This is a genomic window from Citrobacter tructae, from assembly GCF_004684345.1.
GTDB classification, from domain to species: Bacteria; Pseudomonadota; Gammaproteobacteria; order Enterobacterales; family Enterobacteriaceae; genus Citrobacter; species Citrobacter tructae.
On the sequence record NZ_CP038469.1, the window covers coordinates 916,059 to 1,146,744 of the forward strand.

207 protein-coding genes and 3 pseudogenes (2 of these 210 only partly in view) are annotated in these 230,686 nt (G+C 51.5%); 97 read left to right on the plus strand and 113 right to left on the minus strand.

The window, feature by feature from the left end; genetic code table 11:
- The 3 genes in view from E4Z61_RS04965 to E4Z61_RS04975 are tightly spaced (at most 50 nt apart) and all read right to left on the minus strand, a layout consistent with a single transcriptional unit that may run on beyond the window.
- Positions 1-356, minus strand: partial view of a fimbria/pilus outer membrane usher protein gene (locus E4Z61_RS04965; RefSeq protein WP_135321803.1) — the start only. It extends 2,116 nt beyond the left edge of the window; only the first 356 of its 2,472 coding nucleotides appear in the window; its start codon is at positions 354-356; the stop codon falls past the left edge of the window.
- A complete protein-coding gene (locus tag E4Z61_RS04970) occupies positions 343-1,020 on the minus strand; it encodes a fimbrial biogenesis chaperone (RefSeq protein WP_240703851.1) in 678 nt (225 codons plus the stop codon). The genes E4Z61_RS04965 and E4Z61_RS04970 overlap by 14 nt, the downstream gene beginning before the upstream one ends.
- Before the next feature lie 50 nt (positions 1,021-1,070).
- The gene (locus E4Z61_RS04975) at positions 1,071-1,625 is read right to left on the minus strand and encodes a fimbrial protein (RefSeq protein ID WP_135321804.1); all 555 of its coding nucleotides are present in this window, start codon (positions 1,623-1,625) and stop codon (positions 1,071-1,073) included.
- A gap of 1,007 nt (positions 1,626-2,632) precedes the next feature.
- Here E4Z61_RS04975 and E4Z61_RS04980 point away from each other — a divergent pair.
- The 5 genes from E4Z61_RS04980 to E4Z61_RS05000 all read left to right on the plus strand — a co-directional run bounded on the left by E4Z61_RS04980 (position 2,633) and on the right by E4Z61_RS05000 (position 12,870).
- On the plus strand, positions 2,633-7,957 hold the full coding sequence (locus tag E4Z61_RS04980; RefSeq protein ID WP_135321805.1) for a peroxidase family protein: 5,325 nt from the start codon (positions 2,633-2,635) through the stop codon (positions 7,955-7,957).
- 10 nt (positions 7,958-7,967) lie between these two features.
- The gene (locus tag E4Z61_RS04985) at positions 7,968-9,707 is read left to right on the plus strand and encodes a type I secretion system permease/ATPase (RefSeq protein ID WP_135321806.1); all 1,740 of its coding nucleotides are present in this window, start codon (positions 7,968-7,970) and stop codon (positions 9,705-9,707) included.
- 2 nt (positions 9,708-9,709) lie between these two features.
- Positions 9,710-11,044, plus strand: a complete 1,335-nt coding sequence (locus E4Z61_RS04990) for an HlyD family type I secretion periplasmic adaptor subunit (protein WP_135321807.1) — start codon at positions 9,710-9,712, stop codon at positions 11,042-11,044.
- A 158-nt stretch (positions 11,045-11,202) separates the two neighbouring features.
- Positions 11,203-11,490 carry a VF530 family protein gene (locus tag E4Z61_RS04995; protein ID WP_135321808.1) on the plus strand — a complete coding sequence of 96 codons (288 nt, stop codon included), beginning with the start codon at positions 11,203-11,205 and terminating at the stop codon, positions 11,488-11,490.
- A 12-nt stretch (positions 11,491-11,502) separates the two neighbouring features.
- The gene (locus tag E4Z61_RS05000; protein ID WP_135321809.1) at positions 11,503-12,870 is read left to right on the plus strand and encodes a glycoside hydrolase family 10-like protein; all 1,368 of its coding nucleotides are present in this window, start codon (positions 11,503-11,505) and stop codon (positions 12,868-12,870) included.
- A gap of 18 nt (positions 12,871-12,888) precedes the next feature.
- Here the strand turns inward: E4Z61_RS05000 and E4Z61_RS05005 are convergent, their stop codons facing one another.
- The 3 genes from E4Z61_RS05005 to E4Z61_RS05015 form a co-directional block, all read right to left on the minus strand.
- Positions 12,889-14,157, minus strand: a complete 1,269-nt coding sequence (locus E4Z61_RS05005) for a type II toxin-antitoxin system HipA family toxin (RefSeq protein WP_135321810.1) — start codon at positions 14,155-14,157, stop codon at positions 12,889-12,891.
- Complete coding sequence (locus tag E4Z61_RS05010; RefSeq protein ID WP_135321811.1) at positions 14,150-14,464, minus strand: helix-turn-helix domain-containing protein; 315 nt, start codon at positions 14,462-14,464, stop codon at positions 14,150-14,152. Before E4Z61_RS05010 ends, E4Z61_RS05005 begins: the two co-directional genes overlap by 8 nt.
- 163 nt (positions 14,465-14,627) lie before the next feature.
- Entirely contained in the window at positions 14,628-15,344 is a 717-nt protein-coding gene (locus E4Z61_RS05015) for a helix-turn-helix domain-containing protein (RefSeq protein WP_135321812.1), read from the minus strand.
- A 117-nt stretch (positions 15,345-15,461) separates the two neighbouring features.
- Between E4Z61_RS05015 and E4Z61_RS05020 the strand changes: the two genes are divergently transcribed.
- Positions 15,462-15,800: a DUF3302 domain-containing protein gene (locus tag E4Z61_RS05020; RefSeq protein WP_135321813.1), complete on the plus strand. Its 339-nt coding sequence runs from the start codon at positions 15,462-15,464 to the stop codon at positions 15,798-15,800.
- 2 nt (positions 15,801-15,802) lie between these two features.
- Entirely contained in the window at positions 15,803-16,942 is a 1,140-nt protein-coding gene (locus tag E4Z61_RS05025) for an HlyD family secretion protein (RefSeq protein WP_135321814.1), read from the plus strand.
- A gap of 49 nt (positions 16,943-16,991) precedes the next feature.
- Here E4Z61_RS05025 and E4Z61_RS05030 read toward each other — a convergent pair whose 3' ends face one another.
- Positions 16,992-18,935 carry a methyl-accepting chemotaxis protein gene (locus E4Z61_RS05030; RefSeq protein ID WP_135321815.1) on the minus strand — a complete coding sequence of 648 codons (1,944 nt, stop codon included), beginning with the start codon at positions 18,933-18,935 and terminating at the stop codon, positions 16,992-16,994.
- A gap of 155 nt (positions 18,936-19,090) precedes the next feature.
- Positions 19,091-19,420, minus strand: a complete 330-nt coding sequence (hdeB, locus tag E4Z61_RS05035) for an acid-activated periplasmic chaperone HdeB (protein WP_135321816.1) — start codon at positions 19,418-19,420, stop codon at positions 19,091-19,093.
- Between the two features lie 399 nt (positions 19,421-19,819).
- On the opposite strand from hdeB, the gene E4Z61_RS05040 reads away from it, so the two are divergent.
- From E4Z61_RS05040 to E4Z61_RS05070, 7 genes are read left to right on the plus strand one after another with little or no spacing between them, the layout of a single operon-like run.
- Positions 19,820-20,686 carry a MurR/RpiR family transcriptional regulator gene (locus E4Z61_RS05040; RefSeq protein WP_135321817.1) on the plus strand — a complete coding sequence of 289 codons (867 nt, stop codon included), beginning with the start codon at positions 19,820-19,822 and terminating at the stop codon, positions 20,684-20,686.
- Positions 20,687-20,700: 14 nt separating this feature from the next.
- Positions 20,701-21,288 carry a D-alanyl-D-alanine dipeptidase gene (ddpX, locus tag E4Z61_RS05045; RefSeq protein ID WP_135321818.1) on the plus strand — a complete coding sequence of 196 codons (588 nt, stop codon included), beginning with the start codon at positions 20,701-20,703 and terminating at the stop codon, positions 21,286-21,288.
- A gap of 15 nt (positions 21,289-21,303) precedes the next feature.
- Positions 21,304-22,866, plus strand: coding sequence for an ABC transporter substrate-binding protein (locus E4Z61_RS05050; protein WP_135321819.1), 1,563 nt, complete (start codon positions 21,304-21,306; stop codon positions 22,864-22,866).
- A gap of 48 nt (positions 22,867-22,914) precedes the next feature.
- Positions 22,915-23,937 carry an ABC transporter permease gene (locus E4Z61_RS05055; protein ID WP_135321820.1) on the plus strand — a complete coding sequence of 341 codons (1,023 nt, stop codon included), beginning with the start codon at positions 22,915-22,917 and terminating at the stop codon, positions 23,935-23,937.
- Positions 23,934-24,830, plus strand: coding sequence for a D,D-dipeptide ABC transporter permease (ddpC, locus tag E4Z61_RS05060; protein ID WP_135321821.1), 897 nt, complete (start codon positions 23,934-23,936; stop codon positions 24,828-24,830). The genes E4Z61_RS05055 and ddpC overlap by 4 nt, the downstream gene beginning before the upstream one ends.
- On the plus strand, positions 24,827-25,813 hold the full coding sequence (locus E4Z61_RS05065) for an ABC transporter ATP-binding protein (protein WP_135321822.1): 987 nt from the start codon (positions 24,827-24,829) through the stop codon (positions 25,811-25,813). The genes ddpC and E4Z61_RS05065 overlap by 4 nt, the downstream gene beginning before the upstream one ends.
- A complete protein-coding gene (locus E4Z61_RS05070) occupies positions 25,806-26,744 on the plus strand; it encodes an oligopeptide/dipeptide ABC transporter ATP-binding protein (protein ID WP_135321823.1) in 939 nt (312 codons plus the stop codon). The genes E4Z61_RS05065 and E4Z61_RS05070 overlap by 8 nt, the downstream gene beginning before the upstream one ends.
- Before the next feature lie 27 nt (positions 26,745-26,771).
- Here E4Z61_RS05070 and E4Z61_RS05075 read toward each other — a convergent pair whose 3' ends face one another.
- Entirely contained in the window at positions 26,772-27,662 is an 891-nt protein-coding gene (locus tag E4Z61_RS05075; protein ID WP_135321824.1) for a LysR family transcriptional regulator, read from the minus strand.
- Between the two features lie 142 nt (positions 27,663-27,804).
- On the opposite strand from E4Z61_RS05075, the gene E4Z61_RS05080 reads away from it, so the two are divergent.
- Genes E4Z61_RS05080 through E4Z61_RS05105 form a run of 6 tightly spaced genes read left to right on the plus strand, consistent with a single transcriptional unit; the run spans position 27,805 to position 33,520 of the window.
- Positions 27,805-28,512, plus strand: coding sequence for a CoA transferase subunit A (locus E4Z61_RS05080; protein ID WP_135321825.1), 708 nt, complete (start codon positions 27,805-27,807; stop codon positions 28,510-28,512).
- Positions 28,513-28,514: 2 nt separating this feature from the next.
- Entirely contained in the window at positions 28,515-29,171 is a 657-nt protein-coding gene (locus E4Z61_RS05085; protein WP_135321826.1) for a CoA transferase subunit B, read from the plus strand.
- 10 nt (positions 29,172-29,181) lie between these two features.
- Positions 29,182-30,387: an acetyl-CoA C-acetyltransferase gene (locus E4Z61_RS05090; protein WP_135321827.1), complete on the plus strand. Its 1,206-nt coding sequence runs from the start codon at positions 29,182-29,184 to the stop codon at positions 30,385-30,387.
- On the plus strand, positions 30,377-31,300 hold the full coding sequence (locus tag E4Z61_RS05095; protein ID WP_135321828.1) for a 3-hydroxyacyl-CoA dehydrogenase family protein: 924 nt from the start codon (positions 30,377-30,379) through the stop codon (positions 31,298-31,300). Before E4Z61_RS05090 ends, E4Z61_RS05095 begins: the two co-directional genes overlap by 11 nt.
- A 43-nt stretch (positions 31,301-31,343) precedes the next feature.
- Complete coding sequence (locus tag E4Z61_RS05100; RefSeq protein ID WP_205746881.1) at positions 31,344-32,738, plus strand: GntP family permease; 1,395 nt, start codon at positions 31,344-31,346, stop codon at positions 32,736-32,738.
- An 11-nt stretch (positions 32,739-32,749) separates the two neighbouring features.
- Positions 32,750-33,520 carry a 3-hydroxybutyrate dehydrogenase gene (locus E4Z61_RS05105; protein ID WP_135321830.1) on the plus strand — a complete coding sequence of 257 codons (771 nt, stop codon included), beginning with the start codon at positions 32,750-32,752 and terminating at the stop codon, positions 33,518-33,520.
- Positions 33,521-33,562: 42 nt separating this feature from the next.
- On the opposite strand, the gene osmC is transcribed toward E4Z61_RS05105, so the two are convergent.
- A complete protein-coding gene (gene osmC / locus E4Z61_RS05110; protein ID WP_135321831.1) occupies positions 33,563-33,994 on the minus strand; it encodes a peroxiredoxin OsmC in 432 nt (143 codons plus the stop codon).
- Between the two features lie 228 nt (positions 33,995-34,222).
- Between osmC and sra the strand changes: the two genes are divergently transcribed.
- The 3 genes from sra (at position 34,223) to E4Z61_RS05125 (ending at position 38,264) form a co-directional block, all read left to right on the plus strand.
- On the plus strand, positions 34,223-34,363 hold the full coding sequence (gene sra / locus E4Z61_RS05115; RefSeq protein WP_135321832.1) for a stationary-phase-induced ribosome-associated protein: 141 nt from the start codon (positions 34,223-34,225) through the stop codon (positions 34,361-34,363).
- Between the two features lie 179 nt (positions 34,364-34,542).
- Positions 34,543-36,240: a malate dehydrogenase gene (gene maeA, locus E4Z61_RS05120; protein WP_135321833.1), complete on the plus strand. Its 1,698-nt coding sequence runs from the start codon at positions 34,543-34,545 to the stop codon at positions 36,238-36,240.
- A 308-nt stretch (positions 36,241-36,548) separates the two neighbouring features.
- Positions 36,549-38,264: an ABC-F family ATP-binding cassette domain-containing protein gene (locus E4Z61_RS05125; RefSeq protein WP_135321834.1), complete on the plus strand. Its 1,716-nt coding sequence runs from the start codon at positions 36,549-36,551 to the stop codon at positions 38,262-38,264.
- Between the two features lie 119 nt (positions 38,265-38,383).
- Here E4Z61_RS05125 and fdnI read toward each other — a convergent pair whose 3' ends face one another.
- Genes fdnI through fdnG form a run of 3 tightly spaced genes read right to left on the minus strand, consistent with a single transcriptional unit; the run spans position 38,384 to position 42,977 of the window.
- Entirely contained in the window at positions 38,384-39,040 is a 657-nt protein-coding gene (fdnI, locus tag E4Z61_RS05130; protein ID WP_135321835.1) for a formate dehydrogenase-N subunit gamma, read from the minus strand.
- On the minus strand, positions 39,033-39,917 hold the full coding sequence (fdnH, locus tag E4Z61_RS05135) for a formate dehydrogenase N subunit beta (RefSeq protein ID WP_135321836.1): 885 nt from the start codon (positions 39,915-39,917) through the stop codon (positions 39,033-39,035). Before fdnH ends, fdnI begins: the two co-directional genes overlap by 8 nt.
- A 12-nt stretch (positions 39,918-39,929) precedes the next feature.
- The gene (gene fdnG / locus E4Z61_RS05140) at positions 39,930-42,977 is read right to left on the minus strand and encodes a formate dehydrogenase-N subunit alpha (protein ID WP_135321837.1); all 3,048 of its coding nucleotides are present in this window, start codon (positions 42,975-42,977) and stop codon (positions 39,930-39,932) included.
- A gap of 232 nt (positions 42,978-43,209) precedes the next feature.
- On the opposite strand from fdnG, the gene yddG reads away from it, so the two are divergent.
- The 3 genes from yddG to E4Z61_RS05160 all read left to right on the plus strand — a co-directional run bounded on the left by yddG (position 43,210) and on the right by E4Z61_RS05160 (position 46,157).
- Positions 43,210-44,091: an aromatic amino acid efflux DMT transporter YddG gene (yddG, locus tag E4Z61_RS05145; protein WP_135321838.1), complete on the plus strand. Its 882-nt coding sequence runs from the start codon at positions 43,210-43,212 to the stop codon at positions 44,089-44,091.
- Positions 44,092-44,550: 459 nt separating this feature from the next.
- The gene (gene ompD, locus E4Z61_RS05155; protein WP_135321839.1) at positions 44,551-45,633 is read left to right on the plus strand and encodes a porin OmpD; all 1,083 of its coding nucleotides are present in this window, start codon (positions 44,551-44,553) and stop codon (positions 45,631-45,633) included.
- A 143-nt stretch (positions 45,634-45,776) separates the two neighbouring features.
- Positions 45,777-46,157 carry a GFA family protein gene (locus E4Z61_RS05160; RefSeq protein WP_135321840.1) on the plus strand — a complete coding sequence of 127 codons (381 nt, stop codon included), beginning with the start codon at positions 45,777-45,779 and terminating at the stop codon, positions 46,155-46,157.
- On the opposite strand, the gene E4Z61_RS05165 is transcribed toward E4Z61_RS05160, so the two are convergent.
- On the minus strand, positions 46,158-47,645 hold the full coding sequence (locus E4Z61_RS05165) for an MFS transporter (protein ID WP_135321841.1): 1,488 nt from the start codon (positions 47,643-47,645) through the stop codon (positions 46,158-46,160). It abuts the gene before it with no gap.
- Positions 47,646-47,762: 117 nt separating this feature from the next.
- Here E4Z61_RS05165 and E4Z61_RS05170 point away from each other — a divergent pair, with 117 nt between their 5' ends.
- From E4Z61_RS05170 to E4Z61_RS05200, 7 genes are all read left to right on the plus strand, one after another.
- The gene (locus tag E4Z61_RS05170; RefSeq protein ID WP_135321842.1) at positions 47,763-48,341 is read left to right on the plus strand and encodes a TetR family transcriptional regulator; all 579 of its coding nucleotides are present in this window, start codon (positions 47,763-47,765) and stop codon (positions 48,339-48,341) included.
- 214 nt (positions 48,342-48,555) lie between these two features.
- Entirely contained in the window at positions 48,556-49,941 is a 1,386-nt protein-coding gene (locus E4Z61_RS05175; protein WP_135321843.1) for a NarK family nitrate/nitrite MFS transporter, read from the plus strand.
- A 37-nt stretch (positions 49,942-49,978) separates the two neighbouring features.
- Positions 49,979-53,719 carry a nitrate reductase subunit alpha gene (locus E4Z61_RS05180; protein ID WP_135321844.1) on the plus strand — a complete coding sequence of 1,247 codons (3,741 nt, stop codon included), beginning with the start codon at positions 49,979-49,981 and terminating at the stop codon, positions 53,717-53,719.
- Positions 53,716-55,260, plus strand: coding sequence for a nitrate reductase subunit beta (narH, locus tag E4Z61_RS05185; RefSeq protein WP_135321845.1), 1,545 nt, complete (start codon positions 53,716-53,718; stop codon positions 55,258-55,260). Before E4Z61_RS05180 ends, narH begins: the two co-directional genes overlap by 4 nt.
- Entirely contained in the window at positions 55,260-55,955 is a 696-nt protein-coding gene (gene narW / locus E4Z61_RS05190; protein WP_135321846.1) for a nitrate reductase molybdenum cofactor assembly chaperone, read from the plus strand. Before narH ends, narW begins: the two co-directional genes overlap by 1 nt.
- A complete protein-coding gene (gene narI / locus E4Z61_RS05195) occupies positions 55,952-56,632 on the plus strand; it encodes a respiratory nitrate reductase subunit gamma (protein ID WP_135321847.1) in 681 nt (226 codons plus the stop codon). Before narW ends, narI begins: the two co-directional genes overlap by 4 nt.
- A 96-nt stretch (positions 56,633-56,728) precedes the next feature.
- Positions 56,729-57,622: a PhzF family isomerase gene (locus E4Z61_RS05200; protein WP_135321848.1), complete on the plus strand. Its 894-nt coding sequence runs from the start codon at positions 56,729-56,731 to the stop codon at positions 57,620-57,622.
- 51 nt (positions 57,623-57,673) lie between these two features.
- On the opposite strand, the gene nhoA is transcribed toward E4Z61_RS05200, so the two are convergent.
- Positions 57,674-58,519, minus strand: coding sequence for an N-hydroxyarylamine O-acetyltransferase (nhoA, locus tag E4Z61_RS05205; RefSeq protein ID WP_135321849.1), 846 nt, complete (start codon positions 58,517-58,519; stop codon positions 57,674-57,676).
- A gap of 209 nt (positions 58,520-58,728) precedes the next feature.
- Between nhoA and E4Z61_RS05210 the strand changes: the two genes are divergently transcribed.
- The 4 genes from E4Z61_RS05210 to E4Z61_RS05225 all read left to right on the plus strand — a co-directional run bounded on the left by E4Z61_RS05210 (position 58,729) and on the right by E4Z61_RS05225 (position 64,413).
- Positions 58,729-60,408 carry a sulfatase-like hydrolase/transferase gene (locus E4Z61_RS05210; RefSeq protein ID WP_135321850.1) on the plus strand — a complete coding sequence of 560 codons (1,680 nt, stop codon included), beginning with the start codon at positions 58,729-58,731 and terminating at the stop codon, positions 60,406-60,408.
- A gap of 62 nt (positions 60,409-60,470) precedes the next feature.
- Positions 60,471-61,631: an anaerobic sulfatase maturase gene (locus tag E4Z61_RS05215; RefSeq protein ID WP_135321851.1), complete on the plus strand. Its 1,161-nt coding sequence runs from the start codon at positions 60,471-60,473 to the stop codon at positions 61,629-61,631.
- Between the two features lie 34 nt (positions 61,632-61,665).
- Positions 61,666-62,238: a flavin reductase family protein gene (locus tag E4Z61_RS05220; protein ID WP_135321852.1), complete on the plus strand. Its 573-nt coding sequence runs from the start codon at positions 61,666-61,668 to the stop codon at positions 62,236-62,238.
- 198 nt (positions 62,239-62,436) lie between these two features.
- Entirely contained in the window at positions 62,437-64,413 is a 1,977-nt protein-coding gene (locus E4Z61_RS05225; RefSeq protein ID WP_135321853.1) for an alkyl/aryl-sulfatase, read from the plus strand.
- Between the two features lie 38 nt (positions 64,414-64,451).
- On the opposite strand, the gene pptA is transcribed toward E4Z61_RS05225, so the two are convergent.
- The 8 genes and pseudogenes from pptA to E4Z61_RS05275 form a co-directional block, all read right to left on the minus strand.
- Positions 64,452-64,679 carry a tautomerase PptA gene (pptA, locus tag E4Z61_RS05230; protein WP_135321854.1) on the minus strand — a complete coding sequence of 76 codons (228 nt, stop codon included), beginning with the start codon at positions 64,677-64,679 and terminating at the stop codon, positions 64,452-64,454.
- Positions 64,680-64,744: 65 nt separating this feature from the next.
- The gene (locus E4Z61_RS05235; protein ID WP_135321855.1) at positions 64,745-65,362 is read right to left on the minus strand and encodes a glutathione S-transferase family protein; all 618 of its coding nucleotides are present in this window, start codon (positions 65,360-65,362) and stop codon (positions 64,745-64,747) included.
- A 373-nt stretch (positions 65,363-65,735) separates the two neighbouring features.
- Positions 65,736-66,509, minus strand: coding sequence for an amino acid ABC transporter ATP-binding protein (locus E4Z61_RS05245; protein WP_135321856.1), 774 nt, complete (start codon positions 66,507-66,509; stop codon positions 65,736-65,738).
- Positions 66,493-67,419, minus strand: coding sequence for an amino acid ABC transporter permease (locus E4Z61_RS05250; protein WP_135321857.1), 927 nt, complete (start codon positions 67,417-67,419; stop codon positions 66,493-66,495). Before E4Z61_RS05250 ends, E4Z61_RS05245 begins: the two co-directional genes overlap by 17 nt.
- A 9-nt stretch (positions 67,420-67,428) precedes the next feature.
- Complete coding sequence (locus E4Z61_RS05255; RefSeq protein WP_135321858.1) at positions 67,429-67,938, minus strand: GNAT family N-acetyltransferase; 510 nt, start codon at positions 67,936-67,938, stop codon at positions 67,429-67,431.
- 9 nt (positions 67,939-67,947) lie between these two features.
- Positions 67,948-70,205: pseudogene (locus E4Z61_RS24040) on the minus strand (NtaA/DmoA family FMN-dependent monooxygenase).
- A 25-nt stretch (positions 70,206-70,230) separates the two neighbouring features.
- On the minus strand, positions 70,231-71,352 hold the full coding sequence (locus E4Z61_RS05270; RefSeq protein WP_135321861.1) for an amidohydrolase: 1,122 nt from the start codon (positions 71,350-71,352) through the stop codon (positions 70,231-70,233).
- Complete coding sequence (locus E4Z61_RS05275) at positions 71,352-72,350, minus strand: MsnO8 family LLM class oxidoreductase (protein WP_135321862.1); 999 nt, start codon at positions 72,348-72,350, stop codon at positions 71,352-71,354. The genes E4Z61_RS05270 and E4Z61_RS05275 overlap by 1 nt, the downstream gene beginning before the upstream one ends.
- A 508-nt stretch (positions 72,351-72,858) precedes the next feature.
- On the opposite strand from E4Z61_RS05275, the gene E4Z61_RS05280 reads away from it, so the two are divergent.
- Both E4Z61_RS05280 and ansP read left to right on the plus strand, forming a co-directional pair.
- Positions 72,859-74,400: a methyl-accepting chemotaxis protein gene (locus E4Z61_RS05280; protein ID WP_135321863.1), complete on the plus strand. Its 1,542-nt coding sequence runs from the start codon at positions 72,859-72,861 to the stop codon at positions 74,398-74,400.
- Positions 74,401-74,568: 168 nt separating this feature from the next.
- Positions 74,569-76,011: an L-asparagine permease gene (ansP, locus tag E4Z61_RS05285; protein WP_135321864.1), complete on the plus strand. Its 1,443-nt coding sequence runs from the start codon at positions 74,569-74,571 to the stop codon at positions 76,009-76,011.
- 43 nt (positions 76,012-76,054) lie between these two features.
- Here ansP and E4Z61_RS05290 read toward each other — a convergent pair whose 3' ends face one another.
- The 4 genes from E4Z61_RS05290 to E4Z61_RS05305 all read right to left on the minus strand — a co-directional run bounded on the left by E4Z61_RS05290 (position 76,055) and on the right by E4Z61_RS05305 (position 79,361).
- Entirely contained in the window at positions 76,055-76,276 is a 222-nt protein-coding gene (locus E4Z61_RS05290) for a YgdI/YgdR family lipoprotein (RefSeq protein ID WP_135321865.1), read from the minus strand.
- Between the two features lie 135 nt (positions 76,277-76,411).
- Positions 76,412-77,473 carry a 7-bladed beta-propeller protein YncE gene (yncE, locus tag E4Z61_RS05295; protein ID WP_135321866.1) on the minus strand — a complete coding sequence of 354 codons (1,062 nt, stop codon included), beginning with the start codon at positions 77,471-77,473 and terminating at the stop codon, positions 76,412-76,414.
- Positions 77,474-77,681: 208 nt separating this feature from the next.
- A complete protein-coding gene (locus E4Z61_RS05300; protein ID WP_135321867.1) occupies positions 77,682-78,716 on the minus strand; it encodes an NADP-dependent oxidoreductase in 1,035 nt (344 codons plus the stop codon).
- Between the two features lie 69 nt (positions 78,717-78,785).
- The gene (locus E4Z61_RS05305) at positions 78,786-79,361 is read right to left on the minus strand and encodes a helix-turn-helix domain-containing protein (protein WP_135321868.1); all 576 of its coding nucleotides are present in this window, start codon (positions 79,359-79,361) and stop codon (positions 78,786-78,788) included.
- Between the two features lie 37 nt (positions 79,362-79,398).
- Here E4Z61_RS05305 and E4Z61_RS05310 point away from each other — a divergent pair, with 37 nt between their 5' ends.
- The gene (locus tag E4Z61_RS05310) at positions 79,399-79,917 is read left to right on the plus strand and encodes a GNAT family N-acetyltransferase (RefSeq protein WP_135321869.1); all 519 of its coding nucleotides are present in this window, start codon (positions 79,399-79,401) and stop codon (positions 79,915-79,917) included.
- Positions 79,914-80,363 carry a DMT family transporter gene (locus E4Z61_RS05315; RefSeq protein ID WP_135321870.1) on the plus strand — a complete coding sequence of 150 codons (450 nt, stop codon included), beginning with the start codon at positions 79,914-79,916 and terminating at the stop codon, positions 80,361-80,363. Before E4Z61_RS05310 ends, E4Z61_RS05315 begins: the two co-directional genes overlap by 4 nt.
- 45 nt (positions 80,364-80,408) lie before the next feature.
- Here the strand turns inward: E4Z61_RS05315 and E4Z61_RS05320 are convergent, their stop codons facing one another.
- Together E4Z61_RS05320 and E4Z61_RS05325 are read right to left on the minus strand one after the other, a co-directional pair.
- A complete protein-coding gene (locus tag E4Z61_RS05320; RefSeq protein WP_135321871.1) occupies positions 80,409-80,642 on the minus strand; it encodes a YdcY family protein in 234 nt (77 codons plus the stop codon).
- 17 nt (positions 80,643-80,659) lie between these two features.
- A complete protein-coding gene (locus tag E4Z61_RS05325; protein ID WP_135321872.1) occupies positions 80,660-82,258 on the minus strand; it encodes an ABC transporter substrate-binding protein in 1,599 nt (532 codons plus the stop codon).
- A 282-nt stretch (positions 82,259-82,540) separates the two neighbouring features.
- Here E4Z61_RS05325 and E4Z61_RS05330 point away from each other — a divergent pair, with 282 nt between their 5' ends.
- The 3 genes from E4Z61_RS05330 to E4Z61_RS05340 are packed head-to-tail and all read left to right on the plus strand — an operon-like array spanning position 82,541 to position 88,990.
- Positions 82,541-83,848: an SrfA family protein gene (locus tag E4Z61_RS05330; RefSeq protein WP_135321873.1), complete on the plus strand. Its 1,308-nt coding sequence runs from the start codon at positions 82,541-82,543 to the stop codon at positions 83,846-83,848.
- 4 nt (positions 83,849-83,852) lie between these two features.
- Positions 83,853-86,834, plus strand: a complete 2,982-nt coding sequence (locus tag E4Z61_RS05335; protein ID WP_135321874.1) for a virulence factor SrfB — start codon at positions 83,853-83,855, stop codon at positions 86,832-86,834.
- Entirely contained in the window at positions 86,831-88,990 is a 2,160-nt protein-coding gene (locus tag E4Z61_RS05340) for a virulence factor SrfC family protein (RefSeq protein WP_135321875.1), read from the plus strand. Before E4Z61_RS05335 ends, E4Z61_RS05340 begins: the two co-directional genes overlap by 4 nt.
- A gap of 8 nt (positions 88,991-88,998) precedes the next feature.
- Here E4Z61_RS05340 and E4Z61_RS05345 read toward each other — a convergent pair whose 3' ends face one another.
- Complete coding sequence (locus tag E4Z61_RS05345) at positions 88,999-89,172, minus strand: GhoT/OrtT family toxin (RefSeq protein WP_096756988.1); 174 nt, start codon at positions 89,170-89,172, stop codon at positions 88,999-89,001.
- 192 nt (positions 89,173-89,364) lie between these two features.
- On the opposite strand from E4Z61_RS05345, the gene yncL reads away from it, so the two are divergent.
- Complete coding sequence (gene yncL / locus E4Z61_RS05350) at positions 89,365-89,460, plus strand: stress response membrane protein YncL (RefSeq protein ID WP_135321876.1); 96 nt, start codon at positions 89,365-89,367, stop codon at positions 89,458-89,460.
- A 610-nt stretch (positions 89,461-90,070) separates the two neighbouring features.
- On the opposite strand, the gene patD is transcribed toward yncL, so the two are convergent.
- From patD to E4Z61_RS05380, 6 genes are all read right to left on the minus strand, one after another.
- Positions 90,071-91,498, minus strand: a complete 1,428-nt coding sequence (patD, locus tag E4Z61_RS05355; protein WP_135321877.1) for an aminobutyraldehyde dehydrogenase — start codon at positions 91,496-91,498, stop codon at positions 90,071-90,073.
- A 21-nt stretch (positions 91,499-91,519) separates the two neighbouring features.
- A complete protein-coding gene (locus E4Z61_RS05360) occupies positions 91,520-92,326 on the minus strand; it encodes an ABC transporter permease (RefSeq protein WP_135321878.1) in 807 nt (268 codons plus the stop codon).
- Positions 92,316-93,260 carry an ABC transporter permease gene (locus E4Z61_RS05365; protein WP_135321879.1) on the minus strand — a complete coding sequence of 315 codons (945 nt, stop codon included), beginning with the start codon at positions 93,258-93,260 and terminating at the stop codon, positions 92,316-92,318. The genes E4Z61_RS05360 and E4Z61_RS05365 overlap by 11 nt, the downstream gene beginning before the upstream one ends.
- Positions 93,261-94,277, minus strand: a complete 1,017-nt coding sequence (locus tag E4Z61_RS05370; RefSeq protein ID WP_135321880.1) for an ABC transporter ATP-binding protein — start codon at positions 94,275-94,277, stop codon at positions 93,261-93,263.
- A gap of 16 nt (positions 94,278-94,293) precedes the next feature.
- On the minus strand, positions 94,294-95,439 hold the full coding sequence (gene ydcS / locus E4Z61_RS05375; protein WP_135321881.1) for a putative ABC transporter substrate-binding protein YdcS: 1,146 nt from the start codon (positions 95,437-95,439) through the stop codon (positions 94,294-94,296).
- Between the two features lie 329 nt (positions 95,440-95,768).
- Positions 95,769-97,178: an aminotransferase-like domain-containing protein gene (locus E4Z61_RS05380; protein ID WP_135321882.1), complete on the minus strand. Its 1,410-nt coding sequence runs from the start codon at positions 97,176-97,178 to the stop codon at positions 95,769-95,771.
- A gap of 295 nt (positions 97,179-97,473) precedes the next feature.
- Between E4Z61_RS05380 and E4Z61_RS05385 the strand changes: the two genes are divergently transcribed.
- From E4Z61_RS05385 to E4Z61_RS05400, 4 genes are all read left to right on the plus strand, one after another.
- Entirely contained in the window at positions 97,474-98,877 is a 1,404-nt protein-coding gene (locus tag E4Z61_RS05385; RefSeq protein ID WP_135321883.1) for a cytochrome ubiquinol oxidase subunit I, read from the plus strand.
- Positions 98,877-99,887: a cytochrome d ubiquinol oxidase subunit II gene (gene cydB, locus E4Z61_RS05390; RefSeq protein ID WP_135321884.1), complete on the plus strand. Its 1,011-nt coding sequence runs from the start codon at positions 98,877-98,879 to the stop codon at positions 99,885-99,887. Before E4Z61_RS05385 ends, cydB begins: the two co-directional genes overlap by 1 nt.
- Positions 99,887-100,012, plus strand: coding sequence for a DUF2474 domain-containing protein (locus E4Z61_RS05395; protein ID WP_135321885.1), 126 nt, complete (start codon positions 99,887-99,889; stop codon positions 100,010-100,012). The genes cydB and E4Z61_RS05395 overlap by 1 nt, the downstream gene beginning before the upstream one ends.
- 188 nt (positions 100,013-100,200) lie before the next feature.
- Positions 100,201-100,431, plus strand: a complete 231-nt coding sequence (locus E4Z61_RS05400) for a DUF2554 family protein (RefSeq protein ID WP_135324880.1) — start codon at positions 100,201-100,203, stop codon at positions 100,429-100,431.
- 3 nt (positions 100,432-100,434) lie between these two features.
- Here the strand turns inward: E4Z61_RS05400 and E4Z61_RS05405 are convergent, their stop codons facing one another.
- Positions 100,435-102,396, minus strand: a complete 1,962-nt coding sequence (locus E4Z61_RS05405) for a peptidase U32 family protein (RefSeq protein WP_135321886.1) — start codon at positions 102,394-102,396, stop codon at positions 100,435-100,437.
- A 78-nt stretch (positions 102,397-102,474) separates the two neighbouring features.
- Positions 102,475-103,011 (minus strand): helix-turn-helix domain-containing protein, encoded by a 537-nt coding sequence (locus E4Z61_RS05410; RefSeq protein WP_135321887.1) that lies wholly within the window; start codon positions 103,009-103,011, stop codon positions 102,475-102,477.
- Between the two features lie 105 nt (positions 103,012-103,116).
- Between E4Z61_RS05410 and E4Z61_RS05415 the strand changes: the two genes are divergently transcribed.
- Positions 103,117-104,283 (plus strand): benzoate/H(+) symporter BenE family transporter, encoded by a 1,167-nt coding sequence (locus E4Z61_RS05415; protein WP_135321888.1) that lies wholly within the window; start codon positions 103,117-103,119, stop codon positions 104,281-104,283.
- Here E4Z61_RS05415 and E4Z61_RS05420 read toward each other — a convergent pair.
- The gene (locus E4Z61_RS05420) at positions 104,266-105,135 is read right to left on the minus strand and encodes an AraC family transcriptional regulator (RefSeq protein WP_135321889.1); all 870 of its coding nucleotides are present in this window, start codon (positions 105,133-105,135) and stop codon (positions 104,266-104,268) included. The two genes, E4Z61_RS05415 and E4Z61_RS05420, sit on opposite strands and share 18 nt — an antisense overlap.
- Positions 105,136-105,324: 189 nt before the next feature.
- On the opposite strand from E4Z61_RS05420, the gene E4Z61_RS05425 reads away from it, so the two are divergent.
- Positions 105,325-106,233 carry a DMT family transporter gene (locus tag E4Z61_RS05425; protein ID WP_135321890.1) on the plus strand — a complete coding sequence of 303 codons (909 nt, stop codon included), beginning with the start codon at positions 105,325-105,327 and terminating at the stop codon, positions 106,231-106,233.
- A gap of 41 nt (positions 106,234-106,274) precedes the next feature.
- Here the strand turns inward: E4Z61_RS05425 and E4Z61_RS05430 are convergent, their stop codons facing one another.
- The 3 genes from E4Z61_RS05430 to tehA form a co-directional block, all read right to left on the minus strand.
- On the minus strand, positions 106,275-106,946 hold the full coding sequence (locus E4Z61_RS05430; RefSeq protein ID WP_135321891.1) for a DUF3313 domain-containing protein: 672 nt from the start codon (positions 106,944-106,946) through the stop codon (positions 106,275-106,277).
- A 168-nt stretch (positions 106,947-107,114) separates the two neighbouring features.
- On the minus strand, positions 107,115-107,711 hold the full coding sequence (gene tehB / locus E4Z61_RS05435; protein ID WP_135321892.1) for a tellurite resistance methyltransferase TehB: 597 nt from the start codon (positions 107,709-107,711) through the stop codon (positions 107,115-107,117).
- Positions 107,711-108,712: a dicarboxylate transporter/tellurite-resistance protein TehA gene (tehA, locus tag E4Z61_RS05440; RefSeq protein WP_135321893.1), complete on the minus strand. Its 1,002-nt coding sequence runs from the start codon at positions 108,710-108,712 to the stop codon at positions 107,711-107,713. Before tehA ends, tehB begins: the two co-directional genes overlap by 1 nt.
- Positions 108,713-108,825: 113 nt before the next feature.
- Between tehA and ydcK the strand changes: the two genes are divergently transcribed.
- Positions 108,826-109,806: a YdcK family protein gene (ydcK, locus tag E4Z61_RS05445; protein WP_135321894.1), complete on the plus strand. Its 981-nt coding sequence runs from the start codon at positions 108,826-108,828 to the stop codon at positions 109,804-109,806.
- Here ydcK and rimL read toward each other — a convergent pair.
- Positions 109,798-110,343 carry a 50S ribosomal protein L7/L12-serine acetyltransferase gene (gene rimL, locus E4Z61_RS05450; protein ID WP_135321895.1) on the minus strand — a complete coding sequence of 182 codons (546 nt, stop codon included), beginning with the start codon at positions 110,341-110,343 and terminating at the stop codon, positions 109,798-109,800. The genes ydcK and rimL overlap by 9 nt on opposite strands.
- Positions 110,344-110,450: 107 nt before the next feature.
- Here rimL and E4Z61_RS24045 point away from each other — a divergent pair.
- Positions 110,451-110,680, plus strand: a pseudogene (locus E4Z61_RS24045) (hypothetical protein); the annotation flags it as partial.
- A gap of 12 nt (positions 110,681-110,692) precedes the next feature.
- Here the strand turns inward: E4Z61_RS24045 and E4Z61_RS05460 are convergent.
- The 4 genes from E4Z61_RS05460 to E4Z61_RS05475 all read right to left on the minus strand — a co-directional run bounded on the left by E4Z61_RS05460 (position 110,693) and on the right by E4Z61_RS05475 (position 115,300).
- Positions 110,693-110,917, minus strand: coding sequence for an HP1242/YdcH family protein (locus tag E4Z61_RS05460; protein WP_003833168.1), 225 nt, complete (start codon positions 110,915-110,917; stop codon positions 110,693-110,695).
- A 166-nt stretch (positions 110,918-111,083) separates the two neighbouring features.
- Positions 111,084-112,739, minus strand: coding sequence for a glucan biosynthesis protein D (locus tag E4Z61_RS05465; RefSeq protein WP_135321896.1), 1,656 nt, complete (start codon positions 112,737-112,739; stop codon positions 111,084-111,086).
- A 193-nt stretch (positions 112,740-112,932) separates the two neighbouring features.
- Positions 112,933-114,276, minus strand: coding sequence for a 2-oxoadipate dioxygenase/decarboxylase HglS (hglS, locus tag E4Z61_RS05470; protein WP_135321897.1), 1,344 nt, complete (start codon positions 114,274-114,276; stop codon positions 112,933-112,935).
- 121 nt (positions 114,277-114,397) lie between these two features.
- On the minus strand, positions 114,398-115,300 hold the full coding sequence (locus E4Z61_RS05475) for a manganese-dependent inorganic pyrophosphatase (protein WP_135321898.1): 903 nt from the start codon (positions 115,298-115,300) through the stop codon (positions 114,398-114,400).
- Positions 115,301-115,521: 221 nt separating this feature from the next.
- Between E4Z61_RS05475 and E4Z61_RS05480 the strand changes: the two genes are divergently transcribed.
- Positions 115,522-116,445: a LysR substrate-binding domain-containing protein gene (locus E4Z61_RS05480; RefSeq protein WP_135321899.1), complete on the plus strand. Its 924-nt coding sequence runs from the start codon at positions 115,522-115,524 to the stop codon at positions 116,443-116,445.
- Positions 116,446-116,491: 46 nt separating this feature from the next.
- Here E4Z61_RS05480 and E4Z61_RS05485 read toward each other — a convergent pair whose 3' ends face one another.
- The 3 genes from E4Z61_RS05485 to E4Z61_RS05500 form a co-directional block, all read right to left on the minus strand.
- Positions 116,492-118,180 carry a methyl-accepting chemotaxis protein gene (locus E4Z61_RS05485; protein ID WP_135321900.1) on the minus strand — a complete coding sequence of 563 codons (1,689 nt, stop codon included), beginning with the start codon at positions 118,178-118,180 and terminating at the stop codon, positions 116,492-116,494.
- 169 nt (positions 118,181-118,349) lie between these two features.
- Positions 118,350-119,468, minus strand: a complete 1,119-nt coding sequence (locus E4Z61_RS05495) for an S-(hydroxymethyl)glutathione dehydrogenase/class III alcohol dehydrogenase (protein ID WP_135321901.1) — start codon at positions 119,466-119,468, stop codon at positions 118,350-118,352.
- 32 nt (positions 119,469-119,500) lie between these two features.
- Positions 119,501-119,776, minus strand: coding sequence for a metal/formaldehyde-sensitive transcriptional repressor (locus tag E4Z61_RS05500; RefSeq protein ID WP_003833178.1), 276 nt, complete (start codon positions 119,774-119,776; stop codon positions 119,501-119,503).
- Between the two features lie 426 nt (positions 119,777-120,202).
- Here E4Z61_RS05500 and E4Z61_RS05505 point away from each other — a divergent pair, with 426 nt between their 5' ends.
- Genes E4Z61_RS05505 through E4Z61_RS05515 form a run of 3 tightly spaced genes read left to right on the plus strand, consistent with a single transcriptional unit; the run spans position 120,203 to position 121,484 of the window.
- Positions 120,203-120,685, plus strand: a complete 483-nt coding sequence (locus E4Z61_RS05505; RefSeq protein WP_135321902.1) for an Hcp family type VI secretion system effector — start codon at positions 120,203-120,205, stop codon at positions 120,683-120,685.
- 13 nt (positions 120,686-120,698) lie between these two features.
- On the plus strand, positions 120,699-121,148 hold the full coding sequence (locus E4Z61_RS05510; RefSeq protein WP_135321903.1) for an STM2901 family protein: 450 nt from the start codon (positions 120,699-120,701) through the stop codon (positions 121,146-121,148).
- Positions 121,149-121,484 (plus strand): DUF1493 family protein, encoded by a 336-nt coding sequence (locus tag E4Z61_RS05515; RefSeq protein WP_135321904.1) that lies wholly within the window; start codon positions 121,149-121,151, stop codon positions 121,482-121,484.
- Between the two features lie 115 nt (positions 121,485-121,599).
- Here E4Z61_RS05515 and E4Z61_RS05520 read toward each other — a convergent pair whose 3' ends face one another.
- The 5 genes and pseudogenes from E4Z61_RS05520 to cybB all read right to left on the minus strand — a co-directional run bounded on the left by E4Z61_RS05520 (position 121,600) and on the right by cybB (position 124,433).
- Positions 121,600-122,883 (minus strand): Y-family DNA polymerase, encoded by a 1,284-nt coding sequence (locus E4Z61_RS05520; protein ID WP_135321905.1) that lies wholly within the window; start codon positions 122,881-122,883, stop codon positions 121,600-121,602.
- A gap of 2 nt (positions 122,884-122,885) precedes the next feature.
- Entirely contained in the window at positions 122,886-123,305 is a 420-nt protein-coding gene (locus E4Z61_RS05525) for a translesion error-prone DNA polymerase V autoproteolytic subunit (RefSeq protein ID WP_135321906.1), read from the minus strand.
- A 128-nt stretch (positions 123,306-123,433) separates the two neighbouring features.
- A complete protein-coding gene (locus E4Z61_RS24335) occupies positions 123,434-123,667 on the minus strand; it encodes a hypothetical protein (protein WP_420808697.1) in 234 nt (77 codons plus the stop codon).
- A pseudogene (locus tag E4Z61_RS05530) lies at positions 123,658-123,837 on the minus strand (mechanosensitive ion channel protein MscS); the annotation flags it as partial. The gene E4Z61_RS24335 and the pseudogene E4Z61_RS05530, both read right to left, overlap by 10 nt.
- A gap of 65 nt (positions 123,838-123,902) precedes the next feature.
- Positions 123,903-124,433: a cytochrome b561 gene (cybB, locus tag E4Z61_RS05535; RefSeq protein WP_135321907.1), complete on the minus strand. Its 531-nt coding sequence runs from the start codon at positions 124,431-124,433 to the stop codon at positions 123,903-123,905.
- 189 nt (positions 124,434-124,622) lie between these two features.
- Between cybB and gap the strand changes: the two genes are divergently transcribed.
- Positions 124,623-125,624: a type I glyceraldehyde-3-phosphate dehydrogenase gene (gene gap / locus E4Z61_RS05540; RefSeq protein ID WP_135321908.1), complete on the plus strand. Its 1,002-nt coding sequence runs from the start codon at positions 124,623-124,625 to the stop codon at positions 125,622-125,624.
- Positions 125,625-125,670: 46 nt separating this feature from the next.
- Here gap and aldA read toward each other — a convergent pair whose 3' ends face one another.
- From aldA to E4Z61_RS05570, 6 genes are all read right to left on the minus strand, one after another.
- Positions 125,671-127,110 (minus strand): aldehyde dehydrogenase, encoded by a 1,440-nt coding sequence (aldA, locus tag E4Z61_RS05545; protein WP_135321909.1) that lies wholly within the window; start codon positions 127,108-127,110, stop codon positions 125,671-125,673.
- Positions 127,111-127,309: 199 nt separating this feature from the next.
- Positions 127,310-128,107 carry a YdcF family protein gene (locus E4Z61_RS05550; RefSeq protein ID WP_135321910.1) on the minus strand — a complete coding sequence of 266 codons (798 nt, stop codon included), beginning with the start codon at positions 128,105-128,107 and terminating at the stop codon, positions 127,310-127,312.
- Between the two features lie 285 nt (positions 128,108-128,392).
- On the minus strand, positions 128,393-129,373 hold the full coding sequence (locus E4Z61_RS05555) for a fimbrial protein (RefSeq protein WP_167817525.1): 981 nt from the start codon (positions 129,371-129,373) through the stop codon (positions 128,393-128,395).
- Positions 129,370-131,796, minus strand: a complete 2,427-nt coding sequence (locus tag E4Z61_RS05560) for a fimbria/pilus outer membrane usher protein (protein ID WP_135321912.1) — start codon at positions 131,794-131,796, stop codon at positions 129,370-129,372. The genes E4Z61_RS05555 and E4Z61_RS05560 overlap by 4 nt, the downstream gene beginning before the upstream one ends.
- Before the next feature lie 9 nt (positions 131,797-131,805).
- Entirely contained in the window at positions 131,806-132,483 is a 678-nt protein-coding gene (locus E4Z61_RS05565) for a fimbrial biogenesis chaperone (RefSeq protein ID WP_135321913.1), read from the minus strand.
- Positions 132,484-132,495: 12 nt separating this feature from the next.
- A complete protein-coding gene (locus tag E4Z61_RS05570; RefSeq protein WP_240703852.1) occupies positions 132,496-133,020 on the minus strand; it encodes a fimbrial protein in 525 nt (174 codons plus the stop codon).
- Positions 133,021-133,323: 303 nt separating this feature from the next.
- Between E4Z61_RS05570 and E4Z61_RS05575 the strand changes: the two genes are divergently transcribed.
- Complete coding sequence (locus tag E4Z61_RS05575; RefSeq protein ID WP_135321914.1) at positions 133,324-134,034, plus strand: helix-turn-helix domain-containing protein; 711 nt, start codon at positions 133,324-133,326, stop codon at positions 134,032-134,034.
- A gap of 220 nt (positions 134,035-134,254) precedes the next feature.
- Here the strand turns inward: E4Z61_RS05575 and hrpA are convergent, their stop codons facing one another.
- On the minus strand, positions 134,255-138,157 hold the full coding sequence (gene hrpA / locus E4Z61_RS05580; protein ID WP_135321915.1) for an ATP-dependent RNA helicase HrpA: 3,903 nt from the start codon (positions 138,155-138,157) through the stop codon (positions 134,255-134,257).
- Positions 138,158-138,359: 202 nt separating this feature from the next.
- Here hrpA and azoR point away from each other — a divergent pair, with 202 nt between their 5' ends.
- Positions 138,360-138,965 carry an FMN-dependent NADH-azoreductase gene (gene azoR, locus E4Z61_RS05585; protein WP_135321916.1) on the plus strand — a complete coding sequence of 202 codons (606 nt, stop codon included), beginning with the start codon at positions 138,360-138,362 and terminating at the stop codon, positions 138,963-138,965.
- 44 nt (positions 138,966-139,009) lie between these two features.
- Here the strand turns inward: azoR and E4Z61_RS05590 are convergent, their stop codons facing one another.
- From E4Z61_RS05590 to E4Z61_RS05635, 10 genes are all read right to left on the minus strand, one after another.
- Complete coding sequence (locus E4Z61_RS05590) at positions 139,010-139,201, minus strand: hypothetical protein (RefSeq protein ID WP_135321917.1); 192 nt, start codon at positions 139,199-139,201, stop codon at positions 139,010-139,012.
- 84 nt (positions 139,202-139,285) lie between these two features.
- Positions 139,286-139,687 (minus strand): hypothetical protein, encoded by a 402-nt coding sequence (locus E4Z61_RS05595; protein WP_135321918.1) that lies wholly within the window; start codon positions 139,685-139,687, stop codon positions 139,286-139,288.
- Entirely contained in the window at positions 139,663-141,006 is a 1,344-nt protein-coding gene (locus E4Z61_RS05600) for a phosphatase PAP2/dual specificity phosphatase family protein (RefSeq protein WP_167817526.1), read from the minus strand. The genes E4Z61_RS05595 and E4Z61_RS05600 overlap by 25 nt, the downstream gene beginning before the upstream one ends.
- Complete coding sequence (locus E4Z61_RS05605) at positions 140,957-142,717, minus strand: bifunctional alpha/beta hydrolase/class I SAM-dependent methyltransferase (RefSeq protein ID WP_135321920.1); 1,761 nt, start codon at positions 142,715-142,717, stop codon at positions 140,957-140,959. Before E4Z61_RS05605 ends, E4Z61_RS05600 begins: the two co-directional genes overlap by 50 nt.
- Positions 142,710-143,348: a lysophospholipid acyltransferase family protein gene (locus E4Z61_RS05610; RefSeq protein ID WP_420808708.1), complete on the minus strand. Its 639-nt coding sequence runs from the start codon at positions 143,346-143,348 to the stop codon at positions 142,710-142,712. The genes E4Z61_RS05605 and E4Z61_RS05610 overlap by 8 nt, the downstream gene beginning before the upstream one ends.
- Positions 143,349-143,354: 6 nt before the next feature.
- Positions 143,355-144,272: a phosphatidate cytidylyltransferase gene (locus E4Z61_RS05615; RefSeq protein ID WP_135321922.1), complete on the minus strand. Its 918-nt coding sequence runs from the start codon at positions 144,270-144,272 to the stop codon at positions 143,355-143,357.
- On the minus strand, positions 144,269-144,874 hold the full coding sequence (locus E4Z61_RS05620; protein WP_135324882.1) for a CDP-alcohol phosphatidyltransferase family protein: 606 nt from the start codon (positions 144,872-144,874) through the stop codon (positions 144,269-144,271). The genes E4Z61_RS05615 and E4Z61_RS05620 overlap by 4 nt, the downstream gene beginning before the upstream one ends.
- An 87-nt stretch (positions 144,875-144,961) precedes the next feature.
- On the minus strand, positions 144,962-145,285 hold the full coding sequence (locus E4Z61_RS05625; RefSeq protein ID WP_135321923.1) for a YdbL family probable chaperone protein: 324 nt from the start codon (positions 145,283-145,285) through the stop codon (positions 144,962-144,964).
- Between the two features lie 7 nt (positions 145,286-145,292).
- On the minus strand, positions 145,293-145,484 hold the full coding sequence (locus E4Z61_RS05630; protein ID WP_003020350.1) for a YnbE family lipoprotein: 192 nt from the start codon (positions 145,482-145,484) through the stop codon (positions 145,293-145,295).
- Positions 145,481-148,120 carry a YdbH family protein gene (locus tag E4Z61_RS05635; protein WP_135321924.1) on the minus strand — a complete coding sequence of 880 codons (2,640 nt, stop codon included), beginning with the start codon at positions 148,118-148,120 and terminating at the stop codon, positions 145,481-145,483. Before E4Z61_RS05635 ends, E4Z61_RS05630 begins: the two co-directional genes overlap by 4 nt.
- A 707-nt stretch (positions 148,121-148,827) precedes the next feature.
- Here E4Z61_RS05635 and E4Z61_RS05645 point away from each other — a divergent pair.
- Both E4Z61_RS05645 and hslJ read left to right on the plus strand, forming a co-directional pair.
- A complete protein-coding gene (locus E4Z61_RS05645) occupies positions 148,828-149,817 on the plus strand; it encodes a 2-hydroxyacid dehydrogenase (RefSeq protein ID WP_135321926.1) in 990 nt (329 codons plus the stop codon).
- Positions 149,818-149,929: 112 nt separating this feature from the next.
- Positions 149,930-150,349, plus strand: coding sequence for a heat shock protein HslJ (hslJ, locus tag E4Z61_RS05650; protein WP_135321927.1), 420 nt, complete (start codon positions 149,930-149,932; stop codon positions 150,347-150,349).
- A 13-nt stretch (positions 150,350-150,362) separates the two neighbouring features.
- On the opposite strand, the gene E4Z61_RS05655 is transcribed toward hslJ, so the two are convergent.
- Positions 150,363-150,629: a putative hemolysin gene (locus E4Z61_RS05655; RefSeq protein WP_135321928.1), complete on the minus strand. Its 267-nt coding sequence runs from the start codon at positions 150,627-150,629 to the stop codon at positions 150,363-150,365.
- Between the two features lie 274 nt (positions 150,630-150,903).
- Between E4Z61_RS05655 and nifJ the strand changes: the two genes are divergently transcribed.
- The 5 genes from nifJ (at position 150,904) to ttcA (ending at position 157,938) form a co-directional block, all read left to right on the plus strand.
- Positions 150,904-154,428, plus strand: coding sequence for a pyruvate:ferredoxin (flavodoxin) oxidoreductase (gene nifJ, locus E4Z61_RS05665; RefSeq protein WP_135321930.1), 3,525 nt, complete (start codon positions 150,904-150,906; stop codon positions 154,426-154,428).
- A 363-nt stretch (positions 154,429-154,791) separates the two neighbouring features.
- The gene (ompC, locus tag E4Z61_RS05670; protein WP_135321931.1) at positions 154,792-155,925 is read left to right on the plus strand and encodes a porin OmpC; all 1,134 of its coding nucleotides are present in this window, start codon (positions 154,792-154,794) and stop codon (positions 155,923-155,925) included.
- Between the two features lie 150 nt (positions 155,926-156,075).
- Entirely contained in the window at positions 156,076-156,288 is a 213-nt protein-coding gene (locus E4Z61_RS05675) for a KTSC domain-containing protein (protein ID WP_135321932.1), read from the plus strand.
- Positions 156,289-156,369: 81 nt separating this feature from the next.
- Complete coding sequence (gene uspF / locus E4Z61_RS05680; RefSeq protein WP_135321933.1) at positions 156,370-156,804, plus strand: universal stress protein UspF; 435 nt, start codon at positions 156,370-156,372, stop codon at positions 156,802-156,804.
- 198 nt (positions 156,805-157,002) lie between these two features.
- Positions 157,003-157,938, plus strand: a complete 936-nt coding sequence (gene ttcA / locus E4Z61_RS05685) for a tRNA 2-thiocytidine(32) synthetase TtcA (RefSeq protein WP_135321934.1) — start codon at positions 157,003-157,005, stop codon at positions 157,936-157,938.
- A gap of 85 nt (positions 157,939-158,023) precedes the next feature.
- On the opposite strand, the gene dbpA is transcribed toward ttcA, so the two are convergent.
- The 4 genes from dbpA to E4Z61_RS05705 form a co-directional block, all read right to left on the minus strand.
- Positions 158,024-159,397, minus strand: coding sequence for an ATP-dependent RNA helicase DbpA (dbpA, locus tag E4Z61_RS05690; RefSeq protein WP_135321935.1), 1,374 nt, complete (start codon positions 159,395-159,397; stop codon positions 158,024-158,026).
- A gap of 28 nt (positions 159,398-159,425) precedes the next feature.
- Positions 159,426-159,608 (minus strand): proline-rich small protein YnaL, encoded by a 183-nt coding sequence (gene ynaL / locus E4Z61_RS24250; RefSeq protein WP_135321936.1) that lies wholly within the window; start codon positions 159,606-159,608, stop codon positions 159,426-159,428.
- Between the two features lie 274 nt (positions 159,609-159,882).
- Positions 159,883-160,866: a zinc transporter ZntB gene (zntB, locus tag E4Z61_RS05700; protein WP_135321937.1), complete on the minus strand. Its 984-nt coding sequence runs from the start codon at positions 160,864-160,866 to the stop codon at positions 159,883-159,885.
- A 148-nt stretch (positions 160,867-161,014) separates the two neighbouring features.
- Positions 161,015-162,181 (minus strand): methyl-accepting chemotaxis protein, encoded by a 1,167-nt coding sequence (locus tag E4Z61_RS05705; RefSeq protein WP_135321938.1) that lies wholly within the window; start codon positions 162,179-162,181, stop codon positions 161,015-161,017.
- Positions 162,182-162,598: 417 nt separating this feature from the next.
- Here E4Z61_RS05705 and E4Z61_RS05710 point away from each other — a divergent pair, with 417 nt between their 5' ends.
- Both E4Z61_RS05710 and E4Z61_RS05715 read left to right on the plus strand, forming a co-directional pair.
- Positions 162,599-164,713, plus strand: a complete 2,115-nt coding sequence (locus E4Z61_RS05710) for a putative bifunctional diguanylate cyclase/phosphodiesterase (RefSeq protein WP_135321939.1) — start codon at positions 162,599-162,601, stop codon at positions 164,711-164,713.
- Between the two features lie 67 nt (positions 164,714-164,780).
- Entirely contained in the window at positions 164,781-166,013 is a 1,233-nt protein-coding gene (locus E4Z61_RS05715) for a GGDEF domain-containing protein (protein WP_135321940.1), read from the plus strand.
- Between the two features lie 11 nt (positions 166,014-166,024).
- Here the strand turns inward: E4Z61_RS05715 and smrA are convergent, their stop codons facing one another.
- Positions 166,025-166,588 (minus strand): DNA endonuclease SmrA, encoded by a 564-nt coding sequence (gene smrA / locus E4Z61_RS05720; RefSeq protein ID WP_135321941.1) that lies wholly within the window; start codon positions 166,586-166,588, stop codon positions 166,025-166,027.
- 174 nt (positions 166,589-166,762) lie between these two features.
- On the opposite strand from smrA, the gene ogt reads away from it, so the two are divergent.
- From ogt to uspE, 3 genes are all read left to right on the plus strand, one after another.
- Positions 166,763-167,278 (plus strand): methylated-DNA--[protein]-cysteine S-methyltransferase, encoded by a 516-nt coding sequence (gene ogt / locus E4Z61_RS05725; protein ID WP_135321942.1) that lies wholly within the window; start codon positions 166,763-166,765, stop codon positions 167,276-167,278.
- A 195-nt stretch (positions 167,279-167,473) separates the two neighbouring features.
- On the plus strand, positions 167,474-168,226 hold the full coding sequence (gene fnr / locus E4Z61_RS05730; RefSeq protein ID WP_003020397.1) for a fumarate/nitrate reduction transcriptional regulator Fnr: 753 nt from the start codon (positions 167,474-167,476) through the stop codon (positions 168,224-168,226).
- A 151-nt stretch (positions 168,227-168,377) separates the two neighbouring features.
- Complete coding sequence (gene uspE / locus E4Z61_RS05735; protein WP_135321943.1) at positions 168,378-169,328, plus strand: universal stress protein UspE; 951 nt, start codon at positions 168,378-168,380, stop codon at positions 169,326-169,328.
- Positions 169,329-169,381: 53 nt separating this feature from the next.
- Here uspE and E4Z61_RS05740 read toward each other — a convergent pair whose 3' ends face one another.
- The gene (locus E4Z61_RS05740) at positions 169,382-169,642 is read right to left on the minus strand and encodes a DUF2534 family protein (protein WP_135321944.1); all 261 of its coding nucleotides are present in this window, start codon (positions 169,640-169,642) and stop codon (positions 169,382-169,384) included.
- A gap of 248 nt (positions 169,643-169,890) precedes the next feature.
- Here E4Z61_RS05740 and E4Z61_RS05745 point away from each other — a divergent pair, with 248 nt between their 5' ends.
- Positions 169,891-170,922, plus strand: coding sequence for a mechanosensitive ion channel family protein (locus E4Z61_RS05745; RefSeq protein ID WP_135321945.1), 1,032 nt, complete (start codon positions 169,891-169,893; stop codon positions 170,920-170,922).
- A gap of 38 nt (positions 170,923-170,960) precedes the next feature.
- Here E4Z61_RS05745 and E4Z61_RS05750 read toward each other — a convergent pair whose 3' ends face one another.
- Positions 170,961-171,344, minus strand: coding sequence for a VOC family protein (locus tag E4Z61_RS05750; protein ID WP_135324883.1), 384 nt, complete (start codon positions 171,342-171,344; stop codon positions 170,961-170,963).
- Positions 171,345-171,451: 107 nt separating this feature from the next.
- Between E4Z61_RS05750 and E4Z61_RS05755 the strand changes: the two genes are divergently transcribed.
- Entirely contained in the window at positions 171,452-172,222 is a 771-nt protein-coding gene (locus tag E4Z61_RS05755; RefSeq protein ID WP_135321946.1) for a DeoR/GlpR family DNA-binding transcription regulator, read from the plus strand.
- A gap of 17 nt (positions 172,223-172,239) precedes the next feature.
- Here the strand turns inward: E4Z61_RS05755 and E4Z61_RS05760 are convergent, their stop codons facing one another.
- The gene (locus E4Z61_RS05760) at positions 172,240-172,521 is read right to left on the minus strand and encodes a Rho-binding antiterminator (RefSeq protein WP_135321947.1); all 282 of its coding nucleotides are present in this window, start codon (positions 172,519-172,521) and stop codon (positions 172,240-172,242) included.
- Between the two features lie 67 nt (positions 172,522-172,588).
- The gene (locus E4Z61_RS05765) at positions 172,589-172,819 is read right to left on the minus strand and encodes a glutaredoxin family protein (RefSeq protein ID WP_135321948.1); all 231 of its coding nucleotides are present in this window, start codon (positions 172,817-172,819) and stop codon (positions 172,589-172,591) included.
- A 115-nt stretch (positions 172,820-172,934) separates the two neighbouring features.
- On the opposite strand from E4Z61_RS05765, the gene E4Z61_RS05770 reads away from it, so the two are divergent.
- On the plus strand, positions 172,935-173,498 hold the full coding sequence (locus tag E4Z61_RS05770) for a MarR family winged helix-turn-helix transcriptional regulator (RefSeq protein WP_135321949.1): 564 nt from the start codon (positions 172,935-172,937) through the stop codon (positions 173,496-173,498).
- A 43-nt stretch (positions 173,499-173,541) separates the two neighbouring features.
- On the opposite strand, the gene mppA is transcribed toward E4Z61_RS05770, so the two are convergent.
- Entirely contained in the window at positions 173,542-175,155 is a 1,614-nt protein-coding gene (gene mppA, locus E4Z61_RS05775) for a murein tripeptide ABC transporter substrate-binding protein MppA (RefSeq protein WP_135321950.1), read from the minus strand.
- A 184-nt stretch (positions 175,156-175,339) separates the two neighbouring features.
- On the opposite strand from mppA, the gene mpaA reads away from it, so the two are divergent.
- Positions 175,340-176,068 carry a murein tripeptide amidase MpaA gene (mpaA, locus tag E4Z61_RS05780; RefSeq protein ID WP_135321951.1) on the plus strand — a complete coding sequence of 243 codons (729 nt, stop codon included), beginning with the start codon at positions 175,340-175,342 and terminating at the stop codon, positions 176,066-176,068.
- Here mpaA and ycjG read toward each other — a convergent pair.
- A complete protein-coding gene (ycjG, locus tag E4Z61_RS05785) occupies positions 176,043-177,008 on the minus strand; it encodes an L-Ala-D/L-Glu epimerase (RefSeq protein WP_135321952.1) in 966 nt (321 codons plus the stop codon). The genes mpaA and ycjG overlap by 26 nt on opposite strands.
- Before the next feature lie 114 nt (positions 177,009-177,122).
- Between ycjG and tpx the strand changes: the two genes are divergently transcribed.
- On the plus strand, positions 177,123-177,629 hold the full coding sequence (gene tpx / locus E4Z61_RS05790) for a thiol peroxidase (protein ID WP_135321953.1): 507 nt from the start codon (positions 177,123-177,125) through the stop codon (positions 177,627-177,629).
- A gap of 53 nt (positions 177,630-177,682) precedes the next feature.
- On the opposite strand, the gene tyrR is transcribed toward tpx, so the two are convergent.
- The 4 genes from tyrR to pspE form a co-directional block, all read right to left on the minus strand.
- Complete coding sequence (gene tyrR / locus E4Z61_RS05795; RefSeq protein WP_135321954.1) at positions 177,683-179,227, minus strand: transcriptional regulator TyrR; 1,545 nt, start codon at positions 179,225-179,227, stop codon at positions 177,683-177,685.
- Positions 179,228-179,373: 146 nt separating this feature from the next.
- Positions 179,374-180,435: a YcjF family protein gene (locus E4Z61_RS05800; RefSeq protein ID WP_135321955.1), complete on the minus strand. Its 1,062-nt coding sequence runs from the start codon at positions 180,433-180,435 to the stop codon at positions 179,374-179,376.
- Positions 180,432-181,829: a YcjX family GTP-binding protein gene (locus E4Z61_RS05805; protein ID WP_135321956.1), complete on the minus strand. Its 1,398-nt coding sequence runs from the start codon at positions 181,827-181,829 to the stop codon at positions 180,432-180,434. Before E4Z61_RS05805 ends, E4Z61_RS05800 begins: the two co-directional genes overlap by 4 nt.
- A 142-nt stretch (positions 181,830-181,971) precedes the next feature.
- Positions 181,972-182,289 carry a thiosulfate sulfurtransferase PspE gene (gene pspE, locus E4Z61_RS05810; RefSeq protein ID WP_135321957.1) on the minus strand — a complete coding sequence of 106 codons (318 nt, stop codon included), beginning with the start codon at positions 182,287-182,289 and terminating at the stop codon, positions 181,972-181,974.
- A gap of 219 nt (positions 182,290-182,508) precedes the next feature.
- On the opposite strand from pspE, the gene E4Z61_RS05815 reads away from it, so the two are divergent.
- Positions 182,509-183,519: a LacI family DNA-binding transcriptional regulator gene (locus E4Z61_RS05815; RefSeq protein WP_135321958.1), complete on the plus strand. Its 1,011-nt coding sequence runs from the start codon at positions 182,509-182,511 to the stop codon at positions 183,517-183,519.
- Between the two features lie 31 nt (positions 183,520-183,550).
- Here E4Z61_RS05815 and E4Z61_RS05820 read toward each other — a convergent pair whose 3' ends face one another.
- The 15 genes from E4Z61_RS05820 to pspA all read right to left on the minus strand — a co-directional run bounded on the left by E4Z61_RS05820 (position 183,551) and on the right by pspA (position 197,961).
- Entirely contained in the window at positions 183,551-184,456 is a 906-nt protein-coding gene (locus E4Z61_RS05820) for an OmpG family monomeric porin (protein ID WP_135321959.1), read from the minus strand.
- A 66-nt stretch (positions 184,457-184,522) separates the two neighbouring features.
- On the minus strand, positions 184,523-185,605 hold the full coding sequence (locus E4Z61_RS05825; protein ID WP_135321960.1) for an ABC transporter ATP-binding protein: 1,083 nt from the start codon (positions 185,603-185,605) through the stop codon (positions 184,523-184,525).
- 10 nt (positions 185,606-185,615) lie between these two features.
- Positions 185,616-186,284 carry a beta-phosphoglucomutase gene (gene pgmB, locus E4Z61_RS05830; RefSeq protein WP_135321961.1) on the minus strand — a complete coding sequence of 223 codons (669 nt, stop codon included), beginning with the start codon at positions 186,282-186,284 and terminating at the stop codon, positions 185,616-185,618.
- Complete coding sequence (locus E4Z61_RS05835; protein WP_135321962.1) at positions 186,281-188,557, minus strand: glycoside hydrolase family 65 protein; 2,277 nt, start codon at positions 188,555-188,557, stop codon at positions 186,281-186,283. The genes pgmB and E4Z61_RS05835 overlap by 4 nt, the downstream gene beginning before the upstream one ends.
- Complete coding sequence (locus tag E4Z61_RS05840; RefSeq protein ID WP_135321963.1) at positions 188,554-189,609, minus strand: D-glucoside 3-dehydrogenase; 1,056 nt, start codon at positions 189,607-189,609, stop codon at positions 188,554-188,556. Before E4Z61_RS05840 ends, E4Z61_RS05835 begins: the two co-directional genes overlap by 4 nt.
- Positions 189,610-189,619: 10 nt before the next feature.
- The gene (locus E4Z61_RS05845) at positions 189,620-190,408 is read right to left on the minus strand and encodes a 3-dehydro-D-guloside 4-epimerase (protein WP_135321964.1); all 789 of its coding nucleotides are present in this window, start codon (positions 190,406-190,408) and stop codon (positions 189,620-189,622) included.
- Between the two features lie 16 nt (positions 190,409-190,424).
- On the minus strand, positions 190,425-191,477 hold the full coding sequence (locus E4Z61_RS05850; protein ID WP_135321965.1) for a D-guloside 3-dehydrogenase: 1,053 nt from the start codon (positions 191,475-191,477) through the stop codon (positions 190,425-190,427).
- A gap of 27 nt (positions 191,478-191,504) precedes the next feature.
- Positions 191,505-192,347, minus strand: a complete 843-nt coding sequence (locus E4Z61_RS05855) for a carbohydrate ABC transporter permease (RefSeq protein ID WP_135321966.1) — start codon at positions 192,345-192,347, stop codon at positions 191,505-191,507.
- Complete coding sequence (locus E4Z61_RS05860) at positions 192,334-193,215, minus strand: carbohydrate ABC transporter permease (RefSeq protein WP_135321967.1); 882 nt, start codon at positions 193,213-193,215, stop codon at positions 192,334-192,336. The genes E4Z61_RS05855 and E4Z61_RS05860 overlap by 14 nt, the downstream gene beginning before the upstream one ends.
- Positions 193,216-193,235: 20 nt before the next feature.
- Positions 193,236-194,528: an ABC transporter substrate-binding protein gene (locus E4Z61_RS05865; protein ID WP_135321968.1), complete on the minus strand. Its 1,293-nt coding sequence runs from the start codon at positions 194,526-194,528 to the stop codon at positions 193,236-193,238.
- A gap of 13 nt (positions 194,529-194,541) precedes the next feature.
- Entirely contained in the window at positions 194,542-196,251 is a 1,710-nt protein-coding gene (locus E4Z61_RS05870; RefSeq protein WP_135321969.1) for a sugar phosphorylase, read from the minus strand.
- Positions 196,252-196,415: 164 nt separating this feature from the next.
- The gene (gene pspD / locus E4Z61_RS05875; RefSeq protein ID WP_135321970.1) at positions 196,416-196,646 is read right to left on the minus strand and encodes a phage shock protein PspD; all 231 of its coding nucleotides are present in this window, start codon (positions 196,644-196,646) and stop codon (positions 196,416-196,418) included.
- 8 nt (positions 196,647-196,654) lie between these two features.
- Positions 196,655-197,014, minus strand: a complete 360-nt coding sequence (pspC, locus tag E4Z61_RS05880) for an envelope stress response membrane protein PspC (RefSeq protein WP_135321971.1) — start codon at positions 197,012-197,014, stop codon at positions 196,655-196,657.
- On the minus strand, positions 197,014-197,238 hold the full coding sequence (pspB, locus tag E4Z61_RS05885) for an envelope stress response membrane protein PspB (RefSeq protein ID WP_135321972.1): 225 nt from the start codon (positions 197,236-197,238) through the stop codon (positions 197,014-197,016). The genes pspC and pspB overlap by 1 nt, the downstream gene beginning before the upstream one ends.
- 54 nt (positions 197,239-197,292) lie before the next feature.
- Positions 197,293-197,961, minus strand: a complete 669-nt coding sequence (gene pspA, locus E4Z61_RS05890) for a phage shock protein PspA (protein WP_135321973.1) — start codon at positions 197,959-197,961, stop codon at positions 197,293-197,295.
- 155 nt (positions 197,962-198,116) lie between these two features.
- On the opposite strand from pspA, the gene pspF reads away from it, so the two are divergent.
- The 11 genes from pspF to rdrB all read left to right on the plus strand — a co-directional run bounded on the left by pspF (position 198,117) and on the right by rdrB (position 212,329).
- Positions 198,117-199,106, plus strand: coding sequence for a phage shock protein operon transcriptional activator (pspF, locus tag E4Z61_RS05895; RefSeq protein WP_167817527.1), 990 nt, complete (start codon positions 198,117-198,119; stop codon positions 199,104-199,106).
- Between the two features lie 208 nt (positions 199,107-199,314).
- The gene (locus E4Z61_RS05900; RefSeq protein ID WP_135321975.1) at positions 199,315-199,710 is read left to right on the plus strand and encodes a RidA family protein; all 396 of its coding nucleotides are present in this window, start codon (positions 199,315-199,317) and stop codon (positions 199,708-199,710) included.
- A gap of 27 nt (positions 199,711-199,737) precedes the next feature.
- Positions 199,738-200,703 carry a threo-3-hydroxy-L-aspartate ammonia-lyase gene (locus E4Z61_RS05905; protein ID WP_135321976.1) on the plus strand — a complete coding sequence of 322 codons (966 nt, stop codon included), beginning with the start codon at positions 199,738-199,740 and terminating at the stop codon, positions 200,701-200,703.
- A gap of 127 nt (positions 200,704-200,830) precedes the next feature.
- Positions 200,831-201,460, plus strand: a complete 630-nt coding sequence (locus tag E4Z61_RS05910) for a helix-turn-helix transcriptional regulator (protein ID WP_135321977.1) — start codon at positions 200,831-200,833, stop codon at positions 201,458-201,460.
- A gap of 268 nt (positions 201,461-201,728) precedes the next feature.
- A complete protein-coding gene (gene sapA, locus E4Z61_RS05915; protein ID WP_135321978.1) occupies positions 201,729-203,372 on the plus strand; it encodes an ABC transporter substrate-binding protein SapA in 1,644 nt (547 codons plus the stop codon).
- Complete coding sequence (gene sapB / locus E4Z61_RS05920; RefSeq protein ID WP_135321979.1) at positions 203,369-204,334, plus strand: peptide ABC transporter permease SapB; 966 nt, start codon at positions 203,369-203,371, stop codon at positions 204,332-204,334. The genes sapA and sapB overlap by 4 nt, the downstream gene beginning before the upstream one ends.
- On the plus strand, positions 204,321-205,211 hold the full coding sequence (gene sapC / locus E4Z61_RS05925; protein WP_135321980.1) for a peptide ABC transporter permease SapC: 891 nt from the start codon (positions 204,321-204,323) through the stop codon (positions 205,209-205,211). The genes sapB and sapC overlap by 14 nt, the downstream gene beginning before the upstream one ends.
- Entirely contained in the window at positions 205,211-206,203 is a 993-nt protein-coding gene (gene sapD, locus E4Z61_RS05930; protein WP_135321981.1) for a peptide ABC transporter ATP-binding protein SapD, read from the plus strand. The genes sapC and sapD overlap by 1 nt, the downstream gene beginning before the upstream one ends.
- Before the next feature lies 1 nt (position 206,204).
- On the plus strand, positions 206,205-207,011 hold the full coding sequence (sapF, locus tag E4Z61_RS05935) for a peptide ABC transporter ATP-binding protein SapF (protein WP_135321982.1): 807 nt from the start codon (positions 206,205-206,207) through the stop codon (positions 207,009-207,011).
- Positions 207,012-207,289: 278 nt separating this feature from the next.
- Positions 207,290-209,809, plus strand: coding sequence for an antiviral RADAR system adenosine triphosphatase RdrA (rdrA, locus tag E4Z61_RS05940; protein WP_135321983.1), 2,520 nt, complete (start codon positions 207,290-207,292; stop codon positions 209,807-209,809).
- 3 nt (positions 209,810-209,812) lie between these two features.
- Entirely contained in the window at positions 209,813-212,329 is a 2,517-nt protein-coding gene (gene rdrB, locus E4Z61_RS05945; RefSeq protein WP_135321984.1) for an antiviral RADAR system adenosine deaminase RdrB, read from the plus strand.
- Positions 212,330-212,442: 113 nt separating this feature from the next.
- Here rdrB and E4Z61_RS05950 read toward each other — a convergent pair whose 3' ends face one another.
- A complete protein-coding gene (locus E4Z61_RS05950) occupies positions 212,443-213,132 on the minus strand; it encodes an EAL domain-containing protein (RefSeq protein ID WP_135321985.1) in 690 nt (229 codons plus the stop codon).
- A 509-nt stretch (positions 213,133-213,641) separates the two neighbouring features.
- Between E4Z61_RS05950 and fabI the strand changes: the two genes are divergently transcribed.
- From fabI to osmB, 7 genes are all read left to right on the plus strand, one after another.
- The gene (fabI, locus tag E4Z61_RS05955) at positions 213,642-214,430 is read left to right on the plus strand and encodes an enoyl-ACP reductase FabI (protein WP_135321986.1); all 789 of its coding nucleotides are present in this window, start codon (positions 213,642-213,644) and stop codon (positions 214,428-214,430) included.
- A 216-nt stretch (positions 214,431-214,646) separates the two neighbouring features.
- Positions 214,647-215,804, plus strand: coding sequence for a carboxymuconolactone decarboxylase family protein (locus tag E4Z61_RS05960; protein ID WP_135321987.1), 1,158 nt, complete (start codon positions 214,647-214,649; stop codon positions 215,802-215,804).
- An 89-nt stretch (positions 215,805-215,893) separates the two neighbouring features.
- Positions 215,894-217,828 (plus strand): exoribonuclease II, encoded by a 1,935-nt coding sequence (locus E4Z61_RS05965; protein ID WP_135321988.1) that lies wholly within the window; start codon positions 215,894-215,896, stop codon positions 217,826-217,828.
- 264 nt (positions 217,829-218,092) lie between these two features.
- A complete protein-coding gene (gene pdeR / locus E4Z61_RS05970) occupies positions 218,093-220,084 on the plus strand; it encodes a cyclic di-GMP phosphodiesterase (protein ID WP_135321989.1) in 1,992 nt (663 codons plus the stop codon).
- Between the two features lie 183 nt (positions 220,085-220,267).
- Entirely contained in the window at positions 220,268-220,450 is a 183-nt protein-coding gene (locus E4Z61_RS05980; protein ID WP_135321990.1) for a YciZ family protein, read from the plus strand.
- Positions 220,451-220,546: 96 nt separating this feature from the next.
- Positions 220,547-221,299: a DNA-binding transcriptional regulator YciT gene (gene yciT, locus E4Z61_RS05985; RefSeq protein WP_135321991.1), complete on the plus strand. Its 753-nt coding sequence runs from the start codon at positions 220,547-220,549 to the stop codon at positions 221,297-221,299.
- 266 nt (positions 221,300-221,565) lie between these two features.
- Entirely contained in the window at positions 221,566-221,784 is a 219-nt protein-coding gene (osmB, locus tag E4Z61_RS05990) for an osmotically-inducible lipoprotein OsmB (protein WP_003020583.1), read from the plus strand.
- A gap of 103 nt (positions 221,785-221,887) precedes the next feature.
- Here osmB and yciH read toward each other — a convergent pair whose 3' ends face one another.
- The 5 genes from yciH to pgpB form a co-directional block, all read right to left on the minus strand.
- Positions 221,888-222,214 (minus strand): stress response translation initiation inhibitor YciH, encoded by a 327-nt coding sequence (gene yciH / locus E4Z61_RS05995; RefSeq protein WP_135321992.1) that lies wholly within the window; start codon positions 222,212-222,214, stop codon positions 221,888-221,890.
- The gene (gene pyrF / locus E4Z61_RS06000) at positions 222,211-222,951 is read right to left on the minus strand and encodes an orotidine-5'-phosphate decarboxylase (protein ID WP_135321993.1); all 741 of its coding nucleotides are present in this window, start codon (positions 222,949-222,951) and stop codon (positions 222,211-222,213) included. Before pyrF ends, yciH begins: the two co-directional genes overlap by 4 nt.
- 186 nt (positions 222,952-223,137) lie before the next feature.
- Entirely contained in the window at positions 223,138-224,307 is a 1,170-nt protein-coding gene (lapB, locus tag E4Z61_RS06005) for a lipopolysaccharide assembly protein LapB (RefSeq protein WP_135321994.1), read from the minus strand.
- Positions 224,308-224,313: 6 nt separating this feature from the next.
- Positions 224,314-224,622, minus strand: a complete 309-nt coding sequence (locus E4Z61_RS06010; RefSeq protein WP_135321995.1) for a LapA family protein — start codon at positions 224,620-224,622, stop codon at positions 224,314-224,316.
- Between the two features lie 149 nt (positions 224,623-224,771).
- On the minus strand, positions 224,772-225,536 hold the full coding sequence (pgpB, locus tag E4Z61_RS06015) for a phosphatidylglycerophosphatase B (RefSeq protein ID WP_135321996.1): 765 nt from the start codon (positions 225,534-225,536) through the stop codon (positions 224,772-224,774).
- A 198-nt stretch (positions 225,537-225,734) separates the two neighbouring features.
- Between pgpB and ribA the strand changes: the two genes are divergently transcribed.
- Positions 225,735-226,325 (plus strand): GTP cyclohydrolase II, encoded by a 591-nt coding sequence (gene ribA / locus E4Z61_RS06020; RefSeq protein ID WP_096756827.1) that lies wholly within the window; start codon positions 225,735-225,737, stop codon positions 226,323-226,325.
- A 62-nt stretch (positions 226,326-226,387) separates the two neighbouring features.
- On the opposite strand, the gene acnA is transcribed toward ribA, so the two are convergent.
- The 4 genes from acnA to cysB form a co-directional block, all read right to left on the minus strand.
- On the minus strand, positions 226,388-229,063 hold the full coding sequence (gene acnA / locus E4Z61_RS06025; RefSeq protein ID WP_135321997.1) for an aconitate hydratase AcnA: 2,676 nt from the start codon (positions 229,061-229,063) through the stop codon (positions 226,388-226,390).
- Positions 229,064-229,357: 294 nt separating this feature from the next.
- Positions 229,358-229,519 (minus strand): hypothetical protein, encoded by a 162-nt coding sequence (locus E4Z61_RS23835; RefSeq protein ID WP_167817528.1) that lies wholly within the window; start codon positions 229,517-229,519, stop codon positions 229,358-229,360.
- A 2-nt stretch (positions 229,520-229,521) separates the two neighbouring features.
- Positions 229,522-229,662, minus strand: coding sequence for a YmiA family putative membrane protein (locus E4Z61_RS06030; protein ID WP_240703875.1), 141 nt, complete (start codon positions 229,660-229,662; stop codon positions 229,522-229,524).
- Positions 229,663-229,958: 296 nt separating this feature from the next.
- Positions 229,959-230,686 carry the 3' portion of an HTH-type transcriptional regulator CysB gene (cysB, locus tag E4Z61_RS06035; protein WP_045443507.1) on the minus strand. Its footprint extends 247 nt past the window's final position, so only the last 728 of its 975 coding nucleotides appear in the window; the start codon falls outside the window, past its right edge; its stop codon occupies positions 229,959-229,961.

A 230,686-nucleotide genomic window follows, 5' to 3' on the forward strand; every position in this document is an offset into this window, starting at 1 on the left:
TCGAAATCCCACTGCCCGCCGCTGATGCGGGCTGCAGGTTCAAGGCACGCCTCGGATAGTCCTTCCGTCGCTGTAACGCCCTGCTCATCCCAAAATTTGACCGGAAGACAGGGGGCAATGCGCCCTTCCGAATTCTGGCGAAACAGCACATCATCCCGGCCAACGTACTGCCCATTCAGCCAGATATCGACACTGTAACGTCCGGCGGCAACGCTCCCTTGATCGTTGAACTGCGCCAGCCCTTTTTCGTAGCCACTACCGAGCAATAAGGTCTCATCAAAGGTGTATTCGCTTGCAAAAACGGGGGCAGCGCCGGACAAAAATAGCCACCACCAGCGCGGATTAATGGCCGACATTGCCCGGATTCTCTAGCATCACGCGTCCGGTTAAGGCTGCGCCCTGGTCATTAATCCAGCGCATCCGCGCTTCGCCCAGCAGCGAGATCGTCGTTGGCCATGATTCTGTCGTCCACGGCGCGATGGTTTCGCCCTGAATACGCTGCTTTTTACCTGCACCATTGACTTCAAGTGCGGAGAGCGCGAGGTAATAGCCACTGTTATTGCGCAAAAACAGCTTGCCATTCTGGATCCAGACCCTACTGGTACTTGCCATCTCCAGCGGTGAACCCACCAGTCCCTTTGGTCTGAGCAGCACTTTTACGCGGCTACGCACCAGCACTAACAGTTGATTGTCTGCTTGCGCGCCTTTATCTGCCGGCGGGATCTGAATAAAGTTAAACCACCACAGCGATTCTCTGTCCTGTGCAACCGGTTTGCCAACATAACGCAACCGCACAGTTTGCCCCGCTCGGGCCGCCAGCCGGAAGACTGGCGGCGTGGTGACAAAAGGAGCATTTGCGGTTTGCGGCACAGATTGCGCATTGCCATCATCCAGCCAGACCTGAACCACGCTGGGGAAATCATCGCGATTAGTTAATTGTACGCTGACTTCCCGGCTATCTACTGGATAGATAATCCGACTGCCGGTCATCACAATGCTTGCCTGCGTGCTCGCGCACATCAGTATTCCGGCCAAAACTATCGCTAATCCTTTCATCACACCGAACTCGCTTACAGGTAGGAAACGGCGTATTGCACGGTACCGACAACCGTACCAGCGGTCGTACCACCGTTCGGACTGAAATACTGCACAGCGAAGTCGTGTTCTCCAGAAGTACTGCCTGCCGCTACGGTGATGCCAGCAACCGGTGTTGTATTACGCAGATCAATAGCAGTGGTGCCGCTACTGTTTGTCATTAACTGCAACTCGACGTTTTGCGCCGTACCGGTATTGGCCAGGTTACCGCGTTCGGTCATATTATTGGCAATGAATATCGTCTTAATATCCAACGCATCAGCATCGACAGTGCAACCGGTCACACCGAGGGTGAATGTTGTCAGTCCTGTTGAGGAAGCTACAGTCGCGAGTTCACTTTTAGCGACAGAAGGCAGCAATACAACCGGTCGCGCATTTACACCGTTAACGGTAACTTCGCAAGTTTGCTCAGTCACTTCGCCTTTAAAAGTGATGGTATTCGCTGAGTCAGCATGCGCGACCTGAGCAAATAACAGCGCCAGACTACCAGCAACAAATATATAGCTGGCATGTGGAATATTGATTTTCATATTGTCTGTCCTTAATAAAAAATACACAGGCATCCTGATGATGTTACGCAACAACCCCTCCGCAGAAAGCGGAATATTTAACTTAAGGGGAAAACAGATGCCAGCAAGGTCTTATGGCATCATAGGGGTAACCCTACGATGATTGTTAGTTTAAGAATAATCGCAGAGATTAAAACCTTTTTTATCTCAAATGGGATAGGTAGCGATCTTAAATAAGATAAAAATGTTTTTATATGATCATAACTGTTTGTTTTTGCTTGCTTAATAAAAATAACATGTGTTTAAGAAAAATTTTTCTTAGGACCATGTGAGGCAGGTGAAATTCAGAGGTTTCACAGATTAATCATGTTAATGACCAACAGAGATCGTTGGGGGCACTTAAATATCACGGTAGATATAAGTTCGCAGGGGGAATTTTTTAGAGAAAGTGTTGTTGATAAGAAAAATAATAAGCATGGTTTATTTCTGAACGGTACTGGCGTGCTACATAAGTGAGAGATAATAATGTAGTAATATTCTGAGGTCTACCCTGCTCGTCTGTGAACCCTTAGCAGCGTAAAAATAAATTGACATCAATTGAAATGTAAAGAAATGAAAATTTACGCTTACTCATCAAAAAGTATGAGTGAAGTCGCTCCAGGAAAATCCATAGTTATGATAATCACAAAAATGTAATGTGAGATAAAACCCCGACCCGTTTAAACATGACGAAACCATCGTCTTGTAACACTATGCGCCTTGAATATATCTACAAATTCAATGGGGAAAAAGGCTGTCTGCCATTCTTTGACGCTGAATCCATTAGTAAAGTGGGCATTATTACGTTAAGCAAAAACTTCAGGAGAATAACTCTAATTACGTAGTTAATATTTTAAGTATTTCAATAAATGGACTTTTGCAATGCACTAACAACTAGCAATTAAATACGACTCATTCTCATGTGTATGTTGTAAACAGAAGAACCGAGTGATGATAGCTAATTTAAGGTAAAGATAGGGGTAATTATTATGGCCTCACAATATGACTTTACTGTCACACTGCACGATCTCGCTTTTATTCTCAAGCAGATCAAAATATCTGAAGCAGCGACTAATCCGGATGGCACCGTCAATGGCGATGCGCTTCGTGATTTAGTATCCAGCCCGCTGTTACCCTACGGACTCCGAACTGTTGACGGATCATGGAATAATCTCCTGCCGGGTCAGGAATTATATGGTTCTGCTGACCAGACAATGCCGAGGCTAACGGCATTGAACTGGCAGGATGCGGATGCGATGACCAGTTACACACAAATTGGTGGCACGGTTATCGATGCAGATCCCAGAGTTATCAGTAATTTAATCTCAGATCAAACGGCGTCTAACCCGGCTGCGCTCGAAGCATTCAACGAACTAAAAGATGCCCCTGGTGGCGGGACTACTACAGGAAATGGCAGTTTATCTATCCCTAACCAGTCTCCCGATATTGGTCTCTCCCCCGCTTTTAATGGCTGGATGACTTTTTTTGGACAGTTTTTTGACCATGGCCTGGACTTAATACCAAAAGGGGGAAACGGCATTGTCTTCATTCCGTTGCAACCCGATGACCCTTTATATGTGGAGGGATCACCAACTAACTTTATGGTATTAACACGAGCCGAAGTTGATGAAAATCATGATACTGTAAACCTGACTACCCCATTCATTGATCAAAACCAAACCTATACTTCCCATCCTTCGCATCAGATTTTTATCCGTGAATACGTATTAATCGACGGTAAACCAGAGCCTACTGGTAACCTATTAGGCGGGGCTAACGGTGGTCTGGCAACCTGGGCTGACGTCAAAAACCAGGCTGAACACTTGCTCGGTATTAAACTCACCGATCAGGACGTTTTTAATGTTCCTCTGCTGGCGACCGATCGTTACGGTAATTTGATTTTAAGTGAAAATGGTAAAGTGCAGATCGTCACTACCGCCGGGTTAGTCGAAGCGAACGGTAGCGTCTTATCCGCGAATACGCTGCGTACCGGACATGCTTTTCTTGATGATATTGCGCATACTGCCGCACCAAAATCGGGCCTGGTGGCCGACAATGATGATGTCATTGGTGGCACACAGGCTGCTGGAACCTATGATGATGAAATGCTCGACCGCCACTTTATCACCGGCGACGGCCGCGGTAATGAAAACATTGGCTTAACCGCTGTCCACGCCGTATTTCACAGCGAACACAATCGCCTGGTGGAGCAATATAAAACCACCCTGCTGGAAACCGGCGACGTTGACCTCATTAACCAATGGTTGATGCCGAACCACCAAATAACCGAGCTGCCAGCAGATACCAATACCCTGGTGTGGAACGGTGAGTATTTATTCCAGGCAGGACGTTTCTCCACGGAAATGCAGTACCAGCATCTCGTTTTCGAGGAGTTTGCGCGTACTGTACAACCTGCGGTCGATCCGTTTGTCTTCTCAAACACGGCAGATATTAACCCACTGATCTTTGCCGAATTTGCGCATGTCGTTTATCGTTTCGGGCACTCTATGCTGACAGAAACCGTGGCGCGTACCGACATTGACATGCAAAACGGTGATATCGGCCTGATAGCGGCGTTTCTTAATCCGGTGGCATTCAATGAAATTAACGGCGCCACCGTTTCTGATGAACAGGCTATCGGCGCGATTGTGCGCGGTATGACGCGACAGGTCGGCAACGAAATTGATGAATTTATTACTGATGCCCTGCGTAACAACCTCATCGGTTTGCCGCTTGATTTAGGCGCGCTTAACATTGCCCGTGGACGTGATACGGCAATGCCAACGCTGAATCAGGCCCGTGAGCAGTTCTTTGCCTTAAGCGGTGATAGCCAACTTCGGCCCTATACCAGTTGGTCTGATTTTACGACGTACCTGAAAAATCCCGCCTCGATCATTAACTTTATGGCCGCCTATGGTCAGCACGAGCTGATCCTCAATGCTACCAGCCTTGAAGGTAAACGCGCGGCGGTTAACTTCTTACTGTTTGGCGACGCCAACAATGCCCCACCTGCGGACGCGATGGATTTCTTCAACAGTACCGGTGCGTGGGCGACGAAAGAAACGGGCCTGAACATGATCGATTTCTGGATCGGCGGGCTGGCTGAACGCAAAAACGAATTTGGCGGCATGCTGGGTTCAACCTTCAACTTTGTTTTCGAAACACAAATGGAAATGTTGCAGGACGGCGACCGTTTCTATTATCTGAGCCGCGTTCAGGGCCTGAACATGCTCAACGAACTGGAGGCCAACTCGTTTTCCGCTCTGGTCATGCGTAATAGCGATCTGGGTGAAAATGGTTCTTCTCACCTGCCCGCCAACCTGTTCCAGACGCCAGACCATATTTTCGAAGTGAACCGCGTCCTACAAACGGAAATCGATCCTAAATGGGGGAATCCGCTGAAGGACCTGCTCTCACCGCTCCTGGTGCGCCGCGATCCGGGCGCTGATGTGAACGGTGATGGCTTTGCTGACGGTGGATATCTGAAATATACCGGTGATGGGCACGTCGTACTTGGTGGTACGGCAGGCAACGATACGTTAATCGGAGGGAAAGGCATCGACAGCCTGTGGGGCGACGGCGGCGATGATCGTCTGGACGGTGGCGATGAAGCGGATGTGGTTCACGGCGGTGACGGTGATGACATCATTACTGACACCGGTACGCCAGTTGGCGATGCTGACTTCCTTCACGGCGATGCCGGACACGATGTCATCTTCTCCGGTAACGGTAACGATCTGGTTTTTGGCGGCAGCGGAAGTGACTTTGTGGTCGTCGGCGAAGATGCCCAGGAAGTCTTCTCGGGGCAAGGTAATGACTTTGCACTGGGGGGATCGGGCGCTGATACCCTGATGGGGAACGAAGGTGACGACTGGCTGGAAGGTGGTGACGGATTTGACACCCTTGCCGGGGACAACTCTGAGCTGTTCTTCAACAGTACCATTATTGGTCACGACGTTCTGAATGGTCAGGGCAACGACACTGACTACGATGGTGAAGCCGGTGACGACATCATGGTTCAGGGCGCGGGAATTCAGCGCAATAACGGCATGGCCGGTTTCGACTGGGCTATCCATAAAGGCGACCCGAACGCAGCGAACTCTGACCTTGGGATCCCGATTTTCGTCAACCAGCAGGAATTTATTCTGCGCGACCGTTTCGACCTGGTTGAAGGACTGTCCGGATGGAAACACAACGATATCTTAACCGGTACGGAACAGCCGCTCGGTACGGCACCGGTTCAGGGCGTTCCCCTCTCCAATAATCTCACTCAGGAAGGTGCTGACAGAATTGACGGTCTGCAAGCCATTCTCGGCGTAGAACGCTCGGCTAATCCGAACGCGGTACTACTGAATCCTGATGATGGTAGCGATATTTTACTCGGCGGCGGCGGCAGCGACCGCATTATGGGTAAAGCCGGTAATGACATCATTGATGGTGATGCATGGCTGAACGTACGCATTGCCGTCACCGGCATGGCGGGACTGACCAGCGCCGAAAGTATGGCCGAGTTGAAATCGTACATGCTGGCGGGCACGCTGAAGCCGAATCAACTGTCCATCGTGCGTGAAATCTTGCATGAAGGTGATGGTACTGAAACTGATGTGGCAGTCTACCGCGATCTCAGCACTAACTATGCCTTTACCCGTATGGCTGACGGTAGCCTCAGGGTTGACCACGCAACGCCAAATGCCGCCTTGAATCTGGATGATGGTACCGATCGTCTGCTGAACATTGAAAAACTGGAGTTCGGTGATGGTCAGCAGTTGTGGGTAACGGCGCAAAAAGCGACGGGCAACGTCAATATCAGTAGCGCAGCGCCTTCGGTGGGCGACTTACTGCGCGTAAACGTGGCGAACTTGCTGGATGGCAACGGGCTCGCGGCAAATACGGTTATTACCATGACCTGGCAGGCGCTGGTTAACGGTCAATGGCGCGATCAGGCTACCGGCGTGGAGTTCAGGGTGCCGGGTACTATCCAGGGCGCTCCGCTGCGTGTCGTCGCCAGTTTTAACGATCAAATGGGCGATGCGGAAACCTTAGTCTCTGCGCAAACCCAGGCGATCTTGCCTCGTAATCAGGCGACCACCGGCGTGCCGGTGATTAATGACCTGACGCCAACCGAGAGCCTGACGCTGACTGCGGTAGTTTCGGGTATTGCCGATGCCGATGGTCTGAGCGGCGGTAATTTCAGCTACCAATGGAGAATGAGTTCCCCGACCGGGTTCGTTAACATTATCGGTGCGACCTCGGCCACCTATACACCCGGCCAGGCGGCTGTAGGACGGACGTTGCAGGTGGTGGTCACCGTCGTTGATGACGAAGGCAACCCCCCGGTTGTTCTAACATCAACAACCACCCAGCCGGTTGGTGACCTGATTGTTGGTAATAACGGAAACAACACCCTGACCGGTACCGCCTGGAGTGACATTCTGCGCGGTGAAAACGGTAATGACACCTTGTCGGGTGCTGCGGGAGATGACCTGCTGGTTGGTGGAGCCGGAAACGACAACCTGTTTGGTGACGCCGGACAAGACACGCTGCAGGGGGATGCTGGTGACGATACCCTCGACGGCGGTCTGGGGGCAGATAGCATGACTGGCGGTACCGGCAATGACACCTATATCGTGAATGACTTTGGCGATGTGGTGATCGAAGGTCTGAACGGCGGGACGGATGTGGTTCGCACCAGTCTCAGCAGCTACGACCTGAGCGATAACGTGGAAGAGTTGGTGTTCACTGGCAGCGGCGGTTTTATCGGTACCGGGAATGGTCTTGCCAACATCATCACAGGTGGCGCGGGCAACGACCAGTTGTTTGGCATGGGAGGCAACGACCAGCTGTTCGGCGGCGTCGGCAATGACTTCCTGGATGGCGGTGATGGCGTTGATAACTTGCAGGGTGGAAACGGCAATGACGTCATGATTGGCGGCGCAGGTGCCGATACCCTTTCCGGCGGCAACGGCGACGACATTCTCAATGGTCAGGAAGGCAATGACAATCTGGATGGCGGTACTGGGAATGACATCTTCGCCTTTGGCACCGCCTTTGGGCGAGACCGTATTACCGGCTTTGATAGTAACCCTAACGGCGGACAGGATTATCTGGATCTGGTCTTGCTAGGGATTAATGCGGGTAATTTTGCCAGCAGCGTATCCATCACTGGTAGCAACGGTAATACAGTCGTAACTATCGGTACTGACAACATTACGTTGGTCGGCGTCAATTCGAGCACCGTCACTATTGGTGATTTTTATCTGGAAATGCCAAACACCCTTGCCAGTAACAACGGCAATGGATCGTTGATCGTATAAGGAGAAGACTATGTCGCGCCAGCATACGCCAACAGAACTGAATAATGCATTAAAAGGAACGAAACCCACTTTTCTTATACTGTTGTTTTTTAGTTGTGTGATTAATATGCTTATGCTGGCGCCGGCAATTTATATGCTACAGGTTTACGACCGCGTTCTGGTGAGTAAAAACACCACGACGCTATTAATGTTAACCCTGCTCATTGTCGGCTTATACATTGTTATTGCCATGATTGAATCAGCTCGGGCTAAGGTCATGGTTCGTCTGGGAAATCGGCTGGATGTGAAGTTAAGCCAGCTGATTTTTAACTCGGCGTTTAAAAGAAAGATTGCCACCGGTGATAACAACCCAGCGCAGTCAATCGCAGAGCTTGATCAGATTCGTCAGTTTCTTTCTGGCAACAGTCTGTTTGCCCTGCTGGATATACCGTGGACGCCCATCTATTTATTCATCGCGTTTCTTGTCCATCCCCTGTTGGGATATCTCTCCCTGGGCGGAATATCCTTACTGTTTATTCTGACGCTGGTCTCTGAAATAGCGACTAAACGCCCTATTCAACAAGCCCATGCGTTGACCATCAACAATGCCACCAAACTGAATAAGCAGCTGCAAAATTCCGATACCATTGAAGCAATGGGGATGCTCTCTACCATCAAATTTCACTGGCAGGAACAGCATGACAAAGTGCTGGTACTGCAAACGCAGATCGCCGATAAAACGGCAGGATTAAGCAGCCTGAGCCGTTTTGTTCGGGTTCTCCTGCAATCCATTGCGCTGGGTGCCGGTGCCTTACTGGTGATCGGGGGGCAAATTACCCCCGGCCTGATGATTGCCGCCTCGATTATTCTGGGGCGAGTCCTGAACCCAGTTGAGCAAGTGATCGGCAGCTGGAAGCAGTTTGTGCAGTTTCGCAGCGCGTGGCACCAGCTCTCAACGCTGCTGAAGGAGTACCCGGCACCGAAAGATGTCCTGCCCTTGCCGAAGCCAAAAGGGAATATCAGCGTCGAAGGCGTCTTCGCGGCGGCACCCGGTCAGCATACGCCGCTGTTGCGTAATATCTCATTTCAGCTTGAACAAGGCGAAGTGCTGGGGATTATCGGCCCGTCTGCATCAGGAAAAACGTCGCTGGCCAAAGTGCTGGTCGGCGTATGGAAACCGCTATCGGGAAAAGTCAGGTTAGACGGCGCGGATATTTGTCAGTGGGATAAAGAATTGCTCGGCCCATCTATCGGCTATCTTCCCCAGGATGTCGAATTGTTTGACGGAACAATCGCGCAAAACATCGCCCGCTTTACGAAGAATGACAGCGAACTCATTGTGGCTGCCGCACTGCTGGCTGGCGTCCATGAGATGATCCTGCGCTTACCCCAGGGATACGACACGCTACTGGGATCTGGCGGCCACCAGCTCTCCGGTGGTCAGCGACAACGTATTGGGCTGGCGCGCGCTGTCTATAACAACCCTGCATTTCTGGTCCTTGATGAACCGAATGCTAACCTTGATGACGCCGGTGAATTCGCCCTCATCAAAGCCATTAATACCCTCAGAACACAGGGGCAAACCACCGTTATCATCTCCCACCGGCCCACGCTGCTCGGTGTGGTCAATAAAGTCTTGCTGCTCAATGACGGCGCAATCCAGGAGTTTGGCACCCGCGACCAGGTGTTTACCACTTTACGCCAGGCCAACGTATTAAAACCGGTGGCGACAGCGTCTTCATCCAACAATGAACAAAAACGCGAGGCATGAAGATGAAAAAGAACCATGAAGGGTCTGGGAATTCGGGTTCCGCTGGTGTGGATACCAATATTTGGGCGCCAATCATTCGGGGGATCGTTGTCATTATTTTCGGCGTCGGCGGCTTTCTGCTCTGGGCGGTGCAAGCGCCGTTGGATGCTGGGGTTGTTGCGGATGGCACGGTGACCGTGTCAAGTAACCGGAAAACCATTCAACATCTGAGCGGTGGACGCGTCACGGATATTTTTATCAAAGAAGGAGACCTGGTCAAAAAAAATCAGGTGCTCGTCCGTCTGGATAAAATGCAGCTCGATATGCGTTTTAGTGCGTTAAACGCCCAATATATTTCAGCAAAAAGTATCGAAGACCGGCTGATGGCAGAACGAGACGGTCTGGAAGAAATTGCCTTCAATAGCACGCTGACTCAGCAATTTTCCGGGAATAAACGTCTGACAGAGGTCAGAAACTTGCAGGCCAAACTCTTCGATACCCGGCGTAAAACGATTCAGGATGAATTGTCGATGATTCAGGAAACGCTCGATGGCCTGATCGGGCAAACGGATAATTTAAACAAAATAAAAGGCTATCGCGATCATCAGTTCACTCTGATTAACCGGGAACTCGGCGCGATTCGTGCGCTGAGTGAAAAAAACTACTATCCGAAAGCGCAATTACTGGTGCTTGAGCGCGAGGCAGCTGAAATATCCAGCAGTGTCTCAGAAGATATTTTGAATATTGCCAAACTCAAATCTCAGCAAAATGAACTGAAAATCAAAGCGTATCAGGCCCGTCATCAGTACCTGCGTGAGGTGGAGTCTGAACTGACCGAAAACCAAAAAGAAGTCGCCATGCTGGAAGATGAACTAGTGTCCACCCGCCATGAACTGGATAATACGGAAATTCGCTCGCCCATTAACGGCGTGGTGCTGGACGTTAAGGTCAGCACCATCGGCGGCGTTATTCAGCCAGGCGAACATCTTATGGATATTGTCGCCGCCGGACAACCGATGCAAATCGATGCCAAAATACCGGTGCATGCCATCGATAAACTCGCCCCGGGGTTAACGGTGGATGTGCTGTTTCCCGCCCTTAACCACGCGCTGTTGCCGTCGGTGCCTGCGCATGTATTAACCGTTTCCGCAGACCGTTTAATTGATGAGGCCACGCAGCAGCCCTATTATCTCGCCGAAGTGCAGGTCTCTTCTGAAGGTGCGCGCTTGCTGGGCGATTACAAAATTAAAGCTGGGATGCCCGCCAGCGTAACGATTAAAACCGGTGAGCGGACATTTTTAAGCTACCTGTTCAAACCATTGCTCGCCCGTCTGGAACTGGCGTTTAAAGAGTACTGATCATCAATTCTATACCGCCACAGGAACCCTGGTGCTCATGTGCGAGCATCAGGCCTGTTTATGCCATTGCTGGTCGCCCTGCTTTCTTGTAACCTTCCCCCTCGCAAGCCTACTGCGTGCGCGAATGATTAATATAGAATCACTGAACTGGACTTCATATGAATGCTCATACTTCGAAAGACCCTTTACATGGCGTAACGCTTGAAATGCAGGTCAATGCGTTGGTTGCTCGCTTTGGTTGGGCTGAGCTGAGCCAGCTCATTAACATCAACTGTTTTAAAAACGAACCCAGCGTTAAATCCAGTTTAAAATTTCTGCGCCGCACGCCGTGGGCGCGTGCTGAAGTTGAAGCGCTGTATCTTGATTCCCTGAATGATGACGCCCAGGAAAACACAGAATCTCCTGCCTTTGACCCCTGGGCTAATAGTCGTATTAACAAGAAATAAGAGCCTTATCAGATGTCAGCATTCGGTTTTATTTCAGGTCATTACCAGAAAAGGCTGGCGAATCTTCTCGCCCGTTCTCGCAACATACTCCCGATAACCAACGTGAAATGGTTTGCCGTGCTCGTCGGTAGCATGCTCTTACTCGGCAGTTGCTCTTCCGAACCGCCGGTGTCAAAAACGCCCCCGCAACCTCCGCTGACTAAACCGCAACGCAGCCTGGAACCCGTGCGTGGTGTTTGGTTGGCGACGGTTTCCCGTCTGGACTGGCCGCCGATGGCCTCCGTTAACGTTAGTTCGTCTGCTACCCGCATTAGTCAACAGCAAAAAGCGCTAACGGATAAGCTGGATAATCTAAAACGCCTCGGGATCAACACCGTGTTTTTCCAGGTCAAACCGGACGCCACCGCGCTGTGGAAATCCAAAATTTTACCCTGGTCAGATACCCTGACGGGCAAGATTGGTGAAGATCCGGGTTACGATCCGCTGCAGTTTATGCTCGACGAAGCGCACAAGCGCGGTATGAGAGTTCATGCCTGGTTTAACCCCTATCGCGTGTCCGTCAACACGAAACCGGGTACCGTGACAGAGTTAAACAACACTCTGTCGCAACATCCATCGAGTGTCTTTGTCCTGCACCGCGACTGGATCCGCACGGCTGGAGAACGTTTTGTCCTCGACCCTGGCATTCCTGAAGTCAGGGACTGGGTAGCCAGTATTGTGGCTGAAGTGGTAGAGAATTATCCCGTCGACGGCGTACAGTTTGATGACTACTTCTACACCGAGTCACCCGGCTCGACGCTTAACGACGCCCAGACCTTCAGAGAGTATGGTCAGGGATTCGCCTCGAAAGCGGACTGGCGGCGGCATAACACGGAAAAGTTGATCGAACAGGTTTCGCAAACCATCAAGAAACTGAATCCTGAAGTGGAGTTCGGCGTCAGTCCGGCAGGCGTATGGCGTAACCGTTCGCACGACCCGGCCGGTTCCGACACGCGTGGTGCGGCGGCGTATGATGAATCCTATGCCGACACTCGTCGCTGGGTACAACTGGGTCTGCTGGACTACATTGCCCCGCAGCTTTACTGGCCTTTTGCCCGCGATGCCGCACGTTATGATGTGCTGGCGAAATGGTGGGCAGACGTGGTCAAGTCAACCAACACGCGCCTGTATATTGGCGTTGCACTGTATAAGGTCGGTGAGCCGTCGAGAAAAGAACCCGACTGGACGGTTAACGGCGGTGTCCCTGAACTGAAAAAACAGCTCGATATGAACGAGTCTGAACCACACATCAACGGTACGATTCTGTTCAGAGAAGATTACCTCAATCAACCGCAAACCCAGGACGCGGTGACCTATATCCGTAACCGCTGGGGGCAGTAATATTGCCACTATCCGCCGCTATGGCATTAAGCGGCGGATATTTTCATTCATTCGTTTCTGTAGATCGTTCAGCGTGGCAGGCGTAATTTGCCCGGGATACCGGTCTTTGGCGATCTGGCTAAAATTCGCAGCAACCGTACACACTTTCTCTATTATCTCAGCGACGTTAGCCGCAGATAATTCAGCTTCTTGTTCACCCAACCCTGCGAGATGTTTTCTTTCAATATCCAGCGCTTCCCCCAACACATCCATTTGATGATATCCGCCAGGCCCGTCGCAGTAGGTGACATCGAAAGCGGGTGCCAGTGTCCAGTGACCTTCTGCCGACATTAAATAGGCGAAGTTTTTCGGATGGTCATCCCGGTTATTGAAGGCCACATTAAAAACGACACGTTCAAATGCCTTCGCTTTCTCTCTGACATCATTGGTGCAAATTTGCGTGGCGCGCAAAAAATCCCGGTAATCAAGCGCGCCAGGCACCTGATAATTGGCACCGGTGAGCGCCGCCAGACTTTGCATCGGAATGCGCATCTCCTGGTTGCGGTCGAACCGGCGGGAAGCAAATGCCGCCTGTCCACCTGGCAGACTAAAATAGGCCGTATCAGGCGTGCTGATTGCGCACTGGCGTAAGCACTCGGCATAAGCGGCCTCTATTGCACACACTTCTGCGTGTTCATATTTTGCCGGAAATTTAATTAGCCAACTCTCGGCGCCTGGAAACGGGACTGTTGTGAATTTAAGCGTGACAGTGTCACGATATAATAACGCTTTTGGTCTTGCTCCTTGTGGTGATCCCCCCATCTGGAGCAGTCTTTGCAGAAACTCTCCGCCCTCTCCACTCAGCACTTCCTGAACTTCAGAGGCGAGCTGGTCGAGGGGGACGTCTTCTTTTGATAACTGCTGGGCGTCTGCCTGTACAGGATGAAACGTCATCGATCCCATGGCGTTACCACCCACCCAAGTGAGTCGCTCCAGAGGGCCAATGCGGGCGGCGTTTAATCCACGGCGCTTAAACAGCCGATCCATCAGCAACATCCCCCAGCCATCGGGCAGTGAGTCGTAGACCGGACCGGGTAATCCCAACTGATGCGCAGGAAAATCTCGTCGCAAACGTGGTCCATTCAGCGGCAGCATTAACCGGGACAACTCCAGCCCTCTGCGTATGGCTTCTTCGCTGTATTCAAATGCGATCAACGGTCGCCCGGTTAACGCCGTAGAGGAAATCAATTTCCCCCATAGCCATTTTTCACCCCAGCCTTCATAAAAGACATCAACTTGTTCAGGCATCCGCGTTTTTCCTTTTCACCCGCTGACGCGCAGCGCTTTTCTCATAACGTAAGATATCATCCAGACTGTCAATTTTAGGTTTGAACAGCTCTGCAAGTGCGTCGCCATAGCCTAACACCATGGCCACTTTTACCAGATTCTCAAATCCTACGTTCTTACCGGCTTCCAGATTCGAGACCGTGTTGACCCCAATTCCCGAACGGGCGGCCACATCGGCTTGCGTCATCTGCTTTGCCAACCGCTCTTTGCGTAACCGATCGCAAAGCAGTTTGACAATATCGGCGGGGGTTTGAAGGGATAAATCCATAATATTGGGCCTTATCTGTGAAAAATGACCTTTACACCCAATATTATAGAGTTAAACGAAGGAGGATACAAAATTACGTAAGACACAAAAAAAGAGAGTTAACGCCGTTAAACCAATATAAGAGGCGTTATATTGGATTTATAGTGAAGGAAAATAAGGGGCATTAGTCTATACAGATACACACCAGATGACCGCGCTGAAGTTGGATTGCCCCCTGCCGTTTTAGTCTGGCAAGTGAATCCATAATGGTACTGCGCGAAAGTCCGGTTCGCTCTCTGATGTATTGTGCTGCAGAGATTCTTTTTCTAATCTCTTCAGGCTCTTGTTGCAGCAGTTCGAGGTGTCCCCAGACCATATCCGTTGCGCTCCGACTGGTGATGAGGCGATCGCGTTGGCTCATCACCTGGATGATATAGGCTTCGACTATCGCGACCGATTCCCATAACTGATCGCGATTAACGACCGTCATAAAATCTGTTTTCTTGACCACATGTGTCGTACAAGGACTGATGGCCTCAATATCATAAAAATTATGCCCGGTGGGGAGAAAAAATTCGGCCATCCCCAACATTATCGGTGCCTGCTGGCTTGCCAGAACAAGCCCGTCAATGCGCCGCCTGATCACAATCCTTCCTTCGGTCAGCAGCCAGATCCCGTTCTCTCCCTGAGAGTCCATGATAAAAGACCCACTGCGATATAAGGATTGAGGTTCGGAAAGGGGTAATAATGCTTTGAAAAGCCTGGCGATATTTATCGACAGAAGTTCTGCGCAGCTACCCGATTGTTCAGGAGGATTTGTCATAGCACACTCAAAATATTGATTTTGTCTTTCCTCAATCATTATCCGTATTAGGAAAAAAATCAAATGAGGAAAATCCATTTTTGGATTGACTTATATTTGAAGTGTTTTAGAAAGTCCTGTTTTATATTTTTAACATATTAAAATTATTTGCCATTAAAAATATGGTGATAATGCACGCTAACAACAGGAGTTTTTATGTTACTTAACTATATAGCATTAGCGATGCTCGTTTTCGTGTTCTTAATTATCTTTTATGGCGTACTGATATTGCATGATATCCCCTATGAAATTGCCAGGAAACGCAATCATCCCCACCTGGATGCTATTCATGTGGCCGGTTGGGTAAGCCTGTTTACGCTGCATGCAATCTGGCCATTTCTGTGGATATGGGCAACGTTATACAGCGACAAAAATGGCTGGCATGGACATTCTCCGCGCAATGACACGGAGGTGCTCACTGCACGCATCGCATCATTAGAGAAAACACTTGAACAAATGGCACCCTGCGACGTGCAGGAATCGAAGGTAAACTGAACGTGGAAACATTATTAATATTAACCTACGCTGCTATTGTTTATGTCATTTTCAAAATATTTAAAGTGCCATTGAATAAATGGACGGTACCGTCGGCGGTACTCGGTGGAATAGTCATGCTGGGGGCGTTAATTCTCACAATGAATTACAATCACCCTTATACAGAGGAGGCACAAAAATTGGTTGTCGGCATTCCGGTGGTCCCGCAGGTCACTGGCGTGGTGTCCGAAGTTACAGATAAAATTAATACCCCAATCAAAAAAGGTGAGATCCTTTTTAAAATCGACCCTACCCGCTATAAAGCCAAGCTGGATAAACTTGAAGCGGATATCGTCACGGAAAAACATGACGTTATGGCGCTGGAAGAAAAACGCAACAGCGCACGTCTTCAGTTTGAGCAGGCGAAAGCTGAGCGTGATAAGTATTACAACAATTATCAGCGTTATCAGCAAGGAAGCCGGGCGAAGGTCAACCCGTTTACCGCCAATGATATTGATACGGCTCGTCAGGATTATCTGGCACAAAATGCCGCGATGGATGCCGCCAATGCTGAATTGAACAGTATTCAAAAAGAACTCGACAGCAGTATCAATGGTCAAAATTCGCAGATCGCCAGTTTACAGGCACAGATTGATGAGGCGCGATTTAATTATGAACAAACCATTGTTCGTGCCCCAAGCGACGGTTATATCAGCCAACTTTTGGTTCGTCCGGGAACGTATGCCTCGAGGTTGCCTTTTAAACCCGTGATGGTATTTATTCCCGCCCACAAGAATCAAATCGTGGCGGCTTTCCGCCAGAACTCTATTTTACGTCTGAACGTGGGCGACGATGCGGAGATTGTCTTCAATGGTTTGCCCGGACAGGTGATCGAAGGAAAAGTAGTAAACGTGGCACCGGTGATCCCAACTGGGGCTTATTACGCGCAGGGAACGTTACAGTCGTTGAATGTGGCGTCAGGGAGCAACAAAGTGCTCGTCAGTATAGATGTCGATGATAATCAGGCTGAACGGCAATTGCCTGATGGTGTGACTGCACAGGTTGCCGTCTATTCCGCGCACCATTTTGAAGCCTTGTCATTGTTACGAAAGATACTTTTACGCATGACCAGTTGGATGCACTACCTCTATCTGGATCACTAATTGTGTATCCGGGCGCAGAGATTGCGCCCGAATACGTTTTTTACGGCAATCAGGCAACTGCAGGCTCAGGCAATCTGAAAGTAGAAACCAGCAATGCTAACTGTTCGGCCTCTTCTTTAAGTACCTGGGTGCGAGCGGCAGCGTCATCGATTAACGATGCATTCTGCTGCACGGTGCTGTCCATTTCGGTTACCGCCAGTGTGACTTCAGAAACGCCTTTGCGCTGTTCTTCCCCTGCTACGCGAATTTCGCCCATCAACTGCCGAACCTGGCGCACATTGTTGACCAGTTCTTCCAGGCGTTCGCCGGCATTGTGAATTTGCTGACTGCTACTGCCAACATGAGACACCGACTCATCGATCAATGCTTTGATTTCCTGGGCGGCTGTCGCGCTACGCTGCGCCAGCGTGCGAACTTCTGATGCGACAACGGCAAATCCTCTGCCTGCATCGCCCGCGCGGGCTGCTTCAACGGCGGCATTCAGGGCCAGAATATTGGTCTGGAAGGCAATGCTGTCAATCACCGCGACGATTTCCACCATTCTGCCGGATGAGCCGCTAACGTTATCCATGGTGGAGATAACGCCTTGCATCACATCGCCGCAACGGTTGGCCGTTTTCGCGGTATTGTCAGATAGCTCATCCGCCAGCTGCGTGTTGCTCGCATTTTGATGAACGGTTGCATTTAACTGTTCCATCGCTGCCGAACTTTCTTCCAGTGCAGCAGCTTGCTGCGTAACCCGTGATGAGAGTTCCATATTGCTGTCTGCCAGGCTGACTGCGTTATTAGCGACCACCACGCTACTGCTTCTGACGGTGATCAGAATGGCTGCAATTTTATCAACAAACAGATTAAACGCCTCAGCGATAGCTGATATCTCATCTTTGCCGCGCACATCGAGACGACGGGTAAGATCGCCCTCGCCCTGGGCAATATCATCGAGTGCACGACGCGTATCGTCCAGACGTGAGATCAGTCGGCGAACCACCAGCCAGGAACCCACCAGCAGAACCGTCATAATCGGGATCAACACTTCCAGCACGTCCTGCATCATTACTTTGGCGAGACCAACAATGCGTGATTCCGGCGTGACCAGTCCCACAACCCATCCGGTGTCCGCCATCGGGAACAGCATCACCCGCGACGGTGCATTCAGCACGTTGTCATTTTCCAGCGTAATGCTCTTCACACCGTCTGCGACGCGAAGCGACTTCAGGCCATTCTCGACCGGAGCCAGCCATTGTGCGCTGCGGGACAGATCGCTAAATGTTTTATGATTATCGTTATCGGCCTGTGGGAAATACAGGATCTGCCCCTGCTTATCAACCACAAACGCATAGCCGCCGGTGCTATTGCCCTGCTGCTGCATAAAGGTGGCGACGTTATCCAGACGAATATCAGTGGTCGCCACCCCGGCGAATTTGCCCGAGAGCTGGTACGGGATACTGCAGGTCACCATATTAACGCCGGAACTGGCATCCTGATAAACATCAGACCACAGGCAGCTATTCTGCGACTGCCCTTTGGCATGCTGATACCAACTTTCGTTATGATAACCACTTGATCCATCAGCATTATAATCATTGGAAAACACCAGTTTTCCTTCGGCATTACGCGCCCAGAAAAAGCTCCGTTTCTCCACGCCGGCGCTAAACGCCCCCGGCTCAGGCCAGATCCCGCCGCCGGTAATAATCGAGTGGTTATCTTCACCAATCAGATGCGGCACTACGCTTTGATACAGGGATTCATCGTTAGGCAGCACCTCGGCCAGTCGTGACAAACTGACAGTTTCGCCTTCAATGCGCGATAACACGGTACTCAGTTGGCGGGTTAAACCTTGCCCTGTCTCTTCTATCAGGGCGGTATTGATCTCAACGACGCGCGGCTGACCGCGCCAAAGCATAATGGCAACAATTACCAGGGTGGTAACTGCAAGCAACAGAATGCCGCCAATGGTTAAACGTGTAGAAATACGAGTAGGATACCAGGCCATACAAACTCCTTCTGCAAAAGGCTAACTTTTATGCAGTATCGGCACCGGAGTTTATATCTTTATAAGGTTTTCTTAAGTATTACAAAACAAATAAGTGACATTGTCACATATAGCAAAACCCAGCACTTTGACTGGGTTTTAATAAGCCTTTAATCTTATTTGGATAATTCTTTTTTGATCTCAGCTTTTATTTTGCTTAATTCGCTCTGCGGATGTTTTTTGCAAAGTTCAACGGTCAATGGAACCGCAGTCGTGATCGTTTCGTTATAGTCTACGAAGTCACCACCTTTGAAGTCTTCATCTTCGTTCAGCACCCAGAAGGCAACTGGAGCCATAGTTTGCGGGTTCAAATCAATAAATTCCTGGCAGCTCATGCCTTTCGGAGTCACTTCAGTTTTAGTTGTTTCTGTTGCTGCACTGACGCTGACACTGGTTAACAGCGCGGCAACCAGAATACCTGCTGTAGAAAGGGAGAATTTATTCATCGTAGTACTCCATTTATAATATAGATAATATCTACACTTGCGCTTTAAACCGTTAATGTAGTTCGAGAAAAATAATACCCCTACCGTCAAAATAATAAAGATTGTGGTTGTTGATATGGCTGAAACTTATATTTAAGGTGACCAATTCTGATGTGAGAGTGGAAATCTCCCCCACAATGTGATCGTTCCGACGAATTCAGCAGATTCATACCCCACTTCCCCTGCCGTTGCACCAAATCTGAACTACGCTGCACAAATGTTGATCATTGGTTAATTAAATAACTCATTTTTTAACAAGTGCCCCCAGTAAACCGGAGGCGCAGACATGGCACGCGTCCTGCATTGTTAATCCAGTAACAGCGAAACGGTATCTGACAGACAACTAACAGCGAGACGGTAATGACATCAAAACCTGAATTATTCGCCCGCGTAGAACACACTTTCAGCCAGCTAACGCCCAGTGAAAAGCGCGTTGCCGGTTGGTTGTTAGCACACGCTGCACAGATCCCATTCGAAACTGCCGACGGTATTGCCAAGGCGACAGGAACCAGTGGTATTACCGTTGGACGCTACCTGCGCAAACTGGGTTTTCGCAATCTTGAAGACGCTAAAGCTAGCCTGCGTGAACTGCCCGCAATTCCCTATCAGCCCTGGGGAATGAATGAACGGCTCGATTTCTGGCACCAGCAGCAAAGCCTGCCGGACCGGGCACAGCAGTCGCTACTGCTGGAAATTGACGCCATTACCCATGTTTATCAGCTGGCGCAAAGCGAGACATTTCTGCGCATTGCGCGGCAGCTGGCGCACGCGGAGGCCGTGTATATCCTCGGTATTCAGTCGACCCGTGGGATCGCCAACGCCTTTTTCAGCCATCTGGAATACCTGCGGCCAAAAGTCAGTTACTCCGAAGGCCTTTCCGGTAGCTGGGTTGAGTCGCTTAATTCAGGATTTAACCAGCCTTATGTAGTGATAACCGATACGCGCGCCTACTCCGCGACGTCACGACAATATTGCCGGGTCGCCAGCGAACGCCACATCCCGCTTGCGCTGATAACCGACGTCTGGTGTCCCTGGGCCAGAGACTACGCCATCGATTTACTCCAGGTGAAAACTGACACCGGACATTTCTGGGACTCGCTCGCTCCCATCAGCTGTCTGTTCAACTTATTACTCTCCGCGGTGGTGGCGCAATTGGGCGACGCCCTCGCCGGACGTCTGCAAACCAATCGCCAACTCCAACAACAGTTTGGTCAATTCGAACAATAAACAGGAAACGTGCTATGCCAGAGACTTCTGTACTGGTCGACCTGTCGGTGATCTTTCCGTCACTGCATATCGATCTCAAATACGCCACTAGCGATAACATTACCGGCGCACCTGTCTACCGGGAAGCGCGCTGCCTGTTACACACCGATGCGGTCACTGGACTGGCCAAAAGCATCAGCATTGCGCACCTGGCGGGCCTGAACCTGGTGGTATACGACGCGTATCGCCCACAGCAGGCGCAGGCGATGCTGTGGAATGCCTGTCCCGACCCACAGTACGTTGTGGACGTGGCGATTGGCTCCAATCACAGTCGGGGCACAGCCATTGACGTCACGCTGATGGATGAACGTGGCAATGTCCTCGATATGGGCGCCGATTTTGATGAAATGCACGATCGTTCCCACGCCTGGCACCCTTCGGTTCCGCCGCAAGCGCAGCGTAATCGACTGTTGCTAAACGCCATTATGTCAGGTGGCGGTTTTGTCGGGATCAGCAGCGAATGGTGGCATTTTGAATTACCTGACGCTGCCCGCTATCCCCTGCTTGAAGACTGTATTGCGTGCTTCCCTGCACCACAAATAACAACATCACACCCCTTTTAATTCTGGAGCCTGGTTATGAAGACAACACATGCCTTAACATCGCTGTTTCGTCCCGCTCTGATAGCGCTCGCATTAGCGGCGGCCCTGCCCGCCGCGCAGGCTGCAGTGCCCAAGGATATGCTGGTGATTGGTAAAGCCGCCGATCCGCAAACGCTCGACCCTGCCGTCACAATTGATAACAACGACTGGACGGTGACCTATCCGTCTTACCAACGTTTGGTGCAGTACAAAACCGAAGGCGATAAAGGTTCTACGGAAGTAGAAGGTGATTTAGCCAGCGGCTGGAAAGCGTCTGACGATCAGAAAGAATGGACCTTCACCCTGAAAAACGATGCCAAATTTGCCGACGGTACGCCGGTGACGGCAGAGGCGGTGAAGCAATCTTTTGAACGTTTACTCAAAATTGGTCAGGGACCTGCCGAAGCGTTCCCGAAAGATCTGAAGGTTGAGGCCATTGATGCCAGTACGGTGAAGTTTACCCTCAGCCAGCCGTTCGCACCGTTCCTGTACACGCTGGCGAATGACGGGGCTTCGATAATCAACCCGCTCATCTTAAAAGAACATGCCGCTGACGATGCGCGTGGTTTCCTTGCACAGAATACGGCGGGCTCGGGTCCCTTCATGTTGAAAAGCTGGCAAAAAGGACAGCAGTTGGTTCTGGTGCCTAACCCGCACTGGGCGGGGCCAAAGCCAGTATTTAAGCGCGTATCGGTGAAAATCATCGGTGAAAGTGCCTCCCGCCGTCTGCAACTGTCGCGCGGCGATATCGACATCGCCGATGCGCTGCCTGTCGATCAGCTTGCCGCCTTAAAACAGGAAGGCAAAGTCAACGTCGCGGATTACCCGTCGCTGCGCGTGACCTACCTGTACCTGAACAACAGCAAAGCGCCGCTCAACCAGGTGGATTTACGCCGCGCCGTTTCGTGGTCAACCGATTATAAGGGGATGGTGAACGGGATCCTCAGCGGCAACGGTAAACAAATGCGCGGCCCGATCCCCGAAGGCATGTGGGGCTTTGATGAAAAAGCAATGCAGTACAGTTTTGATGAAGCGAAAGCCAAAGCTGAGTGGGACAAAGTCGCGACCAAGCCTGACAGCCTGAGCTTCCTGTACTCGGATAATGATCCAAACTGGGAGCCGATTGCCCTCGCCACCCAGGCCAGCCTTGGCAAGCTGGGGATCAAGGTGAAACTGGAGAAACTGGCGAACGCCACCATGCGTGACCGCGTCGGTAAAGGCGATTATGACATCGCCATTGGCAACTGGAGCCCGGACTTTGCCGACCCGTACATGTTTATGAACTACTGGTTTGAGTCCGATAAGAAAGGCTTACCGGGTAACCGTTCATTCTATGAAAACGGCGAGGTCGATAAGCTGCTGCGCAGTGCGTTGTCAACTACCGACCAGGTTGCCAGGACCAATGATTACCAGCAGGCACAAACTATCGTGATTGATGAAGCGGCCTACGTTTATTTATTCCAGAAAAACTATCAGCTGGCGATGAACAAAGACGTCAAAGGATTTGTATTCAATCCGATGCTGGAACAGGTCTTCAATATCGCCACCATGAGTAAATAATCTCACCACGTTTATGCGGAGCCGCATTGGCTCCGCAAGGGGAAGCCAATGACTTTCTGGAGCATTTTACGCCAGCGCTGCTGGGGACTTATCCTGGTGGTAGCCGGTGTTTGCGTGATCACCTTTATTATTTCGCACCTGATCCCGGGCGACCCCGCGCGGCTGCTGGCGGGCGATCGCGCCAGCGATGAAATTGTTGAAAATATTCGCCAACAGCTGGGCCTGAATCAGCCGCTGTACGTGCAATTTTTTCGCTACGTCAGCGATGTTTTTCAGGGAGATTTAGGCACCTCGATTCGTACCGGGCGTCCAGTCATGGATGAGCTACGCATCTTCTTCCCCGCCACGCTTGAACTGGCCTTTTGTTCTTTGCTGCTGGCGCTGATTATCGGTATTCCGCTGGGAATTTTATCCGCCGTCTGGCGTAACCGCTGGCTCGATCACCTTGTGCGTTTGATGGCGATCACCGGTATTTCGACGCCAGCGTTCTGGCTCGGTCTCGGGGTTATCGTGCTGTTTTACGGTCATCTGCAAATTTTGCCTGGCGGTGGACGCCTCGACGACTGGCTGGATCCGCCGACGCACGTTACCGGGTTTTACCTGATAGATGCGCTGCTGGAAGGCAATGGCGAGGTGTTTTTCAATGCGCTCCAGCATCTGATCTTACCCTCTCTGACGCTGGCCTTTGTGCATCTGGGGATTGTCGCCCGCCAGATTCGCTCCGCCATGCTCGAACAGCTTAGCGAAGATTACATCCGCACCGCCCGCGCCAGCGGTTTACCGGGCTGGTACATCATTTTGTGTTATGCGCTACCTAACGCGCTGATCCCCTCAATCACCGTTCTCGGTCTGGCATTGGGCGATCTGCTCTACGGCGCGGTACTCACCGAAACGGTCTTCGCGTGGCCGGGTATGGGCGCCTGGGTGGTAACGTCCATTCAGGCACTCGACTTCCCGGCGGTGATGGGATTTGCCGTGGTCGTTTCCTTTGCTTATGTGCTGGTCAACCTGGTGGTGGATTTACTCTACCTGTGGATCGACCCACGAATTGGACGTGGAGGTGCTGAATGATGCTCTCGCAAGAAACGCCCGCCGCCTCGCCAACCGCCCGCCGCCGCCGTGACTGGGCAAAGTTGTTCTGGATGATGAAAAGCAGCCCGCTAACGCTGATTGGTGGGGTGATCATCGTGCTGATGCTGTTAATGATGGTGCTGTCACCGTGGATAACACCTTACGATCCCAACACCATTGACCTGAACGCGCGTTTGCTGCCGCCATCTGCCGCGCACTGGTTTGGTACCGATGAGGTGGGACGCGATCTGTTTAGTCGTGTGCTGGTTGGCAGCCAGCAGTCGATCGTCGCCGGACTGGTGGTGGTAGGCATCGCCGGCGGAATTGGCTCGCTGGTCGGCTGTCTGTCCGGCGTGATGGGGGGACGTGCTGATGCGATTATTATGCGCATGATGGACGTGATGCTGTCGATCCCCTCACTGGTGCTGACGATGGCGCTTGCCGCCGCGCTGGGACCCAGCCTGTTTAACGCCATGCTGGCTATTGCGATTGTGCGTATTCCTTTCTACGTGCGCCTGGCCCGTGGGCAAACGTTGGTGGTACGCCAGTTTACCTATGTGCAGGCGGCCCGCACCTATGGCGCGTCCCGCTGGCATCTGATTAGCTGGCATATCTTACGTAATTCTTTGCCACCACTGATTGTGCAGGCGTCGCTGGACATCGGCAGTGCGATCCTGATGGCCGCCACGCTCGGGTTTATCGGTCTGGGGGCGCAACAGCCCAGCGCGGAATGGGGAGCAATGGTGGCGATTGGTCGCAACTATGTGCTTGACCAGTGGTGGTACTGCGCGTTTCCTGGCGCCGCCATTCTGATTACCGCTGTCGGTTTCAATCTCTTCGGTGACGGTATTCGTGACCTGCTGGACCCAAAAGCCGGAGGAAAACAGTCATGACTCAACCCGTACTGGAAATCGAGAATTTGCACCTGAGCTTCCCCGGCTATAAAGCAGACGTCCACGCGTTGAACCACGTCTCACTGCACATCAACCGGGGTGAGATTGTCGGTGTGGTCGGCGAGTCCGGCTCCGGAAAATCCGTGACCGCCATGCTCGCCATGCGCCTGCTGCCGGAGGGCAGCTATCGCGTTCACCAGGGGCGCGTTTCGCTGCTCGGTGAAGATGTGCTGAACGCCAGCGAGAAACAGATGCGCCAATGGCGCGGGGCTCGCGTGGCGATGATTTTTCAAGAGCCGATGACGGCATTGAACCCGACCCGGCGCATTGGTCAGCAAATGGTGGAGGTGATCCGCCATCATCAATCACTCAGCCGCACGGATGCCCGTCAAAAAGCCATCGCGTTGCTGGAAGAGATGCAAATCCCGGACGCCGCCGAGGTGATGTTGCGTTTCCCGTTTGAGCTTTCCGGCGGTATGCGCCAGCGCGTGATGATCGCACTGGCCTTTTCCTGCGAACCGGAACTGATTATCGCCGATGAACCAACCACTGCGCTGGATGTGACAGTGCAACTGCAGGTGCTGCGCTTGCTGAAGCATAAAGCTCGGGCCAGCGGCACGGCGGTGCTGTTTATCAGCCACGATATGGCGGTGGTTTCGCAACTGTGCGACAGGTTGTACGTCATGTACGCCGGAAGCGTGATTGAAAGCGGCCCGACGCATACGGTGATTCAACACCCGACGCATCCCTATTCCATCGGCTTGCTGAAATGCGCGCCGGAACACGGTGTGCCCCGCGCCCCGCTGCCTGCAATTCCGGGAACTGTACCGAACTTAACCCAATTACCTGTTGGATGCGCATTCCGTGAACGCTGTTTTGCCGCCGGTGCACAGTGTGAAGCGGTCCCGACGTTACGCAGTCAGGGGCGTACAGATCAGCAGTCCGCCTGTTGGTATCCACAACTGGAGACAATCCATGACTGACATTTTACTGTCGTTGCAGGATGTGCATGTCAACTTCCCGGCCCGTAGAAATTGGCTTGGCAAGGTCACTGAACACGTGCATGCACTCAACGGGATGGATTTACAGATCCGCCAGGGGGAAACGCTAGGCATCGTCGGCGAATCTGGCTGTGGTAAAAGTACGTTGGCGCAGTTGCTAATGGGCATGCTCAAGCCGAGTCAGGGGCAATGCGACCGCAGCACAGAAAAACACAGCGGTATGCAAATGGTCTTTCAGGACCCACTCTCATCGCTGGATCCGCGCTTACCGGTCTGGCGGATCATAACTGAACCGGTGTGGATCCAAAAGCGGAGTCCGGAGCGTGAACGACGCATGCTTGCCGAGGATTTGGCGCGACAGGTGGGGATTCGCCCGGAATATCTCGATCGCCTGCCACATGCGTTTTCCGGTGGCCAGCGCCAGCGTATTGCCATTGCCCGCGCGTTGTCCTCTGAACCCGATGTGATCGTGCTTGATGAGCCCACCTCGGCGCTGGATATTTCCGTGCAGGCGCAAATTCTCAACCTGCTGGTTGCGCTACAGGTACGCAGAAACCTGACCTACGTGCTGATCTCACATAACGTATCCGTGGTGCGGCATATGAGCGATCGCGTGGCGGTGATGTATCTGGGGCAAATTGTCGAACTGGGTGACGCTCAGCAAGTATTAACCCATCCGCAACACCCTTACACACGTCTGTTGCTGGATTCTGTTCCCAAAACCGGCGCGCCGCTGGCGGAAGATCTGCTGTTACGAAAAACTGAGCTGCCGGGAAATCGAACGCTACCGCAAGGATGCTATTTCCGCGACCGCTGCCCGCTGGCGACTCACGGGTGTGAGAAGAAACAGGCATTGTTAAAAAGTGACACCGGATGTGAAGTTCGCTGCTGGCGGGCGGTTACCGGGGGCTGACCAGGCAGGCGTATTGTGCCAGGCACATCAGGCCCGGTACGCCTTTTTCAGTGAGTCCACCAGCATTTCAGACGCGGTCGACAGCTTATGATGCGCAGAACGCAAGATCCCAATGCGCCGCTGGATCACCGGGCTGTCCAGCTCAATACAGGTTGCACCAAGCTCGGTCATCTGCGTACGGCACAGCGCGGGTACAGCGCTGCCGCCTAAACCATTCGCCACCAGGCGTCCAATGGTCACCAGTTGATGACTCTCCAGCGCCACCTCCAGCGTATAACCGCTTTGCACTAGCTGTTCTTCCAGCATTAAACGCACGGCAGATGGACGTTGCAACGTGATGAAATCCAGCGTCAGCAGCTCCTTCCATGTAATGCGTTCCCGCCCAGCCAGGCGACTGGTTGGGGGGACGATGGCAATAAAACGATCCATCCCGAGCGGAGTAAAATGCAGGTGTCCGGTATAGTCCGGTTCAAAGGCAATCCCCATTTCAACTCGCCCTTCACTGACCATTTCAATCACCTGCTCGTTAATCACGTCGTGCACCGTGACGTTGATACCGGAATAGGAATCACGAAACGTTTTGAGCACTGGCGGCAGCACGTTAGCGGCAAATGACGGCATGGCGGCAATCGAGATTTTACCGCGCTGCAGCGTAAAGCGCTGGCGCATCGCTTCTTCGGTATTCTCCCAGTCGGCAAGCAGCTGTCGCCCCATGGTTAGCAGCGTTTCGCCCTCCTGCGTCAGGGTTACTTTACGGGTCGTTCTCAACAACAACGCCCCGCCCAGCGATTCTTCCAGTCCCTTGATCGCGAGACTTAACGCGGGCTGAGACATATTCAGCCGTTCACTGGCATGAGCAAAATTCAGAGTGTGAGCTACCGCTAAAAACGCGCGTAACTGTTTGATGCTCATTCTCATTATTCATTCCTTTAACTTATTGAATACCTTTAATTAACATTAAATTGATAAAAAAACCCAATGAGTGAGTCACAAATTTAAAATTAACAAATCATTATTCACCCCCAATGATGTCGGCAAGGACAACTGGAGGGGCAAGTGTATGGCTGGACTGGATAAACGGGTCGCCACGTATCAACAGGCGCTGGAAGGACTGACCGACAACATGACGCTGCTGGCTGGCGGTTTTGGCTTATGCGGGATCCCTGAAAACCTGATTGCGGAAGTACGCCGTCGGGAAGTTCAGGGTCTGACCGTGGTATCAAACAACTGCGGCGTCGATGGCTTTGGTCTTGGCGTGCTGCTGGAAACGCGCCAGGTACGCAAAGTGGTGGCGTCCTATGTCGGTGAAAATGCCCTGTTCGAAAAGCAGGTGTTGAGCGGCGAGCTGGAAGCCATTCTGACGCCACAAGGTACGCTGGCGGAGCAGCTACGTGCAGGCGGCGCGGGGATCCCAGCCTTCTTTACCGCTACCGGGTACGGCACGCCCGTCGCCGAAGGCAAAGAGGTGCGCGAGTTTGCAGGACGTCCTTACATCTTAGAACAGGCGATCGTCGGTGATTTTGCGCTGGTCAAGGGCTGGAAAGCCGACTGGTACGGCAACGTCATCTACCGTCATACCGCGCAGAACTTTAACCCGTTGATGGCGGCTGCCGGGCGTATCACGGTGGTGGAAGTGGAAGAGATTGTGCCTCCCGGCGAGCTGGACCCCGCCGCTATTCATACCCCCGGAATTTACGTCAATCGCATTATTCAGGGCCAGTTCGAAAAACGTATTGAACAACGCACCCTACGCCAGAAAGGAGCCTGACCATGTTAACGCGTGAACAAATGGCGATGCGAGTCGCCCGCGAGCTGCGCGACGGCTATTACGTCAACCTCGGTATCGGCATCCCAACACTGGTGGCGAACTATATCCCGGACGGCATGGACGTGATGCTGCAATCTGAGAACGGTCTGCTCGGCATGGGGCCGTTCCCTACCGAGGACGACATTGATGCAGATATGATCAATGCCGGGAAGCAAACCGTGACGGCGCGTAAAGGCGCGGCAATTTTCGACTCTGCGCAGTCCTTCGCCATGATCCGTGGCGGCCACGTCGACCTGACAGTGCTCGGTGCATTTGAGGTGGACACGAACGGTAATATCGCCTCATGGATGATCCCCGGAAAAATGGTGAAAGGCATGGGTGGCGCAATGGATCTGGTGGCTGGGGCTGAAAACATCATTGTGGTGATGACCCATGCCTCAAAGAGCGGCGAGTCCAAACTGCTTCCCGCCTGCACTCTGCCACTGACCGGCGTGGCCTGCATCAAACGTGTACTGACCGATCTGGCGCTGCTGGAAATCGCCGATGGCGCGTTCATTCTGCGCGAGCGGGCGCCGGGCGTCAGCGTCGACGACATCATTGCCAGAACTGCCGGCAAGCTGATCGTTCCCGATCATGTGCCAGAAATGCACTTTAACTGAGGATCTGACCATGCTGGATGTTGTTATTGTCGCGGCAACGCGCACCCCGATTGGCAGTTTTCATGGCGCGCTGGCACCGCTATCCGCCGTAGAGTTAGGCACGACCGTCATTCGCGCCCTGTTGGAAAAGACCGGCGTCGCGCCAGAACAGATAGACGAGGTGATCTTAGGCCAGGTCCTGACGGCAGGCTGTGGTCAGAACCCGGCCCGACAAACCGCAATACGCGCCGGATTACCGGTAACCACACCTGCGATAACCATCAATTTGCTGTGTGGCTCGGGGCTGAAGGCGGTACATCAGGCGGTACAGGCCATTCGCTGCGGCGATGCAGACATCGTGATTGCTGGCGGTCAGGAAAGCATGAGCAATGCGCCCTATTTTCTCGACGGCGCGCGAGCGGGCCTGCGTCTGGGCCACGCCAGCCTGAAAGACAGCGTGGTACATGACGGACTGTGGGATGCGTTTAACGACTACCACATGGGCATTACCGCCGAAAATCTGGCGGATAAATTCGCCATCAGCCGTGAACAACAAGACGCCTTCGCGCTGCACTCCCAGCAAAAAGCAGCTGCCGCCCTCGAAGCCGGTCGGTTTAACGCAGAAATCACACCCGTCAGCGTCCCGCAAGGGAAAAAAACGCCACGTGTGGTAGACCGCGATGAGCAACCCCGTCCTGATACCCAGGCAGAAAAACTGACGCAGCTTAGACCCGCATTTCGACCCGGTACCGGTACGGTGACGGCAGGCAATGCGTCCTCATTAAACGACGGTGCGGCAGCGGTGATGCTGATGAGCGCCGCCAAAGCCACTGAATTAAATCTCCCGGTGCTGGCAAAAATTACCGGCTATGCCGTTTCGGGTGTTGATCCGGCCATTATGGGTATTGGCCCGGTGGAGGCATCGCTGAAGTGCCTGAAGCGCGCTGGCTGGACGCTGGATGACGTGGATTTGATCGAAGCCAATGAAGCCTTTGCCGCACAGGCCCTGGCGGTCGGCGAATCGCTGAACTGGAACAGCAGCAAAGTTAACGTCAACGGCGGCGCGATTGCACTCGGTCACCCTATTGGCACTTCCGGCTGTCGCATTCTTGTCACTTTGCTGCATGAAATGGCGCGGCGCAACGTCGCCAAAGGGCTGGCCACGCTGTGTGTTGGCGGCGGGCATGGCGTGGCGCTGACGGTGGAACGTCCAACAGGAGCACAACATGCAGACTAATCACATCAGCGTGCTGGGTGCCGGGTTAATGGGCGTCGGCATCGCCACCCACTTTGCCCGCTTTGGTCATGATATCTGGCTGTTTGATACCGACAGCAACCGCATTGCAGAAATTACGGCTGTCGCCAGCAGCATTCTGGACGAACTGATCGCCACCGACCAGTTTCCCGCCGATGACAAAGAGCAGGTTCTCAGCCGGTTGCACGGCACAACCTCTCTGGCGGATATTGCTGCATCGGGATTACTGATTGAAGCAATTCCGGAACGGCTTGAACTCAAGCACTCACTGTATGCACAACTTGAAGCCGTGATCTCACCTGAAGCGATTATCGCCAGTAATACCAGCGGCCTGCCGCCAGATGCACTGGCGGAGAAACTCACGCACCCGGAGCGGTTGCTGATCGCACATTTCTGGCACCCTCCGCACTTTATTCCGCTGGTAGAAATCGTACCTGGCAAAGCAACAAAGCCGAAATATCTCAGCGAATTACAGCAATTCCTGGTTGCGATACAGCTTGAGGCAGTGGTGCTCGATCGCGCCGCACCGGGCTTTGTTGGTAACCGCCTGCAGTTTGCCCTGCTACGTGAAGCACTGCATATCGTCAAAAACGGTATTGCCAGCGCCGAAGTAGTGGACCAAGTGATGCGCGCCTCCCTCGGACGCCGGTATGCGATGGTCGGTCCGCTGGAAGCGGCGGATATGACCGGGCTTTCTACGGTGCAGGACATTTGCCGTCATCTACTACCGGAACTCGCCACCGGCAGCGACATGATGTCGCTGGTTGATGACAAGGTTGCCCGTGGTGACACTGGCTTGCGCAGCGGTCAGGGGTTTTATCGCTGGGATGATTCGCGCAAGGAATACATCCAGCAACGCAGAGAGCATCAACTGCGTTTTGCCCTGAAACCGTAACTTCTCTTTCTGTACCCCACTATAACAATGATATTGAGGAGTCATGATGAGTGTATTAATCGCCCTGGCAGCGCTGGGCCTGCTGATGCTGGCAGCCTATCGCGGATACAGCGTTATCCTGTTTGCCCCCATCGCGGCATTAGGTGCTGTTCTGCTGACTGAGCCCAGTGCCGTCGGCCCTGCCTTTACCGGCCTGTTTATGGAAAAAATGGTCGGTTTTGTGAAGCTTTACTTCCCGGTGTTCTTACTGGGAGCGGTGTTTGGCAAGTTAATCGAGTTATCCGGCTTTTCCCGTTCAATCGTCGCCGCCGCCATCAACATCCTCGGGCGTCGTCACGCCATCCCGGTGATCGTGCTGGTGTGTGCGTTGCTGACCTACGGTGGGGTATCGCTGTTCGTGGTAGCGTTTGCGGTGTATCCATTCGCGGCTGAACTGTTCCGTCAGAGTAATATTCCTAAGCGGTTGATCCCGGCAACCGTTGCGCTGGGCGCATTCTCCTTCACCATGGATGCGCTACCCGGCACTCCGCAGATCCAGAACATTATCCCGACCAGCTTTTTTGGTACTAACGCCTGGGCTGCACCCTGGCTTGGGCTGATAGGATCGCTGTTTATTATCTTTGTTGGCCTGATTTACCTTGAGCGTCAGCGTCGCAAAGCGCAGGCAAAGAACGAAGGCTATGGCACTGAACTGTTAAACGAGCCGGAAACACCGGATAACATTAACCTGCCAAACCCGATTATTGCGATTTCTCCGCTGATTCTGGTCGGTGTGTTTAACCTGTTGTTTACCCGTTGGATCCCGACGTTTTATGGCTCGACGCATCAACTGGAGCTGCCGGGTCTTGCCAAGCCGATTACCACCGAAGTTGCAAAGATCACCGCCATCTGGGCGGTGGAAGCCGCGCTGATTGCCGGGATTTTGCTGGTAGTCATTTTTGGTTTCCGCAATATTAAAGGTCGTCTGGCGGAAGGCAGCCGAACGGCGGTTGGCGGCGCGATCCTCGCCGCCATGAATACCGCGTCAGAATACGGCTTTGGCGCAGTGATCGCCGCGTTGCCGGGCTTCCTGGTGTTGTCAAAAGCGCTGGCGGCGATCCCTGATCCACTGCTCAATGAAGCCATCAGCATCACTACACTTGCCGGGATCACCGGTTCGGCATCCGGCGGGATGAGTATTGCGCTCGCGGCAATGTCAGACACCTTTATTGCCGCCGCACATGCTGCCAACATTCCGTTGGAAGTCTTTCACCGCGTCGCCTCTATGGCCAGCGGTGGCATGGATACTCTGCCGCATAATGGGGCAGTGATTACGCTGTTGGCCATCACGGGATTAAGTCACCGTCAGGCGTATGGCGGGATCTTCGCCATCACCGTGATCAAAAGTCTGGCCGTTCTGTTTGTGATCGGCGTCTTCTACACCACCGGAATTGTTTAAGGAGAATCATCATGAACTTAACAGGAAAAGTTGCTCTGGTTACCGGCTCTACCAGCGGTATCGGATTAGGCATCGCGCAGGTGCTGGCGAAAGCCGGTGCCACCCTTATTCTTAACGGTTTTGGTGATGTCGAGGCGGCAAAAGATGCCGTGGCGCAGTATGGCAAAACGCCAGGGTATCACGGTGCGGATCTCAGCGATGAAACACAAATCGCCGAGATGATGCGCTACGTCGACAGCGAATTCGGCGGCGTGGATATTCTGGTCAACAATGCCGGGATCCAGCATGTTTCGCCGCTGGAGACCTTCCCGGTCGAAAAATGGAACGCGATTATTGCCATTAACCTCTCTTCCGTTTTCCACACCACCCGCCTGGCACTGCCCGGCATGCGACAGCGTAACTGGGGACGCATCATTAATATCGCCTCTGTACATGGACTAGTGGCGTCAAAAGAGAAATCGGCGTATGTCGCGGCGAAGCACGGTGTGGTGGGATTAACCAAGACCACGGCGCTGGAAACGGCGCAGACCGGCGTGACCTGTAACGCGCTGTGCCCAGGCTGGGTGCTGACGCCGCTGGTGCAGCAACAAATCGACAAGCGCATTGCCGAAGGCAGCGCACCGGATGCCGCGCGCGATGCCTTGCTGGCAGAAAAGCAGCCGTCACGCGAGTTTGTCACCCCGGAGCAACTGGGGGAACTGGCGCTGTTCTTGTGTTCAAATGCAGCCGCACAGGTACGTGGTGTGGCGTGGAATATGGACGGTGGTTGGGTAGCGCAGTAAGTTATGCAGGCCGGATGCGGCTTCGCATCCGGTCTGCGGCCATCAGGACTTCAACTGGTAATCAAGCGTGATTTCCGCGTTCAGTACCTGCGATACCGGGCAGCCGGCTTTCGCTTTCTGAATAATACCGTCAAAGGTTGCGGCATCAATGCCAGGCACGGCGACTTCACTGTGCAGCGCCACTTTGGTGATGGCAAAGCCCGCATCCACCTTATCCAAAGAAACATCGGCAGTAGTATCAATGGCATCTGGGGTAAACCCCGCCTCGCCCAGCATGAGCGAAAGCGCCATCGAGAAGCAAGCAGCATGGGCTGCGCCAATCAACTCTTCAGGATTGGTGCCTTTCACACCTTCAAATCGTGTATTAAACCCATACGGTTGCTGGTTCAACACCCCACTTTCGGTCGACACGGTGCCTTTACCGCGCTTGATGTCGCCCTCCCAGTGTGCCTGACCTTTCTTATGGATAGTCATTACCGTTCTCCTGTGTTGTCGTCGGAGTAACAAGTATAGGACGTCTGGGAAAATGCATGACACATACGGGATAGTTCTGCATTTACCGCTTAATCATTGACCTTTCAGATTAAATGACCGACCATCCAGAAAGCCGTTATTTTAAACATCGGCTTTCTATCAGGTTGTATTTCGTCCGTTCTCATACGGGCTCGCCCTTGAAACCAGTAACAGGATTAAGGAGTTAGAATGAAATCGAACCGTCAGGCCCGTCATATTCTTGGACTGGACCACAAAATCTCCAATCAACGTAAAGCCGTGACCGAAGGCGACAAAACCAGCGTGGTCAACAATCCTACCGGAAGAAAGCGCCGCACTGACGGCAAATAGCCTTTCGCACGTCTGACTGAATAACGAGATAAACACCATTGCAACCGCAGTGGTGTTTTTGCTTATAAAACCCCTTAACCCATTCACAATGCTTTATACTTCGCCCGTTTCCCCGGCGGACAGGCAACCTACGATCATAAAGAGTGCCGGGGACGGTTATTCAAAAAAGAGTGAGTGACATGGAAAACGAAACTAAAAAACTGCGTTCCCTTTACATCCCTTACGCTGGCCCGGTACTGCTGGAATTTCCCTTACTGAACAAAGGGAGTGCTTTCAGTGTGGAAGAACGCCGTAACTTCAACCTGCTGGGGTTACTGCCGGAAGTGGTCGAGACGATTGAAGAACAGGCCGAACGCGCCTGGATCCAATATCAGGGATTCAAAACCGAAATCGACAAGCATATCTACCTACGCAACATCCAGGACACCAACGAAACCCTGTTTTATCGACTGGTGAATAACCATCTGGATGAGATGATGCCTGTTATCTACACCCCAACGGTGGGGGCTGCCTGTGAGCGTTTTTCTGAGATCTATCGCCGTTCTCGCGGCGTGTTTATCTCTTATCAGAACCGCCACAACATGGACGATATCCTGCAAAACGTCCCGAATCACAATATCAAAGTCATCGTCGTGACCGACGGTGAACGTATTCTGGGTCTTGGCGATCAGGGGATCGGCGGGATGGGCATTCCTATCGGTAAGCTGTCACTGTATACCGCCTGCGGTGGCATCAGCCCGGCCTACACCCTGCCGGTGGTGCTGGATGTCGGCACCAACAATCAGCAATTGCTGAACGATCCGCTGTATATGGGCTGGCGTAATCCGCGCATCACCGACGATGAGTACTACGAATTTGTTGATGAATTCATCCAGGCAGTGAAACATCGCTGGCCGGAGGTGCTGCTGCAGTTTGAAGACTTCGCGCAGAAAAATGCCATGCCGTTGCTGACCCGCTATCGCGATGAAATCTGTTCGTTTAACGACGATATTCAGGGCACGGCGGCGGTGACCGTGGGGACGCTGATTGCGGCCAGCCGCGCGGCTGGCAGCCAGTTGAGCGAACAGAACATTGTCTTCCTCGGAGCAGGCTCCGCCGGTTGTGGGATCGCCGAGCAGATCATCGCGCAGATCCAGCGTGAGGGATTAAGTGAAGAAGCCGCGCGTCAGCGTGTGTTTATGGTTGACCGTTTTGGCCTGTTAACCGACAAAATGCCTAACCTGCTCTCCTTCCAGACCAAGCTGGTGCAAAAGCGCGAGAATTTGCAGCACTGGGATACGCAAGAAGATGTGCTGTCGCTGCTCGACGTGGTTCGCAACGTCAAGCCGGACATTCTGATCGGTGTTTCCGGGCAAACGGGTCTGTTTACCGAAGAGATTATCCGCGAGATGCACAAGCATTGTCCGCGCCCGATCGTCATGCCGCTGTCTAACCCGACGTCGCGCGTTGAAGCTACGCCTCAGGATATTATCGCCTGGACCGAAGGCAATGCGCTGGTTGCCACTGGTAGCCCGTTCGCCCCGGTAGCCTGGAAAGATAAAATCTACCCGATTGCCCAGTGTAATAACGCCTATATCTTCCCTGGAATCGGCCTTGGCGTGATCGCCTCTGGTGCCAAGCGCATTACCGATGACATGCTGATGTCGGCCAGTGAAACGCTGGCGCAGTATTCACCGCTAGTGCTCAACGGCGAAGGGCTGGTGTTACCGGAACTGAAAGATATTCAGACCGTTTCCCGCGCCATTGCGTTTGCCGTCGGCAAAATGGCCCAGCAGCAAGGTGTGGCGGTAAAAACGTCTGCCGAAGCGCTGCAGCAGGCAATTGACGAGAATTTCTGGCAAGCGGAATATCGCGACTACCGTCGTACGTCTATCTGACGATTTACCCGGCGGCGCCTGCCGCCGGGTGTTCAACACTTGCACAATTCAGCGACTTGCGATTACACTTTCACCATCGATTAACATTCGGAAAAATACAAGGAGGATACTTATGCTGTACTGTGAACGTTTGATCGTTTCACATGCTTTTGGCGATCGCCAGTGCTCAAGCGTTATCGGTATCGTGCTGCGATAACTTCTGCTTGAGCGAAGCTAACTTCTAAATCCCCTTCTCTCGGGCTTACCGGGTTATCGTCAGCGATGTTTGACGAGGCGTTTTCGCGCCTGTAACTCTTGAGTAAGCAACAATGAGCACATTACTAACCGCACAATCCTTACACGTTGATACGGCATTCGGCACGCTGTTTGACGATCTCACCTTTACGCTGAAAAAAGGCGACCGCATCGGGCTTATCGGCTACAACGGCTGCGGCAAAAGCACGCTGTTAAAGCTGCTCGATGGCACAATCTCACCCACCAGCGGGTCTATTGCCCAGGCGCACCACTGCCACCTCGCCCGCGTAGAACAGCATTTACCAGACGCAATACTGCCATTGACGCTGCAGGAAGCGGTACTGGCTCAGCTTCCCGAGCATGAGCGCGCGGGTCAGCAGTGGCGGGTTGAGTCGCTGCTCGCAGAAATGGGCTTTACGCCGGAAAATTTGCACCTCACCGCACAAACGCTGAGCGGTGGGCAGCATACGCGCCTGCTGTTAGCCCGTGCATTGATGCGCAATCCCGACCTGCTGCTGCTGGATGAACCGGGTAACCATCTGGATTTGCCCACACTGCTGTGGCTGGAGCAGTTTTTGCAGCGCTGGTCTGGCAGTTTTGTGGTGGTTTCTCACGACCCACAGTTGCTGGATGCGGTGACGCACGGAACGTGGATCTTGCGCGATCGCACGTTGCACGCTTTTGATCTTCCCTGTAGCGCAGCGCGCCAGGCGCTGGTAGACAGAGATGCCAGCGACGCACTGCGCCATAAAGCGGAGCAAAAGGAAATCGATCGTGTCACCGCCAGCGCCAAACGTCTGGCTACCTGGGGACGGGTCTACGACAACGAAGATTTGTCCCGCAAAGCCAAGCAGATGGAAAAACAGGTGCTACGTCTGAAGGATGAGCAGACGGAAGTCACTGCCGGAAGTCAGTGGTCACTAACATTACAGGGAGATGCCCTGCGTGCCGACCGTTTGCTGGAAATGACTGACCTGCCGGTCTCTCCAGCGCCTGACGCAGCAACGTTGTTTTCCATTGCGGGCATTCGTATTAAAAGCGGCGATCGCGTGGCGATTGTCGGGCGCAACGGCTGCGGGAAATCATCACTGTTAAAGCTTATCTGGCAGCAATATCAGACGCAAATGAGCTCGACATCGCTGGTGCTGCACCCCCGGGTGACGCTAGGGTACTACGATCAGTCGCTGCACCAGCTTGCGGATGACGATTCGTTGCTCGATGCCCTGGAGCCGTTTGCCCCACAGCCAGATGTTCGCAAGATGGCACTGATTAGCGCGGGTTTCCCGTGGGTCCGACACCCGCAACGGGTCAGCACCTTAAGCGGTGGTGAACGTTCGCGGCTGCTGTTTATCGGGCTGACACTTGCGCGTTATAGCCTGCTGATGCTCGATGAACCGACCAACCATTTGGATATGGAAGGCAAAGAAGCGCTGGCACGCACACTGCAATCCTTTAGCGGCGGTGTACTGCTGGTCAGTCATGACCGTCAGCTTATCAGCCAAAGCTGTAACCGCTTCTGGTTTATCGACGAGGGTGAGCTTAGCGAATGGCATGACCTGGAGGCGATCAACGCGCGTATTCAGAACACTGCCTGTGAGTTAACGGCAACCAAAACCGAGGCACAGGTTGTTCCTGATCCCCATCGTAATGGAGACGAAATGCTGGAGAAACTTCTTGAGCTGGAACAGCGGCTGGCCGACGACCTCGCACGCAAACCGAAGCATCAGAAACCGCAGTTACAGGCCCAATGGCGTAAGGAGATTGAGCGTCTGAATTCACAACTGGAGTAAACCGTATTGCCGGATAAGCTCGCGTCTTTCGGCAACTCTTTTTAGACGCAGAATGACGTTTTGGCAAAAAAATGGCGCTACCGATGTAGCGCCATTTTTATCAGCAGAACGTTAATGGGTTATTGCAACCCTTCCTCGTTCTCTTTCTTCGCCTCTTCGCGTTCAACTTCGCGATACCAGCGCGGGTGGTGCTTCTTCGCCCAGCGGCGGCTGACCTTCCCTTCGACCATGCCTTTAATCGAGCCTTTCACCCAAAATGCCATGTACATATGGATGAGGATAGCGTGCATCAAAATAATGCCCGCCGCAGCGTGGATCAGCAGGCTGTAACGTACCACCTGCATCGGGAAGAACTGCGCAAAGTACGGACGCCAGATAATCACCCCGGTCACCAGCAGCACAAAAATCATGCTCATGATCGACCAGAACATCATTTTCTGCCCGGCATTGTACTTACCGACATCCGCCACTTTGTGTTCATTGCCCTTCAGCACTTCCACAATGTTTTTCAGCCACGGAATGTCTTTCTTATCCGGGATGTTGTGGTGCACAAAGCGCGCAAACATGAACATCAGCGCGACGAAAATCAGCAGACCGAAGAACGGGTGCAAAATGCGTCCCATCTGCGGTGTGCCAAAGGTTTGCGTCAGCCATTGCAGCGTTGGGAAGAAAAACGAAATCCCCGACAACGACACCAGAAAGAAGCAGATCACCACCGTCCAGTGACAGGCGCGGTCAATAAACTTTGTGCGCACAATCATTTTCGACTTACTCATGATGATCCTCCTCGTCGTCGTCCACTTCCTTATTCGGGCCAATACCAATGTAGTGATAAATCAGCCCGGCGAAGGTGGCGATAAATCCAGCTGCGGCCAGCGGTTTCAGCGCCCCTTTCCACAGATTGATAGACGTATCTATCTGCGGATCTTTTGGCAAACCGTGGTACAACTCCGGCTGGTTGGCGTGATGCAGGACGTACATAACGTGCGTACCGCCCACACCCTGCGGGTTGTAGACACCGGCATGTTCGAAGCCGCGTGATTTCAGCTTCTCCACGCGTTGCTCGGCCATTTCCAGCATCTCTTGCTTAGTACCGAAGTGTATCGCCCCAGTCGGACAGGTTTTCACGCAGGCAGGTTCCTGCCCGACGCTCACGCGATCCACACACAGCGTACATTTATACACGCGGTTATCCTCTTTATTGAGGCGCGGAATATTAAATGGACACCCGGCAATACAGTACCCGCAGCCGATACAATGCTCTGACTGGAAATCGACAATCCCGTTGGCGTACTGAATGATTGCCCCGGCAGACGGGCATGCCTTCAGGCAGCCCGGATCTTCACAGTGCATACATCCGTCTTTACGAATCAGCCATTCCAGCTTGCCGTTCTGTTCGGTTTCGGTAAACCGCATCACCGTCCAGGACTTGGCACTGAGATCGGCGGGGTTGTCATACACCCCGACGCAATGGCCCACTTCATCACGGATATCGTTCCATTCTGAGCACGCCACCTGACAAGCTTTACAGCCGATACAGGTGGAAACGTCGATCAGCTTCGCGACTTCTGCTTTGTAATCACGTGCCTGAGGTGGCGGCGTGATGGAGTTGGTAGCGGACCTTTTGATGATGTCCTGCGTTTCCATAGACATATGTTCGCCCCCTTACGCCTTCTCGATGTTAACTAAAAACGCTTTGTATTCCGGCGTTTGCGAGTTTGCATCACCGACATTTGGCGTCAGGGTGTTGGCGATAAAGCCTTTACGCGCGACTCCTTCAAAGCCCCAGTGAATCGGGATCCCCACCGTTTCAACCTGCTGACCATTAACATGCAAGGTGCGCAGGCGACGCGTAACCACCGCAACCGCACGGATGAATCCACGTTTGCTACTCACTTTCACGTGGTCACCGTTGGCAATCCCTTTCGCCGCCGCCAGCGTTTCGCTGATCTCCACAAACTGCTCTGGCTGGGCAATCGCATTCAACAACGCGTGCTTGGTCCAGGTGTGGAAATGTTCGGTCAGACGATAGGTTGTCCCAACGTATGGGAAGTCTTTCTTATTCCCCATACGTAACGCATCCGCTTCGTACAAACGCGCTGCCGGGTTGGAGATGACGTTCGGGTGCAGCGGGTTTGTCCCCAGCGGCGTTTCCATCGGCTCGTAGTGTTCCGGGAACGGCCCTTCCGCCATCTTATCAATGGCAAACAGACGACCCAGTCCTTCCGGTTGCATGATAAACGGGTTGGTCGCGCTGCCTGGCGCCGCGTTGTTGAAGTCAGGGATATCGTTACCCGTCCACTTCGTCCCGTTCCACTTGATCAGCATACGTTTCGGATCCCACGGTTTACCCTGCGGATCCGCCGAGGCGCGGTTATACAGCACGCGACGGTTCAGTGGCCATGCCCATGCCCAACCCAGTGTATTCCCCAGCCCTGACGGGTCAGAGTTATCGCGGTTAGCCATCTGGTTGCCCTGTTCGGTCCAGCTACCGGTGTAAATCCAGCAGGAGGATGCCGTGGTGCCGTCATCACGCAGCAGCGCAAAGCTATTCAGCAACTGGCCTTTCTTCGCAACCAGCACGCCGTTGGCATCATAGAGATCTTCCAGCGCATAGCCGTTGTTCTCTTTTGCTACTTCCTCTGAATGCGGTTCGTCCGGCTGCTTGTAGCTCCAGCTCATTTTCAGTACCGGCTCTACGCCTTTACCGCCTTCAGTGCGGTACATATTGCGCAGACGATGGTAAATACCGGCCAGAATTTCGCCGTCATTGCGGGCTTCACCTGGTGCATCCTGACCTTTCCAGTGCCACTGCAACCAACGTCCGGAGTTGGCAATCGAGCCGTCTTCTTCCGCAAAGCAGGTTGATGGCAGACGGAACACTTCGGTCTGGATAGTCGACGGATCGACATCGTTCGATTCGCCGTGGTTTTGCCAGAACGTTGAGGTTTCTGTCACTAGCGGATCGATAACCACCAGATACTTCAGCTTGCTCAGCGACTGCACCACTTTGTTTTTGTCCGGGAAGGACGCAACCGGGTTAAAGCCCTGACAGATGTAGCCGGTAACTTTTCCGCTATCCATCATGTTGAAGTATTTAATGACGTCGTAGGACTGATCCCACTTAGGCAGCCAGTTGAAACCCCAATCGTTCTCTTTCTGCGCCGCATCGCCGTAGAAAGATTTCATCAGGCTAACGAAGAACTTAGGATAGTTACCCCAGTAGTTCACCTGATCGGCAAGCGTTGCTTTTGGCGTGTTAGCAGCCAGGTAAGTTTGCAGATCGGTCTGTTTCTCAGACGGTAGCGTCAGATAGCCTGGCAGGCTGGTAGACAGCAGACCTAAGTCGGTTAACCCCTGAATGTTGGAGTGACCGCGTAAGGCGTTTATACCGCCACCCGCCATCCCCATGTTGCCGAGCAGCAACTGGATCATCGCCATAGTGCGGATGTTCTGCGCCCCAACGGTATGCTGCGTCCAGCCCAGCGCGTACAGGAAAGTCGTCGTACGATCGGCCGCGCTGGTGGAGGCCAGCACTTCACACACTTTCAGGAAGTCGGCTTTTGGCGTACCGCAGATGTTTTCCACCACGTCCGGCGTATAGCGGGAAACGTGCTGTTTCAGCAAGTTCCAGACACAGCGCGGATGGGACAGCGTTTCATCGCGTTTGGCATAGCCGTTATCATCGAACTGGTAGTTCCAGGACGATTTATCGTATTGACGTTTTTGTGCATCGTAGCCGCTGAACAGGCCATCTTCGAAAGTAAAATCATCCCGCACCAACAGGCTGGCGTTGGTGTAGTGTTTAACGTATTCAGCGTTGATTTTGTTGTTTTCGATCAGATACAGCAATACGCCGGACAGGAACGTAATGTCCGTGCCGGAACGAATCGGCGCGTAGATATCAGCAACCGAAGCTGTACGAGTAAATCGAGGGTCGACAACAATCAGCGTGGCATCATTGTTGTTTTTGGCTTCCATCGCCCAGCGGAATCCCACCGGATGTGCTTCAGCGGCGTTACCGCCCATCACCATCACGACGTTAGCGTTTTTGATATCAACCCAGTGGTTGGTCATCGCACCGCGACCAAATGTTGGAGCAAGACTTGCTACCGTTGGTCCGTGTCAGACGCGCGCCTGGTTGTCTACCGCCAGCATGCCGAGTGAGCGCACAAACTTTTGCGTCAGCATGCCGGTTTCATTACTTGCCGCAGATGCGCACAGCATCCCGGTTGAAAGCCAGCGGTTTACCGTTACACCCTGTTCATTCTTCTCAATGAAGTTGGCGTCGCGGTCGGTTTTCATTAATTTTGCAATGCGGGTGAATGCTTCATCCCAACTAATGCGCTGCCACTTATCAGAACCCGGTGCACGATATTCAGGGTAACGCAGACGGTTTTCACTGTGTACGTAATCCAACAATCCTGCGCCTTTCGGGCATAACGCCCCGCGGCTTACCGGATGATCCGGATCCCCTTCGATATGATAAATCGACTCTTTGGCATTTTTTGCTCCATCTCCCAGGCTATACATTAATAGCCCGCAACCTACGGAACAGTATGTGCAGGTGTTTCGGATCTCTTTCGCGCGTATCAGTTTATAGTTTCGCGCCTGAGCCAGTGCCATCTTGGGTGCAAAACCCAGTGCAGCGACTGTTGTTCCTGCCATACCGCCCGCGCAGATTTTAAAAAATTGTCTGCGGCTGACGTCCATTGCATCCCTCTTTTATCAGAGTTATAACTTCGCGATGAAACTAACAGCTATATCTATAAAAATTTTGCGTCAAATCAATAACGAAACGGTTCCGCTACTAAATAGTGCAATTTGCTTAACTCGTATACTCATAAGGAGTTAACCCGAAAGGGAATAAACTGGCGCGTCGCGGCGTAAAAATGCTATACCTTTCAGCTTGATTTTTTGCCAGTGCCGTGGACAGACAGAAAAAATGACGAAACAAAAAGCAACCTTAATTGGGCTCATGGCCATCGTGCTCTGGAGCACCATGGTCGGGCTGATTCGTGGCGTAAGCGAAGGGCTGGGGCCGGCAGGCGGTGCCGCCATGATATTCTCATTAAGCGGCCTACTGCTGATATTCACCGTTGGCTTCCCTAATATCCGTAAGTTCCCTGTTCGCTATTTAATCGCCGGTAGCGTACTTTTCGTTAGCTATGAAATATGTTTAGCTTTGGCCCTGGGCTATGCCGCTACCCGGCATCAGGCAATTGAGGTCGGCATGGTCAATTATCTCTGGCCCAGCCTGACAATATTGTTTGCGATATTATTTAATGGTCAAAAGACAACCTGGCTGATCATCCCAGGATTAATCGTCGCATTAACGGGAGTTTGTTGGGTATTAGGCGGTGAGAATGGACTTAACCCTGATGAAATTATAAGCAACGTTGCCAGTAGTCCACTCAGTTATTTTCTCGCTTTTCTCGGGGCATTTATCTGGGCCACCTATTGCACGGTGACCAATAAATACGCAAAAGGTTTTAACGGTATCACCGTGTTCGTTTTACTGACGGCTACGAGTTTGTGGATTTACTATTTCATGACACCTCAACCTGAAATGGTGTTCAGCACGCCAGTGACCATTAAACTGTTTACAGCAGCGCTTACTTTAGGATTTGCCTATGCGGCGTGGAATATCGGCATCCTGCACGGGAATGTCACGGTTATGGCCGTTGGTTCATATTTCACCCCGGTTCTATCTTCCGCGCTCGCCGCCGTGCTGCTGAGCGCCCCGCTGTCGTTTTCATTCTGGCAAGGTGCACTGATGGTCTGCGCCGGCTCTTTGCTGTGTTGGCTGGCAACACGTAATGCTTAAAAAACAAGCCGGGTTTAGCGTAAAATCTAAAACCGGCTACACTTCAATCAAATTAATGAATAATTATTGTTCATTTCACTTGTGCTTTATGTTTTATTTTGTTTAATTAAATGTTAAACATATGATAATTAATTAACCCATGAAAGTATTGCATGGTTATTTATAAACCTCATGATGCATATATTATACAAGCGTAACTAACGCTAATTAAACCATAGACACCGCAATAGTACCCCACGTAAATATACCCATCCCGACAAGTCACATAATACGATTAATATAAACAGTTGTATTATGTAGATCTGGATCACACAAATCATAATATCTTGTAATATTATGAAACTTATTATTGAACTCATACCACAAGGTCATTTAAAAATAGTTCGCCATTGACGAACCCCTTCGTTTAGCAATGGTTTAGGAATCACACCAAGAAGAAAATTATAAGGATTATTTAGAATGAAACTTAAATTAGTTGCAGTGGCAGTGACTTCCCTGTTGGCAGCAGGTGCGGTAAACGCAGCTGAGATTTATAACAAAGACGCAAACAAACTGGATCTGTACGGTAAAGTTCACGCTCAGCATTACTTCTCTGACGACAACGGCAGTGACGGTGACAAAACTTACGCGCGTCTGGGCTTCAAAGGCGAAACTCAGATCAACGACCAGCTGGTTGGTTTTGGCCAGTGGGAATATGAATTCAAAGGTAACCGTGCAGAATCCACCGGCGGTTCTAACAGCGACAAAACTCGTCTGGCATTCGCTGGTCTGAAATTCGCTGAATACGGTTCTTTCGACTATGGCCGTAACTACGGCGTAGCATACGACATCGGCGCATGGACCGACGTTCTGCCTGAGTTCGGTGGCGACACCTGGACCCAGACTGACGTATTCATGACCAGCCGTACTACCGGCGTTGCAACCTACCGTAACACCGACTTCTTCGGTCTGGTTGAAGGCCTGAACTTTGCCGCTCAGTACCAGGGCAAAAACGACCGTAGCAACGTTAAAGAAGCTAACGGCGACGGTTTTGGTCTGTCTACCACTTATGAATACGAAGGCTTTGGCGTAGGTGCTACCTATGCGAAATCTGACCGTACCGATGCGCAGAACAACCGCAACAGCGTATTCAAAGCTAACGGTGAAAATGCTGAAGTATGGGCTGCTGGCCTGAAATATGATGCGAACAACATCTACCTGGCAACCACCTACTCCGAAACCCGCAACATGACCACTTATGGTTCTAACGTTAACGGTATCGCTGAGAAAGCACAGAACTTTGAAGCTGTTGCACAGTACCAGTTCGACTTTGGTCTGCGTCCGTCCGTGGCTTACCTGAAATCCAAAGGTAAAGACATCGCAGTATTCGGCGACCAGGATCTGGTTGAATACGTAGACCTGGGTGCGACCTACTACTTCAACAAAAACATGTCTACCTTCGTTGATTACAAAATCAACCTGCTGGATGACAACAACTTCACGCGTATTGCTGGTGTAAGCACTGACAACATCGTGGCTGTTGGCCTGAACTACCAGTTCTAATTTTGTTGTAAGTTGAATACAAAGCCAGTCCCCCCCGGGCTGGCTTTTTCTCTTGAAGTAGACTCGGTCATAAGGAGTATGCCGTGCAGACGTTCACAGGTCGTTGTCTTTGCGGACAAAGTCATTTTACCGTTAACGTCGACATGCTTGATGTCTATGCTTGCCACTGCACGCTGTGCCAGAAGTGGTCTGGTGGCATCGCCATGTATCTGGAAGCCAGCGGTCATCCGCTGATGTCGCCAGAATCTACGGAACCTTCGCACTTTCCTTCGTCAACTCGTGGCGAACGTTTCTTCTGTTCCGGTTGCGGATGCCCACTGTGGTTTACACTGACAGACAACGAACGCTACTTTGTTCCGTGGACATTACTGGAGCTTAATGAAGTAGACCGCCGCCGCCTGATTTTAGCGGCAGAGATCTACACCGAAACACAGCCTGCGTTCTGGAGACTGACGGGGCAATACGCTCGACTGAGCGGAAAAGAAGTCGAAGAGATGGATTACCCCTGTCATTTAGCCCACTAGTTATGAACGTTTCACCTTTGCCAGACTGAACCACATTCCTACCGCCAAAATGATAAGCATGCTGCCCGCGCTGCTCAATGCTACGCTATGCGACCAGGTAAAGGCTTCTCTGGCGGCATTCAGCAACGCCTCACTGAGTGAGGGCGGGAGTGAGTGCGCTAATTGCGCCGCCTCGCCCATTGACGATGAGGCGCGCTCAAGCTCCTGCGGGTTAAGTCCTGCAGGCAGCAGAATCGACGCGGAAAAACTCCGGCTCAGCAGTAAACCAAAAATCGCGATCCCAAGCCCCGCACCCAGTTCATAGGCCATGGTTTCGATGGCCCCGGCAGCGGCGGCTTTTTCTGCTGGCGCAGCCGCCATGATGGCAGCCGTTGAGGCTAGCAGCGCGCTGGCGGCGCTGAACCCCAACAGGGCCATTAATATCCAGGCTTGTATCTGCTGGGTGCTAAAATCAGTCATCGCCAGCCCGTAGAAGCTGACGGCGCTAAGCGCCATGCCCGCCGTCGCCACGCAGCGTAATCCCAGACGTGACACCAACATCCCGGCAATCGGTCCGCTGAACCCGCTCGCCAGCATCACTGGTAGCATAAACAGACCCGCCTGATACGGCGTTAGCCCGTGCACAAACTGCAGCTCCTGGGCCATCAACAGTTCAAAACCAACCAGGGTTATCATTGCCGTCATCGCCATGACAACACCGCTTAAGATAATGCGATGGGTAAACAATCGCATATCGATCATCGGGCGCGATGCGGCAAGCTGGATGCGCACGAACTGCCCCAGTAAAAATGCGCCAACCAACAGCGTCAGTACAATCACGCCGGTTGCAATATGTCCTTTCAGCGCCGTTTTCGCGCTATACACAAGCAACAGAATGGCGACAATCAGCATAATAGCGTGACCAAAATTTAATGACTGATCGCGACGACCGGCCTGGCGCGGAACGTAGCGTGCAGTCAATACCATCACCACGAATACAATTGGCACATTAATTAAAAACACGGAACCCCAGTAAAAGTGTTCCAGCAGCATACCGCCAACCAACGGACCAAATGCCGCCCCGCCAGAACCCACCGCAGCCCAGACGCCAAGCGCCATATTACGGTGGCGTTGCTCAGCAAAGGTCGCGCGAATACCGGCAAGTGTAGCCGGGACGATCATTGCCGCACCAATTGCTAGCACAGCGCGGGTGGCGATCAGCCATCCGGCGGTGTGGGCAAAGGCGGCGGCCAGCGATGCCAGACCAAACAGGCCCCCACCCAACAGCAGCAGACGTTTAAAACCAATGCGATCGCCAAGTGCCCCCATCGGCAGCACCATCCCTGCCATCACCAGGGAATAAATATCAATGATCCACAGCAGCTCGTTGCCACTGGCGCCCAGCGTCATACTCAGTGTAGGCGCGGCAACGTGCAGCACCGTTGCATCAATCGCAACAGGGATGTAGACCAGCACAATAATCACTAACGTTAACCACTGACGAAACATAAAACTCCCGATAATACTGAAACTGGACACGCGTCCAACTTTAGCGATCCTACGGAAAATTGAACGTATGTCCAACTTTTTGTTAGACTGCTTTCAACACGGGTAGATGGGGTATATATGAGCTATTTGAATCGGGATGAACGTCGGGAAGTGATCCTGCAGGCAGCCATGCGCGTGGCGCTGGAAGAAGGATTTACCGCCATGACGGTGCGACGCATTGCAGCCGAAGCGAAAGTGGCAACCGGCCAACTCCATCACCATTTCACCTCCGCCGGTGAACTTAAATCTCAGGCATTTGTTCGTCTGATTCGCACCCTGCTGGATGCGGAACTGGTCGGAGAAGGTGCCACTTTCCGCGAGCGGCTTCATGCCATGCTCGGCAGTGAAGACGGCGGGTTTGAGCCGTACATTAAGCTCTGGCGAGAAGCGCAGATCCTGGCGGACAAAGATCCCGAAATCAAAAGCGCCTACCTGCTGACAATGCGCATGTGGCATGAAGAGACAACGGCAATCATTATTCGCGGCCAGCAAGCGGGTGAGTTTTTGTCTGAACCGGATGCCGCCGACGTCGCCTGGCGCTTAATCGGCCTGGTTTGCGGTCTTGACGGGATGTATGTGCTGGGGATTGCAGAAATGAGCGATCCGGCCTTTGCGCGGCATCTGGATCGTATGATTAGCCTCGAACTGTTTAGCTAAATTAATAGATGAATTAACAATACATCTTTTGTGGTTACAATTAGTAACACTTGAGCAACGTGTTATTTCCCCTATGCACCGCGCCCTGGCGCTTTTTTATCTATCCTTTCAATCAATATTCCTAAAACTTTTCAATAATTTCTAAAAGAGTCCATGCGGCTCTGTGTCTCTCTATTTCTTTTTTTCATGAACGACGTGCGCATGTGAGGATAATATGTCACCACAAAATGAGAAAAATAATCGTTATCTTTTAACTGACTGGAAACCGGAAAATGCGGCGTTTTGGGAAAATAAAGGCAAGCACATAGCCCGGAGAAATCTCTGGATATCAGTTAGTTGCCTCCTTCTTGCCTTCTGCGTCTGGATGTTATTTAGCGCAGTTGCGGTGAATTTAAATAAAATAGGGTTTAATTTCACCACCGACCAACTCTTTTTATTAACCGCATTACCTTCTCTTTCTGGGGCAATATTACGTGTCCCCTACTCCTTTATGGTACCTATATTTGGCGGTCGCCGCTGGACGGTTTTTAGCACCATAATTCTTGTCATCCCTTGCCTGTGGCTCGGGTTTGCCGTGCAAAACACATCTACTCCGTATGGCGTATTTATCGTTATTGCGCTGATGTGTGGTTTTGCCGGCGCCAATTTTGCCTCCAGCATGGGTAATATCAGCTTCTTCTTCCCAAAAGCCAAACAAGGCAGCGCGCTGGGTGTTAACGGCGGACTCGGTAATCTTGGTGTCAGCGTCATGCAATTGATCGCCCCGCTGGTGATTTTTCTGCCTATCTTTACCTTCCTGGGCGTACAGGGCGTGCCACAACCTGATGGCTCGTTACTGTCGCTGGCCAATGCAGCCTGGATTTGGGTGCCGTTGCTGCTGCTCTCAACCCTGGCGGCGGGAATCGGCATGAACGATATTGCCAGTTCAAAAGCCTCTATCGCCTCGCAATTGCCGGTGCTGAAGCGTTTTCACCTGTGGCTGTTAAGTCTGCTGTATCTCGCGACTTTCGGATCGTTTATCGGTTTTTCCGCCGGGTTTGCCATGCTGGCAAAAACCCAGTTCCCTGATGTGAATATTCTGCAACTGGCGTTCTTTGGGCCGTTTATCGGTGCACTGGCCCGCTCGGCGGGCGGCGTTATCTCGGACAAATTTGGAGGAGTGCGAGTGACGTTAATCAACTTCATCTTTATGGCGTTGTTTAGTGGTCTGCTGTTTCTCACATTGCCAGGTTCAGGTTCGGGAAGCTTCACCGCCTTCTACCTGGTGTTTATGGGACTGTTCCTGACCGCAGGTCTGGGCAGCGGATCAACCTTCCAGATGATTGCGGTGATCTTTCGCAAAATCACCATTTACCGCGTGAAGTTACATGGCGGCACAGAAGAACAGGCCCAGCGTGAGGCAGTCACTGATACCGCTGCCGCCCTCGGGTTTATCTCTGCTATCGGCGCGGTGGGTGGCTTCTTCATCCCCAAAGCGTTTGGTTCATCGCTGGCACTGACCGGTTCACCGGTGGGCGCAATGAAAATTTTCCTCGTGTTTTACATCGTCTGCGTGCTGGTGACCTGGCTGGTCTATGGCCGTAAATCACAAAAAAAATAATAACACCCCTGACACATAATGGAGCAGGAGAAATGTCATGAGTAAACTGTTGGATCGCTTTCGTTACTTTAAACAAAAGGGTGACACGTTTGCCGACGGACACGGGCAAGTGATGCACACTAACCGGGACTGGGAAGACAGCTATCGTCAGCGCTGGCAGTTCGATAAAATTGTGCGCTCGACACACGGTGTTAACTGTACCGGCTCATGTAGCTGGAAAATCTACGTAAAAAACGGTCTGGTTACCTGGGAAACCCAGCAAACGGACTATCCGCGCACCCGCCCGGATCTGCCCAATCATGAACCCCGCGGATGTCCGCGCGGTGCCAGCTACTCTTGGTATCTTTACAGTGCCAACCGCCTGAAATACCCCCTGGTGCGTAAACGTTTGATCGAACTGTGGCGCGACGCCCTCTCCCGCCAGCCCGACCCGGTACTGGCGTGGGAATCCATCATGAGCGATCCGCAAAAGTGCCAGAGCTACAAGCAGGTACGCGGACGTGGCGGGTTTATCCGTTCAAACTGGAAAGAGTTGAATCAACTGATCGCCGCCGCTAACGTCTGGACGGTGAAAACCTACGGCCCGGATCGTGTTGCCGGATTTTCACCCATCCCCGCCATGTCGATGGTCTCCTACGCGGCGGGGACGCGCTATCTCTCCCTGCTCGGCGGAACCTGCCTGAGTTTTTATGACTGGTATTGCGACTTACCGCCAGCCTCCCCAATGACCTGGGGCGAGCAGACCGATGTGCCGGAATCCGCCGACTGGTATAACTCCAGCTATATCATCGCCTGGGGTTCTAACGTCCCGCAGACCCGTACGCCGGATGCTCACTTCTTTACCGAAGTTCGCTACAAAGGCACCAAGACCATCGCCATTACGCCGGATTACTCGGAAGTTGCCAAACTGTGCGACCAGTGGCTGGCTCCGAAGCAAGGCACCGACAGTGCGCTGGCGATGGCCATGGGCCACGTTATCCTCAAAGAATTCCACCTTGATAAACCCAGCGACTACTTCCTCAATTATTGTCGCCGTTATACCGATATGCCGATGCTGGTGCTGCTGGATGCCCGTGAAGACGGTAGCTTCGTACCAGGACGGATGATGCGTGCCTCTGACCTCGTCGACGGGCTGGGAGAAAGCAATAATCCTGAATGGAAAACCGTGGCCTTTAATAGCGCCGGCGAACTAGTGGTACCGAATGGCTCTATCGGTTTTCGTTGGGGCGAGAAAGGCAAATGGAACCTCGAGTCACTGGCCGCTGGCGCGGAAACCGAACTGTCGCTCTCTTTGCTCGGCCAGCACGACGACGTTGCCGGGGTGGCGTTCCCCTATTTTGGCGGTAACGAAAACCCGCATTTCCGCAGCGTGAAGCAGGAGCCGGTGCTGGTGCGTAAGTTACCGGTTAAGTATCTTACCCTCGCGGAGGGTCGCCGTTGTCCGGTGGTCAGCGTTTACGATTTAGTACTGGCGAATTACGGTCTCGATCGTGGACTCGATGATGACCTCGCAGCCCGCGATTACAGCGAGATTAAAGCCTATACCCCGGCCTGGGGCGAGCAAATCACCGGTGTGCCTCGCCGTCATATCGAACAAATTGCCCGCGAGTTCGCGGATACCGCGCACAAAACCCATGGCCGCTCGATGATCATCCTCGGGGCGGGCGTCAACCACTGGTATCACATGGACATGAACTACCGAGGGATGATTAACATTCTGGTGTTCTGTGGTTGTGTCGGTCAAAGTGGTGGCGGTTGGGCGCACTATGTCGGGCAGGAAAAACTGCGTCCGCAGACCGGTTGGCTGCCGTTGGCCTTTGCCCTGGACTGGAACCGTCCACCGCGTCAAATGAACAGTACTTCATTTTTCTACAATCACTCCAGCCAGTGGCGTTATGAAAAAGTCACTGCCCAGGAACTGCTCTCTCCGCTGGCGGATGCGTCGAAATTCACCGGACATCTGATTGATTTCAACGTGCGTGCCGAGCGGATGGGCTGGCTACCTTCTGCCCCACAGCTCAACCTGAATCCGTTAACCGTCAAAGCCAAAGCGGAACAGGCGGGATTGTCTCCGGCGGATTACACCGCGCAGGCGCTAAAATCTGGTGATATCCGTTTTGCCTGTGAACAGCCGGACAGCGGCAGCAACCATCCGCGCAACCTCTTCGTCTGGCGCTCTAACCTGCTGGGTTCTTCCGGTAAAGGGCATGAATATATGCTCAAATATTTGCTGGGTACCGAAAGCGGCATTCAGGGCGAAGCGCTGGGTGCAAGCGACGGCATTAAACCTGAAGAAGTGGAATGGCAATCGGCGGCAATCGAAGGCAAGCTTGACCTGCTGGTGACGCTTGATTTCCGCATGTCCAGCACCTGCCTGTTCTCCGACATCGTGTTGCCTACCGCTACCTGGTATGAAAAAGATGACATGAATACCTCGGATATGCATCCGTTTATTCACCCGCTGTCGGCGGCGGTCGATCCCGCGTGGGAATCGAAGAGCGACTGGGAAATTTATAAGGGTATTGCCAAAGTCTTCTCCGAAGTCTGCGTGGGGCATCTGGGCCAGGAAACCGACGTGGTGTTGCAACCGCTCCAGCATGACTCCCCGGCAGAACTGTCGCAGCCGTTTGATATTCAGGACTGGCGCAAGGGTGAATGCGATCTCATTGCCGGTAAAACAGCCCCCCATATTGCCGTTGTGGAACGCGACTACCCCGCTACTTATGAGCGCTTCACCTCGCTCGGTCCGCTAATGGACAAACTGGGTAACGGGGGGAAAGGCATTTCCTGGAATACCCAGACGGAAGTCGATTTCCTCGGTAAGCTGAACTACACCAAACGCGAAGGCCCGGCAAAAGGCCGACCGCTGATCGACACCGCGCTGGACGCCTCTGAAGTAATCCTCGCACTGGCGCCAGAAACGAATGGTCAGGTGGCGGTGAAAGCCTGGCAAGCGCTGGGCGCAATGACCGGGCGTGACCATACGCATCTGGCACTCAACAAAGAAGACGAGAAGATCCGTTTTCGCGACATCCAGGCGCAACCGCGCAAAATCATCTCCAGCCCCACCTGGTCAGGTCTGGAAAGCGAGCATGTCTCTTATAACGCCGGCTATACCAACGTTCACGAACTGATCCCGTGGCGCACGCTGTCCGGTCGCCAGCAGTTGTATCAGGACCATGCGTGGATGCGTGCTTTTGGCGAGAGTCTGGTGGCCTATCGACCGCCTATCGACACCCGCAGCGTGAGTGAAATGCGCGAGGTCCCGCCGAACGGCTTCCCGGAAAAAGCGCTGAACTTCCTTACACCGCACCAGAAATGGGGCATTCACTCCACTTACAGTGAAAACCTGCTGATGCTGACGTTGTCGCGCGGGGGGCCGATTGTCTGGATCAGTGAAACCGATGCCAAAGAACTGGAGATTGAGGATAACGACTGGATAGAGGCCTTCAACGCCAACGGTGCGCTGACCGCCCGTGCGGTCGTCAGCCAGCGCGTGCCGCCAGGAATGACCATGATGTACCACGCACAGGAACGAATCATGAACATTCCCGGTTCTGAAGTCACCGGCATGCGCGGCGGTATTCACAACTCAGTGACCCGCGTATGTCCGAAACCGACCCACATGATTGGCGGCTATGCGCAACTGGCCTATAGCTTCAACTACTACGGCACCGTCGGCTCTAACCGCGATGAGTTCATCATGATTAGAAAAATGAAAAATATTGACTGGCTGGATGATGAAGGTCGCGATCAGGTACAGGAGGCGAAAAAATGAAGATACGCTCACAGGTAGGCATGGTTCTTAATCTGGATAAGTGCATCGGTTGCCACACCTGCTCCGTCACCTGTAAAAACGTCTGGACCGGACGTGAAGGGATGGAATACGCATGGTTTAACAACGTCGAGACCAAACCAGGGATTGGTTACCCAAAAAACTGGGAAGACCAGGAAGAGTGGCAAGGCGGCTGGATCCGCGACGTTAACGGAAAGATAAGACCGCGCCTGGGCGGCAAGATGGGCGTGATCACGAAAATCTTCGCTAACCCTGTGATCCCGCAAATCGATGATTACTACGAGCCGTTTACGTACGATTACCAGCATCTGCATAGCGCGCCGGAAGGCAAGCACCAGCCCACCGCCCGTCCGCGTTCGTTGATCGACGGCAAGCGGATGGACAAGATTATCTGGGGGCCAAACTGGGAGGAACTGCTGGGCGGCGAGTTTTCAAAACGCGCCCGCGACCGTAACTTCGAGAAGATGCAAAAGGAGATGTACGGCCAGTTTGAAAACACCTTCATGATGTATCTGCCACGCCTGTGCGAGCACTGCCTGAATCCCAGCTGTGTGGCAACCTGCCCGAGCGGAGCCATCTATAAGCGCGAAGAGGACGGTATCGTACTGATCGACCAGGACAAATGCCGTGGCTGGCGCTTGTGCATCAGTGGGTGTCCGTACAAAAAAATCTACTTCAACTGGAAGAGCGGCAAGTCAGAAAAATGCATTTTCTGCTACCCGCGCATTGAATCCGGCCAGCCGACGGTCTGTTCGGAAACCTGTGTCGGGCGCATACGTTATCTCGGCGTCCTGCTGTATGACGCAGACCGTATTGAAGAAGCCGCCAGCACCGAGCATGAAACCGATCTCTACGAGCGCCAGTGTGACGTATTCCTCAACCCGAACGATCCGGCGGTGATTGAAGAGGCGCTAAAACAGGGTATTCCCCACAACGTCATCGAAGCGGCCCAGCGTTCCCCGGTCTACAAAATGGCGATGGACTGGAAACTGGCGCTGCCACTGCATCCGGAGTATCGCACCCTGCCGATGGTCTGGTATGTGCCGCCATTGTCACCGATTCAGTCCGTCGCCGACGCGGGCGGTCTGCCGCACAATGGCAATATTCTCCCCGCCGTCGAGTCGTTGCGTATTCCGGTGCAGTACCTCGCCAATATGCTCAGCGCCGGAGACACCGGCCCGGTGCTACGTGCGCTGAAACGCATGATGGCAATGCGTCACTACATGCGCTCACAAACTGTCGAAGGCGTTACTGATACCCGAGCCATCGAAGAAGTCGGTTTGAGCGTTGAACAGGTCGAGGAAATGTATCGCTATCTGGCTATCGCTAACTATGAAGACCGCTTCGTGATCCCAACCAGCCACCGCGAAATGGCGGGCGACGCTTTCGGAGAACGCAACGGCTGCGGCTTTACCTTCGGCGACGGCTGCCACGGTTCCGACACCAAATTCAATTTGTTCAACAGCAGCCGCATTGACGCTATCGACATCACCGAAGTACGCGATAAAGCGGAGGGTGAATAATGCAAATCCTGAAGATTATCGGCCTGCTGATGGAGTACCCGGACGAGCTGCTCTGGGAGTGTAAAGACGACGCGCTGGCGCTAGTCGCCAGCGATGCGCCGATGCTGAGCGCATTCACTCACGAACTGTTAAATGCCCCGCTGCTGGATAAGCAAGCCGAATGGTGCGAAGTTTTTGACCGTGGTCGCGCCACCTCGCTGCTGCTGTTCGAACACGTTCATGCGGAATCACGCGATCGCGGCCAGGCGATGGTCGATCTGCTGGCGCAGTACGAAAAGGTCGGGCTGCAGCTCGACTGCCGTGAGCTGCCGGATCACCTGCCGCTGTATCTGGAGTATTTGAGCGTGCTGCCGGAGGCGGAGGCCAAAGAAGGATTGCAGAACGTCGCGCCGATACTGGCGCTGCTTGGTGGGCGTTTAAAGCAGCGTGGTACCCCGTGGTATCAACTGTTTGACGCCCTGCTCACGCTGGCGGGCAGCCCGCTATCAAGTGACAGCGTCACTAAACAAGTGGGTGCGGAACCACGTGATGATACTCGCCAGGCGCTGGACGCGGTCTGGGAAGAAGAACAGGTAAAGTTTATTGAGGATAACGCCACCGCCTGCGACAGCTCACCGTTACAAAGCTACCAACGGCGCTTTAGTCAGGACGTGGCGCCACAGTATGTTGATGTCAGCTCGGGAGGCCCGAAATGATACAGTACCTGAACGTCTTTTTTTACGACATCTACCCGTATCTGTGCGGTACGGTGTTTATCCTCGGCAGTTGGCTACGCTACGACTACGGCCAGTACACCTGGCGCGCTGCCTCCAGTCAGATGCTGGACAAACGCGGCATGGTATTGTGGTCAAACCTGTTCCATATCGGCATTTTGGGGATTTTCTTTGGCCATTTGTTTGGCATGTTAACCCCGCACTGGATGTACGCCTGGTTCCTGCCTATTGCGGTAAAACAGCAAATGGCGATGATTGCGGGCGGGATTTGTGGCGTACTGACGCTGGTCGGCGGCGCGGGTTTGCTGGTTCGTCGTCTGACCAACTCACGTATTCGCGCAACCTCTTCCACTGCAGATATCCTGATCCTGTGCGTATTGCTGATCCAGTGCATTCTCGGTCTGACCACCATACCGTTTTCGGCACAGCATCCGGACGGCAGTGAAATGCTGAAACTGGTCGGCTGGGCGCAGTCAGTCGTCACGTTCCAGGGCGGTGCGTCTGCGCATCTGGACGGTGTGGCGTTGATCTTCCGTGTGCACCTGGTGCTGGGAATGACCATCTTCCTGCTGTTCCCGTTCACCCGTCTGGTCCACGTGTGGAGCGCACCGGTCGAGTATTTCACCCGCCGCAACCAGATCGTCCGTTCCCGCCGTTAATTCTCTCTGATGCCCGGGGTGCTTATGCTTACCGGGCTACATCGCTATACTACTTTTTGTGCGTTATGATGCTTCTCCATTCCAGGGAGAACGCCAATGAAACCACAGGTTTACCACGTCGATGCCTTTACTTCAGAACCGTTTCGCGGCAATTCCGCAGGCGTTGTGCTGCATGCTGACGGGCTGAGTGACGCGCAGATGCAGCTGATTGCGCGTGAACTGCGTCATTCGGAAACTGCTTTTCTGCTGTCCAGCAACGACAGCGATGTACGTATTCGCTACTTCACCCCAACGGTCGAAGTGCCTATCTGTGGGCATGCCACCGTTGCCGCGCACTATGTTCGCGCTAGCGTGCTTGGACTGGGCAATGCCACCGTCTGGCAGACATCGTTGGCTGGGCGTCATCGCGTTGAAATTCATGCTGAAGGTGGTAACTATCGCATCAGCCTGGAACAGGGAAAGCCGAGTTTTGAACCGCCGCTGGAGGGGCCAACGCGTGCAGCAATCATCGCGGCCCTGCACCTGACCGAGGACGATATGCTGCCGGGACTGCCAATCCAGATTGCGTCCACCGGGCATTCGAAAGTGATGATCCCGCTGAAGCCAGAAGTCAATCTGGACGCCCTGTCCCCAGACCTGTCGGCATTAACCACGCTCAGCCAGCATATTGGCTGCAATGGTTTCTTCCCGTTCCAGATCCGCCCAGGAGAAAACGCCACTGATGGGCGAATGTTTTCACCGGCTATCGGCATTGTGGAGGATCCGGTCACCGGTAACGCCAACGGTCCAATGGGAGCATGGCTGGTGCACCACAACCTGATGAAGCATGACGGAAAAACGTTGCATGTTCAGGGGCATCAGGGCCGCGCGCTGGGACGCGACGGCATTGTTGATGTGGCGGTCACGATCTGCGATAACCAGCCGGAGAAAGTGACAATTTCCGGCGCAGCAGTAATCCTGTTTCACGCGGAATGGAAGATTGATTTTTAAATAAACGCGTTGCCGGATGTCGTGCTTGTATCGCCATCCGGCAAAAACACCCTATTTTCCCGCCTCCGGATGCGTATCAAACGCTGCCATTACCGTCGCCAGCTCAGCCTCGGTAAAGCCATGTTTGGCGTCATCAACCCCCAGACCAAAGCGGTCCTGCAACAGTACATACAGGCTCGCAACGTCTGGTAAGTTAATCTGTTCTACCGCATGGCCATCTTCATAGTGAGTAAAATGGAAGTTGGTCAGGGTCAGCTTACCGCCGTCCGGCAAATGACGGCACATCAGCAGGTGATGGCGAAAATGCGACTGCGGCCAATGCGCAGACCAGAAGTTACCCATCAGATGATCGCTCTGATGCTGGGTGACCAGATCGAAGTGGTACATCGATTGCCAGTGATCATGATGGTGAAACTGCAGGATCCAGTCCTCGTCCTGCTGAATCAGACGATATTCGCCGTGCGGCGTTTGCTGCTCAATGTCTGCCTGCAAACGAATCGGCGCGGTTAACGTTTGCCCGCCAAAACCGACGTCGGCAATCCACTTCTCTCCCTGCAATTCAACCAGTAACAGCCGATGCGTGCGCGGCGGCAGGCTGGATGGTTTCGCCAGCACCACCCGCCCGAGTAAACTGCGTACGGTAAAGCCAATCTCCCGCAGCGCGCGCTCAAAGACCCCGTTTTGTTCAAAGCAATAGCCGCCGCGACGCGCGGTCACCAGCTTATCTTCCAGCGACTGATCGTCGAGCTGCATCTCTCGAGGCAGCAGCACATCGAGATTTTCAAATGGAATAGCGCTGTTATGCAGCAAATGCAGCGCGTTTAAGGTTTCAATGTCGACTCTGACCGTATCTGACCAGCCAATACGGGAAAAATAAGCGGTTAAAAAAGGCGTCATGCGGGTCCTGTATGTGAGTTTCTGCACGTTGATGGCGACAGTATAGTGTCATTCACGACGAAGTAATTCATCGAGTCTGTCTTTTAGCTTATTGGGCCAATATTGCGTCTTATTTTAACAAGCAGGCTGTTTTGTGAGCGAATTCATTATTTCATCTTATTTTTTAAAGCAAAATAACAATCCCTACAAAACATATGGAATTGACTTTTATGAGACTTTTGTCACGCAAGGGTGCGATTGCAGCCTCTGTTTCAGCAATACTGGCTTCAGGTCTGTTGGCATCAGGCGCACACGCGGATAACGTGAAACTGAAGGCTACCAAAACGAACGTCGCATTTGCTGATTTTACCCCGACAGAATACAGTACCAAGGGAAAACCGAACGTCATTATTTTGACTATGGACGATCTGGGATACGGACAACTACCGTTTGACCAACGTTCTTTTGATCCAAAATCGATGGAAAACCGCGAGGTTGTAGATACCTATAAAATTGGCATTGATAAAGCGATAGAAGCTGCTAAAAACTCCACACCCACATTACTTTCATTAATGGATGAAGGTGTTCGTTTTACTAATGGATATGTTGCGCACGGTGTTTCTGGTCCATCACGCGCCGCTATTATGACTGGTCGTTCACCGGCCCGCTTTGGTGTTTATTCGAATACTGATGCGCAGGATGGTATTCCATTGAGTGAAACATTCTTGCCGGAACTGTTTCAAAATCATGGTTACTACACGGCGGCAATTGGTAAGTGGCATTTATCGAAAATAAGCAATGTTCCGGTTGCTGAAGATAAACAAACCCGGGATTATCACGATAACTACACCACATATTCGGCGGAGGAATGGCAACCACAAAACCGTGGTTTTAATTACTTTATGGGGTTCCACGCCGCCGGTGTCGCTTACTATAACTCACCGTCTCTTTTCCGCAACCGCGAGCATATTCCAGCCAAAGGCTATATCAGCGATCAACTGACCGATGAAGCAATTTCCACCATCGACAGAGCTAAGTCGTTGGATCAACCCTTTATGTTGTATCTTGCCTATAACGCACCACATCTGCCAAACGACCACCCGGCACCAGAGCAGTACCAAAAAATGTTTAATACTGGTAGCCCAACAGCAGATAACTATTACGCCGCTATTTACTCCGTGGACCAGGGCGTAAAACGGGTGCTGGAAAAACTCAAGGAAACGGGACAATACGACAACACAATTATTCTCTTTACCTCTGATAACGGTGCGGTTATTGATGGCCCTCTCCCATTAAATGGTGCTCAAAAAGGATATAAAAGTCAGACCTTTCCGGGAGGAACGCATACGCCAATGTTTATGTGGTGGAAAGGTAAACTGCATACCGGCAATTACGAAAAACTCATTTCCGCAATGGATTTCTACCCTACCGTCCTGGATGCAGCAAAAATTACGATCCCGCAAAATCTGAAACTTGATGGCACATCGCTGTTACCTTATTTGACACAAAAAAATGGCAGCGAACCGCATAAATATTTGACCTGGGTAACATCCTATTCTCACTGGTTTGACGAGAAAAACATACCGTTCTGGGACAATTATCATAAATATGTCCGCAAACAATCCAATGACTATCCGAATAACCCGAATACCGAAGATCTAAGTCAGTTTTCATATACAGTACGCAGTAATGACTATTCTCTGGTCTATACCTTCGAAAATAAACAATTGGGGTTGTATAAATTAACTGATTTACAGCAAAAGGATAATCTGGCTGCACAACAGCCTGATGTGGTCAAAAACATGCAGGTTGCAGTGAAAGAATTTATTAAGCAGAGCAAACCACCGTTGAGTCAGATTAACCAGGATAAATTCAACAATATTAAAAACGCGCTGAACAGTGAACAATAATCAATAAGTTGTACTCACGGCGGCAGGTGACTTCCTGCCGCCTTAATTTTCAGAGAAAAATTATGCATATCACTGCCAAACCAACCAGTTATCAATGTAATCTTAAATGTGACTACTGTTTCTACCTCGAGAAAGAGGCGCAGTTTTCCCATCATGCACACATGGATGAGCTCACGCTGAAAAATTTCATCGAGAACTACATCAACGCAGGCGGAAAGGAGGTGTATTTTACCTGGCAAGGCGGCGAACCAACGCTGGCCGGACTCAACCTCTTTCGTCAGGCGGTAACATGGCAGCAGCACTTTGCGGGCAAAAAGAAAATCCATAATGCCCTCCAGACGAACGGCATTCTGCTCAATGATGAATGGTGCCTGTTCCTCAAAGAACATGATTTTCTGGTAGGCATTTCTATTGATGGCCCGCAGGCATTACATGACCAGTATCGTCTGACGCGTTCGGGAAAAGGGACATTTGACAAAGTCATGTCCGCAATTAATTTATTGAAAAAACATTGCATTGCATTCAATACATTGACAGTTGTCAACAACAGTAATGCCCATCACCCTCTCGAGGTCTATCGTTTTTTGAAGTCGATTGGTAGTCAACACATGCAATTTATTGAGCTGCTGGAAACCAGTGAGCCTAATATCAATTTTAACGCCCCAGCAGATACGTTTCATCTTATTGATTTTTCTGTACTACCTTCTGATTACGGTCGTTTTATGTCGGCTATTTTTACTGAATGGGTTAAAGAGGATATCGGCAAGGTATTTGTCCGCCAGTTTGAGAGCACCATTAGTCGTGTGCTTGGTAACGGGCATACCAGCTGTATATTCCAGGCATCATGCCGCAATAATTTTGTTCTAGAGTCTAACGGCGACATCTATGAATGCGACCATTTCGTCTGGCCTGAATTTAAGGTAGGAAACATTGCAAACGCAGAGCTATCTTTACTGGAGAGTTCACGTCTGAGCGCGCAAAAGCAGGTATTGGCAAACGAGTGCCGAGAATGTGTCTACAAGCCGTTGTGCAATGGCGGTTGCCCGAAACACAGAATTACCAGGGGTACAGAGGCCAGGATTTCCTATTTTTGCCAGGGCTATCAGATGATGTTTGCCACCATGGTGCCTTACCTGAATGCGTTTGTAGAACTAGCCCGACATAATGTCCCTTTGGACTACATCATGTCGATTAATGACAAAATAGCATCATCAAATGGCTGAAACTTCACCCTACTAATCAGCGCGAGGCATCCCCATGAGTCATTTTCGTCCTGTTGAATTACACCATGCCAGTCGGCTGTTAAATCACGGCCCAACGGTTTTGATAACCAGCCGTGATGAAAATACGCAGCGGCGGAATGTGATGGCGGCGGCGTGGTCAATGCCTGTTGAGTTTGAACCGCCTCGCATTGCCATCGTGGTGGATAAGACGGCCTGGTCGCGCGAGTTAATTGAGCGTAGCGGCATGTTTGGCATTGTTATCCCCGGCGTTGCGGCAACCAACTGGACCTACGCGGTGGGCAGCGTATCAGGTCGTGTGGAAGATAAATTCAACTGCTACGGTATTCCGGTAGTCAAAGGTCCGGTGCTGGGCTTACCTCTGATAGAGGCCAAATGCCTGGCGTGGATGGAATGTCGACTGTTGCCTGCTACATCCGCGCAGGAGAAATATGACACCTTGTTCGGCCAGGTCGTTTCCGCCGCGGCGGACGAACGTGTCTTTGTCGACGGCCGCTGGCAGTTTGATGATGACAAATTCAACACCTTGCATCACCTCGGCGCGGGTACATTTATTACCAGTGGTAAGCGTATCACTGCAGGTAAGTGATGGCTCCGAACGGGTGACAGCCCCCTGTCATCCCACACTTTCTTCTTAAAACTTCCAAAAAAACAACTGGATAAAAAAGTCTTCCTCGCCTTGCTGATTCATTCACGTGAATTATAGTTAAGTTTGCTTTAACACAAATATCCATCCAAACGCTACCCGTAAACACTGCACTTCCTGAATTCTCAGAGAGGTTTTACGATGCAACTGAATAGAATCGCACAAAGTTTACTACTTGCTGGGTTATTAACATCTTTTGCTATTCCCGTTATGGCAGCTGAAGCGCCAAAAGACGCAACCGCCGCCACACAACAAGCCAACAATGCGCTTTACAATCAATTGCCGTTCTCCGATAACACCGACTTTACCGACGCCCATAAAGGCTTTATCGCCCCTATTCCTCAGGACGTAATCAAAGGTGAGCAAGGTAACGTTGTCTGGAATCCGCAACAGTACGCCTTTATTAAAGAAGGTGACAAGTCACCGGATTCGGTGAACCCAAGTCTGTGGCGTCAGGCTCAGTTAATCAACATCAGCGGCCTGTTTGAAGTGACGGATGGCGTCTATCAGATCCGCAACCTCGATCTGTCAAACATGACCATTATCGAAGGTAAAGAAGGCATCACCGTTGTGGATCCGCTGGTCTCGGCAGAAACGGCCAAAGTAGGTATGGATCTCTACTTTAAAAATCGGGGCAACAAACCGGTTGTTGCAGTGATTTACACCCACAGTCACGTTGACCATTACGGCGGCGTGCGCGGCGTCGTTGATGAAGCCGATGTGAAAGCAGGCAAAGTTAAGATTTATGCGCCAGCCGGTTTTATGGAAGCTGCGGTGGCAGAAAACATAATGGCCGGTAACGTCATGAGCCGCCGCGCCAGCTATATGTATGGCAACCTGCTCAAACCGGATGCCAAAGGCCAGGTCGGCGCCGGCCTGGGAACCACAACCTCTGCGGGTACGGTTACCCTGATTGCTCCCACCAATATCATTGAGAAAGATGGGCAAAAAGAGGTTATTGACGGTCTGACCTATGACTTCATGCTGGCGCCAGGTTCTGAAGCGCCGTCAGAAATGTTGTGGTACATCGAAGAGAAAAAGCTGATTGAATCTGCCGAAGATGTCACCCATACCCTGCACAATACCTACTCGCTACGCGGTGCCAAAATCCGTGAGCCGCTGCCGTGGTCCAAATACATTAACGAAGCGATTGTGCGCTGGGGTGATAAAGCAGAAATCCTGATGGCGCAACACCACTGGCCAACCTGGGGTAACGACAAAGTCGTTAATTTGCTGAAAAGCCAGCGTGACTTGTACCGTTACATCAACGACCAGACGCTGCGCATGGCCAACGAAGGTCTGACTCGCGATGAAATTGCGGCTAACTTTAAGCTGCCGGACTCGCTGGCACATACTTGGGCCAACCGTGGGTACTATGGTTCCGTCAGTCACGATGTGAAAGCTACCTATGTGTTGTATCTCGGCTGGTTTGACGGCAACCCGGCAACGCTGGATGAACTGCCGCCGGAAGAAGCCGCGAAGAAATTCGTCGACTATATGGGCGGTGCAGATGCCATTCTGCAAAAAGCGAAAGCGGACTATGACCAGGGTAACTACCGCTGGGTAGCGCAGGTCGTGAGCAAAGTGGTGTTTGCCGATCCGAACAACCAGGCCGCGCGTAATCTGGAAGCTGATGCGCTGGAGCAATTAGGATACCAGGCTGAATCCGGGCCGTGGCGTAACTTCTATCTCACCGGCGCACAAGAGTTGCGTAACGGCGTGGTCAAAGGGCCAACCCCGAATACCGCCAGTCCAGATACCGTCCGGGCGATGACGCCAGAAATGTTCTTTGACTATCTGGCGGTGCATATTAACGGGCAAAAAGCCGGCGATACGAAATCGGTGTTCAACATCGACCTTGGCAGCGACGGTGGTAAATATAAGCTTGAACTGGAGAATGGCGTACTGAACCATACTGCCAATGCCGAAGCGAAAGATGCTGACGCTACTATCACACTGAATCGCGATACGTTGAATAAAATCATCCTTAAGGAAGTGACGCTGAAACAGGCGCAGGACAGTGGCGATGTGAAGATTACCGGCGACGGAGCCAAACTCGACACCATGCTTGGCTATATGGATAAGTTCGAATTCTGGTTCAATATCGTTACCCCGTAAACACAACGAAAACGGGCGGATTTCCCGCCCCTTTTCTCTCACATGCTGTAACCCGGTTTTTTAATCAGCGCATCCATCTGCGGTGCGATTTCCGCGTCCCATACCACCTGCCAGTCATCCGGCTCAACTTCATTCAGCGCGATGCTCACCGAGCTGTCTTTACTGTGTAGATGGCGAATGATCACCTCAGTAATATCCGCCGCCAGCGCGGATTTTTGATCGTCATTTAGATCGCGAGGAAAACATTTGATATCAACGTGCGGCATAGCTGGTTCCTTATTGTTCGGTGATGCAGGTCATTTATGCGGGATCTTATCCGACATCATTTTGCTCAAATAATCTTATTATTTTTCAGGACGGTACGCATCCGTGGTATTTGACAAACCGCATCAGCGATAGCACTGATATTGGGCGTATTGTCCTGAAACCAGTCATGTCCCGGTCCCCAGGTACGCATAACTGTCAGGTAAACATCCAGCAGCGTTAGCTGCTCGCCGAAAGCGTATGGCTCGGCGCTTAGCTGGTCGTTTAACCACAAATAGAGTGATTTTCGGTACTCAATTACGTTTTTTTTCAATTGCGTCGCGGCATCCGGCGCCCAACGGTCGGGATAGTCGGCATAGGTGAATGTAGGATAGACATTTGCCACCAGCCAAACCAGCAGACGCTGAAATTGCTGACGCTCCGGGCGACCAACTGGCGGTGCAAGATTGGGACGGCGATCGAGAATCATCAGCGCGATGGCTGCTGTTTCCGTCATGATTTCGCCATTTTCCAGTACCAGTGTTGGAACCTGGCACAGTGGATTCATTTTTTTTAGCAACTCCCGCGAAGATCCATCGCTATCAAAACCATCCACATTAACAAAGCTGTAAGGGATTTCCGCCAGTGTGAGCATAACTTCACTGATGGCCGATCCCCAGCCAGGCACCCCATAAACGTTAATCATGCTGCAACCCTCAATGTTAAAACCCTAAGTGTAGAGCAGCATTCGACAGCCTATGCAGACATGACTATTACTCCCACAATAACAATATAGTCAGATACAATTATCGTTTGAACGGATACCCGGACAGGCGTCATCTCGCGCCCCGCGTTCGGATGTTTATTGACTGGCTGTGTGAGCTTTTTATCCAGCAAAAACCGCGGCTTCGGGGACTATTACAATTTGAATAACAGTGAAGTTCCGCAACAGCAGTTTTTCATCCTGATCTCAGCCGTTAAATTGTGCAGACCCAATACAGAACAATTTACAGAGGGTGGGTAAAATCGTCGTCACCCTGTAATCCCTGTGCGGCACAGCCTTGTGCCGCACATTATCGTTACAGCACTTTCGACAAGAACTGCTGTGTTCGCGTATGACGCGGATGATTCAATACCTGCTCGCTGCTCCCCTGTTCGACGATTTTTCCATCGACCATAAACACTACCTGATCTGCCACTTCCCGGGCAAAACCAATCTCGTGCGTCACCACCACCAACGTCGTGCCGGACTTTGCCAGCGTCTTTATGACATCCAGCACTTCGCCCACCAGTTCAGGATCAAGCGCGGAAGTCGGTTCATCAAACAGCATCACGCGTGGATTTAACGCCAGCGCACGAGCGATGGCAATACGCTGCTGCTGCCCGCCGGATAGGTGACGCGACCAGGCATCGGCTTTATTACGCAGCCCAACCGCATCAAGCAGAGTTAATGCCCGCTCGGTAGCGGCTTTACGCGATGCCAGCCCGTGGGCAATGGGCGCTTCAATCAGATTTTCCAGGACCGTTAAATGCGGGAACAAATTAAAGTTCTGAAATACATAGCCCACGTTGACGCGCTGGCGCAGGATTTCCGCCTCTTTCAGTTCATACAACTTGTCACCCTGACGACGATAGCCAATGTAATCGCCATCAATCTGAATAAAGCCCTCATCAACGCGCTCAAGATGGTTGATGGCCCGCAGTAATGTTGATTTCCCCGACCCCGATGGCCCGAGAATAACCGTCACCGTACCAGGTGGGATCTCCAGCGACACGTCATCCAGCGCTTTATGGCGACCGAAGTACTTGCTGACGCCGGTAATGGAAATATGGCCTTCAGGCGAGTGGGACATGGGCGGCCTCCTGCGGCGAAATTTGACGACTACGTTTAACTGCGCGACTCACCCGGGCGGTATTGATGGCTGAACGTCGTTCGCTGCGGGCCAGCGCACGTTCAACCAGATGCTGAATGAGCGACAGGACGCTGGTGATCACCAGATACCACACTGCCCCCACCATCAGCAGTGGGATCACCTCCTGCGTGCGGTTGTAGATCATCTGGATGGTGTAAAACAGTTCCGGCATCGCCAGCACATAAACCATCGCAGTGCCTTTCGCCAGACTGATAATTTCATTGAACCCGGCAGGCAAAATGGTGCGCAACGCCTGCGGCAGGATAATGCGCAGCGTGCGTCGCCAGGCAGGTAAACCCAGCGCGGCCGCAGCCTCGTACTGACCGTGGTCAACCCCGAGAAATCCTCCGCGAATAATTTCAGCGGTATAGGCGCTTTGCACCAGCGTCAGGCCAACTACCGCAGTGGAAAACTGACCCAATACATTGATTGTCGCAAAGCTACCCCACTGAACGCTGGTGAACGGGATGCCAATCGCCAGCGTGTCGTACAGATACGAGAAGTTATACAAAATGATCAGCACCACAATCAGCGGCAGCGAGCGAAACAGCCAGATGTATCCCCATGCCAGGCTATTCAACAACCAAGACGATGAAAGCCGGGCCAGCGCCAACAGACCGCCGAACACTACACTCAGCAGCGTGCCGATGAGAGTCAGCAGCAACGTTTGCCCAAGTCCGGACAAAATCACCGGATCGAAGAACCAGCGGGCAAACACGCCCCACTCCCAGCGCGGATTAAACGCCACCGACTGGATAATCACCGCCAGTACAAACAGCGCAACGATCGCACCTGCCGTACGCAGCGGATAGCGTGCCGGGACGACTTTGATAGTTTCCGTCGTTTTCATCTTTTCTCCTCAGGCAATTTTTGCCTGACCTGCGACAGTCAACAGTTTGGTAAAGCGCAGCCGTCCGTCGAACGGGGACTGGCTGTACTCTTCGGGATCCCGCGCAATATCAAACTGCGGGTCGTAGCCCTGACTTAAGTACAGCTTGACCGCCTCCGGCTGACGAAAACCGGTGGTCAGGTAGATACGGCTGTAGCCTGCCAGTAGCGCCCGCCGCTCCAGTTCCTGTACCACGCGTGCCGCCAGCCCCTGCTTACGCAGGGTGCTTTGGGTCCAGATACGTTTAATCTCAGCCGTGTTCTGGTCATAAGGTTTGTAGGCCCCAGTGGCGATAATCTTGCCGTCGCGCTCCAGCACCACAAAGATTCCCTGCGGCGCCAGATACCATTCCGTCAGCTCAATTTCAGCATCACGGGAAAAATAATCACCGTAACGCGCGGAATATTCACCAAACAGTCCGTTAAGGATTGGCTGCAGCTCTGCCGCTTCAGGTGAGACCACGCGGAATTGATCGCTCACGTTGCCCCCTTAGTCGCCTAAACCGGCCGGATTGATTTCAGATTGCGAAATGCGCTCTACGCCTTCGCCCCAGCGGTTCAGGACTTTGTCATAGTTGCCATTACCAATCACGCCGTTGAGCGCAGTTTGTACCGGCTGCACCAGACCGCTGTCTTTTTTCAGCGTCACAGCGATATGCGCCGCTTTTGGCCAGCCGCCATCGACGCTACCCACCAGTTGTGTTTTGCCGTTCAACGCCGCTTTCCAGGCACCGATGACATTAGGGCCAAAATACGCGTCGGCGCGACCTGACTGCAGCGCCAGCGTCTGGGCGGCATCATCTTTGGTATAGACTGGCGTAAATGCGGGCAATCCTTTCTTCAGGTTCTCTTCGTTCCACGCCAGCAGAATGGCTTCCTGGTTAGTCCCGGAACCGACAATAATGCGCAGCCCGGCGATATCTTTTGCCTGTTCAATTTTGGTCAGCTTACTGCCGGTTTTGACGTAAAAGCCGAGTGAATCCTTACGATAAGTCGCGAAGTCGAACTTTTCTTTACGCGCTTTAGTGACGGTAATATTGCTGATCGCGGCATCATATTTGCCAGAAGCCACGCCAAGCGGCCAGTCCTCCCATGAGGTGGGCACCACGTTCAACTCAAGCCCCAGGCTGTCGGCTACCAGGCGGGCAATATCCGCCTCACTGCCGATCAGCGTTTTATTATCATCGGCAAACACGGTCAGCGGCGGCTGGCTAAGTCCGGCAATCGCCACCGTGAACTTACCCGGTACGGCCAGGTGCAGGTTGGCGGGCAACTGTGCGATCGCCTGCGGGTTTTTCGCCGTGTTGATCGGCGTTTTATTGGCCTCGAGGCTCACGCCCGTGCCGTTGATGGTGACGTCATTTGCCCAGACGGTAGCGCTAAAAGCCAGTGACAGCGCCAGGAGTAATGATTTTTTCTGCATAGCGTTCTCTCTTATTGTGTGAATTGATTTGCAGGTGTCGCTAAACCCAGGCTTGCGCGCAGGGTTGTGCCGGGGTATTCAAGACGGAACAAACCGCGCGCCTGAAGCAGCGGAATAACCTGTTCGACAAAACGCGCAAAGGTGTCCGGCGTTCCGCCCTGAATGATAAATCCGTCTGCGGCTCTCTCGTCGAACCACTGCTGTAAGCCGTCGGCCACCTGCTCCGGCGTGCCGCTAAAACGCGGACGCGGGCTGGCAGCCTCCAGCGCCACCTGACGTAGCGTTAATCCCCGCTCACGCGCATTGCGCTTGATTTCATCGGTGGTGCTGCGAAAACTATTTTGTCCGAGGTCGCCAATATCCGGGAACGGCGCATCCAATGGATACTGGGCAAAATCATGATGTTCAAAATAGCGTCCAAGGTAGTTCAGCGCGTCGGTTATGGAGACCAGCGCGGCGGTAGTTTGATATTGCTGTTCAACGTCCTCTTCGCTGTCCCCCACAATGACGCTGACGCCCTGGAAAATATGCAGTTGATCGGGTTGTCGCCCGGCGATTTCGAGCTGACTTTTTACATCCTGATAAAACGCTTTGGCTTCTGCCAGCGACTCCTGATGGGTAAAAATAGCGTCAGCATGCCGCGCCGCTAATTTTTTGCCATCCTCAGATGCCCCAGCCTGAAATATAATTGGTCGTCCCTGCGGTGTACGGCCAATATTTAAGGGACCGGCGACCTGAAAATAATCGCCATGATGATTGAGCGTGTGCAGTTTCTGCGGGTTAAAGAATTCACCGCTCGCTTTATTACGGGTAAACGCATCGTCTTCCCAGGAATCCCACAGGCCTTTCACCACCTGCAAATATTCATCGGCAATGCGGTAGCGCTGAGCATGTTCCGGGTGCTGTGCCCGCGAATAATTTTTTGCCGAGCCTTCCAGCGGCGATGTCACCACGTTCCATCCGGCGCGCCCCTGGCTGAGATGATCCAAGCTGGCGAACTGCCGTGCGGTAGTAAACGGCTCGCTGTATGACGTCGAGACCGTGCCCACCAGTCCCAGATTTTTGGTTATACTCGCCAGTGCCGATAGTACCGTGAGCGGTTCAAAACGATTTAAAAAATGCGGAATGGATTTCTCATTGATATACAAACCATCGGCAACAAAAATAAAATCAAGCTTGCCTGCTTCGGCAATTAACACGGTATCTTTGACAAATTCAAAATTAATACTGGCGTCGGCAATCGCTGCCGGATGACGCCATGCAGACATATTTCCCGATGCACCATGCAGAATAGTACCGAGCCGTAGCTGCCGATTTTTAGCCATAATAACCCCTACCCAACAGGTAAACTTAAATGTGTGCGAATGCCGTTTTTGCTAAATGTGCAAAGTAATGCGCGGCGGGTTCAATTAAACGTTCGTCCGGATTAAATCCCGGATGATGTAATCCATATTCACTGGCGCTGCCAATACTGACAAATGCGCCGGGCGTATTTTGCAAATAGACGGCAAAGTCTTCTCCGCCCATATGCAGGTCGGCATAGTGCGTGGTGTAACCGGACTTTTTTGCCACATCGGTGGCAATCTCTGCCCAGCGTGAGTCATTCACCAGCGCCGTGGGGCCTGCATGCCAGATAACGTCAATTTGTGCGCCAAAGGCGTGAGCAAATCCGGCGGCAATATCGCTGACCCGCTTTTTGACCTGCTGCTGAACGGATGTTCGATGCGTCCTGAGCGTCCCTTCCAGCTCGACGGTTTCTGGCAGCACGTTCCACGTGTTACCACCCTGAATGCGTGTGACGCTCAGCACTACCGAGTCCAGCGTGTTAACCTCCCGGCTGGCCACACCCTGCAACACCGTCACCAACTGGCTGGCAAGCAGGATGGCATCTTTGCCTTCGTGCGGTCGCGCGGCATGTGCGCCTTTGCCGTGGATGCGCAGCACAAAGCGATCAACGTTGGCATAGAATGCGCCGCCCCGCGTGGCAAACTCACCCACCGGTAAACCCGGCTCGTTGTGCATGCCGAAAATCGCCGCCACGTTTTGTAGCGCCCCGGCGCGGATTAACGTTTTCGCGCCACCAAAGTTTTCTTCTGCGGGCTGAAACAAAATGCGTACCCGCCCCGGTAATTCCGTTTCCTGCTGTTTCAACAACAGCGCCGCGCCGAGCATAACGCTGGTGTGAACGTCGTGTCCGCAGGCGTGCATCACTCCCGGTATCACGGAGCGAAACACAACATCAGCATTCTCTTCTATCGGCAAGGCGTCGATATCTGCCCGCAGGGCGATGACATCGTCCCCCTGACCCATTTCTACGACCAGACCCGTTTTCAGGTCGAACGGCAAAATGTTGACGTCAGCACCGCACAACCAGTCGCGGATACGCGCCGTGGTAGCCACTTCCTGCAGCGATAGTTCCGGATGCTGGTGCAGTTCACGGCGCCAGCCGATAAGCGTTGAGGCCAGTGACATTAGACCACCTCCACGACGCTATGGGCTTGCGCCAACAAACGTAACGATGTCAGACGCGCATGACCTTCCGCTACTGGGGTATCGATGATGAACTCATCAATGCCGTGTTCCGCGTGCAAGGTATGGAGTTTTGCCGCCACCTCCAGGGCAGTACCGTGCAACAGCGTCTGCGCACGACGGGCAATTTTTCGCGGCGCACTGCCCGCCTGTGCGGCGAATGCCAGCGCCTGCTCTTCGCTGGCGACCGTTACGCGTTGACCGTCCTCCAACTCAACGCCCCAGATTTGCACGTTCTCCGCCAGCTGAGCGGCGATCTCTGCACTGTGCGCCACAATGACCTGCACGGCGACAATCGTTGGGCGCGAACTGTTGGCTTGCCAGTATGTCAGAACATCGCGCAACAGAGCCGGGTCACCGTTCAGGTGCGCGGCAAAGATAAAGTTCCAGTCAGATTCTGCCGCCAGCTGTGCGCTTGCCACGCTGGCTCCCAGCACGAATCGTTGCGGCGGCGTAGGTGGGATCGGCGTTGGGAATACCGTTTTCCCGGTTTCTGTGCCGATTAATGCCAGCCAGCCGTTGAGCTGGGAAAGTTGCTCGGCAAAGCTACCCTTTTCATTTTGGTGAACACCCAGCTGAAGCGCCTGTGTTGACAGCGGTAAGCCACCGGGTGCTTTTCCAACGCCGAGATCAACGCGGCCGGGAGCCAGTGAAGCCAGGAGATTAAAGTTTTCCGCTACTTTGTACGGGCTGTAATGTTGCAGCATAACGCCACCAGACCCAACGCGAATACGTTGCGTTTGTCCGAGGATCCAGGCGATCACCAGTTCCGGAGATGGGCTGGCGAGCTGGGCCGTATTGTGATGTTCTGCTATCCAGAAACGGTGATATCCCCACGTTTCTGCCAGCTGTGCGAGGCGCAGCGTGCGGGCAAGCGCAATGGCGGCGGTTTCAGCTTCCCCTACGGGGCTTTTGTCGAGAATACTCAGGCGATATGACATGTTACAGGCCCATATTTATTAACATGTCATTATTATTAAGTTATCAAATAACCATACAGAAGCATTTAATTCACATTTGCTCAGCTAAAAAACAGCTAACCGACCCTGATTCTCGTGTGGCTAAGATCACACAATGACCGTCACACCAATCAGAAAAAATGTCTTGTATTCATTCCCTACAAAATATAATAGGCTTTCTGTTTATGCCAAAAAACCAGCAATATCATTTTTGGTTAGTTTTATTTTTGCGCACGCCATTTAAGATTAATTTAATTTAAGTCAGTTGAAATGACTACTCAGGTTATGCGTTTGTATTTATTGTTTCATATTTATGACCATTCACTAACGACACACAGTAAAAATTTTATTTTAAATACTTTCGCCGAACTGATGATTAGTAGAGAATGCAGCGTTTCTTATTAAAATGGTTTAAAACAGCTTTTTAATATTCCCTGGTGTTATTCCGGGGATTTTTTGTATGACTTATACATACCATCATGGGGCCTTTATGAAAAGTAACATGCCCGTTACACAAATTGAGCACACACTTAACGCTAAAGCGACGTTGCTGTCGACGACGGATAAAGAAAGCCATATAACCTATGCAAACTCCGCTTTTATCGACGCCAGCGGTTTTAATGAATCTCAGCTTATGGGCGAAGCGCATAATATTATTCGCCACCCTGATATGCCCTCTGCCGCCTTCGCCGACATGTGGCATACCCTACAACAGGGTGACAGTTGGACGGGGATGGTGAAAAACCGCCGACAAAATGGTGACCATTACTGGGTTCGCGCCAACGTCACGCCCGTCTGGCACCATGAGAAATTAACCGGCTATATCTCGGTGCGCACCGTGCCATCGCGGGAAGAAATAGCCCAGAGTGAGCAACTGTACGAAAAAATAAATAGCCAGCAATTTAAAGGGTTCCGACTGTTTAAAGGCATCGTTATTCGCCGTGGCGCAATGGCATGGGCCTCAATGTTTACATGGTTGAGCGTTAGTCAGCGCGTCAATTATGCTTTGGGAGTAGTGGCCCTGCTCTCCGTGTTATTAATATTCGCGCCGGTAAATTCATTTATTCAGGCAGGTGGTTTACTGGTATTGTTTTTATTATTGGCTATTTACCTTAAGTGCCAAATTTGTCAGCCAGTTAATACGCTGCTCAATCAAATGAAAAAAGTAGTCTCCGGGCGTAAACCCGAAAACTGTCATTTAAATCGCGTGGATGAAATCGGAATGCTGATGCGACTGGTTAATCAATCCGGACTGAATCTAAATTCTCTGGTGGATGATGTCAGTACACAAATCGCAGGGATCCGCGCGATCAGCCAACGGGTATCAAAAGAAGGCGTTGCGCTGCATACGCGTTCTGAAGAAACCTCCGCCGATTTGCAACAAACGGCTGCGGCCATTGAGGAAATCGGCAGTGCGGTGCTGCAAACCGCAGATACAGCCGCACAGACGATGTCGATGGCCGATAAGACCAGCGTCAATGCGACAGAAGGCGGCGATATCATGAAACAGACTATCGCCATGATGCAGGCTATCTCGCGGGATAACAGCCAGATCGTCGACATCATCGGCGTTATCGACAGTATCGCCTTTCAGACCAATATTCTGGCGCTGAATGCTGCCGTCGAAGCGGCGCGCGCAGGTGAGTCCGGGCGCGGTTTTGCCGTCGTAGCGGCAGAAGTGCGAAATCTGGCTCAGCACTCTGCATCGGCTGCCAAAGAGATCAAGCAGCTTATCGAAAAGAACGTCGCGAACGTTAATTCCGGCGTGAAAATGGTAGAGCAGACGGAAACACATCTCACGGGCATGATTGGTGATGTGTTACAGATGTCAATGATGATCAAAGACATAAGCCTCGCCACGCGGGAACAAACCCAGGCACTGGACCTGATCAATGACTCGATTTCGCGTGTAGGCACCATGACCCACAATAACGCCGAGATGGTGGAACGCGTCACTGACGCTACCGCCGATTTAACCCAGCGTTCCTCGCGACTGCAGCAGGCCGTTCAGGTCTTTGGCGTTTCGGCATAATACAAATCACCTCTTCTTGCTGGCCAGACTTTGCGTCACTGATTAATTGAATGTAGGATGCTCGGCCGGCGGTTTTACCCTGTAACACAATGAAGGGTAACGCTGTTTTCGCCGCAGCAGGTGCGGCAAAAAGGATTTTGTATTTTTGTCAGGTCAACAGGAAACGTAATGAACACACACAACACGCAAGCCGCAGAGCAACATGCGGCGAAACGACGCTGGCTGAATGCTCACGAAGAGGGGTATCACAAAGCGATGGGCAACCGCCAGGTGCAGATGATCGCCATTGGCGGCGCAATTGGTACCGGGTTGTTTTTAGGGGCTGGTGCACGTTTACAAATGGCTGGACCGGCTTTAGCGCTGGTTTATTTGGTGTGCGGTATTTTTTCGTTCTTTATTCTTCGCGCGCTCGGGGAACTGGTACTGCACCGCCCTTCCAGCGGCAGTTTTGTCTCTTATGCCCGTGAGTTTCTGGGTGAGAAAGCGGCTTACGTGGCAGGCTGGATGTACTTCATCAACTGGGCGATGACCGGGATCGTTGATATCACCGCCGTGGCGCTGTACATGCACTACTGGGGCGCGTTTGGCGACGTGCCGCAATGGGTATTTGCCCTCGGTGCGCTGGCGATTGTCGGTACCATGAACATGATCGGCGTGAAATGGTTCGCGGAGATGGAGTTTTGGTTTGCGCTGGTAAAAGTGCTGGCGATCGTGATTTTTCTGGTGGTCGGTACGGTCTTTTTAGGCACCGGGCAACCGCTGGACGGGAACACTACCGGCTTTCATCTGATCACCGACAACGGTGGTTTCTTCCCACACGGTCTGTTACCCGCGCTGGTGCTGGTACAGGGCGTGGTCTTTGCTTTTGCCTCCATTGAACTGGTGGGAACGGCCGCCGGGGAATGTAAAGATCCACAAACCATGGTGCCTAAAGCAATCAACAGCGTCATTTGGCGCATTGGTTTGTTCTACGTCGGCTCCGTCGTGCTGCTTGTGTTGCTACTGCCATGGAACGCCTATCAGGCGGGGCAAAGTCCGTTTGTTACCTTCTTCTCGAAACTCGGCGTGCCGTATATCGGCAGTATCATGAACATTGTGGTGTTGACCGCAGCCCTTTCCAGCCTGAACTCGGGGTTGTACTGCACCGGACGAATTTTGCGTTCGATGTCGATGGGCGGTTCTGCACCGAAGTTTATGGCTAAAATGAGTCGCCAGCAGGTACCCTGGGCCGGGATTCTCGCCACTCTGGTGGTCTATGTGGTGGGAGTTTTCCTCAACTATCTGGTACCGACGCAGGTGTTTGAGATCGTGCTGAACTTCGCCTCGCTGGGCATTATTGCGTCGTGGGGATTCATCGTGGTGTGCCAGATGCGTCTGCGTCGGGCCATTAAAGAAGGCAAAGCGGCAGACGTCAGCTTCAAGCTGCCGGGCGCGCCGTTTACGTCATGGTTAACACTGCTGTTCCTGCTGAGTGTCCTGGTGCTGATGGCATTTGACTATCCAAATGGCACCTGGACCATCGCGTCTTTACCGTTAATTGCAATTCTGTTGGTGGCCGGATGGTATGGCGTGCGTAAACGCGTGGCAGAAATCCAGCGCACCGCGCCGTAATTGCATTAAGGCCTGACAGTGTCTCCCCGTCAGGCCTTCATTTTTAGTTGGCTTCGATTAACTGCGCAACATCATTGCTGTTAATTTCCCGCGCATTGCCATCCTGGTCGGTATAGCTGGTCATTCCCGTCTCTTTATCCAGTTTTGGCTTACCCTGAGTGGTGATGGTTTGTCCACTCTTCGTGGTCATGACGTAATCGGTCGTGCATCCTGCCAACGTAAACAGCATTACACCTGCACAAAGACAGATAAATGGCTTTTTCATGGTATTCCCGTGTTATTCAGTAGCCGTTGAGGGCGTAGTGTAAGTCTATGAAGTGGGTCAGGCTACTTGCGGGGTGTAACGAGGCGTATCGTGGAGTATGGATAAATGACAGGAGGGGTTTCCCCCTCCGGGCAATTACAGCGCGATGCGAATTACATCGTCCGGCTGTGTGGCTTCCTGCTCACGTGAGGATTTTTGCTTCACGCTGACATACAGAGTTTTGCCATCAGCAGAGAGCGCCAGGCTGTTCGGGAAGGTTGGGGTGTCGAATGTTTTGACGACTTTGTAGCTTTTCGCGTCAATCACGCTGACTTTACCGGCCTGACGGTGCGTCACGTAGGCTTCGTTGCGCGCCGGGTTGAACAGCACGGCCAGAGATTCCGGTGCGGCCACTTTCGCCAGTACCTTGCCGTCACGGGTATCGATAACCAGCACTTCTGCCGCTTTAGAATCGGTGATAAACGCGCGGTTACCCGCAGTATCCAGGCTCAGGTTGATGAAGAAATGCTCTTTACCGTCATCCAGCAGCTTTTTACGGCTGATAATTTTGTTGTCTGCGGTATCGATGGTAATGAACTCACCGTCAGCATTGGTGGTGTACAGACGCTTAGCCTTGCTGTCGACAGCCAGACCGGTGCTCATTTTACCGGTGTTCGTAATAGTGGATTTCAGTTTGATGGTTTCACCGTCAACGACCCAGATCACGCTCTCTTTGCCGATCCCGCTGATATAAACCGTGTTGGTGGCATCATCGGCAACCAGTTGACGAGGTTGCAGCGGACGGACATCTTCAGAACGTTTACGCGCGTCCAGTACCAGACGGCCTTTTACGTCGCCGGTTTTGGCATCCATCGCTGTCACTGCACTGTTGACGGTGTTACCAAACCACAGCGTCTGCGTCGCGTTGTTGATGGTGGCACCAAACGGTTTCAGATCGTTATGAATAGCCTGAGTGACTTCCAGCGTAATCGGGTCGAGACGGTAAACTATCCCGCCCTTATCCAGCTTACGACTCTGGGAGGTGGCAAGCCACAGCGCGTTTTCCTGTTGGCTGTACGCCATTTCGTAGGCACCTTTGCCCACGGCTTTGCGCAGCAGTTCTTCCGCCGCCTGCGTACTAAATGATGATGCAACGAGCAGTGAACCTAACAGTAAAGAACCACGCAGACGCGGCGAAAACAGATGACGTAAAGACATGACGACTCCCTTTGATAAATTCGTTTGTTACTGCTTCACATAGCTTCAATGAGCAAAATCATGGTTTTGCCTTTTTAAGAATGAGAATAGTAATCATTATTTATCTCAAAGTGGAGTGTTTATTCGCTTTCTGGCAACAACCTTCTTATTTTCTCCATGAATACTTTACGTACCGCTCACAAACAGAGCGGCACGCAGGTTTTAACGATCAATCCTCAGCAAGCCGAATCACAACCTTGCCAAAGTTTTTTCCGGTCAGCAGGCCGATAAAGGTTTCCGGTGCGTTTTCCAGACCATCTGTAATCTGTTCACGGTACTGGATCTTGCCTTCATTGACCCAGCGCCCCATTTCCTGCTGGAATTCGTGAATGCGATGACCATAATCCTGACCAATAATAAACCCCTGCATCCGGATACGCTTTTTCAGTATCGTTGCCATCAGCAGCGGTAAGCGATCGGGGCCTGCCGGTAAAGCCGTGGCGTTATAGCCGCTGACCAGGCCACACACAGGAATTCGCGCTGAGGTGTTGAGTAACGGCAGAACCGCGTCGAAGACTTTCCCTCCGACGTTTTCATAATAGATGTCGATCCCCTGCGGACAGGCCTGCGCCAGCTGTTGCGCGAAATCGGGCGCATGGTGATCGAGGCAAAGATCGAAGCCGAGAACCTCTGTAGCATGACGGCATTTTTCCGCGCCACCGGCCACACCGACCACCCGGCATCCTTTCAGCTTACCAATTTGCCCGACGGTTGCGCCTACCGGCCCGGTAGCGGCAGCGACCACCAGCGTTTCCCCGGTTTTAGGTTGACCAATATCCAGCAGGCCCATATACGCGGTAAAACCCGGCATGCCCAGCAGACCTAACGCCCATGACGGATGTTCCGGGTTAGCGCCTAATTTTACCAGTCCGCTGCCATCGGAGGTGGCAAAGTCCTGCCAGCCGCTGTAGCTCAGAACCCATTCACCCACGTTATAGTCAGGATGATTCGATGCTACCACCCGACTGACGGTACCGCCCACCATCACCGCGCCAATCTCAACCGGTGGGGAGTACGAGGGCTCATCGCTCATACGACCGCGCATGTAGGGATCGAGAGACAGAAAAACGTTGCGCAGTAAAATCTGTCCTTCACCGGGCGTGGCGACCGAGTCCTCTTCCAGTCGGAAATTACTGAGTACCGGGGCGCCATGGGGGCGTGACGCCAGTACCCAGCGGCGATTACGTTGCAGTTGTTGACCCATTGATGCTCTCCTCTGCTTTTGGCATGAATCCATCAATAGTAGACGCCCTGTGCTGGCGATGCTTTCACATTAATTGCCGACGGGGTTTAACCGCACAACCAGATAAACGCAGGAATACGCAGTTTCATTGATAAACCGGCAGTCATTCGGCGGACCCAGTTCCAGACAATCGCCCACCTTCATTTCATGGCGCGTGTCTCCTTCAACAAACACTAACTCGCCCTGCTGGAGCCAGATGAGCTGTCTGGCCTGCACGTAGGACGAGGCTGGCATGGGAATGTCGCTCCCGGCGGGCAGTTCAATCTGCACAAGATCGATGGGCAGATCGCTGCGCGGAGAGACGTGGCGGCGCAGGTAGTGACTTTGCGGATCGTGCCAGACGGGCTGGTTGGCGAAGCGCAGCAGCTTGCCCTCCTGCATTTCAGCGCGCGCAATCAATGTCGACATGCTGATGCCAAACGCCCCGGAAAGCCGCCCCAGTAACGTTGCCGTTGGGCTACTCTCACCACGCTCAATTTTATGGATCATCGCCCGCGACACGCCTGCGCGCTCGGCCAGTTCCGTCAGCGACCAGCCGCGAGATTCTCGTTCAATGCGAATTCTTGCACCGATCCGTTGATTTAAACTGTCTTCAATAGTATTCATATTGTAATACTATAGTGAACAACGCCTGAGGTTCAACATGTCCATTCGATTTGCCAGCAAAGAAGACTGCGCAGCTATTGCAGAAATCTATAATCACGCGGTGCTGCATACGGCGGCTATCTGGAACGATCAAACTGTCGATGCCGAAAACCGTATCTCCTGGTATGAAGCCCGGCAACTAATGGGGTATCCGGTGCTGGTGAGCGAAGAGAATGATGTGGTCACCGGGTATGCTTCTTTCGGCGACTGGCGTAATTTTGATGGCTTCCGTCATACCGTCGAACACTCGGTATATGTGCATCCGGACCACCAAGGGAAAGGTCTGGGACGCGCGTTACTCAGCCGACTGATTGATGAGGCCCGCACGTGCGGTAAACATGTGATGGTAGCAGGTATTGAGTCGCAGAATCAGGCATCGTTGCACTTGCATAGCACGCTGGGTTTTGTATTAACCGCACAAATGCCACAGGTCGGGACTAAATTTGGTCGTTGGCTGGATCTGACCTTTATGCAGCTGCAGTTGGACGATCGCAGCAGTCCGGATGCGCGCGGATGAACCAGACGTTGACCCTCTCCTTTCTGATTGCAGCAGGCATTGGTTTGGTGGTGCAGAACACCTTGATGGTGCGTATTACCCAGACATCTTCCACCATTTTGATTGCCATGCTGCTCAACTCTCTGGTGGGGATCGTACTGTTTGTCAGCATTCTGTGGTTCAGGCAAGGCGCTGCGGGGTTTGGCGAGCTGTTCGCCAGCATACGCTGGTGGACACTGATCCCCGGTTTACTGGGTTCGTTCTTTGTTTTCGCCAGCATTAGCGGCTATCAAAACGTGGGGGCTGCCACTACTATCGCGGTGCTAGTTGCCAGTCAACTTATCGGGGGGCTGGTGCTGGATATTCTGCGCAGTCACGGCATACCGCTGCGTGCGCTGGTGGGGCCAGTCTGTGGCGCGATACTGCTGGTCGTAGGTGCCTGGTTAGTGGCCAGACGCTCGTTTTAACTACCTGATACGGCCTACAGATAACACACCTGTAGGCCAGAAGTATCAAAGAATGGAGCCGCCTTTAGTTAACTGCTCGCGACGGGCTTCTATATCCTCTTTATACTGACGACCATGATGCGCGATCGCCGTACGCAGACGCTGTTGCTGGGTGTAGCGATCTTCCCGGCTCAGTTCTGCGTCATCGCTGAGCACAATCAGCAGTTCGTTCATATGCGTAATGACGCCCTCTGCAATAGCGGCATCGACGCGTGCGCTGACCTCATCCAGGTGCGACATACTTTCTCCTTAACACATTAATTTAGTTTTGCTTTTGAAAAATCACTGCCCATCAGACTCACGCTGTATCCGCTGACATTACTGCGCGTAGCATAAAACGTCTTACCGTTTGCCAGCGCTATCCACGGTGCCTGCTGGTAGAATATCTCTTGCGACTGCTGGTAAAGCGCAGCGCGATCTTCCGGTTTGCTCACCAGTTTCGCCTTTTGAACCAGGGAATTATACTCTTTATCACACCAGCGCGCGGCGTTTGATCCGGTTTTAATACTGTTGCAACCCAACAGTACATCGGCAAAGTTATCCGGATCACCGTTGTCGGACATCCAGCCAAACAGCGCGGTGTCATGCTCGCCCTTACGCATTCCGGAGAGATACTCGCCCCACTCATACGACACGATTTTTGCCTTCACGCCAACCTTCGCCCAGTCGCTTTGGATCATCTCAGCGATCCGACGGGAGTTCGGGTTGTACGGACGTTGAACCGGCATCGACCACAGCGTCGCCTCAAAACCGTTCTCCAGCCCCGCTTTCTTCAGCAGTTCTTTCGCTTTCTGCGGATCGTAATCGTAGTCCTTCAGATCTTTATTGAAACCCAACATATTTGGCGGAATCGGTGATTTCGCCACCGTGCCAGAACCTAAAAAGACGGCGTTAATAATGGCTTTTTTGTCGGTCGCGTAGTTCAGCGCCTGGCGTACCAGCACATTATCAAACGGTTTTTTCTCAGTATTAAACGCCAGATAACCGACGTTCAGCGCGTCGACCGAGTGCAGCGTCAGATCGCTGTTTTTCTTAATTTCTTCAAACTGTACCGGCGCAGGCGCGGGGATTATCTGGCATTCATTGGTTTGCAGTTTCGCCAGCCGCGTTTGCACATTTGGCGTAATAGAGAAAATCAGATGTTTCGTCGGAACCGTGCCATCCCAGTAGTTCGGGTTTGCCAGATAGCGGATTTGTGAATCCTGCTTGTACTGTTGCAGCACATAGGGCCCGGTGCCAATCGGCCAGGTATCGACGTTTTCCGGTGTGCCTTTTTTCAGCATTTGGTCGGCATATTCTGCAGAGAGAATGGATGCGAAATCCATTCCCCAGTCAGCCAGAAACGCCGCATTGGGTTCGTTCAGCACAAACTGGACGTGATAATCATCAACCTTCTTAACTTCTTTGATCAACTTGTCCAGCCCGACATCGTTGAAGTACTCATAGCTGCCCTGGGACACTTTATGGTACGGATGATCAGCATCTTTCTGGCGTAATACGGAGAACACCACGTCATCAGCGTTGAAATCGCGGGTTGGTTTAAAGAATTTATTGCTGTTGAACTTCACACCTTGACGCAGGGTAAAGGTATACGTCAAACCGTCCGGGGAAATCGTCCAGTCAGTTGCCAGTGACGGTACCGGGGTATTTTTTACCGGATCAAAATTGATCAGTCGGTTATACAGCACCTGCGAACTGGCCACAAACGACGGACCGGAACTGGCGATTTGCGGGTTAAATGATTCGGGAGACGCTTCAGAGCAGTAGATGATGGTGTCGGTATTTGCCGCGAACGCAGCGCCGGTCGGTACTACCGCGCTGAGCGCCAGCGCGAGCAACGTTTTCCTTGCAGTCATGGTTTTATGCCTTCTTATTTTATTATTAACAGGATCATCAGAGCATAGCTGACAAAAACTGACTAATAATAAATCACTATCAGGTTATTCTAATCCGATGTATTTCGCTGATAAATTCGACAGCACTGGTGAAATAATTTCCCTTAAGTATTTTTCAAAACGTCAAGATTTTTCCCCTCGCTCTATGCCATGAAAATTCACCCCTTTTTGCCTCTCTTCCGCCGTTTGCTCGTGTTTATAAGCCGTAAAGTAGATGTGTGAAGAAGTCTAAGGGATAACAACGTGGCAAAAACTCTCTTGCGCAGCGGCAATTTGGATGACTATCAGGCCGTGGGCGGCGGCGGTCAGGCCGTTTTTGATTCAGCATTGCAAATTCGTGAAACGCTTCGCCTGCGAAAACAGCAGGCAATGGCCGATTGTCTGGCGATCCCGCAAATTAACGATAACGGCGATCGGGTTGACTGGTATTCCCCGATTGAAGGACCTGCCATTGCGTGGAAAGCCGCTGATGAAGACGCGCGTTTTCGGGCATTACGCTATCTGGCAAGTACGATGGAGAACGCTGCGGCCCTCAGTCGTAAAAGCCTGCAATCGGGCAAGACCTCCCTGCAATTGTTCGGCTCTCTGCTGGAAAAAGCGGTGCAGTTTCCTGGAGAAAATCACGTTTTTCTGGTTGATGGCAAACCGGTAATTACGTTTTGGGGTTTCGTCAATCTGAATGAAAATACCCGTGACGATGTACTCGATTGCCTGCGAATTGCCGATATTCCCCCGGTCGTACCCGCACAGGAGCCCGAACCCGAAGAAGAGATCGCCCCAGAAATCACCTTCACCGAAGCCGATGCTCCGTTACTGACGCCAGTCGTTGAAATCCCCAAACCCGCAGAGCCTGAGCCACAGATTCCGGTCATCTCGAATGAACCCGAGGCCACTCCGCCGCCGGTATTACCAAAACCTGCGCGTCGGCTACCGCTGTGGAGCCTGCCGGTCGCCGCAATCATCATTGCCGCCATTATCGGGCCGCTGTTGTGGAAACAGCAGGCGACACTCACCGCTCCCTCAATGCAACCGGTTGAGATTGCAAAGGTTGACGTTAAACCGCTACCAGCGTTGACATCTTCGCTGCCGTTGCATAGCGCGGAAGTTATTCCAGTGGTCAAAAAAGAGAAGCCCGCCGAAGGACCGGTGGTGATTGCCGCTATCCCGAAAGATGCGCTGGTGATGGAGGCGAATCAGATGAAGGTCGGTACGACCCGTTTCCTCAATGGCAACTGGCGCGTGATGGTCGACATTAAAGACCCGGTCAGCGGCAAAGCGCCATCACTGCGTTATCAGATCCAGACCAATAAAGGCACGGCGCGGGTAGTCCATGGCGACAATGTGGTTTGTCGCGCGGAGATATTCTCCGGCCTGCATCAATCGGGTGAATTAATGATTAAAAGTCGCGGGAACGCACGTTGTACGGACGGCTCGCGTTATCCGATGCCTGAAATCACCTGTAAAGCGGGAACCAACGACGTAGCAGCCTGTACCGCGCGTTATGACGATCACGCTGAGATCCCAATGACCATCAAAAAGATAGGTGCCTGATTTTATGTTGGTGAATCTGTGTGATTACAAACAGAGTGTGACGCTCATTGCCAATAGCGGCGTGCAGTTTCTGGATTTTGGTCTGACGCCGCAGGAATCCGCGCATCACGGGCGCTTTGTGCGCAAAACGGCCAACGGCCCACTGCTACGACTGGATTTCGACCTGACAACGGGCCGCTACACGTTGCCGGGCAGTACCGGTGGGCAACCCGAAGTGGTCAAGCCAGAAAGTACCCAGACATTACATTACTCACTGGACGTTCTCGACGGCGTCTGGCTGCCACTGCCGTTCCTGCGCTTTAACCCACCGCGCACGTTTGTCGAAGGCCCAGATAACTGGGCGCGTGTTCAAGTGCGCAAGCTGGAGCAACCGGACAGCGCAGGTAACACTCACCGCGTTACCGTGGCGCTGGACAGTCAGTTGACCGAGCATGCCCCCGCAGCGTTGACCCCAAATGCGAACGATCTGCTCAACGGCACGCGATTTGCTCTGGCCTGGCACGATAGCGAAATTGCTGATTTCCTCGATCAGACGTGGATTGACGGTTGGTTGCGCGAATCCTTTTTGCGCCATGTCGCGCAAGAAGAAAACCGTGCCGAACAGGAGATCCAGCTCGCGCTGCGAAATTTTGAGTATCAGGCGCACTGGCTGAATGTGCTGACCTTATTAGGCGAGCAGCTTTCCATTCCGGAAGTGAAGCTGGTGACGCACACCCTGAGCACGCCCGCTATTCCTGTTGATCTCATTTTAGATATTGGTAATACCCATACCTGCGGCGTATTGATTGAAGATCACGGTGACGCCAACGACGGCCTGCGCCAGACCGCTGAATTGCAGGTGCGTTCGTTAAGCGAGCCTCAATACCTTAATGACCCGCTGTTCACCAGCCGACTGGAGTTTTCCGAGGCGCGTTTTGGTAAGCAACACTTTTCCGTGGAGAGCGGCCGTGACGATGCCTTTATCTGGCCGTCGATTGTTCGCGTCGGCGATGAGGCCCGCAAGCTGGCAATGCAGCGAGTCGGCACCGAAGGCAGCAGTGGGATCTCCAGCCCGCGTCGTTATCTGTGGGATGAAACGCCGGTTTTACATGACTGGCGCTTTAGCCAGATGAATGGCAAAACCCAGCGCGAACCACTGGCAACCGCCTTCCCGCTGATGAACCTGATGAATGATGACGGGCAGCCGCTGTTTAGCCTGCCGCAGGATGACCGTCTGCCGGTATTCTCTCCGCAGTACAGTCGCAGCACCTTGATGACCCATATGCTGTGTGAAATTCTGGCGCAGGCACTGGGGCAAATTAATAGCGTGGCGACGCGTTTGCGCCTCGGTTTTCCGGCGTCTCCTCGTCAGCTGCGTACGCTGATCCTGACCCTGCCATCGGCGATGCCGAAACAAGAGCGTGAGATTTTCCGCCTGCGCATGTTTGAGGCTATTGCGCTGGTCTGGAAAGCGATGGGCTGGCACCCACAGGATGAGGATTTCACCACCCGTAAACAGCAGGAAAAAAGCGTAGTTCCCGTCCCTGAGATCCAGATGGAATGGGATGAAGCCAGCTGTGGACAGCTGGTGTGGTTATATAACGAAGCGATTTCACACTACGACGGTCACACTGAATCGTTCTTCAACGCCCTTGCCCGCCCGGATCGCCTGCCGGAGCCGGATGAAGTCAAAGGTCGCGCCTTGCGCGTGGCATCGATCGATATTGGCGGAGGCACCACGGATATGGCCGTGGTCCACTATCAGCTGGATGACGGCGTAGGGGCGAACGTCAAAATTACGCCGCACCTGCTGTTTCGTGAAGGATTTAAGGTCGCCGGAGATGACATGCTGCTGGATGTCATCCAGCGCTGCGTGCTACCCGCACTGCAAACCCGCTTGCAACAGGCGGGCGTCACCGACGCAGCCGCCCTGCTGGCCACGCTGTTTGGCGACTCCGGGCGCATAGATACCCAGGCGATCTTACGCCAGCAAACGGCGTTGCAACTGTTTATGCCGCTCGGTCATGCGGTGCTCTCGGCCTGGGAGCAAAGCGACGTTAACGATTCGGTGGCGGGACTGCATGCGACCTTTGGTGAACTGCTGGCCCAGCCCCCGACGCGCAACGTGATGAACTATATCCAGCAGGCTATCGATCACGCATTGCCTGCCGGTTCGCCAGCCTTTGACGTGTTGAGCGTACCGCTGCAGGTGCAGTTCAGGCAGTTACAAGAAGCCTTGCTGGCAGGCCAGTTTACCCTGACCTCTCCGCTGCACGCCGTTTGTGAAGCCATCTCGCACTACCGTTGCGACATTTTACTGGTAACCGGCAGACCCGCCTGTTTACCTGGCGTACAAGCATTGATTCGCCACCTGCAGCCCGTTCCGGCTAATCGCATGATTTGGATGGACAGCTACCGCGTACACGAGTGGTATCCGTTTAGCCAGCAAGGACGCATTGGTAATCCGAAGTCTACCGCCGCCGTTGGTGCCATGCTGTGCAGTCTGGCGCTGGATTTGCGTCTGCCACGCTTTAACTTTAAAGCCGCCGATATCGGCGCGTATTCAACGGTGCGTTATCTTGGCGTGCTGGATAATACGGTCAATACACTGCGCGATGAGAATATCTGGTATCACGATATCGACCTCGATAAACCGGGCGCAAAGCTGGACGCGCGCCTGAATTTCCCGCTGCGCGGCAACGTGACGTTAGGTTTCCGTCAACTGGCGAACAGTCGCTGGCCTGCCACCCCGCTGTATACGCTCAGTATCAACTCTGCCGAACTGGCGAAAACCATCGCCGGTGATGGCGTATTAAATGTGCGTCTGCAATTACGCGGCGGTAGCAAAGAAACCGGGCCGGAATTTTTTGTTCTTAGCGATGCCTGGCTGCAGGATGGCACGCCCGTTGCCGCCAATGCCTTAACCTTAAAACTGAATACGCTGGCAGACCGCCGCCACAGCGGCAGCCATTACTGGATTGATAGCGGGAGTGTGTACCTGAAATGAGCAAGACGTTAAACACCGCACAGGCCGCCATCGAATGGGTAACGGATGCACGCGCACGCGCAGCGCGCCTGGATGATGAAGCGGATTCTCTGCTGGCTCAGCTCACGTTAGCGGCCGTTAATGAAACCGCGCTAAATGCGACTTTTGCGTCGCAAGGATGTGTGGGATTGTACGGCCATTCACAAGCAGCGAAAGCACATTTGTTATCCGCATTGTGCAGCAATGCCGGTGGAAAACTGAACATCACCACCCCGGACCGCAGCTTCGATTACTTTACGCACATTAATCCCGGGCATGCGCCAACCAATATGGTACTGCGCTTTACGCGCGAAGAAACCCAAGTTGATAGCGCGTGGCCGCTGCGCCTGCGGCTGATTAGCGAGGCGGAACTGGTTCAGCTGTTTATCGCCCAGTTTTGTTCGTCGCCTGACAACCGTCAGGTTGAAAAAGCGATTATTGAGACGCGGTTAGAAAAATGGCAGGCGCTGCGTCAGCGTCATCCTGTACCAGGGATCAGCGCACAAGACGTGGCGGCCATTGCGCGTTTCTGGCGCTCCCGTGTTCCCTCAAATCAACAGCAAATTGACGATGCGCTATGGCATCAGTTTGCCACGTTAATTCCGGCACTGGATCTCACCACCCGGGCGCACGCCTGGGCATTACTGTGGGGAGAGCAGCCGGAGCTTACGCAGCAGTTTTTGGCACTGGCGCATACACTACAACAGACCGGACATGCAGGCGAACTAGCCGCGCCGCTCAGCCTGCTGGTCGACCATTTTGGCTTGCCCGCTGAAAGTTTTTTGACACAGATTGCGCTGACCGGGAATAACGCACCAAGCGATGTCGTGGTACATCCCATTGCCGATAACCAGTTGCTCAATGCGGTCAGCCTGTCACTGGAATCACTGGCGCTGCTGACCCGCGAACTGGTGCTGACAGTAGAAGACTCTGTGCTGGAGAGTGCCGACCTGCTGGATATCCCCCTCGCACCGGATACACATCCTCACCCGCTGTGGCGGGCAAAGTTAGGTTGGATACTGGAGCATTACCGCCAGCATCTGCAACCTGATGTGTTGGTTATCTGCAACGCGGTATCCTCCCGTTCGCAAACGCCAACCATCACCCGTACGCTGCTCGGCTGGGTAAATGATACCCAACCGCTGCATGACGCCGCATTACCGGGCGTGGTGTGGGCCATTACCCCGCAGGATGCGCGCTTTAACACTCAGCAAAATCTCGATGAGGCCGTTCAGCAATTAATGGGCAAACCCGGACTGCACTGGGGCACGCTGCAGGCGTTGGATAAGCACAGCTTACAGCGGCTGGTTGAATGGTTGTCGCAGGCCACCTCGCCAGCTCAGCGTCAGGCCCGGTTTACCTCCCTGTGCGAGCAGCACCAGCAGCGAATTCGCGCCATGCTGATGAGCTGGCGTCACAGCGGTAATAAGCAGCCCGGCGCAAGCGAATCAGTTATCCGCCAGTTGCAGGCTCAGGCCGCAAAGCATGGCGAACTGCTGGAGGGTCTGTTGCCGCCGATGCGCAGCTTCGAGTCGCTGTTGCACATTCAGCAACCGCGTGAGGAACAGGTTAGCGGATTATTCAATGATGCGATCGACCTGTTTGCCGAGGTACGGGACACCTCTCGTCAGCAAGAAAGTCAAGAGACCGGATATCAGGTGCATAAAATGTGGATCAACCATGTGCGCCAGTGGTGTCGTAATGAAAATAACGCGCGTCGCCTGCGTCTTGATCCAGAAACACTAAGGCAAGTTGCCGACATTCTGGTGACCACCAGTTATCGCCTGGAGATGCCACAACGACTGCAGCGTATTATGCAACGCGAAAACGTCTGCGCAGCACAGTTGCACGCGGATATGGGTGATTTTATTACCTGGCTTGGGTTTTCCTGCGTCGCTGAGGAACAACGCCCTGCCAGCAGGATCCAAAAAGGCGCGGCTATTTTTAGCGCCCCGCCACAACAGCCGATGAGTCGACTGGCAAAACTGGACGAGCAACCTCTGCACGGCGCAAGCCGATACGTTTATGACTGGTTGGTTGCCCTGTACACCCGCGCCAATGAAAATGAGGGCTATCGGCATCCGCTGGATGTGACTGAAGCAGACAGGTTGCGATTAATCTCGCTGCTGAATGCCTGATGCCGTTATCAGAAAAGAGAAAACAGGAGTGCGACGGGAAAACTCATCGGCCATGTCGCCCCAACTAATACCGCACTGAGAAAGCGAATACGCTTTTTATCGCGCGAAAGAAACCAGGTGATGATTGCCGCGATGGCGGCCATTACCGCATAAAAAACCAACATATTTTGGTACAGAGACATTTAGGGCATCCGGGCCAGAAGAGAAAAACGCGCGCAATATGCTCTTTTTTATGACATACATCAAGATTTATTCATTTTTTTAAGAAAAACGGACAGAAAACAACCGTTCTTCATCATGTTCGGATTTAGTAGTATTGCGGATAGTTTTAACCCGTACTATACCCATAGGGGTTAAATCGAAAGGTGGCAAAAATGAATGTTTCCAGTAAAACCGTGATACTGATAAATATCTTTGCTGCTGTAGGACTTTTCAGCCTGATATCCGCAAGATTCGGCTGGTTTGCTTGATGTGACTTTGCTTGATTAATTGCAGCGCCTGCTGGCAGAGAGACGTTGTTCTCTCTGCCATTAGTGAACAATCTTCCCACTCCACCGCCGCCCGGTAAATTCCCCTTAATATGTAATCCCCCTAATCCTTCTGCGGCATTATATTGCCTGAACAACAGCCGGAAAATACCCTCATCCCCAGACTTGCTACGCTGTTCTCCCACATGGTGCAGGACAATGACCGGCGGAAAATGCCATGCTGGTTTCCCTGCTGATGAACACCATGCTGTTTAGCTATTAGGGGTTTGAGGGCCAAAGGTGTAAAAACATAACCCGGAGATAATGTATTGTATTATCTAAGAAAGGACGCCGGAACAATGGATACGTTATGTCAGTGCGCTACTCACGAGGCTTTGCAGCATGCGCCGCTAATAAACCGGACGACGTACCTGAAGCAATAAAGCCCCGACATAGTGCCGGGGCTTTATTGTGTGTAAATTAGCCTGACCTCGCGGATATTTCCAATTTTCCGCCGTCCGATGGCGACGAGGCCAGTGGCGCGAATAGTATAGAGACACATTTGCCAATATTTAGCTATCTGTGCCCCATTTACCGTTCGCGGCTTAAGATATTACTCATGCTTGATCATAACATGGCGGATAACCGTGTAATCCTCGAGTCCGTAAACCGACATATCCTTGCCGTAGCCGGAGAGTTTTTGTCCACCGTGTGGCATTTCACTCACCAGCGTAAAGTGGGTGTTGACCCAGGTACAGCCATACTGCAAACGGGCGCTAAGACGATGCGCGCGACCGACATCTCGCGTCCAGACCGAGGATGCCAGCCCGTACTTCGAATCGTTGGCCCATGCCAGTACCTGAGCCTCGTCATCAAAGACGGTGATGCTGACTACCGGACCGAAGACTTCCCGCTGAACGATGGCATCGTCCTGCTTCGCGCCTGCCAGCAGCGTCGGGGCGAAATAGTAGCCTGCGCCCTCCACTTTTTTGCCGCCGGTGATGACTTTGATATGCCCGAGCGCTTTGGCCTCATCTACCGCTTTGGTAATGCGATCAAGATGCGCCTGAGAGCTTACCGGCCCCAACTCTGTCGACTCATCATTCGGTGAGCCCGTTTTCAGGCTGGCGACCGCGGCCCCCAGTTTTTCGACCAACGCGTCATAAATGCCTTTCTGTGCGTAGATACGACAGGCTGCGGTGCAATCCTGCCCGGCATTGTAATAACCGAATGTGCGCACGCCGCTCACCACCGCATCCAGATCGGCATCATCAAAAATAATGACTGGAGCTTTGCCGCCCAACTCCATATGTGTGCGTTTAATCGACGGCGCGGTATGTCCAATAATGTGCTCACCGGTAGCAATGGAGCCGGTCAGCGAAACCATGCGTACTTTTTCATGACCGGTCAGCGGATCACCCACGGTTTTACCGCGCCCGAACAGCACGTTAATGACGCCTGCCGGGAAAATGTCTTTCGCAAACTCCGCCAGTTTCAGTGCCGTTAATGGGGTAATTTCTGAAGGTTTAATCACTACGCAGTTACCCGCCGCCAGCGCCGGTGCCAGTTTCCAGGCTGCCATCATCAACGGATAGTTCCATGGCGCAATGGATGCCACCACTCCCAGCGGGTCGCGGCGGATCATGGAGGTATGCCCTTCCAGATATTCCCCGGCAGCCGACCCTTGTAAAGTACGCGCCGCACCGGCAAAGAAGCGGAAAACGTCCACGATGGCCGGGATTTCATCATTGAGCACACAGTGGAAAGGCTTACCGCAATTCAGCGATTCCAGCTCAGCAAATGTTTGCGCGTTTTCAGCGATGGTATCCGCCAGTTTCAACAGCAGCTCCGAGCGCACTTTCGGCGTGGTTTGCCCCCAGTTGGCAAAGGCGTTGTCAGCGGCACGGACAGCAGCATCAACCTGCATGGATGACGCCTCGGCAATTTCGAGAATGACTTCACCGGTAGCCGGGTTATAGACCGGCTGCTTTTCACCTTCACCGTTGACCAGTTCGCCGTTAATCAGTAATTGATGTTGCATAGCAATTTCCCATATTGTCGTTTATTTACCGTTTCCGGCGAGAGTGTCGCCTTCACGCGTCAGCCACCAGGCCCCTAAAATCGGAAGTGTTGTTACCAGCATCACCAGCAATGCCACAACGTTGGTAACCGGTACATCACGTGGACGTCCCAGTTGATTGAGTAGCCACAGCGGAAGTGTTCTTTCATGTCCGGCCGTGAACGTTGTCACGATGATTTCATCAAACGACAAGGCAAACGCCAGCATGCCCCCAGCCAGCAGCGCCGATGCAAGATTCGGTAGCACCACGTAGCGGAAGGTTTGCCAGCCATTCGCCCCCAGATCCATCGATGCTTCAACCAGACTCCATGAGGTTCGACGAAAACGGGCCACGACGTTGTTAAATACCACCACAACACAAAACGTCGCATGCCCCACCACGATCGTCAGAAAGCCCGGCTCCAGATTGATGGTTTTAAAAGCAGTCAGAAGTGCCAGACCGGTGATAATGCCCGGTAGCGCGATTGGCAACAGCAGCAACAGCGATATTGCGTTCTTGCCAAAGAAGTCCCGCCGCCAAAGGGCCGCCGCCGCCAGTGTTCCCAACACCAGAGCGATGGCCGTCGACAGTGCGGCAATTTTAAGTGACAACGTCACGGATTCCAGAATGTCGCTACGTTGTGCCGCCACGCTAAACCAGCGCAGCGTGAGCCCCTGCGGCGGAAAACTAAAGGCGGCTTCCTCGGTATTAAAAGCATAGGCGGCAATGATGAGGATGGGAAAGTGCAGGAAAATTACGCCACCCCATGCAGCCAGTTTGAGTAATAACGGTGCGCGTTCAGAGTGCATCAAACGCTCCCAGACGCTTCACGAACGCCAGATACAGTGCGATTAACACAATCGGCACCAGAGTGAATGCCGCCGCCATTGGCATATTGCCGATGGCGCCTTGTTGCGAATAGACCATGTTCCCAATGAAATACCCCGGCGGCCCCACCAGTTGCGGCACAATAAAATCACCCAGCGTCAGTGAGAAAGTAAAGATTGAACCTGCGGCAATACCGGGGATAGCCAGCGGAAGCACCACATAGCGGAAGGTCTGACGCGGACGTGCGCCTAAATCCGCCGAAGCTTGCAGCAATGAAGGAGGTAACCGCTCCAGCGCGGCCTGCACGGGCAGGATCATAAACGGCAGCCAGATGTAAACAAAAACCAGAAAGCGCCCTAACCCTGAGGTTGACAGCGTATTGCCACCTACAGCAGGTAACGTCAGGAAGGAGATCAGTAGTGGTTCCAGTCCAAGATGGGTTAAAAACCACTGCGCCACGCCGTCTTTAGCCAGCAACAGCGTCCACGCGTAGGCTTTAACAATGTAGCTAGCCCACATCGGCAACATCACGGCAATGTAAAAAAAGGCTTTCATTTTGCCGCTGGTGTAACGCGCCATATACCACGCCATCGGAAATGCCAGAATGGCGCTGGCGATGGTTACGGCGACTGCCATGGTCAGCGTGCGTAAAATGATGTCGTAATTGGCCGGGTTAAACAGCGCCTGTAGATTCGCCAGCGTCAGGTCTGGCGTAACGGACATGGTGAAATCGTCAAAGGTATAAAACCCTTGCCACAGTAGCGTCAGTAATGAACCAAAGTAGACGACACCAAACCACATCAGCGGCCCGAGCAGCAGTAAAAACAGCCCCAGCCCCGGATTGCGCCAGAAATAACCCGAGATTTTATTCAGCCCGGTGGTCTTTGGAGGCGAATGTAAAACGTTCATAGCCATTCACCTCTCCTCAACCAGCGGCACCATCACGTCACGTGACCACGAGGCCATGACGTGCTGACCCGGCGACAGCGTTGACGGCAGCGTTTCTCCCGTCAGGTTCGCCTGGCTCACCAGCAATTTTTCACCACCGGACAATTTTAGCTCAAATCGCGTCGCCGCCCCCTGATACTGCACCGCCTGGATAACGCCCGGCGCCTGCACTTCGCCACCAGAATCATTCAGGCGAATGTGTTCCGGGCGCAGGGAGAACATCCCTTGCAGGCCGCACACATTCGCCGACATCGCCGTATCAAAGACGTTTGACGTGCCGACAAAGCTCGCCACAAATGGTGTGCGCGGACGCATATAGAGTTCACGAGGTGAATCGACCTGCTCAATACGACCGTTATTAAACACCGCCACGCGATCGGACATCGACAGGGCTTCCCCCTGATCATGGGTGACAAAAATGAACGTGATACCCAGGGATTGCTGTAATTTTTTCAGCTCAAGCTGCATCTGTTCACGCAACTTAAGATCCAATGCCCCAAGCGGTTCATCCAATAGCAGAACGCGCGGTTCATTAACCAGCGCACGGGCGATCGCCACGCGCTGACGTTGTCCACCAGAAAGCTGTGACGGTTTACGCTCAAAAACGAAGCCGAGCGCCACCTTTTCCAGCGCTTCACGCGCCCTGGCATGGCGCTGTTTTTTATCCATCCCTTTGACCATTAACCCGTAGGCCACGTTGTCGAGGATCGACATATGCGGAAACAGCGCGTAATCCTGAAATACCGTGTTTACGTCCCGTTCCCAGGGCGGCAACTCACTGGCCTGCTTACCAAAAATGCTAATTGCGCCGCCTGACAGCTGTTCAAAACCTGCAATCAGGCGCAGGCATGTGGTTTTGCCGGAGCCGGATGGCCCCAGCATGGAGAAAAACTCACCATCATTTATCGCAATACTGACCCCATCGACGGCACGAACATCCCCGTACAATCGCGAGACATTGTCAAATTCCACTGCGTACGTCATAAAACCCCCAGCGGAATCAGCGACCGCCCATAATGGCTATGTAATCCTGTGTCCAGCGGCTATAAGGAACAAACTTCCCTCCTTCTGCGATTGGCGTTTTCCAGAAAGCAATTTTGTCGAAGTAGCTATAGCCATTAGTTTCACACCCTTTTTCACCCAGCAGTGGGCTGGCTTTGCAACCTTCAGGCACGACCGGCAGCGATCCAAACCAGGCAGCAACGTCGCCCTGAACTTTCGGGCTTAATGACCAGTTCATCCATTTGTAAGCGCAGACCGGATGTTTCGCTTCGCTATGCAGCATGGTGGTATCAGCCCAGCCGGTGACGCCCTCTTTAGGAAAAACGGTGGCGATAGGTTGGCCTTCACCTTTCAGGGCGTTAGCCTGATACGGCCAGGCACTGGAAGCCACAACACCTTCATTTTTAAAATCACTCATTTGCACGGTGGTGTCATGCCAGTAGCGGTGGATCAGACCATGTTGATCGCGCAGGACCTTGATGACAGCCTGATACTGTTCTTCGGTAAGCTGATAGGGATCGGTAATGCCCAACTGTGGCTGAGTGGCTTTGACGAACAGCGCGGCATCCGCAATATAGATCGGACCATCGTAAGCCTGGACGCGCCCTTTATTACTTTTTCCGTCAGGTAGTTTTTGTTCAACGAACACCACTTTCCAGCTATCTGGCGGCGTCGGGAACGTTTTGGTGTTGTACATCAGCAGGTTTGGCCCCCACTGATACGGCGTGCCGTACACTTTTTCGCCAACGTTAAACCATTCGCCTTTGACGACACGCGGGTCGATGGTCTTCCAGTTTGGGATGAGCGTGGTGTTAATGGGCTGGACACGTTTGCCCATAATCAGACGTAATGACGCGTCGCCCGATGCCGTAACCAGGTCATACCCGCCTTTTGCCATCAAGCTGACCATTTCGTCTGAGGTAGCCGCCGTTTTCACATTAACCGCGCAACCGGTTTCCTTCTCAAACTGCGAAACCCAGTCGTATTGTTTATCCGTTTGACCACGTTCGATATAACCCGGCCAGGCAATAATATCCAGGCGTCCTTCCGGCTTATCTAATGATGTTGGGGGTTGGGCTGCGTGAGCGGTCATCAGCGTCATACTGAGCGCACACAGGCTCGTGAGGGCAAATTGCTTGCTCATAACGTCTTACTCCTGTCGAAAAAATAATGAGCGGCAGCCTTGCCGTAAATATATGTCCTTTCCTAAAAGTAGTCGGGGTGTCGTCTGCGTTCCTGCTGGCGCAAGGAAATTTAATCAGGTTGTGAGCTAACGCTCATTACGCTACCGATTGAGACAGAGCGACTTAATCTTCTGGAGTATAGACAAGGGGTTAGGTGCAGAGGTGGCAATAATAATAACTATTGATATTTTGTATGGTTGTACCTGAAAGAAATAACACTGTGATTTCGCAGGCGCTATTTCAAAAATAAGAATGCGCTATTCTTTTATATTGAATAGCGCGCTCAATATTATTTCATCATCTCACGAATTAATTTCCCAAGCTGTTTCACCGCCTGCTCCTCGCGTTCACCCCAGTTCCATGCGGTATTGAAGCGAAAGAAGCGTGTCCAGGTCCCCGATGTTGAAAACATTTTCCCCGGCGCAATGCTGATATGGTGCGCCAGTGCCTGTGTACTGAGCTCACCGGCATCAAGCGGTTCGGGCAGTTCGAGCCACAGAAAATAGCCGCTGTCGCTATGGTGAATGTTAACTTCCGCCGGAAGATGGCGCAGCAGCGTTTGCCAGGCTTGCTGTTTGCGTTCTGCCAGTTGACGACGTAGCCGACGCAGATGCGCGTCATAACGCCGGGTAGACAGGTAATCCACCAACGCGAGCTGCATTGGGGAGCTGGTTGACAAGGTGCTCATCAACTGGAGTCGTTGAATACGCCGTGCATGCTTCCCCGCCGCCACCCAGCCGACGCGAAACCCGGGCACCAGGCATTTTGAAAACGATGAACAGTGCAGCACTCTGTCGCCGCGATCCCAGGCTTTGGCGGGCAGCGGTTTTTCACGGCCAAAATACAGCTCGCTGTAAACATCATCCTCTATCAGCATCACATTATATTTTTCCAGCAGTGCGACCAGATGCGCCTTTTTCTCTGCGCTGAGCGTAAATCCCAGCGGGTTTTGGCTGTTGGTCATCAGCCAGCAGGCTTTCACCGGATACTCTTGCAGCGCCTGCTCCAATGCGACAAGGTCAATCCCTTCTTTCACATCAGTGGCAACAGACAGTGCTTTCAAACGCAGTCGTTCGAGTGCCTGCAACGCGCCATAAAAACAGGGATTTTCGACAATCACCCAGTCGCCGGGTTCGGTCACTGCCTGCAGACTCAGGTTAAGGGCTTCCAGCGCCCCGGCGGTAATCACTATTTCATCCGGCGAGATGGTGATCCCCTGCTGGGCATAGCGACGCGCAATGGCATAACGCAGTTCGGCATTCCCCGGCGGCAGGTTTTCAATCACGCTCATTGCCGTTGCCGTCTTGCTCACCTGCGCCAGTGAGCGGTTAAGCTGTTGCAGGGGAAATAAGCGGGGATCGGGAAAGGCTGACGCAAACGGCATAACCGTAGCATCCCGGCTGGCCTGTAACATGTCAAAAATATAGGTGTTGATATCGACCGCTTCGTCGCGTACGACCTGTGCCTGCGGGATCCCCGCCTCACGTTCGGGGCGTGCGGCAACATAGTAACCGGATTGTGGTCGGGCAATGATTCGTCCCTGACTTTCCAGCAATTGATAGGCGTGGCCGACGGTCATAAAACTCATACCGCTGGTCATCACCTGCTCGCGTAAAGAAGGCAGACGATCGCCGGGTTGCCAGACGCCAGAGGCGATTTGATCGCGAATTTGTTCCGCCAGTCGTTGATATTTTTTCATGATAATTCTCGCGGTCCAGATGCAGGTAACGCCCGCAGTGTATATCAGTTAATAAAATTAACAATATTATGGCAACTGTTATGGTAAAACGTTTTACAGCATGGCTAACGAAAGTTCTTTGCCCAGCACGCGTGCGGCAATCTGCACGGCATCAAGCTTCCAGATTTCATATCAGTTCCAGCAACGGATAACATCGCCACAACTGTTATGGTTAAAAAGAACTGTTCTGTTTCTGCCCCCTACCGTTCCCCAGGCTTAGAATTGCGCTAAATCAATTTTGCCTGCGGAGTTAAGCATGTTCGGTCTTGACGCGTTTCACCTGGCGCGCATCCAGTTCGCGTTTACGGTGTCGTTTCACATCATCTTTCCGGCCATAACTATCGGTCTTGCTAGCTATCTGGCGGTACTTGAAGGCCTGTGGCTGAAAACCAAAAATCCCACCTGGCGTTCGCTGTATCATTTCTGGTCGAAAATTTTCGCCGTTAACTTTGGTATGGGCGTGGTTTCTGGCCTGGTGATGGCCTATCAATTTGGCACCAACTGGAGCGGATTTTCCGAGTTCGCCGGGAGCATCACCGGACCGCTGCTGACCTATGAAGTGTTAACCGCATTCTTCCTGGAAGCGGGTTTCCTTGGCGTAATGCTGTTTGGCTGGAACCGTGTGGGCCCGGGCCTGCACTTCTTCGCCACCTGTATGGTCGCGCTGGGAACCATTATCTCTACCTTCTGGATCCTGGCATCAAACAGCTGGATGCAAACGCCGCAGGGCTACGAAATTGTCAATGGACAAGTAGTGCCGGTGGACTGGTTTGCCGTCATTTTCAACCCTTCATTCCCTTATCGATTACTGCACATGTCCGTCGCAGCATTCCTCAGCAGCGCCCTGTTTGTCGCGGCGTCGGCGGCCTGGCATTTATTACGTGGGAATAATACCCCGGCAATTCGCGCCATGTTTTCTATGGCGCTGTGGATGACGTTGATTGTTGCCCCGTTGCAAGCGCTGATTGGCGACATGCATGGGCTGAACACCCTTAAGCATCAACCCGCTAAGATTGCCGCCATTGAAGGCCACTGGGAAAACCCGCCTGGCGAACCCACCCCGCTATTGCTGTTCGGCTGGCCGGATATGGAACAGGAGCGCACCCGCTACGGGCTGGCAATCCCGGCGCTGGGCAGCCTGATCCTGACTCACAGTCTGGATAAACAGGTTCCGGCCCTGAAAGAGTTTCCAAAAGAAGACCGCCCCAACTCCACCATGGTGTTCTGGTCGTTTCGCATTATGGCGGGCCTGGGCATGTTGATGATCCTGCTGGGCACCTTCGCGCTGTGGCTGCGCTACAAACAACGCCTGTACACATCACGTCCTTTCCTGCGCTTCGCGCTATGGATGGGGCCTTCAGGCCTGATCGCCATTCTGGCTGGCTGGGTTACCACCGAAGTGGGTCGTCAGCCGTGGGTCGTTTACGGCCTACAGCGCACGGCTGATGCGGTTTCCGCGCACGGTTCCCTGCATATGAGCATCAGCCTGCTGGCCTTCTTTGTGGTGTACAGCTCGGTCTTCGGTGTGGGCTACAGCTATATGATCCGCCTGATCCGTAAAGGGCCGCAGGAAGATGATCCGTCTGTTCCGCCAACGGGTACTCCTGCACGACCGCTTTCAGCTGCGGTCCTCAATTCTCAACCGGAGGCACACCGCTAATGGGTATTGATTTATCAGTTATCTGGTTCGTTATCATCGTGTTCGCCACGCTGATGTATATCGTGATGGATGGTTTCGACCTCGGGATTGGCATTTTATTTCCGGCTATTCAGGACCCTGACGATCGCGATGTGATGGTTAACAGCGTCGCGCCGGTCTGGGACGGCAATGAAACCTGGCTGGTGCTGGGTGGCGCTGGCTTGTTTGGCGCCTTTCCTCTGGCCTACGCGGTGATCGTCGACGCGCTGACCATCCCCTTAACCCTGATGTTAATCGGCCTGATTTTTCGCGGCGTAGCCTTTGAATTTCGCTTCAAAGCGACGCCCGCACACCGGCCATTCTGGGATAAAGCGTTTTTATGCGGCTCGATCCTCGCGACCTTCACCCAGGGCATTGTCGTCGGTGCGGTGCTCAATGGATTCTCGGTCACAGGGCGCAGCTACAGCGGCGGGCCTTTCGACTGGTTCACCCCGTTTACGCTATTTTGCGGCGTGGGTCTGGTGGTGGCCTATGCGCTGCTGGGTGCGACATGGCTGGTGATGAAAAGCGAAAACCCGCTGCAGGATAAAATGCGCAGCGTTGCCAAAAAGCTGCTGCTGGCACTGCTGGTGGTAATTGCCATTATCAGCCTGTGGACGCCGCTGGCGCACAGTGCGATTGCTGAACGCTGGTTTAGCCTGCCAAACCTGTGGTTCCTGATGCCGGTTCCACTACTGGTTGCGCTAATTAGCCTGTGGCTGTGGCGTTCACTGGGCCAGCAACACAGTCATGCCTTGGCGTTTATCCTGACGCTGGGATTGATTTTCCTCGGCTTCAGCGGCCTAGGGATCAGCATCTGGCCGCATATTATTCCGCCGTCCATTACTATCTGGCAGGCAGCAGCACCGCCGCAAAGTCAGGGCTTTATGTTGGTGGGTGCGCTACTTATTATCCCGATAATCCTCGTGTACACCTTCTGGAGCTATTACGTCTTCCGCGGCAAAGTTCAACATGGTGAGGGGTATCATTGATGCAACAATCAATATGGAAACGCCTGATGTGGCTGGTGATCCTGTGGGGCGGCAGCGTGCTGGCCCTGGCCGCCGTCGGCATGTTTTTTCGTGTTCTGATGACGGCAGCCGGCTTTAAGTCCTGATTCCCTCCCAGATAACAACCGGGTAGCGCTGCGCTTCCCGGTTGTAACAAATCCTAACGTTAGATAAACAAAAATGTAAAAAACATCTAATTGGCGAAACAGAGATTGCCATTTATCCGATTAAAATATTGAATAGTCACTCGACGAAACTACAGCCATTTTTGTTAAAACGTACCAGAGGGTGCATGATGTTTAAGAAAGGGTTAACGGTGTTATTGCTGACCAGCGCGCTTTTCTCCGGCCAGCTTTTCGCTACTAATCAGGGACATGAATATCTTCAGGTACAGGATGCCGATCACTTATTACGTCACACAGCTGACAGCGATGAATTGCGAATGACGGCGGAAGACTCCGCCGCCGATCTTCGCGAGCACCATCACTGGCTAAAATCACGCAAACCCGATACCCATCAAAGCTAACGCTTAGCCTTTACGCTTTGGCAGCGTTTTCATCAGTTCATCCGGGCTGACGGAGGCCACGATACTGCCCGGCAACGGCATTTTCAGAATGTGATGTTTCATCTTGCCGATCACGTGCATTTCGCACGGTCGGCAATCAAATTTCAGCGTCAGTACGTCGTCACCGTTAACTAACTGCATCGGCGTCGCTTTCCAGCTTTTGATGTTACCTTTGGCCTGTTTCGGGCACAGATTAAATGCAAAACGCAGGCAGTGCTTGGTGATCATTACTGGCACTTCACCTTTTTCCTCATGCGCTTCATAAGCGGCATCAATAAGCTGAACGCCATAACGGTGGTAAAACTCGCGCGCTTTGTGGTTATAGACGTTTGCCAGGAAGCTTAGATGCGTTTGCGGATAAACCGGCGCAGGATCGGCAACCGGTTTGCGACAGCCACGCTGATAGCTGGCCAGCCGTGCGGCATCAAGCATCTCTACGGCTTCACGACGCAGTTGATTAAGCTGACCGTTCGGCACAAACAGCGCGCCCGGCAGATTGAGCTGAATATCGCGGGCGTAATACAGCGTCTGTCCAAGCTTTGCCAGCCCCTCCTGCAAATTGCCCAGCGCTTTTTCCGCGTTGTTCGCTTCCTCAAACTGACCGTCCAACGTGTGGGTGATGCTCACGCCGTCTTCGCTGGTGAGTGTCAGGATCAGCTGTTCCTGCCAGCCCCCCAGTTCAATATCAACCGCCACGCGGCGCTCACTGGACGTTTTGGTTAACGCCTGCTGCCAGTTATGATCGAGGTTACGATTCAATGGATGATGCGGTCGCACTTTATGCAGGTCGGCAGGCATTTCATTCGGCCAGACCCGATATCGGTTGTTCCCCATTTTCTCGACGGTATTGGCGCGAAACCCGACCACATCGCGCTTGATCAGCACGTTCAGGCCATCACCGTTAGCTAGCGGTTCCGTCACGTCAACGTCAAGGTAATCTTTTGCCACCTTCAGCACTTCGCCTACCGGTAAGCCAATGAATTTCGGCGAGTCGAATGCGCCGATATCGCCTTTGCGGGCGGTGACAAAATAATCGGTGCTGCCACGGTGAAACGTTTTATCTGTGGAGGGAGTAAAGAAATGTTCAGTACGACCAGCAGAGGCGCGGGCCAGATCGCCTCGCTCGTCGATAATCGCGTCCAGCATCTGGCGATAATGAGCGGTGATGTTCTTCACGTAACTCATGTCTTTGTAGCGGCCTTCAATTTTGAAGGAGCGAACGCCAGCATCGATTAATGCGCCAAGGTTGGCGGTCTGATCGTTATCTTTCATCGACAGCAGGTGTTTTTCGTATGACACCACCCGCCCCTGATCGTCTTTCAGGGTATACGGCAGGCGGCAAGCCTGGGAACAGTCACCACGGTTAGCGCTGCGCCCGGTCTGAGCATGGGAAATATAGCACTGGCCGGAATACGCCACGCACAACGCACCGTGAATAAAAAACTCAATGGTTGCGTCGGTTGCCTGATGAATAGCGCTAATTTGCTCCAGGCTCAGTTCACGCGCCAGCACAATCTGGCTAAACCCAACGTCGCCGAGAAACTTCGCTTTCTCAACGCTGCGAATATCACACTGGGTGCTGGCATGCAGCTCAATGGGCGGAATATCCAGCTCCAGAATCCCCATGTCCTGCACAATCAGGGCATCGACGCCTGTCTGATACAGATCGGTAATCAACCGCTGGGCAGGTTCCAGCTCATCATCATGTAAAATCGTATTCAGCGTCACAAAGATTTTCGCCCCATAGCGATGGGCGAAAGGCACCAGTTCAGCGATATCCTTCAGGCTGTTACTGGCATTATGGCGCGCTCCAAATCCGGGTCCACCAATGTAAACGGCATCTGCACCGTGCAAAATGGCTTCGCGCGCAATCGCGGTATCACGGGCCGGGCTTAACAATTCAAGACGATGAGGTTGCTGAGGCATACGGTTGTTACCATCCAAAAGCGGTAAAATGGCGGCTATTGTAGTCAGAAGCGCGACGTTTCGAAATAGTTTTCCCGATTAAGTGCGTGGGTAATGGATGAGCGAATGAAAGTGAACCGTCTGTTCGCTGCTGTTTCGATAACTGTGTGCAGTATCCCCGGCAAAACGCACCCCTTCACCGGTTTTTAATGTTCGCCACGTGCCATCTATGTACATATCCAGCAGGCCATTAATCACCACCACATGTTCAATAACGCCAGTCTCATGCGGGGTAGATTCACTGAGCGCGCCAGGTGCCAGCAGTATCGAAAAATGGTCAAAGCACAGTAGTGGATCCCACGGGAACAGCGGCGTGACGATCATCGCCTGCTGTTGAGGATCAAATACGGGCGCGCTGTCCGCTTCCGGCAGCGAGATAAAGGTCGAAAATGGGACGTTCAGTCCAGTGGCGATTTTCCATAACGTCGCCACCGTTGGGCTGGATTCATGGCGCTCAATCTGCCCCAGCATGGCTTTTGACACGCCGGTCTCCTGCGCCAGACGCGAAAGGCTCCATTCCCGCTGCTGACGTAATGTCCTGAGCGTGGTCGCCAGATAGTGGGTGACATTGTCCATTCGTTTGCTCCCTCAATCTTGTGTGGCAAAGGCATAGCTTATCACTTGTGCGCTATAACGCACAGTGCTACAGTAATCGACCGTTATAACGCACACTGAGTCGCTATGCGCACATTTTCACTCCCTTTACCTACCGTACTGTCTGGTTTCGTTGCCGTACTGGTCGGCTACGCTAGTTCGGCGGCAATTATCTGGCAAGCGGCGATGGCCGCCGGGGCAACCACCGGGCAAATTGCAGGCTGGATGACCGCGCTAGGCATAGCGATGGGCGTCAGCACGCTGGCGCTAACCTTATGGTACCGCGCTCCAATATTAACTGCCTGGTCAACGCCCGGCGCGGCGCTGCTGGTTACCGGTCTGCAGGGTTTAACCATTCAGGAGGCAATTGGCGTCTTTATTGTCGCCAATGCGCTGATTGTCCTGTGTGGTGTGACTGGACTGTTTGCCCGCCTGATGCAGGTTATTCCTCACTCGCTGGCGTCAGCGATGCTGGCCGGGATCCTGCTGCGTTTTGGCCTGCAGGCATTCAATAGCCTGAACAGCGAACTCCTGCTGTGCGGCAGTATGCTGCTGGCGTGGCTGGTGCTCAAAGTTCTGGCACCACGTTATGCGGTGATCGCTGCGATGTTGGTGGGAATAGTTATCGCCCTGATAAAAGGTGACGTTGTCACTACAGATATTAATGTTTCACCGGTGATGCCTGAATTTATCGCTCCCCACTTTTCTCTCGCCCACAGCATCAGTATTGCCCTACCGCTGTTTCTGGTGACGATGGCCTCACAAAATGCCCCCGGTATTGCCACGATGAAGGCCTCCGGCTATTCATTACCTGTTTCACCGCTGATCGTTTTCACCGGCCTGCTGGCACTGTTGTTTTCCCCATTTGGCGTCTATTCCATCTGTATTGCCGCCATCACCGCTGCGATATGCCAAAGCCCCGAAGCGCATCCGGACGCGCAGCGACGTTGGCTCGCGGCAGCGGCGGCTGGCGTCTTCTATCTTCTGGCTGGCGTGTTTGGCGGTTCGGTCACCGGATTAATGTCGGCCCTGCCGGTAAGCTGGATCCAGATGCTTGCCGGTTTGGCTTTGCTCGGGACGATTAGCGGCAGTTTGTATCAGGCCCTGCATCATGAAACCGAGCGCGACGCGGCGATTATCACCTTTCTGGTCACTGCCAGCGGTTTGACGCTGCTGGGGATTGGTTCTGCATTTTGGGGATTAATTGCCGGAGGGCTGTGTTACACGGTGCTGAGATTAGCGCGACGCACGTAGTTGCGAGGGCGTCTTACCCGTCACCTGTTTAAAGCGGTTGCTGAAGTGGCTGGCGGAGCTGAATCCGCAGGCCATCGCGATATCCGATAAGTTGCGGGTAGAATAACAGACCAGCTGCTGCGCCACTGCCATACGACGCTGCATTACATACTGATGGGGTGCCATGTTCATCGACTGGCGGAACATGCGGGCAAAGTGAAAATCGCTCAACGCCGCTTCACTCGCGAGATCGCTCAGCGTGATGGGATACGCCAGATGCGCCTCGATATAGGCCAGCACATTACGTAACGTGACGGGCGCAAGCCCTCCTGTGACCACCGGCGGACGCCATTGTACGTTACTGTAATGCTGGATCAGGTGCGTTAATAACAGCGAGGACGCGGCACTGAGCGTGAGATGATTAGCGGGCTGTTGCCAGTCGTTGCCGAGTAAAAACTGGCGGTACACGGCGGTGATCCCCGGATCGCTGCCGAAGGTATGTTCGTCCAGCGTGAAGCTAAAAGGGCTTTTGTCCCAGACCTTCTCCCCGACTTCGCGCAGATGTGCGTCGGTACAGTAGAGATGAACAAAGGAGAGATTGTCGCGAATGTCCCAGCTGGATTCGCTCTCTTTAGGCATCAGGCAGAAACGGTCCGGACCACCGCCGTTCTTCCAGCCGCCGGCTGTCTTGTGATAACTCTCGTAGCCATCTGCCACATACAAACTAAGCGTATGGTGATCGCAATATTGGGTAATGGTATCGCGTTTATTCGACCATGCCGCCAGCTGGATCCCTGAATGTAACGCAACCGATTCATGCAACACGGCATTATGTTTGCGTAAGTTTTCAAAGGCATCGTAAGGCTGAGGCATACCACCACTTTCAAAAGACGTTGTTAGCAGATTTTTAGTCTATCTCAGCAACAGGGTGTTAACAGCCCTCTTTTCAACTTTGCACGAAAAAAAGCGCAAGATTTTGCAAGTCACCCGCAATCTGATGAAAGCGCTCGCAGAGATGACGTGGCACATTCTGCCTCTGAATAGCCAAAATGAGAGTGATGTATGAACGCACTGTTGTACTGTCTGGTGGTGGTGATATGGGGAACGACATGGATCGCGATTTACCTGCAACAGGGTCCGGTTGCTGCGCCGGTTTCCATCTTCTGGCGCTTTGCCGTCGCCAGCATGGTGATGATAGCAATCCTGCTGATAAGCGGAAAATTGCGTAAGCTTTCCGGGCGCGATCATCTGTTTTGTTTGTTACAAGGCGGATGCGTTTTTTGCTTTAACTTCTGGTGTTTTTACACCGCCGCTGCGTGGATCAATACTGGCCTCGAATCCGTCATTTTCTCGATGGCGGTTCTGTTTAACGCAGTCAATAGCTATCTGTTTTTTGGTCAAAAACCACCGCGACGCTTTTATGTTGCCGCCGGGCTGGGGCTGACAGGTATCGTGACCTTGTTCTGGCAGGATTTGGTCAACAGTGGGTTGAATCACTCGCTGCTGTTGGGCATTGGTTTAAGTGCCCTCGGCACCTTTGGTTTCTCCCTGGGCAATATGATAAGTCTGCGTCACCAGAAAAAAGGCCTTGAGGTGATGACCACCAATAGCTGGGCAATGTTATACGGCACCATGTTGATTGCCGCCATTGCGATGGTGCGTGGAGACGACTTCACGCCACAGTGGACCTTCAGTTATCTCAGCGCGCTGTTATATCTGGCGATTTTTGGTTCAGTGATCGCCTTTGGCGCCTATTTCACGCTGGTCGGGCGTATCGGTCCCAGTAAAGCGGCATACAGCACGCTGCTTTTCCCGTTGGTGGCGCTAACGCTGTCTACGTTGTATGAAGGATATGTCTGGCAGCTTAATGCAATTGCCGGGTTAGTGCTGATTTTACTGGGGAACATGGTGATGTTTACCCGCCCAGAAGTGCTGATGGGAAAACTGCTGTACCGTCGCCGGGTTGCCTAAAAAAACGCACCATCCGCAGAGAGCTGATGGTGCGTTAGTCATTATTGTTTTTGGTTTACGTCAAACATGGTGGCATCAGTCGCCATGTCATCAACCACTTTCTTCAACGTTTCGAACGCCATCGGCGTACTTTCGTTATTCAGGTCTTTACCTTCACCCTGACGAACAACTTTAATCACCGGTTTATTGGTTGCCGCATCGATCAACTCACCTTCAAAATAGAGGTGGGTATCCATGGTGCGGTGTCCCGTCGCCATCTGTGTACCAGCAACGAGCAGCGCAACCGGGACCACTTCATAGAACTGTAGACCTTCTTTGCTGGTTGCCACACCGGTAATTGCCCCACGGAAAATCAGGCTACGCGGACCTGGGGTCGTAACCAAAGGCTTACGCTTCGCAATGGAGGTTTTCATCTGAGTGTTGGTGTAGTTCAGCAACTTATCAAGAACCTGCTGACCGACCTGAGTGGTTGGTTTAGGAACCGGATAATACGTGATCGGGTTATAAACGATGCTATCGTATTTAGACTCATTAAAGTTGGGATCAACCCAACGCAGCACCGGTTGTCCGGTTGCAGATTTTGTTTCCTTCAGGCCAGAGTAATTTTTTAAAAAACCTGAATATTTATCAGGCTGCGTTATTTTTGAGGCACAGCCTGATAACGCCAGTAAACCCGTAAGCACTGCAACTTTAAATAAAGTTTGAGCACGCATGGAAAGATCCCTTAGTATTTGCAGATATGCATCTGAAATAATAGCAAAAGGAAATCATTTTGGATGAACTAAAAATGGTAAGGACCGCACAATTTTATCTTAACGTTTTCTTAATGTTCAGCACAAAAAACATGCTGAACGTAGAAAGAGTTATTACAAATGGGTAGGTCAAACAGTTTTACGCGCCAGCATTGTCGCAAAACGTAGTTTTATTCGATTGCCGTTCTCATCCGTACGATGAAGTTCACCCACATCTTCGTTATATTTCAGCAGATCCCATCCACTGTAATAGCGGCGTAACTCTCCTGCTTTAAACGCAAACGGAAACCCAACGGTGCACGGAAAATCATCGGTATCCATTGCTGCGACGATCAGGTTATATCCGCCCGGTTTAGTACAGCGCTGCATATTATCAATCAGGCCCGGGATGGTTTTCGCTTCCAGGAACATCATCACTACAGTAGAAAGAATAAAATCGTATTCGCCGTCAAAGCTTAACGCATTAAGGTCTACCACCCCGGCGTGAAGATTGTTTAGCCCTTCCGCGTCTTTAATGCGCTCCAGGTTGGCAATGCTCATCGGGTTTTTATCCCATGCGGTAACGTCATAACCATTAGCCGCCAGATACAGGCTGTTACGACCATTCCCGCAGCCCAGATCTAACGTTTTGCCTGGGGCAACAATTTTTGCCGCGTCGACAACATCGGAATGTGTGCGGGTTAAATCATATTTATCAGTAAAGTAGTTTTCGTCACAACGGGTCATTATTTATCCTCAGATTTCAGTAATGCAGCACGCTCCGTGCGGATAAGCAGTTTTCCCTGCATCAGCAATGCAAACGTACGTATCAGTAATAGCGCAATGATAAAATTGGTAAAAATAAACAGCGGGATCGCCAACGTATGGAAAAAACCTGAATCGCTGCCGTGCCCTAAATGCAGCCCCGTGGTTGCCAGCGCTGACACACCGAATGAGAAGCTCCAGAACGAAGCATTAAACGGTTGAGACAGATACCACGGCATCAGTCGTAGCATGAACAGCAGTTGCAGCAGGCCATAGCCGAACAACATTTTGGCTAACGTATCGCCCTCGCCGCCATTGACGCTGAGCCAGGCACTACAAGCGACCAGTGCCGGAGCCAACTGAATACCAAGTGAAGTACGTAATACCGCGGGAAGCTCTCCACAGCTACGTAAACGTTGCAGGATAACCGGTTCAAGGCTCAGCCAGGAAAAGACCCCTGCGCCCAAAAAAACCAGCCCGGCATCATTGTAACCCAATGCACCACAGGCCATCGCGCTGATAAAATTATTGGCAACGGTCGGTAGATACAGACCCGGCGTGGTGGCTTCCTCTGGATGCTCTCCTCGCCACAACCCTGCCGTTTGCCAGGCCGCGTACGACAGCTGTATCACCACGCCAATACTGAACAGGGCCACGGCTAATGGTCGACACCAGGGAACAAAACCAATCGCCACCAGCATGGTTGTGGCGGGGAAAAGACTAACAAAACTACTCATCACCGGGTGGCGTATTTCCGCCAGCACGCTGTGGGGAAAACGCACCAGGCGGGTAAGAAATGCCAGCGTCAGCAACCCCCAAATGACCATCGCGAGGATCACTAAGCCATCACCGATCCAGTGGCTCACCGACCATATCTGACTGGCATATCGCCAGGCAAAGCCCATACCGATGGTTCCCAGTACCATGCCAAAATAACCGGCTGGAAGATTAAGGACTCGCTCACTCTGCTTGCTATTACTCATTCTGTTTATTTTTTAAAGTATATTTGAAATACATTTTATGGAATTTCCCACTGTATAGCCAGTGCGGAAAACTTTGCTACGTTTAACTAAGGTGCGCAACTGGGAAATTCTCTATGACCAAATACCGTCTGAGCGATGAGCCACGTTCCTTCAGTTATCAGGATAATGGCAATAAAAAAAACGTATTGCTACGTCAGATAATCGCCCTCACCGACTTTAATGATGTGCAAGCCGGGACGCGTGGTGGCTGGATTGACGATGAGCGCGTGCTGGCGCAAAACGGCGGCTGCTGGATTTACGATGAGAATGCGCTGGCATTTGCCGGGGCGGTTATTTCTGGTAACGCCCGAATTACCCAGGCAAGCGTGGTCAGAGACGGTGTGCAGGTTGGCGATGAAGCGTGGATTGATCGGTCAGAAATCAGCCATGGCGCACAAATACGTGACAACGTCACTATAAGAGACTCTACTGTCCGTGGGGAATGCCTGCTATCCGGTGAGGCCCGGATCCTGTGTCAGTCAGAGATTATCGCAGCCAAAGGATTAACCCGCGAAAGTGACCAGATTTTGCATATTTACGATCGCGCTATTGTCAGTCATTCACGCGTGGCGCATCAGGTGCAAATCTATGGCGACGCCGTCGTCAGTTACGCCTTTATTGAACATCGCGCTGAGGTTTTTGATTTTGCGCAGATAAAAGGCAATGAAGAAAATAACGTCTGGATCTGCGATTGCGCGAAAGTGTACGGGCATGCCAGGCTTCTCGCCGGAACCCATGAAGATGCCATACCTACCTTGCGCTATAGCTCACAGGTGGCGGAACACGCGGTGGTCGAGGGTAACTGCGTCCTGAAGCATCACGTACTGATTGGCGGTCACGCATACCTCTGCGGCGGTCCAATCCTGCTTGATGATTACATCCTTATTGAAGGCCACGCCTGTATCCAGGGTGAAGTGTTGATCGAGCATCATATTGAGATTACCGATCATGCCCGCATCGAGGCGTTTGAGGACGACGCAATTCATCTGCGCGGACCGAAAGTGATTAACGGTGAACAGCGTATTACGCGCACGCCTCTGGCTGGCTTATTCTGAGGCGGTATCAATGATGCGGGCATAGAGATTCACATCATGGTACTCACCATTGAGGTACTCCGCCTGTGTCATACAACCTTCCAGCAGGAAGCCATTACGCTGCGCCACCCGATTGCTTTCACGGTTATCCACCCGACATTTAATGATAAAACGACGGATCTCGCCGCGCTGCGCATAATGCTGAATAAACGCCTGTAGCGCACGAGACATTATGCCTTGCCCCTGATGCGCCTCATCCAGCCAATAGCCGATGTAGGCCGCTTTGTTCAACGGTTCAATCTGATTAAACGAAATCACGCCCACCACGTTCTGTTGCTCAAAAATAAGGAACATTTTAGCGTAACCGCGCTGGTGCAACATCATATTCCCCTGCACGTTCTTGCGGGTGTCATCCTCAGATCCCACAAACTGCGGCCAGCTCAGCGACAGCTGCAACCAGGACTTATTTTTGAGCACTAATTGATGCAATGGTGTGACGTGTTGTTCTTCAACCGCACGCAGTTCCAGCGTTTCACTGACGGTAATGATTTCAGGCATGCTTCTCTCCTTCGATTGCGTTAGCGGGGCATCTCTGACTGGTATCCGCTGATATTAATCTATTGTTCACCCTGAACATCATGTTTTTATGTTGTAACAGCAATCACTTAAATACGCTGATTGTTGATGTGACCGATCTGCCACGGATAGTGCCAGGTGATGAAGTGGTGCTGTTCGGTAACAGGGAAAGGCACAGATTAGTGCAGAGGAAGGCGAAGAAATCAACGGCGCGCTGTTCACCGAAATGCCGATTCTGTGGGGTGAAATGGATAATGGTCGATTAAGTCTTAGACAGGAAGGGCTTCCCATTCTTGCGGAAAGCCCTTTTACACAGTGAGAGTCGTGCTATTTAGCTCTCACTGACACTCTCTTTTTGCAAAATTTTGAGCAGGTCTTCCTTCAGGTGAAGTTTCTGTTTCTTCAGGCGAACAATATCCAAACTGTATCCCCGACCATCCGAACCTTCCAGTCTGGAAATCTCATGATCAAGGCTGTTGTGTTTTTCGAATAAAGACAGAAAGCGAGGGTTCTCGGATTTCAGTCGGGAAATGAGGTCTCTGTATTCTGGAAACATACTTTCTCCCTGTTAGTGGACAAAAATGTGTAGAAAAAATACACACCTTCAGCATACCCATTTGATATAGGGAAAAATGCGAACAGGATCGAGTAAATAGCGTACAGAATCTTTCAAGAGGAATGCGGTCTGTGACTCCCCTTCAGGAGAGCCACAGAAATAGCGATTAACGCATTTCGCGATCGTCGACGTACTGACGTTTATCCGGCGCTGGTGGGAAATACTGATACAGCCAGGTCTCGCTGATAGCATCGCCCTGACAACGCAGGAACATACGCATGTCTACCGGGTCGGTTGAGTCCGAAGTCGGATACCAATCAAACTGAATACGATAACCATCGATCGGCTCAACGTAGAGGATCTCAATCTGCTTTGCTTCTCCGCTGGAGAGCGTAATCACCGGCTCAATACCCTTCGGCGCTGCGGCTTTCAGGTCACCACCAACGAAGTCAACGGCAAAACGACGCGCCCATTTTTCCGGGTAATGCTCGCCTGGTGCCCATCCTTCCGGGAATCCGCCCATGCCGGTACGGGTTGCCATGACGCGTGCCAGTGGCGAACGTACCGGCGGCTGTGCGCTCCAGTACAGGCGATATTTGAACTCCAGATCGTCACCGGCTTTGATCGCCTTCTCCGGCTGCCAGAAGCAGACGACGTTATCCAGCGTTTCACCGGTGGTTGGGATCTCCATTAAGCCAATCGTTCCCTTGCCCCACTGGTTACGTGGCTCGACCCACAGGCTTGGGCGCTTGTTGTACCAACCCATGATGTCCTGATAGTGGGAGAAGTCACGATCCAACTGCAGCAGGCCAAACCCGCGCGGGTTGTTATCGGTATAGGCATTAAACTGCAGTTTTTGCGGGTTGTTCAGCGGACGACAGATCCACTCGCCGTTGCCACGCCACATTGCCAGGCGATCGGAGTCGTGAATTTGCGGATGAATGGTGTCGCACATCCGGCGTTCATTATTGCCACAGCTGAACATGCTGGTCATCGGCGCAATACCGAGCTGCTTGATGTCTTTGCGGGCGTAGACATGGTTCTGCACATCCATGATCACCTGCGTTTTCTCACAGTGGATCACAAATTTAAACGCGCCGGTTACGCTTGGGCTATCGAGCAGCGCATACACCGTAAAGCTGGTCGCGCCCGGTTTGACCGTTTCGAACCAGAATGCGGTAAAGTCGGGAAATTCTTCTTTGCTGTCGGTGTAGGTATCTACCGCCAGGCCGCGCGCTGATAAACCATACTGATAGGTGTCATCTACGGCGCGGAAATAGCTGGCACCGAGGAAGGAAACGACATCGCGACGAGCCAGTTCCGGGGCTTTAAACACGCGGAAACCGGCGAAGCCGAGATCGGTTTGCCCTTCCAACTGTTTGGTATCCACGCCCGCATCGTTGTATTTGAACAGCTCAGGACGGAAGTGGATCTCACGCGCCATATGCGTACTGTCATCAACCGAGAACATGCGCACGCGGCGACGAAAACCCATGCCTACATGGAAGAACTGCGCGTCCAACTGACGATTTTCAACATTGTTCCACAGAGACTGCTCTGCGTCGTACTGAATGCTGTTGTAAGCCTGCGGCGTCAGTTTAGCCAACGTATCTGGTAACGCGCGCGGCGCACCGCCCCACGGTTTTTGCGCCAAATCATGGGCCATTGATTGCAGTACGGAAAAATCAAAACGTACGGTTTTTCCGTCTGCAATGTCAGACTCTGCCGCATAGGCAGCACGGGAAAAGAGTGATGCAATACCACTGGTTCCGCACACGGCGGCCATTGCCATTGAACCTTTAATAAATCGTCTGCGATTCATGCCTGAAAGTAAGTCCTTCTGGTCGTGTGAATGGTCCCGCGCCGGTCTTTATCTGCGGCAAGAGAGTGCACATTTCTGACCGCTCACTCTAGACAAAATTCATTAATAATCCAATTGTTGGTCGCCGATTATCTGTACAAAATCGAAAATATTTTATGTCGATGGGAACAGACCGAATCCCGTGTAAATTCCATTAAAGTAAACCGCAGCGCCGTTTACTGCGCTCTTGCGCCTCCTGATACAGCGTAAACTCATCATACACCGCACAGCCCAGCGCCTGTTCAAACGCATCTTGACTGGCATTGCCGTGGCTACGCGCCTGCGTTTCATTGCCCAGATTGGACTGGAAAATGCCTGCGGCGCTCACCGGCAAGAAATCTTCGTAGGTGATCGGTTGAGCCACCAGCCAGCCTCGCTCAATCAGCGGCTGCGGGTCGTCATCCGGGCGAATCGCCTGGCGGTGCGCCTCGCCCGACGGCGTTAATCGATAGCGGAACCAGGCCAGTCCCTGCTGGCGTAGCAAAAATTCACTGTCCGGGAAGGCTTTAAACACCTCCTGCAGATGCAACTGGTGCGTCAGATTGTCTTTGCCCGTTCCAGCTTTACTCAGGAGTTCGTCATACAGCGCCCGGCCTTTTGGCGTCAGCGCCACACCACGCTGTTCGATCTCACCAAAACGTGCGGTATGGGTGCCACGCATTTCACCGGCAAACAGAACAGCTTCCTCCAGCGCTTTAAAGCTGGTCTGACGCAGCAGAATGGGAACCTCGCGGCGCGGCGGTCCTTCAATGACGATTTTCGGTTCAATACCGCACTCTGGCATCATCGACTGCACGCGGTCGATATCCAGTGTGCGCGGCGTCAGGTGGTTGATATGACAACCGGGGAAACACACCACATCGGCAATCAGTCGGTGTTCGTTGTGCAACGCATGATAGGTCTCTTCGTCTACCGTAGCGTGCTGATGCCAGCGGAAGGTTTCCAGCGCTTGGTGCACAAACTCCTGGGCCTGCACGGACGTAAAACCGCCCTGCGCATCAAACTCGTCCAGCAGTTCGTGGCAACGACGCGTAAAGATATCGCGCCTGGCGAGGATCTCTGCGGCCCGCTGGCGTAACGCCACGTTATCGATTAATTCAAGGCGTAATAACGAGGTAAACACCCGAAACGGATTACGCGAAAGTGAGGCATCGTCGATGGGACGAAACGCGGTGGAATGGACGGGTACGCCCGCCTGAGAGAGATCGTAATAGCTAACCGGATACATGCCCATAATGGCAAACATCCGCCGCAGTGTGGACAGTTCCTGTGCGGTACCCACCCGGATCGCACCGTGGCGCTCAACGTTCAGCCGCGCTAACTCATCCGCATTGGCCAGTTTTTCATGCAGCGTCGGATTATTTTCCAGTACCGCCAGATTCACATCAGCGACAAGTTCCAGCAGAGTGCCGTACTGCGGGACTTCCTGCTGGTACATTGCTGACATTGCCTGCGAAAATTGTTCCCGAATCTCATCTGCCGTGATGGTGTTCGCCATAATGTCATGCCTCCAGTGAATATTACCTGGAGTGTAGAGAACGCCACCGAGTCCGGTGGGAAGAATTTACAAACTGTGATCCCGCATAAATTCCCCCACCCACGCAGACGATGAACAGAGCTTACTGGCGCGGTTTTAAATGATTTTCCAGCCACGGTAGCATCTGTTTTTTGCGGCTTAACATCCCTTCGACCTTGCAGGGTTGCGCGATGTCAGCCAGCTCCGTTCCGGCAAACCACAAACTGGTGTCACCTTTGTTGATATCCGTCAGCATCAGAACCACCAGCGCGGCGTGACGTTCTTCAGCATAGCGCACCATTTCCTGACGCAAATCGTCCAGCACCGGCGCAACCTGATCCAGCGCGTACAGTTCGAGTTGCGCCACGCAGACTTGATGCCCGTGAATAGTGAACGTTTTACAATCTTTATTCAGAAGCTGTCGGGCGCTCATGCCTTCCACGCTGGTTTTGGCCGACAGCAGATCGCGGCTAAACGTGTCCAGACTCACCCCGGTTTTTTTAACTAGTGCATCCACCGCCAGGCGATCGTCAGGCGTGGTGGTGGGCGAACGTAGAGTGACAGTGTCACTTAAAATGGCACCCAACAACAAAACGGCCTCGGCGGAAGAGATCTGGCTACGCTCGTCTTCCGACATCAGTTGCCATAGCAACGTCGCGCTACTGCCGACTGGTTTGACCCACACTTCCGGCGGCAGACGAGTGACTAAACCACCGAGTCGGTGATGGTCGATAATACCGACGACGTTACTTTCAGTCAGGGAATCCGGTCCCTGAGCGGGTTCGGTAAAATCAACCAGCCAGACATCGCTATCGGTCAACGGAAACGTCAGCAGTTCGGGCATCATGAGACCCGCGTGTTCAAAGATAAATTGCGTTTCGCGGTTAGGTTCCCCCGCGCGCCACGCCGTTGCCTGTTGACCGCGTAAGGTCAACCAGCGAGCGGTCATCGCGGCGGTGCAGATGGCATCGCTATCAGGATTAAGGTGCCCTATTACATGTATCATTAATCAGTGCCTTGTGATGAGAAGAGAACAATAGCCAAAGTATAACGACCGGGTACATTCCCTTCCATGATCCCACCGCGCAGTCATGGCAGTACAAAACATAAGCAAAATAAATCAGTTGTAAGTAAAACATGATAAATGTTAATAATATTTTGCTATCAGGTTATCAAAAACCAACAACTCTACTTGCTACCAATACGGCTCTGTTTTTAACATCGCTTATGGAAAAAAATGTTCTGTTCAATCAGCGTATTCGCTTGCGCCACCTTCATACTTTTGTCGCCGTTGCCCAACAGGGGACGCTGGGGCGCGCGGCTGAAACCCTAAACCTGAGTCAACCCGCCCTCTCCAAAACACTCAACGAACTGGAGCAACTGACCGGGACACGACTCTTTGAACGTGGTCGCCTTGGTGCGCAGTTAACGCTGCCCGGCGAACAGTTTCTTACCCATGCGGTAAGAGTTCTGGACGCGCTCAATACCGCCGGGCAGGCATTAAATCGTCGGGAGGAAGCGCATAATGATGTCGTGCGTATCGGGGCACTGCCGACGGCGGCGTTGGGCATTCTTCCCGCCGTCATTGGTCCGTTTCACAAGCAGCAAATGGAGACCACGCTGCAAGTCGCTACCATGAGTAACCCGATGATCCTGGCCGGGTTAAAATCCGGGGAAATCGACCTCGGCATTGGCCGGATGGCCGATCCGGAATTAATGGTTGGCCTGAACTACGAATTATTATTTCTTGAGTCGCTCAAGCTGGTAGTACGTCCTAACCATCCGCTGCTGCAGGAAACCATCACGCTAAGCCGAGTGATGGAGTGGCCTGTCGTGGTTTCACCAAAAGGAACCGCGCCAAGGCAGCATGCGGAAGCTCTGCTGCAAAGCCAGGGATGTGAACTGCCGCGTGGTTGTATTGAAACGCTATCGGCATCACTGTCGCGCCAGCTGACGGTGGATTACGACTACGTGTGGTTTGTGCCTTCAGGCGCGGTGCGGGAAGATTTGCGCCAGGCCACGTTGGTGTCATTGCCGGTACCCACTCAAGGGTCTGGCGAGCCAATCGGCATTCTGACCCGCGTAGACGTGCAGCTTCCCTCTGCCGCGCAGATCCTCATCGCTGCAATCCGTAAAACTGTTCCTTTTTGATGTTTCTCGCGGCCAAAAATAAAGGGACCTTATGGTCCCTTTGTAGTTAAAACGTTTCCCAGTTTTCTGTTTGGGATGTTGCCGATGGCGGCGGTGAATAAACTGGCGTGGCGGCAAGGGGAACGCGTTTTTTCACGCTGCCACCCTGCAGACGAAACGTGCCGACCGCCTGGGTTAAACGCGCCGCCTGCTCTTCCAGCGAAGCCGCTGCGGCAGACGCTTCCTCAACCAGCGAGGCGTTTTGCTGCGTCACCTTATCCATCTCTGAAATCGCCTGGCTCACCTGCACGATACCCCGGCTTTGTTCATCGGAGGCTGCAGCAATTTCCAGCATAATATCGGTCACGCGTTTTACCGCATCGACAATATCCGTCATGGTATTGCCTGCAGCTACCACTTCACCGGAGCCTTGATCAATCAGCCGCACGGATTCGCTGATCAACCCTTCAATCTCTTTTGCCGCCTGGGCACTACGGCTTGCCAGCGTGCGCACTTCGCTGGCCACCACCGCAAAGCCGCGTCCCTGTTCACCTGCCCGCGCCGCTTCGACCGCCGCGTTTAGCGCCAGGATATTGGTCTGGAAAGCAATGCTGTTGATGACGGCAGTAATTTCGGAGATTTTCTTCGAACTGGTCGAGATATTGCCCATGGTTTGCACCACGCCAGAGACCATCTGACCACCCCGGCTGGCTTTACCGGAAGCATCTTCCGCCAGTTTGCTGGCATGATGTGCGTTATCGGCATTCTGTTTCACCGTGGCCGTTAGTTCTTCCATACTGGCCGCCGTTTGTTCAATCGCCGCCGCCTGTTCTTCGGTTCGTGAGGACAGATCGGTGTTCCCCATGGAGATTTCACTGGTGCCGCGATAGATTTCCTCTGCTCCCTGGCGCACCGTTCCCACGGTTTTCACCAGCGAATGCTGCATTGTCTGCAGATGGCGGCTCAGGCGACCAATTTCGCTGCGCCCGGTCGGTTCATCCTGCATAGTCAGATCGCCCGCGGAAATTTGCTCAATGCGCTGGGCTGCTCGCAGCAGCGGATGGATAACGGTACGGCGCAGCACCATAAACGTCATCAGCGTCAAGGCCAGCGCCAGAATAAATGCGCCCAGCATAAAGGCCATGCCGAGTTGCGTGCGCTGGTGAGCCTGTTCACTGAGATGATTCGCCCTTGCAGTACGAATTTCAATGGCTTTCAGTAGCACCTTGTTGTAGGCGGAATCCAGCGGCCTGGCCTGTTCATTTTCATGGTTGATGATCGCTTCAAACATGCCGTTTTTGGCATACTTGAGCATCGGTTGTAAACCGTCGACATATGCCTTAAAGCTTGCGCTCAATTCAGCGTCTAACGCTTCTCCGGCGGTTGTTTTCACCGCCCGTGACAGATAAGTATTAAAACCGTCCTGTGATTGCTTAATCCGCTTTTCCGCCTCCGCGATATTGGCCTTCATATCGTCCATTTCGGCAATACGGCTCGCCGCGCCGGCATGGATCATATTGATACGTGCGGTGCGCAAGTGGTTAGAGCTGTTAGATAACCCCATCCTGACCTGAATTTCATCGGTCACATCGCGCTGATCGCGATCGGCCTGCATAAGAAAATAACCCGCCAGCCCCGAACTTAAGGCGAACAGCAGAAGGATGCCACCGAGAATGGAGGAAAACAGCGGAACCAGTCGGATTTGATGCAGAAAGCCCAGTTTATGCTGGGCCTGCATCGATGTTGTGTTGTCCATGACCGTCGACTCTCTTGTAGGGTTTATGCGTGAAAACACGCCCGTTAGATAGTCATCGGCAATCCACGAGGATTGCTTACCGCGAAAAGCGCCGGATTCGTCACACTTTCACAACATAATTCTAAAAAATTCAGGAAAGTGCCAACGGAGAATTCCGCTGGCGGATGAATCAGTTATCGCCAAAGTGGATAACGGTACGAATAGACTTGCCCTGATGCATTAAATCGAACGCGTCGTTGATCTGCTCCAGCGGCAGGCGATGCGTAATAAACGGATCTAACTGAATTTTTCCGCTCATTGCTTCTTCGACCATACCTGGCAACTGGGTGCGTCCTTTTACGCCGCCAAACGCCGAGCCGCGCCAGACACGCCCGGTCACCAACTGGAACGGACGCGTTTTGATCTCCTGACCGGCACCCGCCACACCAATGATGATGCTCTCGCCCCACCCTTTATGGCAGCATTCCAGCGCGGCGCGCATCACGTTAACATTACCGATGCACTCAAAGCTAAAGTCCACGCCACCGTCGGTGAGCTCAACAATCACGTCCTGCACAGGCTTATCGTAATCGTTCGGGTTGATGAAATCGGTCGCGCCCATTTCGCCAGCCAGTTTGAATTTCTCCGGATTTGTATCAACGGCCAGAATACGCCCGGCTTTCGCCTGTACCGCTCCCTGAATCACTGCCAGGCCAATACCGCCCAGGCCAAACACCGCCACGGTGTCGCCCTCTTTAACTTTCGCCGTGTTATGGACAGCGCCTATCCCGGTGGTTACGCCACAGCCCAGCAGACAGACTTTGTCCAGCGGTGCCTGTGGGTTGACCTTCGCCAGCGAGATCTCTGCACAAACGGTATATTCACTAAAGGTGCTGGTGCCCATGTAGTGATAAATCGGCTCACCGTTGTAAGAAAAACGCGTCGTGCCGTCTGGCATCAGACCTTTACCCTGGGTCGCGCGCACAGCCTGACACAGGTTGGTTTTGCCAGACTTACAGAACTTACACTCGCCACATTCAGCGGTGTACAGCGGGATCACATGATCGCCAGGTTGCAGGCTGGTGACGCCTTCACCCACTTCAACCACAATGCCGCCGCCTTCATGGCCGAGCACCGCCGGGAACACGCCTTCCGGATCGTCACCTGAGAGCGTAAATGCGTCAGTATGGCACACACCAGTGTGGGTAATTTTAACCAGCACTTCTCCTTTCTTCGGCGGTGCGACGTCGATTTCGACAATTTTTAACGGTTGGCCGGGGCCAAATGCGACTGCTGCGCGTGATTTCATTTGTCTATTCCCATTATTGCGAGGTGATGGTGTTATTTTAGATAAGCGCGCAGAAGATGGCCGATTTCAGCCATGCGCACGGCACGCTGGTCTGGGGTAGTCTCCCCGCTGACCAGTTCATCTTTCAGGTGGATCTCAACCATTTCGCCCATCAGGCCGTTGGATGCGCCGCGCACGGCAGCGATTTGTTGCAGGATCGCCAGACAGGGTTCGCCGGACTCCAGCGCGCGTTCAAGCGCATCAACCTGCCCGCGAATACGACGGACACGCGTGAGAATGCGTTTTTTATCTTCAGGTGAATGCGGCACATGCCCTCCTAATACTATAGGGGGGTATGGTAACTTTTTTAATATCTTCCTGTATACATTAAGTTTTATAGGGTTATCAGCCAGTTAATGAATTGAAGTAAGAGGCACTACTGGAAACAAACAGATTTTTTATTGCCTCTTTTTTGCCCCCCATTGGGCGATTTGTCCCCAATTCTGCCCCCAATGTTACAAAAAAAGATCATCAACGAGATGCTCATGGTTAGATATGGCAAAAAGCTAAATTGGCAATTGATCGCCTAAGTGCTGGTTATAAATACAGTGTTGTTGTGAATCATTTATCCTGCGAATGCAAAATACTCTTATATCACATTGATATATATGAATTTTTCTGGATCGTCATTTCTAACGATTTTATAGTACCTGTGCTTTTTTCATTCACATCATTGACTTGAAGGATCAAACGAAATGGCTATACCCGGTAACATGTGGTTGTATGACGATGGCGGCGCTCCTATCAAAGGTGGTTGCGACGTTTTATGTCGAGAAGGCAGCATCGAGTTCAAAGGTTTGCATCATAACCTGTCCATGCCTACAGATAATCTGACGGGTAAACCAACAGGAAAACGCATACACTCACCACTTATGATCGTGAAAGAGTTCGATTATTCCAGCCCGTATCTGTACAAAGCAGTTGCAACGGGTCAGACACTTGAAAAAGCAGAACTCAAATTCTACAAAATCAATGATGCTGGTCAGGAAGCTGAATACTTCAATATCCTGCTTGAAGGTGTGCGGATCGTGTCTGTCTCTCCCTCAATGGCATCACCGGAAGATTCCAACAATAACCACCTTGAGCACGTCGAACTGCGCTATGAGAAAATCACATGGAAGCATAACGACGGGAATATAATCTTCTCTGACTCGTGGAACGAGCGCCCTACAGCGTAACGGAGTCTCTCAGATGGATACTACCGAAGAACTAAACGGAACGTATTTCTACAGAGGACACCCGAACCTGTCGAAAATAGAACTCTTGAACGTGATATTCCTCGAAGAGTTCTGTAAAGAATTGGGAATCGATACTGTCTCAGGTGCTGCTATCCTTTCCGGTCAACCGTGGCTAGGTACACGTGGTAAACCTAAAGGCGCAACATTAGGAACAAGCGTTGTCTCAAAGTATGCCCGTATACTGATGAGAGATGCACGTATGCCCTTTGGGGTCTCCATACCAACACCTGTTGGTGTCAGGATGCAGAAATCTAATAAGCTGGCGGCGATCATCGCTCGTTGGGTTCCGTGGCTGGGCTGGGCTTCCTTGTCGATGAGTCTCTATCGTGTTTCGACTCGTACCCAAGAGAAGTACAATCTGATTGCCAAACCTAAAGATCGTATAAAGTGGACATCCTTCTGAATGGACGAAATCACCAGTGATGAAGTTTTAGCTCTATTTCGCGAAGAAATCCCCGGTTACTTAGACGGCAACTGGAAAGAGGTTCCCCTTGAACTGGACTCAGACTTATTCGATCACCCACGTGATGATCTAGAGGATGCACTGCAAAAGTATCAGCAACGATACAGCATCAGCCTCGATAATCTGAATTGGGCGTTGTATTTTCCGTGGGAAAATACACCACTGTTTCAACGTTGGTTTAAGCTTAAGCGGGAAGACGTGGAGTCAACCCGCCTCCCGCTTACAGTCAGAATGTTTGCTGAATCAGCAGCGGCAGGTCGTTGGTTATACGACTGAGTAAACACGTTCTCAGACATAAGTTAAAATGGCCCGGAGTTCGGGCCTTTCTTATCCCTGAATCTTTACGGTCTATCCGGCCATTGGGGGTTTAACGGGTCTACCCGATTTAAAATCACTGTGTTCGATTTGGCGACTCACTCACCCGCAGCAAATCACTAAAACGCGTGGTATATCGCGGGGAAAGCATATCTCGCTTCATCGCCCACGGTTGCTGTATACCCTGCCCGGCAAACCAGAGCGTTCCGCGTCCTTTTTTATTTAGCCGATCCACCACCGTCATCAGCTCCGCACTGTTGTGCCGGGGAGCGTTGTCATCAAAAAGATTCAACTGCGCCACGCCAGAACTGAAAAAATCCCCCAGCATCACGCCCGCTTTTTGATAACGCAGCCCTTCTCGCCAGATGGCGTCCAGGCAGCGCGTTGCCGCATTGATAATATCCCGGCTATCCTGGGTGGGAGTCAGTAATTTGATCGAGGCGCTGTTGCCGTAATAGGGTTCATTCAGCACGAACGGCGACGTTTTTACAAACGCCGAGATAAATCGGCAGAATTGATGCTCGGCCCTCAACTTTTCTGCAGCACGGGCGGCATAGCTACAGATCGCCTGTCGCATCGATTCATAATCGGTTATCCGATCGCCAAACGATCTTGAGCAGATAATTTCCTGCTTATGCGGCGCAAATTCCTCAAACCCCAGACAGGGTTCGCCGCGTAGTTCGCGTACCGTACGTTCCAGCACGACGCTGAAATGTTTGCGGATAACGTCAGTGTGGGTATCCGCGAGATCCAACACACTCTTTATGCCCATCGCATTCAGTTTCTTACCGATTCGCCGTCCAACGCCCCACACCTCGTCCACAGGCAGTGCTGCCATCAGTTTTCGCTGACGCTCGACGCGGGATAAATCGAGTACGCCGCCTGTCTGGTGCTGCCATCGTTTCGCCGCATAGTTCGCCAGCTTAGCGAGAGTTTTGGTGGGAGCAATGCCCACGCCGACGGTTAGATGTGTGCGTTTCAGCAACGTTTGCCGAATTTCCTGCCCGAACGTCTCAAGATCGCAGCAATTGATGACCCCAGAGAGATCGCAAAATGCCTCATCAATCGAATAGATCTCCACCCGTGGTGTAATCTCTTCCAGGGTGGTCATCACCCTCTGACTCATATCGGCGTACAGTTCATAGTTGCTGCTGAAGGTCACAATCCCGTGACGGCGGAAAATTTCTTTCTGTTTGAAATAAGGCGCGCCCATCGTCACCAGCCCTTTGGCTTCAGCGCTGCGGGCAATAACGCAACCGTCGTTATTCGATAGTACCACCACCGGGCGACCTTTCAGATCCGGGCGGAACACTGTCTCACAACTGGCATAGAATGCGTTCACATCGCAGAGCGCAAACATACTCATCCCGTTGATTTGACGATAAAAGTGACGACGCCAAAGATATCTAGCGTGTCTTCACTGCTTATCCGAATCGGGGACCAGGCACTGTTCATCGGATTAAGCTGTACGGTGGGTCTGAGCTGGAGACGTTTTACCGTAAACTCACCTTCCACCGCAGCGATAACAATATCCCCGTGCTGGGCGGTTCTGGCGCTGTCCACAATCAACAGATCGCCATCAGCAATCCCGGCGTCAACCATCGAATCGCCCGCCGCTTTCACAAAGTAAGTGGCGCTGGGGTGTTTGATCAACAAGGCATTCAGGTCAATACGTTGCTCCACGTAATCCTGTGCCGGGCTGGGAAACCCACACGGTACGACATCACTGAAAAGGGGCACCGCAATCGCCTCGCGCTGCTCTGAAGGTCTGTACAACATCATGACACATCCCTCTAATACTGTTTTTATATACAGTAGATGTAGTGAGGCGTGCGATCAAGTGACGAGAAGACGGCGGCTGATTATTGCTTAACCACCTCACGTGTAAGTATGGGTTGTGGTTAAAAATATCAGTTTTGTAAATATCGGCAAATTCTACAATTGCTGTACGGACCGATCCCGACAAAAATCTCATCATTGATTTTTTGCGTATAAAAACCACTGGCATTCGGGAATACACGCATAATATCGCCGGGACTTTTTCGACCAGAATCGTCATCTAGTTGATAAGAGATATTCTCCCGGGTGATGATTTTGGTGGCGAGCATGCCTATCTCACTCACCAGCCCTTCGTGAACAGCCACACCACCACCGAGATCAACTTAGGCGTCGCGCCCACGGTTTCAGGGTGGATACAGGGACGCTGTAAGCGCCCCGCTTCTACCTGATTGAACACGGCTTTAAGTAACTTAAGAATGAATACAGTGATCAGCACAATAATCAGGGCGATTATCAGTCCCGGTAATGCCGATACAAATTGGCATAGTGCGGTAAATTCAAACAAACGCCCCGCATAATACGGGGCGGTGACAACCGACGTTACGAACGTTTGCGCGGCATCATACGCAGCAGCGTATTGTCCTTCCAGAAATAGTGATGCATCAAGGCCGCAACGGCATGCAGGCCAATAACAAAATAGCCCAGGTTTGCCAGCGTCACGTGCCAGGACTTCAGCGTATCCACTAAGTCAAAGTTGGCTTCTGCCGCATGTGGCATAACAATGCCAAATGCAATCCACGGATTTCCCCGGTTGTACATCATCACCAGGCCAATCATCGGCAGCACAATAAACAGCAGATAGATAACCAGATGCCCAAGATGCGCCATACCCGTCATCATTGGTTTCGGTTTTGGCACAATCGGAGGAGTGGGATACTTAAGCCTGACCAGCAGACGCGTCACCATCAACGCTAAAATCGTGATGCCGCAGGACACATGCACCATGTTGAATCCAGGACGGTAGCTACGCGGGAAAAATCCGCGAAACTCCATGGCACTGTAGGCCACAATCACCAATAAAAAGACCAGCCAGTGGATACCAATTTGCAGGCCTGAATACTTATTCCCCATAACACTTCCTGAGTAAAAACAATAATGCGTCAACATAACCAGCTTTTGTTAAAAATTCATTAACTTTTGTTCACCCCTTTTCAGTCAGTTACGTTTAAGCGCAAAAACAGCTATTGCCCCTGCTGCCTGACTGGACTATGCCTGGTAGGGAAAATATGTCGTACAGCCTCATCCTGACAGGAGAAAACCATGAGTAAAATTGGCATTAACGGTTTTGGTCGTATCGGTCGTCTGGTATTGCGTCGACTACTGGAAGTCAAAAGCAGCGTGGAGGTTGTCGCTATTAATGACCTTACCTCACCGAAAATTCTCGCCTATCTGTTAAAACATGATTCAAACTACGGGCCGTTCCCCTGGAGCGTTGACTTTACCGAAGACGCACTGGTTGTCGATGGTAAAAAAATTGCCGTTTACGCAGAAAAAGAGGCTCAACATATTCCGTGGAAAACCACAGGTGCGGAAATTATCATCGAGTGCACTGGTTTTTATACCTCGACAGAAAAAGCGCAAGCCCACCTGGATGCCGGAGCCAAAAAAGTCCTAATCTCCGCGCCTGCCGGTGATATGAAGACCATTGTCTTTAACGTCAACGACGACACGATGGATACGAACGACCAGATTATCTCTGTCGCGTCGTGCACCACTAACTGCCTGGCACCGATGGCGAAAGCGCTGCACGATAACTTCGGTATTCAGCTTGGCACCATGACCACCATTCACGCCTATACAGGCACTCAATCGCTGGTCGATGGTCCACGGGGTAAAGATCTACGCGCCTCACGCGCGGCGGCGGAGAATATCATTCCGCATACCACCGGGGCAGCGAAGGCCATCGGTCTGGTTATTCCGGCGCTGAGCGGTAAATTGAAAGGCCATGCCCAGCGCGTGCCGGTTAAGACCGGGTCCGTCACCGAGCTGGTTTCTGTTTTGGGCAAAAAAGTCACCGCCGAGGAGATCAACAACGCGTTGAAAAAGGCGACGCTGAATAACGAATCATTCGGCTATACCGATGAGGAGATTGTCTCGTCCGATGTCATTGGGTCTCATTTTGGTTCGGTATTTGATGCTACCCAAACTGAGATTACCGAAGTGGGCGATCTACAACTGGTAAAAACCGTCGCCTGGTACGATAACGAATACGGTTTTGTCACCCAACTGATTCGCACACTGGATAAATTTATCAAGCTTTAATGCGTTGGAGGATGCCGGGTAACAACAGTGCTACCCGGCATAACACTTACGACTGCAGATAAACCACCTGCGTTTGCAGATACTCGTTCAGACCGTGCTTACCGTCAGCTCCACCGATGCCGGACTTGCGCCATCCTGCGTGGAAGCCTTGCATTGCCTCGAAGTTTTCGCGGTTGATATAGGTTTCGCCAAATTTCAGCCCCTTAATCGCCTTCATCGCCGTGTTCAGGTTCTGCGTGTAAATCGATGAGGTCAGGCCGTAGTCGCTGTCATTGGCCATCGCAATTGCCTCTTCCAGTGTGTCAAACGCCACCACCGGCAGCACCGGGCCAAACGTCTCCTCGTGCATAATCGCCATCTCCTGGCGCACATCCAGCAGCAATGTTGGAGGATAGTAATACCCCTTACCCGCAACCGCTTTGCCCCCCAACACCACACGGGCTCCTTCCTGCACCGCGCGCGCAACTTTCTGCTCAACACGTTCCCGCGCTGCGGCGTTAATCAGCGGCCCCATCGAGATATCGTTACGTTCCGTCGGATTGCCAAACTGCACGGCTTTCATCGCCTCGCCCAGACGATTAACGAACTGGTCGTAAATACCTTTCTGGACGTACACACGTTCGGCGCAGTTACACACCTGCCCGGTATTAATCACGCGGGAGTCAACAATCGCCTTCACGGCCAGCTCGAGATCCGCATCATCCATCACGATAGCCGGGGCTTTGCCGCCAAGTTCCAGACACACTTTGGTGATGTTTTTCGCCGCTGCCGCCATGATTTTCTCACCGGCCACCACGCTGCCGGTCATGCTGACCATCGCCACTTTCGGGTTCCCGGCCAGTTCCTGCCCCACCGTTTCGCCACGTCCGAGCACCAGGTTAAACACCCCGCGCGGCAGACCGATGTCATCGACAATTTTGGCGAAGGCGATGGCATTGTTTGGCGTAAACTCGCTCGGCTTAATGACGATGGTATTCCCCGTCAGCAAGGCAGGAGCCAGCTTACGGGCGATCAGGAAAAACGGGAAATTCCACGGCAGAATACCCGTGGTCACGCCAAGGGCGCGTTTAAACAGCAGGATATTTTCGCCCGGACGATCGCTTTGCAGGATTTCACCTTCATAGCGACGCGCCCACTCCGCCATGTAATCGATATAGTCGGCGGTAAACGAAACTTCGACATCCGCCAGTTGCTGAATTTTTCCGCCTTCCGCCACGATCAGCGCGCTGATTTCACTGGCGCGTTCACGGATCCCGGCGGAAATCTTGCGTAGCCAGGCAGCGCGTTCAATGGCGGGCAGCGTCTCCCATTCAGGCTGGGCGCGATGTGCGGCGTCAATCGCTTTGCGCGCATCTTCAGCACGACCATCAGGGATACGGGAAATTACCTCTTCCGTCGCCGGATTGACGACATCAATCCAGGCGTCATCGTGCCAGGTCACAAACTGCCCATCGATATACATAGGATGTTGTACGGGTACTGACATGCGCTTCTCCTGTGATTGATTTGTTTTTAACAAGTAAAACTATTGTTAATTAATATCAATCATGCATAACACATTGCCACTGCGATGGTGGTTCTGTGAGCAGCTTCATAAAAGCGTCAGACAACGTCGTCGTGAAGAGAAAAAACCGGCGGGATGAATGCCCGTTTGCACAAAAAAAACGACAAACGGGCAGCGGAGATTACAAAGAACGTCTGTTCAATAAGTCAATCAGCGCGGCGTCGTGTTGCAGATGTAACCACGCATCCTCAACGGCCTGTGGAATATCCACATGCGCAATAAAATCACGACCACGGGGCCCATAACCGGTTTCATCATCACGCAGACGCGGAAGCTCACCGGTAATGAGAGACAGGTAACGATCCACCGACCACAGACCTTCAGCGGTCGGCGCAAAATCCACGCCGTCGCCCTGCTCAGTCAACTCAGGGACAAAACCGGGGAAGCTGAGCCAGCGCGGGGCCTGCGGGTCGTCACGCGTTACGCGTTCAAATGTCGCCATGGTGCGACGCTGCATGGTGGGGTCCTGCACTACAATGACGGTCTCTATAGTTTTCGTCGCCTGACGCAGCAACGCACAACTGAACCGAGCGTTCTCCCCACAGTTGGTGGATTGATCCTCCACCCAAATCTTCTCACCGGGAATATGCCAGAACTGGTGGGCGATATCGGCAAGGATTGCCGCTTCTGTACGTCCGGTAGTACGGAGAATGTTGTAGCGAGGATGCCGGGCGATAGCGGCATACAGAAAGGTTGTGGAGTGACCGATACCGCCACTGATAAGCAAGGGGATCTGCTGTTCTTTCGCTATTCGGCAGGCTGCATCGATAGTGGGGATTACTGCGTTACCCGCCAGAATCACCAGTTCGGCATCATCCAGTCTGGAGTGTGAAGATAAATCGTTTTGAGCTAACCAGCCGCCAAGAATATTTGCAGCAGACAGCGTGCTATCCGTTAATTGTGGCATTGTCGTCGGCATACCCCCTCCCTCTCTACATGTTAATAGCACAGGGTAACACGCCAGAGGCACTGAGACAGCAGATCACTCTGAAAGCAATCGCCTGCACATCCTTTGTTTGATCACACCATTGAATTAACCAAGTGAAAAATTTACGGGTCGGAGTACATGGGATACCAAACCTGATAATCGGTGATGGCCTAGGGACGGAGAATCAATCTGTCGGTAATAATCGAGTACGTTTGCATCATGTGGGAACCGGTAAGCCCGTAAAAATAGCCGGTCCCCAGTACGAAATAGCGCCCCTCAATGATAGGTGAGTGTGAACGTTGCTGTACCATTGGCAGTTCCGGCAGTAACTTGTTGATCCGTCTGATAATAACGCGCCTGGAGCTTAACAAGCTCATTTTTACCATATAGCGAGGTCCAATACTCCTTTTCCTGTCCAAAAACAACAGCTCCCCCCGTATCCGTTCTATACCCAATCTGGATACCCACGCCTCTGGCTACCATGTCTCCCTGTTGGTGATCCAGTGTCATGACGCCTGGCACACCAGACCCATCGGCAATCGCGTCGATTTGTATGTGGATTTTTGTACCCCGATTGCAGTTAAGATTAATATCAAAATTTTGCCATTGGGTTACGGCCCCTCGGTGGGCAAATTCAGATTTTAAATGCCTCCCTAACGGTACCATCACATCCGGAGACAACAGAGAGCATCCTGTTGAAACAATATTTCCGCCATCCGTAACATTTAATATATTGTAAAAAATGTTATTTATATTATAACCCGCATAGTTACCCGTCGCTAACGAACCGCCCGAAATATCACCTATCTTGATTAATTCCACCCTCCACCTTGGACCATCTACCCAATATAATCCAGCTGGATGGTTAAGCATTTCATATGGATCGGTTGGCACCCGTATTCTTCTCCCCGCTGGATATAGCCAATGGATTCTGATCCCAACCCCAGGTATATTTGTAGCCGCAACGCCATCACTATTCGTCACCCAGCCATTAATATACCTTACCCCTCGAGGATTTACCCCAATACAGCTTGCATATTTCTCATCATGGTGGTTTTCACTGATTTCGGTTTCATAAAAAACACGACCAACGGGAAGATCCGACGGTACAGCAAGTCGATGGGGGAAAGCAAAAGACAGATATCTATTTTGCCATCCATTAACCGGTAAACATTTTGCATCTATTTTTTTTACCGTCAACACCATCAAAACGCTAAATATAAAAATCCGGAGTAAATAATAATATTTTTTTATCACTGACACGTCCCCTTGAGATGAATAAGTGACTGTCCATAATGACGTTGAGGTATATTGAACGAAACGGTACATTTTTGCGTTTTGCTCCAGGAAACCGTCAGAGATTCTTTAGGTTGAACACCTGAGAGATAAAGCACGCCTTCACCGCCAACAATACCGGACTTTGCCGATGACGATACCGCCATTGCGCCGAAGGGTACCGGTTTGCCTTGATAACTCAGCGTCATCAGCACGCGAAAACCGATATTCATGTTATAGCTGGCAACCACCACCGCGCCCTGTGTAGGAATAACCGTCTTGACCGGCGCATCAATATCAACATCTTCATCCAGTTCTTCAACATTCAGCGCAATGCTGTTTTTACGGTAAGGACTCACGTAAGGAATAATGGCATTGCCCCATACATCGGTCATAACGCCTGGATAATTTTGTATTTTGAGCCCCCTCACACCGGGTGTTCTGACAATAGCGATTTGTTCAGCAAGTGGTTGCGATAATGTCAATCCGTAAGGATGAAGTACAACGCCCCCTTTAAGGTCAACGTTAAACAGTTGCTTATTCCCGCTATTATTGTAGCCAGCGCTGATTTCCGCATAACGCCCTAAGTAGCCAGCACTGAGATTACTTTCCGTACTCCCGCCGCGCAAATAACTCTGCTGCACATTGTAGCGGAGGCTGTGATCGGACAGTGCAGTGCCACTCACCCCCGCTTGCCATCGAGAGTCTCCATTTTTGGTGCTACTCATGCTGAAATTTGTCCAGCTGTCCGGAAAAAAACGCGACAACGGAATCTGAAAGTTCACAGCCAGCCGTTGTTCCTGCGCAGACATTCCATCTCGAGTTTGATTCTGGCTATAAAGTATATTGTAAGTAATGCCAGAAAAACGGCTACTCCAGCCGCCGCTCAATGTCCGTTCACAACCTTTTTTATCCCAATAGTTTTGCTGATACGCCGAAAAGAAAAGCGAGCCCACATCTCCCAGAGGCTGACTGATATCGAGTTGCAAGCGCTGACGACGATTAACACTCTGACCATTCTCCAAGTTATCGACCACATCACCAAACGTATAAAATCCGCTGGTGGAATAACGGTAGCCCGCAAGCGTAATACTCGTATCCGTCATCGGAAACTTTTTCGAATATAGTAACCGATACGATGAGCCAGCGCTTTTGGGTGCCTGTGCCAGCGTAATATCGGCAGATAATGCCCCCAACTGCCCCAGCCCAGTCCCCACGCCTAAAACCTGAGCCTGGTACGCATCCGCATACTGGACACCGCCGTAAAGCGTTGTGCCATGCGGCAAGCCATACATTGATGTCAATTGAGCAAAAACAGGAGAGTCACCCTGATTACGGTACTTTCCTGCCGTCAACGCATATTTCAGTCGCCCCTCGCGCTGCATGATTGGCAGTGCAGAGAAGGGTTGGATAAACGTATGCTCGCTGCCATCTGCTTCCCGAACAAGCACAGTAAGATCGCCTCCGGAAGATGTAGGATAAAGGTCGTTAAGAGTAAATGCCCCAGGGGCGACATAAGTTCGCAGGATAATATAGCCATTCTGCTTTACTGTAACTTCAGCACTAGAACGAGCCACACCACGAATAATCGGAGAAAAACCTCTCAGGCTATCCGGTAACATGTTATCGTCTGACGCTAATTGCACGCCACGAAAGGGGATACTCTCAAATATATCAGCTGAAGAGTAACGGTCGCCCAAAATAAGCTGGCTTTTTAAAAACACGATATCCCGCTGTAAATAGCTACTGATTGTCTGCCAGTTCCCTCCAGATTTATCATCATAATTCCACGTTGAATAATTGCGAAAACGGAATGCACCAACATTTATGCCACTTTGCATGTTGGCATAATAGCGATTATTGTCAGTACTATTCCAACCGTGTCCAGTACTCAAACTATAATTTAGCAAGGCTGCACTGGTTCCTTCATCCCAGTCCGACGTTTTTATGGCATCTTTGGTAATAGGTCCCATCACTGCCTGAGGCAGGCTAATATTCAACCTCAATTGATTAAAAACGAATTCAGATGACGCCATTGGAATAAAATGTTCAAGTGAGTCAATGCATGTGTTGTCACCCTGCGAGCGAAGCAACGGAACGGTATCCAGGTTGACGCCCCACTGTTTCAAAAGTGCTGGCGTAAGTTGTGGCTGTAATCGACCTTGCGTATCAGTGATAAAACGGATGTTCTGTTCCCCCGCTTGCAACTCACCGTTGATATACACTGTAACCAAATAAAGTCCGGGCGGTTGTCCATCAGACGTTGAAAACACTGAAAGATCCGCGGTGCCCTGCCCTGGATCGCTCATTTCCAGGGCATGTATATTAAAGGTTTCTCGTGCATACAGCGGAAAATGACTCAGCAAGATTAGCGTCATAGCCAGACGATATGGCATTCTGGTCATTCTACTTTCCTACAACTGACGATGTACAACCGGGGTAATACCGCCATAATCATTAATTGCCTGCCAATTCACCTGTGATACTGTTTTTACTGGCAGGCGGATAGACTCTTTTGGCGGAATCATACTGATATCGCGATATTCTCTACCATCAATATTCAGAGAGTAAAACGAAACGTAGTATGCGCCAGGATTAGCGATCACCAGGTTATTGCCTTCACGACTTACCTGCAATTGTTGCCAGGACTCCTCCTGTGTTCCTGATAATCCCGTCGGACGATAAAACAGTTTGAGACGGGATTTGACCACCATTTGTAATGTATTTTCTGAAGGAATACTGTCATCCGTTGCAGGAATAGACTTCACATTCAACCAGAAAACAGATTCACGATCCTGCGGCAATGTGCCTCCGGTAAATACCAAACGAAGCACGTTTTCCTCACCTGAACCCATTCTGAAAAGCGGGGGAATCACGATAAAAGGTGATTGGCGACCGGAAATATCAGATTCCACCCAGCTTTGTACCAGATAAACACCTGATGTTTTTGCATTCATTACCGTCAGCGATACGGCTTTCTTTTCTGCCGGATAAATAACACGAGTACCGCCAATAACAATCCCTGCTTGTACGCTGGAGGTCAATAACATCAACAAAGTCATCGCTATTTTCCTTTTCAAATTCAACCCCATCGTGCTATTCCATTATTTATAAACAATCGTAAACTGTGTTGTTGCATTCGCAATACCCACGGAAACTGCCGCCGCCGTAGACACATAACGAGCAACGAAATCAAGGTTATTTGTTCCGGAGGTCAAATCATATTCAGGAGAATTAACGTGTAACGGAATGGGCACCCCAGTTTTATCGGCAATTTCAACCGCCACACCAGTTGCAACACCACTCCCACTATCCAGTGTGAGTAAATTTGGATATTTATCATCTCCAACACCATCAAATTTTAATGTCGCCACTTTGACCGTTTCCGGACATGACTTCACGACTAATGTAAAGCGTGTAGGTGATGATTTCAGACCAACACTCCCATTAATCGAGCTTTTTGAGATTTTACCTAATATCACCGTTTGATTTAGTGACCCACTGTCTATACTACAGGTCTGATCGGTTATACTTCCCGTAAACCTCACTGTTCCATCAGCAGCACTGACGCTGAAAGTAAAAAACAGAAATAAACATATAGCATATTTCCCATTCATCAATGAATGCATTCTGACACCTCATATATTGATATAAAAAGATAAATTTTTCTAATACCAATCCCTAACGCAAATATAATAATCATTGCGAAGAAAAAAATTTAATAAATCACCAATGCCATCAAAAGACACTAACAATTTTGTTTTAAACAAAAAATAATATTGACTAATCTTATTTGGCAGCGATAAATTATTAAACACAAACTAAAACACTAAGCATTTTCTTACAAGAATAAATTAGTCTCCATCTGGACTATTTAACGATGATGCTTTTAAAAAACAATCCATTTAATCTATTGTTTTAAAAGGAAATAAATGAAAAAACATAGCAAATCCCAGCAGATGAAAGACATACTCGGCAACGTAGCCAGACCCGAAGAACACATTGCAAAATTGATTCATATGGCATGTAAGCACAGGGCTCCGACAACAATTTCCAAAAAACGTAACATCTACCTTACGCAAAATTCTGAACGCCAGTGTCTGATTTTGCTCAGCGGTAGCGTAGCGCTATGTCGCATTAGTGATGGGATGGTTCTCAATGCAGAATACGCTCCTTTCATTTTTGGTGCGAATGCACAACTTTCTTACTCGCCGCATCTTTACATCAAAGCAAAAGAAACAACCTGCTTATTATTGATACCTCAAAATATATTTTACAATGAAGTGACAGAAAACGGTTTGTGGCAATCATTAGCAATGCTTCAGGATTATACTGCAGCTAAAGTCTATGCGCATTTTATGATGATATCTCAACTTTCAGCATACGAAATCATTCGATGTCATCTTATTGAATTAATGAATGAACCCGATGTGTTGAAAAAAAACATCACTGCAGCTAACTATATTATGGAGCATTCTTTATTATCACGTAGCGGTGTAATGCGAATTTTATCAAAACTTAAAAATGAAGGTTATATACATCTTTCGCGTGGCATTCTGACAGATATTGTCAATTTACCGGAGAAGTTGAATATGTTCTATGCAAAACCCGCATCTTCAAGTGCTGTAGAATCAACAGAGTAATCGCAGTCCGCCCTCTTTTATTCGGGTGATATCCATGGGATGGATATATTTCAGAAGGTATCTGATGTCACCATCAACATCAACGAGAAATCAGGTAAAGATTAAAGAGAAGATCTATATTTTCAGTACAAATATCTGTAGGTTACTTACGAAAAGCAAAAAACCCGGCGCGAGGGCTAACCGGGTTAAAATATCAATAAATTATAATGTATGAAATGTGTTAACCGCTAATCTGATCCATAGCCTGCAGAATACGCTTATCCGAAATCGGATACGGTGTTCCTAGCTGCTGGGCAAAGTAGCTGACTCGCAGTTCTTCTATCATCCAGCGGATCTCTTTTACGTCATCGTCTTCACGACGAGCGGGAGGGAGTTTATTAAACCACTGTTGCCAGGCCTGCTGCACGCTGTCCACTTTCAGCATCTGCGCGCGATCGCGGTGCGGATCGATGGCCAGTTTCTCCAGCCGTTTTTCAATCGCCTGCAGATAACGCAGCGTATCGCCCAAACGCTTGAAGCCGTTACCGGTGACAAATCCACGGTAGACCAGCCCGCCCATTTGCGCTTTGATATCCGAAAGCCCCAGCGCCATGGTCATATCCACGCGACCTTTGAGACGTTTGTTGATATTGAACACCGCCGTCAGGATCTGTTCGACCTGTTTAGCAATCTCCACCACGGTGTCGTTCAGTTCGGCACGCACTTTCTCGTGCAGCGCCGCAAAGCCCTCTTCCGTCCACACTGGGCCACCGTTGGCATCGATCAGCCGATCCACACCGCAGGAGATACAATCGTCAATTAAATCCAGCACTTTGCCATACGGGTTAAAGTACAGGCCCAGCTTGGCCTTGTTAGGCAGTTTTTCGTGCAGATACTTGATGGGCGACGGAATATTCAGCAGCAGCAGGCGGCGTAAACCGCTCCACATTGCCTGCTGTTGTTCCAGTGGATTATCAAACAGTTTGATGGCTACGCTGTCACGCTCATCCACCAGCGCTGGCCACGCTTTAACCTTATAGTTGCCGCGTTTTTGCTCATAGCTTTCCGGTAGTTGGCCGAAGCTCCAGATATGCAGCCCGCTCTGTTCGATGCCGTCGTCTGCCACTGCCGACAGCGTTTCCTGAACTTTGCCCTTCAGCAGGTCTTTCAACCCCTGCAGCGAACGTCCCTCCTGCAGCTTCTTGTTTTTATCGTCCACCACCCGAAAGGTGATTTTCAGATGATCGGGCACCTGATCCCAGTGCCAGTCGTCGCGGTCAACGGTCACACCGGTCATCCGTCTGAGTTCACGTTCCAGCGAGTCCAGCAACGGCAGTTCCAGCGGTGTCACGCGGCCTAAAAACGCTTCCGCGTAGTTTGGTGCGGGTACAAAGTTGCGCCGCACTGGTTTCGGCAGTGATTTAATCAAGGCGATCACCAGTTCACGACGCAACCCCGGTATTTGCCATTCAAACCCGGCCTCTTCGACCTGGTTTAACAGCGGCAGCGGAATATGTACGGTCACACCGTCAGCGTCAGCGCCGGGTTCAAACTGATAGCTCAACCGCAACTTGAGATTGCCCTGATGCCAGAAGTTCGGGTAATCCAGCTTGCTGATTTTCTCCGCGCCCTCTTTGATGAGCATGCTCTTTTCAAAGTTGAGCAGATCCGGCGTCTCGCGGCTGACCTTTTTCCACCAGCTATCAAAATGACGGGCAGAAACCACATCATGGCTGATACGCTGATCGTAAAATTCAAACAACGTTTCATCGTCGACAAGGATATCGCGGCGGCGTGATTTGTGTTCTAACTCTTCCACTTCCGCCCGCAGCTTCAGGTTGTCGCGGAAAAACGCATGGCGCGTCTGCCAGTCACCTTCCACCAGTGCATGACGGATAAACAGTTCGCGCGACAGCGCAGGATCGATCTGGCTGTAGTTCACCTTACGGGCAGCGACAATTGGCAGACCATAGACGGTGACTTTTTCTGTCGCCATCACCGCGCCCTGCGCGCGCTCCCAGTGAGGTTCACTGTACGAGCGTTTAATCAGATGCTGGGCAACCGGCTCCACCCACTCAGGATCGATACGCGCGGCAATACGCCCCCACAGTCGGCTGGTTTCCACCAGTTCTGCCACCATCGTCCATTTAGGCGGTTTTTTGAATAAGCCGGAACCGGGGAAGATCGAGAAACGGGCGTTACGCGCGCCGGTAAACTCCTGCTTATCGGCATCTTTCATCCCGATATGCGACAGTAAACCGGTCAGCAGCGCGACGTGGATTTCCCGATACTCAGCGGGTTCGCTGTTCACCGGAATACCGAGCTCTTTCACCACCTGACGCAATTGAGTGTAAATATCCTGCCACTCACGCACGCGCAGATAGTTGAGGAAGTCGAGCTTGCACTGACGGCGGAACTGGTTCGACGATAGCGCTTTTTGCTGCTCGCCGAGATAATTCCACAGATTCACAAACGCAAGGAAATCGGACTCTTTGTCGTGGAAACGACGGTGTTTTTCGTCGGAAGCTTGCTGCTTGTCCATCGGGCGCTCACGCGGATCCTGAATGGACAGCGCCGAGGTAATGATCATCGCCTCACGCACGCAGCCATGTTTCTGCGCTTCCAGCACCATGCGCGCCAAACGTGGATCGACCGGTAGTTGCGACAACTGACGGCCTAACGGGGTTAGCTTATAAGCTGTTTGCTGCTCATCGGTGGTGATCGCACCCAGCTCTTCCAGCAGACGCACACCGTCCTGAATATTGCGTTTATCCGGCGCTTCAACAAACGGGAACGCCGCGATATCCCCCAGGCCCAGCGCGGTCATTTGCAGAATAACGGACGCCAGGTTGGTACGTAGAATTTCCGGGTCGGTAAACTCCGGGCGCGACAGGAAGTCGTCTTCGGAATACAGACGAATACAGATCCCTTCCGATACGCGTCCGCAGCGACCTTTACGCTGGTTGGCTGACGCCTGCGACACCGGTTCGATCGGCAAACGCTGGACTTTTGTGCGAAAGCTGTAGCGGCTGATACGCGCAGTACCCGGATCAATGACGTATTTGATCCCCGGAACCGTCAGTGAGGTTTCCGCCACGTTGGTCGCCAGCACAATGCGGCGCCCACTGTGCGACTGGAACACGCGGTTCTGCTCGCTGTTGGACAGACGCGCATACAGCGGTAACACTTCCGTATGACGTAAATCCAGCTTATTCAGCGCATCGGCTGTATCGCGAATTTCGCGCTCACCGCTCATGAAGATCAGAATGTCGCCCTGACTTTCACGCCCCAGTTCATCCACCGCGTCGAAAATGGCCTGCAACTGGTCACGCTCGGTGTCGTCCGCATCTTCCACAATCGGGCGATAGCGCACTTCCACCGGATACGTTCGACCGGACACTTCGATAATTGGCGCGTTATTGAAATGCTTTGAAAAACGCTCCGGGTCGATGGTCGCCGAGGTGATGATGATTTTCAGATCCGGGCGGCGCGGTAGCAGCTCTTTCAAATAGCCGAGCAGAAAGTCGATGTTCAGGCTGCGTTCGTGGGCCTCATCGATGATGATGGTGTCGTACTGCATCAGCATCCGATCCTGCTGGATTTCCGCCAGCAAGATACCGTCCGTCATCAGCTTAACCATGGTGTTATCACTCACATGGTCGCTAAAACGCACTTTATAGCCGATGCAGCCGCCCGGCTCGGTTTGCAACTCTTCGGCGATACGGTTAGCCACGGTACGCGCTGCCAGACGACGCGGCTGGGTATGGCCGATCAGCCCTTTCACCCCGCGTCCCAGTTCCATACAGATTTTCGGCAACTGAGTGGTTTTACCGGAACCCGTTTCCCCGGCAACAATCACCACCTGATGGTCGCGAATGGCTTCCAGGATGTCCTGTTTTTTCTGGCTGACGGGCAAGTTTTCCGGGTAGGTAATGTCCGGTCGCGCCGCTTCACGCAGCACAACTTTACCGGCAGCCTGTTCAATCTCTTTCGCCATCTCCTGGTAAATGGCCTGTTGTGCATCAGGATTTTTAACCTTCTTCACGCCGTGCAGGCGGCGGGAAAAACGCTGCCTGTCACGCAGCATCAGCGATTCCAGCTGGTTCTGCAACATAGCGAAGGTGAGTTTTTGTTGTTCTGTCATAGCGTTAGAGGGCAGTGCTCTGCCGGGTTAAATCTCTTTAAGATGATAGGTATAGAGTACCACATCGGTGCTTTTCATGTGTTGTTCAATAATTTCGAACATAGGATTCGATATATTGCGCTATCACTGCGGCAGAATTGTGAATAAAGTGTCAACAAGCAACGGGGCATATCCCCTTTCAAACACATAAAAGGAAACACCCATGAGCAAGGTATTAGTTCTCAAATCCAGTATTCTGGCAGGGTACTCTCAGTCTGGTCAGTTGTCTGATTATTTTGTTGAACAGTGGCGTGAAAAACACTCTGCTGACGAAATCACCGTCCGTGACCTGGCTGCAAATCCTGTTCCGGTACTGGATGGCGAACTGGTGGGTGCGATGCGCCCGAGCGATACGCCGCTGACGCCGCGTCAACAGGAAGCACTGGCGCTGTCTGATGAGCTGATTGCTGAGCTGAAAGCGCATGACGTGATTGTGATCGCCGCGCCGATGTATAACTTCAACATCCCGACGCAGTTGAAAAACTACTTCGACCTGATTGCGCGTGCTGGCGTCACTTTCCGTTATACCGAGAAAGGGCCGGAAGGTCTGGTGACCGGCAAACGTGCTGTTATTGTGACCAGCCGTGGCGGCATCCATAAAGATACGCCAACCGATCTGGTGACCCCGTACCTGTCCACCTTCCTGGGCTTTATCGGCATCACCGATGTGAACTTCGTGTTTGCTGAAGGTATCGCTTACGGTCCGGAAGTTGCGTCTAAAGCGCAGTCAGATGCGAAAGCTGCTATCGATAGTGTCGTCGCTGCCTGATGACTTTCCCTCTCACCATCCGGTGGGAGGGATTCTACCCTCACTTACTTCTTTGCCTGCGCCTGCATCTGCTTGCCGTGAATGCGATTAATATCACGCCAAATAGTTGCATAATCCCTGCATTTCGCCAGATTCTCTTCCCAGCAATGACGCAAAAACTGTTCAGGCTCCGCGACATCCCGGCTTAACAGTTTGAATACCCAACGATTCCAGACATACCACTTGAAAAGCCACATGATTTCACTCCAGGACGCTACCGGAGGGGAACTATATCAGTATCAACACCGCGCCGTGTGGCAACTATTGCGCTGCCACAAACACTATATCAGCATCATCAACCAGGCCGCCCACAACGCAGCAACCCAATAAAGCGTGCGCCGAAACTGTGTCAACGCCCCCGCCTGACGCTCAGTCAAAGTTAGCGTCTTCAGCCTGTCGCGCCGCCAGATAGCGTAAAGCGCCTCTCCGGCCTGCGTGTTGTTTTGCTCAGCGAGCAGCGAAAAATAACGAACGTCAAGCCACAGTCGCCAGCAGCCAAACCAGACGCTGGCGCACAGCAGCGCGATAACCGCACGGAACACACCTGACTGTGCGACAAAAATCACCCACACCATCGGCGGTACGCTAAAAAGCAGGATGAAGCGCCAGCTTGCCAGCGTGTGCCGCAGCAAATCGCGTTGCAGTGCCTCATCATTTGTTACACCGTCACTTTCTGCTGCCATTGCTGTAGCATCTCCAGATGTTTATCCGTCAGCACCACCTGTGCCCTACGTTCGCGAATATGAGCCACTGCCTGCTCTGCCGTCGCCACATGGCTGTACTGCAACAGCCACGCCGCAACCACCATCGCACTGCGCGACAGCCCCAACGCACAATGAACCAACACCGCCCCCTGCTCCTGACGCAGCCTTTCCAGCCCATCAACTGCTTGCTGTAATTCTGCTTCCTCCGGAATCACCAGATCCAACATAGGTATGCAAGAATAGGCTCGCATGGCGGTAGCACGCCCACGTGCAAACTCAAAGGTGAGGTCCAGCACCGCATTTTGTTCAGGAACACAGCGCGGAAAGCTGCCGAGATAAACGCCAGCAGCAATGTTGCTCACTGGCGGTAAACGGCGGGTAAACCAGCGCATCGACAACCACATCCCGATTCGCCACGGCAGCGTCAACCCATACACGGCGGGCGGCAGTCGGCCCTGCTCATCTTTACCCGTAGCCGCTGTGCCGAATCCGCCATAGCCGTAGCTCACCATCAGCAACGATACGGCAGGCCACAGCAGCCAGGAGGTCAGCCATGCGCCAGCGGCAAGGCACAACACGGCACCCAACAGATAGCGTCGCATCAGCCTTAATCGCGCCGCATCTGGCTGGCACCAGCGCCAACGGCGTTGTTCCGGCACCATCCAGTCAATCAGCATACCTGCCGCCAGACCGGTAATGATATCGATAAAATGATGCTGCCAGGTGGTGAGCACCGACACGGCGATCAGTAAGAACCAACCGTCGCACAGCCTGCGCCAGCCACCGCTAAGATGGTGACTGAAATGCCGCCACAGCAGCCAGCAGAGGATAATATGCAGCGATGGAGACTGGTTATAGGGCAAGTCGAACTGTTCGAGCTGGGCAAACAGCCAGCCTGCCGCGCCGTTGACTTCAGGGCGCGTAAAACTAAACTGGAGTGGGAACAACAAAAAACCGACGCAGGCGATAAGCGACGCCAGTATCAGACGCCACACCAGACGCCGTTGTTCGAATCGCGTGGCGCAGACAAACAGCGACAGCCCGTAAAACAGATCCAGACTCCAGTAAGGCAGAATGGTCCACTGAAGAAAGGGAATGGCAGACTCCCAGCCAAACACGATACTGCCGACGTTATCATGCTGTGCGTCCTGCCAGGCAGTAAACTGATTGACCTGACCATAAGTAAGGAAGAAAAAAGGTGCCAGCAGCAATAACCAGCCAACTGCCTGCACCAGCACCTTACGACGTTCAGTCCCCACGCCGCACCGCCATGGAGACGGTGAAAATCCCCCATTCATCAATCAGCTGCGTGCACTTATCAAATCCGGCTTCTCGCACCAGCGCATCCATTTCGCCCTGCGTACGCACGCGCATCACCCAGGCTTTGCCATCTTTGTGGCTGGTCAGCGACCAGGCGATGGTTTTTAACTGCGGATGCCAGGGCTGGCCGGTGTAGATCAGCACGCCTCCCGGTGCTATCGCGTCTGCCAGACCGGCGAGCGAATTGCGTACCAGCGTATTTTCGGGAAAGAGTTCATATAAACCCGAGACAATACCCAGCGTAGGACGCGGTTCCAGCGACGCCAGTTGGTCACGGTTGAAGGCATCGCCCTGCTCGAAACGGGCAATCTCAGCCATGCCGCGGCTGGCAATCATCTCGCTGCCTTTCTTGACGTTCAGTTCGCTGTAATCGCGCAGTAAAATCGAGTTGACCGCCGCTTCGCTTTCCAGCGCGTCGAGAACATAGCGCCCGTGTCCGGCCGCGATATCCACCACATGCACCGCACTTCCCTGCTCTGCAAGCTGTGCAACCGCCTGACGAATCAGCATCTGCAAATGGACCTTACGCTGGCGAATCCCCTTCCAGCCCACGCTATTCAGATAGTTTTTGTCAATCAAGCGCCCCAGCGCGCTGCTGCCCTGAGGCTGATTGCGATAGACATAATCCAGCGTACTGCCCGAATCAAAACCGGTATCAAACCCCAGACGGACGCCCGTTGATTGCGTCCCGAGCAATTTCATCCCATAGCGCAGGCCACGGTAGGCAATATCGTCGAGCGAATACGGCGCAGGTCCGCCGCTCAGCATCCGCCAGCTGTCTGCACCGGGGCTCCAGCGGTCTTCATGAGTGTAATCAAAACGCTGCGGCGGCATCGCGTACAGCGTGTCGATAAAATCGCGCATTTTGTCAAACGCCAGATGCCGGTCCTTCTCGCCCAGCGTGTCGTGATAAAACCCCGGCAGCACGTGCAGTTCCTTGAGCGGGTTTCTCAGGCGCTGATAAAAATCAATCTGCGGCTGGCGATGTACAACAAAATCGGACCCGGAGACCAACAACTGCAACGGCAAGGTAATGGCACCGGCATCACTGACAATACGTTCCGCGGTTTTATAGAGATCGAGCAGGATGTTCACCGCAATCGCCCGGGTGATGTGTTTATCCTGGTTAAAGCTCGCCACGCGCTCAGTATCGTGCGTCAGGTATTTGCCTTTGACGTAGGAGTTGACGAAAAACAGGCCGCGCAGGCGATGCATTAACGCCAGTCCTGGACGAGCAAACGGCACGTACAATTTGACTTTGAATGCCGGTGACGCCAGCACCAGTCCGCGAATAAAAGGCGCATAATCATGGGCCCAGGTCGCCGCTAGCACCGCGCCCACGCTTTGCGCCACCACCACCACATCTTCCATTGCGGCCTGACTGTCGGCAGCAGCAAAACGCACAAACTCGTCAACATCCTGCACTGAGCGCGCCAGCGATGGGCTATACCCGCGTTGGCCCGGCGATTGTCCGTGACCTCGCGCATCCCAGGCATAGAACGCGGTGTCCGGCATTGCCAGCTCATCCACAATGTGTTGCAAACGCCCGGAATGTTCGTGCCCACGATGAAACAGGACGATCACTTTGGGCGCAGAACCAGCGGCTAATGCCGGCCAGTGGCGAAAAAACAACGCGGTGTTGTCGCTGGTCAAAAACGGGCGTTCATCCGGCACTCGAGTGTTAGTCATGAGGGTGCTGTCCTGTGGTTTGTTGCTGAAGCAGCAACAATTGCTGCCTGAGATCGTCCATGAAGATGTGTTTATCGCAATCGGCGGCCAGCGGCCTGCCAATGTTGACGTCAATAAACAGCGGCAGCGGAATACGATTCCCCTTCGCCATCACGTGCTCTGTCCCACGCAGCCAGACGGGAATAATCGGCACCTCCGGCATGCGCTGACTGAGGTGCCAGACACCGGATTTCAGCGGGGCCAGCAGCCCTGGTTCACCACGCGTCCCTTCAGGGAAAAGGATCAGTATTTTGCCGTCGCGTAATGCCTGTTCACACTGCGCCAGCGGGTTGGTTTCACCGCCCTTACGCGTGATCGGAATAATATTGAGAATATTGAGCGCAAACCAGGCCATCCATTTATTACGCAGAAAATAGTCAGCCGCCGCCACCGGATGGATAGCCCCCTGACGACGCAGCGGAAACAGCGACAACAGCGCAAAAACATCCATATGGCTGTTGTGATTCGCCACCACGATCGCCGGCCCCTGCTTCGGCAGTCGATCCCGGTGCCTGACGCGCAGCCCAAGCCACAGCCAAATCACCGGCCAGACGATGCACAGCGTAAACAGCGTTCGCAGAAATGAATTGATCATAAGTTAGTAGTAAAAGTAGCGAATGAAGTGGAAAAACACCGGGGCGGTGAAGATCAGTGAATCCAGCCGATCGAGAATACCGCCATGGCCGGGCAACAGCGTACCGCTGTCTTTCACACCAATGTCGCGCTTAATGGCCGACATCACCACATCGCCACAGAAGCCGCTGATCCCGATAATAAACCCTGCCAACATCGCCATTGGTATACTTAACGGCGTCATTATTGGCCCCAGCAGCGCCGCCGCAAACGTGGTGGTCGCCACGCCGCCGACCAGACCCGCCAGCGTTTTGTTGGGGCTGACCTTTGGTATCACCTTAATGCGCCCCATTGATTTACCCCACAGGTACTGCGCAATGTCGTTGAATTCCGTCAAACCGACGAGGAAGAGCACCAGCAGTGCGCCGGTCTGCTTGCCATCTGCGGGCAGCACCAGCAAGAATGCAACGTGGCTGAACGCAAACACGGTGGTCATCAGGCTCCAGTGATGCTGGGAGGCGTAGCGTAAAAATCCCTGGGTGTCGCCGGCGATCACCATGCGGACGGGCAAGAATAAAAATGCATACACCGGGATAAACACCACAAACATGCCGTACCAGTTGATGCCAATCAGCCAGTAGTTAACAGGAATCGCAATAAACATCCACAATAGCGGCATGCGATCGGTCTGGCGCGAAGGGGCCAACGTTAAAAACTCCTTTAACGCCATAAAACTTACCAGCGCAAAGAAGGTCAATGCCAGCCAATGCGGGCTTAAGATCGCCAGCGAAAACAGAACAATGATCACCCACCAGGTGCGGATACGCAGCGTCAGCTCACGCCAGTCTTTACCCGGACGCCGCCATACCAGCAGACCATTCAACAGCGTCGCAATCAGCAGTAAGGCAAAAATCACCGCCAGCGATTTTTCTAGCAGCATCATTTTGTCCCCTCTTGGCGTAATGCACTTTTGCAGCGGTTAACGACCGTCCACAGCAACAATAATGTGGCAATGCCCCAAACGACGTTGTTCCACTGCACCAGCTGCGGCCACAGCGCCAGTGCCAGCCCCCATGCGCCAAACACCAGTGCCCTGTCGCTCTTGCCCAACGGCCCGGCATAGCTGCGCACGCCATTGATAGTTTGTGCCAGCACGCCGCAGAACTCCGTCATTACCGTACAAAACAGCATGGCCAGCACCAGCAGCGCGTTACTGCCTGGGAGCAGCATAAAGGGCAGATACAGCGCGAGATCGGAGAGAATATCTCCGGTTTCATTGAGAATAGCGCCCAGACGGGATTGTTGATTACATTCACGCGCCAGCATGCCGTCCAGCGCATTGAGGGCCATGCGTATAAATAAAATGATGGGTAAAAGAATGAAGAGTTTAGGGTTGGGGAAAATAAACAGCACCGCGCCAGTGATAAAAGAAAGCGCCATCGCGGCCAGAGTAACGTGATTGGCGGTGACGTTTTTTTTCTCTAACCAGAACATTAGCGGGCGTAAAAGCGCCTGGAAGGCAGGCTTTATCTGATAAAGCGTCATCATCACTCCTTGATAATTCGTTGATTCAATTATAGTGGATCAATTAATCGTTGCCTGCCTGATACATCTCATTGATTAAAAATCAGATTACTTTTTCAACCACTTCCCGTTAATGCCCTGGACGTATTCCCCTGGTTTGGCGCGAGCCACCAGTTTTTGTCCGGCCATTTTTGCCACTTCATCAACGGGAATATTGTTACTCTCGGCCAGCTGTTGGTAGCTGGCGCTACGCGCTTTGTTAATCTCACTCACCAGCGACTGGGTTTCCGCATCGGTCTTCAATGCGACAAGGTAGCCATTGAGCGTTTCACCCACCCGTCCCTGGGTTCTGGCGTCCGCCAGGGTCAGGGCAAAGGCGTTAGCGCTCAACAAACTTAGCAGCAGTATGGTCACTTTTAGCTGTTTTTTCATCATCACCTCAGAATAAATCACTGCGTGATTTCAACAGGCTCTCGACGTCTTTATCGACTTTAATATGGATCTCATGCTCGATTTTGACGTTCATATTGATGGTGATGGGCTCTTTCGGCGCTGCAACTTCAATGCGCGGGGTGCACCCTACCAGCAAAGATGACGCCAGCAGTCCCAGCATGGCCGCGATAGTTTTCATTGTTGTTCCTCACATTCCTTGCCTTCCAGGCAATGGGTTTCGGGCAGCGCTGCATTTTGCTCAAGCCATGCCTGTAAATTGTCGCCAAAACGCAAACTGCGCCATAGCGTAAAGACGTTTTCTTCATGGGTGTAATTCAAATTCACCGTTCCCACTTTGCCATCCACCCGACTATTACCGGTGACGGCAGCCTGCATGGTTAACACGCCGAGGTTATCCAGATTAATTTTCGTCCAGGAATGGGTGATTTCCATATAGCGGAGCCAGTTAATCGCCGCACCAGCCGCCATATTATCTTTGACCACCGCATCCGCTGTGTCTTTGTCGATACGCAACGTCATTGGTCCCGGGTTGGTCAGCCAGCCGTCTTTGATAATCCACTTTTCATTGTTTAACCATAACGGCAGTGCGCCGCTGACCGGGCCGGACATGGCAAATTGTTTGGGGTTAACCGCGCTGATAAGCTCGCTGGAAGAGATATTCTGCACTCGCACTAATGCCGGATCGTGCTGCGGCATGCGCAGTTGCTGCATCACCACTTTACCGCCCAGCAAGTCGGCGCTGACATCGCTCAGCAGCAATGGGTTATCTTCGCTCCAGGGATACCCGCCCTGTAGATCGGCGGTGATATTTTTCACCGTAACCTGATTCACCACTTCCGCGATGCGTAATGAAATTGGCCCGCGTGTGCCAAGTTGCCATGCACCTTCGCTAAAACGAAACGGCAGCACAAAATCGACACCATTGATCTGGTTATCGGGCATCCAGGCGCTACCGCCTTTTAATACCCCATGACCGCCCGCCTCAAAGCCCTGTTCCGGGGCGGCGGAGAAAGCAACCTGGGCATACAGTTCACCTTCACGCAGGTTCATTTTCCAATCAGGTGGTACCAGCGGCTGGAATACGGTGAGCGATTGTTTTGGCCACCAGGCCTGACCACGCAGGCGGATGCCATCCCAGCGGCCATTCAACTGAACCGGGCCAATTGCGCCAGCGTGCAACTGCCCTTTGAACTGGAATATCGTCGGGTCGGTCCCTTCAACGCTGAACTTTAGGGTTGAAGGCGGCAAAGTACTGCCCCCGGAAAAGGTGGTTTTTCCGGCATCCAGCGACAGCGCGCCGCTAAACGTCGGCTGTGCTGCGTCCCGCACCCACACGATCGGTTCATCCATCACCAGACGCGGATTCTCCACTTTCATGGTGCCGTATTGCAGATGATCGAATCCGGTAGAAAGATCAAAAAGTTTGATGGTGTTGTCGTGCCATTCACCCTTGCCTGCCACATCCCAGCGTGCATGCATCGGCGTAAAACTGCCTTCGCCCCAATATCGCCACTGCCAGCGACCAGCGTCAGGAAGGAAATCATTGGCCAGACCATCGAGATGCAGTTCAAAACCGCCCATCTGGTTTTCATGAGCGCGTAAAATAGCCTGTAAGCGCCCGTCCACTCCACGTTGGGTCACCTTGACCCCAGCAAGCGGCCAGCGGATTTCGTCAATATCCAGCGAGTTAATAATCCGTCCACGGGAACGCAGCAGCGCGCCTGGCTCAAAAGCCAGCTGCGGATCGTTCAGACTGCCGCTGAGTTTAGCGGGTAACATCGCATAAAAAATCAGGTCGCCCTGCTTCGCCTCGCCAGTTAACTGCAACGGCATGTCACTGTTATCCATGCTAAGCTTGCCCGGACCAAGGGTTAACACCGCATTTCCTTTGCCCGCATCGCCCTGCGTCAGAATGTTCAAACGCCCGCTTACTACCGCATTTTCCACACCGGCCTGCCAGTTTTCGACTTTCACACCCAGCCGACCACTTAACGGGAATCCCTGATACGGCCAGTTCCAGCGTCCGTCGCTGATAGTCAGTTGCTGGCGGGTAATTTCCCAGGGGAGATCCAGCAACGGATCGGCATTGTCCCGCGCCATCACGATCAACTGCCCGCTGTTTTCTCGCCATTCCAGCTCTGCATCCACAAGCGTTGGCTCCTGCGGCAGGCTAAGGGTCGCCACCGCATGACCGCCCACCGGCAGCCCATCGGGCACCAGCGGCATAGTAAACTCACCCACAAGTTTCACCGGCGGTTGCCCCTCAACAGCCGCAACAGACAGTTCGTTTACCGTGAGATTTTGCCCGTGCAGACGCCCCTGGAATTTGACCTTTTCACCCTGATAACTCACCTGCTGAATGGCAGACGTCAGCGAGAGCGACAGCTTGCCCTGCCACTCCTGCCACGGAGAAAGAATGAGCTTATCGATGTTAATCCAGGTGTTGGGCAGCATGGATTGCCATTCTGCCAGCGTTTTAGGCGCAGCGGGCGATGGCTCCGTTTGCGGCAGTTTGGCCAAGCAGGCGGAATCCAGTTCAATACTGCCGACGTTCAGCAGCCAACGGCTAGGATGCGACAAATCTGCCTGGGTGATACGCGCTAGCGGGCAATCATCGACCAGGTAGCGGAGTTCGGGAATATGCAGTCCGTGCCGGGTAAGCCGCGGACTCTCATCCATCGCAATGCGCGTACCGACAGGCAACCAGATGCCCGCCAGCGTAGGAACCCACAGACCCAACGTCATCAACAACGTCAGCGGCACGAGGGTCAACAATAAGAGTAGCGCCAATACGGCCTTATATTTACCCTTCATGGGTAGTTAATATCCTGATTTAGCAAAAATTTAAGCCGGTTTCGACTTGTATTGTGGCATGTTTAGCTAAGCATGCCCACATTAAGAATCGGTGCCACCAAAACATACAGATTATCTATAAATAGTGAATTATTCAGAAAATAACATTTAATTCAATAAGATAGGTAATGATTTAATATGGCACGCTGTGACGCGTGCCGTCAGGAATGATTTCAACACAGACGCGGAAAATGTAGGCTCAATGATGACTCAGTTGTCCATCGCTGTGTTTAGGTCCTATACGACCGGCCTCTATGAGAATTTCCTCTATGAGTTCTTCAAGACACTCCTTACCATGGTGATCACAGACAAGATGCACCTGCCGGGAAATTTCCTCAGACTTCATACCATCGCATAATGCCGCCTTAAGCATTAATGTGGCCCATCGTTTTGCTTCAGAGTGAGTTAGCATAACCCCTCCCGATATCTGATACCTGTATAAGCGTAGCTGTCCAGATGTGGTTTAGCTGGCTTTTTAACCACGTTATATTTGCCGGACGTTGAGCTGGATGAAAATTATCCAGTTGTTGAAAACGAGTAACCTGCCCACACTAACAACAGATGCGTCGAAACTATTCATTACGTCTATGACTATCAATAATTTTTTAGATTTTGTAAAATAATTTTAGTTGAATTGATGTGACGTAAAAATCACGGGAGAAAGTCTTATGAAACTCGCCATCTATAGTACAAAACAGTACGACAAGAAGTACCTGCAACAGGTTAACGAGGCTTTTGGTTTTGAACTTGAATTCTTTGACTTTCTGCTGACGGAGAAGACAGCCAAGACAGCCCATGGCTGTGAAGCCGTGTGTATCTTCGTCAACGACGATGGCAGCCGACCGGTTCTGGAAGAACTGAAAAAGCATGGCGTGAAATACATCGCGCTGCGCTGCGCCGGATTCAATAACGTCGATCTGGACGCCGCCAAAGAGCTGGGTTTGCAGGTCGTGCGCGTACCTGCATATTCGCCGGAAGCAGTTGCAGAGCATGCGATTGGCATGATGATGACGCTGAACCGTCGTATTCACCGCGCGTATCAACGCACCCGTGACGCCAACTTTTCTCTGGAAGGCCTGACTGGCTTTACCATGTACGGTAAAACCGCCGGGGTGATCGGTACCGGTAAAATCGGTATTGCCGCACTGCGGATCTTGAAGGGCTTTGGTATGCGTTTGCTGGCATTCGATCCTTATCCAAGCGCTGCGGCTCTTGAATTAGGCGTTGAATATGTCGATCTCAAAACACTGTTTGCTGAGTCGGATGTCATTTCCCTGCACTGCCCGTTAACGCCGGAAAATTATCATCTGCTCAATCACGAAGCCTTTGAGCAAATGAAAGACGGCGTAATGATCGTCAACACCAGTCGCGGAGCACTTATCGACTCACAGGCCGCTATTGATGCTCTGAAAAACCAAAAAATTGGTTCTCTGGGTATGGACGTGTATGAAAATGAACGCGATCTGTTCTTTGAAGATAAGTCTAACGATGTGATCCAGGATGATGTATTCCGTCGCTTGTCTGCCTGTCATAACGTGCTGTTCACCGGGCATCAGGCGTTCCTTACAGCCGAAGCGTTAATCAGTATTTCCGAAACAACGCTGCAGAACCTGGCACAAATCGCTAAAGGCGAAACCTGTCCAAACGCCCTCTTCTAATATCTGTGCTCCCCTGACTTCTGGGGAGCATTTTCAGACAATCACCGATGATAAAACAGTCAGTATCATTATTATATTGAATGTATACCCATCACGAACGTAGAGAAATTGCATGAAGAAAGTTGTCACGTTGATTGCGCTCAGCATGCTGATGGCTGGTTGTGTGAGCAATGGAAAAGTTTCCGTCAATCGCGAACAGTTACAGCATCACCGTTTCGTTTTGCAGAGCGTGAATGGTAAACCCGTCACTGTCGCCAACAACCCACCCGAATTGAGTTTTGGCGAAAATATGACGGTATCGGGTAAGATGTGTAATCAATTCCACGGTCAGGGCAAGCTGTCCGACGGTGAGTTGAAGGTAAAAGATATGGCGATGACCCGCATGATGTGCGCCGATCCACAGCTTAACGCGCTCGACGGTATCGTCAGCGAGATGTTTAAGCAAGGCGCACAGGTCGATCTGACTGCTGACCAGTTAACACTGGCGACAGCAGAACAAACGCTGACGTATAAACTGGCGGACTTAATGTAGTAAACGCGGTGGCTTAATAGCTTCCACAGCTTCCGGCGGCAAGCGACTGCTCACTACAGCGTTTGCCATTGGGTAGCGCGCACAGCCCGATGGCTGACCCATCCAGTTGACGAGCAACAGAGAGCGAACCGCCAATCATGGCGCAATTAGCTTCTCCAGTACTGGACATTGCGGCCTTCATGCCAGGCGCGACGTGCGCGGCCGTTGCCTGCTGAACAGGCTCACTGCTACAAGCCGATAATAATAACGCGGCACACCCTACCCAAAACGCTGCGCGCATCTCTCTCCCCTCTGAAAAATAACCCAACAATACAGCCATAAATAATAGGCAGCAGAAACACTGACGTCGAGAGGCAAGATCCGCATTTATGCGCCCTGTTTACATTTTCTGGCAATTTTTTGCCCGCTCCTTTGATCAAAACATTCATTCTGGTTATTCCCAGGACACAAAAGCGAAAATGAGTATGTTGGGCTTTTGCTAAAATAAAAGGATAACTACAGGACTTGCATAATTTGGCGGGTCCCTCTTTTTTGCGCAATGTAAGGGTGTCAGTATGATCACAATTGACGGTAATGGTGCGGTTGCTTCGGTTGCATTTCGTACCAGCGAGGTTATCGCCATCTACCCGATTACGCCAAGTTCGACGATGGCGGAGCAGGCAGATGCCTGGGCCGGTAACGGGTTAAAAAACGTCTGGGGTGATACCCCGCGCGTCGTGGAAATGCAGTCGGAAGGTGGCGCAATAGCGACCGTTCACGGTGCGTTGCAAACCGGTGCGCTCTCGACATCATTTACCTCATCGCAAGGTTTATTGCTGATGATCCCTACGCTGTACAAACTGGCCGGTCAACTGACGCCATTTGTACTGCACGTTGCTGCACGCACTATTGCTACCCACGCGCTATCGATCTTTGGCGACCATTCCGATGTAATGGCCGTTCGTCAAACCGGTTGTGCCATGCTGTGCGCCAGCAGCGTTCAGGAAGCGCAGGATTTCGCTCTGATTTCGCACATCGCCACGCTGAAAAGTCGCGTCCCTTTTATTCATTTCTTTGATGGTTTCCGCACCTCGCATGAAATCAATAAAATCGTACCGCTGGCCGATGACACCATCCTCGATCTGATGCCGCAAGGGGAGATTGATGCCCATCGCGCGCGCGCGCTGAATCCGGAGCATCCGGTGATTCGCGGAACCTCGGCTAACCCTGATACTTACTTCCAGTCCCGCGAAGCGACTAACCCGTGGTACAACGCAGTTTACGAAAACGTTGAACAGGCGATGAACGATTTCGCCGCCGCGACGGGCCGCCAGTACCAGCCGTTTGAATACTATGGTCATCCACAGGCGGAACGCGTCATTATTTTGATGGGTTCCGCCATTGGCACCTGTGAAGAAGTCGTGGAAGAGTTACAGACTCGCGGTGAAAAAGTCGGCGTCCTGAAAGTTCGTCTGTTCCGCCCGTTCTCTGCCCGACATTTACTGCAGGCATTACCAGACACCGCGCGCAGCGTTGCCGTTCTCGATCGCACCAAAGAGCCGGGCGCACAGGCTGAGCCATTGTATCTGGATGTGATGACCGCGCTGGCTGAAGCATTTAACTGCGGTGAGCGTGAAACGTTACCGCGCGTCATTGGCGGGCGCTATGGCCTTTCCTCAAAAGAGTTCGGCCCGGACTGTGTGATGGCGGTGTTTAACGAACTGAGTAATGCTAAGCCTAAACCACGCTTTACGGTCGGTATCTATGATGATGTTACCAATCTGTCCTTGCCGCTGCCGGAAAATACCCTGCCCGGCACCGCTAAACTCGAAGCCCTGTTTTACGGGCTGGGTAGTGACGGTAGCGTGTCAGCCACCAAAAACAATATCAAGATTATCGGTAACTCTACGCCGTGGTATGCGCAGGGCTATTTCGTCTATGACTCGAAAAAAGCAGGTGGCCTGACGGTTTCCCACCTGCGCGTCAGCGAGCAGCCTATTCGTTCGGCGTATCTGGTTTCGCAGGCAGATTTTGTCGGTTGTCATCAGTTGCAGTTTATCGATAAATATCAAATGGCAGAACGCCTGAAACCTGGCGGCATTTTCCTGCTCAATACACCGTACAGCGTGGATGAAGTGTGGTCGCGCCTGCCGCAGGAAGTTCAGGCGGTCCTGAACCAGAAGAAAGCCCGTTTTTACGTGATTAATGCTGCTAAAATTGCCCGCGAATGCGGCCTCGCAGCACGCATTAACACCGTGATGCAGATGGCGTTCTTCCACCTGACGCAAATTCTACCAGGCGACAGCGCCCTGGCGGAACTGCAAGGTGCAATCGCCAAAAGCTACAGCAGCAAAGGTCAGGATCTGGTTGAACGTAACTGGCAGGCACTGGCCCTGGCACGTGAGTCGGTCGCCGAAGTGGCACTCCAGCCGGTTGACCCGCACAGCGCCAACCGTCCGCCAGTGGTTTCTGATGCCGCGCCTGATTTCGTGAAAACCGTCACCGCGGCGATGCTCGCCGGTCTGGGTGATGCCCTCCCCGTCTCCGCGCTGCCGCCAGACGGCACATGGCCGATGGGCACCACGCGCTGGGAAAAACGCAATATCGCCGAAGAGATCCCTATCTGGAAAGAAGAGCTGTGTACACAATGCAACCACTGCGTTGCTGCTTGCCCGCACTCGGCAATCCGCGCCAAAGTGGTCTCACCGGAAGCAATGGCAGACGCTCCAGCCAGCCTTCATTCTCTGGATGTGAAATCCCGTGATATGCGCGGACAGAAATATGTTCTACAGGTCGCGCCTGAGGATTGCACCGGTTGTAATCTGTGCGTCGAAGTTTGCCCGGCGAAGGACAGGCAAAATCCAGAAATCAAGGCCATCAATATGATGTCCCGCCTGGAGCATGTTGAAGAAGAAAAAGTGAACTATGATTTCTTCCTCAATTTGCCGGAGATTGATCGCACTAAACTGGAACGTATTGATATTCGTACCTCCCAGTTGATTACTCCGCTGTTTGAATATTCCGGCGCCTGTTCTGGTTGTGGTGAAACGCCGTATATCAAATTGCTCACCCAGTTGTATGGCGACCGCATGCTGATCGCGAATGCGACCGGTTGTTCCTCGATTTATGGCGGTAACCTGCCTTCAACACCGTATACCACCGACGCCAATGGTCGCGGGCCTGCGTGGGCAAACTCTCTGTTTGAAGATAACGCCGAGTTTGGTCTAGGCTTCCGCCTGACAGTGGATCAACACCGCGTACGCGTCATGCGCCTGCTGGAACAATTTGCCGATAAGATCCCGGCTGAATTGAATGACGCCCTGCACGCAGAAGCTACCCCAGAGGTTCGCCGGGAGCAGGTCGCTGCACTGCGCCAGCATCTGCAAGGTGTTGACGGCGCACAGCAGTTATTAACCGATGCCGACGCACTGGTTGAGAAGTCAATCTGGCTGATTGGCGGTGATGGCTGGGCCTACGATATTGGCTTTGGCGGGTTGGATCACGTCCTGAGTCTGACCGAGAACGTCAACATTCTGGTGCTGGATACCCAGTGTTATTCCAACACCGGCGGACAGGCGTCGAAAGCGACACCGCTCGGTGCCGTCACTAAATTTGGCGAACACGGTAAGCGTAAAGCGCGCAAAGATCTTGGTGTTAGTATGATGATGTACGGTCATGTTTACGTCGCACAGATCTCACTGGGGGCCCAGTTGAACCAGACAGTGAAAGCGATTCAGGAAGCGGAGTCTTACCCTGGCCCATCGCTGATTATTGCCTACAGTCCTTGCGAAGAGCACGGCTACGATCTCGCTCTGAGCCACGATCAGATGCGCCAACTCACAGCCACCGGATTCTGGCCACTGTATCGCTTTGATCCGCGTCGCGCTGACGAAGGTAAACTCCCGCTGGCGCTGGACTCTCGCCCACCGTCAGACGCGCTAGCTGAGACATTGATGAACGAGCAACGCTTCCGTCGTCTGAACGCACAGCAGCCGGAAGTGGCTGAGCAATTGTGGAAGGATGCGACTGCTGATTTGCAAAAACGTTATGACTTCCTGGCGCAACTGGCAGGGAAAGCGGAAAAAAGCAGTACCGATTAATACACGTAGTTAAGTATTTACCAGAAATAAAAAAAGCCCGAACAATTGTTCGGGCTTGTCAATTTATTCGCTGGCTAATCAATCCTGAGACGAATACTCCAACGAAAAACAAGAAGTGACAATAAAGGCATATAACCCGCGCAGAATATCTCAACGGAATTAACTTGTATAATTTTTATTTTATATACTTACCCGCCAATACATTCACCATAATTATCACCATTTCCATAGAATTATTTGCTTAAGGTTTTACTTAAGGCGTAACAATTGATATTTATCTCTTTACGGAACTTCTCATTTAGCATGCTTCAACACCCTACATGGGTAGTCGCAGGTAAATATAAAAACTAAAGGATTATTTCAATGAACAGAAAAGTACTGGCTCTCGTAATTCCTGCCCTGTTAGCTGCAGGCGCTACTCACGCTGCTGAAATTTATAATAAAGACGGCAACAAATTAGATCTCTACGGAAAAATTGATGGTTTGCGTTATTTTTCTGATGACACTAACAGTGATGGCGATCAAACTTATATGCGTATGGGTTTCAAAGGCGAAACTCAGGTTAACGATATGATCACCGGCTATGGCCAGTGGGAATATCAGATTCAGGCTAACGGCACCGAAGGTGATAAAGGCGATTCCTGGACTCGTCTGGCCTTCGCTGGTATTAAAGTTGGTGATTACGGTTCATTCGACTACGGTCGTAACTACGGCGTCATGTACGACGTTGAAGCCTGGACCGATATGCTGCCAGAATTCGGCGGTGACTCTTACACCAAAGCCGACAACTTCATGACCGGCCGTGCAAACGGCGTAGCAACCTACCGTAATACCGATTTCTTCGGTATGGTTAACGGTCTGAATGTCGCTCTGCAATACCAGGGCGCGAACGAAAATCAGTCACCGGAGCAGGAAGGCACCAATAACGGTGGCGCCGATCGTAACATGAAGAACTCCAACGGTGACGGCTTCGGTATTTCCTCTACCTACGACTTAGGTATGGGCGTAAGCTTCGGTGCGGCATATACTTCTTCTGACCGTACAAACGAGCAGGTTAACCATTCTACTGCGGGTGGCGATAAAGCTGACGCATGGACCGTTGGTCTGAAATATGATGCGAACAACATCTATCTGGCAACCATGTACTCCGAAACCCGTAATATGACCCCTTACGGCGGCTCAGACGGTAGTGATAATACTATTGCCAACAAAACTCAGAACTTTGAAGTAACTGCACAATACCAGTTCGATTTCGGCCTGCGTCCGGAAGTTTCTTTCCTGATGTCTAAAGGTCAGGATCTGGGTGTAAACGGATCTGATGGCGACCAGGATCTGGTTAAATATGCCTCCGTAGGTGCGACTTACTACTTCAACAAAAACTTCTCCACCTACGTTGATTACAAAATCAACCTGTTGGATGAAGACAAAGACTTCTACACCCAAAACGATATCTCTACCGATGACGTTGTAGCACTGGGTATGGTTTACCAGTTCTAATCTGTCAGCCCGCTGGAAACAGCGGGCTACTCTCGTTTTCCCGCATCGCAATTCCGTTTTATGTAGATCAAAACATTATATCTGTTGCGTTAAAACATCCCACTGATAGATGATATCTTGCATTAAAGTCTGTAGTAGAGGATACCTGCAATGAATCATCACCCCGTTAAATCATCTCGAATTGCATCCGTAGGTTATGACGAATCCTCCAGCACGTTAGAAATTCGCTTTCACCATCTGCAGACCCTGCAATATCACCCTGTTCCGGCACGTATTTTTCGTGACTTCCTGACTGTGGTATCGAAAGGCCGATTTTACGATGGCGTTATAAAAGGCAAGTTCCCTGAAATTAAAATAAAGTGATGCCAAAATGTGATCTTCGTCATTGTACATAAAGTGCCATTACGCGGTAAGCTTTAGGAGGATACTTAAACAGGAGGTTTTATGAACAGAACGATTCTTGTACCCATCGATATTTCAGACTCAGAATTAACTCAACGAGTTATTGCCCATGTTGAAGCAGAGGCAAGAATTGACGATGCACAGGTCCATTTTTTGACCGTTATTCCGTCATTGCCCTATTACGCTTCCCTTGGACTGGCCTACTCGGCAGAGTTACCGGCCATGGACGATCTGAAAGCCGAAGCGAAATCTCAACTGGAAGAGATGATCAAGAAGTTCAATATCCCGGCAGACAGAATTCAAGTTCATGTCGTTGAAGGTTCGCCAAAAGATAAAATTCTGGAACTTGCCAGGAAATTGCCCGCAGATATGGTGATTATTGCCTCGCACCGACCTGATATCACTACTTACCTGCTCGGTTCCAACGCCGCAGCCGTGGTGCGTCATGCAGAGTGTTCGGTTCTGGTAGTCCGCTAAGCAGTCAGGCCCGCACATCGCTGCGGGCTTTTCATTTCACCCTCTTTTACCCCGCGATTCCTGACCTAAATGTGCTGACATTTTTCCCGCTTATCCGTACCATACACGCCACAGTTTTTATATCAGACTTCTTTTGCCGGACAATCCGGCGTGATGCATACTCTTCTGATGCCACACTATGAATTGAGCCTCTATTAAATGTCGCAAAATCAAGATATTAGCAAGAAAGATCAGTACAACCTGAACAAATTACAAAAGCGTCTGCGCCGTAACGTGGGCGAAGCGATTGCCGACTTCAACATGATTGAAGATGGCGATCGCATTATGGTGTGCCTTTCCGGTGGGAAAGACAGCTACACAATGCTGGAGATTCTGCGCAATTTGCAACAAAGCGCACCAATCAGTTTTTCTCTGATCGCGGTTAACCTGGATCAGAAACAGCCAGGATTCCCGGAGCATATTTTACCGGAGTATCTGGAACAACTGGGCGTTGAGTACAAAATTGTCGAAGAGAACACCTACGGGATTGTCAAAGACAAAATCCCGGAGGGGAAAACCACCTGCTCTCTCTGCTCCCGTCTGCGTCGTGGCATTCTGTACCGCACAGCAACCGAACTCGGTGCCACGAAAATTGCGCTGGGACATCACCGCGACGATATCCTGCAAACGCTGTTTTTAAACATGTTCTACGGCGGGAAAATGAAAGGCATGCCGCCGAAGCTGATGAGTGATGACGGTAAGCATATTGTCATTCGTCCACTGGCCTATTGCCGCGAGAAGGACATCGAGCGTTTTGCCGAAGCCAAAGGCTACCCGATTATTCCGTGTAACCTGTGTGGTTCACAGCCGAACCTGCAACGTCAGGTGATTGCTGACATGCTGCGTGACTGGGACAAACGCTACCCGGGTCGTATTGAGACCATGTTCAGCGCAATGCAGAACGTGGTGCCTTCGCATCTTAGCGATATCAATCTGTTCGACTTTAAAGGTATCAAGCACGGTTCTGAGGTCGTGGACGGCGGTGACTTAGCGTTCGATCGCGAAGAGATCCCGTTGCAACCGGCAGGCTGGCAGCCAGAAGAAGATGAAAACCAACTGGATGAGTTACGTCTGAACGTGGTGGAAGTGAAGTAATCCAGATATTACCGGATGGCCTACACCGCGTATAAACGCGTGTAGGCCTGATCAGCGGAGCACCATCAGGCACTCCAACGGGCATTTATTTCAACAGACGAACCCGGCAGCTTTTGCCTTTAATCTTACCGTTTTGTAGCTGCTTCCACGCTTTATGCGCGACGGACTGACGAACCGCCACGTAGACATGCGTTGGATGTACGGCAATCTTGCCGATGTCGGTCCCATCCAGACCCATATCACCGGTCAACGCACCCAGAACATCGCCTGGACGCATTTTTGCCTTTTTGCCACCATCAATGCACAGCGTCGCCATCTCAGCCTCAAGCGGCACTAATGGACCATTGCCTGGTGCAGGCAACCAGTTCAGCTTTAACTGTAGCATTTCAGAAAGAATATTGGCTCGCTGGGCCTCTTCTGGCGCACAGAAGCTAATGGCCAAACCGCTATTACCGGCACGCGCGGTACGTCCTATACGATGCACATGCACTTCCGGATCCCATGCCAATTCGTAGTTAACCACCAGCTCGAGCGATTTAATATCAAGACCACGCGCCGCAACATCGGTTGCCACCAGCACGCGCGCGCTACCATTAGCAAAACGGACCAGTGTCTGATCGCGATCGCGCTGCTCCAGGTCGCCATGTAATGACAGCGCACTTTGCCCTGCTGCATTCAGTGCATCACACACAGCCTGACAATCTTTTTTGGTATTACAGAAAACAACGCACGATGCGGGCTGATGCTGGCTAAGCAATTTTTGCAGCAGCGAAATTTTGCCGTGGGTGGAGGTTTCAAAAAACTGTTGTTCGATTGCCGGCAGCGCATCCACCGTATCGATTTCAATGGCTAGCGGATTTTGCTGCACCCGACCACTGATCGCGGCAATCGCTTCCGGCCAGGTTGCCGAAAACAGCAACGTTTGACGTGATGTAGGCGCAAAGCGGATCACGTCATCAATGGCATCGCTAAAGCCCATGTCCAGCATGCGATCGGCTTCATCCATCACCAGCGTATTCAGGGCTTCCAGCGAGACGGTGCCTTTTTGCAGATGGTCAAGTAAGCGGCCCGGCGTGGCAACAATAATATGTGGCGCATGCTGCAGAGAATCACGTTGTGCACCAAAGGGTTGCCCGCCACATAAGGTTAAAATCTTGGTGTTCGGTAGAAAACGCGCTAAACGACGCAGTTCGCCAGCCACCTGGTCAGCAAGCTCACGCGTGGGGCACAGGACCAGCGACTGTGTCTGGAACAGCGCGGCATCAATGTGCTGTAACAGTCCAAGACCAAACGCGGCCGTTTTGCCACTGCCGGTTTTTGCCTGCACGCGAACATCTTTTCCTGCCAGGATAGCTGGCAGCGCAGCGGCCTGAACAGGCGTCATTTCAAGATAACCCAGCTCGTTAAGATTCTCGAGTTGGGCGGCAGGTAAAACATTCAGGGTAGAAAAAGCGGTCACAATTTAATCTCGCGGTAAAAACTCACAATCAGCAGGCGCGTATCCTCGCAGATCTACGCCCGTGATGCGACATTTTAATCGGTTCTTCATCCGGCGGCGGATCCGGCATCGGCTGCGGACGGGGTATCGGGTCAGGAATGGGTACCGGGTCGGTCGGTACAGAATCGGGGTTGAATGTGGGCAACTGCAACAATAGCATTAGACAGGTCATATCCCCTCCAGTCATTCAGGTTGACTCTTTTAGGGTAGACGCTGATTTCCTGCAGGCAAAAAAAAGCCGACTAATCTAAGTCGGCGTCGTACGAATCAATTGTGCTATGCAGTAATTCAAAAAAGGAAGTAAGACAATATGGAGCGCAACGCCCATCGCTTGACGTTGCATTCACCTGCGAGAGAGATATTGCCCCGAATAGGTAGACGGTTTATTGACTTCGCTCAAAATATTAAGCGTTTTCGCTTACGAAACGCGGTAAAAAACGTTGTTGTTACAACCATTTACTACGATGCAACCATAAAGTAACACCACCAATCAGGACCACTAACAGAATACAAAACAATGAGAAGCCAAACTGCCAGCCACCGCCGGGAATTCCCCCAAGGTTAACGCCGAACAACCCGGTTAAAAATGTGCTAGGCAGAAAGACCATTGCCATCAACGACATGGTATAGGTTCTGCGAGCCAAAGATTCCTGCATCACCTGCGCAATTTCATCCGCCATGATACCAGTCCGGGCGATACAGGCGTCTATCTCGTCCAGCCCCCTTCCCAGCCTGTCGGCGATATCCTGCATCCGGCGTCGCTGATCGTCGGTCATCCACGGCAGTCGTTCACTCGCCAGGCGTGCATAGGCATCTCGCTGTGGCGCCATATAACGACGCATGACAATCAGTTGCTTACGTAACAGAGCCAGAAATCCGCGCGGTGGGATTTGCTGATCGAGTAAATTATCTTCCAGATCGATAATTTTATCGTGCAACTGTTCGATAAACTCACTGGCATGATCGGTCAACGCGTCACACACATCCACCAGCCAGCTGCCGCAGTCATTCGGTCCCGTTCCTTCTTGCAGATCGCTAACCACATCATCCAACGCCAGTACTTTACGCTGCCGTGTCGAGACGATCAGGCGCTCATCCATATATAAACGCATCGCCACAAGTTGGTCAGGACGCTCATCCGTGCTGCCGTTAATACAGCGCAGGGTAATCAGCGTGCCTTCCCCTATTCGGCTGACACGTGGACGTGTGCTTTCACCTGCCAGCGCATCGCGCACATTATTAGGAAGCAAAGGGGTCGTCGCCAGCCACTGCGCGCTATCAGAATGGGTATAATTAAGATGCAGCCAGCAGGGATGCTGACTGTCGATAACATCGTTATCTTCCAGCGGTTTTACTCCACCCTGACCATCCAGTTGCCAGGCAAACACGGCATCCGGCACATTAACGTCCGATCCCTTAATGGCTTCCACATCGCCTCCACAGTCATTCAATCTTTTTCGTTAGTCTAGCCTGCAGAATATGTTAAGCAATATCTCTTTATCCCATTGTGCTGAAATGATTCAGAAAAGATAAATTGAAATGAAAACGCCGACGACGTCGGCGTTGGTGGCAGCAGGGTCAGAATGAATGACCGTATTTATCTCGTCGGCTTAGAGCAGGTGGCGTTGTCGCGCCACGAGGTTGCGCGAATAATTCAGGTGATGAGGCATTACTTAAATTAAATTTATGTGTCCGCAACTGCAGGTCGTTCACCTGATTTTTCAGAATGCCTGATGAACCCGATAACTCATCAACCATAGTCGCATTACTTTGGGTCACGCTTTCCAGCTCAACCAGGGCTTGGGTAATCTTAACGATACCTTTCTCCTGCTCCCGCGTGGTGGTTAATATCTCCCCCATCAACTGATTTAATTGCCCGGCACCACCCACAATATCCTGCATATTTTTTTCTGCTTCACGGACAATGGCCGCCCCTTCGCGGACATTGTAATGCGTTTCATCAATCAGTCGTTTAATATTCTTTGCCGCTTCTGCACTGCGATGAGCCAGCGTTCTTACCTCTCCCGCTACCACCGAGAATCCCTTGCCGTGCTCGCCTGCTCGTGCTGATTCCACCGCCGCGTTCAATGCCAGAATATTCGTCTGGAAGGCAATGCCGTCAATCAGCGCAATTATTTCTGTCATCTGCTGCGCGCATTCGGTGATCGAGTGCATATTGGTTGCGACCTGTACCATTAATTCCCCCCCCTGACGGGCGGATTGTGTGGCGATATTCGCCTGGGCGCTGGCCAGTTGCGTATTCTCAGCATTATTTCGCGTGCTGATGGCTATCTCATCCATACTGGCGGCGGTTTGCGTTAGCGCCCCTGACTGCTGCTCTGTTTTCACCGAGAGTTCTGCACTGCGATCTGCAAGCTGTTCAGAGAGCATCATCGCCGTGCGTGAAGAGGTGCGGATTTCACTAACTAACGTGGAAATATTACTCGATAAACTGTTGATGCCGGGGATAAGGCGACCCGCGCAGTTATTACCAAATTCAGGAATGCTGATCGCCAGATTCCCTGAAGTGACCTCCTCAATGCTCTTTTTCACGGTATTGATTGGTACGACGAGATATTTCGTCATATACCACCACAGACACAATATCGAAACAAGGCTCACCACGTTGGTATATATAATAACATCAAGCCCTGCTGATAATAATAGTTCCATCACATTGAGAATAAAATGCGTTAATATCAGAAATGAAATAATAAACGTCCTGACGCTAATATTATTTAACATTTTAATCCTGCTCACCAAGAAATAACGCGAATGCGGGTAATAATTTTTATAGCAGTTGTGATGCAGATTACCATTCGCTTATGCGGAAACCTGAATATTCAATTAGACCCTGCCTTCCTTTCACTTAAGTCGCATTATCGAACCTGCAATTTCCATTAATGCAGCATTTTACTCTGACAAAGCCGTTCACCACACCCACAGTCAGATTATTGTGATAAGGAGCACGCGGAGCATACAAAACACACAAATGATAAATTTCATGAATGATTTCACGAGTGAACACCGGACATTTCCCAAGTTATAACGGCTCAAACTCATGCTCGAGGTTAAAAAATACGAACAGTCCTGGTTTTATCGGGTTAACTTGACAAAACATGCTAGATTTAACATCACGGTTTTTTATATATAGGTAGTACGATGTTGCACGTGTCGTGGGATCCAGTACTGATTGGGATTTCCTTTGTGGTCGCCTTTATTGCTTCTTTTATTGCTCTCGACAGTGCGGGAAAAGTGGCAATCTCCAGTCGACGAGAATCGACCTTCTGGCGGTTATCCGGTGGTGCAACACTGGGTATGGGGATCTGGTCAATGCATTTCATTGGTATGCTGGCCATGAAAATGAGCATGCCTATTAACTACCATTTCGTGCTCACCGCGTGCTCTTTCCTTATTGCCCTTATTAGCGCGACGCTGGCTATCAATATCGCCATATCCGGCCAGACGTTATCAACAAAACGCCTTGTCGCCGCCACCGGTCTATTAAGCACTGGCGTGGTAGCGATGCACTACGTTGGCATGATGGCCATTATTGAACATGTGGCGATTCTCTGGGATCGCACGCTGATTCTGCTCTCGGTGGTCATTGCCATCGTGGCGTCGGGCGTGGGCTTATGGCTGGCCTTTCATTTACGCCAAAATACCCGACGTGTGTTGATCAACCGCCTTATTGCCGCGCTCATTATGGCGCTGGCTATTGCTTCTATGCATTACACTGGGATGGGTGCGGCGACCTTCACTCACTTCGAACACACCGCGCACGAGGGAATCAGCACGCTGGAACTCTCCATCTGGGTCAGTGCCATAACCCTAGTAATACTAGGTATTATGCTGGTTATTTCGATGGTGGATTCCCAACTGCGAACATCACGTCTGGCAGATAATTTGCACCAGTTGAACTGCCAGCTTGAACATCAGGTCCACTTTGATCCGCTGACGGGATTGGCTAACCGTACCCAGATTGATGCCTGTTTACAGACCTGCCTGCAGTATTCCAAACTGCATAAATACCCATTTGCGCTGGTCTTTATCGACCTCGATCGGTTCAAAGTGGTCAACGATACCTGGGGTCATCACATTGGCGATCAACTGCTGATCGCCAGTACCCAGCGCATCTATACCTGCCTTGATGACACAATGACGCTCGCCAGACTGGGAGGTGATGAATTTATTTTGCTGGTCCCGAACAGCGACACAGATGCCGTCTCCACCCTGTTGACCCGTATTGCAGATGTTATCAAAGAGCCGTTTACGCTTTGTGGACATACCCTTCGGGTTTCGTTAAGCGCAGGGAGCAGTATTTATCCCGAGCATGGCGCAACGCTGCATGAGTTAAAAGTGAAGGCTGATATGGCGATGTACCATGTCAAACAGGCTGGCAGAAACGGTTGGGCAATTTATACCCCTGAAATGGAGACGATCGCGGATACGCCCCCAACCTTTTTGCAGGAACTGTCACAAGCACTTGAACGCAATCAATTCGAGTTATGGTATCAGCCTAAATATACCGCTGACGATCATACACTAGCCGGTTTTGAGGCACTCCTCCGCTGGCATCACCCCGAACGCGGCATACTGTTACCTGCTGAATTTCTTCCTGCGCTCGAGGAGACGGGTTTGATCATTCCCGTCGGCACCTGGGTGATTCATCAGGCTTGTTTTCAGTTACATCAATGGAGGTCTCAAGGTTATAGCCATTGGACTCTCGCAGTTAATCTTTCATCCGTGCAGTTTGAACAGCATGATATCGTCGATATTGTCTGCAGTGCCCTCGCACAATATCAGATATCACCGACGCAATTAACGCTGGAACTGACAGAAAGTACAGCCCTTAAAGATTTAAAACGCAGCGTGGACGTGTTGAATACGTTTTCAGATCTCGGCATCACCGTTTCTATTGATGATTTCGGCACCGGTTATTCAAATATACTGATGTTAAAGTCGCTCCCGGCGCAGGAATTAAAAATCGACAGACTATTTGTCAAAGATATTAGTGAGAACAGCAAAAACACAAAAATCGTGTCTACTATTATTGACATAGCCCACTCGATGAATATGTGCGTTGTGGCTGAAGGCATCGAGACGCAGGAGCAAGAAATGCTGCTAACCCAAATGGGATGCAGAGTATTACAAGGCTACCTGTTTGCTAAACCACTGCCCGCACACCAGATTCATGAATTAATGCACGCAGAAAGCAACGTAAAACCGAAACTGGCCGTACAACCATTGTCTCACCGACATTCAATACCATTGTGAGACTGAATAATGACTATTAATTGCCAGTCAGTCGGCAACACAGCCAATGAAGATAACGGGATTATCGATGAGCATAAACGAACTGCATTCACTGGATTTATTAACCATTCCGGTTTGGATCGTTTCGCCACATACCGAAGAACTGATATTCGCCAATGCCGTTGCACGGGAAATCATGCAAGCTGCGGATTTTTCCCGACTCAGAAAGGGATTATTCTCGACCCATGCCCAGGCTGATTTAACCATGTATCTCTGCGACCTGAAAAATCATCATGATATCGTAGAAATTCTTACGGTTTACCGGAACGGAGAGGAAATTGCGCAGGCCTGTCGCCTGTCTATCAGGGAGCTGGCTGAGTGTGGTGATGTCATCCTTTTTGAAGGCATTGAAACCCCGGCAGCTCAGGGACTAAAAGCCAGCCGTTCCGCCAACTATCAGCGTAAAAAACAGGGGTTCTACGCCCGTTTTTTCCTGACAAACTCAGCGCCAATGCTGCTCATCGATCCGTCCCGCGATGGGCTGATTGTCGATGCGAATCTCAGCGCCCTTAACTTCTATGGTTATAGCCATGACATGATGTGTCAGAAGCATACCTGGGAAATCAATATGCTGGGGCGTCATATCTTACCGGTGATGCATAAAATAGCGCAGCTGCCCGGAGGCCATAAGCCCTTACATTTTGTCCACAAACTTGCCGATGGCACCACTCGCCACGTGCAAACCTACGCAGGCCCAATCGAGATTTACGGTAATAAACTGATGCTGTGCATCATTCATGATATTACCGAACAAAAACGCCTCGAACAGGAACTGGAACGGGCTGCTCTGCATGACGCGTTAACCGGATTACTCAACCGCAGACATTTTTATCAAGTCACCGAGCCGGAGCACTCGCACGTCATGTCGCTGACTCAGGACTACAGCTTGCTACTGATCGACACCGATCGTTTTAAAAGCATTAACGATCTCTTTGGCCATTTAAAGGGGGATGAAGTGCTTTGTGCGCTGGCACGCACGCTGGAAACCTGCGCGCGCAAGGACGATCTGGTGTTCCGTTGGGGAGGTGAAGAGTTTGTGCTGCTCCTGCCACGTACGCCTCTCGACGTTGCCCTCAATCTTGCAGAAACGATACGCGCCACGGTAGCCAGAGTCAGCCTGCCAGGACTTCCCCGCTTTACCGTCAGTATTGGCGTGGCACGACACGAAGCGAATGAAAGCATTGATGAATTATTCAAACGCGTGGACGATGCGTTATACAAAGCCAAGAATGAAGGCAGAAACCGGGTACTGGCGGCCTGAAGTAGAGTCCGTTAGCGACTGCGCTTCGCGTGTCGCTCCCAGTTTTCTTGCTTTGCCTGCACCGTTTTGCGTAGCGCAACGTAGCATGCCCCGCTGCCACCGTGGTGCGGCAGTGCGCTACAGTAGGCCTGCACGTCATCAAACTCCGTCAACCAGCGCGCCACATAGCTGCGCACAATATTGGCATGGGAATTATCGTCTCGTCCCTTGCCGTGAATAATGAGCACATTGCGCAGCCTCTCCTGCCGGGCCCGGTGTATAAAACTGAATAACATCTGACGGCACGTTTCAACCGACTGGCGCAGGAGATTGAGGCTCGCCTGCTGGGGGTACTTTCCGTTTCGCAACTTGTCGGTAACGCCCTGCTGTAAACCCTCGCGACGAAACGCCAGCGATTCGCTCAACGGTACGATATCCAGGAAGTCTGTCGAGAGAAAATTATCCAACTGCAACGTATCGATACGTGTCAGGTTGCGGAGATTGCGCGAAGGCTGCCAGTGGATATCGGTACGGCCTTTCAACGGTTCAACATCCCCCATAGCGTCCAGAAACAACGATGCATCTTCAGGGTTCATGTCTCATCCTCCAGCGTTTTGCGACAGCCATTATCATAACCGTGCACTATTCTACCGACAACGGCTTACAGTTATTTCCAATAAAAGGGGGTATAGCTGCGAATATCCATGGCGTGATATGGTGTATCCCCGCGACTGACACGGGTATTGCCCCTCCTGAATTGAGAGAAACGGATGCTTAATTTACTTGAAGACTCCATCGCCACACCGCTAGGCCCACTGTGGATCATCTGCGATGAACAATTTCGCCTGCGCGCCGTCGAATGGGAACAGTACAGCGATCGTATGGAGCAACTGCTGGATATTCACTATCGCACTGAAGGTTATCAGCGCATTGCCGCCAAAAATCCCGGTGGGTTGAGCGATAAACTGTCCGAGTATTTTGCGGGTAATCTGAGCATCATTGATACGCTGGAAACCGCTACTGCGGGAACCCCGTTTCAGCGGGAAGTCTGGCGAGCGCTACGCGAGATCCCCTGTGGTCAGGTGATGCATTATGGACAACTGGCCGAACAACTGGGGCGTCCCGGTGCCGCCAGAGCCGTCGGTGCCGCAAACGGTTCTAACCCAGTCAGCATTGTTGTTCCCTGCCATCGTGTGATTGGACGCAACGGCACCATGACAGGATATGCGGGTGGTGTGCAGCGAAAAGAGTGGTTATTGCGCCACGAAGGTTATTTGCTGCTCTAGAATCCAGGCAATTAATGCCCTATTCATCACACTTCTATATAAAGCAACCTCAGATAAAGTGTGGATAATCAGGCACATAAAGAACATTCACCCCATTTATACCTGAATTATTCTCTATTGGGAGTACCTCAGGCTTACGTGCTCACCAAAAAGATGTTAAAATTGACAAATATCAATTACGGCTTGAGCAGACCTATGATCCCGGAAAAGCGAATTATACGGCGCATTCAGTCTGGCGGTTGTGCTATCCATTGCCAGGATTGCAGCATCAGCCAGCTTTGCATCCCGTTCACACTTAACGAGCACGAGCTGGACCAGCTCGATAATATCATTGAGCGCAAAAAGCCTATCCAAAAGGGGCAGACGCTCTTTAAAGCAGGTGATGAACTTAAATCACTCTATGCTATCCGCTCCGGAACGATTAAAAGCTACACGATTACCGAGCAAGGTGATGAGCAAATTACCGGTTTTCATCTGGCAGGCGATTTAGTTGGTTTTGACGCCATTGGCAGCGGTCATCACCCAAGCTTCGCGCAGGCCCTGGAAACCTCAATGGTATGTGAAATCCCATTCGAAACCCTGGATGACCTGTCCGGTAAGATGCCGAATCTGCGTCAGCAGATGATGCGTCTGATGAGCGGCGAGATCAAAGGCGATCAGGATATGATCCTGCTGTTGTCGAAGAAGAACGCAGAAGAACGTTTAGCGGCCTTCATCTATAACCTGTCCCGTCGTTTCGCCCAACGCGGATTCTCGCCTCGCGAATTCCGCCTGACGATGACCCGTGGCGACATCGGTAACTACCTCGGTTTAACGGTCGAAACCATCAGCCGCCTGCTGGGTCGCTTCCAGAAAAGCGGCATGTTGGCAGTGAAAGGTAAGTATATCACTATCGAGAATAGCGACGCGCTGGCCGTTCTTGCTGGTCACACACGTAACGTTGCTTAATCTTTCCGCAAGCATCGCAGCTAGCCTTCTGTCAAATCGCTAAATTTTCCCGATTTATTGATCTGGCAGGAGGTTCTCCCCTGTTTCAATCCACATTATTGGGTTACTCTTTTAGTTACAAACTGCGGTGACAGTTGTAAGGAGACCCTGTATGGCTATGTATCAAAACATGCTGGTGGTCATCGATCCGAACCAGGACGATCAACCTGCATTACGGCGAGCTGTTTATTTGCATCAACGGATTGGTGGCAAAATTAAAGCCTTTCTGCCGATCTATGACTTTTCCTATGAGATGACCACCCTGCTGTCGCCAGATGAGCGTACGGCAATGCGCCAGGGTGTTATCAGTCAGCGAACGGCATGGATACGTGAACAAGCGAAGTACTATATCGATGCAGGTATTCCTCTTGATATTAAAGTGGTCTGGCACAACCGTCCCTTTGAAGCCATCATCCAGGAAGTCATCAGTGCTAAGCATGACCTGGTCCTTAAAATGGCGCACCAACACGACCGCCTGGAAGCGGTAATTTTCACCCCGACAGACTGGCATTTATTGCGTAAGTGCCCAAGCCCGGTGTGGATGGTCAAAGATCAACCGTGGCCGGAAGGTGGCAAAGCGCTGGTCGCCGTCAATCTAGCCAGTGAGGAAGCGTATCACAACGCTCTCAACGAAAAACTGGTTAAAGAAACGCTACTGCTCGCAGAACAGGTTAACCATACTGAAGTCCATCTGGTTGGCGCCTACCCTGTTACTCCCATCAACATCGCCATTGAACTGCCTGAATTTGACCCCAGCGTTTATAACGATGCGATCCGTGGACAGCACCTGCTAGCCATGAAGGCATTGCGCCAGAAATTCAGCATTGATGAGAAAGTTACACACGTTGAAAAAGGACTGCCTGAAGAGGTCATTCCTGATTTGGCTGAGCATTTACAGGCAGGTATCGTGGTACTGGGCACCGTTGGACGTACTGGTATTTCAGCGGCGTTCCTTGGCAATACGGCGGAACAGGTCATCGACCATCTACGCTGCGATCTTCTGGTGATCAAACCCGACCAGTACCAGACGCCTGTCGAACTGGACGACGACGAAGACGATTAATCACGCAGTCACACAACATGCCGGATGACGACCTCATCCGGCATCATAAGCGCTTAGTGCTTATCCTCACCACCCAGGAAATAGATTCCTAGTGGGATCGCCAGCAAAATAGTAAACACCATACTGTAGACGCAAATCATCGCCGATTGGATGGCATACATTGAGGCAGTCCAGTCAGAAAGCGGAATATTGTACTGTTCAATTACCCCACCGATAGTGGCTCGTGTAACCACCGATGCTGCAATAATAAACACTCCAAGCAGACACAACAGAAATTTTCTTCCCTTTGCTGTTTTCAGCTTAGCCATGATCATAGTCTCGTCCTTTCTTGTGCAGATGAATAATTTGTTACTTTGCAATAACAATACCATGACATCAACTTACTGTCTGCTACATAAACTGCGTACGGGGTTGACATCAGTGTTATTCAACTGAAAATAACGCTGATTGTAGTATTTCTATCTCCTCATGATGAATGATATGACTGCCTGTTGCGGGTAAAATACCTGATAATCAGGGTGTCAGATAATATTTTGCTAACACGGAGTAGCCAGGGAGAATCATGATCGCTGAATTGTTTATGAGTAATGCCTTTAATCTGACGGTCATTCTCAGCTGCTGTGCAGCGTTAGTACTGATGAGCGTCTGGTTTCATCGTAGTGAAAAACACTGCAAAGGGTTCATATTCCACGCGGCGCAGTTTTTCGTCTACGCCATTATTATCGGTACGTTTGGCAGTATCACCAATAACGTTATCGACAGCTATAAGCTGACATTTATCTCACCCAGCGTGGTCGACTTTCTCTGTACCTCGCTGATTGCGTTGATTTTGACCACAAAACTCTTTTTGGTGATTAACCAATTTGAAAAAACGCAGATCAACAAAGGCCGGGACATCACCAGCGCCAGGATCCTGTCGCGTATTATTAAGATTACAATTGTGGTCGCCATTATTCTGCTGTACGGCGAACATTTCGGCATGAGTCTGTCTGGTCTGTTAACCTTTGGCGGCATCGGTGGTATTGCTGTCGGTATGGCAGGGAAAGATATTCTGAGCAATTTCTTCTCGGGTATTATGCTGTATTTCGACAGACCGTTCAGCATCGGCGACTGGATCCGCTCCCCGGACAGAAATATTGAAGGCACGGTGACCGAAATTGGCTGGCGAATGACCAAAATAAATACCTTCGATCATCGTCCCCTGTATGTGCCCAACTCAGTTTTCTCATCAATTAGCGTTGAAAACCCGGGCAGGATGAGCAATCGACGGATAAAAACGGTGATCGGGTTACGTTATGAAGATGCCGATAAAATAAGCACAATTGTCGATACGGTCAGACAGATGCTGCAAAATCACCCTGGAATAGACCAGAAGCAGACCCTACTGGTCTATTTCAATGAGTTTGCCGATTCTTCGCTGAATATCATGGTCTACTGCTTCACCAAAACAACCGTCTGGCAGGAGTGGCTTGCCGTGCAGCAGGATGTTTATTTGAAAATTATCACCATAGTTCAGGAAAACGGCGCCGACTTTGCCTTCCCCAGCCAGACGCTATATATGGAAGACGCCGCCACACCAGCGTCTGCAAATTAAAATGATGATACGGGTCCTGCGCCAAATTTATTTAGAGATCAGGCTACAATCTCAATTAAATTTCCATCAGGATCCTGTATCACAGCTTCGTAATATCCGTCGCCAGTGGTGCGTGGATCAGAGACTAAAATCCCCTGCTCTTTTGCACGCATCGCCATAACATCAACATTTTCGCTGCCACCAACTGAAATGGCGAGGTGCACCCACCCTGAGGTGTTATTGTCCGGAGCATGTTGCGTCAACCCAGGCTTAGTCATTAACTCAATCGCGATATCCTCGCCAATATTGACAAAATAAGATTCAAACCCTGGATTGGTTTTACTACGGTATTTTTCGTTAATCTCGCCGCCAAAAAATGTGACCCAGAAATGGGCCTGCCGCTCGAGATCCTGCGTCCACAGCGCCATATGAGCAATCTTCATCACCAGCCTCTCTCATTTATTTTCCCGTTAAGGGATGTTGACATCGTCAGTCACAATGCACGATTATGCTTATTGTTGCTCGTTTTTTATTTTCATCAGGAGTTTTTATGCTCGATTACGCTGCATTTCCGGAACAGCGCCAGGCGCTGATTTATCAGATCCTGCAGGAAAACGGCAGAGTTGTCTGTTCCGAGCTTGCCAGCCGACTGGGCGTATCGGAGCACACTATTCGCCGGGACTTACATGAGCTGAGTAAAGAAGGTGTGTGCAAAAAAGTGTATGGTGGGGCCGTCATTTCTTTGCCGGAATCTGAAGATATTACGCTTCGAAAAATGAAAGATACGGCCAAAAAGAGCAGCATCGCACAACGGTGTGCCCGACTGGTCAAATCCGGCAGCTGTATTTTTATCGATACCGGTACAACCAATTTAGCGATGGCTGAAGCTTTGCCCGCCGAGCTTGCCTTAACCGTAGTGACCAATTCTCCGGAAATAGCTGCTGTTCTGCTCAAAAAACCATTGTACGACGTCATTATTCTCGGCGGCCAGGTACAGAGATCGTCCGGTGGAAGCGTGGGAACCGTAGCGATATCCCAAGTGAAGGGAATATTGTTTGACCAGGGATTTATTGGAGGCTGCGCAATGGCACCAGAATCGGGATTAACCGGGTTTGACTACGCCGACTGTGAGTTCAAGAAAGCAGTAATTAAGCAGTGCAATGAAACCATTGTCGCGCTGACGGCGGATAAGATCCCCGCAGTGGCCCGCTATGTGGTCGCCCAGAGCAATGAGATCGATGTGATAGTGGTAGAGGAAAATAGTAGCAAACAGTACGGCACCGCCTTTCAGGAACACGACATCCGTATTTATACCGTGTAACGACAGTTCTCACTTTTTCAACGGCTAACAGACGCAAATAGCACGGTCCTATACATCGCTCCTGCCGTTAACACGGTGATGGCTGACAGGTAATCCAGACGAATGTATTGCTGACTTTCCTGCCTATCAACTACCAGATATTCCTCTTTTCCTACTGTCGTTCGCGTCGTAACGGCTTTGGCATCAAAAACCGTACCGTCGGTTAACTCAATGCGCAGCATATAGCGGTATAAACAGGCAATCTCCAGATAATCATGAAGGTCGCAATCAATAGGTTGATAATTTTCTACAGGATACATAAAGGTCCTTTGCCCATTCGATCGGATGTTCGGGAAATTGCCAGCGCCACTTCCCGAACACTTTGCGCTATTTCAGCGCCTCGATGGGGGCGCCAAAGTTGATATGCAACACGTTGCCGTCGATCACCAGCGCCGGAACAGACTTCACACCAGCCAATTCAGCCTCCGCAACCCTGGCGGGGTGATCGCCTAAATGAATGACATCGACTTCCACGTCTGGGGACAGATGTTGTAACAACGCTTGCTCCGCGGAAACGCACACCGGGCAACCAGCATGATAAAAACGGGCTTTGATCATGATTCCTCTCCTTTGAATTATAGTATCGAATCGATACTATAATTTATAGTACGCCAGTTATATGCTTTGTCAATGTAGTTTTTAATCGATACTATATGGCAAGGAGGATTTTATTATGCACGACATGTCACTTTTCGACGTTATGGACAGGCTTTCCAGTCTGATGCGGATGTGGTTTCGCCAGCATCCTTTACTGGCAGATCTTCAGCCGGTACAGCTCAGCGCGTTAATGTATCTGGCACGCTGCAACCGCTATTCCAATACGCCGCTCGGCGTGACGGACTACCTCGGCCTCACCAAAGGAACCGTGTCGCAATCACTTAAGCTACTGGAATCAAAAGGACTGATTGCGCGTACACAGGATGCACGGGATAAACGCAGCGTTCATCTGGAGTTAACTGCGTCGGCCAATACGTTACTGGACGCCTTGCTTCCCCCTACCTTTTTACGGGCAGGCGAATCTGCAATGGGGGAACGCGCGACTCTGCTAAAAGAACTGCTGTTTGAACTGCTAAGAGAAATTCAGAGAACCAACAATGTGCCGGGCTTTGGTTTGTGCCACAGCTGTCGGTTTTATCAAAAAATGAAGGGTCGGGGATTTTGTAATCTGACGAAAGAACCGCTGAGCGAGGATGATGCAAAGCTGATTTGTCGGGAACATCAGTCCCCGGAAGAATAAGAAAACAGGCTGGCGCGAAAATCCCCACCAGCCCATACAGGAATTAATGCTTCACAATATACATGCTGCGGCTGTATGCCACATCTTCAGGGTTGGTAATCGGATACCCTTTCAGCCATGGCTTAATTAAGCGACCATTAGTGTATTGATAAATCGGTGCAATAGGCGCCTGCTCCATCAGGATTTTTTCTGCCGCGTTATAGTCCGCATTTCGTGCTTTTTCAGTGTTTTCCATTGTGGCCTGAGTCAGCACTTTATCGTACGCCGGATTATTAAACCGCGAAATATTGCCCGTATGGGTCGAGGTTAATAACGACAGGAACGTAGACGGCTCATTGTAATCACCCACCCAGGAGGCGCGGATAACATCAAAATTACCGGTGTTACGGCTGTCGATATAGGTTTTCCATTCCTGGTTTTGTAACTTAACACCAACGCCCAGATTTTTCTTCCACATTGACGCGACGGCGATGGCAATCTTCTGATGGTTTTCTGAGGTATTGTACAGCAGCGTCAAATTCAGCGGTTTTTGCGGTCCATAGCCCGCCGCACGCAGCAACGTTTTCGCCTGCGCGTTCAGCTCTTCCTGACTCATTTGCTCGAACGGTGAAGGTTCAGGGGTAAATCCCGCCGTGACGTCCGGCGTAAAATGCCAGGCCGGTTTCTCGCCGGTCCCGAGGACTTTTTCCGCCATCAGACGACGATCGATAGTCATGCTGAGCGCCAGACGCACGCGTGAATCCGCTGTCGGACCTTTCTGAGTATTAAACGCATAATAATAGGTGCCGAGTTGCGGCGGTGTATAAACCTGTCCTGGAATTTCCTTCAACAGTTTCTGGTACATGTTTTTCGGGAAGGATTCCGTGATATCAATATCACCGGCCAGATAACGTTTTGTTGCGGCAGATTCCTGGTTAATCGGCAGGAAAGTTACTTTTTGCAGCACGGTTTTAGCGTTGTCCCAATAATGCGTATTTGGTACCACCACCAATTTTTCGTTAACCACGCGATCTTTTAATACATAAGCGCCGTTACCGATTAAATTACCCGGCCTCGTCCACTCTTTACCGCTCTCGACGTTGGCTTTTTGTACCGGATAAAACGCAAAGTTAGCCGTTAAATTCGCAAACCAGGGCAACGGTTTATCCAATTGAACTTTCAGGGTGCGTGCATCGACCGCGCTAACGCCCAGCTTATCGGACGTGACTTTACCATCGATAATCGCCTGCGCATTGTTGATCCCGGCTAGCGCCGCAAACCAGGCAAACGGGGACAGTGTTTTCGGTTCCACCAGACGCTGCCAGCTATAGACAAAATCCTGAGCCGTCACCGGCGTACCGTCGGCCCATTTTGCGTTATCACGCAGCGTAAATGTCCAGACGCGATTATCGTTACTCTTCCACTGGGTGGCAACGCCAGGAACAATTTCACCCTTCTCGTTCTGGTTAACCAGCCCTTCAAATAAATCACGAATAACCTGAATCTCGGGCAGCCCGACTGCCTTGGCCGGATCGAGCGAGGCCGGTTCATCTTTTATATGACGCACCAGTTCTTGTTTCTCTGCCAGTACCGTACCGCTGGGTACATCTGCAGCATAGGACAAGGAAATGCTGCTAACCAACAGCGCACAACAGGTTACTGAAACAGAATGCCGCATAAGATACCCTCAAATCTGGCTACTAAGTGAATGTGTAATTATTTGTATCGCCAGCAGGAATTGCAATTAACTTCCGACAAGAAAGTGATATTACACCTGAAAAGATAAGTGTGTGAAAACGATTTGATTATCCATACTTTTTGCACAACACTGCGAATAACAATTCATGCATTCAGAGATGACTATGACCGCTACCCGTCCCCGCGCCGAGCGCGGCGCATTTCCGCCAGGAACCGAACATTACGGACGATCATTGTTAGGCGCCCCGCTAATCTGGTTTCCTGCGCCAGCAGCCGATCGTGAAAGCGGCCTGATTCTGGCGGGTACCCACGGTGACGAAAACTCATCAATTGTGACACTGTCCTGCGCCCTGCGTACGCTTAACCCTTCACTGCGCCGTCACCACGTAATCCTGGCGGTAAACCCTGACGGGTGTCAGCTGGGCCTGCGCGCCAATGCTAACGGTGTTGATCTCAACCGTAATTTCCCGGCAGCGAACTGGAAGGCTGGGGAAACGGTCTATCGCTGGAATAGTAGCGCAGAAGAACGCGATGTGGTTTTGCTGACCGGCGAGCATTCTGGATCAGAACCTGAAACCCAGGCGTTGTGTCAGCTTATTCACCGCATTCATCCCGCCTGGGTAGTATCTTTTCACGACCCGCTGGCCTGTATTGAAGATCCGAGGCACAGCGAGCTGGGCGAGTGGCTGGCGCGAGGGTTTGAACTCCCTCTCGTAACCAGCGTGGGTTATGAAACGCCGGGGTCCTTCGGTAGCTGGTGTGCCGATCTAAACTTACACTGCATTACCGCAGAGTTCCCCCCCATCTCCTCAGATGAGGCCAGCGAAAAATACCTGCTGGCGATGTCCAATTTGCTGCGCTGGCACCCTAAAGATGGAGCTGTCCGGTCGTAAAATGCAGGGCGGGTTGCGCGTCGTTTGCCAGCCAGGTCGGACCATCCAGATCGGCAAAACTCACCTGCGGCGTAAGCGGTAAGGCGGCGTTGATAGCGCGGGATGTGCACAGCATACATCCCAGCATCAGCGCAAAACCCTGCTCTCGGGCTTCGGTCGCCAGCGCCAGTGCTTCCGTCAGGCCGCCTGTTTTATCCAGCTTAATGTTCACCATCTCATAACGTCCATGCAGCGCTTTCAGGCTGCTGCGAGTATGGCAGCTCTCATCGGCACAGATGGGCAGCGGATGTACAAAATTCTCCAGCGCGGCATCAACCTGTGCGGGCAGCGGTTGCTCCAGCATGGCAACGCCTAAATCAGCCAGAAGTTGACAGCGCTCAGCCAGACCTTCGGCACGCCAGGACTCATTGGCGTCGACAATGAGCGTGGCATCAGGGACTGCCGCACGGATAGCGACCATACGTTCGCTAATCAGGCGGGCATCCAGTTTAACTTTCAGCAGCGTCGCCCCGTTCTCCCACAGCGCGGCAGCGCTTGCTGCCATCTGTTCCGGCGTGCCGATCACCACCGTCTGGGCCGTCGTCACCGTCGCACTCAGTTCAACACCAACCAGCCCAGCCAGCGTTTGCTGCTGCTGCCGGGTGCTTAAATCCCACAGCGCGCAGTCAACGGCATTACGCGCGGCACCGGCGGGCAGCAGCTTCTGTAAATCTTCGCGCGTCAACCCATTTTCCAGTTGTGGGGCGATACTCACAATTTGCGCCAGTACCGAGGCATCGCTTTCGCCATAACGAGGATAAGGCGTACACTCACCGATCCCCTTCACACCGTCTTCTTCGAGCTCCACCACCACCACGTGCGCTTCAGTTCTGCTGCCACGGGCAATCACAAAAGGGGTGTGTAACGGCCAAGCTTCCTCATATACCTTAACTGATCTCATTTGTTTTCCTTATGCTGTCCAGGAAGTGGATATCCGCAAATAGCGTTTGCCGTGTTAACTGTTGATGGCATAAACTAGCTCCGACGTTAACTATATGTAAACAGGAAGATAACCATGTCACAAACCGTTCATTTCCAGGGCAACCCGGTTGCCGTTGCCGGCTCCATTCCTCAGGCGGGTAGCAAAGCGCAGGCTTTTACCCTTGTGGCTAAAGATCTGTCTGACGTTACGCTGGGCCAGTTTGCCGGTAAGCGCAAAGTGCTGAATATTTTCCCAAGCATCGATACCGGCGTATGTGCGGCATCGGTACGTAAGTTTAACCAACTGGCGACAGAAATCGACAATACCGTCGTACTGTGCATCTCCGCCGACCTGCCATTCGCCCACTCTCGCTTTTGCGGCGCGGAAGGTCTGAGCAACGTGATCACCCTGTCCACCCTGCGTAACGCGGAATTCCTGAAAAACTACGGTGTTGAAATCGCCGAAGGCCCGCTGAAAGGTCTGGCCGCGCGTGCCGTGGTGGTGATCGACGAGAATGACAACGTCATTTTCAGCCAACTGGTCAATGAAATTACCAACGAGCCAGACTACACTGCCGCTCTGGACGTACTGAAAGCTTAAGTCGCGTCTGAATACAAAAATGCCTCCGCATGGAGGCATTTTCATTTACAACGTTACTCTTCGCTTTTTTTCTGCTGACTCAAACCGTATTCACGCAGCTTATTGGCGATCGCGGTATGAGAAACACCAAGTCGTTTGGCCAGTTTGCGCGTGCTGGGATAATTCATATACAGCTGCGTCAGCACAGAGCGTTCAAAGCGGCTGGTAATTTCATCCAGCGACCCTTCCATCACCTCTTCCCCGACCGCCACCATCGCAGCATCATAATCTGGCAATAAAATATCCTGTGGACGCAGTTCATATCCTTCAAGCTGCGTTAACGCCCGGTAGATAGCATTTTTCAGCTGGCGTACGTTACCCGGCCAACCGTAGCGGGTTAACACCGTACTGAGATCGGCGGACAATTTCGGACGCGGCACGCCCTGCTCGTCGGCAAAACGCGCCACAAACAGCTCGGTGAGTGGCATAATGTCTTGCGGACAATCGCGCAGTGGTGGCAGATTTAGCGTCAGCACGTTCAGACGATAATAAAGATCTTCACGGAACAAGCCTTTCTGTACCAGCTCCACCAGATTCTTTTGCGTCGCGCAAATCACGCGCACATCAACATGCACCTCATGATCTTCGCCGACGCGACGGAAGGTTCCGTCGTTAAGAAAACGCAGCAACTTCGTCTGCATACGCGGCGACATTTCGCCAATCTCATCCAACAGCACCGAACCGCCGTTCGCCTGCTCAAAGAAACCTTTTTTACCTTCCGGCGCGTGACCAAATAGTTCGCTTTCAACCGCATCTTCAGGGATCGACGCACAGTTCAGCGCCAGATAAGGTTTCGCCGCACGCGGGCTTGCCAGATGGCAGGCATGAGCAAACAGATCTTTACCCGTTCCGGTATTTCCGGTAATCAGCAGCGGCGCACTCAGCATGGCCAGTTTACGCGCCTGCTCTACCACGTGTTTCATTTTGGCGCTGACGGCAATAATCTGGCTAAATGCGCTCAGATCCTGGGTGGTCATATTTTGCAACTGACGTCCCATTCGGATGGTGGAGCGCAGCATGACCACGGCGCCGGTTAACATCTGTTCCTGATTTTCGCCCAGCAAATGGACGGGGGTAATTTCCATCAGGAAATTCTGTCCATTAATCACGACATGCTCGCTGTGGGAATCCTGCGGGTTGCTCTCCAGCCAGCGCTGGAAGTTAAAGCCATTGATTAACTGCGCCGCCGTGTGGTTACACATACGATCCTGAGTGTGGGCAAAAAGCTGGCAGCTTGCCGGGTTCGCCATCTCCACTTTGCTTTTCATGTCCAGGGAGAGGACCGGTTCAGGAAGCGCTTCAAGCAGCGCGCTCAGCGCCAGGTGTTCGCGTTCAGAAGGCATCCAGGGCACGGTCCGCACATCCGTAACCCCGGCAATACGACGGATTTCAGCCATCAGGCTGCTGAAGTTGGTGAACTCCAGTTCCGCAAAATTGAGGTAGATTCGGCCGATAGGGTCAATCTCGATACCGCGTAAGTCAATGCTTCGAAGCACCAGTAAATCGAGTAATTCGCGGGTCAGACCAAGTCGGTCTTCACAAAACACTTCCAGACGCATGGGAACCTTCACCTAAACAAGGGATCATGTGTTAGATGATAAGCCAGTATTTCGTTAGCAGGAAGGATTCTGTCAACAAATATTGACAGCACGCTGGAAAATTGGGCGCTGCGCCGTAAAGTTATACGATCGGCGCCCAATTTTGCTTAACTTTCGCGCGGAGATGCGTTCTTTTGTAAGGTCTCTTTCACCTGACCAATCAACTGGCGGCGGAAATCACCGAGACGCGGTTTATCATCGTCGATCCACGGGAGCGGACGGCACAGTTCCATCGCTTTAATCCCCAGACGCGCCGTTAACAGCCCAGCACCAATACCCTGGGCAGCACGTGTGGATAAGCGAGCCGCCAGATCCTGCGACATCCAGTCCATACCGACTTCGCGAACCAGCTCGCTGGCCCCGGCGAAGGCGATATTCAACAGCACCAGACGGAACAGGCGTAAGCGGCTGTAATACCCCAGCTCAATGCCGTACAGCGTCGCAATTCGGTTAATCAACCGCAGATTTCGCCAGGCGATAAACGCCATATCTACCAGCGCCAGCGGACTGACGGCGATCATCAACGTGGATTCCGCCGCTGAGCGGCTAATTTCGCGCCGAGCCTGCGCATCCAGCACTGGCTGTACCAGGCTGGCATACAGGCTCACCACTTCACGATCGTTTTGCGTTTCATGAATGGAGGCATACCAGCGCTGTAGCGCCGGATGAGATTGATCGATACCCGCCTGCTGCGCCAGCTTTTCACAAAACGCGCGACCTTTGCCAGTACCGTGGCTATGCAGTAAATCCCGCGCTTCGTCACGCTCGTGCGCTCGCTGACGCAAACGCCACAGTCGACGCCACTCGGTCGCCACCGAACCCACGCCCGCGCCAACGATCAGTGCCCCGGCAACACAACCGCCTAGCGCGACCCAATCCTGGGTCTGCCAGGCATTCATTGTCCACTGCACACCCTGAGCAACGACGCTGACGCCAAACAATGCCAGCCCGCTCATGACCATTTTACGCCACAGGCTTCGTTTAGGCCGTAAGGCGGCATCAATGACAGCCTCCGCCTGACCTTCATCTTCCAGCGGTTCGTCCAGTTTTGCCGGAGAAAACGTCTGTGCTTCCGTGTCGTTGAACATTTGCTGTGCTTTAAACGCCGCATTTTGTTCCACTTCCAGCGGACCTGAGAAATCGATACGCGGTTTTAACGGCTCGCTCATCGCAATTTATCTCCTATTAAAAACTCCAGCGCGGCATCAAGACGAATATGAGGTAAGGGTTTATCCACATCCATGACCTGTGGGCGGAACGCTTCAAACTGAAAGCCCTGGCTATCCCAAAACGCCTGCCCCGGCAAGCGCGCAGGCACTTCCCCTGGATAGACAGTCAACGGCGCGCCGTCGCTCAGGCGGTTCCCGCGCAGTGCAGGGATCTTCTCACCCTTCACATCGATCAATCCGCTGGTGGTGGCCTGTACCGACGCCAGCCCCAGACAATCCATGCTGATACCTTCAAAAGCGGCGTTTTGCCATGCATCCTGGATCAGTTGCTGCAGTAGCGACACCATATTGGCGTGTTGATCGACCGTTACGTGGTCGGCCTTGGTGGCGGCAAACAGTAGCTTGTCAATCACCGGCGAGAACAGCCGCCGGAACAACGTGCGCTGACCATAATGGAAGCTCTGCATCAGCTGCGTTAGCGCCAGACGCATATCGTTGAACGCCTGAGGTCCGCTATTGAGCGGCTGAAGGCAGTCGACCAGCACAATCTGGCGGTCAAAGCGCAGGAAGTGATTCTTATAAAATCCCTTCACCACTTTCTCGCAGTAGTAATTGAACCGCTCACGCAGCATACCGGCGTTGGTGTGTTTATCTGCCTGTGCCAGTTTCGATTCACCATACGCGTCAACATCCGGCCACGGGAAGAATTGCAGCGCAGGTGCGCCCGCCATATCGCCCGGCAAAACAAAGCGACCGGGCTGAATAAAATGTAGCCCCTGCTGCTTACACTGATGCAGATAGTCCGTCCACGCAGCGGCAATCTCCGCCAGACGATTTTCATCGGCGGGCGCTAATGGGTCTAATCCCTGGCTTAACTGCCGCCATTTCTCTGACCATTCCGCCCGTTGCCCCTGTAGCAATCCGGTCATTTGCCGCGACCAGCTCAGGTAATCCTGCGCCAGCATCGGTAAATCGAGCAGCCATTCTCCCGGATAATCGACGATCTCGAGGTATAACGTGGAGGTGTCTTTAAAGTGGCGCAGCAAAGAGTCATTAGACTTGTAACGCAGCGCCAGGCGAATCTCACTCACACCGCGCGTCGGCGTCGGCCAAGTCGGCGGGGAGCCGTACAGCTGGGCCAGCCCTTCATCATAGGTAAAGCGCGGAATACCAAAATCGCGTTGCGGAACCCGTTTAACACCGAGCAGACGCTCTTCGCGCACACAACTGAGCAACGGCAGACGCGCGCCCGCATGAATATTGAGTAACTGGTTTACCATCGCGGTGATAAACGCCGTCTTACCGCTGCGGCTGAGCCCGGTGACAGCCAGACGCAAATGCCTGTCTACGCCGCGATTAACCAGCGAATTGAGTTCATTTTTAAGTCGCTTCATCGCCATCCCGTTATGCTGAAGGAACCGTAGAAATTATAACTAACAGGAAGTAAAGATAGGGGGCAATTCTTATTTATCAACTACCTGAAATATATCAGGCGACATGATTGATGCCGCCTGTATCAGAAGTAAATCACGCGGATTATTGAGTCTCTACTTTCGGGAGGTTAATGTTTTTGATCCCCCCTTCGTTCGTCACCTGCGTGTATCCCATCTCGGTAAGCATATCTTTCGCCTGTCCCGATTGCCGCCCGGAGTTACAGTACAGCTTCACGGTGTCGGTCTTATCCGGAACCTCGGACGCGATTTTCGCTTTGAGATCTTTTAAGGGAATGTTGACAGCCCCCTGAATATGCTCCTGCTGGTATTGCTCAGGGACGCGGACATCTATCCAGTGTTCTGCAGCAAAAACCGGCAAACCTATGAGCAACGCTAACGCAAATACCCCTTTTCTCAACATAGTGTCATCCTGAAGAGTAGTTAGATTTAACGGTAACACTATACGCCATATCTTAAGAAAATATTGCGACCCTATTGGCATCACGTGAGTCCTGTTCCTCTGGAACAGAACGACGCCGTAAATCTTATGATTTACCTGCTAACATCCCGAGATTGTTGTCATTCGTCAATTAACTCCATAAGATGTGCGCCATTGACTCTCGGACGGAGCTTGGGATCTATGTCTCCTACCATTTATGATATTGCACGAGCCGCTGGCGTATCAAAGTCCACGGTGTCGCGCGTACTTAATAAGCAAACCAACATCTCGCCTGAAGCGAAAGAAAAAGTCCTGCGTGCAATTGATGAGTTAGAGTACCAACCCAATAAACTGGCGCGTGCTCTTACTTCCTCCGGGTTTGACGCAATAATGGTGATCTCTACCCGTTCTGCAAAAACCACAGCTGGAAATCCTTTTTTCTCTGAAGTCCTGCATGCGATTACAGCAAAGGCGGAAGAAGTCGGTTTTGATGTCATATTACAGACATCACGCAGCACCGAAGACGATTTACAAAAATGTGAAAGTAAAATTAAGCAAAAATTGATTAAAGGCATCATTATGCTGAGTTCTCCAGCTGATGAGTCATTTTTTGCACGGCTAAATAAATACAACGTTCCTGTCGTTGTGATTGGTAAAGTTGAAGGCGAATACTCCAATGTCTACTCTGTAGATACCGACAATTTCTGCGACAGTATTACGCTGACAAATGCGCTTATTGAGAGTGGGCATCGTAATATTGCCTGTTTGCATGCGCCTCTTGACGTTCATGTTTCCATTGATCGCGTTAACGGTTATAAAGCCAGTCTGCAAGCACATAATATTGAAATACGCGACGAATGGATTATTGATGGGGGCTATACCCATGAAACGGCCCTGCTCGCGTCGCAGAAATTACTTAGCCAGCAACCGTTGCCCGATGCAGTATTTGCAACCGACAGTTTAAAATTAATGAGTTTATATCGCGTTGCGGCCGAGAAAAAAATCACAATTCCCCAGCAACTGGCCGTTGTGGGCTACAGCAATGAATTGTTATCTTTTATGCTGACGCCGGTTCCGGGGGGGATTGATGTCCCCACGCAACAATTAGGTGAACAAAGCTGTAATTTACTCTTCAATCTGATTGCCGGAGAGAAAGGGCTTCAGGATATTACAGTAAGTACACAAATATCACTGACTGAATCGCTTGTGTAAAAACAGGGGCATCATGATGCCCCTGTTCATTTTAGAATGCGTAGTTGACACCAATACCCGCATAATGGAATTTGTCACTCTCGCCTTCGTCATGGTTTTCCCATTCATAGGCATATTCCAGCGACATCGAAATACCATTTTGAAAATCATAGGCATACAGCAAACCGAGACGATTGAAATCGTGGCCTTCACGTTCCATATCATCCTGCCAGTCCCAGTTTGACCAACGGTCGAGGCCCAGGCGGGTGTACGGTGTCAGAGTGGTATTACCGAATGACAGAGGTAAATAAGCACGTATTTCCTGGGTGGAAAATTCACCGTTGTTGCGTGACTTATCCATATTGAAACCGCGCTCAAGATAATAATTTACCGTCAATCCCACCGTTTCGTTAAAGGTATAATTCAACCCACTTTCACTTTCAACACGGCTGTCTGAGTAACCCGTGGTACTTAAATCATTGACGAACTGGTACATTGCCAGCCATCCACTGAAACGCAAATCATCAGTAAGTTTAACATCCCAATCCGGCTGTATTTTCCAGCGCTGCATATTGGCGGTGTCTTTACCTGGTTCATCGACATAGTGATAACCGTAATTACGGAAACCGCCGGTCAAACCGAAATTCAGGTCATCGCTTTCAAGGAACTGATAACGAACTTCCAGTTCCGGGCGATCAAACCAGGTACCGCGTTTGCCCTCGCTATAATCAACCGGTCCTTCCTGATAATAGGCTATGGATATTTTCCACGGACCATTTGCCGCATTGAAATAAACGGACGGTTCGGCCAGGCCATCCATATCTTCGCCATAGCCCTCGACATTTTCAATTTCATACATAGCACCAATATTAAAATGCCAGTCATTATTTTCAGCAGCCTGCGCGCAGGCCATTCCTGCGCACATGACCAGCGCAGTAGAGGTCAGTAAGGTTTTCATTTTTATTCCTTGTTAAAATACTTTTAAAAAATCTCCAGGCTTTGGGGGGTATCCCCCCCCAAATAATTATTTAATTGTTATTTCGGTTTCAGCATCAAAGAAATGGCATTTATCCATATCAAAATGAATGGTGATATTTTCTCCTGCATGATAATCATTCATAGCCCCGGCACGGACCACCAACTCATGCCCCCCAACAATGGTATAAAGCATAAACTCAGCGCCGGTTAATTCCGCCACGCTAATTTTTGCCAATATACTATTGCCATTACACAATTCCGGATGAATATCTTCAGGTCGAATCCCCAGCGTGACGGCCTGATGTTCATAGCCCTGTGCTTTTAATACATTTAACTTATCTTGTGGAATCGTTAACTTCAGCGTTTCTGTCACAAATTTATCGCCGTCAATTGCACCACGAATAAAATTCATGGCTGGCGAACCAATAAATCCGGCAACAAACATATTGGCTGGGTGGTTATATACCGTTTTGGGCGCACCAACTTGTTGAACAATACCATCCTTCATAATCACAATTCGCGTCGCCATCGTCATGGCTTCGGTTTGATCATGGGTGACATAAATCATGGTGGTATTGAGTTTCTGATGCAGTTTGCTAATTTCAGCCCGCATCTGAACGCGAAGCTTGGCATCGAGATTTGATAAGGGTTCATCCATCAGGAACACCCCCGCCTCACGAACAATCGCGCGCCCCAATGCCACGCGCTGACGCTGCCCACCAGATAACGCGCCAGGTTTACGCTGCAGATAATCGCGCAGACCAAGGATTTGCGCCGCCCAATTGACGCGTTCCTCAATTACGGCAGGAGCAATTTTCTGCATTTTCAGGCCAAACGCCATGTTGTCATAGACGGTCATGTGTGGATACAACGCGTAGTTCTGAAAAACCATTGCGATATTGCGAGACTTTGCCGGCACATCGTTCATCCGCTTACCGTCAATCAGCAGATCACCACCGCTGATCTCTTCCAGCCCAGCGATCATACGCAGCGTCGTTGACTTCCCACAGCCAGAAGGGCCAACAAAAACAATGAACTCTTTGTCTTCAATTTCCAGATTAAAGTCTTTAACGACGTGCACCTGGTTATCGTATATTTTTTGGATATGTTGCAACGAAAGCTGTGCCATGTTGAATCCTTTACTTGTCGTGTTGCCAGAAAGCCGATAAGCACGGCCACGTCAGAAGTTCGGTCGAAGAGAGTTGCATACTTGCCCCGGTTAGCCCCGTACCGATGCCAACAGAGAGCATGCCGCAAGCATTGATAGCATCAATACCCGCCTGTGCATCCTCGATGCCAATACACTGCTGCGGATCAACACCGAGACCGGCGCAGGCGGCGAGAAAAATCTCCGGATCGGGTTTAGAGCGGCTGATCAGTGCCGCATCCGCACAAAAATCAAAATAGTGGCTAATATCCAGCGCCTGCAAAATAGCAGGCGCGTTAAGCGACACTGACGCTAATCCCACTGGAATCTGCATTTTCCGCAGCGTAACCAAAAGCTCGCGAATTCCCGGCAATACCGAGTTGACCGTCAACTGGCGCAAAGAATGGACATACAGATCGTTTTTTCTCTCTGCCAATTGTGCGCAAGCCTCAAGTGTAAACTCCCCCGCTTTACCACCATGTTGCAAAATACGTTGCAATGATTCACCGCGACTGATCCCTTTCAGAGTGTCGTTAAAGGCTTCATCAATCATGATCCCAACGTCTTCAGCAATATGTTTCCAGGCGAGAAAATGCAGGTGCGCGGTGTCGGTAATCACCCCATCCAAATCGAAAATAACGGCCTGCGGATTGAGCTTCATTTATCGCCCCTTTTTGTGGTAGCGGTCCCATTTATGGATGTAATAACCCCGTCGTAACTGATAACGGATTCCCCCTGTAAGCAGATCTTTTCCCCCTTCACCCACAGGTAAATCTGCGCGGCGCTGGCAATACGGATTTCAGCTGCATTGAGGGTTACCTGCATGTCAATGCCTTGCCAACGCAGTGGGAAAGACAGTGCCTGCCAGTGCGCAGGTAAAACAGGATCCAGATGTAACTCGCCATGACGAACGCTGACTCCCGCGAATCCCTGGATGGCCCCCAACCAGATAGCACCCGTTGCCGCCGCATGAATACCGTCATCACAGCTATGCGGATCATCCCCAAGATCGATCTGCGCCCCTTCGCGCCAGAAATGATAGCCCTGTTCTGAATCCCCACAACGCGCGGCGACAATGCCGTGGATCGCTTTACTCAGCGAGGAGTCATGAATGGTGCGTAGCTCATAAAAACGCAGGTTCGCGAGGCACGTGTGCGGGCTAAATTGCTCCGGTAGCATGTAAGTCAGCATCACCACATCAGCCTGCTTGAGAACTTGCATTTCGTTGATTTCTGCACGGGAGTAATCAAGCAGAATGGTTTGCTTACCCGCTTTAACTTTGTATTTCGACAGGTCGATCACCGGCTTGCTCAGGAACGTATCATCCTGAGGCAGTACGCCATCGGGCTGAACGTCCGGTCGCCAGAGACGTTGTAAAAAGTATTCTGCGCGGTGAATAAACGTTTCATCGCTACACCCCAACTGATGAGCGAAACTCAACGCCTGTTCAACGTTGTACCAAGCCATATAGTTGGTGAACGCATTGTTGTTCACATGCTCAGTGTATTCATCCGGGCCAATAACATCGTGGATCTCTAAGCGATCATTAACCATGACAGCCCTGCTGATCCAGAACTTCGCGGTTTCCAGTAGCAGCGTCATTCCCTCACGGGACATAAAGTTCATATCACCGGTAGCGTGCCAGTAATTGATCACCGCCCAGGCAATATCCGCCACGAGGTGGTGCTCAGCCTGCGCGGAGGCCACTTTCTGACGCAGCCCGGTGCGAATGTTGATCGCCGCGAACTCCGGCGTTTCCTCTTCACCGCTGCGAGCGCTCTCCCAGGGAAACAGCGCGCCCTGCCAACCGTTGCGGCGGGCTTTTTCGCGTGCGCCCGGCAGATTATGCCAGCGGTAACGTAATAAACTTCTCGCGGTATTCGGCTCAGTGAATAGATGAAACGGTAACAGGAAAACTTCGGTATCCCAGAATATATGGCCTTTATACCCTTCCCCCGTCAGCCCCTTTGCCGCAATACTGCTGCGCTCATCGTGAACTGGGGTCATCACCCGCAGATGATAAAGCGCAAAATCCAGCGCTCGCTGATCGCTCATATCCGTACTGGTGACCTGAACGCGACGGCTTTGCCACCAGTCATGCCAGTTGGCGGTTGACTCCGCCAGCAGTGCGTCATAGCCCTTCTGTGCACATGCTTCCAGGTTGCGCAGCGACTGACGTCCCCAGGTTTCAAGCGACAAGCTGCGTTCGCTCGCCCAGTCAATCCAGCTAATTTTCGTCAGCGTGACGCGCTGTCCGGCTTGTGCGTGAACAGTATTATGCTGTAACAACCGACGCTCTTTCGCGGTGAAGCAGCGCTGCGCTGCGCCATCGACATCACAATACGAGGTGATGGCGATATCGTTGCGATTATCCTGGGTGGTGTAAATACCTTGCAAAAGATGCTGACCAAAAACCCGGACCTGCGTTTCATCAAGATGTTGACGGCCATGATTGGTGATCGTGGCATCAATACCGGTCGAGATACCAATGCTGGCATCAGCATCCAGCGGCGTAACAACGACTTCCATAGCAAACAGCGGTAGTTGCTGTGCAGAAGCAAAGCGTCTGCTTTCTATGGCGAAACGCGCGCCATCTGACGCACGCCAGACCAGCGCACGGCGTAATTCCCCGCTGGCAAAATCCAGTTCACGATGCCAGCTCTCAATAACTCCGCTGTTTAGCGTGAAAATCTCGCCATTGAGCACGATCTCCACGCCTACCACATCAGGTAAATTGACCAGTTCATTAATTTCACTTTTGCCCGCCCGATGATACAGCCCCGCAAGATACATGCCGCGAGTCTGTAAGGTATAGGCTTCTTCGTGGCTGGCGCGAATCCCCATGTAACCGTTGCCGATCGTCATGAGTGACGCGAATTTATTCAAACTGTGTGGGCAAAAAATCAGTTCGGTTAACGTTACTGGCTTCATCATAATTCTACGGACATCCCTTTTTCAGCCGACTCGTAAAGTGCCGCCACCAATTGTTGAAGAACGACGCCCTGCTCTGCGTCAGCAATAGCGACAGGCTCACCCTGAACATGATTCACGAAGGCTTCCATGCTGCGATAGTGACGATTGTCATCGGCCATTTCACGCTGGAGCAAAACATCCAGCGTCCCATCACGATCGGTATAAACCTGAGCCGGAAACAGCGTTGCCCCCGCAAGATCGCCGCAAAAATTCACGTTCATGACGGATTGCTCTGGAATGTTCAGTGCAAATGAGGTTTCCAGGCGCAGGATACCGCCGTTATGAAATTCAATCGTGCCAAATAATGAATCCTCAACGGTATACGTCGCAGGATCCCATTCCCCAAACTGGCCGCTGTTCTTACGCGTACCAATGCGTTGATAGCTGTGCGCGCTAACGCGTTTTACCGCCGGAAAACCCAGCACATACATGGCGGCATCAAGCATATGGATACCGATATCAATCAGTGGCCCACCGCCCTGTAGAACTTTATTAGTAAATACACCCCATCCAGGTACGCCGCAGCGACGCAATGCCCGGGCATTGGTGACATAAATTTCACCCAGCACGCCAGTCATTACCTGCTCACGTAAGATCTGTGTATCCAGTGCGAAACGATGATGAAAATCATAAGCCAGCACTTTCCCCATCCGGCGCGCCGTTTTACACATCTCCAGCGCCTCGTCTGGCGTCATTGCCGGGGGTTTCTCGCACATCACATGACACCCGGAGTTCAACGCCAGCAGCGTGTGTTCATAATGGAAGCGATTGGGTGAACAGATGCTGACGATATCGGGCTTAGCTTCGCGTAACATCGTCTGAGGATCGTCCCAAACCTGCGGATTGCCGTATTTTTCTGCAAGCGCCTGCGCCTGTGACAGGCGACTGTCACAGACAGCCACCAGTTCCAGATCGTTGCGGGTGCAGTAGTACGAAGCATGAACTTTATCCGCCACCTGTCCGGCACCGATAATGGCGACACGAAGCGGAGAGCTTGTCATTGCACTTTTCACGGAAATCCTCTTAACAGGTTCGCAGCCAGGCCAGCGACTCACGGTAAGCATCCGACAGGTTTTCTGCCCGTACACGCCCTTCGTACACCACGTATCCCTGGTAATTATCTTCACGCAGTTGGTCAAACAGCGCGGCAAAATCAAGCGTACCGGTCCCTGGTTGGTAGCGATGGTTATCGGCAATATGCACATGCCCCAGCAGATCCCGGTTATCGTGCAGTGCCTGTGCCATATCATCTTCTTCGATGTTCATGTGGTAAAAATCACCGATGATTTGCACATGCTTCAGGTTGTTTTCCACGATATAGCGGCGAGCATCAGCCAGAGTGTTAATCATATGGTCCTGATAGCGGTTGAGCGGCTCCAGATACACCACCGTTCCGGTGCGTTCGGCTACTTTATCGAGATAAATCAGCGAATCACTCACCATTTTGCGATCGCCTTCCAGGCTACGCGGCGAAGTCATTGGCGGTAAGCGAAAGGTAAACATGCCCCATGCAGCCGGAACAATAATGCCTTTACCGCCCACTTCCGCCAGCGCTTCCAGGATGCGGGTGATCTGCTGTAAACCGTTCAGACGACGCTCTTCAATAAAATCACCGATCCAACCGTCGTAGCCACCGCAGGCGGTGGTCACGGGCAGACCCGTTTCTTTGATTGCCGCTTTCACTTCCTCAAGATTATTGACCAGCAATTTGCCGTCAATTTCAAAACCGTCAAATCCCATCTCTTTGATATAACGGAATTTCTCAAGAATGTTTTCCGGGAAAAAAGCCTGATTCTGTGTTCCAATTTTCATCTTTTGCATTCCTTAATTAAAACGTCACGCCCATTTTGATGCTCTTTTCCGGATGGCGATCGACATACTCCATATAGCTTTCCGGGCTGCTCGCAAAAGTGACTACCGGGTCGATAAGCTCTTCACAGTTCAGGTAACCATTCATCAGCAGTTCCCAGCAGGTCTCCTCAATACGCTTGCGACTCCAGCGCGGATAATCTGGATTAGGTTCACTGCACGCGCGGGAGAATACAATTTTGGCATTGTTGAAATGCGCTTCACGGCCCAGGTTGAAGCCTTCAGCGAAAGGCTTAGCAAACGCGACATAAGAAATGGTCCCACCATAGGCCAGACCGCGTAATGCCGATTGCAAGGCATCCGCATAGCCACTGGTTTCGATGATCACATCCGCCCCCTGCTTACCGGTCAGCGTCTTGATCTCTTTACCAACATCGGTGCCAATCGGGTTGAGGCAGAAGTCTGCGCCATGACGCAGAGCGATATCGCAGCGATGAGCTATCGGATCAACGCCAATGACAATCGACGCCCCCGCTTTCTTCGCCAACTGCACCGCGATCTGACCAATCGCCCCTAACCCCACGATGACCACAAAATCACCAACACGTACATTGGCATCACGTACGCCGCTCATGGCGAACTGGGCCGGGTCGTAGCAGACCGCGTTTTTCCATGAACTGCCTTCAGGCATTTTGCGCAGCTTGTAGTTGTTAACCGCGTTGATGATTACCGTTTCAGACAGCGGGCCGTAACCGCAGACAGAATCACCCACAGCGTAATCGGTCACATCGCTGCCGCATTCAATAACATCACCCACAACCATATTGCCAAGCTGGAATTTGCCGAATTCGATTCCACGCGGCGCGCCTTCTGGGCGCGGCATAAACATCTGCCACTCGGCGTTGAAATCTTCATCAATAAACGGGCTGGCCGCACGGAAATCGACCACTTCAGTACCATGTTTTGGGGCGCCAAAGCGGACGCGGATTTTCACTTCGTTGGCTGCAACCGCGCGATCTTCATATTCCACCAGTGCCGCGACACGCGGTTCAGTGGCAACTAACTTTTTCATTTATAACTCCTCAATTAAACTGGCCGCTTAGCCTTTCACGCCGCCTGCGGTCAAACCACTCTTAATAAAACGTTCGGAAAGCGCATACATAATGACGACCGGCAATGCTGTCACTAACGACGCGGCCATCATGCGTCCCCAGATATAGTCAGGCGTGCTGAACAGCGCATTCAGACCAACCGGTAAGGTGAAATTGCTGGCGCTGGAGAGGAAAATCGACGCAAAAAGATAGTCATTCCATGCCACCATAAAGCAGTAAACAAACACCGAAACCAGCCCGGACATCGCCAACGGCACGGTAATGCGGAAGATGATCTGCAGACGATTTAAGCCATCCATCATCGCCGCTTCTTCAATTTCATCCGGGATCGTGTCGAAGTAACTCTTCAGCATGAACACGGCCGTCGGCAGCGTCTGGGTGACCATGGTGATAATCAATGCCATTTCTGTGTCATAGATCCCGAGTGCCGTAATGATTTTGAACAACGGCACCACCAGCAAGATCCCGGAGAACATGTACACCGTGTAAAAGCTGGCGTTGATGGTCATACGTCCTTTAAAACGCAAGCGCGACAAGGCGTAAGCGCCGAGGATGCCAAGAAACACGGCCACCACCGATGCGGTTACCGACACCACCAGACTGTTACGGAAGTAATCAACAAACGGGAAGATCATCGGGTTAAAGATGTCGATGTAATGTTCCAACGTCCATTGCTGTGGTAGCAGCGTGGGATGTAACGAAATCGCCTCTTTCGCGCTTTTGAATGAGGTCATCAGCATCACAAAGAAAGGAAATAGCGTGATGACCAAAAAGACGGCTAATCCACAGTAAAAGCCAATGCGGCCAAGCGTGCGCTTATTTATTGCCATTGAGGTTCACCCGTTTTCTGGTCAGCAGGATCACAGCGAAAATGATGACGAAAAGGACCACAGATATCGCTGCTGCTTTGCCTAAATCGTTAAATGCAAACGCTGTTTTATAGAGATACACCCCGAGAATATCGACTTTCGTGGTCAGCAGATAAACGTCGGCAAACATATAGAACATCCAGATGGTACGTAGCGTGACCACGGTCGCCAGCACCGGCATAATCGCGGGCAGCGTGACGATACGAAACCGTTGCCAGGCGTTCGCGCCATCCATTTCGGCGGCTTCGTACAGCGATTTATCGATCGTCTGCAAAATGGCCAGAAACGAGATAAACGCATACGGGAAGTAGCGCCAGATGGCGAACAACACGACCAGGGCAAAACTGCTACCGGGATTATCGAACCACAGCGGTGCCTGATCGTAGAGATGCAGCAGATCGACACCGAGGTAGTTCACAATGCCGTAGCCGTTGTTGAACATGTATTTCCAGGCAAACACCAGCGAAATAGAAGGTGTCACATAAGAGAGGATCACCAGTGAACGCGCCGTTTTGCGCAGGCGAAACTCACGGTTAAAGAACATCGCTACACCCAGTCCCAGCGCCGTACTTCCCGCCACCACCAGCGCGGTGTACCAGACCGTCATCCATAGCGAATGCCAGAACCCGGGGTCGGACAGGATTCGGATGTAGTTGCTCAAACCGACAAACGTGGATTCAATTTGCGGGTTGAGCGGCAGGCGCATAAAACTGATTTCGATGTTAGAAATCATCGGCCACGCCACTAAGCCTCCCAGCAAGAGCAAACTGGGTGCCAGCAGCAGCATGGCAAATGGCATATCAGAACGGCCTGAAAAGAACTTATTCATCACGGCTTTCCATTTCCCCATCAGCGCTGTTCAACGAGGTCATCCAGTTTTATCTGGCTGGCCTTGATAGTCGTTGAAAGGTCGGCTTTTCCTACCGTGACGTTATGCACCATGGTACTAACAACGCCGGAGCCGGTAACATCGCCCATGCGGGTAAAGTTTTTATCACCTACAGCACCAAACACCTGGATATTCGGCAATTCGGCGATCAACTGATTAGGCAATTCACCCAACGCGTTAATCACACCGTTCTCTTTCCAAGTCGCCGTATTCACCACGGCTTTATTCACCGGTAAGGCCGCACCGGGGGACATCATGACCCAATCAGCAATGTTGTCGGCCTGCTCCATAAAGGTGACAAACTTTTCCGCCGCTTCTGTCTCTTCCGTTTTCTGACCCGCAGTAATAGTGAGCGATGTCAGCATGCCGTATACCGCGGATGTTTTTTCCGTCGGCACAACAAAGCCAATATTTTTGGGATCACCCTCTTTAATAATTGCAGGCAGAATGTAGGTGGAATAAATAGCCATCGGCGCTGTACCGTTCATGAAAGCATCTTTAACTTCCATAATGTCGTTAGAGCCTGGCATCGTGTTCATTGCGAGCTGGCGGTAATATTGCAGCGCTTGCGTCATCTCAGGGGTATCAAGCGTTATCTTTCCTTGCCCATCAAAAACGTTGGCCTGGTTAGACAGCGCGAACTGAGAGAATGACTGTTCGGTCAAAACGCTTTCCGCCGTTGGCAGCGCAATACCATATTTCTTGTTGGTGGGATCGTTTAATTTTTGTGCCACATCTACCAGCTGCTGCCAGTTTGTCGGCTCTTGCAGACCGGCTTTTGCCAGCACGTCTTTGCGATACCAGATCCCGCCAATCCACGCACTGACCGGAACCCCGGTCCACGCCTTACCATCTTCGGTGCGCACAATTCGCAGCACACCATCATAAAAAGCCCCTTCTCCAACGTTGTTGATCACCTTATCGACAGCTTTGCGATCAATCAGCGACTCTTTATCCATGACTTTGGCGTAGTCATGACTGGTTTCAATCACTTCAGGTAGCGAACCGCTACGCGCCAGGGTGATCACTTTGGTGTTATAGGCATCCTCTTCGACAGGCACCTGTTTTACGCTGATGCCTGGATTTTCTTTTTCAAAGCGCTCAATCAGTTTCGCAATAACCGCCTGTCGCTCCTGTTCTACCGAGGAGTGCATAAATTCAATCGTGACCGAGGACTTATCATCATCTTTGCACCCTGAAATCAAGGCGCAGGACACCAGTGCTGATAACAGCACAATTTTTGCTTTAAGCATGAAATATTCCTTTTTATCTTTTAACCCACATAACCTGCCAGGCGTGCAGTGTTAATTCCCCAGCCGAAACATTAATTGCACCAATCAAATCAAATCCATTTTCAATATCAACTTTGATGGTTTGATGTTGGCCACTAACGTTAAACAAACCGATAATTTCTTCGCCCGTCTCTGCTGTGCGTTTAATTTGCATCACGGACGGCGTGATACTGTTTATTTCAAATAGGCTATCTGGATGAAATGCTTTATTATTACGACGAATCACAATCAATCTGGATAATTCATGATAGATAGTGTGACGCAAGTTGTTTTCATCGACTAACGCTTCTTCTATTTGCTGCAACTGATATTTCTTACGGTTAATCGCCCGGTTGTATCCCAGTTCCTCAACGTTTTTATAATCATTGCGTGCCCCCAGGATACTTTGAATATAAATTGCAGGCACTCCCGGAAAACTCAGTAAAATGGTGTGCGCAAGAACAAAACGAGCAATTCTTTCAGCATCGCTGCTATTACTCGGTGTTAGCGCATCCATAAATGTCACGTTAATTTCGTACGGACTGCGACTGCCATCCGGGTTATTTTTCCAGTTAACGAGTGCACCTTCCTGCTGTAGTTCCGTGACCAGCTGCAAGATTTCATCTTCGGGTAACAGGCCCCGCAGTGGGTTAAGCCCTATACCGTCATGTGATGCCAGAAAATTAAACCAGGTGGTCTCGTGGGATGGCAACATCAGTGATTGCGCCCATTGGCACAACACCGTTGTATCCTGTCGTTGTACGGCATGAAGCACCAACGGCGGCAGCGAGAACTGGTACACCATGTGTGCTTCATCCTGTCCATTGCCAAAGTAGGAAATGTTATCCTTATGCGGAACGTTCGTTTCGGTGATGATGGCAGTGCCCGGCGCAGCGCAGTCAGCAATCGCACGGAATAATTTAATTAACTGATGCGTTTTTTCCAGATGGATACAGGTGGTGCCAGGCTCTTTCCACATGAAGCCAACGGCATCCAGGCGGACGTAGTCTGCACCCTGTTCAAGATAGCTCAGCAGCACGTCGACCATTGCCAGCAAAACCAACGGATTCTCGTAGTTGAGATCAATCTGGTCGTCGCTGAACGTCGTCCACAAATGACGCACCGTATTATCTTTCAGCGTAAACGGTGAGAGTAAAGGTAATGCACGGGGACGCGTTACATTGCTCAGGTCCGTGTCCGGTACCATCGCAATAAAGAAATTTTCATAACCGTCTACCTGTTGTAAATAATTATTAAACCATCCACTTTTTGCTGACATATGATTACAAACAAAATCAAACATCAAGCGGCTGGATTGACCTAATTGCTTAATATCATTCCAGTCCCCTGTTTCTTCGGCAACCCGATGGTAATCAATCACTGAAAAACCATCATCCGATGACCACGGATAAAACGGTAACAAATGGACATGTGAAAATGTCGACTTAAGCCATTCATTGTAAAACTGATTAAACGTTGGGAGTGGTTTTTTATCTGTACTATAAAATTGATCGGCATAGGTAATCAGAACGATATCGCTCTCATCCCAATGCGTTTTACGTGCTTTTGTAATTAATTTTTGTGACTTTTCTAAACGCGAAATCAGCGCATCATAGTGAAGCGGAGTAAATGTATCTCCATAGACTTCAGTCAAACATTTTTGGATTTTGTGATTCACCTTAATTTCTCGTGGTAGCGGTCCCATGAAGCAAGAGACTACTCTGCCGAAAATAAGCTGTCAATCCGGGGAGGTGTTCTGGAGGGGGGTTATAAAAGAATTTTGGCAGCCAAAAAATCGTATTTGTGAGCTGCCGCAAATTAACCGAGGGAATGTTGATTAATTGTTGCTTGCTTTTGTTGTGTCAGATATCAGGATTGATTACCTGAATAGCGTTTCGATAATTTTGCCACCGCACGACTCAACAAAGGTTCCAGTACCAACGCCAGCAACATTTTCAGCGGACGGCGGGCGACGGATTTTACCGCCCACCCGGCCACGCCCGCAGGGCCGTAGCGAAGCGCGGTAAGAAGCACCAGCTTACCTGCTATTTTAAAGCCCGGCTTAACCCTCTGCCCGGCACGTTGCCAGCGATTGTTCATCTCAATCCTCACAATTGACGAAAGCGGCTACGCAATGTGAAGGTATCTGACGTCACATAACGCTCCATCTCACGCAAACGATTTTCACTTGCCGCCAATTCGCGGTCGACGGCATCTAACAGTTCACCGCTGGACGGCTGCTGTTCACCCGTTGCCACATTGTCCGGCATCGGGTCCAGAACAAAGGTCAGAACGATATAGGCAACTAAAGTGAAAAAGGCCAGACCAAAGAAGATCGACAGTACCACCAGAATCCGTACCAGCTTCACCGGGACGTCGAGATATTGTGCGATGCCAGCACAGACGCCTTTCACCATGCCTTGCTGCGGAATACGCCACAGTTTTTTGTTCAGGTTAACGCCACCCATTAGCGGTCCCTCCAGTTAGGATGTTCAGCATCCAGAATGTCTTCCAGCGTCTGAATACGCTCACGCATGCGCTGCGCTTCAGCGTTCAGTTCCACTAAACGCTGCTGTTCGCTTTGCGACAATTCGCCGCGACTGGAACGGTTGCTGTAATGCAGCCATAACCAAATCGGTAAAACAAACAGCACAAAAATGGTTAACGGGATGGCCAGAAATAGCGCGCTCATGAGTACTCCTTACAGGTGATGAGCGGCGGCGCGTTCGGGCGCCGCCAGATATTATTATTGCTTGTCTTGCTGCATTTTGGCTTTCAACTGTGCCAACTGCACGCTGATTTCATCATCCGCTTTCAGGTCGGCGAATTGTTGATCCAGCGATTTTTGCTTACCGAAATTATGGCTTTCAGCTTCGGCTTCCATATGGTCGATACGACGCTCAAAAGACTCAAAGCGTGCCATTGCTTCATCCAGCTTACCGCTGTCCAGCTGACGGCGAACGTCACGTGAAGAACTGGCGGCCTGATGACGCAGCGTCAACGCCTGCTGACGAGCACGGGTTTCGCTGAGTTTATTCTCCAGCTCACCAATCTCTTTCTTCATGCGTGACAGCGTGTCATCAACCAGCGTCACTTCATGTTCCAGAGAGGTAATCAGGTCGGTGAGCTTCTGCTTTTCAATTAAGGCAGAGCGCGCCAAATCTTCTTTCTCTTTGCGCAGCGCCAGCTCCGCTTTTTCCTGCCACTCAACCTGTTGTGCGGTGGCCTGTTCAATACGGCGGGATAGCTGTTTCTTTTCCGCCAGCGCGCGTGCCGAGTTGGAACGCACCTCAACCAGCGTATCTTCCATTTCCTGAATCATTAACCGCACCAGTTTCTGCGGATCTTCGGCCTTTTCCAGCAACGCATTAATGTTGGCGTTCACGATGTCGGCAAAACGAGAAAAAATACCCATAATGTAATCCTCACTTACTGTTCTGATATCGGGCGATGCCCTGCTGCTGTGTTGTTGCAGATTACATGCCAACTTTTCAATTAATTGATTATAAAAAGAATTGTTAATTTTACCTGGTATCAAATTTAGGGTACATTGGTGAATAACACTAATAAATGGTTAATTTCATCATGGCAGAATACAAAGACAATCTCCTCGGCGAAGCCAACAGTTTCATTGAGGTGCTGGAGCAGGTTTCTCAGCTGGCGCCGCTGGATAAGCCGGTGCTGGTGATCGGTGAGCGAGGTACCGGCAAAGAGTTGATCGCCAACCGTCTGCATTACCTCTCCTCGCGCTGGCAGGGGCCATTTATTTCGCTGAACTGCGCAGCGCTCAATGAAAACTTACTCGATTCAGAACTGTTCGGTCACGAAGCGGGCGCCTTTACCGGCGCACAAAAACGTCATCCAGGACGCTTTGAACGCGCCGATGGCGGGACGCTGTTTCTTGATGAACTGGCAACCGCCCCGATGTTGGTACAGGAAAAGTTGCTGCGCGTGATCGAGTATGGGGAACTGGAACGCGTTGGCGGAAGCCAACCGTTGCAGGTCAACGTGCGTCTGGTCTGCGCCACCAACGCCGATTTACCCCAGATGGTCAGTGAAGGCACGTTTCGCGCGGATCTGCTCGACAGACTGGCTTTTGATGTAGTGCAACTCCCACCGTTGCGGGAGCGCCAAAGCGACATCATGTTAATGGCCGAGCATTTTGCCATTCAGATGTGCCGCGAGATCGGCTTACCGCTGTTTCCAGGTTTTAGCGCACAGGCCAGAGAGACCCTTTTGCATTACCGGTGGCCAGGCAATATTCGTGAACTGAAAAACGTCGTCGAGCGCTCCGTTTACCGCCACGGCACCAGCGAGTTTCCGTTGGATGAGGTCGTGATTGACCCTTTTAAACGTCACGTCGAGCAAACTCAGGCGCAGGAAAACGGGCAGGCATCTGTAACATTACCGCTGGATCTGCGCGATTTTCAGCAGCAGCAAGAAAAGGAATTTTTGCAAACCAGTCTGCAGCAGGCAAAGTTTAATCAGAAAAAGGCGGCTGAATTGCTCGGGCTGACCTACCATCAGCTACGCGCATTGCTCAAAAAGCATCATATCTAGCGTTTCCCTGACACAACTCGCCCACACTTACGCCCGTTGCCTGCAACATTTTTACCTGGCGGGCCGTGCTGTTTGGATGGATGTTTACTTAACAATCACCTGAGGTGAAAACGGGTACTGGCTGAAAGTAAAACAATGGTGTATAAAATAATACAAACAGTCTTATTTTATACAAATTGACTTATCAATTACGCCAGGAGATTCGTTTATGCCCACAAACATTACACTGAACTCGACCACCGACAGTTTCCCGCCTGCAGGCCATTACTCGCATAGTGTGACGGCCGGGGGATTCGTCTTCATTTCAGGACAGTTGCCAGTCACCATTGAGGGTGAAAAAAAAGCAGATGCGTCTTTTGAAGATCAAACCAAGCTGGCACTACAGAATGTTGATGCTTGTCTGGCTGGTGCGGGCGTTTCTCGTCAGCAACTGGTGTCAGTGCGCGTCTACGTGACGGATATCAGCCAGTGGCCAACGTTTAATCGAATCTATGGCGAGTGGATCGGTGATTTCCGCCCTGCCCGCGCTGTCGCTGGCGTATCAGAGCTTCATTACGGCTTTGCCGTAGAAATTGAAGCGGTTGCGTTAGCACAACATGCATGATTTTTAACTGCATACAGGTGAGCAAAAATGAGTGAAATAATACTTCCTGATTATAACGATATTGCCGCTGCGGCTGAGCGCATCAAAGGTTACGCTAACCAGACGCCGGTAATGACATCACGAACGTTAAATGAAGAATTTGGTGCTGACGTCTTCTTTAAGTGCGAAAACCTTCAGAGGATGGGCGCGTTCAAGTTTCGCGGAGCAATGAATGCGCTACGCCAGTTTACACCACAACAACGCGCTGCCGGAGTCGTGACATTTTCTTCAGGAAATCATGCACAAGCCATCGCTCTGTCCGCAAAATTGCTTGGCATTCCGGCGACCATTATCATGCCGCATGATGCACCGGCAGCCAAAGTTGCCGCCACGAAAGGATATGGCGGAAACGTTGTGATTTACGACCGCTACACTGAAGATCGAGAACAAATTGGTCGGGAGCTGGCAGAAAAACAAGGGCTGACGCTGATCCCTCCTTACGATCATCCACACGTTATTGCAGGTCAAGGCACCGCGACGAAAGAATTGATTGAGGAAGTAGGTCCGTTAGACGTGCTTTTCGTCTGCCTGGGAGGCGGAGGCCTGCTATCCGGTTCCGCGCTAGCGGCACGACATCTGTCTCCGGACTGCATCATCTATGGCGTAGAGCCAGAGGCCGGTAACGATGGCCAGCAGTCGTTTCGCAGCGGCAACATCGTTCACATCGATACGCCGAAAACCATTGCAGATGGTGCTCAGACCCAACACCTTGGGCATTATACGTTTCCGCTGATCCAAAAAAATGTAAACGATATACTGACTGTTTCAGACGCTGAATTAGTTAACTCGATGAAATTTTTCGCTGAACGCATGAAAATCGTCGTCGAGCCCACTGGCTGTCTTGGTTTTGCTGCCGCAAGAGCGCGAAAAGCAGAACTTCACGGAAAGAAAATCGGCATTATTATTAGCGGTGGGAACGTTGATATCAGTCGCTACAGTGAATTCCTCGCTTGATGACAAATCAGGTATCTGCGGTACAGATACCTGATTCCTGCCGACTCATTCCCGTCTGGAAAAACGATGTCAGGACGCTGTAAACTGCGCGCAATAATGGCAACAGGCATCACCGCAGGAGACTGGCATGCCAAAAAACGACGATAACACGCTGCTCAACCAAATTGATACTATCGCCAGGGGGCTGAGCGATACCTTTGCCCCTTTTTGTGAAGTGGTTGTTCATGACCTCAAGAATCCTGAACATGCGATTTTATCGATACACAATAATCTTTCCGGACGTAAACCCGGTCAGCCGGCAACAGAGTTGGGGCTGGCACGCATCGCATCACCTGACTTTCCAAATATCATTGCCAACTACAGCAATCAGTTTGCCGACGGCAGACCGGTAAAAAGCACCTCTATCGGCATCAAAGATGAAGAAGGTAAATACGTTGCAGCGCTATGCCTTAATGTCGATATGACGCTGTTTCGCGGTATGCAAAGTGCGCTTGCTCGCTTTACAGAAACCGAAATGTCCCCCGTGAACGAACATCTCGATCCTGGCAGTAATGAAGTGATCCGCCAGCGTATTGATGACTTTGCCGCCAAACGCGCGACAACGGCACGAGCCCTGAAAACAGCAGACAGAAAGGAACTGATTCAGCAATTACGTCAGGAAGGTTTACTGAACGTACGAAAATCGATGGATACGGTGGCGCAGCATCTTGGCGTGTCCAGGGCAACCGCCTACCTTTATGCTCGCCAGGCGCGTTAAATGAGCGAATAAGAAAGTATGCCCCACTGGAAGTGAGTCGCTGGGGCTAATCCCGTGTTTATTGCGGGTCAGACCGGGCGTAAAAATGCTAAGATAGTGAATAAGGTACAGCAAAAGTGGATAGCAGGTATAAATATTGAGCAGGTCGCAATGCCCCATTCGCGCTTATCAATACGGCTTCCCCATAATGCAACCAAACACAAACGGTAATGGCAAATGTCATTAAATATTAGTAAGATAGCTCCTTTATACATAACTCCATAAAATTATGCGCCTGGTTTTATCATCTCTGATCGTGATGGCTGGACTTCTGAGTGGTCAGGCTGCTGCCGCGCCCGAGCAGACCACGCTTGCCGATATTCGGGACAGTGGCTTTGTCTATTGCGTCAGCGGACAGGTCAATACGTTCAACCCGCAAAAAGCAAGCAGTGGATTGATCGTCGACACGCTTGCTGCCCAGCTCTATGACCGTCTGCTTGATGTGGACCCTTACACCTACCGCCTAGTGCCGGAACTGGCCGAAAGCTGGGAGGTGCTGGATAACGGCGCAACCTACCGTTTCCACCTGCGTCGCGACGTTCCTTTTCAAAAGACCGCCTGGTTCACCCCTACCCGCAAGCTGAATGCAGACGATGTGGTGTTTACCTTCGATCGAATCTTTGACCGCCAGCACCCGTGGCACAATGTTAACGGCAGCAGTTTCCCCTACTTTGACAGCCTCCAGTTCGCCGATAACGTACAAAGCGTACGCAAGCTGGACAACAACACCGTCGAATTTCGGCTGACCCAACCGGATGCGTCTTTCCTGTGGCACCTGGCCACGCACTACGCGTCGGTTATGTCAGCAGAATATGCCGCGCAGCTGGCAAAACAGGATCGTCAGGAGTTGCTGGACAGGCAGCCAGTCGGTACCGGTCCGTACCAGCTTTCAGAAAATCGAGCCGGGCAATATGTTCGCCTGCAACGTCACGACACATTCTGGCGCGGTAAACCCTTAATGCCGCAGGTGGTTGTTGATCTCGGTTCTGGTGGTACCGGACGCTTATCGAAATTGCTCACCGGTGAATGCGACGTGCTGGCCTGGCCCGCTGCCAGTCAGCTCAGCATCTTACGTGATGACCCACGTTTACGCCTGACGCTGCGACCAGGGATGAACATTGCTTATCTGGCTTTCAATACCAATAAACCACCACTCAACAACCCGGCCGTTCGTCATGCGCTGGCGCTGGCGATTAACAATCAGCGTCTGATGCAGTCCATCTATTACGGTACAGCAGAAACCGCCGCATCTATTTTGCCTCGCGCCTCGTGGGCTTATGACAACGAAGCTAAAATTACAGAATACAACCCGGCAAAATCCCGCGAACAGTTAAAGGCGCTGGGGCTGGAGAACCTGACGTTACAGCTTTGGGTGCCAACCAGTTCCCAGGCCTGGAACCCTAGTCCGCTGAAAACCGCTGAGCTTATTCAGGCAGACATGGCTCAGGTTGGCGTGAATGTGAAGATTATTCCGGTGGAAGGTCGTTTTCAGGAGGCGAGATTAATGGACATGAACCATGATCTGACGTTGTCCGGTTGGGCGACAGACAGTAACGATCCTGACAGTTTTTTCCGACCGCTGCTCAGTTGTGCCGCCATCAACTCGCAAACCAACTTTGCCCACTGGTGCAATCCTGAGTTTGACAGCATTCTGCGCAAAGCTTTGTCGTCGCAACAGCTCTCATCGCGCATTGATGCCTATGACGAAGCGCAAACGATCCTGGCGCAAGAGTTACCGATCCTGCCGCTGGCCTCATCGCTACGCCTGCAGGCTTATCGCTATGACATCAAAGGACTGGTGCTCAGTCCGTTTGGTAACGCCTCTTTTGCCGGGGTTTACAGGGAAAAGAAAGATGAGGTGAAAAAACCATGATTATCTTTACCCTGCGTCGGTTTTTACTCCTTCTGGTCACCCTGTTTTTTCTGACGTTTATTGGGTTCAGTCTGAGTTATTTTACTCCCCATGCCCCTCTGCAAGGCGCTTCGCTGTGGAATGCCTGGGTATTCTGGTTCAATGGCTTAATCCACTGGGATTTCGGTGTATCCAGCATCAACGGCCAGCTGATCTCAGAGCAGCTAAAAGAGGTGTTCCCCGCCACAATGGAGCTGTGCATTCTCGCCTTTGGCTTTGCCCTGATGGTCGGTATCCCCGTTGGCATGCTGGCAGGGATCACGCGTAATAAATGGCCGGATCGGTGCATCAGTGCGTTTGCCCTGATGGGGTTTTCCATCCCGGTCTTTTGGCTGGCGCTGTTGCTGACGCTGTTTTTCTCGTTGACGCTCGGCTGGCTGCCGGTATCCGGTCGATTTGACCTGCTCTATGAGGTAAAACCGGTTACCGGTATTGCCATTATCGACGCATGGATCTCTGACTCGCCGTGGCGTGATGAAATGCTGATCAGCGCAATTCGCCACATGGTGCTCCCGGTGTTAACGCTCTCCGTCGCGCCAACAACGGAAGTCATTCGCCTGATGCGTATCAGCACCATCGAAGTCTTCGATCAAAACTACGTAAAAGCGGCGGCCACCCGCGGTCTGTCGCGGTTAACCATTTTACGTCGCCACGTACTGCACAACGCCCTACCGCCGGTGATCCCACGTCTTGGCCTGCAGTTTTCCACCATGCTAACGCTGGCAATGATCACCGAGATGGTCTTTAGCTGGCCTGGGCTTGGTCGCTGGTTGATCAACGCCATTCGCCAGCAGGATTACGCCGCAATTTCAGCCGGCGTGATGGTGATTGGCTCACTGGTGATTATCGTTAACGTGATATCTGATATCTTGGGTGCCATGGCTAACCCTCTGAAACATAAGGAATGGTATGCCTTACGATAGCGTATACAGCGAAAAGCGCCCGCCTGGCACGCTGCGTACCGCCTGGCGCAATTTTTATGGCGATGCGTCCGCGATGGTCGGCCTGTATGGCTGCGCAGGGCTGGTCATACTGTGTATTTTCGGAGGCTGGTTCGCGCCCTACGGTATCGATCAGCAATTTCTGGGCTACCAATTGCTCCCACCGTCCTGGTCGCGCTATGGCGAGGTATCATTCTTCCTCGGGACCGACGATCTGGGGCGCGACGTTTTAAGCCGTCTGCTCAGCGGTGCGGCCCCCACCGTCGGTGGCGCATTTGTCGTCACGCTCGCCGCCACGCTGTGCGGTCTGGTGTTAGGGGTTTTAGCCGGGGCTACCCACGGTTTACGCTCAGCGGTGCTGAACCACATTCTCGACACCCTGCTCTCGATCCCGTCGCTGCTGCTGGCGATTATTGTGGTAGCGTTTGCTGGCCCCCATCTGACGCACGCGATGTTTGCCGTCTGGCTGGCGCTGTTGCCGCGTATGGTGCGTTCAGTCTACAGCATGGTGCATGACGAACTGGAAAAAGAGTATGTCATCGCTGCCCGCCTGGATGGGGCTTCCACGCTCAACATTTTGTGGTTTGCGATTCTGCCTAATATTACCGCCGGGCTGATCACCGAAATTACCCGCGCACTGTCGATGGCGATTCTGGATATTGCCGCACTGGGTTTTCTGGATCTCGGCGCGCAACTGCCGTCGCCGGAATGGGGAGCCATGCTCGGCGACGCGCTGGAGTTGATTTACGTGGCACCGTGGACAGTCATGCTGCCAGGTGCGGCAATCATGATAAGCGTCCTGCTGGTTAACCTGTTAGGTGACGGTGTGCGCCGCGCAATTATTGCGGGGGTGGAATAATGCCATTACTGGATATTCGTAACCTGACCATTGAGTTCAGGACAGGCGACGACTGGGTGAAAGCCGTTGATCGCGTCAGTATGACCCTGAATGAAGGCGAGATCCGCGGGCTGGTCGGTGAGTCTGGTTCCGGTAAAAGCCTCATCGCCAAGGCCATTTGCGGCGTTGCGAAAGATAACTGGCGTGTCACCGCTGACCGCATGCGCTTCGATGATATCGATCTGCTGCGCCTCTCTGCCCGTGAGCGACGCAAACTGGTCGGCCATAACGTTTCCATGATCTTTCAGGAGCCGCAGTCCTGTCTCGACCCGTCCGAACGTATTGGACGACAACTGATGCAGAACATTCCCAGCTGGACCTATAAGGGACGCTGGTGGCAACGCATTGGCTGGCGCAAACGTCGCGCGATTGAACTGCTGCACCGCGTCGGAATAAAAGATCATAAAGACGCGATGCGCAGTTTCCCGTATGAGCTGACGGACGGCGAGTGTCAGAAAGTGATGATTGCCATCGCCCTGGCTAACCAGCCGCGTTTATTGATTGCCGATGAGCCGACCAATGCGATGGAGCCCACCACCCAGGCGCAGATTTTCCGTCTGCTGACCCGGCTGAATCAAAACAGCAACACCACTATTTTGTTGATCAGCCATGACCTGCAAATGCTTAGCCAATGGGCGGACAAAATCAACGTCATGTACTGCGGACAAACGGTGGAAACCGCGCTGAGTAAAGATTTGGTGACTATTCCGCACCATCCTTATACGCAGGCGTTGATCCGCGCTATTCCTGATTTTGGTAGCCCGATGCCGCATAAAAGCCGTCTGAATACGATGCCTGGCGCGATTCCATTGTTGGAACAGTTACCCATTGGATGCCGCCTGGGACCACGCTGCCCTTACGCACAACGTGAGTGCATTGAAACCCCACGACTGACCGGAGCAAAGAATCATCTCTATGCCTGTCATTTTCCGCTGAACATGGAGAGAGAGTGAGATGGTAGAAACACTGCTCGAAGTACGTAACCTGAGCAAAACTTTTCGCTACCGGACGGGGTTATTCCGCCGTCAGACCGTAGAAGCGGTCAAGCCTCTGAGCTTTACCCTGCGCGAGCGCCAGACGCTCGCCGTCATTGGCGAAAACGGTTCTGGTAAATCGACGCTGGCGAAAATGCTGGCCGGGATGGTGGAACCCACCAGCGGTGAACTGCTGATTGACGATCATCCACTAAAATACGGCGATTATTCCTTTCGCAGCCAATGCATTCGTATGATTTTCCAGGATCCGTCAACGTCGCTGAATCCGCGTCAGCGTATTTCGCAGATCCTCGATTTCCCACTGCGTCTGAATACTGACCTGGAGCCGGAGCAACGCCGCAAGCAGATCGTTGAAACCATGCGTATGGTCGGTCTGCTACCCGATCACGTCAGCTACTACCCGCATATGCTGGCACCGGGACAAAAACAGCGCCTGGGGCTGGCTCGTGCCCTCATTTTGCGCCCCAAAGTCATTATCGCGGACGAAGCGCTGGCCTCTCTTGATATGTCGATGCGTTCGCAGTTGATTAACCTGATGCTGGAGCTACAGGAAAAGCAGGGTATTTCTTATATCTATGTGACTCAGCATATCGGGATGATGAAACACATCAGCGATCAGGTGTTAGTGATGCACCAAGGGGAAGTCGTCGAACGCGGCAGTACGGCGGATGTGCTGGCCTCTCCGCTGCATGAGCTGACACGCCGCCTGATAGCCGGGCATTTCGGTGAGGCGCTTACCGCCGACGCCTGGCGGAAAGATCGTTAACTGGCATCCTCCTTTGGCATAGGAAACTTATGTTTCCTGCAGCCTGAAGGGGCGTTACCTCCTGACTGGTTAATTTTACTATTCTGAAACAGTAGGTTAGATAAAATACCTATGTTAGTATTGCCTAATCATACGGAGGTGTAGACGGCCTTAACTGGACATAATTTATTTCTTAGTTAAGCATGCGCCATTCAGTTTTTAGTTATACCTGGCCACCTCCAGCATACTTTTAGATAACCACAGCGGCATGCTTTGGGATTTAATTTCATGAGGGATTTATGGCCAGTGAGATAATACTCGATCTAGATTTACCTGAATACCGTGATGATTTTTGTGGCGATGGAGCCAAAGGCGAGAAAAATAACCTGTGGCAACAGCAGGCGAATAAAAAAATGCTTGAGAACCTGGCTCGTATGGGGCTGGAGGCTCGACAATATAAAAATGATTTACAAAACTCCAAAACAGCCCGACTCACCAGTTACCATCATGCCATTTTTATCCATGGTGCTCGGGGAGCGGGAAAAACCGTCTTCTTACGCAATGCCAGCGCCGCATGGGAAAATTACACCGCAAAATCTTCACAATTACCCGACTTACACTTTATCGATGTCATCGACCCAACATTATTAAACATTGATGACCGCTTCTCCGAAGTCATTATTGCCTCTATTTATGCTTCCGTTGAAGGTACACTGAACCAGCCTGAGATTAGCCAGACGATAAAAGAGACTTTTTTCCAGGCTTTACGAACATTAGCCGGTGCATTAGGAAAACCACAAGAAATAGATGAGCTACGGGGTATTGATAGAATTCAAAAGTACCGTTCCGGTATTCATCTCGAACGTGATTTTCATCGTTTCTTGATTGCTGCTGTAAACCTGATGGGTTGTGATGCGTTAGTATTACCCATTGATGATGTTGACATGAAAATTGATAATGGTTTTGCCGTGCTGGATGATATCCGTTGTTTACTCTCCTGTCCGCTAATCCTCCCATTAGTCAGCGGCGACGATGAACTCTATCGTCACATTACGCAAAAAGCATTTTCTAATGTTCCTAATAATAGATTCGGCGTCGGTTATATGGCAGAGAGTTTATCTAATGCCTATCTGACAAAAGTCTTCCCAAATCATACCCGCCTGCCTTTGCAACCCATTGAACAAATATTGCCAAAACTGGAAATTCGCTATAAAAACTCAGGAATAAAAAATACCACAAAAATATCCAACTTGACGTTCCCGCAATATGAAGAACTATTGAAAAGTACCTTCTATACTTTATGCAATGGGCAGGAACGCAGTACTGATTGGGCTCACCCGATTAGCGCCAGAGAAGTCACCCAACTGATTAGAAGCTTACCACCTTCGTTGTTACAGGAATCGCAGCATACCTCGCCTGATATCTGGCAGAAATATGCATACTGGGCTGAAACACACCACGATGGTGTTGCCCTAACTAACATGGAAACATATCTGAATATTCAAGTAGCACAACAGGTGGCACAACTGAATTTTAGCCAATTGAACGCATTTAACCCAATCTTACAAATGAATCGATACAATTGGGCAAGGAAAGAGTTTATTAGTCAGCAATACAATACCGTTATGGACATGAAAGCCCATGACACTAACCAAAGCATCCTAAACTCAGTAACAAATAGTTCAGATATTTTACGTAGCATGCCTGCCTTAGAATTTATCATGGAACCAATGTTTATTAGTAAACCCGTGGCAGAGGCTAAAAATGGGAATCCTCTGCTGCTGGCACTCTATACGCACCATGATTACTATAGCCGGCAACTAAATCGACGACATCATATCTTTTTTAGTCGTGCCTTTGAAATTATTGGATGGTCTTTACTGGCTGTAACCGGAAATTTACCAGAATCTTTTTATCAAAAAGATAAATTTACAGCCATTTTTCAGGATATTTTCTTACGCGCCCCCTTCTATTCAATTTTCGCGATGAATCACACCCGGGAAATAGAAGAAAGTGATGATGGTCTTAATCGACCCGATAACCCTGTCGACTACTCCAGCCATATCAATGAGTTAATAGAAAAAATTCATAACTGGTGTGAAAACAAAAAAATAGCAGAACTTAAAGGTAAAAACCTGATACCGCTGCTCAGCGTTATTTTTAATAAGGTGTTCTCCCAACTGTCCGTGCTTAGAATGAATTTGATAGATAAGAAAAAATCACGGGAAGAACTTCTCTCCGATCTGGCGCGGCGCTTTGAGTATATATTTATCAATGCGTTATTAACATTCACTAAAGATGGCCTCGTTGTTAATACTAACGTAGCGACCGGTGCCAGAGCATCAATAGTCAGAGATTACACTGAATTCACTAAATACGATCGTACTTTATCACGCAATCTCAGTGGTGTTGTCGATTTGACTGTTGATGATGATAACATTCTAAATCTTAAAGCAATCAATGAAAGTGAACATGCTGAACTTGTTATTGCTATGTGGTGCCATCCCATATTCAATATCGCCCTTCCGGAATGTTATCCTATTGGTGATAACAACGCGGCGGATCTCTTTAATGAAAACTACTTTTCAAAAATGACGTTTACTGATATTCGCGATTTTTACTATAAACAGACGGGCAATACTACAATCAAAACACAGGAAGTTAAACTGTGGGCGAGTAGTAATACCGAAATTGCCCATAATATTCTTAAATGCATGCTTTCCTCACGCGTAATGCAGTCGCAGCTTAAGGAAAATAATCAAGTTTCATGGTTCTATCGTGGTCTTACCCAGGGTGTTGGAGAAGAGGTCATTAGCTAAATCATGTATAATCAAGATCCTCACTGGCTGATACCTTCCGTATTGTTAGCATCTGACCGGGTGTTTTATCACCAGCTCATGCGCCACCGCGGCGAAGAGGACGTAACAAGAAGTCCTACAGATACAGAGGGAAAAATTGTTTCTCAAGCTGCGCTGGACTACCAGTTCTACTTCGGCGGACGTCTTCGTAAAGAAGATATTCAGAACAATATGCACTTTTGGCAGATACCCTGTGCAGATGGCGACTATCTCAAACTCATTGCCAGATTAGCGGATGATTTCTTAGTCTGGCGTGGCAATTGTTTTGAGGTTCGCCGCGAACGTTTAGAAGCGTGGTCGATGCTTTGCTCGGTGATTGATCCCGCATGGATCATTGTTAAAGCCTATACGCAATTGCATGATCAGAAGATATTATCAGAACAAGATATTGTGATACTGCTGACGGAAAATCAATGCCCCTTTGCTTTCCCCGGCGAACCCAATGGAATTGCTTACGCCGATAACCATGTTCATTTCAATGGACATGGCTATACGTCCATGTCTATGCTGAGTTTCATTGATAACGATTATACTCTCGAGAAAAAGGTTAAATGGCCTTATCGCCAGGAATATACCTTTTTTGAAAGCCAGAGACTGGAAAAGAACGATCTGCCTCTGTGGATGAAAAAGTATTCATCATGTTTGCTCAGCAGCATTTTCAACACCTCAACCTCGATAAACTATGCTCACCTATCCAATGGTGAAGGTTTGTCGCTACATGATCTGCCTTACACTCAACAACCGACAACGCCCCAACAAAGAATCTTGCAAACGGCCACTCAAACACAACCTTTTGGTCATCAGCGTTGGTTATTATTCTGCTGTGGGTTAATGATGGATACTTCAACGAGTAACTACCCGTCAGTTCTCATTAATTTGATCAGGGTTTGTAATATTTTACGCAATTACATGGTTGTTTCTGCTGTCGGCTTGGGTCAGTTCGTCGATTATTTTGACGTTGGCAGACTTGGTGCCAGTAAAAATAATAGTAAAAGTGATACTGTTGATTTTGACAATAGCATCAATATTAATCGTGAGTATCGAGTAAGCCCCACATTTGTGTTAGGCAATAAAAATAATATTTACCACCATAAACTCACTGACTTTTTTATGCGACATGATCAGCGAGCGATGTCTGAGCAAGCTCATATCGTTGTGCATTTCCGTCGGGGATACGGTAAGCACCAACGTAATGATCGTCGATTAGATAAACTGCGTAATGAACTATTGGCGCAGGTACGCGCGCTAGAGAGCTTTTCCACATCAGTCACGATTCAAGAAACGGATTACCATACCAACCTCGGAGATCCCGAACAAAGGCTTGATGTTCGTAAATTGATTCGTGGTTACGATGTCGCTGGTAATGAAAACGACGTACCTGTTGAGGTGTTTGCTCCAGCTTTACGCGTATTACGAGCCGCAAAGTATCGAGCAGGGGAACACTGGTCAGTGAGATTACCAAGACCATTTATCACCGTTCATGCAGGAGAAGATTACAGCCACCTTTTATGTGGGCTACGTTCAATGGATGAAGCTGTCGAATTTTGTCAGCTTAGTGAAGGGGATCGATTAGGACATGGATTAGCATTAGGGGTAGATGTTTACGATTGGGCAAAACGGCAACGTCGTGCATACATTACCGCAGGACAACATCTCGATAATCTTGTCTGGGCATATCACCAGGCCGTTTTACTTTCGCAGCATACCGTTGAACATATCCCAGTGATGCATGAATTAAGGGATAAGATCCACTATTGGTCTCAATTGCTGCATGAAGATATTTATACTCCCGATCTTTTGTACCGAGCATGGTTACTCCGCCGAAACTGGCCTGACTATTCTTTCCTTGAAACTGAAATCGCCACTCGACAAGAATGGGTTCCGGACTGGAACATTGTTGCATGCGAAGGTCAAAACCCTTTAACTAAAGTTACAGCAAAGAAGTTATGGGAACGTTATTTAGATAGCGATAAAAATACGTCAGTTAATCGTATCATTTCTATAAATTGTCTTCCGGGTGATACTGAAAGTTTTGTTGCGCATACCTGCGATGATGAAGACATTATTTCGCCGGGTGAACTTCGATTATATGAAGCCATCCAGGACTATCTCATTGAGAAATACAGTCGAATTGGGCTTGTCATTGAAGCCTGCCCCACATCAAACATTTATATCGGACGCTTTGAAAAATACCATGAACATCCTCTGTTTCGTTGGAACCCACCCAATCCAGAATGGTTAAAACCTGGTGATAAATTCAACAAGTATGGCTTACGCTCCGGTCCACTATCTGTATGCCTGAATACTGACGATAGTGCGTTGATGCCTACAACAATCGCCAACGAACATCGGCTTATGCGTGAATGTACCATTCAGCATTTTGCGATTGGTGCATGGATGGCAGATTTGTGGATTGATTCTATCCGCCAGAAGGGGATTTCCATCTTTAAAACTAATCATATAAAGCAGGATAAAAGATAACTGGAAGTTCTGTATCCATTGATTGGATGAAGTCAGACGCTTACCGCCGATGCCTGGCGGAAAGATCGTTAACGTTATAGACGCCCTCCTCTGACGGAGGGCTTTTTATAGCGTCAGTGGTAAACGTCTGCCGGTATCAATGCTTCAATTTCGCTAAACACAACCGGCGGGAAAATATTGCCCTGCACCGCCCAGATACCTGTTTTGCTTAGGTTATTAATAATCCGTGCGTCTTCAACCCCATCGACCACCACGCAGTCACAATACTCCCTGATGTTCTTGATAAGAACCGGGAACATCGGTTTTTCGAGCTGTGACAAAAAGAAGCTGCGATCCATTTTCACAACATCAAAATTGCCGCTGACCAGCGGCCCCGCCCCCGCGCTGCCGGAGCCAAGGTTGCCCAGCCACAAGGCATTGGGCCCGTCACTCAGAGAATTAATCAGCAGGTTATTCAGGCAAGCGGTATTCGACAGGACGCGTTCTGAAAGTTGTAGCGCAATAAACGGCATGGCATGCAAGGCAGTGGTAATAGCCGGGTCACCGATCGCGAAAAGCGCCATTTCATCAATCAGGTTAAGCGTACAAAAAAGATTATTTTTCTCAAACCAGTCACGCTTTCGGGCAACTAACTGTATCTGTTCGAGCATGAAATGTCGTTTTTGCTCGCTACTCCACGCTGTGATGATGGCATCTGAATGCAACGGGCGAAGCGACTCTGACGTAAACCGGGCGATCAGCTCAACACCCAGCAACTTATCCGTCGTGTCTCTCATCGGATCCGCGATGAAATGATAGTGCATAAGACCACTCCAATTGATCATAACATTCTGATAATGCACTTTTAATTACAATCAATCAATAATATCGATCAATGATTCAATATCGATCGATAAAAACAATATATAATAACATACTGAAAATAGCCAATTTTTTTGTTTTAAGAATCTTCTTACATTGATATGTTTGCAAACATCAACTAAAGCCAAATCATACCATTTAACGCTGCTGAGGCCTTGTGTTTTCTGTCCTCACCCCTTCTCCTGTCTGGTTGGATGAGGCAGAACCTAGGGGGAGTGATATACTCCTCACGTGCAATGAATAGTGACAGGACACTGATACTGATATCGATTCCACGGCTCCCAAAATCTCCTTTGCCGCCGTTAACCATAAGGCGCGCGCCAGAGAAAGATCGTGACACAAGGGGCAGAGAGTGGGATATAATTTCAGACCAATTTCGAGTGACCTTGAAATTGCAATCATAACGCATTGATTGCTAAAAAAATAAGTAATGACTATAAGGATTAAAGCTATGGGTTTTCTTTCCGGTAAGCGCATTCTGGTGACCGGTCTTGCCAGTAAATTGTCCATCGCCTACGGTATCGCTCAGGCGATGCACCGCGAGGGGGCTGAACTGGCGTTCACCTACCAGAACGACAAACTGAAAGGCCGCGTGGAAGAATTTGCAGCTCAACTGGGTTCCAACATCGTCCTGCCGTGTGATGTGGCTGAAGACGCCAGCATCGACACCATGTTCGCTGAGCTGGGCAAAACCTGGGAGAAATTCGACGGTTTCGTACACTCCATCGGTTTCGCACCGGCTGACCAGCTGGATGGCGACTATGTGAATGCGGTAACCCGCGAAGGCTTTAAAATCGCTCATGACATCAGCGCCTACAGCTTTGTTGCGATGGCAAAAGCCTGCCGCACAATGCTGAACCCAGGCTCTGCACTGCTGACTCTGTCCTATCTGGGCGCAGAGCGCGCTATCCCGAACTATAACGTGATGGGTCTGGCGAAAGCCTCTCTGGAAGCCAACGTTCGCTATATGGCTAACGCGATGGGTCCGGAAGGTGTGCGTGTCAACGCGATCTCCGCCGGTCCAATCCGTACTCTGGCAGCTTCCGGTATCAAAGATTTCCGTAAAATGCTGGCGCATTGCGAAGCGGTTACCCCGATTCGCCGTACCGTGACCATTGAAGATGTGGGCAACTCTGCAGCATTCCTGTGCTCTGACCTGTCTGCCGGTATCTCTGGTGAAGTCGTTCACGTTGACGGTGGCTTCAGCATCGCGGCAATGAACGAACTGGAACTGAAATAATCTTTCAGACTTCCTCAATGGGCGGCGCTATGTCGCCCATGATTTTCACTCTCCCCACCTTTCGCTCCCTGCCATATATACCTTTCTGATATTTATTATCACGTAACAATCTTTTATCCCCTCATCGGCTTACGTCAGGATATTGCAGCGCAAACGATCCGGCGGACGAGCATGACGACGTATCCGGGTCGCCACTTTTTAGACCAAGGAACGCCCATGGAACAACGCCGAATTGAAGGCAAAAGCCACTGGTATCATGAAACGCAGTCCAGCACCTATCCGCAAGATGTTCTCCCGCTAGTGCCAGAAGCGGCAAACGTCGAAGACAGTTTTTTGCTGGACATGGCGATACCCGAAGTCGCGCTGTTACCCTTTCAGTCCTGGTTAGAACCTGCCCGTGAACTTGCTCACTTTCTCTTTCCTGCTGATGTTGCGCTGAATCAGTTGCATACATTCAGCGCCTATGAACGCATGAGTACCGCCTTAACCGTCGCTCAGGTTTACGGCATCCAGCGGTTGTGTAACCATTACGCGGCACGTTTGACTCCACTTCCTGGTCCGGATTCCTCCCGCGAGAGCAATCATCGGCTGGCGCAAATTACCCAGTATGCCCGCCAGCTTGCCAGCTCTCCGGCAGTCATCAATGCACGTGATCGCCAGCATCTCGATGACGTTGGGTTAACGACCTGCGATATCATCCTGATCAATCAGATAATCGGCTTTGTCGGATTTCAGGCCCGAGTCGTGGCGATCCTTCAGGCTTATTTTGGTCACCCTGTGCGTCGAATACCGGGCCTTGATATTCAGCAATACGCGCAGGCATCGATATTTAGTAATGCCGATGCCCAATGGCATGCGGCCGTATTCCCGGTTGAAATCATTCCTCCTCGCGAGTCATTGCCAGACAGCAATAACCAAAATGGACGTATCCCGGAATTACACGCACTTGCGCCCATGCTGGCACATTCACCGACGGTACTGGCTTTACTCCGGTCATTGCTGACCAGTACGCTATGTACAGATACACAATCGAGGGCACTTTCTCTCGCCGCGCTGCTGACATCACGCATTAACGGCAGCGTCGCCTGCTTTAATGAACAGGCTCGCGCTGCACATCAACTGACCGACATCATCACGATACTGCGTCTGGATGAACGCGAATTGCAGCGTTGGGAGCAACGACATCCGGTTGAGCGCATCACTCTACAAGCAGTACAATGGCTAACCCGGGCGCCCGACCGTTTTAGCGCCGCACTGTTAACCCCGTTATTTGAACAGGGTGTCTCATCGGAACAGGTTATTAACTTACTGGTCTGGAGCGGATTGTGCGGATGGTTGAATCGCTTGAAAATCGCTCTGGGCGAGACTCATTAACCGCTCCGCTCATTGAAAGAGCGCTTGCTGCGACTGGCAGTTTCGCGTAAAACTGTCAGCCGCTCTTTTGGCCACGAAAATAGACAATTATGCTTCAGGACAACCCGCTGCTAGCGCAGCTTAAACAGCAACTACATTCCCAGACGCCGCGTGCTGAAGGGGTGGTAAAAGCCACGGAAAAAGGCTTTGGCTTCCTGGAAGTCGATGCACAAAAAAGCTATTTCATTCCACCGCCGCAGATGAAAAAAGTGATGCATGGTGACCGCATTGTCGCGGTGATCCATAGCGAAAAAGATCGCGAGTCTGCCGAGCCGGAAGAGCTGGTCGAACCGTTCCTGACTCGTTTCGTGGGTAAAGTTCAGGGCAAGAACGATCGTCTGTCCATTGTGCCAGATCACCCGTTACTGAAAGACGCTATCCCCTGTCGTGCCGCTCGCGGCGTGGAACACGAATTTAAAGAAGGTGACTGGGCCGTCGCGGAAATGCGTCGCCATCCGCTTAAAGGCGACCGCACCTTCTACGCTGAATTAACCCAGTTCATCACCTTTGCAGACGATCATTTCGTCCCATGGTGGGTCACGTTGGCACGCCATAACCTCGAAAAAGAAGCTCCGGACGGCGTAGCCACCGAGATGCTGGATGAAGGCCTGGAGCGTCAGGATCTCACCGCACTCAATTTCGTCACTATTGACAGTGCCAGCACTGAAGACATGGACGATGCGCTGTACGCTGAAGAACTGCCGGATGGCAAACTGCAATTAACCGTCGCGATTGCCGATCCTACCGCCTGGATTGCCGAAGGCAGCAAGTTGGATAACGCCGCGAAAATTCGCGCGTTCACCAACTATCTACCGGGCTTCAATATCCCGATGTTGCCGCGTGAACTGTCGGATGACCTGTGCTCACTGCGTGCTAACGAAGTGCGTCCGGTGCTGGCCTGTCGCATGACCATTACAGCTGACGGTGCTATTGATGATGACATCACCTTCTTCACGGCGACCATCAAATCCAAAGCGAAACTGGCCTATGACAACGTGTCTGACTGGCTGGAAGGTAATAATGGCTGGCAGCCCGAAAACGACGCCATTGCCGAGCAAATCCGTCTGCTGCAACGTATCTGCCTGAGTCGTGGCGAGTGGCGTCATAACCATGCACTGGTGTTTAAAGATCGCCCGGATTATCGTTTTGTATTGGGTGAAAAAGGTGAAGTGCTGGATATCGTTGCTGAGCCTCGCCGCATTGCTAACCGTATCGTGGAAGAGTCCATGATTGCGGCAAACATCTGCGCCGCGCGCGTTCTTCGCGACAAGCTGGGCTTCGGGATTTATAACGTACACATGGGATTCGACCCGGCGAATGCTGAAGCGTTGGCCGCGCTGCTGAAAACTCATGGTATGCACGTTGATGCTGAAGAAGTGTTAACGCTGGAAGGCTTCTGCAAGCTGCGTCGTGAACTGGATGCTCAGCCTTCCGGTTTCCTCGATAGCCGCATTCGCCGTTTCCAGTCCTACGCTGAAATCAGTACCGAGCCAGGCCCGCACTTCGGACTGGGTCTGGAGGCTTATGCCACATGGACCTCCCCTATCCGTAAGTATGGCGATATGATCAACCACCGCCTGCTGAAAGCCGTGATTAAAGGCGAAACCATTGCCCGTCCACAGGACGATATCACGGTACAGATGGCAGAGCGCCGTCGCCTGAACCGGATGGCAGAACGTGACGTTGGCGACTGGCTGTACGCCCGTTTCCTGAGTGACAAAGCCGGTACCGACGCCCGTTTTGCCGCCGAAATTATCGACGTCAGCCGCGGTGGAATGCGCGTGCGTTTAGTCGATAATGGCGCTGTCGCCTTTATTCCTGCGCCATTCCTGCACGCCGTCCGTGATGAACTGGTTTGTAGCCAGGAGAGTGGTACGGTGCAGATCAAAGGCGAAGTGGTTTACAAGGTCACTGATGTGATTGATGTAACCATCGCCGAAGTGCGGATGGAAACCCGCAGCGTAATCGCTCGCCCAGCCGCATAGCACAAGCAGACTCAACGACCTTTCTCTTTTTGTGAAAGGTCGTTTTCTTTTTTTCCACCTGAAACGCCGCCACCCACTACACTTCCTTCATCCAGTCCGATTTATTTTTTGCTATTTTCAGTGCCGCAACTTTGCTTTTTTCTGAATCTGGATTAAACATAAATATATAAATAAAACAATATGTTCAGCCATAGTCACCCTGAATGAATCATGGCTACTCTTACTTTTGAGGCTCTATGCGCTTTAAACGGGATAGTACACATCATGAAAGACGTTCGGGAGTTGGTTACGTTGTATAGCTACGTGGGCACTCACAACCCCTACTGGCGTTTGTCAGAGGATTGTAACATCCTGCATTTCTCTATTGACGAAGCAGCCAAATCAGACCAAACCATCGAATTATCGCCTGAACAAGCCGACCGCATTCGGGAAATGACGGTGATTACCTCAAGCTTGTTGATGACTCTCCCTATAGACACGGATGATATTCCCGTGCACTTGGTCGGGAGGAGAATTAATAAACGAGAATGGGCTGGCAGCGCATCCGCCTGGGACGACACGCCTTCTGTCGCACGCGATCTGGCACAAGGATTATCGTTTGCCGAACAGGTCGTATCGGAGGCCAATTCCGTTATCGTGATTCTTGACCGGCAGGGAAACATTCAGCGGTTTAATCGTCTGTGCGAAGAGTACACCGGGCTAAGAGAACGTGAAGTCATCGGGCAAAGCGTCTTCACACTGTTTATGAGCCGACGTGAAGCAGCGGCATCAAGACGCAACATTGACGTTTTTTTCCGCGAAGGCAACTCGTATGAAGTCGAACGCTGGGTGAAGACCTGTAAGGGTCAGCGCCTGTTCCTGTTTCGCAATAAATTCGTGCATAACGGCAGCGGTAAGAACGAAATTTTCCTAATCTGTTCCGGTACCGATATTACTGAAGAACGACGTGCCCAGGAGCGCCTGCGCGTGCTGGCGAACACCGACTCCATCACCGGGTTGCCCAACCGTAATGCCATTCATGAGTTGATTAGCGAGGCGATTGAGAACGCAGGCGACACGCAGGTAGGTATTATTTATCTCGACCTCGATAACTTCAAAAAGGTGAACGATGCCTACGGGCATATGTTTGGCGATCAGCTATTACAAAGCGTTTCGCTGGCTATACTCAGTTGCCTCGAGGGTGAGCAGCTACTGGCCCGCTTCGGCGGTGATGAGTTCATTGTCCTCGCCACGCAAACCTCCCAGAGCGCGCTGGAGGCTACGGCCTCGCGCATTCTGACCCGTCTGCGTCTACCGTTTCGTATCGGCCTGATTGAAGTATATACCGGCTGTTCTATCGGCATTTCCCTGGCACCCCAGCATGGAAATGACAGCGAAAACGTGATTCGCAATGCGGATACCGCCATGTATACCGCCAAAGAAGGCGGACGCGGACAATTTTGCGTATTCTCCCCTGAAATGAACCAGCGAGTGTTCGAATATCTTTGGCTGGATACCAACCTGCGAAAGGCGCTGGAAAACGATCAACTGCTGATCCACTACCAGCCTAAAATAACCTGGCGTGGTGAAGTCCGTAGCCTGGAGGCGCTGGTTCGTTGGCAGTCGCCGGAGCGTGGGTTAATCCCGCCGCTGGAGTTTATCTCTTACGCCGAAGAGTCAGGGCTTATCGTCCCGCTGGGGCGATGGGTGATTCTGGACGTTGTACGCCAGGTGGCGAAGTGGCGCGACAAGGGGATTAATCTGCGCGTGGCGGTGAACGTTTCGGCGCGTCAACTGGCCGATCAAACGCTATTCACCGACTTGAAACAGGTTCTGCACGATCTGAATTTTGAATATTGCCCAATCGACGTCGAGTTAACGGAAAGCAGTTTGATTGAGAATGAACAGCTGGCGCTGTCCGTTATTCAGCAGTTTAGTCAGCTTGGTGCCCAGATCCACTTGGATGACTTTGGCACAGGATACTCATCGCTTTCTCAGCTCGCCCGCTTCCCACTTGATGCGATTAAACTGGATCAGACCTTCGTCCGGGACATCCACAAACAATCTATTTCGCAGTCGCTGGTTCGCGCCATTGTTGCGGTGGCACAGGCGTTAAACCTGCAGGTAATCGCTGAAGGTGTTGAAAGCGCGAAAGAGGATGCCTTCCTGACCAAGAATGGTGTCAATGAGCGTCAAGGATTCTTGTTTGCCAAGCCGATGCCGGCCGCTGCGTTTGAACGCTGGTACAAGCGGCATCTGAATAAAAAAATGCGCTGACGTTGCAGGAATAGTTGTGGTGAAATAGCTAAAAATGGACATTTGATGACTATCGTATCTGTCTGTAATCACGGAATATATAATATTTTCCTATCGTGCGGGTTAATACTATTTTTCCCTTCTCTTTTGCCATGAAATTCTGCATCATGAAATTCAAACTTTTTTGACACCAGGATGATGACAATGTCTGATATCAACGCACAACGACTGGCCGAACGCATTGATACCGTGCTGGATATCCTTGTCGCTGGCGACACCCACTCAGCCATCCACAACCTCGAGATTCTTAAGGCAGAACTGTTAAACACGGTCAACGAAGAGGCAGCGTCTTTGTCAAAAAAACACAAAGCTCCGTGGGAGATCTGACGGCTTTGACCTATTGATATGGTTGCTGACATCAGATTGCTGATAACGCAGCCTCCGTTTAATTTCCGATACGATATCGCTATAGAAATTAATACTATGAATTCCCGACAACAATCTATTTTGCAGATGGTGACCGATAAAGGCCAGATAAGCGTAGCTGAGCTTGCCAAAATCACCGGTGTCTCAGAAGTGACGATTCGACAGGATCTGAACACGCTGGAAAAACAGAGTTATTTACGCCGTGCGCACGGCTTCGCGGTTTCACTGAACAGCGACGATGTAGAAACGCGCATGATGACCAATTTCACCCTGAAACGTGAACTGGCCGAATTTGCCGCCTCGCTGGTTAATCCAGGTGAATCTGTATTTATTGAAAACGGTAGCAGTAATGCACTGCTGGCCAGGACGCTGGCGGAGCAAAAAGACGTCACTATCATTACGGTCAGCAGTTATATCGCTCATCTGCTCAAAGAAACCCCTTGCGAAGTGATCCTTCTCGGCGGCATCTATCAGAAAAAAAGTGAAAGCATGGTTGGGCCGCTAACGCGCCAGTTTATCCAACAGGTTCACTTTAGTAAGGCCTTTATTGGTATTGATGGTTGGCAGCCTGAAACCGGCTTCACTGGTCGCGATATGATGCGCTCTGACGTGGTCAATGCGGTACTGGAAAAAGGCGCAGAGGTGATTGTGCTCACCGACAGTTCGAAATTTGATGCTATTCACCCTTACACGCTGGGTCCGTTAGAGCGATTCAGTCGTGTAGTGACTGACGCAAAACTCAGTGCCAGTGTTCAAATGCAGCTGGAGCACTCGGGATTAACCGTTAACATCATCGATACCCACGCATAATAATTCACCTGATGGTTTGCCTGCTGGCAAATCATCTTCTCTCTGAGACTTATCTGACAGTTCAATTAAGACTTTTTACCTGTCGTTAGCAGGACAATGTCGTAAAATTAATAACAGCGATATAACAGGAACAAATAATCATCAACAGGTGATTGATTGTAATGTCCTGTGCTAAACGGTTTCACGGAAATACCTTTATGGTCTTAATTTAACACTATCCTTAAAGAGGCTGGATTCCGTGAATCAATCATTCAGGAGAAAGTATTATGTTAGTAACGAGCAAAAAAATGACCGCTGCCATTCTGGCGATTACTCTGGCAATGTCTCTGAGTGCCTGCTCTAACTGGTCTAAACGAGACCGTAATACCGCAATTGGCGCGGGTGCAGGTGCCATTGGTGGTGCTGTCCTGACGGACGGCAGCACACTAGGAACGCTGGGTGGTGCTGCAGTAGGTGGTATTATCGGCCACCAGGTGGGTAAATAATCTACGGTTGACCAGCTCGATATAATAATACGTTTACTTTTTCGCAATCGTACTATTTACATTGTTAATAATAAAGCCACGAATTATTTCGTGGCTTTTTTTATTAACCGCCTGCCAGTTTGACTTTCATTCCTTTGGCTTCCAGCAGCGATTTAATCAGGTCGCGTTTGTCGCCCTGTATTTCAATTACACCCTCTTTCACCGCGCCACCGCAACCACATTTTTTCTTCAACTCGGCAGCTAATTTGGTCAATTCGGTATCGTCCAGGTCAATACCGGTAATCAGGCAAACACCCTTGCCTTTTCGACCACTGGTCTGGCGCTGAATACGCACAATACCATCCCCCTTCGGGCGCTCTGGTGCCACTTTAGGTTCATCAATACGCCCAGACTCAGTGGAGTAAACCAGGCGAGAATTGTCGTCATTCATTTACGCACCTCGTTCAGTGAGGCATTGATCGTCTTCAGCGTCAAAGCCGGATCCGCCGACTGCGTGACCGGACGACCAATCACCATATAATCCACACCCGCTGACAACGCCTGCTGTGGCGTCATAATGCGGCGCTGATCGCCAGCTTCACTGCCTTCAGGACGAATACCTGGTGTCACCAGCTTAAAGGCCTGACCTAATTCTTGCTTGAATCGTACCGCTTCCTGTGCCGAGCAGACGACACCGTCCAGCCCGCATTTTTGCGTCAACCGCGCCAGCCTTTCCGCATGTTCCATTGGTGACAACGTCACGCCAAGTTCGGCAAGGTCGCTGGCTTCCATACTGGTCAGAACGGTCACGGCAATTAACAGTGGTGCATCTTTGCCAAATGGCACTAAGGCTTCACGGGCCGCAGTCATCATGCGTGCCCCACCAGAAGCATGAACGTTAACCATCCACACGCCAAGATCTGCTGCCGCCGCAACGGCATGTGCAGTGGTATTGGGAATATCGTGGAATTTCAGATCCAGAAATACGTCGAACCCACGCTGTTGCAGGTCGCGAACCAGTTGAGGTCCGAAAAGCGTGAACATCTCTTTGCCCACTTTCAAACGGCAATCACGGGGATCAATTCTGTCGACAAAAGCTAACGCTTTATCGCGATTATTGTAATCCAGAGCGACAACGACAGGAGAATCAGTAACAGCACGGGAAGAAGATGAAGCAGTAAACGTCATGACCAGACCTTCTTGAAGATGGGCACCTTGCGGCACAAAATGGGTAAACGGCGTGCATTCTACCTGTGGTCATAGAAAATTAACAGATTCGATTACATTTCTGTCAGGCGATGCGGCTCGGAGGTTCAGGTACGGGAGTAATAATAAATCATAAGGATGTTGTAACTAAGATCGGTGTTTTTTTAATTACAGACCGTCTAGACCGCGAATTGGCTTAATAGTTGACCATGAACGACAGGACGGGCAATGCCAGTACAGCGTATAAGCGGTAAAACCGCATTTCTGGCAACGGTAGCGCGGTTTGCTACGCACCTGCTCGCCGACCATGTCCCGCAGCACCATCAGGCTCTCTTTGGCGCGCCCTTCTTCTGCTTCATTGAGGTGATAGTCCATCAGCTTATGGAAGACGCGCATCGTGGGATGACGCTGCAACTGACGGGTGATATAGACTTGGGCGGTATCGCTGCCCTCACGCGCCTCAAGGATATCAGCCAGCATTAACTCAGCGGCTGCACCTGTATTTTCCTCAACGGCACGGCGTAAAAATTCTGCCCACTCATCGTTCTTACCGAGTTGCTGATAGCAACTCTGCAGCATTTCCAGCGTTTCACTGACCAGCTCTTTGTCCTGGGAGATAACGCGCTGCAGGCTTTCGACCGCCTTCGCGTAATCGCCTTTCATCATGTACACGCGTCCCATCATAATGGAAACCCGCGCACTGTTTTTATCTGCGGCTGCGCCTTTTTTCAGCAACGTCATGGCACGATCCATGTCGTCGCTGCCCAGTTGCTGGAGGGCCAGTTCGCAGTAAAAGTGAGCGATTTCGATACGCTGTTTATCTTTGCCGAGCTTGACCAGGCGTTCCGCTACATCAATGGCCTTTTGCCACTCACTGGTTGCCTGATAGATCTGCAAGAGTTGCTGCAACGCCCCCACGCGGAAATCAGTCTCATCTGTAAGCTGATTAAACATGTCTTCCGCTCGGTCATACACACCCGCAGCCATGTAGTCACGTCCCAGTTGCTGAACTGCCAGCAAACGCTGTTCGTAGGTCAGCGACGCACTTTCCATGAGAGTTTGATGTATACGGATCGCGCGATCGACTTCACCGCGCGAGCGGAACAGGTTTCCGAGGGTGAGATGAGCCTCAACGGTGCCGGTATCCTCTTTCAACATATCGAGGAACAGATCCACCGCTTTATCTTGTTGGTTGCTCAGGAGGAAGTTAACCCCGGCGACATAGTCACGCGACAAACGGTTAGCTTCGTCCTGTTTTGTTTGTTGCGCACTTCTGCGACCCATATACCACCCATAGGCAGCGGCTACAGGTAAAAGCAGAAATAACAACTCCAGCATAAATAATTATTCCTTCACAACCGACGAATCGGCAGATACCGCAACGTCGGTCGCAGGCGCAAGCTGGTTTTCCAGTCGTTTGATTTTACGTTCGGCACGCACAAGGGAAACGCGAACCTTCAGCCAGAAAAGGCCGCAAATTAACCAACCAATTGCAAATCCTGCAGCAAACAACACGGCGAGCAGCGTGGATATACGATACTCCCCCTGAGCCAGCAGGTAGTTAAACGTTACCTGTTGATCGTTTTGCGCACCTAATGTCACCGAAATAACAAAAATCGCCAACACCAGTAAGAAAATGAGTAAATATTTCACATTACTTCCCGTTATGTGGTTTGAGCGAATAAATCGTGTACAACTTACCGCGTTGAGCCCTTTAAATTACCATTTTCACGACGAGTGCGAAACGGAAAAGCGACTTCCTCTTTATGATTTAAGGGCAAAACGCGAAAAATCAATCGCGGTCAGCTTTCTTGTTCACGCTGCGCGATTTCTTGTTGTTCCTGCATCGGCGGCGTTAATGGCCCGCATACCCGCTGCGCAAGCCATGTCGCCAGCGTAACCAACAGCCACGATATCAACGTAGCCACAACTAAATCACGCGGCCAGTGCATTCCCAGCAGCAAACGACTGCCCATCACACCTGCCGCCCAGATCAACAAGAAAACAATTGTCAGCGTGCGTCTGCGCGGCCATAACAACCCCACTGCCAGTAAAGCCCAGCTTGCAGCAAACATCGTATGCCCGGAGGGAAATGCGAAACCCGTTTCTTTTTGCCAATGCTTGCGTAAAAAGGCCGGGATATCCTGCTGCCCAGATAATTGTTCTTTGACTAAATGTCCGCGTTCTTTACGTTTTAAAGTGTAGAACTCATCAACAGGAACATGGTGCGTTTTTTCCAGCCAAACCACAAACGGTCGTGGCTCCTGTACCCTTTCTTTTACCCATGACTTTACCCCCTGGCCGAGCAAAATTGCCCCGGCAAGGATCGCAAATAGCATTATCGCGGCTTTCAGACGAAATCGCAGACACCACAGAAACCACGCGCACAGGGAGACATGCGTAATAATCCCCCAGGGTTGGGTCACCGTTTCCGTTACCCAGAATAAGGATTTTAACCACCAGACATTGTGCCCAGGCTGCCAACTCCAGCCTGACATCCACACGGACACCGGCATGATCAGCAACAGTGCCGCACCCACGGTGGTTCGCTTTGCGATAGAAAGCATTGCCTCTCCTTTCGTCGATAAGTCTCACAATCATAACCGAAAAAAGTGCGCGTCGGAAAAATTGACAATTTTGTGCCATTCCAAATATGAAAGCGCTGTCGCAATTAGGCGAACACCGTCGGCTTATGGCAAAATAGCGCAATACAGGATGCCAATAGGCGACGGCACGGCGAGTGCCAGCGTAATCTGGAGAAATACATGCAGCTTAAACGTGTGGCAGAAGCCAAACTGCCAACCCCATGGGGTGATTTCCTGATGGTGGGATTTGAAGAACTGGCGACCGGGCACGATCATGTCGCGCTGGTATTTGGCGATATTTCGGGTCAAACGCCGGTCCTGGCACGCGTCCATTCCGAATGTCTGACCGGCGATGCGCTGTTTAGCCTGCGTTGCGATTGCGGTTTCCAACTGGAAGCGGCGCTCACGCACATTGCTGAAGAAGGGCGCGGTATTCTGCTCTACCATCGCCAGGAAGGACGCAACATCGGCCTGCTGAACAAGATCCGCGCCTATGCGTTGCAGGATCAAGGTTATGATACCGTCGAAGCCAATCATCAGTTAGGTTTCGCAGCCGACGAGCGCGACTTTACCCTGTGTGCAGATATGTTTAAGCTGCTGGGCGTTGACGCTGTACGTCTGTTGACCAATAACCCGAAGAAAGTAGAAATTCTGACAGAAGCGGGCATCAATATTGTCGAGCGCGTACCACTGATAGTGGGTCGGAACCCGAAAAATGCGCATTATCTGGATACTAAAGCTGCCAAAATGGGCCATTTATTGAGCGAATGATCGCCAAATAATTGCACGTTTTCTACCATATAAAAAGCCTGCTCTCGCAGGCTTTTTCATTTTTAATTCAGCATATTACGAATTACATAGTGCAAAATACCGTCGTTCTGGTAGTAAGTTAACTCCGTGGCGGTATCGATGCGACAACGGCACAAAATCACCTCTTTGCTGCCATCCGCACGCACCATATTAACCGGAATGGTGGCCCCCGGTTTAATATTTTGCAAATCAGTAATATCAATGGCTTCCTCACCGGTGAGTCTCAGCGTTTTGCGCGTAACGCCTTGCGGGAATTCCAGCGGCAAAATCCCCATACCAATCAGGTTAGAACGGTGGATACGTTCAAACGATTCCGCGATGACCACGCGAATACCCAGTAAACGCGGGCCTTTCGCGGCCCAGTCGCGACTGGAACCAGAACCGTACTCCTTCCCGGCAATCACCGCCAGTGGAACGTTCTCCTGCTGATAACGCATGGCTGCGTCGTAAATAGCAATAACTTCCATCCCGGGCAAATGGCGGGTCATGCCCCCTTCAATACCCGGAACCATTTCATTGCGAATACGAATGTTGGCAAATGTGCCACGCATCATCACTTCATGATTTCCACGTCGCGAACCATAGGAGTTAAAATCCCGGCGCTCGACACCGTGACTCTGCAGATAACGTCCTGCCGGGCTATCCGCCTTGATACTGCCGGCAGGTGAAATATGATCGGTCGTCACCGAGTCCCCTAACATCGCCAGAATACGCGCACCATGAATATCCTGTACCGGGTCCGGCGTAGCCTGCATACCATCAAAGAACGGCGACAGGCGAATGTAGGTCGAGTCAGACTGCCAGCCGTAGGTGTCGGCACGATCAACATTGATCGCCTTCCATTCCGGCGTGCCTTCGAACACTTCCGCATACTCTTTATGGAACATTTCCGTAGATACCTGTTCAACTGCACGGGCAATTTCTCGAGCAGAAGGCCAGATATCTTTTAGATAAACAGGATCACCTTTTTGATCATGACCGAGCGGATCTTTGGTCAGATTGATGTTCATATTGCCCGCCAGCGCGTAGGCCACCACCAGCGGCGGAGACGCCAGCCAGTTCGTTTTCACCAACGGATGAATACGTCCTTCAAAGTTACGGTTACCAGATAACACCGCCCCCACAGTCAGATCGCCTTTTTTAATGGCCGTTTCAATCGGATCGGGTAACGGACCGGAGTTGCCAATACAAGTAGTACAGCCGTAACCGACCAGATTAAACCCCAGCTCATCGAGATACGGGGTCAGTCGAGCCTGTGCCAGATAGTCAGAAACCACCTTCGATCCTGGCGCCAGCGAGGCTTTTACCCACGGCTGACGTTTCAGCCCAAGAGTGACCGCTTTTTTCGCCAGTAAACCCGCCGCCATCAACACGCTCGGGTTTGAAGTATTGGTACAGGAGGTAATGGCCGCAATCACCACAGCGCCGTCAGGCAACTGGTATTGATGACCATGCATAACGTAGTCCACAGGCTGGCGATCTTTCTGCGAACTGTTGACCTCGAGCTCATTGCTCGCCGCAAATGCTTGCGGGACATCCCCCAGTGCAACCCGATCCTGCGGACGCTTCGGTCCAGCCAGACTGGCTTCCACGTCGGCCATATCCAGTACCAACGAGCTGGTAAAGACTGGTGTATCGCCAGTATTACGCCACATCCCCTGCACTTTAGCGTAGGACTCGACCAGCAAAACTTGCTCTTCGCTGCGACCGCTCAGACGCATGTATTCGAGCGTCACACCATCAATTGGGAAGAACCCGCAGGTCGCGCCATATTCCGGGGCCATATTGGCGATGGTGGCACGGTCAGCCAGCGGAAGGGTATCAAGACCATCACCATAGAATTCAACAAATTTTCCGACCACGCCGTGTTTACGCAGCATTTGGGTAACGGTCAGGACCAGATCGGTAGCGGTAATCCCCTCACGCAGTTTCCCGTCCAGTTTGAAGCCCACAACATCCGGGATCAGCATCGAAACGGGTTGCCCCAGCATGGCGGCTTCTGCCTCAATCCCGCCAACACCCCACCCCAGTACGCCAAGGCCGTTAATCATCGTGGTATGGGAGTCAGTACCGACCAGCGTGTCCGGGTATGCCACCCACTCGCCATCCTGCAATTCACTCCACACAGCTTTTCCCAGGTATTCGAGGTTAACCTGATGGCAGATCCCCGTACCCGGCGGTACAACGCTGAAGCGACTGAACGCCTGCTGGCCCCATTTCAGAAACACATAGCGCTCGTGATTACGCTCCATTTCCAGGCGAACGTTCTCTTCGAAAGCATCATCGTCACCGAAGCGATCCACCGTCACCGAGTGGTCAATCACGAGATCAACAGGTGAAAGCGGGTTCACTTTCGACGTATCGCCGCCAAGGCGTTTAACCGCTTCGCGCATGGCCGCCAGATCGACCACCGCTGGGACGCCAGTAAAATCCTGCATCAGCACGCGGGTGGGTCGATAAGCAATTTCGCGATTGGCATGGGCATTGTCCAGCCATCGCGCCAGAGAATGAATATCTTCTTCGGTAACCGAGTTACCGTCCTGCCAGCGCAGCAGGTTTTCCAGCAAGACTTTTAGCGATTTGGGCAGCCGGGTGATATCGCCCAGTGATTTGGCAGCCAGAGGCAAACTGTAGTAGCGGTAGGTTTTATCTTTAACCTGCAATGTGTCCTTACTGGCTTCGCGTAGGGTCGACGACATAGCTCCTCCTTAAATGACAGGGTGGGATCCCCTGATTTTTCTCAGGGTTAGTATTAAAGATAACACAAACAAAATGTAACGTTTTGATAACAACTCAAATTGATAAAAGCAGAGGGCCGTAAATGACGGTAAAAGAGAATTAAGACGTGAGGGAGGACGTTACCCAATTGCGGCACAATGATATACGCCGCCGGTAATTCACTGTTTTATACGCGGCCAGTTGGCCGGCAATTAAGGCCATTCAATATGATGGGTTAATTAGAATGAGTATAAAACACGTGTTGATTATTGCTTCTATTCTTCGTCTTCATCGAACAGTTCAATAAAAGCCCGCTGTTGCGGAGAAAGTTGCCACGCACCTGGAATATTTTTCCCATATTCAGGGGTCGACTCCTGCGCGTGCTCATTGTCATGCTGAGAGGGTGTAGTCGCGGATTGCTGCTCCTGGATGGACATGGTTAACCCCACACGTTCCAAATCACCAGCGCAACCACAATCCAGAACAGGACGGAACCAATAAAGACCGTGAACCATGCTTTACGTTTCAGCGCGGGATCCCGGCGTGCAGGCTGGTTTCCAGAAGGCATCGCTAACCTCAGACTATCGAAATCACTTATCATATTAGCACCAAACGATTGGTACAACTAATCACCAGATGAGAGAAATCCTAAAGAAAATAGCGTAAAAAAGCCAGTTAATTTTCGAATTCTGACGGATGAATAAATCAATTGTTTGATCCGATATAAATATTTGACAGGGTTTTGGGCAGCCTTTCTAATTTAAAACTACTTTACCGTAAATTACCCATAAGAAATATATGGTTAATATAATTAATTCAGACTCACCAGTCGGTATCTCTTAACCTGTAGAGATACCGACGATGTCTGAACCATTATTATTTCTCAGGCAATTTAATATCTTTAAACATCGCTTCAATGTCATCGTTAGATCGTAACGCAACCGCAGTATCCACCACGTCGCGCGTCAGATGTGGTGCAAAACGTTGAATAAAATCATACATGTAACTACGCAGGAACGTGCTGCGACGAAAACCGATTTTGGTGGTGCTATGACTGAAGACATCATGCGCGTCAACGCGTACCAGATCCGGATCGGAAACAGGATCGACCGCCATGCTGGCAATCACGCCCACGCCCAGCCCGAGTCTTACGTAGGTTTTAATGACATCAGCGTCGGTCGCGGTAAAGACAATTCGAGGCTCCAGGCCCGCCCGGTTAAACGCAGTGTCCAGCTCTGAACGCCCGGTAAAACCAAAGGTGTAAGTCACCAGCGGGTATTGCGCCAGTTCTTCGATCGACACGGAAGATTTGCCCGCCAGCGGATGATCCGGCGTGACGACAATCGAGCGATTCCAGTGGTAACACGGCAGCATCACCAGATCGTCGTACAAGTGCAGCGCTTCGGTCGCAATGGCAAAATCCGCATTGCCTTTCGACACCGCTTCCGCAATTTGCGTCGGTGACCCCTGATGCATATGCAAAGAGACACGGGGGTAGCGCTCAATAAAGCCTTTAATCACGTTTGGCAGCGCATAGCGAGCCTGGGTATGGGTTGTCGCAATATACAGCGAGCCTTTGTCCGGCCAGGTATGTTCACCGGCAA

Bases quoted from the DNA above. Each gene is read 5' to 3' on its own strand.
- E4Z61_RS05565 (WP_135321913.1), bottom strand. From the start codon at position 132,483: ATGGGGTTGAATTTGAAAAGGAAAATAGCGATGACTTTGTTGATGTTA.
- patD (WP_135321877.1), bottom strand. From the start codon at position 91,498: ATGCAACATCAATTACTGATTAACGGCGAACTGGTCAACGGTGAAGGT.
- E4Z61_RS05870 (WP_135321969.1), bottom strand. From the start codon at position 196,251: ATGGGACCGCTACCACGAGAAATTAAGGTGAATCACAAAATCCAAAAA.
- E4Z61_RS05625 (WP_135321923.1), bottom strand. From the start codon at position 145,285: ATGAAAAAACAGCTAAAAGTGACCATACTGCTGCTAAGTTTGTTGAGC.
- E4Z61_RS05125 (WP_135321834.1), top strand. From the start codon at position 36,549: ATGAGCACATTACTAACCGCACAATCCTTACACGTTGATACGGCATTC.
- E4Z61_RS05080 (WP_135321825.1), top strand. From the start codon at position 27,805: ATGGCTGGACTGGATAAACGGGTCGCCACGTATCAACAGGCGCTGGAA.
- pspA (WP_135321973.1), bottom strand. From the start codon at position 197,961: ATGGGTATTTTTTCTCGTTTTGCCGACATCGTGAACGCCAACATTAAT.
- ansP (WP_135321864.1), top strand. From the start codon at position 74,569: ATGAACACACACAACACGCAAGCCGCAGAGCAACATGCGGCGAAACGA.
- E4Z61_RS05710 (WP_135321939.1), top strand. From the start codon at position 162,599: ATGTTGCACGTGTCGTGGGATCCAGTACTGATTGGGATTTCCTTTGTG.
- sapA (WP_135321978.1), top strand. From the start codon at position 201,729: ATGCGCCTGGTTTTATCATCTCTGATCGTGATGGCTGGACTTCTGAGT.
- E4Z61_RS05820 (WP_135321959.1), bottom strand. From the start codon at position 184,456: ATGAAAACCTTACTGACCTCTACTGCGCTGGTCATGTGCGCAGGAATG.
- E4Z61_RS05485 (WP_135321900.1), bottom strand. From the start codon at position 118,180: ATGGACAACACAACATCGATGCAGGCCCAGCATAAACTGGGCTTTCTG.
- narI (WP_135321847.1), top strand. From the start codon at position 55,952: ATGATACAGTACCTGAACGTCTTTTTTTACGACATCTACCCGTATCTG.
- E4Z61_RS05400 (WP_135324880.1), top strand. From the start codon at position 100,201: ATGTTTAAGAAAGGGTTAACGGTGTTATTGCTGACCAGCGCGCTTTTC.
- E4Z61_RS05760 (WP_135321947.1), bottom strand. From the start codon at position 172,521: ATGTATCCTGTAGAAAATTATCAACCTATTGATTGCGACCTTCATGAT.
- pdeR (WP_135321989.1), top strand. From the start codon at position 218,093: ATGAAAGACGTTCGGGAGTTGGTTACGTTGTATAGCTACGTGGGCACT.
- cybB (WP_135321907.1), bottom strand. From the start codon at position 124,433: ATGGGGAATAAGTATTCAGGCCTGCAAATTGGTATCCACTGGCTGGTC.
- hslJ (WP_135321927.1), top strand. From the start codon at position 149,930: ATGAAGAAAGTTGTCACGTTGATTGCGCTCAGCATGCTGATGGCTGGT.
- E4Z61_RS05215 (WP_135321851.1), top strand. From the start codon at position 60,471: ATGCATATCACTGCCAAACCAACCAGTTATCAATGTAATCTTAAATGT.
- E4Z61_RS05480 (WP_135321899.1), top strand. From the start codon at position 115,522: ATGGAAAAAAATGTTCTGTTCAATCAGCGTATTCGCTTGCGCCACCTT.
- ydcS (WP_135321881.1), bottom strand. From the start codon at position 95,439: ATGAGCAAGCAATTTGCCCTCACGAGCCTGTGTGCGCTCAGTATGACG.
- E4Z61_RS04995 (WP_135321808.1), top strand. From the start codon at position 11,203: ATGAATGCTCATACTTCGAAAGACCCTTTACATGGCGTAACGCTTGAA.
- E4Z61_RS05900 (WP_135321975.1), top strand. From the start codon at position 199,315: ATGCCCACAAACATTACACTGAACTCGACCACCGACAGTTTCCCGCCT.
- hrpA (WP_135321915.1), bottom strand. From the start codon at position 138,157: ATGACAGAACAACAAAAACTCACCTTCGCTATGTTGCAGAACCAGCTG.
- E4Z61_RS05105 (WP_135321830.1), top strand. From the start codon at position 32,750: ATGAACTTAACAGGAAAAGTTGCTCTGGTTACCGGCTCTACCAGCGGT.
- E4Z61_RS04990 (WP_135321807.1), top strand. From the start codon at position 9,710: ATGAAAAAGAACCATGAAGGGTCTGGGAATTCGGGTTCCGCTGGTGTG.
- E4Z61_RS05300 (WP_135321867.1), bottom strand. From the start codon at position 78,716: ATGGGTCAACAACTGCAACGTAATCGCCGCTGGGTACTGGCGTCACGC.
- E4Z61_RS05225 (WP_135321853.1), top strand. From the start codon at position 62,437: ATGCAACTGAATAGAATCGCACAAAGTTTACTACTTGCTGGGTTATTA.
- uspE (WP_135321943.1), top strand. From the start codon at position 168,378: ATGGCTATGTATCAAAACATGCTGGTGGTCATCGATCCGAACCAGGAC.
- E4Z61_RS05385 (WP_135321883.1), top strand. From the start codon at position 97,474: ATGTTCGGTCTTGACGCGTTTCACCTGGCGCGCATCCAGTTCGCGTTT.
- E4Z61_RS05475 (WP_135321898.1), bottom strand. From the start codon at position 115,300: ATGATACATGTAATAGGGCACCTTAATCCTGATAGCGATGCCATCTGC.
- ydcK (WP_135321894.1), top strand. From the start codon at position 108,826: ATGACCAAATACCGTCTGAGCGATGAGCCACGTTCCTTCAGTTATCAG.
- E4Z61_RS05495 (WP_135321901.1), bottom strand. From the start codon at position 119,468: ATGAAATCACGCGCAGCAGTCGCATTTGGCCCCGGCCAACCGTTAAAA.
- E4Z61_RS05395 (WP_135321885.1), top strand. From the start codon at position 99,887: ATGCAACAATCAATATGGAAACGCCTGATGTGGCTGGTGATCCTGTGG.
- E4Z61_RS05010 (WP_135321811.1), bottom strand. From the start codon at position 14,464: ATGGATTTATCCCTTCAAACCCCCGCCGATATTGTCAAACTGCTTTGC.
- E4Z61_RS05855 (WP_135321966.1), bottom strand. From the start codon at position 192,347: ATGGCAATAAATAAGCGCACGCTTGGCCGCATTGGCTTTTACTGTGGA.
- E4Z61_RS05370 (WP_135321880.1), bottom strand. From the start codon at position 94,277: ATGACGTACGCAGTGGAATTTGACAATGTCTCGCGATTGTACGGGGAT.
- E4Z61_RS05335 (WP_135321874.1), top strand. From the start codon at position 83,853: ATGTTGGTGAATCTGTGTGATTACAAACAGAGTGTGACGCTCATTGCC.
- aldA (WP_135321909.1), bottom strand. From the start codon at position 127,110: ATGTCAGTACCCGTACAACATCCTATGTATATCGATGGGCAGTTTGTG.
- E4Z61_RS05800 (WP_135321955.1), bottom strand. From the start codon at position 180,435: ATGAGCGAGCCGTTAAAACCGCGTATCGATTTCTCAGGTCCGCTGGAA.
- E4Z61_RS05765 (WP_135321948.1), bottom strand. From the start codon at position 172,819: ATGATCAAAGCCCGTTTTTATCATGCTGGTTGCCCGGTGTGCGTTTCC.
- osmB (WP_003020583.1), top strand. From the start codon at position 221,566: ATGTTAGTAACGAGCAAAAAAATGACCGCTGCCATTCTGGCGATTACT.
- fnr (WP_003020397.1), top strand. From the start codon at position 167,474: ATGATCCCGGAAAAGCGAATTATACGGCGCATTCAGTCTGGCGGTTGT.
- yncL (WP_135321876.1), top strand. From the start codon at position 89,365: ATGAATGTTTCCAGTAAAACCGTGATACTGATAAATATCTTTGCTGCT.
- E4Z61_RS05280 (WP_135321863.1), top strand. From the start codon at position 72,859: ATGAAAAGTAACATGCCCGTTACACAAATTGAGCACACACTTAACGCT.
- E4Z61_RS05090 (WP_135321827.1), top strand. From the start codon at position 29,182: ATGCTGGATGTTGTTATTGTCGCGGCAACGCGCACCCCGATTGGCAGT.
- E4Z61_RS05575 (WP_135321914.1), top strand. From the start codon at position 133,324: ATGAAAAAACATAGCAAATCCCAGCAGATGAAAGACATACTCGGCAAC.
- E4Z61_RS05325 (WP_135321872.1), bottom strand. From the start codon at position 82,258: ATGACTGCAAGGAAAACGTTGCTCGCGCTGGCGCTCAGCGCGGTAGTA.
- ogt (WP_135321942.1), top strand. From the start codon at position 166,763: ATGCTTAATTTACTTGAAGACTCCATCGCCACACCGCTAGGCCCACTG.
- tehB (WP_135321892.1), bottom strand. From the start codon at position 107,711: ATGACCCGTTGTGACGAAAACTACTTTACTGATAAATATGATTTAACC.
- E4Z61_RS05175 (WP_135321843.1), top strand. From the start codon at position 48,556: ATGTCACCACAAAATGAGAAAAATAATCGTTATCTTTTAACTGACTGG.
- sapC (WP_135321980.1), top strand. From the start codon at position 204,321: ATGCCTTACGATAGCGTATACAGCGAAAAGCGCCCGCCTGGCACGCTG.
- ddpX (WP_135321818.1), top strand. From the start codon at position 20,701: ATGCCAGAGACTTCTGTACTGGTCGACCTGTCGGTGATCTTTCCGTCA.
- E4Z61_RS05405 (WP_135321886.1), bottom strand. From the start codon at position 102,396: ATGCCTCAGCAACCTCATCGTCTTGAATTGTTAAGCCCGGCCCGTGAT.
- yciH (WP_135321992.1), bottom strand. From the start codon at position 222,214: ATGAATGACGACAATTCTCGCCTGGTTTACTCCACTGAGTCTGGGCGT.
- E4Z61_RS05460 (WP_003833168.1), bottom strand. From the start codon at position 110,917: ATGTTTCCAGAATACAGAGACCTCATTTCCCGACTGAAATCCGAGAAC.
- mppA (WP_135321950.1), bottom strand. From the start codon at position 175,155: ATGCGGCATTCTGTTTCAGTAACCTGTTGTGCGCTGTTGGTTAGCAGC.
- E4Z61_RS05745 (WP_135321945.1), top strand. From the start codon at position 169,891: ATGATCGCTGAATTGTTTATGAGTAATGCCTTTAATCTGACGGTCATT.
- E4Z61_RS05850 (WP_135321965.1), bottom strand. From the start codon at position 191,477: ATGAAAAAGTTAGTTGCCACTGAACCGCGTGTCGCGGCACTGGTGGAA.
- E4Z61_RS05750 (WP_135324883.1), bottom strand. From the start codon at position 171,344: ATGAAGATTGCTCATATGGCGCTGTGGACGCAGGATCTCGAGCGGCAG.
- acnA (WP_135321997.1), bottom strand. From the start codon at position 229,063: ATGTCGTCGACCCTACGCGAAGCCAGTAAGGACACATTGCAGGTTAAA.
- pspB (WP_135321972.1), bottom strand. From the start codon at position 197,238: ATGAGCGCGCTATTTCTGGCCATCCCGTTAACCATTTTTGTGCTGTTT.
- yciT (WP_135321991.1), top strand. From the start codon at position 220,547: ATGAATTCCCGACAACAATCTATTTTGCAGATGGTGACCGATAAAGGC.
- E4Z61_RS05510 (WP_135321903.1), top strand. From the start codon at position 120,699: ATGGATACTACCGAAGAACTAAACGGAACGTATTTCTACAGAGGACAC.
- sapD (WP_135321981.1), top strand. From the start codon at position 205,211: ATGCCATTACTGGATATTCGTAACCTGACCATTGAGTTCAGGACAGGC.
- sapB (WP_135321979.1), top strand. From the start codon at position 203,369: ATGATTATCTTTACCCTGCGTCGGTTTTTACTCCTTCTGGTCACCCTG.
- E4Z61_RS05005 (WP_135321810.1), bottom strand. From the start codon at position 14,157: ATGCCTGAACAAGTTGATGTCTTTTATGAAGGCTGGGGTGAAAAATGG.
- rimL (WP_135321895.1), bottom strand. From the start codon at position 110,343: ATGCCTGAAATCATTACCGTCAGTGAAACGCTGGAACTGCGTGCGGTT.
- mpaA (WP_135321951.1), top strand. From the start codon at position 175,340: ATGACCGCTACCCGTCCCCGCGCCGAGCGCGGCGCATTTCCGCCAGGA.
- E4Z61_RS05220 (WP_135321852.1), top strand. From the start codon at position 61,666: ATGAGTCATTTTCGTCCTGTTGAATTACACCATGCCAGTCGGCTGTTA.
- E4Z61_RS05525 (WP_135321906.1), bottom strand. From the start codon at position 123,305: ATGATGTTGTACAGACCTTCAGAGCAGCGCGAGGCGATTGCGGTGCCC.
- E4Z61_RS05860 (WP_135321967.1), bottom strand. From the start codon at position 193,215: ATGAATAAGTTCTTTTCAGGCCGTTCTGATATGCCATTTGCCATGCTG.
- E4Z61_RS05835 (WP_135321962.1), bottom strand. From the start codon at position 188,557: ATGATGAAGCCAGTAACGTTAACCGAACTGATTTTTTGCCCACACAGT.
- narW (WP_135321846.1), top strand. From the start codon at position 55,260: ATGCAAATCCTGAAGATTATCGGCCTGCTGATGGAGTACCCGGACGAG.
- yncE (WP_135321866.1), bottom strand. From the start codon at position 77,473: ATGTCTTTACGTCATCTGTTTTCGCCGCGTCTGCGTGGTTCTTTACTG.
- E4Z61_RS05815 (WP_135321958.1), top strand. From the start codon at position 182,509: ATGTCTCCTACCATTTATGATATTGCACGAGCCGCTGGCGTATCAAAG.
- hdeB (WP_135321816.1), bottom strand. From the start codon at position 19,420: ATGAATAAATTCTCCCTTTCTACAGCAGGTATTCTGGTTGCCGCGCTG.
- E4Z61_RS05360 (WP_135321878.1), bottom strand. From the start codon at position 92,326: ATGCACTCTGAACGCGCACCGTTATTACTCAAACTGGCTGCATGGGGT.
- E4Z61_RS05030 (WP_135321815.1), bottom strand. From the start codon at position 18,935: ATGGCCTGGTATCCTACTCGTATTTCTACACGTTTAACCATTGGCGGC.
- E4Z61_RS05100 (WP_205746881.1), top strand. From the start codon at position 31,344: ATGATGAGTGTATTAATCGCCCTGGCAGCGCTGGGCCTGCTGATGCTG.
- ompC (WP_135321931.1), top strand. From the start codon at position 154,792: ATGAACAGAAAAGTACTGGCTCTCGTAATTCCTGCCCTGTTAGCTGCA.
- ttcA (WP_135321934.1), top strand. From the start codon at position 157,003: ATGTCGCAAAATCAAGATATTAGCAAGAAAGATCAGTACAACCTGAAC.
- E4Z61_RS05630 (WP_003020350.1), bottom strand. From the start codon at position 145,484: ATGAAAACTATCGCGGCCATGCTGGGACTGCTGGCGTCATCTTTGCTG.
- lapB (WP_135321994.1), bottom strand. From the start codon at position 224,307: ATGCTGGAGTTGTTATTTCTGCTTTTACCTGTAGCCGCTGCCTATGGG.
- E4Z61_RS05645 (WP_135321926.1), top strand. From the start codon at position 148,828: ATGAAACTCGCCATCTATAGTACAAAACAGTACGACAAGAAGTACCTG.
- E4Z61_RS05615 (WP_135321922.1), bottom strand. From the start codon at position 144,272: ATGATGCTGCTAGAAAAATCGCTGGCGGTGATTTTTGCCTTACTGCTG.
- E4Z61_RS05770 (WP_135321949.1), top strand. From the start codon at position 172,935: ATGCACGACATGTCACTTTTCGACGTTATGGACAGGCTTTCCAGTCTG.
- E4Z61_RS05635 (WP_135321924.1), bottom strand. From the start codon at position 148,120: ATGAAGGGTAAATATAAGGCCGTATTGGCGCTACTCTTATTGTTGACC.
- fdnI (WP_135321835.1), bottom strand. From the start codon at position 39,040: ATGAGTAAGTCGAAAATGATTGTGCGCACAAAGTTTATTGACCGCGCC.
- E4Z61_RS04975 (WP_135321804.1), bottom strand. From the start codon at position 1,625: ATGAAAATCAATATTCCACATGCCAGCTATATATTTGTTGCTGGTAGT.
- tehA (WP_135321893.1), bottom strand. From the start codon at position 108,712: ATGAGTAATAGCAAGCAGAGTGAGCGAGTCCTTAATCTTCCAGCCGGT.
- E4Z61_RS05245 (WP_135321856.1), bottom strand. From the start codon at position 66,509: ATGTCCCACTCGCCTGAAGGCCATATTTCCATTACCGGCGTCAGCAAG.
- E4Z61_RS05655 (WP_135321928.1), bottom strand. From the start codon at position 150,629: ATGCGCGCAGCGTTTTGGGTAGGGTGTGCCGCGTTATTATTATCGGCT.
- osmC (WP_135321831.1), bottom strand. From the start codon at position 33,994: ATGACTATCCATAAGAAAGGTCAGGCACACTGGGAGGGCGACATCAAG.
- E4Z61_RS05845 (WP_135321964.1), bottom strand. From the start codon at position 190,408: ATGAAAATTGGAACACAGAATCAGGCTTTTTTCCCGGAAAACATTCTT.
- rdrB (WP_135321984.1), top strand. From the start codon at position 209,813: ATGTATAATCAAGATCCTCACTGGCTGATACCTTCCGTATTGTTAGCA.
- E4Z61_RS05000 (WP_135321809.1), top strand. From the start codon at position 11,503: ATGTCAGCATTCGGTTTTATTTCAGGTCATTACCAGAAAAGGCTGGCG.
- E4Z61_RS05095 (WP_135321828.1), top strand. From the start codon at position 30,377: ATGCAGACTAATCACATCAGCGTGCTGGGTGCCGGGTTAATGGGCGTC.
- azoR (WP_135321916.1), top strand. From the start codon at position 138,360: ATGAGCAAGGTATTAGTTCTCAAATCCAGTATTCTGGCAGGGTACTCT.
- E4Z61_RS23835 (WP_167817528.1), bottom strand. From the start codon at position 229,519: ATGTCCATCCAGGAGCAGCAATCCGCGACTACACCCTCTCAGCATGAC.
- E4Z61_RS05305 (WP_135321868.1), bottom strand. From the start codon at position 79,361: ATGAATACTATTGAAGACAGTTTAAATCAACGGATCGGTGCAAGAATT.
- E4Z61_RS05960 (WP_135321987.1), top strand. From the start codon at position 214,647: ATGGAACAACGCCGAATTGAAGGCAAAAGCCACTGGTATCATGAAACG.
- pspE (WP_135321957.1), bottom strand. From the start codon at position 182,289: ATGTTGAGAAAAGGGGTATTTGCGTTAGCGTTGCTCATAGGTTTGCCG.
- E4Z61_RS05570 (WP_240703852.1), bottom strand. From the start codon at position 133,020: ATGCATTCATTGATGAATGGGAAATATGCTATATGTTTATTTCTGTTT.
- E4Z61_RS05165 (WP_135321841.1), bottom strand. From the start codon at position 47,645: ATGTTTCGTCAGTGGTTAACGTTAGTGATTATTGTGCTGGTCTACATC.
- E4Z61_RS05550 (WP_135321910.1), bottom strand. From the start codon at position 128,107: ATGCCGACGACAATGCCACAATTAACGGATAGCACGCTGTCTGCTGCA.
- E4Z61_RS05410 (WP_135321887.1), bottom strand. From the start codon at position 103,011: ATGGACAATGTCACCCACTATCTGGCGACCACGCTCAGGACATTACGT.
- tyrR (WP_135321954.1), bottom strand. From the start codon at position 179,227: ATGCGTCTGGAAGTGTTTTGTGAAGACCGACTTGGTCTGACCCGCGAA.
- E4Z61_RS05905 (WP_135321976.1), top strand. From the start codon at position 199,738: ATGAGTGAAATAATACTTCCTGATTATAACGATATTGCCGCTGCGGCT.
- E4Z61_RS05020 (WP_135321813.1), top strand. From the start codon at position 15,462: ATGTTACTTAACTATATAGCATTAGCGATGCTCGTTTTCGTGTTCTTA.
- E4Z61_RS05180 (WP_135321844.1), top strand. From the start codon at position 49,979: ATGAGTAAACTGTTGGATCGCTTTCGTTACTTTAAACAAAAGGGTGAC.
- gap (WP_135321908.1), top strand. From the start codon at position 124,623: ATGAGTAAAATTGGCATTAACGGTTTTGGTCGTATCGGTCGTCTGGTA.
- E4Z61_RS05715 (WP_135321940.1), top strand. From the start codon at position 164,781: ATGAGCATAAACGAACTGCATTCACTGGATTTATTAACCATTCCGGTT.
- tpx (WP_135321953.1), top strand. From the start codon at position 177,123: ATGTCACAAACCGTTCATTTCCAGGGCAACCCGGTTGCCGTTGCCGGC.
- hglS (WP_135321897.1), bottom strand. From the start codon at position 114,276: ATGGCGAACACCATCACGGCAGATGAGATTCGGGAACAATTTTCGCAG.
- E4Z61_RS05950 (WP_135321985.1), bottom strand. From the start codon at position 213,132: ATGCACTATCATTTCATCGCGGATCCGATGAGAGACACGACGGATAAG.
- sapF (WP_135321982.1), top strand. From the start codon at position 206,205: ATGGTAGAAACACTGCTCGAAGTACGTAACCTGAGCAAAACTTTTCGC.
- E4Z61_RS05235 (WP_135321855.1), bottom strand. From the start codon at position 65,362: ATGATTAACGTTTATGGGGTGCCTGGCTGGGGATCGGCCATCAGTGAA.
- E4Z61_RS05275 (WP_135321862.1), bottom strand. From the start codon at position 72,350: ATGTCATATCGCCTGAGTATTCTCGACAAAAGCCCCGTAGGGGAAGCT.
- pspD (WP_135321970.1), bottom strand. From the start codon at position 196,646: ATGAACAATCGCTGGCAACGTGCCGGGCAGAGGGTTAAGCCGGGCTTT.
- pgpB (WP_135321996.1), bottom strand. From the start codon at position 225,536: ATGCTTTCTATCGCAAAGCGAACCACCGTGGGTGCGGCACTGTTGCTG.
- pyrF (WP_135321993.1), bottom strand. From the start codon at position 222,951: ATGACGTTTACTGCTTCATCTTCTTCCCGTGCTGTTACTGATTCTCCT.
- E4Z61_RS05365 (WP_135321879.1), bottom strand. From the start codon at position 93,260: ATGGCTATGAACGTTTTACATTCGCCTCCAAAGACCACCGGGCTGAAT.
- E4Z61_RS05515 (WP_135321904.1), top strand. From the start codon at position 121,149: ATGGACGAAATCACCAGTGATGAAGTTTTAGCTCTATTTCGCGAAGAA.
- narH (WP_135321845.1), top strand. From the start codon at position 53,716: ATGAAGATACGCTCACAGGTAGGCATGGTTCTTAATCTGGATAAGTGC.
- E4Z61_RS05270 (WP_135321861.1), bottom strand. From the start codon at position 71,352: ATGTCACTGGCCTCAACGCTTATCGGCTGGCGCCGTGAACTGCACCAG.
- ribA (WP_096756827.1), top strand. From the start codon at position 225,735: ATGCAGCTTAAACGTGTGGCAGAAGCCAAACTGCCAACCCCATGGGGT.
- E4Z61_RS05425 (WP_135321890.1), top strand. From the start codon at position 105,325: ATGAACGCACTGTTGTACTGTCTGGTGGTGGTGATATGGGGAACGACA.
- yddG (WP_135321838.1), top strand. From the start codon at position 43,210: ATGACGAAACAAAAAGCAACCTTAATTGGGCTCATGGCCATCGTGCTC.
- E4Z61_RS05340 (WP_135321875.1), top strand. From the start codon at position 86,831: ATGAGCAAGACGTTAAACACCGCACAGGCCGCCATCGAATGGGTAACG.
- E4Z61_RS05420 (WP_135321889.1), bottom strand. From the start codon at position 105,135: ATGCCTCAGCCTTACGATGCCTTTGAAAACTTACGCAAACATAATGCC.
- E4Z61_RS05505 (WP_135321902.1), top strand. From the start codon at position 120,203: ATGGCTATACCCGGTAACATGTGGTTGTATGACGATGGCGGCGCTCCT.
- uspF (WP_135321933.1), top strand. From the start codon at position 156,370: ATGAACAGAACGATTCTTGTACCCATCGATATTTCAGACTCAGAATTA.
- E4Z61_RS05200 (WP_135321848.1), top strand. From the start codon at position 56,729: ATGAAACCACAGGTTTACCACGTCGATGCCTTTACTTCAGAACCGTTT.
- maeA (WP_135321833.1), top strand. From the start codon at position 34,543: ATGGAAAACGAAACTAAAAAACTGCGTTCCCTTTACATCCCTTACGCT.
- E4Z61_RS05085 (WP_135321826.1), top strand. From the start codon at position 28,515: ATGTTAACGCGTGAACAAATGGCGATGCGAGTCGCCCGCGAGCTGCGC.
- E4Z61_RS05250 (WP_135321857.1), bottom strand. From the start codon at position 67,419: ATGAAAACGACGGAAACTATCAAAGTCGTCCCGGCACGCTATCCGCTG.
- E4Z61_RS05520 (WP_135321905.1), bottom strand. From the start codon at position 122,883: ATGTTTGCGCTCTGCGATGTGAACGCATTCTATGCCAGTTGTGAGACA.
- sra (WP_135321832.1), top strand. From the start codon at position 34,223: ATGAAATCGAACCGTCAGGCCCGTCATATTCTTGGACTGGACCACAAA.
- ycjG (WP_135321952.1), bottom strand. From the start codon at position 177,008: ATGAGATCAGTTAAGGTATATGAGGAAGCTTGGCCGTTACACACCCCT.
- fabI (WP_135321986.1), top strand. From the start codon at position 213,642: ATGGGTTTTCTTTCCGGTAAGCGCATTCTGGTGACCGGTCTTGCCAGT.
- E4Z61_RS05605 (WP_135321920.1), bottom strand. From the start codon at position 142,717: ATGACTAACACTCGAGTGCCGGATGAACGCCCGTTTTTGACCAGCGAC.
- E4Z61_RS05065 (WP_135321822.1), top strand. From the start codon at position 24,827: ATGACTCAACCCGTACTGGAAATCGAGAATTTGCACCTGAGCTTCCCC.
- E4Z61_RS05910 (WP_135321977.1), top strand. From the start codon at position 200,831: ATGCCAAAAAACGACGATAACACGCTGCTCAACCAAATTGATACTATC.
- E4Z61_RS05465 (WP_135321896.1), bottom strand. From the start codon at position 112,739: ATGAATCGCAGACGATTTATTAAAGGTTCAATGGCAATGGCCGCCGTG.
- E4Z61_RS05070 (WP_135321823.1), top strand. From the start codon at position 25,806: ATGACTGACATTTTACTGTCGTTGCAGGATGTGCATGTCAACTTCCCG.
- E4Z61_RS05825 (WP_135321960.1), bottom strand. From the start codon at position 185,605: ATGGCACAGCTTTCGTTGCAACATATCCAAAAAATATACGATAACCAG.
- E4Z61_RS05075 (WP_135321824.1), bottom strand. From the start codon at position 27,662: ATGAGAATGAGCATCAAACAGTTACGCGCGTTTTTAGCGGTAGCTCAC.
- E4Z61_RS05345 (WP_096756988.1), bottom strand. From the start codon at position 89,172: ATGTCTCTGTACCAAAATATGTTGGTTTTTTATGCGGTAATGGCCGCC.
- cydB (WP_135321884.1), top strand. From the start codon at position 98,877: ATGGGTATTGATTTATCAGTTATCTGGTTCGTTATCATCGTGTTCGCC.
- nifJ (WP_135321930.1), top strand. From the start codon at position 150,904: ATGATCACAATTGACGGTAATGGTGCGGTTGCTTCGGTTGCATTTCGT.
- E4Z61_RS05590 (WP_135321917.1), bottom strand. From the start codon at position 139,201: ATGTGGCTTTTCAAGTGGTATGTCTGGAATCGTTGGGTATTCAAACTG.
- E4Z61_RS04985 (WP_135321806.1), top strand. From the start codon at position 7,968: ATGTCGCGCCAGCATACGCCAACAGAACTGAATAATGCATTAAAAGGA.
- E4Z61_RS05310 (WP_135321869.1), top strand. From the start codon at position 79,399: ATGTCCATTCGATTTGCCAGCAAAGAAGACTGCGCAGCTATTGCAGAA.
- E4Z61_RS05595 (WP_135321918.1), bottom strand. From the start codon at position 139,687: ATGGCAGCAGAAAGTGACGGTGTAACAAATGATGAGGCACTGCAACGC.
- pptA (WP_135321854.1), bottom strand. From the start codon at position 64,679: ATGCCGCACGTTGATATCAAATGTTTTCCTCGCGATCTAAATGACGAT.
- ddpC (WP_135321821.1), top strand. From the start codon at position 23,934: ATGATGCTCTCGCAAGAAACGCCCGCCGCCTCGCCAACCGCCCGCCGC.
- E4Z61_RS05320 (WP_135321871.1), bottom strand. From the start codon at position 80,642: ATGTCGCACCTGGATGAGGTCAGCGCACGCGTCGATGCCGCTATTGCA.
- smrA (WP_135321941.1), bottom strand. From the start codon at position 166,588: ATGAACCCTGAAGATGCATCGTTGTTTCTGGACGCTATGGGGGATGTT.
- fdnH (WP_135321836.1), bottom strand. From the start codon at position 39,917: ATGTCTATGGAAACGCAGGACATCATCAAAAGGTCCGCTACCAACTCC.
- rdrA (WP_135321983.1), top strand. From the start codon at position 207,290: ATGGCCAGTGAGATAATACTCGATCTAGATTTACCTGAATACCGTGAT.
- E4Z61_RS05705 (WP_135321938.1), bottom strand. From the start codon at position 162,181: ATGTTAAATAATATTAGCGTCAGGACGTTTATTATTTCATTTCTGATA.
- E4Z61_RS05055 (WP_135321820.1), top strand. From the start codon at position 22,915: ATGACTTTCTGGAGCATTTTACGCCAGCGCTGCTGGGGACTTATCCTG.
- E4Z61_RS05980 (WP_135321990.1), top strand. From the start codon at position 220,268: ATGTCTGATATCAACGCACAACGACTGGCCGAACGCATTGATACCGTG.
- E4Z61_RS05675 (WP_135321932.1), top strand. From the start codon at position 156,076: ATGAATCATCACCCCGTTAAATCATCTCGAATTGCATCCGTAGGTTAT.
- E4Z61_RS05415 (WP_135321888.1), top strand. From the start codon at position 103,117: ATGCGCACATTTTCACTCCCTTTACCTACCGTACTGTCTGGTTTCGTT.
- E4Z61_RS05740 (WP_135321944.1), bottom strand. From the start codon at position 169,642: ATGATCATGGCTAAGCTGAAAACAGCAAAGGGAAGAAAATTTCTGTTG.
- ompD (WP_135321839.1), top strand. From the start codon at position 44,551: ATGAAACTTAAATTAGTTGCAGTGGCAGTGACTTCCCTGTTGGCAGCA.
- E4Z61_RS05040 (WP_135321817.1), top strand. From the start codon at position 19,820: ATGACATCAAAACCTGAATTATTCGCCCGCGTAGAACACACTTTCAGC.
- E4Z61_RS04970 (WP_240703851.1), bottom strand. From the start codon at position 1,020: ATGTGCGCGAGCACGCAGGCAAGCATTGTGATGACCGGCAGTCGGATT.
- E4Z61_RS05755 (WP_135321946.1), top strand. From the start codon at position 171,452: ATGCTCGATTACGCTGCATTTCCGGAACAGCGCCAGGCGCTGATTTAT.
- pspF (WP_167817527.1), top strand. From the start codon at position 198,117: ATGGTTAATTTCATCATGGCAGAATACAAAGACAATCTCCTCGGCGAA.
- E4Z61_RS05170 (WP_135321842.1), top strand. From the start codon at position 47,763: ATGAGCTATTTGAATCGGGATGAACGTCGGGAAGTGATCCTGCAGGCA.
- E4Z61_RS05315 (WP_135321870.1), top strand. From the start codon at position 79,914: ATGAACCAGACGTTGACCCTCTCCTTTCTGATTGCAGCAGGCATTGGT.
- E4Z61_RS05050 (WP_135321819.1), top strand. From the start codon at position 21,304: ATGAAGACAACACATGCCTTAACATCGCTGTTTCGTCCCGCTCTGATA.
- E4Z61_RS04980 (WP_135321805.1), top strand. From the start codon at position 2,633: ATGGCCTCACAATATGACTTTACTGTCACACTGCACGATCTCGCTTTT.
- E4Z61_RS05160 (WP_135321840.1), top strand. From the start codon at position 45,777: ATGCTTGATGTCTATGCTTGCCACTGCACGCTGTGCCAGAAGTGGTCT.
- E4Z61_RS05600 (WP_167817526.1), bottom strand. From the start codon at position 141,006: ATGAATGGGGGATTTTCACCGTCTCCATGGCGGTGCGGCGTGGGGACT.
- ynaL (WP_135321936.1), bottom strand. From the start codon at position 159,608: ATGACCTGTCTAATGCTATTGTTGCAGTTGCCCACATTCAACCCCGAT.
- E4Z61_RS05560 (WP_135321912.1), bottom strand. From the start codon at position 131,796: ATGACCAGAATGCCATATCGTCTGGCTATGACGCTAATCTTGCTGAGT.
- pspC (WP_135321971.1), bottom strand. From the start codon at position 197,014: ATGGGTGGCGTTAACCTGAACAAAAAACTGTGGCGTATTCCGCAGCAA.
- E4Z61_RS05380 (WP_135321882.1), bottom strand. From the start codon at position 97,178: ATGAAAAAATATCAACGACTGGCGGAACAAATTCGCGATCAAATCGCC.
- E4Z61_RS05210 (WP_135321850.1), top strand. From the start codon at position 58,729: ATGAGACTTTTGTCACGCAAGGGTGCGATTGCAGCCTCTGTTTCAGCA.
- E4Z61_RS05290 (WP_135321865.1), bottom strand. From the start codon at position 76,276: ATGAAAAAGCCATTTATCTGTCTTTGTGCAGGTGTAATGCTGTTTACG.
- E4Z61_RS05015 (WP_135321812.1), bottom strand. From the start codon at position 15,344: ATGGATTTTCCTCATTTGATTTTTTTCCTAATACGGATAATGATTGAG.
- nhoA (WP_135321849.1), bottom strand. From the start codon at position 58,519: ATGACGCCTTTTTTAACCGCTTATTTTTCCCGTATTGGCTGGTCAGAT.
- E4Z61_RS05965 (WP_135321988.1), top strand. From the start codon at position 215,894: ATGCTTCAGGACAACCCGCTGCTAGCGCAGCTTAAACAGCAACTACAT.
- pgmB (WP_135321961.1), bottom strand. From the start codon at position 186,284: ATGAAGCTCAATCCGCAGGCCGTTATTTTCGATTTGGATGGGGTGATT.
- E4Z61_RS05805 (WP_135321956.1), bottom strand. From the start codon at position 181,829: ATGAAGCGACTTAAAAATGAACTCAATTCGCTGGTTAATCGCGGCGTA.
- E4Z61_RS05430 (WP_135321891.1), bottom strand. From the start codon at position 106,946: ATGCGTGCTCAAACTTTATTTAAAGTTGCAGTGCTTACGGGTTTACTG.
- E4Z61_RS05620 (WP_135324882.1), bottom strand. From the start codon at position 144,874: ATGACGCTTTATCAGATAAAGCCTGCCTTCCAGGCGCTTTTACGCCCG.
- E4Z61_RS05865 (WP_135321968.1), bottom strand. From the start codon at position 194,528: ATGCTTAAAGCAAAAATTGTGCTGTTATCAGCACTGGTGTCCTGCGCC.